Below are 228,568 nucleotides of genomic sequence, written 5' to 3' on the forward strand. Positions count from 1 at the left end.
CGTCCACCACGGGCTAATCGAGCAGGCGCGCAGGCAACGACAACAAACCCTCGATGCCTGCTACGCCCGCAACCCTCACAGATACCGCCGCAGACCCACCGCGCCAGGAATACCACCCACCGCAGGAATCAACCACAAACAACCCACCCAGCTGCCACAAACAGCTTGATATATACCGGTTTCCGGGTGACCTCGCACCGTTCCGGCGACCTCGCTGCAGGAAGCGCTCGACGGCGGAGCTCGCTTGGGTGCCTAGCGCCAGATGAGCGCCAGGTAACCGTTCAGCAGGGGGCTAGGCTCCCGCAGCAGCCGCGATCCGGGCCTTCTTCTTCAGCGACGAGTTCTTCTTCGCCGTGCGCAGCATGTCCACCGTGAGCACCAGCAGGGCGAGCCACACCACGCAGAATCCGATCCAGCGGGCCGTGGTCATGGCCTCGTTGAAAACGGCCAGCGCCACGATGAACTGAAGAATCGGTGCGAAATATTGGAGAAGGCCAATGGTGGTCATGGGCAGGCGACGGGCTGAGGCGCCGAAGAAGAGCAACGGCACTGCGGTGATGACGCCGGATGCCAGAAGCAGCCAGAAATGTCCCGGGCCAAGGGCCGTGAGGGTGGCGACGCCACTCACGCCCAGCACAACCATGGTGACGGCTGCAAAGGGAGCCAGGACCACTGTTTCAACGGAGAGGCTGGTGAGCGCATCGACCCTGGGTCCAACCCGCTTCTTCACGAATCCATACAGGCCGAAGCTGAAGGCCAGGATAAGCGCGATCCAAGGGAGCTGCCCGTAAGAAAAGGTCAGCACGCCCACGGCAACAAAACCAATGCCCACTGCGGCCCACTGGAGTGGACGCAGCTTCTCCTTGAGCACGAATACGCCGAGCAGGACCGACACCAACGGGTTGATGAAGTATCCAAGGGACGTTTCTACGGCGTGCCCTGTGGTGACGCCGAAGGTATAGGTGAGCCAGTTGATGGCTATCAATCCAGCGGCCAAGGCCAACGGCCCAAAGACTGTGCGGTCCTTCACAGCGGCGCCGAAGACCCGCCACGCCCGCGTGACCGTGATCAGCAACGCGCAGAAGATCAGGGACCAAACGACGCGGTTGGCAACGATTTCGATGGCCCCCGCCGGCTGGAGCGCCAGGAAGTACAGCGGAAGCAGTCCCCAAAGGCTGTAAGCGCCAATACCAAAGAGGATTCCCGCCGTCGACTCGCTCCAGACCAGCTTTCGTCCGCGGTTCCTGACGCCGGAAGTATCGCCGTGAAGTTCACTGCTGGACGCACTCGCAGTCGCGGGTTGGCTGGAAGTGGACGAGTTTGCGGTGATCTGCTCGGGTGTCGACACAATGTCGCCAACACCAAACGTGAGCGCAATATTCCGCAATGTTGGCATGAATCGCCTGTTTTCGTGTGACTCCCGCCATATAGGAAGCTGGGTTCAGGGCAGACATCTAGAATTGGAATCTGCGCGCCCCAACAACGGCGTGGCTTACTGCTTCGGAAGGGCTTACGGTGTCCAACTCAGCCGGAACCACCCCCAAACGTCCGCTTCGCGTCGCCATCGTGGGCGCCGGTCCCGCCGGCGTGTACGCCGCCGACATCCTGACCAAGTCCAACGAGGTCAAGGACGGGGACGTGGAGGTCAGCATCGATCTCTTTGAGGCGTACCCTGCCCCCTATGGGCTGATCCGCTACGGTGTGGCACCGGATCACCCCCGCATTAAGGGCATCGTCAACGCCCTGCACAAGGTGCTGGACAGGGGGGACATCCGTTTCCTTGGCAACGTGACCTATGGCCGGGATCTGTCGCTTCACGATTTCCGTGCTTTCTACGACGCCGTGATCTTCTCCACGGGGGCCATCAAGGATGCGGACCTGAACATTCCCGGCATCGGGTTGGACGGGTCCTTCGGCGGAGCCGATTTTGTTTCCTGGTACGACGGGCACCCGGACGTTCCCCGCGATTGGCCGCTGGATGCCAAGGAGATTGCGGTCATCGGCAATGGCAATGTTGCCCTTGACGTGGCACGCATGCTGGTCAAGCACCCCGATGAGCTGCTGGTTACCGAGATCCCGGAAAACGTGTACGAGGGGTTGAAGAAATCGCCTGTTACCGACGTCCACGTGTTTGGTCGCCGCGGTCCTGCACAAGTTAAGTTCACCCCGCTGGAATTGCGGGAGCTGTCCCACTGCAATGACGTAGACATTGTGCTGTACCCGGAGGACTTCGAGTTTGATGAAGCCTCTGACGAGGCAATCCGTACCAACAACCAGATCAAGACCATGGTCAACACCATGACCAACTGGCTGGTGGAGGAACATGCGGAATCCGATCAGCCATCCTCGCGCCGCCTGCACTTGCACTTCCTGCACAGCCCGGTGGAAATCCTGGACTCGCCGGAAACTCCCGGCAAGGTTTCCGGCATCAAGTTCGAGCGCATGCAACTGGACGGAACCGGCAACGTCAAGGGAACCGGGGAATTCGTGGAGTACCCGGTGCAGTCCGTCTACCGCGCGATCGGCTACCACGGCTCGCCGCTTGAGGAACTTCCCTACGATGCCCGCCGCGGTGTCATACCGAACGACGGCGGTCGCGTCCTGGATGCCGACGGCAAGCCCGTACCGGGAATTTACGCCACTGGCTGGATCAAGCGCGGACCAGTGGGCCTGATCGGTCATACCAAAGGCGATGCCCTGGAGACCATCGGCTGCCTCCTCGAAGACCGGCTCACGTTGCCTCCAGCAGAGAACCCGGATCCGCAGGCGATCATCGATCTCCTTGAGGAACGTGGCATCGAATACACCACCTGGGAGGGATGGAACCGCCTGGATGCCCACGAGGCCGCCCTCGGTGCCGCCTGGTCGGAGTCCCAGTCCGAGTCGGAGTCCGGATCCAACGGCAATGGCGTGATCCGGGAACGCATCAAGGTAGTCCCGCGTGAGGAAATGATCCAGATCTCGCGCGGCTAACCCTTGGGATGATGCAGAGCCAACGTCCTGAACCGGCTTCCGAAAGACGCCAGCTGTACACAAACTCCATTCCTGGAACTAGACTTTCGGGTACTGTGCCGCCAGCACATGCGCAGCGCAGTGTCGTTGCGGATTACCGGGGAGTTCGATGAGGAATCCAATCCATCCGCCTGTTCCAGGCAGCGAAGCCGGAAGGCTGCTGCAGAAGCGCGCCCTGGCTGGCCACGAACAACTGGATATGCTGCGGGCCGGGACTCCTGAGGAAATCTCCGGCCTCCGACGCTTGGTGCGCGAATCCTGGCAGCGTTCGGCCAACCTGCTGGCCAATCCCGATGTTCCGGAAGCGCCACTCGCGATGGACCGCGACGAACTGGAGGACTACCGCCGTCAACACCCGCTGGCCGCGATCATGCCGGTCATCAGGAAGTTGCTGGTCCAGCCCAGCCATGACAGTGGGCTGCTCGTCGCGGTGGGAGACGACGTCGGGCGGCTTTTGTGGGTGGATGGCGATCCCGTCATGCAGCGCAGGGCCGAGGGAATGATGTTCGTTGCGGGCGCCGATTGGTCCGAAGCCTCAGTGGGTACAAGTGCCCCCGGGACGGCGCTTGCCTTGGACCGCAGCATCCAGATCTCCGGTGCCGAGCACTTCAAGAGATCAGTTCACCCGTGGAGCTGTACTGCTGTTCCCTTCCATGATCCCGATTCCGGTGCCGTGCTGGGCGTCGTGGACATCACTGGAACGGAGACCGCGGTTGCCCCGCACACGGTATCCCTGGTGGAAGCAACCGTTGCGGCCGCGCAGGCGCAGTTGCGCATCGAGCGTCTCCAGCTCGCTGCTGCCGTGCGGGAAAAACCACAACGCCGCAGCTCAATTTCCGCTGCCAGCCACACTCTTTACCGGAATAGCCTGCAGTTGTTGGGCCGCGACCAGGCCCTTCTCAGCATTGATGGCCGGACGGTTTCCCTGTCGGCCCGGCACAGCGAAATTCTGGCCATCCTCTGTAGCCAACCGGCCGGCCTCAGCGCGGATGACCTCTGCGCGCAGCTGTACCCCGGAGATGGATCGCCGGTGACGTTGCGGGCGGAAATGGTGCGCCTGCGCAAAGTTCTCCAGGAGCTCAGCCCCGAGGCGGTTCCAGAATCGAGGCCCTACCGCTTGCCTGTCGAGTTGCTTCCCGATTCGGGCCAGGTGCTCAGTTGCCTGCAGCGCGGTGCCCACCGGATCGCCTTGGAGATTTACAAAGGAGCAGTCCTGCCGCGCTCGGAGGCGCCCGGCGTCGTGCAGTTGCGTGAGCGGGTTGCGCATCTGTTGCGGGAAGCGCTGCTCAGCGATGGCAGCGTTGACTCGCTCCTGAAGTACGCTGAGCTGCCCGAGGCGAAGTACGACGTCGAACTCCGCCTTGCCGTCCTGAAGCTGCTGCCGCCGCGCTCACCCAAGCGGGCCGCCGTCGTGGCCGACCTTGAACGGATCGACACGGAATTGACAGCGTGAGCTGACTCACACGGTTGCAACGTAGCTGCAACCTGCCCGCTCCTAGGCTCGAATCAATGGCGACAGCCACCGTGATTCGCAGCAAAGGAGCTAGCAATGACCGTTTATGCACAGCCGGGTGCCGAGGGTTCGAAGGTCACCTTCAAGGACCGGTACGAGAACTGGATCGGCGGGGAATGGGTTGCTCCCGTCAAGGGCGCCTACTTCGAAAACATCACGCCCGTCACAGGCAAAGCTTTCTGCGAAGTTGCCCGTGGCACATCCGAGGACATCGAACTGGCACTCGACGCCGCGCACAAGGTCGCGCCCTCATGGGGCAAAACGTCAGCCACGGAACGCGCCGCGATTCTGAACAAGATCGCGGACCGGATCGACGAGAACGTGGAGCTGCTCGCCGTTGCGGAGACGTGGGACAACGGCAAGCCCGTCCGGGAGACCCTCAACGCGGACATTCCCTTGGCTGCCGATCACTTCCGCTACTTCGCTTCGGCTGTCCGTGCCCAGGAGGGCCACCTTTCCCAGCTCGACGAGGACACCACCGCCTACCACTTCAAGGAACCGCTGGGCGTGGTGGGCCAGATCATCCCCTGGAACTTTCCCATCCTCATGGCCGTGTGGAAGCTGGCCCCCGCGCTTGCCGCAGGTAACGCCGTGGTGCTTAAGCCAGCCGAGCAGACGCCAACGTCGATCCTGGTACTGATGGAATTGATCGGTGACCTGCTGCCCGCAGGCGTAGTGAACGTCGTCAATGGTTTCGGCGTCGAAGCCGGAAAGCCGCTGGCTTCCAGCCCCCGTATCCGCAAGATCGCCTTCACTGGCGAGACAACCACGGGCCGGCTTATCAGCCAGTACGCGTCCAACAACCTCATCCCTGTCACGTTGGAACTTGGCGGCAAGAGCCCCAACATCTTCTTCGACGACGTCGCAGCCCAGAATGACGCCTTCTACGACAAAGCACAGGAGGGCTTCACGCTCTTCGCCTTCAACCAGGGCGAGGTCTGCACCTGCCCGTCACGTGCCTTGGTCCAGGAGGGGATTTACGACTCCTTCATGGCTGACGTCGTCGCCCGCACCAACAAGATCATCCAGGGCAACCCGCTGGACACGGAAACCCAGATCGGTGCCCAGGCTTCCAACGACCAGCTGGAGAAGATCCTCTCCTACATCGACATTGGAAAGCAGGAGGGCGCCAAGGTCCTCACGGGCGGCGCACGGGCAGAGCTTTCCGGTGACCTTGCCGGCGGCTACTACGTCCAGCCCACCATCTTCGAGGGACACAACCGGATGCGGATCTTCCAGGAGGAGATCTTCGGACCTGTTGTCTCGGTGACCAAATTCAGCGACTACAACGACGCAATCGGCATCGCCAACGACACCCTCTACGGTTTGGGCGCCGGGGTTTGGTCGCGCAACGGAAATGTCGCCTACCGCGCAGGCCGCGAAATCCAGGCCGGCCGCGTCTGGGTCAACAATTACCACGCCTATCCGGCAGGTGCCGCTTTCGGTGGCTACAAGTCCTCAGGCATTGGCCGTGAAAACCACGCCATGATGCTGGACCACTACCAGCAGACCAAGAACCTCCTGGTCAGCTACAACGAGAACAAACTCGGCTTCTTCTAGGAATTTGTGCACAGCTGATGCCCCTCATCGCGTTCGCAAGGGGCATTGGCTGTGCACCATCCGCTTCATTCATAGAGATCAAAGGAGATCGTCAATGTCCACAACCATGCAAGCTGCAGTAGTTACGGAGTTCGGAACCGACCTTAAGGTCATGGACGTGGAAAGGCCGACGCCGGGTCCCGGCCAAGCGCTGGTGCGCCTGATCACGTCGGGGGTATGCCATACGGACCTGCACGCTGCCGAAGGTGACTGGCCGGTCAAACCCACCCCTCCGTTCGTGCCCGGTCACGAGGGAGTGGGCGAAGTAGTGGCCCTCGGCGAAGGAGTAACGGACGTCGCGGTGGGGGACATGGTTGGAAACGCCTGGCTGTGGTCTGCCTGCGGAGATTGCCAGTACTGCCGAACTGGATGGGAAACGCTGTGCGAATCCCAGCAGAACGGTGGCTACAGCGTGGACGGTTCGTTCGGCGAGTACATGTTGGTGGACACACGTTTTGCAGCCCGCATCCCGAAGGGCTCGGATCCTGTGGAGGTTGCCCCGGTATTGTGCGCCGGAGTCACCGTCTACAAGGGATTGAAGATGACCGAAGCCAGGCCTGGCCAGTGGGTCACCATCTCCGGAATCGGCGGATTGGGACACATCGCGGTCCAGTATGCAGTGGCCATGGGACTTCGTGTGGCCGCCGTTGATATTGCCGACGACAAGCTGGCGTTGGCCAGGGAACACGGCGCTGAGCTAACGGTCAACGCACTGCATGAGGATCCAGCAGAGGTCATCCAGCGCGAAACCGGCGGCTGCCACGGTGTCCTCGTAACGGCGGTGCACCCCTCTGCCTTCGGGCAAGCGATCGGAATGGCACGCCGTGGCGGGACCATCGTCTTCAATGGGCTTCCTCCCGGTGACTTCCCGGCGCCCATTTTCGAGATCGTCCTCAAGGGGCTCACTGTGCGGGGATCGATTGTGGGCACCCGCCAGGATCTTGAGGAAGCGCTGGAGTTCTACGCACAAGGCAAGATCAAACCCACGGTTTCCACGCGTGAGTTGTCCGAGGTCAACGCGGTCTTTGACGAGATGAAGCACGCCAAGATCGATGGCCGAGTGGTTCTGAAGTTCTGATGGACCAACCCGTATTGGAAGCTGCGGTGACGCTCTCCGGGGAGACCTTTTCCCGGGTGGCGCTCACCGCGGCCTCCGTCGAACTACTGCGGAAGCTCTGGGAGCAGCATGGCCCGCTCATGTTCCATCAATCCGGTGGTTGCTGCGACGGTTCCGCTCCCATGTGCTACCCGGCGGGGGAGTTCCTCACTGGTGATTCAGATGTGCTCCTGGGCCGGTTCGATATCAGTGCAGGCTTTGGAACCGGAGCGGGCGAGGATCCAAAGCCTCTCGAGTTCTGGATGTCCAGGGAACAGTTCGCCTACTGGTCCCACACCCATCTCACTGTTGACGTGGTCCCAGGCCGCGGAAGCGGCTTCTCTGTCGAGTCCCCGGAGGGGAAGCGGTTCCTGATCCGCTCCGCCCTCATGGACTGGAACGTCCCGGGAGTTTAGCGGTGTGACGGGGGCTACTCGCCTCCGTCACACCAGTCACACCAGTAACGTGCGCTCGCGGACCGTCTCACTATCTGGGATAAATATGGCCGTCCACTGACCGGACACTATTCTTGATGAGTCCTATACCACCCCCATCCAGAATGTGGCATTTTTATGAACATTTTCAGGACCAAGTCGATCGAGCAGTCGATCGCCGACGCCGACGAGCCCGGGCGCAAGCTGAAGCGAAGCCTCAGTACCTGGGACCTGATGATCATGGGTGTCGCCGTCGCTGTCGGTGCCGGTATCTTCTCCGTTGGCGCCAAGGCTGCCGCAAACTTTGCCGGCCCGGCCGTCACCATCTCCTTTGCCATCGCAGCCGTCACGTGCGCCTTGGCCATCATGTGCTATGCCGAATTTGCCACGGCAATTCCCGTGGCAGGCTCCGCCTACGTGTTCACTTACGCCACCATGGGCGAGGTGCTCGCGTGGATCATTGGATGGAACCTCATCCTCGAACTCTTTACTGCTGCCGCGGTGATCGCGAAGTACTGGGGCATCTACCTCAGCAAAGTCTTCGCCCTGATGGGCCTGGACATTCCGCCGGCGCTCAGCCTGGGCGGCGTTGACCTCTATTGGGGCGCCTTCCTGATTGTCGCGATCTTCACCGTGCTGCTGGTGCTGGGGACGAAGTTGTCCGCGCGCGTTGGCAACATCTTCACTTTGATCAAGATCGCCGTAGTGCTGTTCGTGATCGTTGTGGGCTTTAGCTACGTGAAGTTCTCCAACTACACCCCCTTCATTCCTGCCTCCGAGCCAACTTCCGGAACGGGTGCCGCTGATGTCATGAAGCAGTCCTTCTTCGGCTTCCTGACCGGTGCTGCTCCTGCCCAGTACGGCACCTTGGGCATCTTCGCCGGGGCTGCCCTGGTGTTCTTCGCCTTCATCGGCTTCGACGTCGTGGCAACCTCCGCGGAAGAGGTAAAGAACCCGCAGAAGACGCTGCCCCGCGGTATCTTCGGCGGCCTGGCAGTGGTCACGCTGCTCTACATCCTGGTCTCCCTTGCCTTGACCGGCATGGTCTCCTACACCCAGCTTGCTGAGGAAAAGAACCCCACGCTGACCACGGCTTTCGAGGCCGTGGGCAACAACGACGCCGCCAAGGTCATTGCCTTCGGATCCCTGGTTGGCCTGACGACGGTGATCATGGTGCTGCTCATGGGCCTTTCCCGTGTGGTGTTGGCCATGAGCCGCGACGGACTGCTGCCGCGGTCCCTGTCCAAGACCAGCGACAAGCGCTCCACCCCTGCACGCCTGCAGATCATCTGTGGTGCAGCAGTTGCCCTGGTGGCCGGATTGACCAACGTGGATCTCCTCGAGGAAATGATCAACATTGGAACGCTGTCTGCGTTCGTCATGGTCAGCCTGGGCATCCTGGTACTGCGCAAGAAGCGGCCGGACCTCAAGCCTGCGTTCCGGGTACCCTTCGGCAAGGTGTTGCCCTGGGTGTCCGCCATCCTGTGCATCTACCTCATGACCAACCTGGCAGTGGAAACCTGGATCTTCTTTGCGATCTGGCTGGTCATCGGCATGGTCATCTACTTCGCCTACGGGCAGCGCCACTCGCGGCTCAACGAGAAGTTCGCTTCAGCCAGGGCAGCCGTCAATGGCGATTCTGCAAACCCCGCGGTCAAGGGCGACGAGGACGAAGACTCCTTCACCAAGGTCTAAACCAATTCCAGCTGCTTGTCAGACAGCTGGCTTGAATCACCATCGAAAGCGCTCGGGAGCATCAATTCCCGGGCGCTTTTGGTGTTCCTGGGCGCTCGACTGACGGCACCTCGCGCGCTATTCCGGGTGAGGACCAAAACCTAGGGCGCAGCGTGCTTCCCAACCCATTCCACCAGCGGCCTGAGCACTTCCCAGCGGTCAGCGATCTCTTGTTTTGCTGAAGGCGTGGAGAGCCATTCCGGTTCACCAACCTCAACCCCGGCAGACAAGGACTTGTGCTTCAGGAGCTCGGCCCGTGGATGATCTTTGTCGAAGCCCCGCGGAACTGTCTTGAGCTTCTCGCCTTGGATGGCGAAACCCGCCGCGGCAACCGAATCCACAATCTGCTGTAGTTCCCCTCCACTGTCAGGAGCGTCCACAGCCGCGCGGAAGCGTGCCAATTGCGCGGGAGTATAGGAATGGCAGCCGCCACCGACCAACAGACCATCGGCGCTTACTTGGAGGTAGAACCCGAGGCCTTCATGTGATGCTGCGAAGGCGCCCTGGGCCGTTTTGTAGGGCGACTTGTCCTGGGAGAACCTGACGTCCCTGTTTGGCCGGAAGATCTTCGCCGGCCCGAACTCAGGCTCCAGCTCCGAAAGGAGCGCCGCCAGCGGTTCCTTCACGGCGGCGTCGTAGATGTCTTTGTGCTCCAACCACCACTCGCGGTTGTTGTTCTCTTCCAGTTCTTCGTAGAAGCGGAAGGCTGCGGACGGAATTCCCTCGAATGTGCTCATGGAAGGATCCTATGGACCACGGCACCAGAGCGGCCAGAGCCCAGCCGGTCTATGTGGAAAACAAAGAAGAACACCCCGTTGCGGAGATCCGCAACGGGGTGTTCGACCTAATACTTACCGGCTCAGATGCTTAGAGCTTGTTGGCTGCTTCGGCGTCGGAAGCGGCCTGGCCTGCACCGAGGTTAGCGCGCAGCTTGGCGCCGAGTTCGGCGTCAACGTTGGTCCAGTACTGGATGGCGCGTTCCTTGATGTCGGCGCTCTTCACGCCACCCACGGCACCGGTGATGGTCTCCAGCAGACGGGCCTTGGCGGCGTCGTCGTAAACCTCGCGGTACAGGGTACCGGCCTGGCCGAAATCGCTGTCCTCGGAGTGCAGGGTGTGCGCGGAGAGGGTAAGCTCGCCGTCGTTCTCCCAGCCACCTGCCGGTGAAGCGGGCTCAAGAGCAGCCGGGCCACCAACGGAGTTCGGTGCGTAGACCGGGGTGGTGGGGGCGTTGAACAAGTAACGTCCGGCGCCGTCCTGGCTGTAGTTGTTGACCTGGTTCTTGGGCTGGTTCACCGGGATCTGGGCGTGGTTGGTGCCAACGCGGTAGCGGTGTGCATCGGCGTAGGAGAAGATGCGGGCCTGCAGCATCTTGTCCGGCGAGGCAGCGATACCCGGTACGAAGTTCGACGGCGCGAAGGTGGCCTGCTCGATCTGCGCGAAGTAGTTCTCCGGGTTCTTGTTCAGCTCCATGGTGCCCACGTGGATCAGCGGGTAGTCCGCGTGCGGCCAAACCTTGGTGAGGTCGAACGGGTTGAAGCGGTACGTCTTGGCGTCCTCGTAGGGCATGACCTGGACGTGCAGTTCCCAGGAGGGGAAGTTGCCGGCTTCGATGTTCTCGGAGAGGTCGCGGATGTAGAAGTCTGCATCCGAGCCTGCCAGCTCCTCGGCCTGGTCGCCGGTGATGGTCTTGACGCCTTGGTTGGACTTGAAGTGGTACTTGACCCAGAAGCGCTCACCAGCGGCGTTGATCCACTGGTAGGTGTGCGAGCCGTAGCCCTGCATTTCACGCCAGGAAGCCGGCAGGCCACGGTCGCCCATGAGCCAGGTGACCTGGTGTGCGGATTCGGGGGAGAGGGTCCAGAAGTCCCACTGCATGTCAGCGTCACGCAGGTGGGTACCCGGGAGGCGCTTCTGGGAGTGGATGAAGTCCGGGAACTTGATGCCGTCGCGGATGAAGAACACGGGGGTGTTGTTGCCCACGAGGTCGTAGTTGCCCTCGGAGGTGTAGAACTTCACGGCGAAACCGCGGGGGTCGCGCCAGGTGTCAGGAGAACCATTCTCGCCGGCAACGGAGGAGAAACGGATCAGCATGTCCGTCTCGACGCCCGGCTGCAGGAACGCGGCCTTGGTGTAGGCCGATACGTCCGAGGTGGTCTTGAACGTACCGAATGCGCCGCCACCCTTGGCGTGCACTACACGCTCCGGGACCCGCTCGCGGTTGAACTGTGCAAGCTTCTCCACCAGGTAGTGGTCGGTTAGGATGATGGCACCGTCGGCGCCGACGGACTGGGAGTGCGCGTCGGAAGTAACGGGGGCACCTGACTGGGTTGTTGAAATGGCAGTCATTGTTCTCCTTGTTCTTATTTTTGAGTTGCGGACGTTTGTTTGGGGAGCTGTTGTTTTGCCTGGCAATCCTGGCAGATGCCCTGATACAGGACGTCTGCGATCTGGATGGTCATTGGCTTGGAATTTTCATCCCAGTGCGGTGTGAGGCACGGTGCGTGTCCCACCGCGCAGTCCACGTCTTCCACGCGGCCGCAACTAATGCAGACGGCGTGGTGGTGGTTGTCGCCCACCCGGGTTTCATAGAGCGCCGGGGAGTGCGGGGGTTCAAAGCGGCGCAGCATCTGCAAGTCCGTGAGGTCGCTAAGCACAACGTAAACGGACTGCGCCGTCAGTTCAGGGAGTTCTTTGCGGGCAGCGGCAAGGATGCCTTCTGCCGGGGAGTGCGGATGGTGCTGGACCGCGGCCAGCACTGCCAGCCGCTGTTTGGTCACACGCCTGCCGTGGGCATGCAGGGCACCGGCCCATGCTTCCTGGTCGGCTGTGTGATCGGTCATGCACTCATTGAACCACTTATTTTGAGAAGTTCACAATAAGGCAAAGCTAACTTCCGGCAAATTAAACAAATCCAGCATCGGATTGGCTTGCTCCGCAGCAGATCGACCCACCGCGTGGATGCGAAGGGCTGAACCCGGATTCCCGCCTTCGATAGCCACGCAGCTGAAGCCAGTGAGTCCACTTGTCAGCGGCAGGACACCCAGGGCGCTCCCCATCGCAACTAGTTCCCCCGGAAGGACACTGGAAATCGCGGCCGCCCCGCTGGCGGGCTCAATCACGCTGTGATGGCGGGCTGCGTCAACTGTCGCGACCAAGGGAACCGGCACCTGAACGGGTACGACGCCGGACGCGGCCGCCTGCGCGGACGCCACCTGCCCGGTGGGTGCTTCCGTGACGGTGGCGGCACCAAGACCCAGCGAAACCCGGATCCGCGCATCGACGATGTCCAGGCTGTCCTCAGGCTCGGGCACGCGACGGTGGGCCGGCAGCGCGAGTTGGCGTCCCGGCGTCGTGCTTTCCGCCTCCCACCGAGCGAAGAGGTGAAACGTGGGCGTAGACGACTCAGCCACCGGCTCGCCGATAGCCGAACCCAAGGGGTGCCACCGGTTGGCGAACATCACGGCGAACCTCTTCGCTCCAAGGACGTCCTCCAATGCTGCCCGGGCGAGGTTGTGGCAGAACAACCAGTCGGCCGCCGAGGCTTCAGTAAATTCCGTGGAGGGGTCCGAGAGGCGGATCAGCACGTGCCCGGCCGTCAAAGGGTGGCGCGGCCTGGCAATTTCCCAGATGCCCGAGCGGAACAGCAAGCGTCGCGACAAGACCATGTGGACTCCTTCCCCCGGGTGAGCCTACCAACCAGCGCGTTACGGCGGGAGACGCACTATGGAAGCCAAACGGACAACAACGTCACTGGGGGTCGCTAGGGTGGCTAGGTGGCGAAATTACTGGCAGACATCACCCCGGTTAAGGAGAGCCCGGCTTTCCGGAGACTTTGGCTCGGGGCCTCGGTGGCTGCCATCGGTACCCAGCTCACGTTGGTGGCCGTCAGCTTGGAGGTTTACCGCCTGACCCAGGAGAGTTTCTACGTAGGCCTCCTGGGCATCTTCGCGCTGGTTCCGCTGGTCATCACCGGGCTTTACGGCGGATCCATTTCCGATGCCTACGACCGCCGGAAAGTAGCCCTGATCGCATCCTTGGTGCTTTGGGCCACCACGGCTGGCTTGGCATTGCAGGCGTGGCTGGAGATCGGCAACATCTGGTTGCTTTACGCGTTGGTTGCCATCCAAAGCGGTGCACAAGGCATCAACGGTCCCGCCCGTAGCGCGATCATTCCGCTCCTTGTCCGCAAGGACCTGCTCCCTGCGGCGAACGCCTTGAGTATGCTCACGTTCGGCCTGTCCATGACCGCCGGACCACTCCTGGCGGGTGTTTTGGTGGCCACCATCGGCTTCGGATGGACCTACACGATCGATGTCATCAGCTTCACTTTTGCCCTGTGGGGCCTCGCCAAACTCCCGCCGCTGCCACCATCAAAGGAGGCCGTCCGGCCCGGGCTTCGCTCCGTAGTTGAGGGTTTCCGGTTCCTGGGTACGCGGCCCAATGTCCGGATGACCTTCATCATTGACCTCATCGCCATGATCTGCGCCCAACCGCGCGCCCTGATGCCTGCAATTGGGGCAGTCATGATTGGCGGCGGTGAAACAACGGTGGGTGTGCTGTTGGCATCTACCGCAGTGGGCGCCTTCCTGGCGGGCTTGTTTTCCGGTCCCCTGGGCCGGGTGAGGCGGCAGGGCAGCGCGGTGGTGTGGGCAGTGGTCGGATGGGGCGCCTCGATTGCAGGCTTTGGCCTGGTGGTGTTGCTGGCTGGAGATTCGGGCCGCGAGGGCGTAACACCCTGGCTCCTTCCTGCTGCCCTGTGTTGTGCGATGGCGGGGATTTCCGATTCTGTCAGTGCGGTCTTCCGCACCACCATCCTCCAGTCCGCGACGCCCGACCACCTGCGCGGACGGCTGCAGGGAGTGTTCATTGTGGTGGTCGCAGGAGGCCCTCGAGTGGGGGACATGCTGGCCGGCGGTGTCACGCAATTCCTTAGCGAAGGCGGCGTGCTGCTGATTGGGGGGATCGTCTGCATTCTCTTGGCCTGGCTGGCATCGCGCCTGCAGCCGGGTTTCGTCGCGTACGATGCGAAGCACCCGGTGCCGTAGCCGGCAGGGCTCGAACGGGGCGACGCAGCCCAGGCGTGCTGCGGAACACGGCGACCGCCGTCGGCGTTAATTGATACAGAACTGTTCACGAGCCAACGAGAGTGGAAGAACAACCGTGCACAAACACAACAATGGACTCAAGACCGCGGCGCTTTTCGGTGTGCTGTGGGCGGTGCTGTTGGGTTTGGGCGCCATCATCGGGGCCGGCACGCGCAGCACCACGCCCATCTGGATCTTTGCACTGATCGGGGTAGCCACTACTGCCTACGGATACTGGAACAGCGACAAGATCGCCATCCGCTCCATGGCGGCCTATCCGGTCACGGAAGCACAAGCCCCGCAGCTGTACCAGATTGTCCGGGAGCTTTCCGTGCGGGCAAACAAGCCCATGCCGCGGATTTACCTCTCGCCCACCATGACGCCGAACGCCTTCGCTACCGGGCGCAGCCCCAAGAACGCCGCCGTTTGCTGCACCGAGGGAATCCTGCATGTCCTTGATGCACGCGAACTCCGGGGCGTCCTGGGCCATGAGCTTATGCACGTGTACAACCGTGACATCCTGACGTCTTCCGTGGCGGCTGCCGTTGCGGGCGTGATCACGTCCGTGGGGCAGATGTTGTTGTTCTTCGGCGGCGGGGATCGGCGCAACGCCAACCCGATCGCGATGATCGCCATGGCACTGCTGGCGCCGTTCGCGGCCTCACTGATCCAGATGGCGATCTCCCGCACCCGCGAGTACGACGCCGACGAGGACGGTGCCGCGCTGACCGGCGACCCACTGGCGCTCGCCTCGGCACTGCGAAAGATCGAATCCGGCGTCTCCCAGCTTCCGCTCCCACAGGACCAACGGCTTGTGAATGCCTCCCACCTCATGATCGCCAACCCCTTCCGTGGCGGTGGCATGCGGCGTTTGTTCTCCACGCACCCGCCTATGCAGGAGCGCATCACCAGGCTTGAGCGGATGGCTGGGCGGCCGCTTCCCTAAGGACGCGGCTTACTCAACGCCTAAAACGTCGTGAACCCGCTATTCCGTGGTTGGCCAACAACGGGATAGCGGGTTCGCAACGTAATAGATGAATCAGCCTAGGCGAAAAGTCCTTCGCCGATGAAGCCGCCCTGTTGGGTCCCCGGAGGCACGGCAAAAAGGCCGGAGCCCGTGTGTTTCAGGTATTCCACGGACAAGGTATCGCCCTTGGCCAGCGCCAGCTGCATCGGAACGTAGTGGGTCCGTGGATCCTTCACGAACGCGATGAAGAACAATCCAGCGTCCAAATGCCCGAGTCCGTCTGAGCCGTCGGTGAAGTTGTAGCCACGGCGAAGCATCCGCACACCCTCATTCTGGTCGGGGTGGGCCAGCCGGACGTGCGAGTCCAAGGGAATGAGCGGGTCACCGTTGCGGCCCGCGAGCTTGAAATCGGGCGCCGTGAACTCTTCGCCACCGGACAACGGCGCTCCCACGCCCTTTGTCCTGCCGATCAGACCTTCCTGCTCACGCAGGGACGTCCGGTCCCAGATCTCGATATGCATCTGGATCCTGCGCGCCACAAGATAGCTGCCGCCCCTCATCCACTCTTCATTCGGCAAAGCGGGGGAACCTACCCAGACATGCTCATCGAGGAGGGCGTTGTCCTCAACCTTGAGGTTGTTGGTGCCGTCCTTGAAGCCAAAGAGGTTGCGGGGCGTCACCTGCGCACGGGACGTGGAGGACGTGCGGCCAAAGCCCAATTGGGACCAGCGGACTCGCACCTTTCCGAAACCGATGCGCGCGAGGTTACGGATGGCGTGTACGGCTACTTGGGGGTCGTCGGCGCATGCCTGGACCACGATATCGCCTCCGGTGCGGCCAGGTTGAAGGTCATCACCCGGGAAATGCGGGAGGTCGATCAAGGCCTTTGGTCTGCGTCCGTCCAAGCCAAAGCGAACCTTGCCATTCTTCTCAAACAGGCCTGCGCCGAAACCGAAGGTCAACGTCAATTGTGCGGCGGCCAGGTCCAGCGCCTCACCGGTATCTTCCGGCGGGGCATCGTAAGGGCCATCGACGGCGCCAGTCGCACCCGTAGTGCGGCCCGCCGTCATGGCCGCAGCCGCAGCAGTCCAGTCCTTCAGGAGATTGATCAGCTCTTTCCGGTCCTCCGTGGTGACGTCGAACGCAGCCATGTGCAGCCGGTCCTGGGCCGGGGTGGTGATGCCGGCCTGGTGCTCACCGAAAAAGGGAACAACAGCATCCCCTGCGTCGGATTCCGCGGCCGATGCAGCACCGGCTGTGACCAGGTCGTTGCCCAGGAAACCTGCGGCCAGACCAGCGACTGCGCCAGCGCCGCCCACTCCGGCAAGGGAAAGGAGGCCGCGGCGCGACAAGCGGGAGGTGCCAGCGGTAGCCGACGCACCGCCGTCGGACGTCCCCGTGGAACGTTCGACGCCGGTCGCCTCGCCTGCGCGCGCGGAACTGTTCACATCCACCGGCTGTCCGGCACCGGGAGCCTCCGGGGCTTCTCCGGTGTGCCCGTAGGGGCAGCCGCTCACAGCACGACGGCCGACGTGAGCTTGGACAGTGGTTCGCCCAAGGAGTCGACCAGTGCGGCGAGTTGCTGGATCTGATCCTGGCTCAGCTCGTTGTAGTAGGCGAAGCCATCGCCCTTGGCATGCTTCTTGAGCTCGGCCTGGAGGGCTGTGAACTTCTCGTCCAAGGCCTTGGCAAGCTCTGCATCTTTTTGGGCCAATGCCGGCTTCAGGCTCTCGAACGCGATGCGGGCGCCGTCCACGTTGGCCTGGAAATCCCAGAGGTCGGTGTGGGACCAGATCTCTTCCTCACCCGTCACCTTGCCGGTAGCAACCTCATCGAGGAGCTCCTTGGCGCCGTTGCCCAGCTTGTCGGCTGTCAGCTCCACTGTGCGGGTACGCGTTGCGAGGTCTGCAGTGTCTGAAACCAGCTGGGTGGATATCGCGCTACGTTCGGCCGGGGTCATGGCGGTGTAGTCCGCAGGCGGGAACAAGTCCTTCTCTGCGCGGTGCCAGCCGGTCCATTCCTGGCCGGGCTCGAGATCAGCCTCGCGTGCATCCAACTTGGGATCGAGATCGCCAAACGATTCTGCGACGGGCTCGATCCGCTCCCAGTGCATACGGGTCGCGGCGTAGAGCTCACGGGCCTTGGCGGCGTCACCGGCTGCGAAGGCGTCTGCAAAGGCTTTTGTGCCCGTGACGAGCTGCTCCGTTTGATCCTTGACATAGGCGGCGTACTGCTGGGACCCGGTCTCGAGGAGCTTTTGGAAATCAGCGTCCGCGCTCGGCTTGTTTCCCGATTCTGTGACCTCAAACGAAGCCCGGATGCCGTCGCCCTGCATACCCGGCTTGCAAGCGGTGGTGTACTTGCCGGCAGGAGCTGTAACTACAAGGTTGCGCGTAATTCCCGGGCCGATGTTTTCCACTTCACCGATGATCCGCAGGCCGTCCTCGGCCAGCAGATAGAACTCGGTGACCTCGGTGCCTTCGTTCTTCACGGCAAACGTCAGGTTGCCGCTGGGAGCGGTACCTGTGGAGACCTTGCACTCGTTCGCGGTGCTGCTGACCTGGATCGGCCCATCCTTGGCCGCCGTGGTTGTTTTCGTATTGTCAGTGCAGCCCACCACAAGCATGGGGACGGCCGCAGCCACACCGATGACGGTGAGGGTCCTGCGAAGCTTCGGGGACATGGACGGGGACAGGAACGTGCCAGGCATGGGGGTCCTTTGCGTTGGGGGAAGGCGCTGGGTGCGAGGGATGCGCAAGTTGGGGCGGGCTGCGGGTATTACTGCTGCAGGGCGACAGTCGCGTTCGGGGCCGACGTCTTCACTGCCGCCGCCGGAGGATGGGAACGGTTGGCCCGGACGTACAGGAACAGCACCGGGATGACATACAGCAGCCATGCTCCTGCTTCCAGCCAGGTGGTGGCCGGGGAGAAGTTCAGTGTGCCCTTCAGCAAGGTTCCGTACCAGGACGACGGCGGGACGGCGGCTGAGAGGTCGAAGGCCAGGCTATGCAGGCCCGGAAGGATGCCGGCTTCCTGGAGATCGTGGATGCCATAAGCAAGGACGCCTCCGGCAATGACGATGAGTCCCACTCCCGTCCAAGTGAAGAAGCGGCCCAGGTTGACCTTCAGGACGCCACGGTGGAGCAGGTATCCGAGTCCGGCAGCTGTCAGGAGGCCAAGTAGGGCACCGAGGAGGGGGAACGTCGTTTCGCCGGTGGCTTGCGCTGCCGCCCAAATGAAGAGTGCGGTTTCGAGTCCTTCGCGGCCCACGGCCAGTGCCGCAACCAGCACAAGGCCCCATGCGGCGCCGTCGGCTGCTTTGTCCACGTGGGACCTGAGGTCGCTTCCGAGGCTGCGGGCAGTGCGCGCCATCCAGAAGACCATCCAGGTCACGAGTCCCACGGCAACAATGGACAGCCCTCCGCCGATCGCTTCCTGGGCCTCAAAGGTGAGGCCCCGTGGTCCGAAAGTAAGAAGGGCGCCGAAAGCGAGGGAGATGGCGATGGCCAGCCCGACGCCGGCCCAGAGCCGGGGGAGCAGGGACTGCCGGCCGGTCTTGATGAGGTAGGCCATCAGGAGGACCACGATGAGCGAGGCCTCGAGGCCTTCACGCAGGCCTATCAGGAAGTTGGCGGTCATGTGCGTTTCTTTCACTCAGGGGAGCCATACTTAGGCTTGCCTAATGAAGAAGAATACTGCCATGGGGTGATTACGCAAAAAGTTTGTGCCCTAATATCCCCGGCCATTACGACAATCGATGTAGCCGGGCCACAAAAACCAGGGTACAGCGCCAAAAAACCGGGGCCCAGCGCCCTGAGTGGCGCCGGACCCCGGCTTTTATGACGCTGACGGTCCAGCGTCGGCAGCCTAGCTGCGGAAGTTCACGAACTGCAGGTCTGCCTCTTCGAACTTCTTGAGGATGTTCATGGTTTCCTGCAGGTCATCGCGGGACTTGGAGGTGACGCGAAGCTCGTCGCCCTGGATCTGGGACTTGACGGACTTGGGGGCTTCGTCGCGGATGATCTTGTTGATCTTCTTGGCGATGTCCTGTGCGATGCCCTCCTTGATGGTGCACTCCAGCCGGAATTCCTTGCCGGACGGGTAAGGCTCGCCCTGGTCCAGGGACTTCAGTGAGATGCCACGCTTGATGAGCTTGGACTGGAAGACGTCCAGGACGGCGAGGACACGATCCTCCGAGTTGGCCTTCATCAGGATCTTTTCGCCGCTGAAGTCAATCTCTGCGCCGACTCCCTTGAAGTCGTAGCGCTGGGCGATTTCCTTCTGGGACTGGTTGAGCGCGTTGGCGACCTCTTGCTTGTCTACCTTGCTGACGACGTCGAACGTTGATTCGCCTGCCATGACTCTCCTTAGGTTGGGGGCCCGGTAAGGGCGGTTTGTCTGCCATCCAGCCTAGTACGGAAGGAGCGGGATGGGGCCGTGGATAACTCTCACAGTTCGCTCACAGCACATGCTTGGTTGGAACCGAGGTGGATGTTTGAGAGTTGTACCAGTTGGAAGAGCCCACCCCGGAGGTAAGCATGAGCCACAAAGCCGTCCACTACGTCACGAAGTCCGCATCCGCGGCGGCTGGTTCGATCGGTACGGCGGCCGCAGCCGCGGCGAGTGCGGTGGCAGCGGTGACCGTGGCGGCGTCGATCGTCCTGAGTCCGGTGCCGGATGCGGCTTCGCGTATGGACGGGGTGCATGCGGATTTGCAGCGGGCTGTGGAGCTTAACCAAATCACGGCTGAGCAAGCTGAAAAGTTTGAAGCGAAACTGGCTGGCCGGATCCTCGGAGAAGCCTGAAATACAGGCCATTCGGGTGTGTCTGCCCTCGATTAGATTCTTGGCCGGAAGTTCTGTAAGGTTGTCTCTGCCTTCGGTTACCGGATCGAAAAGAAACGGTCTCCGGAAGTGATCTTCTTTTGAAGTTCGGCAGATTACCCGAGCGGCCAAAGGGGGCTGACTGTAAATCAGCTGGCAACGCCTACGGGGGTTCGAATCCCTCATCTGCCACCCAACGGGAAATCCCCGGAACCAACAGGTTCCGGGGATTTTTCGCGTTCGAGCTACGCGCGTCCGAAGTGCAGGGGCCAGGGAATCCGCCGCTCCCGCTCTTGTTCGCTGAACTCACCGTTGTGCGGAGGGGACTTTGAACGACTCCGGGACTTCTCAGCTGGCCGTTGACTCCGTGCCAGGGTCACGCCCAGCAACCGCGCTCTCCCGAAGCTCGGCGATTTCCCGCCGTAGGGCAGCGATTTCAGCAACAAGGTCTGCCAACTCGGCGCGGACCGGTTCTTCGGCGGCTGCTGCTTTGGTTTCCGCGGCGGCCGCCACGTCTTCTGCGTTTTCCTCGATTCGTTGCACCAGCCACGAGGCAATGGAGGCCGTCACGATACCCAGGACGGCAATCCCGCTCATCATGAGCGCTGCCGCCACGATCCTGCCGATGGGGGTGACGGGGTAGAGGTCTCCGTAGCCAACTGTGGTGATGGTGGTGATGGCCCACCATGCAGCGTCGCCGAAGGTCAGGATCTTGGCGTCCGGGGCATTCTGTTCCACATCAAGCACTGCCAAGGCGCCGATAAGCACCAACATGGCGGCCGAGCCGGCAACATATGTGGCTACGCGTCCGCGCAGGGTTTCTCCCACGGTGCGCTGCAATACGGACAGGAGTGTGACTAGCCGAAGGAGCCGGAGTGGCCGGAAGAAGGGGAGCACCACGATGAGGAGCTCATGCAGGTTCCAGACGAACCATCGCCTTCGATCCTCGGCCAGCCAAAGGTTGGCGAAGTAGTCCAGCGCGAAGATCCCCCAGGTAATCCAGAGGATTATTTCGAAGGGAAGGCCGGCCGCGCCGTCTAGCCGTCCTATGACCTGCCAGGCATATGCCGCGAGGAAAATCAGTGCGGTCGCCATCAGGGGCCATTCGACGAGGTCCCGGTATCGCGCTTGAGTCATACGGGAATCCTAGCCACAGCAGCAACGTACGCCACTGAAAAACGGATCAGACGTTGGGCGTCTCCAGCCAGTATCCGTCCATGTGGTGAACCAGTTGCCGGCCCAAACCGCCCTTGAGCTGAACCCAGAGTGTGCTGCGGTCATCGGTCATGCCATCGATGGTTCCTTCGATGCGGTTGCCCCGGGCGTCCCGGAGCACGACGTCCTGGTGCCGGGCGAGCTCGGGCCAGACGTCGGCGTGCGGCTTCGCGGTTTGCAGTGTGCTCAAAGGGATCTCCCTGGGTGTGAGTCGGTGTTTCCGGGTTTCAGATATTGTGCACGGGATGGATGAACTGGCGGTAAACGTTTGTGCAATCGTTGGACATAAAGCCCCAGATGTACTATCGCGGCGCCTGCAGCATGTCCACTATGCGGTCCGCCTATTCCCTCGGAAGTTACTCGCAAGTAACATTGCTCGCATGCATTTGCTTCTTCGCACCCTCATGCTGCTGTTCACTTCATCCAAGCGTTCACCCTTGGGTGCTTGGGAAGCGTCCTCGCTGCCCCTGCGGGTTCTGCCGACGGACATCGACATCGCGATGCATGTGAACAACGGTATGTATTTCTCCTTGATGGACCTTGGCCGTTTCGACCTCATGGTTCGGAGCGGTATCTGGAAAAAGATGCGCAGACGCGGTTGGAGCCCCGTTGCAGCCGGAGAGACCATCGCTTTCCGCAAATCATTGCAACTCTGGCAGCGCTACACCATCGAAACGCGCATCATCGGACTGGACACCAAAGCCATCTACTTTGAGCAGCGCATGGTGGTGGACGGCGAGATTTACGCACGCGCGCACATCGCAACCCGCTTGGTAAGCAAGGGGAAGCCAGTGACGCAGGAGGAGATCATTGCTGAGTTCGGCGCGCCACCGGCTGATCTGGAATTACCGGAGTGGATCCATGAGTGGCGGGAAAACAATGCGCTCCCAGGAGCACGCCGGCCAGCTCCGCATCTGTGGGCCTAGGGGAGCTCAAACACCTACGTCCCGCCGCTGAAGCGCAACCGCGCCCAGGGCGATAAGCGCCGCGGAGATACCAAGTAAGCCTGCAGCCGCTCCCCAATCAGCGCCGTTCGTTACCGGTGAATTGCCGTACGCCCAGTGGTACGGCGAAAGGTTCAGCAGCCAGTCGACGTCGGGGCTTTGCCTCCCAACAGCGTTGAAGACATAGCCGAGGACGGCGACGGCCGCACCAGCAGCAATTGCATAGACCTTCCGCCCCGTCAGCGCACCCACGCACAGCGCCGCTGTTCCACTTAGCAGTGCCAAAGCGGCAAACAGCACTACCGCACCGAAGAGGTGCCCGACGTCGATGTCCAGTTTCGAGGGCCTGTTCAGCACCAGCACCAGCAGGAAGACCAAGGCCGAGAGGATCCCGACGCGCACCACGAGTGCCAGGGCTCGTTCAAGGACCACCTGGATTCGGGTGACACTATGGGCAAGGGTCAATTCCAGCAGCCCTGACTCTTCGTCCCCGCCCACTGCAGCCGCGCCCCAGCCTACGGATGCCATGGACATCAGCAGGAAACCGATCAGGCCGAACATGGTGGCCTGTGTATAACCAGGTCCGGTGGCTATCTGGTCATAGTTCAGGGCTTTGGTCATCTCTTGTGGGAGTGCGTCGATCATTTGCTGCATTTGCGCGCTGCCCCCGATGGACGGATAAAGGGGCAGGTACAGCATGATCGCGCCCGTCAGTCCCAAGGCCCACGCGAGGGTGGACCGCCACGAGTCTGTCAAGGCTTTGGTGAAGAGGGGGAGGAACCTAGGCATGGTGCGCTCCTTCCGTGTGGCTCACGGATTTGTGTCCATTTCCGTTCCCCACATAGTGCCCCGTGTAGAGAGTCAACACGGCCTCCTCCAAATCCGGTTCCTCCAGGACGAGGTCTTTGAGGTTCAGCCGAGCCAGCTCCTGCACCAGTGGCTGGACCTGACCGGAAAGTGTCGCCGTTGCTTCGACGGCGGCTTCCGCTGCGCCGTCGCCGGGAAGCTCCCGCAGCACAACGTTGGCGACGCCAGGCACTCGCGCCAGCAGCGCGCCGACGTCGTTCGCGTCCGCGCCGGCCGCGTTGAACCGCAACTGCCGTACAGCCGCGTTCCTCAAGGCCTCAACAGTGGAGATTGTCACGATGCCGCCATCGCGGAGGATAGCTACGGCATCGGCGGCCTGCTGGACCTCGCTCAGGACGTGTGAGCTGAGGAAGACCGTTGCGCCGCCGTCCACGACTTCGCGGACCAGTGCATGGAACTCCTGTTGGACCAGGGGATCCAGGCCGCTGGTTGGTTCATCGAGCACCAGGAGCTCGGGGCGGTGCATGAATGCCTGCAGGAGGCCGAGCTTCTGCTTGTTCCCCTTGGAGAGCTTGCGGGTCTGCCGGTCCAAATCCAAATCCAGGCGCTCTGCCAACTCGTTGACATACTTGGGCTCTACCGGGCCACTGATAGCGGCGAAGTGTTCAAGCATGCGCCGGCCCGTGGTTCGGTTCTCCAAGTGAAGTTCGCCCGGGAGATAACCGATCCTTCGGCGCAGCCCGGTTCCGGCGCGGCGTGGATCCTGCCCCAACACTGAAATGGTTCCCGCGCTTGGCCGGATGATATCCAGCAGGCAGCGCATGGTGGTGGTTTTGCCCGCTCCATTCGGTCCAATAACGCCGAAGACCGTTCCCGGTTCAACGGCGAAATCGAGTCCGTGGAGGACCTCGCGCTGGCCGAACTTCTTGCGCAACCCTTCGACGACGATTGCCTGGGTCACGGGGCATGCTCCCTTCCTTGGTTGTTGGTGTCTTGTTGCAGGGCGTCGCGGGCCGCATCCAGGAATCGCGAATCCGCATAGAAGCCGTTGGTGTAGATGTCCAGCGCGGGGACGGTCAGTTGCCGCAGCAGTTCCGGTCCTATGCCGTGCGGTTCTATTACGTCCGCTCCCAGCGCCCGTGAGAGGTGCCTGCCGAGCATGAGCATGGAGAGGCTGTTTGAGGCGACGACGACGGCGGTGGACCGGACGTCGTCGAATTCGCGGATGGTGCCGGCGGCGATCCCGGCCTCGATAACGTCCTGCGTCTGGCGCACAACGGCGTCGAAGAATGCGTCGCCAGCCTCGGATTCGTCCCCCAGGGAGCGCCGAATGTAGGCGATCTCATCGGCGTACTGGTCCGGATGGTTGAGGTAGTCCTGGATCAATTGACGTGTAGTGGCGGGGTCGGTTTTCTCCTTGCCCTGGCTGGCGGTCTGCGCAAGGACATGCTGGTCGCATGCTTCGCGCAGACCTGCCTTGCTGCCGAAATGGTGGATCACCAAGCCGGGGCTGACCCCCGCCGCAGAGGCGACCGCCCGGACGGTGGCAGGGCCGAAACCATCGCGGCCGAACAGCCCGATTGCGGCATCGCGAATGCGCGCCCGGGTGGTTAAATCCTCTGCGGTTAAACGCATGTTTCATACACTAAACACTTGTTCAATCGCGATCAAGAGGCCGCGAACATAACGATGTGACACCGAACGTTGAGTCGTCGCTGCATGAAGTCCCGGCGTCGAAGATACTGGCTTCACTGTCTTCGTGGGGGAGCAGTGACGGGGCCCATGGGTCTGAAGATGCAGGGGTAGATAAGTGGGTTGTGCAGGGTCGGCTTCGTCCTTGAAGAAAAGCAAAATCGCCGGATCAGTGGCGGCGCTGCTGTTGGTCCTTGGCCAGCTCGGAACCTCGGTACCGGTGCAAGCCGTGCCGTCGGCGAGCATCCAGCTTGAGACTTCCACCCCTCCCGTTACGGGTGCCATCGGGCAGCTTTACAGCACGAGCACCTGGGCGCGAAGCGTGCTGATCCGGCCCACGGCAGCTGAGGAATGCTCCAGCACCGGCTGCGTGCAACGGTTCCTCGGTGGCGATATCGCTTGGTCGGCCCGCACGGGAGCGCGGGTGGTGGTCAATGGACCAGTCCGCAACGCATGGTGGGAAGCCGATGGCCCCGCGGGCTATCACGGCTATCCCACAACAGACACAGTCAGCGGCCTGCGTAACGGTGGTTCCAAGCAACTCTTCGAACGAGGAGCGATCAGCTACTCGGCAGCCACTGGAGCCCAACGCACAACAGGGTCCATCCACTTGGCGTGGGGGAGAGCGGGTTTTGAGACTGGTTTCCTCGGGTACCCGGCTGGCAGCGAACGCACAGGACTGCCCGACGGCGGTGCCTCCCAACTGTTCGAGCACGGCTTTATCGTGTGGTCCCCTGCAACTGGGGCCCATCCCTCCATGGGCGCCATACGTGAGCGCTGGCGCCAATCGGGACTGGAAAGCGGCGAATTTGGCTATCCCACGTCGGATGAAGCTACCGGCCTGCGCAACGGTGGCTCCGCACAGCAGTACCAGCACGGCACCATCATCTGGTCCTCTGCCACCGCTGCGCACGCCCTGACGGGAGCTATCCGGAGCTACTGGTCCGCGACTGGAGGCCAGAACGGTGCCTTGGGGTATCCGGTCAGCGAGGAATACCGGCAAAACGACTTCGTCTACCAACTTTTCCAAGGCGGCACGGTCTATTGGTCGGCGGCAACGGGTGCGCATTCAACCACCTATGGCGACGTCCACAACCGCTACGTTTCCCTAGGTGGAGCTGCCGGACAATTGGGCTTGCCCCTCACGGACAAACTGCCTCGTGCCGGGGGACTGGTGCAGCAGTTCGTCAACGGCTGGCTTGTGTGGGGGCCAGCCACGGGAGCACGGATCGTAGGGCACCCGACGTACAAAGTGTGGTCCATCAATCCGGGCGAGTTCGGCTGGCCGGTCCGCGATACCTGGTCCGATGCCAGGGGCTCACACGTCGCCTTCCAAAAGTTGGAAACCATCTGGAACGATTCCACGCAGGAGTTGTATTCAGCCGAAGCAGTGGACGCCTCCACAGTGGTCTTCCTTGGCGACTCGCAGCTGGACCTTGACTCATGGGGCGAACAGGGTGCCCGAGCCGCTGGCTATACCCGCCAGGTGGTCCGGAGCATCGGTGGGATCGGATACGTTTCGGGGAGCCCCGCGGTCGGTGGCAATTCAGCGACGGATGCCGTACTCCTGGATCGGATCCTTTTGCCCCAAGGGAGCCCAGGGCTGGTGGTGGTCACACTTGGCGGAAACGACGCCCGGATTTTTGCCACCGATGCCGCGATCCTGTCCCAAGCCAACCGGCTGTGGGATGAACTGCGCCGCAAATATCCCCGCAGCACGATCCTTGTCACCGGGGTTCTCTCCCGCTATGACGCCAGCCATTTCCAACGTCGATGGGTGGACGGGCTCTTGACCCGCGAAGCCGCTGTCCGTGGCTGGCCCCGTATCTCGATGGCCGGCACAGCAACTATCGCCGGGGCCACCTGGAACTATCTGGATGATGTGCACATGAACCAAACCGGACACAACAAGGTGGCTCCGCTCTACGCGTCCGCGCTCAAGTACGTTCTGGGCAAGTAGCCGTTTATTCCCGGTGACGCGGGAAGCGAACAACGCCCCTCTCCACGGGACTTAGCGAGCGGGGTCGCGTACCGTGGAAACATGGCTACAGTTGACATCACTGGAGAACAGTTCGCATCGACCATCGAAGGCAATGACATTGTCCTGGTGGATTTCTGGGCTGCCTGGTGCGCCCCATGCCGCCAGTTTGCGCCCACTTATGGGGCAGCTTCTGAGAAGCACCCGGACGTGGTCTTCGCGAAAGTGGACACCGAGGCTGAGCAGCAGCTCGCCGCCGAAGCCGGGATTACGTCTATCCCGACGCTCATGGCATTCCGTGAGAAAGTGCTTGTCTTCTCGCAGCCGGGTGCCCTCAACGGCCCGCAGCTGGAGCAGGTCATTGAGGCCGTGAAGGGCTTGGACATGGAAGAAGTCCACGCCCATGTCGCCAAGGCACGTGCCGAGGCCCAGGAAGGCTAGTACCAACCCGGCGAAATCGCCGGAAGCACATCGAGGCCGCCGGAGAGTTCCGGCGGCCTCGATGTTTAAAGGCGTTCCCGCAGTTTTGCAGCGGTTTCGCTGAGCTGGTGCTGGGAGAGATTAGAGCCGTTCGAGCTTGACCGGCTCGGCAAGCAGGGCGCTGAGGGACTCGTTCAGGTCCTGGACGGCAATGCCCTTGGAGTGCTTCTCCAAGGCCTCCTCAGACTCCCAGCGCTCTGTGAGCACCAGCTTCTCCTCAGTGGCTTCGGTCAGTTCATAACGGATGCAGCCGGGCTCGTTGACGACCTCGTCGATCGCGATTTCCAAGGCGAGCTTCACGCGGAAGAATTCGCCGTCGTTGGGGATGAACGTGGCCTGCAGGTCGATGGGTGCACTCATGGATCCAACCCTACCGGGAGGACACGGAGCGGAATGTCCACTTTACGGTTCTGTTGCGCGGACGGTCTTGGTAGCGTTCGGTCATGTTGTCCTACACCGTCGGAGACACTGACGTCCCGCTGCTAGAAGAGACCATCGGTGCCAATTTTGAACGAATCGCAGCGCAGTTTCCGCTCAGGGACGCCCTGATCGAAGCAGCTGCCACACCCGGCGGGGACGCCCGTCGGTGGAGCTACGAAAAGCTTAACGACGACGTCGATCACCTCGCCCGCGCGCTCCTCGCCCAAGGCGTGGAGAAAGGCGAGCGCATCGGCATCTGGAGCCCGAACTGTGCCGAGTGGACCATCCTGCAGTACGCCACGGCAAAGATCGGGGCCGTGCTCGTCAACGTCAACCCGGCTTATCGCAGACACGAACTGGAGTTCGTGGTCAAGCAGAACGGCATGCGGATGCTCGTGGCTGCGCCCTCAGATAAGAACAGCGATTACGTGGGCATGGCCAGGGAGACTGCCGGTACGTGCCCCGAACTCAAGGAGATCGTCTTCCTCCCCGGGGACCCGGTTGCGGGCCTCTCGGCGGGTGTCCCCGAGGCCGGCCACGAGCTGACGTACGCCGAGCTCCTGACCCGGGCGGACGGCGTCGGGCCTTCTGCATTACGGGACCGCATGGCTGAACTGGGTCCGCACGATCCCATCAACCTTCAATACACTTCGGGCACCACGGGCTTCCCGAAAGGTGCAACCCTCACGCACCACAACATCCTCAACAACGGCCATTCGATCGGCCGCCTCCTGGGATATACGGAACATGACCGCGTGGTGATTCCGGTCCCGTTCTACCACTGCTTCGGAATGGTGATCGGGAACCTGAATGCCCTGAGCTTCGGGGCGGCAACCATCATCCCAAGCAGGGGATTCAACCCATCCGCGGCGTTGGAAGCCGTGCAGGACTTTGGCGGCACATCGCTTTATGGCGTGCCCACCATGTTCATTGCCGAGCTCGCGCTGCCCGACTTCGCCACGTTCGATCTCTCTACGCTCAGGACGGGCGTCATGGCGGGGTCGCTGTGCCCCATGGAGGTGATGCGCCGGGTCATCGATGAGATGCACATGGTGGACGTGGCCATTTGCTACGGCATGACCGAGACTTCGCCGGTATCCACGATGACCCGGGCGGGGGACACTTTGGAACATCGGACCAGCACGGTTGGCAGGACCATGCCGCACCTTGAGAGCCGGATCGTGGATCCGGGTACGGGTGAAGTGGTGGAGCGCGGTGTCATCGGCGAGCTGTGCACGCGCGGCTACGCGGTGATGCAGGGTTACTGGGGCCAGCCGGACAAGACGTCCGAGGCCATTGACCCTGAAGGCTGGATGCACACGGGCGACCTCGCCAGAATGGACGAGGACGGGTATCTGGTGATCGAAGGCCGGATTAAGGACATGGTGATCCGTGGCGGCGAGAACATTTATCCCCGGGAGATCGAGGAATTCCTGTATCTGCATCCGTCCATCCAGGACGTGCAGGTAATCGGTGTTCCGGACGCCAAATACGGGGAGGAGCTCATGGCCTGCATCATCCTCAAACCGAGGGCGGAAACCCTGACCGCCGAGGACATCGCCGAGTACTGCAGGGGCAAGCTGGCGCATTACAAGATTCCGCGATACGTGGATGTCCGCGAGAGCTTCCCGATGACCGTCTCGGGCAAGGTCCGGAAGGTAGACATGCGCCAGGAAGCCGTGTCCCGCCTTCACCTCTAAATGCAACGCGGGGTCACTTACGGCCCATGTTGACGACGTTTATGGGCCGTAAGTGACTCCGCGTTGCTGTCATCGGTATCCGGGCTGTGGATAACCCCGTGCTGACAGTTCCAAGCCGACACACTGGAATGCATGGTCCGTATCAACCCTCTGCCCGACGAACTCCAGTACCGTGCCTTCACGACGTACGAGTCCCGGGAGCTCGGTATCCCAGCTAAAAGGCTCAGGGCAAAGGACCTTTCCGACGGCGGTCGGCTGATTCATCTGCCAACGGGACGTGAGATTGAACTGCTGGAACGCGCGCGGGTTCTGGCCGCCGCAACACCCGGCGCCTGGGTTTCGCACGAGACTGCTTCCCTCTTGACCGGACTGGGGCTTCCCCCTTGGATGGGCGGGGGAGACGCCATCCACCTCAGCAAACCGCATACCCTCCCGAGGGTCCGCCGTGCCGGGGTGACGGGGCATAGAGTGCGCGTCCACCCCGGTGAAGTCATGGATTTCGAGGGAATACCGGTTGCAGTTCGTCCTCGCACCTGGCTGGACTTGGCCAAGGACCTGCCGCTGAACTATGTCATTGCGATGGGCGACCAGCTAATCCGTCGCCCTCGACCAACCTTCGAATCACGGTCCGAACCCTATGCTTACCCCTCTGGTCTTCGACTGTTGATTCGGCAGCACCCCAACCTCCAAGGGGTGGAGAAGGCCCGCCTGGCGCTGGACGAAATGAGGGTGGGCGCGGACTCGTATCCAGAAACATTCCTTCGTCTGGCCATGCGGGATGCCGGCCTTCCCGAACCTGAACTACAACTGCAGTTGGACCTGCTGGATCCGATATCACCAAGGGCCGACCTCGGGTACCGGCGGTTTCGAATCGCAGTGCAGTACGACGGCGCCCATCACCTGACACGTGAACAGCAGTCCCGGGACAACCGGCGCGACGAGGCATTCCTCAGAGCGGGGTGGTCTTACTTCAAAGTCAATGCAGACGACCTTGCCGAAGGCTTCGCCGGGGTGATCTCCAGGATCAAGAGGGTATGACACAACGCGGGGTCGCTTACGGCCCAAAGTGAGGGCAAACATGGGCCCTAAGTGACCCCGCGTTGCTTTAAAAGGTCAGTGGGCGCGGTGGTCCTGGATGGTCATCCGTGGGCCGAAGGTTGGCTTCCGGAAGCCGCTCAGGTAAAGCATGCGGACCAGCCGCTGCCTCTGTCCCCGCCAAGGTTCCAGCAGTTCCAGCATGCCGGCGTCGTCAATTTTCCGTCCCAGCAGCGCATAGCCCACGAACGACGCCAGATGGTAGTCGCCCACGGAAATCGAATCCGGGCAGCCGTGCGTACGTTGGACCACTTCCGCGGCAGTCCAGACGCCGATGCCGGGAATGGTCTGCAGTTTGGCTCCGGCCCGGGACGGGTCCAGCCCAGCCAAGCGTTCAAGCGCGACGGCGGATTGCAGCGCCCGCATCACTGTCGCCGAGCGTTGTGGCCCGACTCCCGCCTTGTGCCATTCCCAGGACGGAATGGCCAGCCATTGCCGCGCGGTGGGAGGCACGAGGAGCCCTGGAGGAGCCACACTGCCGGGGGCTTTGGTTCCGAAGCGGTACATCAAGTACCGGTAGCCACGCCGTGCCTCCAAGGTGGTGACCTTTTGCTCCAGAATGGTGGGCACCAGCGAGTCAACCAGCCGCCCGGTGGAGGGTAGACGCAGGGCCAGGTTCCGGCGTCGTGCTTCCGTAACCAGGCGCGGCAGGGTTGCATGGAAGCCGGGTTCGTCGAAAGCGGACCAGTCATCGTCGGCGCCGAGTAGCCGGGGAACGCTGGAAATGGCCTCCTCCGCACCGGGCCCCCACGCCTGGGCGTCCACGAAAGTATCCTCGCCCAGTCCACCCGCAGAGAGCCGCAGGGTGACAGCGCCTGAAGGAGTGGTGAAGGACATCCAGAAACCGGTGGGATGGGCCGCGAAAGAGGGGTCGGCGTTGCCCCGCATCAGGGGAAACATGGTTTGGTCGAGCCTGTAGGAGGCGCCGGGGTGCCATCGGATGGAAGCGTCTGCCGCGGCCGCAACAAGGGGCGGGGCGTCTGCGATGGTCATGTTTTCATGGTCCCACGGCTGGCTGACAATTCACTCCTGTGAGCCTCTTACGGCGGCTGCTTCACGGGTCTAGACTCCCTGATGTGGCGCGGGTGGGCCGCGTCCGAACCCCAAATTCCAGGAGCGCGAACCATGGCCGGAATAGTGCATTTCGAGATTCCCACGGATGACAACGAGAGGGCCAACACTTTTTACCAAAGTGCTTTTGGCTGGAATCTCAGCCCTATGCAGGAAATGGATTACACGATCGCCATCACTACTCCGTCCGATGAAGAGACCGGCAGGCCCAGCGAACCCGGAGCCATCAATGGTGCGCTGTTTCCACGCACGGACAGCCTGAAAAATCCCATCCTCACCATCGATGTGGACGATGTGGATGCTGCCCTCGGCCAAGTGGAATCCGCCGGTGGCTCCATCGTCCAGGGTAGGGACGCCGTCCCCGGGATGGGCTGGTACGCCTACTTCAAGGACACCGAGGGCAACATCCTGGGCCTCTGGCAAACCGACTCCTCCGCCGGGAAGTGATGCTCCGCAAGTGAGGCACGGCGGGGCAGGCTATGGGCAGGCGGTAACTTTGTACCTATGAAGTACGCCCAGTCCGTGTTGGAACTCATTGGCAACACGCCGCTTATCAAGCTCAACCACGTAACGGACGGGATCAAAGCCACCGTCCTGGTCAAGCTCGAGTACGTCAATCCCGGTGGATCCATCAAGGACCGCATCGCTGTGAAGATGATCGAAGAAGCGGAAAAGGACGGGCGGCTGCAGCCGGGCGGGACCATTGTTGAACCGACGTCGGGCAACACCGGAGTCGGCTTGGCGCTTGTAGCCCAGCAGAAGGGCTACAAGTGCGTTTTCGTGGTTCCGGACAAGGTGGGCGAGGACAAGCGGGCGGTCTTGGCCGCGTACGGGGCGGAGGTCGTGGTGACGCCCACGGCTGTTGCCCCCGACAGCCCGCAAAGCTACTACGGCGTCTCAGATCGCCTGGTCAAGGAAATTCCCGGTGCCTTCAAGCCGGACCAGTTCTCCAATCCAGCAGCCCCGGACAGCCACTTCGAGTCAACAGGACCGGAGATCTGGCGCGACACTGACGGCAAGGTGACGCACGTCGTCATCGGCGCCGGAACGGGCGGCACCATCACGGGCACGGGCCGCTTCCTCAAGGAAGTATCGGCAGACAGGCCCGGGTCCGACGGCGGCCGGGTCAAGGTGATCGGCGCGGACCCGGAAGGTTCTGTGTACTCAGGCGGTTCGGGACGCCCCTATTTCGTGGAGGGCGTTGGCGAGGACATGTGGCCCGCCAACTACGACAAGACCGTGCCGGACCAGGTCATTGCAGTATCCGACGCTGATTCATTCGCCATGACCCGCCGCCTTGCACGCGAAGAGGGCCTCCTGGTGGGCGGCTCCTCCGGCATGGCCGTGGTCGCTGCCCTGGAGGCGGCCAAGGACCTGGACGAGTCGGCCGTCGTCGTGGTGATCCTCCCCGATTCGGGCCGCGGCTACCTTGCCAAGATCTTCAACGATCAGTGGATGCGCTCCTACGGCTTCCTCTCCGGCGGCGAAGAGTCATCCGTGGGCGAGGTGCTGAAGTCCAAGACAGGCGAGATGCCGGACCTGGTCCACATCCACCCGAACGAGAGTGTCCGCGACGTCATCAACATCATGAATGAGTTCGGCGTCTCACACATCCCGGTCCTCTCGCAGGAACCGCCGGTGGTCATGGGCGAGGTCCTCGGCGCAGTCGATGAACGCAGCCTCACCACCAAGCTGTTCCGTGGCGAAGCCAAACTCACGGACAAGATTGCCGAACACATGGGGGAGCGCCTGCCCGTTATTGGATCCCTGGAGACCATCTCCGCGGCACGCGAGCTCTTGTCCGACGTCGATACTGTCATGGTCACGTTCGTTGGGGCCCCGGTGGGCATCCTGACGCGCCACGACCTTCTGGCCTACCTGAGCAACTGAGCGCCACGCGCCCACTTCCAACCGTTGAACACTGAAAGAGGAGCTTCCATGTCCGTTAACAACAACGCCGGGTTCAACACGAGGGCCGTCCACGCGGGCCAGGCCTTCGAACCCCGGACCGGCGCTGTGGTGCCCCCTCTGCACTTCAGCTCAACCTACGCCCAGGACGGGATCGGCGGCCTGCGTTCGGGCTACGAGTACGGCCGTGGCGGCAACCCCACGCGTGACGCCCTGCAGGAACAGCTGGCAGCCCTTGAGGGAGGTTACGCCGCATTCTCGTTCGGCTCTGGCCTTGCTGCCGAGGACTCGCTGATCCGCGCTGCGGCCCGCCCCGGGGACCACATCGTCCTGGGCAACGACGCCTACGGTGGAACGTACCGCCTCATCGACCGGGTGCTTGGCGACTGGGGCATTGGCAACACTCCTGTTGACATGTCCGATCTCGACGCTGTGGCACGTGCTGTAGCAGCGAACAAGACGCGCATGGTGTGGGTGGAAACCCCGTCCAACCCCTTGATGAAGATCACCGATATTGCGGCGCTCGCCGCCGTAGCGCACGACGCCGGTGCCCTCCTGGTGGTCGACAACACCTTCGCGTCTCCCTACTTGCAGACCCCGCTGGACCTGGGCGCCGACGTCGTGATCCATTCCACCACCAAGTACATCGGTGGCCACTCGGACGTGGTGGGCGGTGCGATCGTGGTCAACGATCCCGAACTCGCCGAGAAGATCGGCTTCATCCAGTTTGCCGTTGGTGCCGTTTCGGGACCGATGGATGCTTTCCTCACCACGCGGGGCCTGAAGACCCTGGGCGTGCGCATGGACCGGCACAGCGAGAACGGGCAGGCTGTAGCTGAATGGTTGCTGCAGCGTCCCGAAGTTGAAGCTGTGCTGTACCCGGGCCTCCCGGACCACCCCGGCCACGAACTCGCTGCCAAGCAGATGAAGAAGTTCGGCGGCATGGTCTCTGTCCAGTTCAAGGGCGGCGAGGCCGCAGCCCGTACAGTTGCCGAATCCACCTCGATTTTCACCCTGGCCGAATCGCTGGGCGGAATCGAATCGCTCATGAACTACCCCTCGGAGATGACGCACGCATCCGTCAAGGGGACCGAACTGGCCGTCCCCGTGAACCTCTTGCGCCTGTCCTGCGGCATCGAGGAGTCCGAAGATCTGATCGCGGACCTTGAGCAGGCCTTCGCCAAGATCAGCAACGGCTGACACTGTGGCTTCTTCTTCACCCACGGTTGTTTCGGCTGCCCAGCGCGGCTGGATCCTGACCGTCGCAGGCGTTCTGACCCTCGCCGTCGCCGTTTGGTTCCTCTACACGGACTACAAGCCGTTCCTGAACGACTTCGAGGTCTATTTCTACGGCGGCGGCAAGGTTCTCCAAGGCGGGGACCTTTATGCCGTGCGCGACGGCCTTCCGTTTACCTACCCGCCGTTCGCGGCCCTGCTCTTTGCCGGCCTGGCAGCAATGGGTTTCTTCGCCAGCAGCATGGTCTTCATCATCGCCGCCCTGGCAGGTGCCGCAGTGGTGGCTGCTTGGTTGGCACGCCACTACTTCGGCCTGAAGACGTGGCGTTCAGCTTTCGCCGACTATCGCTTCAGGACCACGGCTTTGGTGGGAACGGGAGCGATCCTGCTTCTGGGCCCATGGCGGGATACGTTCGTTTTCGGCCAGATCAACATCATCCTGATGGGCGTGATCCTTGCCGAGTTCGCGCTCTACGGTAAGGTGCGGGCGGGCCTCATCCGCTGGCCCGCGGGGCTGTTGATCGGCCTGGCCGCTGGCGTGAAGCTCACGCCGCTGGCGTTCGGACTGTATTTCCTGGTCCGCCGGGACTTCAAGGCCCTCGGGTGGATGGCCGCTGGGTTCTTCGGATCCATCGCCATCGCGTGGGCCATCTTGCCGCAAGCATCCCTGGCATTCTGGACCCAGATCCTCCCCGATACCGGGCGCATCGGTGGTCCGGCCTACGTGGACAACCTGTCCGTCAAGGGGCTGCTCCTGCACTTCGGCATGCCGGATTCCTCTCTCACCAGCTTGGTGTGGATGGTTCTTTCGCTGGGACTCGCGGTCCTCGCGGCCTTGGTCATCAAATGGGCCGTGGATGTGGAAGAGAACTTCATCGCGGTCTCGGCCACAGCCATCCTGATGCTCCTGATCAGTCCTGTCTCCTGGTCCCACCACTGGGTGTGGGTGGCAGTGGCCCTGCCGAGCATGGCCTTCGCGATGCATCGGGTGCCGTCCCGCAGCGGGCGCATGCGAACAGCAGGGTGGATCATCGTGGCCTGTTCCACGGTTGCCTTCTATATGACGCCAAAGAACCTTGCCGTCTGGGCCGGTGCTGCCGAATGGGGCAAGGACCCCCAGACGCAATGGCAGCTGATGGTGTCAAGCCTGGGTGTGGTGTGCGGAATCGCGCTGCTGGTGTACTGGGCCTTGGCTTACCGGCCTTCGCGCACGGGCCTCGTTCCCGCAGGTATGCGCGCGGGGCACGTGGCTTCCTGACTTCCTTTGCCGCGTTTTTCAGCGCAAATCAACCCAAATAGGGTGCTTCCGAGGATTTTGAACTGCAAAGACGGTCAGGAAGCAGCGGCGCTCACCAGGGCAACTGCAGCGAGCATAGCTTTCTTTAGAAAAGTCATGTACTTTGTCCACATGCCTTTACGATCCGACTGGTCCGCCCGGACGTGCAGCCTGGCCCGCGGACTCGATGTCCTGGGCGATCCATGGGGAAGCCTGGTCCTGCGCGAGATCTTCTTCGGGAACGGGCGCTTCGACGCCATCAAGCAGCGCCTGGAAGTGGCGGACAACGTACTCAGCAAACGGCTCGGATGGCTCCTCGAGGCCGGTCTGCTGGCACAACGTCCCTACCAGGATGGTGCCCGGACCCGCCAGGAATACGTACTCACCCCCAAGGGCGAGGACGCTCTCCCGGTCCTCAACGCCATCATCATTTGGGCCGAGAAGCACCTGAACGCACCTAACGAGGTGTCCCACATGCGCGTCATTCATACTGACTGCGGACAAGTCACGGCCTCAGCAGACACCTGCACCCACTGTGGGGTCCAGCTGACGGCAGCCAATACAAGCTGGCATAGTTTCACCCGCAGCGACCATCCGCTGCCACTGGCCGTCGCTCCCGCTTTAACAACTTCCCCTGAAACGGAGATCTCCGCATGACCGCTCCCGATGTCACAGGAACTCCGACAAGCGATGAAAAAGTCCCAACCAGCAAGCAACCCCGCAAGCAACCCCAACCCCGCAAGCAATCCAGTCGCAGGCTTCACCCGGCCTGGATCGTGGCCGCCGTAGCTTTCCTTGCCCTGGTTGGGGCGGCCGGCTTCAGGGCCGCGCCCGGAGTACTGATGGTCCCGCTGCAACAGGAATTCGGCTGGTCCACCACAGTGTTGTCCCTTGCGGTAAGCATCAACCTTGTCCTGTTCGGGCTGACGGCCCCCTTCGCCGCTGCCCTCATGGAACGCTTCGGCATACGCAAAGTCACCTCGCTCGCGCTTTGCCTGATTGGTCTGGGCTCAGCGCTAACTGTCTTCGTGAACCAGTCTTGGCAGATCCTGCTCACCTGGGGCGTGCTTATTGGCCTGGGAACGGGATCAATGGCCCTCGTCTTCGCAGCCACCATCGCCAACACCTGGTTCGCCAAGAGTCGTGGCTTGGTCATTGGCATCCTGACCGCCGGCAGCGCCGCTGGCCAGCTCGTCTTTCTACCCTTCATCGCTGCCCTGGCCCAAAACCCGGGCTGGCGGGGCGCGTCGCTGCTCATCGCCGCCGGGGCGCTCGCTGTAGTACCCCTGGTCCTGCGCTGGCTGCGGAACTCACCAGCCGACGTCGGGGTGTTGCCATACGGTGCGGAAGCACCTGACGCCAATCCCTCAGGTTCAAAGACCACGACGCCGGGCGTTGCAGTTGCGTCGCCACCGTCGGGTTCCGCGTCAGTCAAGCCGGATTCGGCGAACGCGGCCGTCCGGGCGTTGCAGGTCCTCAAACGTGCCAGCAAAGTCCGTACGTTCTGGGCGTTGGCGGCGGGTTTCGCCATTTGCGGCGCGACGACCAACGGGCTCATTGGAACGCATTTCATTCCCTCAGCGCACGATCACGGCATGCCGGAAACAACAGCGGCGGGCTTGCTGGCCGTCGTCGGGATCTTCGACATCGTGGGGACCATCGCCTCCGGGTGGCTGACAGACCGCTTCAACCCCAAGGTCCTGTTGGCGGTGTACTACCAGTTCCGGGGGATCGGGCTGTTGGTCCTGCCTCTGTTGTTGGGCTCATCCGTGGAACCCAGCATGATCATCTTCGTCGTGGTCTACGGCTTGGACTGGGTAGCTACGGTGCCTCCGACGGCAGCCATCTGCCGCTCGGTGTTCGGCGCCGATGGCTCCGTGGTGTTCGGCTGGGTGTTTGCGGCCCATCAGCTCGGTGCAGCCGCTGCCGCACTGGCCGCCGGTTTTATCCGCGATGCCACCGGCCACTACAACTACGCCTGGCTGGGTGCAGCCGCGATGTGCACGGTAGCTGCGGTGATCAGCGCAACCATCCGCAAGGATGCAGCAAAGAAGCAACCCAAACCGGTTTCCGCCTGACCCGGGCCTGACCCAGCCGGCAGCGCCAGCCCAATCCAAGCCCAACCCAGCCTCAGCCCCGGAACGCGGCAACCCCTGTGATGTGCTGCCCAAGGATCAGGGTGTGAACCTCGTCAGTGCCCTCATACGTGCGCACTGATTCGAGGTTGTTGGCATGCCGCAGCGGCGAATAGTCCAGTGTGACTCCGTTGCCGCCCAGGATGGTGCGGGCCTCCCGCGCGATTTTGATGGCCTCCCGGACGTTGTTGAGCTTGCCTACGGAGATCTGCTGGGGCTGAAGGTGTCCGGCGTCCTTCAGGCGGCCAAGGTGAAGGGCAAGCATGGTGCCCTTTTGGATCTCGAGGAGCATGTTCACCAGCTTCTCCTGCGTCAGTTGGTATCCAGCGAGTGGTCGCCCGAACTGGAGCCGGCTGCCGGCGTATTCCAGAGCGGCCTCATAGGAGTCGCGGGCTGCGCCCATGGCTCCCCACGCAATGCCGTACCGGGCCTCGTTCAGGCAGGAGAACGGTCCACGAAGGCCGATGGCACCCGGGAGGATTGCGTCCGGACCCAGCCTTACGGCGTCGAACTTTATGTCGCATTGGATTGATGCGCGCAGGGAGAGTTTCGGTTCGATCGGCGTGGCCGTTACACCCGGTGTGCCGGCAGGTACCAGGAAGCCGCGGATGCCGTCGTCTGTTTGGGCCCACACCACCATGACGTCGGCAATTGAGGCGAGTCCGATCCAGCGCTTGGCGCCGTTGAGGACCCAGCCGTCGGAGGTCTCTCGGGCGAACGTGGCCATCGATGACGGGTCCGAACCGGCCGTCGGCTCCGTCAACGCAAAGCAACCGATCAGTTCGCCGGCCGCCATCCGTGGCAGCCACTGTTCTTTCTGCTCCTCCGAGCCCCATTTGTGAATGGCTGTCATAGCGAGCGAGCCCTGCACCGAGACGAAGGTGCGGATGCCGGAATCGCCGGCCTCCAGTTCCATGGCTGCCAGGCCATATTCGACGGCGGTGCGTCCGGGACAGCCGTAACCTTCCAGATGCATTCCCAGGACGCCGAGCTCACCCAACTCCGGCACGATCTCCTGCGGGAAGACTGCGTCCTCATACCAGCGTGCGATGTTCGGCCGGATCCGCTGGGTTGTGTAGTCCCGGACCTTTTCGCGGAGAGCCAGTTCCTCGCTGGTCAACAGGGAATCGAGGGCCAGCACATCCGAGGTGTTCGTCGTTGAATCGCTCATTCCAGCATCCTAAGTGGCTGGATGCCCTCATGAAGCGGACGCCCCGCGCCGCTCTGCCGGGTCGGGCCGCCGCCGGGCGTTTAATCCGGGCGTTTAAGTAGTATGTATTCCGGGAGCCACTGGATTCCCACTGCACAAAGAAAATATTGGGGGACAAGACATGGCACTGCCCGGCGTCGATTTACAGGCTAACGCGGATGCCGGAAAGTCTGCATCCACCACCCCACGGGCACTCCATTGGCTCCCGTGGGCGCTCTTGATATGGCCCGTCTGGCTGATGCTTGCTGGCTGGAGTAAGGAGGGCCTGGACTTCAGCGTCTACTGGTTCGGCGGAAGCATCCTCAACGACGCCGGTGCCTCGCCCTCGGACTTGTACGGCCCAAGCGTTGCCGCAGCCGGAGGACCGGAACTTCCCTTTACCTATCCGCCGTTCGCAGCGCTCATCTTCGGCCTGCTGGCACTCTGGCCGCAACCAGCAGCACTGATGCTCTTCAACGTGGCCGGTGTGGCGATTGCCGCCTGGGTTGCCGCCACCATTGTGAAGTATTGGGCCTCCAAGCACGACTGGCGCAGTGCATTTTCATCTAGCCGCGGCCGCTGGGTCGTAGGGGCGCTGTTCCTGGCTGTCCTGTTCCTTGGTCCATGGCGTGAGACGTTGGCGTTCGGCCAGATCAACATCCTCCTCATGGGCTTGATGGCCGTCGACCTGCTGGGCGCCTCCCGTCGTCGGGGGTTCCGTGGCAGCGGCTTCCTGGTGGGCATAGCTGCGGGTATCAAGCTGACGCCTCTTGTCTTTGGCCTGTACTTCCTGATGCGCAAGGATTGGCGTGGACTGGTCAACATGTCCATCGGTTTCGCCGGCACCGTCCTCCTGGCATGGGTAGTCCGGCCAGCTGAGTCGCTGCAGTTCTGGCTGGAAATACTCCCTGATACGTCCCGAATCGGCGGCGCTGGCTACGTGGACAACCTCTCGATAAAGGGCGCGTTGCTGCACTTCGGCGTGCCGCAGGATTCAGTAACCGTTCCGTGGCTCGCGCTCAGCCTCGCCACGGTTGTGCTCGCGGCCTTCCTGATCCGCGCGGCCAGTTTGCAAGGAGCCCGCGTCATTGCAATGTCGACGACGGCACTCACCATGCTGCTCATCAGCCCCGTCTCGTGGTCCCACCATTGGGTCTGGATGGCCGTGGTCCTGCCGTCGTTCGCCTGGACCATCAAGGAAACGCCTGGCCGGTACAGGGCGCAGAGAATCGTGATGACCGCTGTGCTGGCCGTTTCCACGCTGGTCTTCTTTTATTCGCCAAAGACCATCGGCACGGCACTGGGTGCCGCGGACCTCAACGTCCAGACGCCGGGGCTCTGGATCATGGCATCCAGCGCAGGCGTGTTCTGCGCCGTGGCGATTCTGGTCTGCTGGTTGGTCGCGTTGCGGCGGGACGCTGTCCAGCTCGAGGTCCCTGACATTCCCACGCGGCTCCGTCAGTGGACCGCAGCGCAACGCTAGGCTTATTCGCCGCTTGCTCGCCGCTTAGTCGCCGCGCACCACCCCGGCGTCAGCGCGCTCCCCAGTGAAGAAGCCACGCGTGGCAGGTGCAAAACGGCACACGATGGCCAGCACCACGCCCAGGAGCAGAAGCAGGACTCCGCTGACAAACGCTCCGCCGATTCCAAAGATCTGGGTATCTCCATACTCCGGATCCCACATCTGCACCGCCGAAATGAAGAACGCCACCGTCAGCGATACCGCTCCCAGGAAGGGCAGGATGCCACGGAACCACAGGTTGCGGGCAGAATCCCGGAGGGTGGAGCGGAAGAACCACACGCACGAGAAACCGGTCAGGGCGTAGTAGAACGCGATGAACAGGCTGATGGCACTGATGGAGTCCGCCAGCAGGTCCTCGCTGAGGAAGCTCATGGCCACGTAATACACCACGGCAGCCACGCCCATGACCTGGGTTGAGAAACCCGGTGTCTGGAATCGTTCGTGGACCTTGCCAAAACGCGCCGGCAGGGCACCGTGCACCCCCATGGACAGCGTGCCCCGGGCTGTGGGGAGGATGGTGGTCTGCGTTGAGGACAGCACGGATGCCAGAACTGCCACCACGATCAGCCAACCCCACGGGCCCAGCACTACATCCTTCATAGCCAGGAAGACGTCATCCTGGTTCGCTTCATTGCCCAGGCCGATGCCCTCGGTCCCGACACTCGCGTACATCATGACCAGCAGGGCAACGGAGACATAGATTGCCACCAGGACGAACGCAGAAATGACTGCACCCCGGCCGGGAGTCTTCGCAGGGTTTTCGGTTTCTTCGTTCAGGGCCAGGCAGGTGTCCCAGCCCCAGTAGATGAACAGGGCCAGCAGGACCCCGTGAACCACCGCGCTGGGATCGGCGAAGGCACCGGCGGGGTTGAACCACTCAAAGTCGAAAGGCTGGATGGTTGCGCTGCCGTTGGCTCCCCCAGGCGCGCCACCGGCGATCCCAACAATAATGGCCACCGCGAAGATGCCCAGTGAAATGTACTGGATGTAAGTCAAGGTCCGCTGGACGTGCTCGCCCAGCCGGATGCCGCGGTGATTAACGTAGGTCATGAACGCGATGAACAGGACCCCGGTGGCGGTAACCAGCCAGGTGTTGGCAGCCAGGGAAGAGTCGCCGATCAGCAACCACAGATATTTCCCGGCGATCTGGGCCAGGTTGGCGAGGACTACGATGCCGGCCAACGCCACGCCCCAGCCGCCCAGCCAGGCAGCCCACGGACCAAAGGCCTTGCGGGCCCAGAAGAACGTGGTGCCACAGTCAGGGAGCGCACTGTTCAGCTCGCGGAATGCATAGGCGATGAAGAGCACCGGAATGAAGGCAAGAACCAGGATCAGGGGCGTGTAGTTGCCGTTGACGGCGACAATGAGCCCCAGCGTAGCGGCCAGCGAATATACGGGAGCCGTGGACGCCAGCCCCAGCATGACCGAGTCGCCAAGGTCCAGGATGCCTGCATGGAGGCCTTTGGAAGGTACGACGGCGGTACGGCCACCGCCCGCTGAACCGCCGTCCGGCGTCGAGGTTTCAGTGCTCAAAGTGCAGCTCCATAAGAAGTAGTGGTGGGGGCGGCAGGCGCCGGGGCATCGATGGTGTTGGGGACGAAGCGGCAGAAATAATCCGTGATGGGGCCATCCGATTCACGGATGCCGCAGCCCACTGACTCGCCGTCCACCACCCAGAGACCAAGCACCGGATGGTTGCCATCGAAGTCGGGGAGAGAGTGGTACTCCTGGAAGCACCACCCTTCACGGCCATAGCCGCCGGGCTGCTGCAGTTCGATGCCGGGCGCATGGATGCGGATGTTGTCGCCCTCGCGGCCATGAAGAGGCTTGGCCACCCATTCCTTCAGCGGGCCTGGATCGCCAAGGAACGCCGGCAGCAGGTTCTCGTGGCCGGGGTACAGGTGCCACAGCGCAGCGAGCAGGGCCTTGTTGGAGAGCAGCATCTTCCACGCGGGCTCCACCCAGCGGGGGTTGTGTGCCCGCGTCAGCAGCCGGTGTCCGAAAGGTTCCTTCATCATCAGTTCCCACGGATACAGCTTGAACATGGTGTTGATCATGAAATTGTCCAGGTCCACAAAGCGGTTCAGGTTCGGGTCCCAGCCGATGTCGGACATATTGATGCCGATGGTCGTCCACCCGCCTTGGCTCGCCACATCCCGCATGTAGGCGGCAGTCATCCAGTCCTCACCGGATTCTTCGGCCTCCGAATGAGCCACATGCAGTGTGCTCATCCCGGTGCGGAACTGCAGCTTTTTCCATTGCCGGATCAGCGCCTCATGGATTCCGTTCCACTGGTCCTTTTCCGGGAACACATCCTGCAGCCAGAACCACTGCGCTACGGAAGCTTCAATGAGGCCTGTCGGGGTATCGGCGTTGTACTCCAGCATTTTTGCCGGACCACCCTTGCCGTCATAGATGAAGTCGAAGCGACCGTAAATATCCATATCCCCGGCCTGCAACGATTCGCCGGCGAGCTCCAGCGCCTGTTGTCCGATGCCAATATCGCCCATGGCCCCCGTGGCGAGAAATTTTGCTGCTTCCAGGCACATGAGGTGCATGTCCTCGGCAGTCTTCTCGAGCGTCTCCACCTCGTCCATGGTGAATTCGTAGTACGCCGACTCGTTCCAGTATTCGATTTTGCGGCCATCGGGCATGGTGGTGGTCGAAAAGACCAGGCCCTGTTCTTCGATCTTCTTTTTCCAGTCCGGCCTGGGCTCGGAGGGCAAACGCTGCACGCCTAGCCTCCCGAGCTTCCGCCGCTTTTGGAACTGCTGCCAAAGCCGCCACGGCTGACTGTGCCGCCCTTGGTGCTGTACCCCGTTGAAGTCTTGGCGCCCTGTGGAACTGTCTTGGTGTAGCTGGGGTAGGAATTGCGGTTCTGTCCCACCGCGGGCACGCTGGCTCCCCGCGAGTAGAAGTACCAGGCGTAGATGGCCGAACCGCGGCCATCCGAGCTGCTGTTGTTGCACTGGGAATCGTCCACGCGCTCGCCGGTTTCATCGTTGAAGCAGACCTGCGCGTAGTCAGCCTCTTGTTCGCTGCTGGCAACCACGGCGGTGATGGTTCCGGCCAGAAGAGCCGTAACGCCCAAACCCACGACGACGGTGCGGCGCCGGGAACGCTTCTTCCGGGCTTCGGCGTGGGCTGCTTCGCGTTCACGTTCCTTGGCGAACGGGTCAATAATGGGGAGCGGCCCGCCGGGCCCGGGCTGGGATGCGCCGGGCGTGGAAGTACCGGGCTTGGAAGAGCCTGCGTTTAAAGAGCCTGGCTCCTGTCCGCCCGGAGCTTTGTCCCTGTCGTCATTGGCAGGAGGAATCAGCTCGGGATGGAGCTCGGGTTTGGGCACCTGCCACGGTGGCGGCTTGGGCGGATTCTTCGCCGCGTCCGGGCCTTGGCCGCCCCCGGCAGCGCCGCTGCCTGACGCGCCGTTGCCTGAAGCGCCGTTTCCTGAAGCACCGCTGCCTGCGGCGCCTTCGTTCGGGTCCATGTATATCCCCCTGGATAGACCGTTGGATTGTCCGGCGCCATGCCGGACCAGATGCTGAAAGCAAGCCTAGTCCTTGAGCGAAGCGCGGGCACTGCTCTCACCGCAGGATGGGCAGAACTGCCCACCCTGCCAACCGTGGAAGGATGTAGCCATGCCAGGTCCTGAAGCACAAAGCAGCGATTCCGACACCGTTATGCTGCGCCTTCCCGCTGTTCGGGGCATCGGCCGTGGACGCGTCGTGACTGGCCTGGTCCTTGCCCTGCTGTTGCCGCCGGGCGTCGAAGTCATGGTCACTGTGCTGGGCTTCCGTAACTTCGCCATGATCATGCTCCTTCAGCTGGCAGCGGCCGTGGCCGTTGCCGCAATCGGAGGCCTGTGGCCCGCCGTGGTCGCGGCGGTGCTGGGTAGTTTCCTGCTGAACTACCTCTCCGCCGAACCCGTGGGTTCCCTGTCCATCGCCGATCCAACCACCCTGTTTACCCTCGTGGTTTTCCTGGCTGTGGCTTGCGGCGTGGCGCTCGCGGTGGGACTGGCAAGCCGCAGGGCCCAGGAGGCTGCGAGGTCCGAGGCCGAGGCCACGGCCCTGAGCGAGTTGGCCCTGCGCATCCTCAGCTCGGACGGCAGCCTTGAATCCTTTCTTGAGAAAGTCCGCGGAAATCTCGGCATGGAGGCTGTGACACTCTTGGGCTCCCCGGGACCGGACATCGTCACAGTGCCAGGAGCACCGCCGCAGTGGCGGATTCTTGCGAGCGCCGGCCCCAATCCGCCGGTGACCCATGCAGCCGCGGACCACGCCGCCGTCGTCGATCCCCATTACACGCTGTTGTTGCGCGGTGGTGCGCTGTCCTCCCAACACCAGCGGCTGCTGGCGGCCTTCGGAGCGTTTGTGGTGGCTGTGCGTGAGCGGCAGCAGCTGGTCAAGAGCAGGCGGGACAACCTTCGCCTGGCCGAGGGAAACAAGATGCGGACGTCCATCCTTCGCGCCGTTTCCCATGATTTGAGGACTCCGTTGGCCGGAATCAAACTGGCTGTGAGCAGCCTGCGGCAGGAAGAGGTCCAGTTCCCTCCGGACGTGCAGAAGGAGTTGTTGGAGACGATCGAGAATTATGCTGACCGCCTGGATCATTTGGTGGACAACCTGTTGGATATGTCCCGGATTACCGCCGATGCCGTGAACCCTTTGCTCGCGGGCACCACCTGGACCGAGATATTGCCCGAAGCACTTCGCGGGATCCCGAAGGAGCGGATACGCAGCGAGCTGCAACCCAACCTGCCGCCCGTAACAGCGGACGCCGGCATGTTGGAAAGCGTGGTGGCAAACATCGTTGAAAACGCGGTGAAGTATGCGCCTGGTTCGGACGTTATCCTGACTGCGCGTGCCGGTGCCGGGATCACAGTGGGGGACCAGCCTGCCAGTGAACTGAGGATCGTGGACCATGGCAGCGGGGTGGGGCATAACGAAGTGCTCGAGATGTTCCAGCCCTTCCAGCGGCTTGGCGATTCGCCCTCCCCGGCAGGTGGCGCGGGCGGCGGCATCGGGTTGGGACTTGCGGTGGCCAAAGGCTTCACGGAGGCCATGGGCGGCACGCTCTTGGCGGAGCCGACGCCAGGTGGCGGCTTGACCATGGTGGTTACTTTGCCGCTGTGGACCGGTCACGGGGGAGGCAGGGCATGACCCGTGTGCTGATTGTTGAGGACGAAGCCCAGATCGCGCGGGCAATGCAGGTAACCCTGCAGGCCCACGGGTACCAGGCAATGACCGTTGGAAACGGCGCCGATGCCCTAAACGCCGTGGCGAAACAAAACGTGAACATTGTTGTACTGGATCTTGGACTGCCGGACATGGACGGGGTGGAGATCATCCGCCGCATCCGCGGGTGGAGCAGTGTGCCCATCATCGTGTTGTCCGCTCGGCATGCCTCGGAGGACAAAGTGGAAGCGCTCGACGCCGGTGCGGACGACTACGTGACCAAGCCCTTCGGACTGGATGAGCTGCTTGCACGGCTTCGGGTCGCCTCGCGCCGGGTGCTTAGCGATCGGGAGGAACCTACCTTGGCGACGTCGGACTTCATGGTGGACCTGGCGGGCAAGAAGATCGTGAAGGATGGGTCAGAGGTGCGGCTGACCCCCACCGAGTGGAACATCCTGGAGTTGCTGGTCCGGAACAAGGGAAAGCTGGTGAGCCAGCAGCAGATCCTGACCCAGGTCTGGGGGCAGGCCTATGCGAAGGAGACGCAATATCTCCGGGTCTATATTGCCCAGTTGCGGCGAAAGCTGGAGCGGGACCCGGCCGTGCCCCGGCACCTGCACACTGAAGCGGGAATGGGTTACCGTTTCGACCCTTAAATCAGGCTCCCCGTCCGTAAACTGTTGTCCATGAACACCGCATCCCTCCTCGCTGTCTGCCGTGTCCACCAGTTGTTGCCGGACCCGGAAGGAAGCGCTGGCGTCACCGCGATAGATAAGCGTCCTGTGGAAGGCCCCGTCAAGATCCACAAGCTCGGCGTCCACGGCGACGTCCAAGCCAACAGGATCGATCACGGCGGTGCAGACCAGGCTCTGTATGCCTATTCCCAGGCGGACGCCGATTACTGGTCAGCCGCACTGGACCGGGAGCTTCCAGCTGGCGTCTTCGGAGAGAACTTGCGGGTGGACGGAATCGAGACCACGGGAGCCGTGATTGGTGAACGTTGGAAGATCGGGCTGGACGTGGAAGTGGAGGTAACGTCACCGCGCGTCCCGTGCGCCACCTTCCAGCGCTTGCTGGACGAGCCGCAATGGGTGAAGCGCTTCACGCAGGCCGGGCGGGTGGGGACCTACCTGCGGGTGATCAAGACGGGGACGGTCTCAGCGGGAGACCATATTCACCGGCTATTCGTTCCGAAGCACGGCATAACTGTTGGCCAGTGGTTCAGTGAGCCCACGCCGGACATGGTGCAAACCCTGCTCGATGCCGAGGCGGACGGGGAGATCCGGCTTCAGGACGAATACCATGAGAAGTTCGAGAAAGTCCTGCGTCGCAACGGGTTGTGAGCCTTCTTGAACGGGCTGCAGGGCTGCCTTGAGGGCTGCCTGGAGGGCCGAAGGTTCGGGTGTGCTCAAGCTCACCTGGTCTTCATCAGCCCTCAACTCGCGGTGATGGCACTCTGTGCCCTACACTTGAAATATCCCCCACTCCGGAAATCCCTTTATCCTGCCCAATTCTTGAGGCAGGACTGGTAAGTGTTGGGGCCCGCAAATGTGTGCGGGCATTTTCATAGGGAGAGCCGGCTAAAGAAAACGCTGTACAGACTGCTGGGATAGCAGCCAAGAGATGCAGCGGGAAGTCCTGCCATGGGATTGCGATAGCGCCGGACTTCTTGCGAAAGCAGGGCACCTTTGCCTGGCTCTTCGCGACGAGTAATGCGGCCAAGCCCAACCGGGCCGCGCCGACTGCCCTATGGATGAGGAATTTCCCCCTATGACCGAAAATCTCAACGAAAACTTCGACGCCCCCAACGCTGAGTCTGCTAACGCAGCAGAGACCGCCGCTGAAGGCACCGTAGTAGACGCACCGGCCACCGCCGCTGCCCCCGTCGAGAACGCTGCACCAGAGTCTGCAGCCCCCACCTTCACCGAAGCTCCTGCCCCCAAGGCAGACGACGAGGAAGAAGGCGTCCGCTTCGTCGATCTTGGCATCGATGGCCGCGTTCTGGCCGCACTGCAGGATGTCGGGTACGAAAAGCCGTCCCCCATCCAGGCAGCCACCATCCCGCTGCTCCTGGAAGGCCGCGACGTCGTCGGCCTGGCCCAGACGGGTACCGGCAAGACTGCAGCCTTCGCTGTCCCTGCCCTGTCACGCCTCGCTGAGCTGCACGACCTCAACGGACCGTCCCGCAAGACCCAGGCATTGGTCCTGGCGCCGACGCGTGAACTGGCCCTGCAGGTTGCTGAAGCGTTCACTTCCTACGCCAAGCACATTGACGACTTCACCGTGCTCCCGGTTTACGGTGGTTCCGCTTACGGTCCCCAGCTGGCCGGCCTTCGCCGCGGTGCGCAGGTTGTTGTCGGTACCCCCGGCCGTGTGATCGACCACATCGCCAAGGGCTCCCTGGACCTCTCCGAACTCCAGTACCTGGTGCTGGACGAAGCTGACGAGATGCTGCGCATGGGCTTCGCCGATGACGTAGAGCAGATCTTCCAGCAGACTCCGGAAACCCGCCAGGTTGCGCTGTTCTCTGCCACCATGCCGGGCCAGATCCGCCGCATGTCCAAGCAGTACCTGAACAACCCTGCTGAAATCTCGGTGAAGTCCAAGACCACCACCGGTGCCAACACCAAGCAGCGCTACCTTCAGGTCATGGGCCCGCACAAGCTGGACGCCCTGACCCGCATCCTCGAGGTTGAAGACTTCGACGGCGTCATCGCCTTCGTGCGCACCAAGATGGCAACCGAGGACCTCGCTGACAAGCTGAAGGCCCGCGGTTTCCAGGCTGCCGCCATCAATGGCGACATCCCGCAGCAGCAGCGTGAACGCACTGTTGACGCGCTGAAGGAAGGCCGCATCGACATCCTGGTTGCTACCGACGTCGCAGCCCGTGGTCTTGACGTTGAGCGCATCAGCCACGTCATCAACTACGACATCCCCCACGACACCGAGTCCTACGTCCACCGCATCGGCCGTACCGGCCGTGCAGGCCGTTCCGGTGACGCGATCCTGTTCATGACTCCGCGGGAGAAGTACCTGCTGCGTTCCATCGAGAAGGCTACGCGCCAGCCGGTGGAGCAGATGCACCTGCCCACGGCCGAGACCGTGAACACGCTGCGCCTGGGCAAGTTCGCTGAGCGCATCACCGAGACCCTCGAGTCCGAGGATGTTGCAGCATTCCGCGACCTCATCGCCTCCTACGAGGAAGAGCACAACGTACCGGCCTCGGAGATCGCTGCTGCACTCGCGGTCATGGCACAGGGCGGACAGCCGTTGCTGGTCAAGGAACTGCCTGCAGCTCCTGAGTACCAGAAGCGCGAACGCTCCAAGGACGGCTTCGGCTCCCGTGGTCCGACCCGTGCACTGACCGAGGGCAACGCCACCTACCGGATCGCCGTCGGACGCCGTCAGCGCGTCATGCCGGGCTCCATCGTGGGCGCCATTGCCAACGAAGGTGGCATCTCCTCCGCACAAATCGGTGGCATCGACATCCGCTCGGACCACTCCCTGGTGGAGCTCCCGGCAGACCTGAGCCCCGAGCAGCTGCGCGCACTGTCCCGTACCCGCATTGGTGGTGAACTGATCCACCTCGAGCTGGATAACGGACGCAGGCCCAGCGGTGACCGTGGCAGCTACTCCGGTGGTGGCGCCGGTGGCCGTGGTGGCTATGGCGACCGCGAAAACCGTGGTGGCGGCAACTTCAAGGGCAGCGGTGGGTTCAAGAAGGACTTCCGCAAGTCCGAAGGTGGCGAGCGTTCCTCTGCCGACCGCGGCGGCCGCACGTACAGCGACCGTTCCGAGCGCACTGCAGGCAGCTTCGGCGATCGCGATCGCGGCCAGTCCAGCGGCTCCCGCTTCGGCGGACACGGCGACGGCGCCCGCAAGCCCCGCAGCGGCGGCGAAGGCGGACACCGCGACTTCAACCGCAAGGGCAAGTGGTAAAGAGTAAGTAGTTCCCGCAGGGGGTTCGGCTTTCGGGCCGGCCCCCTGCGGCGTTTAATCCCCTCAATTCCTGCCTTTGTTCGAGATACGGCGCCTTGTACGTCGGGTATGTCGAACAAGACCGGGATTTCTGCACCCGTCCATGGGCCTGCCGATGAAATGGCTGCTTGACCGCCCCTGCAGGCCGTGCAGGCCTCGGAAGCCTTGGAACGGCCGGAGTGCCGCCGTACGATCGAGGTGCTACGAGTGGCGTAGCTGCGAAGAGCCTGACGGTCGCACGCTGAATGTAGGAGGGTTCCGATGGGATTGCTCGACAACTTGAAGAAGAATCTGGGCCTTGGTGAGAAAGATCACCCAAGCACGGATGCCAGTGTGGTGGATGCCGGTGAAAAGGATCACAGGGGCCAGGGTGCGGCCACCGCGCCGGATGCTCCAGTGGGCCTGCCCGCGCCGGACACCTTAGTTGATCCAGCTGACCAGCCCGCTGCGGACCGCTCCGCTGCCGACCCCTCCGCTGTGGCCCAGGCGGCAGAGGATGCTGCCGCCGTCGATGCTTCTGCTTCGAGCAAAGCCGATGCAGAAGCCGCTGCAGCCCAGGCCGCGGAACAGCAGGCGGCAGCCAACGCTGCGGGCGCTCAGATCGCCGAGCAGGCGGGCGTGGAGCCGGAAGCCCCGGAGGTCCAGCCAATGGCCCAGCAGGCAGCCTCTGAGGCCGCAGCCGAGGCAGGACAACGTGGTCCGGTCGCCCCGCGCGTCACGGAGGTCGTGGTGGAGCCCGGCGACACCATGAGGGGCATCGCTGCGCAGTTCGGGGTGGACCTCGGAGCCCTGATCGCAACGAATGCCGACACCGTGCCCAACCCGGACCTCATCTACCCCGGACAGGTGCTCCGGCTGCCCTGATTTGGGCGGTATCCGGATCAGGAAACTGGCGTCTGCGCAAATTGTGTCGGCGCCGTTTTTCCCCGGTTTTTCGCCGATTTGTAGCTTCTGAAAACGTCCGGTAGAGTATTTACTCGTTGCCCCCCTAGCTCAGTGGTAGAGCGCGTTCTTGGTAAGAACGAGGTCACCGGATCGATTCCGGTGGGGGGCTCTGAATGAGGGCCTGTGTCAAGGCGGTTTTGACCGGCTTGACACAGGTTTTTCTCATTCGTGGCGGTGTAGCTCAGTTGGTTAGAGCGCACGACTCATAATCGTGAGGTCGGGAGATCGAGCCTCCCCACCGCTACAAAGCAAGACCCCGCAGGTATCATCTGCGGGGTCTTTTCATTTGCCCGTCGGCGCCGCCTTCCATCTGGGACAGAATGGGTGCATGAGCCGAATCGCAATCATTGGCGGCCACGGCAAAGTGGCCCTTCATTTATCCCGGATTCTTAGTGGCGAAGGTCACGATGTCACGTCGTTCATTCGAAATCCCGATCATGTGGCAGATGTCACGGAGACTGGAGCCGCTGCGCAGGTACTGGACGTGGAAAACTCGACGACGGCGGAACTCGCCCAGGCGCTGAAGGGCCACGACGCCGTGGTCTGGTCGGCGGGGGCCGGTGGGGGCAACCCGGCCAGGACGTATGCCGTGGACCGGGACGCCGCGATCCGATCCATGGACGCGGCCAAGGAAGCCGGCCTTAAGCGTTACGTGATGGTGTCCTACATAGGAAGTGCAAAGAATCACGGCATTCCCCAGGACCACCCCTTCTTCCCTTACGCAGAGTCCAAAGCAGCGGCCGATGACTACCTGCGCAGTAGCGGCCTGGCTTGGACGGTGCTGGGACCCGGAACCCTGACAGAGGAGCCGGCGTCCGGGTTGATCGAAGTCAACCCGGCAAACCCTGGCAACGGCACCGGGACGTCCCGCGCCAACGTCGCCCTGGTGGCCGCTGCCGTCCTGGAACTTCCTGGCACTATCCACCGGACCATCACTTTCAAGGATGGAACAGTTGACGTGGTGGATGCCCTGACCGCGGATTAACGTGGCAAGGCATCCGTGGACCCCGGGATAGGTTGGTAGGTAGCTTCCGCAGGCCAGGCCTGGGGAAAGCTCGTACAACTTCTGGGGAAGCGGGAACATGGATCAGCTGGCACTCATCATCGGATTGCTGCTTGCCACGGTGCTGGCCGTCGGCTTGGGGGACAGGCTTCGGCTTCCTTACCCGGTCCTGATGCTGCTCCTGGCTGTTGCGCTGACGTTCATACCAGGCTTCCCTGAGTTTGAGATTTCGCCGGAACTGATCCTGCCGATCTTCCTCCCACCGTTGCTCTTTGCCACTGCGCAGAAGAGTTCCTGGGCCGTTTTCCGCGTGCGGTGGCGGACGCTGCTACTCATGGCTGTCGCCTTGGTGGTGGTTTCCACCGCGGTGGTGGCTGGTGCTGCATGGCTCATGATTCCTGGCATCGGGATTCCGGCAGCGATTGCCTTGGGAGCCATGGTTGCGCCGCCGGACCCCGTTGCAGTGGAGTCCGTGGCTGGCCGGGTTCACATGCCCAGGCGGCTCATTACCGTTCTGCAGAGCGAGGGCCTTTTCAATGACGCCGCCGCCATCGTGATCTTCCAGGCAGCGGTTGCCGCCACGGTCTCCGGTAGCGAGGTGGGGCCCAATGTCATCCTGCAGTTCGTGGTGGGTGCGGCCTTGGCAGTGGTCATCGGCATCGCCATGGGCTGGCTGACGAAGTTCATTACCAAGCTTGTGACGTCCATGGTGGCACGCAGCGCGGTCACGCTTGTGGTTCCGTTCGCTGCGTACATCCTGGCGGAAGAGCTGCACGCTTCAGGTGTGGTGGCCGTCGTCGTGACCGCCTTGGAACTGCAACGGCACGCACGGCCGCAGGACGCTGCTGAGCGCATCACGCGGACAGCGTTCTGGGACGTGGTGGAGCTTCTGGCGACCGGACTGGCCTTCGGCCTGGTGGGCTTGGAGATCCGCCACGTCATCCGTGACGAGGGGACGGCGATTTTCGGGATGATCGGCGTTGCCGTGGTGATTTGTGTCCTGGTGTTCGTTGTTCGTTACCTATGGCTCGGGCTGCTAGCTCTAACCGCCCACCAGCGACGAAATCTCCTGCAGCCAACCTCGCCCAAGGAAGTGCTCATCCTGACGTGGTGTGGAATGCGTGGGCTGGCCACACTGGCTCTCGCTTTGGCGCTCCCGGTGACCTTGCCGGATGGGAGTGACTTTCCCGCACGGCACGAAATCCTGGTCATCGCATGCGCCGTGCTTCTGGCCACGCTGGTACTGCCGGGCCTGACGCTTCCTTGGCTGATGCGGGTCCTGAAAGCCACGGAGGACGGTTCCCATGAAAAGGACGCGGCACGCGTTCTGGCCAAACGTGCCCAAACGGCAGCGGTGTCGGCGCTGAAGGACCACGAGCTCATGAAGGAACTCCCAGCGGACAAAGTGGCACTGGTCAAGGAAAAGATGCGCCGGCTCCATGCAGAGCTGCTGGATGGGACGTTGCGCAACGAGTCGGCGGCGGAGAAACGCAAGCGGGGGCGTGAACTCGCCATTGCTGTGCAGACGATCGCGCTGGATGCCGCACGCCAGGAAGTGGTGGAGGCCCGCAATGAGCCTGGGACTGATCCTGGAGTGGCAGATCGTGTTCTGAGGCAGCTGGATCTGCGCACCATGTCCATGCCGGAATAGCCATCCACGTGGCCCGCAGCCGGGCACGGACAGGATCAGGAAGCGTCCGCGCGCTTCGGCAATGACGACGGGGAGAGGTCCAGCGCGTGCTCCTCGACGTAGTCCAGGGCGTGGCGGATCGCACCGACGGACACAATGCCGTCACTGAGGGTGGAAGTTGCCAGCCGCGGGGGAGTGAACGTGAAGTCCGGCAACTGCTTTTCAATGGCTGGGATCAGGGCGTTTGCAGAGGCTGCAACGGCTCCCGCAATAACAACCAACTCGGGGTTGACCAAAGTACTGATTGAGCCGATGACCCGGGCCATGCGGTGCGCCAAACGGTCCAGGACCTGAGCGGCGGCGTGGTCGCCTTCCGCGGATGCCTTGAAAACCATCTCTGCTGTCAGCGCTGCGGGATCATCCCCGCAAAGTTTCCGAAGCTTCGTGCCCTTGGTATCGTCAAGGACTTCCCGCCCCCAGAGCGCAGCGTAGTGCGCGATGCCGTAGGTGTCGCCTACGCCGTCGACGGTGTCCAGGTATCCCAGTTCCCCGAAGCCACCAAGCTGCCCGTGGAGCAAACGGCCGGATTCGAGGATTCCGGAACCCAGACGGTCGCCGGCGAGCATGACAACGAGGTTGTCGACTCCCTGCGCGGTGCCCTGCCACCGTTCCGCGAGGGCTGCGAGGTTGGCGTCGTTTTCAAGGAGTACATGCCAGCCATGCCGCTCTGAAACAATCCCGCGGACATCGAAGGATTTCCAGAATTCCTGGACGGTGAGAACCTCGCCGTCGCGGCTTACCGGGGCAGCCACTCCAACGGACACAGCAAGGATCGAGTCTGCAGATACGCCGGCCTTTTTCAGGACGTCTGCTGCGATCCGGTCCAGCACATCTGCGCGCTCATTGGCAGAGACGTTGTACGTCCGGAAGGGCATCGTGACCTGGGATAATGGTGTTCCGGCCATGTCGGCCACTATGGCGGTGATCTTATTGGCGCCGATGTCGATTCCGAGCACGCTGGCCGCGCTGTCGTCGAAAACAAAGCGACGTGCCGGCCTGCCCTTGATGTAGTCTCCTGCCCCTCGCTGGTTTTCCAGCTCCTGGAGCCAGCCCAGCCGGACAAGTTCGTCGCAGATGGAAATGACGGTGGCGCGGGAGAGCCCAGTGGAAGCCATGAGTTCGGTGCCTGTTACCACACCGGCGCCACGCATGGCCTTGAGCATCGCGCCGGCATTGACCCTGCGAACCAGCTGTGTTGACGGCGCAGTCCCGATCAGCATTCCGGCGCTCCCACCTTTCCAGCCGCCTACCGGAGTGATAGAACGGTCTCTCTAAATTTAGTACATAAATTTAGATGACGACGCATTTCCCCAAAAGCTTGACGGTGTGGTGCTCCTCACTAAATACTAGCGATAGGTCATAAATTTACCTCCTATCTAAAATCGGGTTGAGGTTGAGGTCGACCACTTCCCCCAAGGCATAGCGGCCACTGGGGGTCCGCAAGACGAAAGGACTATGGAGTCTGTGAAAGCTACGCGCAAGAAACGCATGGCAGCGATGGGCCTGGGTCTGGCTCTGCTGGCCGGCCTTCTCTCGGGCTGTACCGGAGAACCGGGTAAAGAGACCATCCGCTTCACCTTCAGCAAGCGGGAGGCCATCGGCTTTATGACCAAGCTGGTGGCCGACTACAACGCTTCCCAGGACAAAACCCAGGTGGTGCTGGACACTTCGGGCGTCGACGTCGTGTCCGCAAGCTTCGTCCGCGGCAATCCACCGGACATCGCGCTTGCAAACTACAACATGGAAACGTCGCGCTTTGTCCAGCGCGGAGCGCTGAGCGACTTGTCCGGCACGCAAGCCGCCTCCCGCGTCCGCGAGGACCTCCAGCCGCTGATGGACCAGTACGGTTCCTATCCGGGCCGCACCAGTGCCTTGCCCTACTCAGTCATGGCGTCCTCGGTGATCTACAACAAGGAGATCTTCGCCGCGCACAACATCGCCGTGCCGAAGACCTGGAGCGAGATGATCGCGGCGTGTGAAGCGCTGAAAGCCGCTGGGGTGACGCCGTTCTATGCCACATGGAAGGATGACTGGACGATCGCCCAGGGGTGGTTTGACTACTCCGTAGGTGGGCAGGTTGACACCATTGACTTCTTCAAGAAGCTTGCTGCCGAAGGCACGGAGGTTGGGCCGGAATCCTCGGTGTCATTCCAGAAGGACTTCAACCAGCCGGTCGAGAAGATGCTGACGCTCGCAAAGAACTACGTCAACAAGGATGCTGCAAGCCGCGCCTACGGTGACGGTAATCTTGCTTTCTCTCAGGGCAAAGCGGCCATGTATCTGCAGGGCCCGTGGGCATTCAGCGAGATCGCCAAGACCGCCCCGGACCTCAAGCTCGGAACCTTCCCACTCCCGATGACCGAGGACCCCAAGGACCTGCGCGTTCGGGTCAATGTGGACCTCGCGGCCTGGATTCCCGAGGCATCCAAGCACAAGGACGCTGCGCGTAACTTCCTCGAGTACCTGTACCGGCCAGAGGTGATCGATGCCTACAACAAATCACAGCTGGGCTTCACACCAACCAAGGATTCTGCGACCGTCCCGGACCCCCGGATCGAGGGGATGGTGGAGTACTACGAGAAATCGCAGGTTTACCAGGGGCCGTCGGTACTCGTTCCGCGCACCATACCGATCATGAACTACACGCAGGCAATCGTGTTCGGCGCGTCCCCTGCATCCACCCTTCGCACACTCGACGCAGATTGGGCGCGCCTGGCCTTCCGCCAGTAGTGCAGAACATAGGAAGTCAGAAACATGTCCAGCATTAGCACCTCAACCACATCCGGGCAGAGTCGCCAAAGGCCACGCAGCAGGCGCCGTGTGGAACCGATCTTCTACTTTTTCCTTGTACCCAGCCTCATCCTGTTCACCCTTGCCATCACGATCCCGGGCATCATCGGTATCTTCTTCAGCTTCACCAACTCCATCGGAATCGGTGACTGGGAGTTCATCGGCCTGACCAACTACATCGCGATCTTCAGTGACCCCGCTATCCTGCAGAGCTATCTGTTCACCTTTGGGTTCTCGATCGTCACGGTGATCGCGGTCAACGTGATCGCTTTCCTCCTTGCCGTCGGCCTCACCGCACGCATCCGGATGAAGTCGGCACTGCGGACCATCTTCGTCATCCCGATGGTGGTTTCCGGCATCATCATCGCCTACGTGTTCAACTTCCTGTTCTCGAACTCCCTGCCGGAGGTCGGTGCTGCGGCAGGGATCCCGTGGCTGGAAAGCAGCCTGCTGGCCAACCCCGATCTCGCGTGGATTGCGATTGTTCTTGTCACAGCATGGCAGGCAGTACCTGGGGCGTTGCTCATCTACATCGCGGGCCTTGTTGCCGTGCCCGGGGATGTCTATGAGGCCGCAGAAATCGATGGCGCGAGCAAATTCCAGCAGCTCCTGAAGATCACCCTTCCTTTGGTGGCCGGTTACGTGGTCATCAACATCATTCTCGGGTTCAAGGGCTTTCTCAATGCTTACGACATCATCGTCGGGCTGACGAACGGTGGCCCGGGGACCTCCACCAGGAGCATTGCGATGACTGTCATTGCCGGCTTCAATGGCGGCGACTACGCCTACCAGATGGCCAACGCGACGATCTTTTTCGTGGTCGCCATCCTTATCTCACTCCTGCAGCTTTCGCTGACTCGCGGACGGAATGCACTCTGATGACCAAGCAAACCACCCTCGCAATCGAGGACTCCTCCCACGTTGAAACCGCCACCGCTCCAAACATCCGACGGCGGTCGGCTCCGGCGATCGAGCGGGTCAACTGGCCTGCGACCACGGTCCTCGTCCTGTGCGCAGTGACCGTCCTGCTTCCCCTGTATGTCACCGTGTCCATGGCTTTCAAGACCCAGGGGCAGGCTGTGGATGGCAACGCCTTCTCATTTCCCGCCCCCTTCAGCCTCGACGGTTTCATCCAGGCCTGGACCCTGACGAACTTTCCCGTGGGTGCCGCGATGTCATTGCTGGTGACTGCAGGGACCGTCCTTGCCACCATCGTCCTTGCTGCATTCGCCTCCTACGCGATTGTGCGCAACTGGGAACGCCGGTTGTTCAGGTACTCGTTCTTCTACCTTCTTGGAGCGATGTTCATTCCGTTCCCGGTGGTTGCACTGCCGCAGATCCAGCTCACCGGTCGTCTTGGGCTGGACAACCCGTTCGGCGTAATCCTCCTGGCCACCATGTTCCAACTGAGCTTCAGCGTGCTGCTCTTCACGGCATTCCTGCGTTCCATACCCATGGAACTGGAAGAGAGTGCCCGGATCGATGGCGCCACAACGTGGCAGACATTCTGGAAGCTGATCTTCCCGCTATTGGCGCCGATGAGCGCGACCGTGGGTATCTTCGCATTCCTTTATGCATGGAATGACTTCATGATGCCGTCGCTGATCATTTCCGATCCCGCACTGCAGACCCTGCCGGTACGGCAAAACCTGTTTCAAACCCAGTTCAGCAACAACTACCACGTATCTTTCGCCTCCTACCTGATGGCGATGGCGCCCGCGATCGTCGCGTACCTCTTTACACAGAGGTGGGTCATGGCCGGCGTGACACAGGGGGCCGTCAAGGGCTAGTGGATGTTGACCTTCCTTGCCCAGCGTTTCATACTGGTCCGGGATATAAATTTAGATTCTAAATCAAAGGAGTTTCGTGAGCACTTCCGCCACTCAGGCACACCGTACCGATGCAGAGCGAATGGCTGATCCGAACTGGTGGCGCCAGGCAGCTGTGTACCAGATCTACCCCCGCAGCTTCGCCGATTCCAATGGCGACGGCATCGGTGACCTCAAGGGCATCACTGCCAAGGTTCCGTACCTGAAGGAACTGGGGATCGACGCCGTTTGGCTGAGCCCGTTCTACCCGTCGGCGCTTGCGGACGGTGGATACGACGTCGATGATTACCGCAATGTGGACCCAAAACTGGGGACGCTTGAAGATTTCGATGAGATGGCAGCAGCACTGCATGCCGCCGGCATCAAGCTGGTGGCCGACATCGTGCCCAACCACTCTTCGGACCGCCATGAATGGTTCAAGGAGGCCCTGGCATCGCCCAAGGGCTCTGCGGCGCGGGAACGCTACATCTTCCGTGACGGCAAGGGGGAAAACGGCGAGCTGCCGCCCTCGGATTGGGACTCCGTGTTTGGCGGACCGGTCTGGGAACGCATCACCGAGCCCGATGGCACTCCCGGCCAGTGGTACATGCACATCTTTGCCAAGGAGCAACCCGACTTCAATTGGGACAACCCTGAGGTTCGCGAGGACTTCCTCAAGACCCTGCGGTTCTGGTCCGACCGCGGCGTGGACGGCTTCCGCATCGATGTCGCCCACGGCATGGCCAAGGATCTCTCCGAGCCGTTGCCGATGAAGGCAGACCTCGAAGCCCGCGCTCACGGCACGGACGGTTTCGTGGACGGATCGCACCCCTTCTGGGACCGCGACGAAGTCCACGAGGTCTACGCGGAGTGGCGCAAGCTCTTCAACGAGTACAACCCGCCGCGCACCGCCGTAGCCGAGGCCTGGGTCCATGAATCGCGTCGTGCCCGCTACGCCAGCCCCGAGGGACTGGGCCAAGCCTTCAACTTCGACCTCCTGCAGGCCGACTTCGATGCACCATCCTTCCGGAAGATCATCACGGAAAACCTGATCGCGGCAAAGGAAACCGGGGCGTCCTCCACCTGGGTGTTCTCCAACCACGACGTCGTTCGGCATGCCACCCGCTATGGACTGCCCAAGGGGGGTTCGGTTGCGCAGGGAACCAACGCCGCCCAGGACGTCTCGGCCACCAAGCCAAAGGGCCAGGACGGCAAAGGCTGGCTGCTGGCCGGCGCACCTGCGGAAGAGCTCGACGTCGAACTCGGCTTGCGTCGTGCCCGCGCCGCAACGCTGCTGCTCCTCGCGCTACCCGGCTCCGCCTACCTCTACCAAGGCGAAGAGCTTGGCCTGCAGGAAGTAGCTGAGATCCCGGACTCTGAGCGGCAGGACCCGTCCTTCTACCGCAACCCAGGCGTGGAGATCGGCCGCGATGGTTGCCGCGTCCCGCTGCCGTGGACCGCAGAAGGACCCTCCTTTGGCTTCGGAGAAGGCAAGGCCCACTTGCCGCAGCCGGAATGGTTCGCAAACTACGCGGTGTCCGAGCAGGAAGGACGTGAAGGCTCAACCCTGGAGCTCTACCGCAAAGCACTGCGCCTGCGCAGGGAACTTCAGACCGACGAAGAACTCGAATGGGTTGAGACCGGAAACCAGGACGTTCTGCACTTCAGCCGTCCGGGCGGTTGGGAAACCGTAACCAACTTCGGAACTGAGCCTTTCGCGCTTCCGGCGGGCAGCGTCGTCGTGAGCAGTGGACCGGTGGAAGGCGGCCTGCTGCCGGCCGACACCACAGCCTGGGTGGTCCGCGACGCGTAAGCGCCGGGCAAGTCAACTGGATTGAATACAGGTATGAATAACGCGAACGGGCGCGGGCGCCTCATCTACGGCTGCATGGGCCTTGGCGGTCCCTGGGACGGTACGTCCTATGGTGCTGCCGAGATCGAACAGGCCGCCGCAGTCATCGAGGCAGCACAAGGTATCGGCATTGAATTGTTCGATCATGCTGACATCTACCGCAGCGGCAAGTCCGAAGCCGTCTTTGGGGAAGTCCTCGCCCGTTCGCAGGGCCTGCGCGAGAAGATCCTGCTGCAAACCAAGTGCGGGATCAGGCTGGGGGAGCGCGGGCTGGATACGCACTACGACCTCAGCCGGGAAGCGATCCTTGAACGGGTCAATGAAAGCCTGAAGCGGCTTCAAACGGATTACGTAGACGTCCTTCTCCTGCACCGCCCGGATCCTTTGATGGATCCGCGCGAGGTGGCGGACGCCGTCGGGCAGCTTGTTACGGAAGGAAAGGTGCGGCAGCTGGGTGTGTCCAACATGTCCGGCGCGCAGATCGAGTTCCTGCAGGACTGCCTTGAGATGCCCATCGCTGCCAACCAGCTGGAGATGAGCCTGCTGCGGCGGGACTGGCTGGAAAGCACCGTGTTGGTCAACCATGCCGACGGGCTGGGCTTCAACTTTCCCCATGGGACGGTGGAGCTATGCATGGCCAAGGGGATTGAGCTCCAGGCCTACGGCTCCTTGGCTCAGGGACGCTACACAGGGGCGCCGTCCGAGGAGATGTCGCCGGCCGAGTCCGCAACCGCTGGAATGCTTCAGCGGCTCGCGGCGGAGAAAGGCACCACCCCCGAATCGGTACTGCTGGGGTGGCTGATGCGGCATCCGGCGCGGATCTCTCCCGTACTCGGAACCACCAATCCCGGGCGGATCGCTGCCTGCTCTGATGCCGCGTCCGTGGCTGCCGCCATGACCCGCGCCGAGTGGTATGGCCTGTGGGTGGCAGCTCGGGGAAGCAACATCCCTTAAACCCAACTGAGTCGCAGTTAAGCACGTTTTGAGGGTTCAAAACGCGCTCAGCTGCGACTCAGTTGGGTTACAACAGCAACACATACGGGCTTCTACGAAACTGCCGCGGCAGCGACCGGGGCCACCACCGAGTAGGTGCTTGAATCACCCTGGATGGCCTGGCTTGCCTTGCCGTCGATGCTTACAGGAATGTCGCCGGCAATGGTCACACGGTTCAACTTGCGGGGCTGGCCGTCGTAGTTGTCCGGGGCGTAGTGCTGGGTGATCCGGTTATCGAACAAGACAACCTGGTTGGGCTCCCAGTTCACGCGGACCACATTCTCAGGACGCGTCACATAAGCCTGCAGCAGCCTGATGATGTCCCGGGATTCAGTGTTGGACAAGCCCACGATCCGAAGCCGCTGCGCGAAGCCCCCAATGAACAATCCGCGCTCGCCGGTCAACGGGTGGACCCGCACCACGGGATGGGCGGTTTCGAACTTCAGGCGGGTGAACTCCTTGCGGCGCTCCTCGGCATTCTGGTGCTCAAGGTTCTTGGGCACGGAGTAGTCGTAATCGTTGGTGTGGATGGCCCACAGAGTGTCTGCGAAGTTGCGCAGTTCCTCCGGCAGGTCCTGGTACGCCCCAGCGGAGGAAGCAATGAGCGTCTCCCCGCCATAGGCGGGCAAGTCGATGCTGCGCAGCGTGGAGGCCTGCGGCGGATTGACGACGAACGTAACGTCCGTGTGCCAGTTGTTCGCGGAGCCGTTCTCGCTGTCCACCGGCAAGACGTTTTCTTCACCTTCCACGGACGCAACAGTGGGATGTGCCTTGGTGAGCGGGCCGAAGTGGCTGGCGAACTTCACTTGGGCTTCGTCGGTGAGGATGTTGGCCTCCCGGAATACCAGCGCCTTGTGCTCGTTGAGCGCGCCCCGGATCTGAGCGATCGTGTCCTCGCTGAGGTCTCCACTGATATCGAGTCCTCGTATTTCCGCGCCGATGCGGGAGCCTAGCTTGGCGAATTGAAGCTTGGCTTCGGTAATGACGGTCATTATTTCTTTCCTTACTTTGTGATGGGTTGTGGCAAGTGCCACGGGGTGGTTTTAGGAAGCAGCCGCGCCCACTGCGGTCCGCCAGGGGGAGAAATGGCGTTCCAGCGCGACCAGCAGGAAGTTCACGCCAAGGCCCAGGAGCGAGACTGTGAGGATGCCCGCGTACATGTCCGGGATGAGGAAGCTGCTCTGCGCGTTCACGATCAAATACCCAAGGCCGGCCTTGGCGCCCACCATCTCGGCGGCGATCAGCACCAGGATGGACGCGGTACCGGCCATCCGGATACCGGTAAAGATCGTGGGCACGGCCGATGGCAGGATGACCTTCTGGAAGAGCCGGAAACTGTTCAGCCCCAGCGAGCGCGCAGCCCGTATGAGCAGCGGATCCACGGTTTTCACTCCTGCGATCGTGTTCAGCAGCACCGGGAAGAAAGCTGCGTAAGCCACGATGCTGATCTTGGATTCCTCGCCGATGCCCAGCAGCAGCGTGAACACCGGCAGCAGGGCTAGCGCGGCCGTGTTGCGGAAGAGCTCCAGCAAGGGGTTGAGGACTGCGTTGAGCCGTCCGTACCAGGCGATCAGGAGTCCCAGCAACACACCTGCAACGAGCGCCGCGCCGAAACCGGTGACTGACCTGGTGAGGCTGGCCGCAATGTTGCCTTGGATGGTGCCGGCTTCAAAGAGCTTGCCCCATGCCAACAGCACGTCATGCAACGGTGGCAGGAATACCTTGGTGGACGGGCTGGCCAGATACGTCGGGCCGAACTCCCACAGTGCCAGGAAGGCCAGGATGCCGGCGGACTTCCACACGCCTGATCCGGCTGCTGCCGTAACCCTGCGCGCGGTGGCGAGGACCGGTGTCGAACGTTGCGCGTTAGCCTCCGGGGCGGGTGCGGCAGCAGTACCGGAAGGCCCGACGGCGTTACCCGGCTCGGTCTTGACGCTTGCCTTGCGCGTTGCCGCCGCGGTTTCTGTCTGGGTCAATGTGGTGCTCATCAGGCCGCAGTCCTTTCACTGGTGACCGTTCCGTCTTTGGGGGCGGTTGACGGTTCATCCGGTGCGCTGCCGTCCGGGAGGATCTTCCGGTGCCCGGCGTCCTGCGCGCGGCGGACTTCATCGTGCAGGAGCGTCCACACCTCGTGCCGGTGCTCGACGAAGGCCGAGTGGGAGCGAATGTCCTCCTCGCCGTCGCGATCGGGGATGTTGATGTCCACAATTTCCTTCAGACGGCCGGGGCGGGCGCTCAGCACAGCCACGCGCTCGCCGAGGTAAACGGCCTCGTCAATGCCGTGCGTGATGAACACGATCGTCTTGCCGGTTGCCCTCCAGATGCGCAGCAGTTCGTCCTGCAACTGCTCGCGGGTTTGGGCGTCCAATGCCGCGAAAGGCTCGTCCATCAGCAGGACGTCGGGCTCGTAAGCCAAGCTGCGGGCAATGGCAACGCGTTGCTTCATGCCTCCCGAGAGCTCATGGGGATAGCGGTCCTCGAATCCGGCCAGCCCGACGAGCGCCAGATACTCCTTGGCCTTCGCCGCCCGTTCCCGACGGTTCAATTTCCTGCCGTCCGGCCCTGTTCCTTCCAGGCCGATGGACACGTTGGCCGAAGCTGTCCGCCAGGGGAACAGTGCGTACTGCTGGAACACCACAGCGCGGTCCTTGCCGGGACCCGTCACGGGCTTGTTGTCAACGAGAACCTCGCCGGACGTGGGTGTTGAGAGACCCGCGAGCAAGTCCAGCAGCGTGGTCTTGCCGGAACCACTTGGCCCTACCAAGGTAAGGAACTCGCCGTCGCGCACGTCCAGGCTTAGCGAATCGATGGCCGTGAGCGTCGTTGCGGCCGTGGACTTCGTAGCCCGGACCGTGAATTGCTTGGTGACATTGCGGAGGCTGATTTTGGCAGTCATGGCTATCCCTTCTTGGCTGCGTTAGTAGTTGTGCCGTTCGTGGCGCTGGCGAGATCGTTGAATTCATTGGTGTAGTACTTGGCCGGCGTGAGCTTGTCCTTCACGATCCCGGCAGAGTTCAGCCACGCCTCCCACCGGGTAAAGTCCTCGTTCTTGATCACGCCGCTGTCCGGAACACCAGGGCTCTTCCAGAACTTCAGGTTGGCTGTGCTCTCATTGCGTCCGCGGTTTTCGATGATCTTGGTGAAGCGGGCAATGACTTCGTCGCGCGGTGTTTCTGCCGCCCATTTGATGGCTTTGGCAACGCCGGTAGTGAAGGTGCGGGCGGTGTTCGGGTTCTTTTCGATGAAGTCGTTCCGGAGCACGATCTGGCCGCCTGCAAAGTTTCCGAACAACTGCACATCGCTGAACAGCGAACGTAGTCCGCCAGCCTCGATCGCCCTGTCCTGCAGCACGCCGCCCAGGGTTCCCGCGTCCACTTGGCCTCTACGGATGGCTTCCTCTGTATCGTTCGGAGCCAAGGGCACGAGCTGGACCTGCTTGATCTCGTCCTGGCTGAGACCGTTCCGCGTCAGGTACGTGTTGATAACCGCTTCGTGGTGCGCGCCCAGTGTGTTGACCGCGATCTTCTTTCCGATCAGGTCACGGGGTCCCTTGATGGAGCTGTCTGCCTTCACGTAGTAGCCACTGAAGGTCTTCTCATCCGAGCCGTAGTAGTTGACCACGGCCTTCACCGGGGCGCCCGCTTCGATCAGCTTCACCACCGCTCCGGAGAACGCGCCACCGAAGTCGGTCTGGTTGGTGGCTGCGGATTGGATGTCCTGGGGTCCGCTGGTGGTGTTGCCCACCCAGTTCAGTTTCAGGTCGCCCAGGTATCCGAGGTCTGCGGCAAGTTCGGGGAAGGTCACGTTGTTGGCTGAGCCTTGGTAGCGGAGTTCCTTGACTTCGGTGCCGCCTTGGTTGGCTTGTCCGGCTTCGGCTGCACCGCCGCAGCCGGACACCGTCAGCGCTAGTACGACGGCGGCCGCGACGCTCAGCAGGGGCAGGTGCAGTTTCATGGGAGCTACTTTCGAGTGCAAGTTGTTAGTTGGAGAGCCGTACGTTCACCGGCTTGGGAACGATGTAAGCCCATCCGCGTGGCCCGTGGAAAGCGCCGCGGTCACGCTGGGAAACCGCGGGCAACGCGAAGCCATGAACTGCAATCGACGGACACAAAGTCGCAGCGTTGAGCTTGATGAAGACTGTGTTAAGTTCAATGGCTCACCGCGGGTGGTGCGCTGAAAGCGAATGGTGCCTGCCGCCGTCGGCCGGTCATACTGGGCGCGGGCACAGTCATAAGGGATTTAGTTCGTATTGATCCTCACAACCGGGCGGATTTCTTCGCCTTGCGGGCCGCCGGGCGGATACGGTAGATACATGACGTCTAGCATCGCCGCCGAATCCATTCGGCCTACCCGCAACATTCCCGCCGACATCGCCCGTTCCTGGCTCCTTGTGAATGCCATGAAGACGGAGCTTTTTGACGAATCCGCGGGCTCACGGGCAGACGCCATCATCCTTGACATCGAAGACGCCGTTGACCCCTCCCAGAAGGACGCGGCGCGCGAGAATGTCGTGAACTGGCTGAGGTCCGGCGGTCAGGCCTGGGTCCGCATCAACGATGCCACCAGCCCGTTCTGGGCAGACGACCTCGCAGGCCTGCGCGGTACCCCGGGCCTGCTCGGCGTGATGCTCGCCAAGACTGAGTCCGCGGACCAGGTCACGGAGTCCTACCACCGCATGGACGGCAAGACTCCCGTGATTGCACTGGTTGAGTCCGCCCTCGGCATCGAGGAAGCCAACCACATTGCCCGCGCCCAGGGTGCGTTCCGCCTGGCCTTCGGTTCCGGTGACTTCCGCCGCGACACCGGCATGGCCGCCACCCCCGAGGCCATGGCCTACCCGCGTGCCAAGCTCGTCGTAGCCAGCCGCGTGGGCAACCTGCCCGGCCCCATCGATGGCCCCACGGTCGGCACCAACCACCCCATCCTGCGCGAGCAGACCGGTATCACGGTAACCATGGGCATGACCGGCAAGCTGTGCCTGGCCATCGACCAAACCACCGTGATCAACGAGGTCATCAGCCCCACTCCGTCGGACGTTGCCTGGGCTACCGACTTCATGAGCGACTTCGAAGCCAACGGCCGGGTCATCCGCGATGGTTCGGACCTCCCACGCCTTGGCCGCGCTGAGAAGATCATGAAGCTCGCAGTTGCCTTCGGGGTTCAGCCCTCCCTGTAGCCATGCTGGTCCACGGCATAGCTTGGGACTCTTCTTCACCGGCTTTGAAGTTGTTGTCGCCGGATGGGGAGTTCACTGACGTTGCGTTGGCCCCAGGTTCAACCTTGGGCCTGCGCGTCATGCCCGGGGTGTGGTGCCTTGGCCATACCAAGGTCCACGGGCCGGGCAACCGTACCCATGTTCCTTGCCGCAGCGGCTCCCCAGCCGAACGTGGGAAACAGTGCGGGGCCTGCTTTGCCCGGGACGATTCCCGGCTCATGCATGACTTCCACCGGGGCGGCTCTGTGCCTGCCGGTCTTCGCGCTTACCTCATGCAGCCACACTGGCTTTACGTTGCAACGTTCGCCAATGGGGCAACCAAGGTCGGGACTGCCTCGGCGCCGCGCAAATGGAACCGGCTGGCAGAGCAGGGTGCCGTTCAAGCTTCCTATGTTGCCCTTGCCGAGGACGGCCGAGTTGTTCGAGTGCTCGAGGACCTTGTGACCCGCGAGCTTGGACTCGTCCAGCAGGTCCGTTCCGCTGCCAAGGCGGCGTCGCTCGTTGAGCCGCGTCCCGGCGTCGAACTTGTTGCCACCAATCGGCGGCATGCCGCGCAGGTTCGTGGCTTGCTGGGCGGACTTGCCATGACCGGATTCGCCCTTGTGGAGGAAGAGTGGGAGCGGCCGGCCTTGGCTGACCGGCTCTGCACCGTTCGTGCCGCCGGTTCTTCGCGCCACCCGTACCCGGCAGCGTTCGACGGCGGAGGGCATGGCCTGCGGGTCCACTCACTTTCCGGTGCCATCGCCTTGGCTGGCCTCCCGGATGCCGAGGGAAACGAGGTGGAGGGTAGCTTCGTGGCAGACCTGGGCGCGTTGAAGGGACGAAAGATCGAGTTCGGCGCCCACGTCACGGAAATCCCAGCACTGCAGGATTCTTTGTTCTAACTCCTTGTGCGGCCTGCTGTGCGGGCTATTCCTGGGTTTTGGGGCGCAGAGCGGGCTCCGCAACGCGCACCGGTAGACTTGGACGGTGTTGAACGAATTCTGGGCCACCTCCTCCACCGCCTACAAAACGCTGGTTTTCAGCGCCATGGGGCTCATCGCCGTCGGACTCATCCTTTCCATTGCCGGAAACACCACCGGCAACCAGGGATTGGCCATTGCATCACTGCCCGTGATTGGCGTCGGGCTGCTGCTCCACGTCACAGGGCTCGTAGTCCGGGGCCAGAAGATCCGCAAGAGCTACAAGAAGTAGTCGCAACACCACCGTAGGCTCGCTGGCCCGATAGGGTTGGACCATGAGTATCAATCCGGACCTGCAGGGCCGAAGCTACCCTGCCGCAGAGGTTTATGACGTCTCCCGCGAGAAGATCCGCGAATTTGCGAAGGCCGTGAAGGCCAGCAATCCCGCGCACTTCGACGTTGAGACAGCACGGGCCATGGGGCACAGCGATCTTGTAGCCCCGCCGACGTTTGCCATCATTGTTGCCCAGCGCGCCGACGCCCAGCTTGTGGAGGACCCCGAGTCCGGCATCGACTTCTCCCGCGTGGTGCACGCGGACCAGCGCTTCACCCATCACCGCGCCATTGTGGCCGGGGACCGCCTCGTGGCTGAACTGCACGTTGATGGAGTGCGGGCCATGGGCGGCGGCGCGATGATCACAACGCGTTCAGAGATTTTCGCCCTCGACGGCAACGATGACCGTGAAAAAGTAGCCACCACCACCTCGTCCATCCTGGTCCGCGGAGAGGGACAGTAACCATGAGCCCAAAATTTGAAGAACTGACGGTAGGCCAGGAAATTGGCACCCGCAGCATTGAGGTCACCCGCCAGGACCTGGTCAAGTATGCCGGCGCTTCGGGGGACTTCAACCCGATCCACTGGAACGAAGCTTTTGCGACCTCTGTTGAGTTGCCCGGCGTGATCGCACACGGCATGTTCACCATGGGCTCGGCAGTGCAGCTGGTCAGCGACTGGGCAGGGGACCCCGCCGCCGTCGTCGATTACCAGACGCGCTTCACCAAGCCGGTCCTGGTGGCTGACACCACCGGAACGGACGAGGCCGGTGCTGTTATCGATGTCACCGGGGTAGTGGGAGCCCTCGACGCCGAGGCCGGCACCGTGCGCATCGACCTCACCGTTGTAGCCGCCGGGCAGAAGGTCCTCATGAAGTCCCAAGCAGTCGTGAAGGTTTCTTGAATCAAGTGAGCACTTCATTCCCCGTTAGGCTTGATTGGTGACCCAGACGCTGCTTTCCGACCTGACCACAGCTGCCGTCGGCGGCCCGGCAGGAAAATATGTAGAGGCCCGCACTGAGGCCGAAATCATCGACGCCGTGCGGTCGGCTGACGCTGTGGGGGAGAAACTCCTCATCATTGGCGGGGGTTCCAACCTCCTGATCTCGGACGACGGCTTCCCCGGCACAGTCCTGAAGATAGCGTCCGAAGGCTTCACCGTGGACTCGGAAGACAGCTGTGGCGGTGTGTCCGTGGTGGTTCAGGCCGGCCATAATTGGGACGCGCTGGTTGAGTACTCGGTTCTGCATGCGTGGTCCGGGCTTGAAGCTCTGTCCGGGATCCCGGGGGCCACAGGTGCCACGCCCGTACAGAACGTTGGCGCGTACGGCGCGGATGTCTCGCAAACCATCGCCGCCGTGCGGACTTGGGACCGGCAACGCAATGCAGTTCAGACATTCACCAACTCAGAACTCAAGTTTGGCTACCGCGATTCCATCCTGAAGCAGACCACGGTGGAAGGTTCCCCGCGCTACGTCGTGCTGACTGTTGAATTCCAATTGCCGCTGGGGCGAATGAGCGCCCCCATCCGGTACGGTGAACTCGCCCGCGTGCTGGGCGTGGAAGCCGGCAAACGTGCCTACTCCAACGATGTCCGCCGGGAAGTCCTCCGGCTCCGCGCGTCCAAAGGCATGGTCTTGGACGCCGCAGACCGGGACACTTACTCCACAGGCTCGTTCTTCACCAACCCGATCATCCCTGCCGAACGCGCCGCAGGGTTGCCGGAGAACGCGCCGAAGTACCCGGCAGGCGAGGACGGACTGGTAAAGCTATCCGCTGCCTGGCTCATCGATCACGCAGGATTCGGCAAGGGTTTCGGTCTCGATGAAAGCAGTGTTTCCGGTGGCAGGGCATCCTTGTCCACCAAGCACACCTTGGCGATCACCAACCGCGGCTCGGCCTCGGCGTCGGACATGGTGGCTATCGCGCGCGAAGTACGTGCCGGCGTCGTGAATCGCTTCGGCATTGAGCTGCACCCTGAACCCTTGCTGATTGGCGTTTCCCTCTAGCGGGACACAGCGCGCCGCCGTGGGCTTATCTTGTGCGTCGTGCAGCGATGGGCAGGACTTTGTTGAGTAGCAGGAAGGTCAGCCCGCAACTCACTGATCCCAGGAGGAAGATCTGACTGAAGGCAATACTTTGGGGTGAAGGGCCGCTAGGCATGAAGAGCCCTGCCATGGCGAAGCCCACTAGGCCCAGGAGCATCACGATGGCACCAAGCAGGAAGCTGCGTACTTGTGCTGCGGCCGCGGGGTAGAACCAGGGTTCCGGGGCGTCGTCCTCGGGATCGGCAACAGGTTGGATAGCGGCTGCGGAACCTATGAGCAAGGCGGCAGTGGCAGTCGCCACCAGCCCCGCCATCTGGATCACTTGCATGGCCGGCGTGAGGCTGACTCCGGTACCGACGGCCACAACGAGTCCCGTTCCAAGCCCGACGACGGTGCAGCACCAGCCAGCCGCAGCCAACCATCTGCTGAGCGGCCGCACAAGCGGAGCAAGATCACCAAAGAGCATGCGTCCATCCTAGGAAACTGTGCTGGAAGGCTGCTGGGAGGTGTTGCAAGGTTCCCTGTACCGGCTGGGCGCTTTTAGGATGGAGCATGCCTGCACCCCAAGCGCGTCCTGCCGCTATCACTCCGCGAGTTATGGGCCGCCTGCGGCTCGCTAGCCAGGGACTCCTGAATGGTGGTCTTGCCGCCGTGCCTGATGTCGTTCGCTGGATGACAGCCATGCAGGCGCAGGACCTCGGATCCGCGCTGTGGGCCGTGGGGCAGCGTGTCCCGGGATCTGCAGCATCCGACGTCCGCGCAGCCCTTGACTCCGGAACCATAGTCCGGTCATGGCCAATTCGGGGAACACTGCATCTGCTGGCACCCGAGGATCTCCGCTGGATCCTGCGAATCACCAGCCCACGACTCATGAACATGGTGGCAGGGCGGCATCGGGAGCTTGGCATCACCGCCGAGGACATCAGCCATTGCCGGGACATTGCACTGAAGACGTTAGAGTCCCTCAAGACGGCCGACGGCGGACGTGGGGCCACGCGCGAGCAACTCTTTGACGCCTTCGAGGAAGCCGGCCAGATCACCAAGGCCCAGCGTGGCATCCATCTGCTTGGAAGCCTGTGCCAGCGTGCGTGGCTCGTCCAAGGCCCCATGGCTGGTTCACGCGGCAAGGTGGGCGTCCAACAGCTGTTTGTGCCCTTCGACGAGTGGATCAAGGACTCCAGGGACCTTGATCGCGAGGAAGGAATTGCGGAGCTCCTCTTCCGTTACATCCGCAGCCACGGACCTGCGACGGTGAAGGACTTCGCCTGGTGGAGCCAAGTGCCCCTCACCGAAGCGCGCAAGGCCCTCGCCTCGGTTCAGGATCGACTGGTGGAGCTGCCGTTCGGCGATACCAGCTATTGGCTTTCGGCTGAAACAGCAGCACTGCTCGACGACGGCGTCCCCGGCTCGCGGGCGTTGCTGGCTCTTCCTGGCTTCGATGAATTCCTGCTCGGTTACCAGGACCGAAGCCTGGTCCTTGCGCCCGAGCACGCTGAATTGGTAGTGCCGGGCAGGAACGGAGTGTTCAAACGGATCATCGTAGCCGGGGGAGAAGTGGTGGGCACGTGGGCGAGGACCGGCAACGGCAAGGCGCCCGGCGTTGTTCCCGAGCCCTTCGAAGGGCAGCTGGGCCCGGCCGCGGAGCGTTCGTTCCAAGCGCAGGGGCTGGCTTACCTGAAGTTCATGGCGGGCTGAGCGCTGGGGGCTGGGGGCTGGGGAATCCGTCGCTTGCCCGCAATCTCGTCGCTTGCCCGCTCCCAAGTTGTTGCCCAACAACGGGTCGGCGGGCCCACGACGTTGTTAAGGGGGGCAGGCCCTTGTGGCTCAGGGCAAGGCGGGGCAGGGCTCGGCTGCGGCTTGGAACCCCGTTGCTTGCTGCATTCTCGTTGCTTGCCCGCTTCCAAGTTGTTGGCCAACAACGGGTTGGCGGTCCCACGACGTTGTTAGCTGGCAGGGCATCGTGACAGGGCAGGGCTCGGCTGCGGTTGGAAACCCGTCGTTTGCCCGCAATCTCGTTGCTTGCCCGCTTCCAAGTTGTTGGCCAACAACGGGTTAGCGGGCCCACGACGTTGTCAGGTGGCAGGGCATTGTGGCGCAGCGCAGGGCAGCGCAGGGCAGGGCAGGGCAGGGCAGGGCAGTGCTGACGGCTAAGGCTTGGAACCCGTCGCTTGCCCGCAATCTCGTGGTTTGCCCGCTTCCAAATTGTTGGCCAACAACGGGTTAGCGGGCCCACGACGTTGTCAGGTGGCAGGTCATTGTGGCGCAGGGCAAGGGCGGGGCAGGGCAGGGCAGGGCTGCGCTTGGAAACCCGTCGCTTGCCCGCGATCTCGTTGCCTGCCCGCTTCCAAGTTGTTGCCCAACAACGGGTTAGCGGGCCCACGACGTTGTTAGGTGCCAGGCCTTTGTGGCACGGGAGGGCTCGGCTGCGCTTGGAAACCCGTTGCTTGCTGCATTCTCGTTGCTTGCCCGCTCCTGCGTCGTTGGCCAACAACGGGTTAGCGGCCCACGACGTTGTTAGCTGGCAGGGCAGGGCAGGGCTACGGCTTGGAACCCCGTTGCTTGCCGGCATTCTCGTGGCTTGCCCGCTTCCAAGTTGTTGCCCAACAACGGTTTAGCGGGCCCGCGACGTTGTTGGCTGGCAGGGCATCGACAGGGCAGGGCTGTGCTGACGGCTGCGGCTTGGAGTGTCCAGGGCCGACCGGCCGTAGTTGTCCACATACGCCCTTGAAGGGCTGTCCGCGAGGCCCCCGGCAGACGCACGATGGACCCCATGAAACCACAAAAACTTGACGCCCTGATCGCCGGGAACTGGCCGGATAACATCATCGCCGTGACGGCGGATCTCGCCGAGAGTGGTCTCGGCGACCGGGTGCTTACGGCGGGTGTGCGATCGGGAAAGCTGATCAGGCTGAGACGCGGCGTTTACGCCCGTGCCGCTGACTGGCGCCGACGAAGTGCTTGGGAGCAGGACATGCTGAGGATCCAGGCGCATCAGAGCGGGTCACGCGTCGCGAGCATCTACAGCCATTTGAGTGCCGCGCGACTGCATGGGTGCTCACCCTGGGATGGTGGCCCACTGGTGCACGTCACCACGCCGTTTTGGCCAGCTCAGGCGAGTTCCGGGGAAGATGTATCGGCGCACGGTGCTCCACTGGAGTCCGCGGAGATCGTTGAGCTGCAGGCGCCGTGGCGACGACCCGTCAAAGTTACGAGCCTTGAGCGCACTGTTGTGGACTGTGCACGGACCCTGGATTTTGAACGGGCATTGGTGATCGCAGACCAAGCTGTTCGCAGGGGCGCTGATCCGCTTTTGATGCATGACTATGTGGACACTGGCAAAATCACAAGAGGTGCACGACGCTTGCGACGGGTTCTCGACGCAATGGATGCACGTTCGGAATCCGTGGGAGAAACCCGGACGCGCGCACTCCTGAGCAAATTGGGGATCCACGGAGCGGTGCTTCAGCTCGAAGTCGATACACCCCTCGGTCGGTACCGAGGAGACTTCGGCTGGCCGGAAAACAAGGTGATTTTGGAATTTGACGGCCGGGCCAAGTACTTCGATTACGCACCAACCGATGAGGTGCTCTTTCAGGAGCGACGCCGGGAGAAGGCACTCCAGGCTCAGGGTTGGAAAGTGGTCCGCATCGAATGGGATGATCTCAGCCGCCCGTGGGACGTTGACCGGAATCTCAGGCAGGCACTTGCCGAGACACCCCCTAAACGTGGAAAACCCGCTGTTCCGTTGCTGGGCAGCAACAGAACAGCGGGTTGACGACGAAACAGCGCGGACAGGGCCTAGAGCTTGCCCGTCACGATGTTCAGCATGCGACGCAGCGGCTCAGCTGCACCCCAAAGGAGCTGGTCACCCACCGTGAAGGCGCTGATGTACTCCGGACCCATTTCCAGCTTGCGGATACGTCCAACGGGAATGTCCAGGGTGCCGGAGGCAGCCACAGGAGTCAGGTCCGCCATGGAGGCTTCCTTGGTGTTTGGAACAACCTTGGCCCACTCGTTGTCCTTGGCCAGGAGGTTCTCGATCTCCGTGACGGACAGGTCTTCACGCAGTTTGAGCGTGAGGGCCTGGGAGTGGGAGCGCATGGCGCCGATGCGGACGCACAGGCCGTCCATGGCGATGTGGTCCTTGCCCGCGGTGCCCTTGCCCGTTCCGAGGATCTTGTTGGTCTCCACTCCTGCCTTCCACTCTTCCTTGGACTGGCCGTTGCCGAGGTCGGCATCGATCCAGGGAATGAGTGATCCGGCCAGTGGCACGCCAAACTGGGTGGCGTCAACACCAGTGCGCTGGGCGGCGAGGACCTTGTGGTCGATCTCCAGGATGGCTGAGGCCGGATCCTGCAGTTCGCTGCTTACCTCGTTGTTGATGGTGCCGAACTGGTTCAGGAGCTCGCGCATGTGGCGGGCGCCGCCACCGGAGGCAGCCTGGTACGTCATTGAGGTGCCCCATTCGACCAGGTTGTTCTTGAACAGTCCGCCAAGGCCCATGAGCATGCAGGAGACCGTACAGTTGCCGCCGATGTAGTCCTTCACGCCGCCGGACAGGCCGGCGTCGATGACGTCGCGGTTGATCGGATCCAGCACGATGATCGAGTCATCGTTCATGCGCAGTGTGGAGGCAGCATCGATCCAGAGGCCATCCCAGCCGCGGTTGCGGAGTTCGCCGTGAACCTGCTTGGTGTAGTCGCCGCCTTGGGCGGTAACAATAATTGGCAGCTTGGCAAGCGTCTCAATATCGAACGCGTCCTCGAGCTTGCCAGCCCCGTCAGCAAAGGAAGGGGCGGCACCTCCTGCGTTCGAGGTGGAGAAAAATACCGGGTTGATGTTGGCGAAGTCGTTCTCGTCCTGCATACGCTGCATCAGGACAGAGCCGACCATGCCACGCCAACCGACCAGTCCTACGGACGGATTAGCTGCTGTAGTCATTTACCCAGTCTAAACTTTTGCGGCGAAGAGCCGCTGTTGGTTACGTCACGCACGCAACGCACGACGCCGGCACTCGCCCCAGGGCCACGCAAGCCGACCGCCGCGGCTAGCTCCCGGCGTCGGGCCCTTGCAGCAGGACGGCTTTGCGCTTGCGCAAGGCAAAGAACGCACCGAACGTGAAGACCTGTGTGACCACGATCAAGACGATGATGCCGACGATGCGGTTGCCGCCAAGAATCATGGTCAGTCCAACAATGGCTGAGATCAGCGCGAAAAGCGGCAGCAGCATGTATCCCAGCACGAACAATGTTTCGGGTTTCTTCAGCATGTGGAGCATGTCCTGGTTTTCTAGTTTTCCGTCCGGCGCCACGTAGTGAACCGGTATTGTGTGCCGTTCTTGGCGGCCAGCCAGCCTTCGGCCGGCGCGGCAATATCAAAGGTCCAGTCGTCGCCGAGTTCAGGCGCGAAGGTATCGCCGTCGAGGTCGGCATCGATGATGGTGACGACGGCAACGTTGGCAATTCCCATCGACTGTTCAAAGATCTGGCCGCCGCCGATGATCCAAACCTTCTGGCCACCGGGGGCGAACTGGGATTCCAGCAGGGCTGCGTCCAGCGAGGAAACCACGACGGCGCCCTCGGCCTCGGGCGTGGAAGCCCACTCCGGGTTGCGGGTCACCACAATGTTGGTGCGCCCCGGCAGGGGCCGGTACTTGTCCGGGAACGATTCCCAGGTCTTGCGGCCCATGATGACGGGGTGTCCCGTGGTCAGTTGGCTGAAGTGCTTGAGGTCCTCGGGGAGGTGCCACGGCATGGAGCCGTCTTTGCCAATCACGCCGGATTTGGTCTGGGCCCAGATCATGCCGATCCCGGTCATTTTGGCAGCGGTTTCCTGGGTGAAGATGACGCCGGGAAGCTGGGAAGGATTCTCGGATGCGGGAGTGCTCATACGGCGATCGGCGCCTTGATGGTGGGATGGTGCCTGTAGCCCACAACCTCGAAGTCGTCCAAGGCGTAGTCGAAGATAGAGTCCGGTTTGCGCAGGATTTTCAGCTGCGGATACTCGTACGCTTCACGGGTGAGCTGCTCGGCGACTTGCTCCACGTGGTTGTCGTAAATATGGACGTCACCGCCTGTCCAGACAAACTCGCCAGGCTCAAGGCCCAACTGCTGGGCGACCATGCACGTCAGCAAAGCGTAGGAGGCGATGTTGAACGGGACTCCCAGGAAAGTGTCCGCGGAACGCTGGTACAGCTGGCAGGACAACTTGCCGTCGGCTACATAGAACTGGAAGAACGCATGGCAGGGCGGCAGGGCCATGTCCTTGAGCTCGGCGACGTTCCACGCGGAGACGATGTGTCGCCGGGAATCCGGGTTGGCCGCCAGGTTGGTCATGAGCTCGGAGATTTGGTCGATGTGCCCACCGTCGGGCGTGGGCCAGCTGCGCCACTGCACACCGTACACGGGGCCGAGTTCGCCGTCGGCATCCGCCCATTCGTCCCAAATGGAAACACCTTGGTCCTGCATCCACTTCACGTTCGAATCGCCGCGAAGGAACCAGAGGAGCTCCACTGCCACTGATTTGAAGTGGACCCGCTTGGTGGTGATGAGCGGGAAGCTTTCGGCGAGGTCGAAGCGCAATTGACGGCCGAAGACGCTTCGCGTTCCGGTTCCGGTGCGGTCCGACTTATGCGTGCCGTTGGCCATGACGTCGCGCAGGAGGTCTTCATATGGGGTGGGGATGCTCACGAGTCCAGCTTACTGGTTTCGACCATGCGGACCCTCAGTAGATCGATGAGTGTCTCATCACCGACGCCGGCTGCCCAAGCTCCTTGTAGGCGCGCGTGACGCTCCCCGCGGCAGATCCCCGGATCGCCGCCGGGAGCGTCGCCACTAGTCGTCGAAAGGTTTGACCTGTTCCACGGAGACAATCTTCCGTTCAGAGCCACGCGCCACCTGGCAGACGATGACCTCGCCCGGAGAAAGGAACGGATCGGACGTTGGCAGCAAGCCCCGCAAGGCGGCCGACATGTGCTGGCCCAGTTGGTTCAGCACGGTGGGCAACGCCGGGCGATGGGTGCACACAGCGATTGGCACCTGCTTATCGAACAGGGCCTCCACTGTAGCCGCCGTTTTCTTTGGTGACCGGTTGTGGTTGTGCTCGGTGAGGGCTTCAACAAGCTTTACCTTCGCTCCACTTGCCTTCGCATAGGGGGCAATGGTTGCTACGCAACGGGTCCAGGGGCTGGTAACTATCCGTTGCGGCTTCCACACTTCCAACAGGCGCCGGACGGCAGCAGCCTGGCGTTGTCCGCTGGCGGCCAGCGGACGCTCGCCCTCAGCCTTGGTCCATGAGGACCTGGGCTTTGCCTTTGCATGGCGGATCAGTACGAGCGGCCACGTATCGAGTTCGCCCCGGATATGGGCCTTCTCGAGGTACTCGAGGGGCTCCACATCCGTGGGGTTGCTGAGGAAGGATGCAGCCCTGTCGGGGCTGCACCACATGACGCTGTCTACTTCCTTGCCGTCGGGCCTGAGCTGTTCGCCGTTGACCCGCATGGCCCAGTAGTGCACAACTTTCAGGCCGGCACTGACGTGGTAATGAATGGGCGGCAAGGGCAAGCCGAGCCAACTGTTGAGGCCGATCTCTTCATGCACTTCACGGACGGCACACTGCGGAACTGTTTCGCCGTCGTCGAGCTTTCCTTTGGGCCAGGACCAATCGTCGTAGCGGGGCCTGTGGATCAGGAGTACCTCAAGGGCGCCCTTCTGAACACGCCAAGGAATGGCACCGGCCGCAACAACAGCCACCCGTTCGCCGGGGTGGTCCGTCTGATCCGCCACGGGGGTATCGCTCTTCAACTCGTTCCCTTACCGCCGGGCCGCTGCACGCTGGCGTGACCGGGATGCAAGGAGCCAGGACTGCATGTCCAACAGAGGCTTTCCGTCCTCGTCAAGGTGGTGCCTGGTCCAATGACCTTGGTTGTCCAGGTGCCAACTCGCGGTTCCGTCGTCTACGTAACGGTTCATGAGGTCCACGACCGTCGCGGTGTCTTCCTTGCTGGCCAACTGGACGAGCGCCTCAACACGCCGGTCCAGGTTGCGGTGCATCATGTCTGCGGATCCGATGTAGACCACGGGATCTCCACCGTTTGCAAAAGCAAAGACGCGGGAGTGCTCCAGGAACCGGCCGAGGATGGAGCGGACCGTGATGTTTTCGCTCAGGCCCGGTACGCCCGGCCGGAGGGAGCAGATGCCACGGACCACCACGTCCACCTTCACACCGGCCTGTGAGGCGCGGTAGAGGGCGTCGATGATGGCTTCGTCCACCATGGAATTGACCTTGATCTGGACGCGGGCAGGAACGCCGGCGCGGGCGTTGCGGATTTCCGCTTCGATTCTTTCGATCAGGCCGGCACGCACGGAACGCGGCGCTACGAGCAGGCGTTTGAACGTGGACTTCGGCGCGTAACCGGAGAGCTGGTTGAAGAGCTTGGACAGGTCTTCGCCCACTTGCTCGTTCGCCGTAAGCAAGCCGAGGTCCTCGTAGTAGCGGGCGGTCCGAGGGTGGTAGTTGCCGGTACCGATGTGGCAATAACGGCGCAGGCCGTCCACTTCCTGCCGAACCACCAGGGACAACTTGCAGTGGGTCTTCAGGCCCACAATGCCATACACAACATGCACGCCTGCCTGTTCCAGCTTCCGGGCCCAGGAGATGTTTGCCTGCTCGTCAAAGCGGGCCTTGATCTCCACCAAGGCAAGGACCTGCTTGCCGGCCTCGGCCGCATCGATCAATGCGTCAACGATGGGGGAGTCGCCGGACGTCCTGTACAGGGTCTGTTTGATGGCCTGGACTTTGGGGTCCGCGGCAGCCTGCTCCAGGAATGCCTGAACGGAGGTGGAGAACGAGTCGTACGGGTGGTGGAGCAGGATGTCCCGGCGGCGCATGGCGGCAAATACGTTGGCCGCCTTGGACGTTTCGGATTCGTTGAGATACCGGGACGTGTGCGGGACATGCTTGGGGTAGTGGAGATCGGGGCGGTCAATGGCGCTGACCGCAGAGAGACCACGGAGATCCAGGGGTGCCGGAACGGAGTAGACCTCGGACTCTTCAACGCCGAGTTCCCGGATGAGCAGCGCTTTGATGTTCGGGTTGATGTCCGTGGTGACTTCCAGACGCACAGGAGGACCGAAGCGGCGGCGAAGGAGTTCCTTCTCCAAGGCCTGGAGGAGGTTCTCGGCGTCGTCTTCTTCTACCTCAAGGTCCTCGTTGCGGGTGACGCGGAAGGTGTGGTGCTCCAGGACTTCCATGCCGGGGAAGAGCTTGTCCAGGTGGACTGCGATGACTTCTTCCAACGCAATGAAGCGGGCAACACGGCCTGGAATGGCACCTGCACGGGGGCCATCCACGGAGATCAGGCGCGGCAGCTGGTCCGGAACCTTCACACGGGCGAAGAGTTCCTTGTCGCTGATCGGATTGCTGACAATCACCGCAAGGTTCAGTGAGAGGCCGGAAATGTAGGGGAAGGGGTGCGCAGGATCCACGGCCAGCGGCGTCAGGATCGGGAAGACCTTCTCCTGGAACATGATGCTGATCCGGTGACGGGCATCTTCATCCAATTCATTCCAGTGCATGATGTGGATGTGCTCGTAGGCCAGGGCAGGACGGATCTGTTCGGCGAAAACACGTGCATGGCGTTCCTGGAGCTTGTGCGCCTCCTCACCGATCTGCTCCAGCACCTCGATCGGGCTCAAGCCTGCAGGGGAGGGAACAGCCAGTCCGGTTGCAATGCGCCGCTTCAAACCTGCAACGCGGACCATGAAGAACTCATCGAGGTTGGAGGCAAAGATCGACAGGAAATTCACGCGTTCCAGGAGGAAGAGGTCCGGATCCTCTGCGAGTTCCAGAACGCGGGAGTTGAACGCCAGCCAGCTGAGCTCACGGTCCAGGAAACGGTCCGGCGTGATGTCGCCTTCGGGTTCCAGGCTCGGCGCAAATTCCGGGATGTCAATGCGGTCCTGGGTGGCTCGTGAAGCCGGAACTTCCGATGATCCGAAGCGTGGGGGCAGCGTGGCGCCCTTCGAAGTGGATCCGGCGGTGCCGACGGGGTCCGGCTGCATGGGGGTTCTCCTAAGCTCAGGACTGGGTTTCCTCCCACATTACAAGCAATTCCAGTGCCCGAATCCAAGAAGTCCCGGGCTTTCCTTGCGGCGGGATGCTGACGTTAATTCTTGGTTAAAGGTCCATACATCACATCGGTGTCCCAGCGGATAAAGCCAAGCTTCTGGTATAGGGATACGGCGGCCTGGTTGTCGGCGTCGACGTAAAGCATGACGGCGTGCAGGTCCTTGTCCTGCAGATGCCTGATTCCGGCCACGGTGAGTGCCTTGCCCAAGCCCAGGCCCTGCGCCTCGGGCGTCACACCCACTACGTAAACCTCGCCGATCGCGGGATGGGGTCCCTGCCGCGGGTGAACCTTGGTCCAGTGGAACCCCAGTAGTTCGCCGGCATCATTAACGGCCAGGAGGAAGCCGGCCGGATCAAACCAATCTTCGGCCTTGCGGGCCTCAAGGTCGGCGCGCGTCATCGAGCCCTGCTCGGGATGATGCGAGAAGGCCGCGCGGTTAGCTGCCAACCAAGCGTCCTCGTCCTGTCCCGGCACGAAGGCACGTAATGAGACCCCGTCCGGAAGGCCAACGTCGGGCAGTGCGGACGTGGAGGTCATCAGCCGCATCTTCCACAGTTCCCGCACGGGACCGTAGCCAAAACGAGTGGCCAGCTCCGCCGCGGCCTCGTGATTGCCGTGGGACCAGGCACTCAAGCCGTCAAAACCGCGTTTGCCTTCCAGCGCTTCCAGCAGGCGGCCCGCTACGCCTTGGTTGCGGTAGGCGGGGTGGACCGCCAATTCGAGGACACCCGTTGTTCCTGATGGGCCCGGCGCTTCAACGACGACGGCGATTCCCGCCAGATCTTCTCCGGTCGCCGGATCCGAATCCTCATCAGGGGCATAAAGGGCAAGCGACAGGACGGAGTGATCGCCCGCATCGACGCCCCGCAACATGACCAGTGTCTGTTCAGACAAGGGAGGGTTGCCGTCGGATTCCTCGGCGGCCGCTGCGAGGGTCCTGAAGTCCTTGAGGAGTTCGGGATCGAGGGCGCCGGTGACGAGCAGTACTGGCCAGTTCTCGGGGTGCGCGTGACTCATGATGCAAGGCTATACGTCCGGGGCAAGCACTGTAATTTGAAGTCCCCTTGAATCGGCTGTAGGCTCGTTATCTCGTTCGGCTTTGCGGCGGGGTTCTGTAGCTCACCGTGAAGTCAACACAGGGGGGATCCACCAGTGGGGTGGCCTCGATACGTTCGACCCGTATGTCCTCCACGAAAAGAAGAAGAGGCCAGGATTCTTGTGAATCCTGGCCTCTTCGTTTGTCTCTGAAGTGGAAGCCTTACGCTTCCGAGAGTTCGTCATCCGGGAGCCTGACCAACGTCAGGCGATAACCGACGTTGCGGACTGTGCTGATGAGGTTCTCGTGGTCAACACCGAGCTTGGCGCGAAGGCGTCGGATGTGCACGTCTACAGTCCGGGTGCCACCGTAATAGTCGTAGCCCCAGACTTCAGTCAACAGCTGCTGACGGGTAAACACGCGTCCGGGGTGCTGGGCGAGGTACTTGAGGAGCTCGAATTCCTTGAACGTCAGGTTCAGGGGTTGGCCGCTGACCCGGGCGGTGTAGCTCGCTTCGTCGATAACGACGCCGGCGGCGCGGATCTCCGTCTGGGTCTCCTCTTCGCCTGGTACAGCCCGGGCCATGGCCAGGCGGATTCTGGCTTCGACCTCAGCAGGGCCTGCAGAGTCCAGCACGATGTCATCCACTGACCACGCAGAAGAAACGGCTGCCATGCCGCCCTCGGTAAGAATCAGCATGAGCGGGGCGCTGAGTCCGGTGGCCTTCAGCAACTGCGTTAGGGAGCGTGCCCCCACCAAGTCCTTGCGGGCGTCCAGGAAGACGATATCCGTGGGATCGGTTTCGAGCAGCGCGGTCGGTTCTGCCGGGAGAATGTGAACACGGTGGTTGAGCAGCTCAAGGGCAGGCAGAATGTCCACCGAAGAGCCGGTGCTGTTCGTCAGGAGCAGGATGTGCGACATAGTTCCTCCAATGGGCTTTACGCGCATCATCGGGCGTCGAAACCGGAGTTTCACCGGCCGGTCACGGCAGCTGGCAAACCTTTGCCCGTTGTAACGGGATCAAGGCAAACAGTGTGCGCCGTTGAAGTCCGAGTATACCCACCCGAGCCCCGCCAGTCAGGGATTCGTGACGGGCTGCCACCGGAATTACGACATATTTGCCCGCCATAAGGCAGGATTGTCGAGAGGTCGTAAGGCGCATCGAATTGAGGTCGGGCACACAGTGAAGTCTTGGAGCATCGGGGTATTCGGACTCGTGGCGCTCGCAGCCATCGTGGCCAGCACCTTCGTTTCCCGGGAAGCCATGGTGGGCGTTGGCATCGTGGCGTCCGCGGCCGTGGGGCTTGGTTGGCCGCATTTCCTTGCAGTCCCGGCGAAGAAAACCCTGGCCTCCGTCATTGCCTTGGCCGGCGCCGGCTCGGCAGTCACGGCAGCTTACATGCCGGCTCCTGGATTCCTGGATGGTACCCCCGCCTTTATTGCCTTGGGGGTAATGGCGGTGTTCATCATCCAGCTCGTGCGGGGAACGGGGCAGGCACAGCGCCTGGAATCCACGCTCGGCTGTTGCGCTGGCGTCCTCTTGAATTGCCTCGGTGCCGGATGGATTGCCGGCGCCCGGTTCAACGGTGTCAAGGAAATGGTCCTGGTTGCCGGGTTGAGCGCCGCAGTTGCACTCCTGGTAGGCATCATTCGATGGCCGGACCGGATTGTGGCTCCCCTTGGCATCGTCATGGCCGGCCTCATGGGCCCCTTGGCAGGACTTGTTTTTTCCGACATCGCCGTCCTGCCTGCTGCCTTGGTGGGCATGGTGGTCGGATCGGTTCTGGTTTGCTTCCGGCGGATGACTACTCTCAGGCGCGGGCGGCTCAATATTCCCGCAGCACTGGGAATGGGTGTCGCGCCAGTTTGGGCCGTGGGAGCCTTGGCCTACTTCATAGACAAACTACTCATCTACTAACGGTTAGGATTGCATCATGTCTGTACTCGCATTTGAAATCTTCTTCCTCGTTCTCCTTGGCCTGGCAAGCATTGCCATGGCGTGGTTTGCGGGTTTCGTTGTTTACCGCCTTTTCAAGGGCCAGAAGTAGAGCCTTCTGATCCTGCAGTCCAAAAGAGGTAGTCGTTGTGCCTATTGAGATTCCAACAGACCTGACGCCTGAACTCGTCCCGCTTTCCTGGCTCATTGGTGAGTGGGAAGGCCGCGGCCGGCTTGGCAGTGGTGATGAGGATTCGGAACATTTCGTCCAACACGTCTCCTTCACCCATAACGGTTTGCCGTACCTGCAGTACAGGGCCGAGACCTGGCTCAGCGACGACGCTGGCGCAAAGTTGCGCCCGCTGACCGTGGAAACCGGGTTCTGGGCCCTGGAGCGCAAACTCCAGGAAGGCGACGGTGGTCCCGGACTTATCCCGGCGGACATCGTTCCTGTGCTCAAGACCGCCGATGAGGTTGAAGAACGCCGCAACAAAGAAGGCGGCTTCGATATCTCCGTGTCAATTGCCCACCCCGGGGGAATTACCGAGCTCTACTACGGCCAGATCAAGGGGCCGCAGATCCAGCTCACCACGGATATGGTGATGCGCGGCAGCCACTCCAAGGAGTACACCGCCGCAACACGGATCTTTGGCCTGGTGGATGGCAATCTCCTCTGGCGCTGGGATGTTGCCGCCAACGGCAAGGCGCTGGAAGCACACGCATCAGCGTTCCTGCACAGGGTTTCCTGACGCCGGCACGAGGTCTCACTGAACGTTCCACACGCAACCAGCAAAGGAGCAGCTAGTGAATAACCACCTCAAGCCGGGAGGCTACGAGGGCCTCAAGGCCGTGTTCTTCAACGGCACCTTGAAACCTTCGCCTCAGGTCAGCAACACCGATGGGCTGATCCGCATCAGCCGCGACATCATGGAAAAGCAGGGCGTCACCACCAGCCTCATCCGGACCGTGGACCACGATATCGCCAGTGGTGTCTATCCGGACATGCGCGAGCACGGCTGGAAAACCGATGAATGGCCAGAGATCTATCCCATGGTCGCCGAGGCCGACATCGTGGTGGTGGCCGGTCCCATCTGGCTGGGTGATAACTCTTCCCAAACCAAGAAGCTCATCGAGCGGCTTTATGCCCACTCCGGAGAACTGACTGACAAGGGGCAGTGGGCGTTCTACCCGAAGGTGGGCGGATGCCTTATCACCGGCAACGAAGACGGCATCAAACACTGTTCCATGAATGTGCTGTACAGCCTCCAACACATAGGCTTCACTATCCCTCCGCAGGCTGACGCCGGCTGGATTGGCCCAGTAGGCCCAGGGCCCAGCTACCTGGACGAAGGGTCTGGTGGTCCGGAGAGTGATTTTACTAACAGGAACACCACGTTCATGTCCTGGAACCTGATGCACATGGCCCGCCTTCTCAGGGATGCAGGTGGCATCCCTGCCTATGGCAACCTTCCGCAGGAATGGAAGGCCGGCACACGATTCGATTTCGAGAACCCGGAATACCGCTGACCCCGGAATATCTGCGAGTTCCGGAATACCACTGAGTTTCGGAATACCACTGAGCCGCAAGGACTTCTACTACATATGACTTACAAGAGCCCCCTGTTGTCGCGCCCTGGCGCCGTTGAAGACACTGGCCTGGATGCCGGCGTCGCGGCCCACTACGGCGAGCCCCTGCGGGAGCAACGCGCCCTGGCAACCGGAACCGCCGTCGTTGATCTTTCGCACCGGGGCGTGGTGACGGTGTCCGGACCGGACCGCCTCAGCTGGCTCAACACGCTGTCTTCCCAGCAGGTGACCAATCTCCAGCCGCAGGTTGGTAGCGAACTATTGCTGCTCAGCGTCCAGGGCCGCATCGAGTTCGATGCACGGGTCATTGACGACGCTGAAACCACCTGGCTTATCGTCGAAACCGCGGAAGCGGCGCCGTTGGCCGAGTGGTTGAACAAGATGAAGTTCATGCTGCGTGTGGAGATCACGGATGTCTCCGGGGAGTGGGCTGTCCTTGGTTCCACGAAGCCCGTGGAGAAGCTCGGCGGTTACTTGGTTTGGGAAGATCCGTGGCCGCATGTAGGCCCGGGCGGCTATTCCTACAGCACCGTCCCGGAGGAGTCCCACCCTGGGCTGGAACGCCCATGGTTCGAATACCTCGTCCCGGCGGCAGAGTTGGAATCCGTGGTCGAAGGCCTTCCTCTAGCGGGTGCCATGGCGGCCGATGCCCTGCGGATTGCCGCGTGGCGGCCACGCCTGGGGGCGGAGACCGATGATAAGACCATTCCGCATGAGCTGGACCTTATTCGTACTTCCGTTCACCTGAACAAGGGCTGCTACAAGGGCCAGGAAACCATCGCACGCGTTCATAACCTCGGCCATCCGCCGCGGCGCCTCGTCTTCCTGCAACTGGACGGCTCACAGCACACGCTTCCGGCCGTTGGCAGCGTTGTATTTGCGGGGGAGCGCAAGGTGGGTACTCTGACATCTGTGGCGCAGCACTTCGAGATGGGCCCCGTGGCTTTGGCTGTCATCAAGCGCTCCGTTCCGGCGGATGAAACGTTGACAGTCATGGACGGCGAGGAGCCTTATGTCGCAGCCCAGGAAGTGATCGTCGCCCCCGACGCCGGCCAGGTCGTCGGGCGCCAAACCGGATTCCTGAAGGGACCCCACCGATGAGCCAACCAAGTCACAGCACCGGACCCGAAACCGGGTCCGCCAGCACCGATATGGGCGCCGACGACGAAGCAGTTGCCTTGGCCCATGCGCTCTTCGATGCCGCACGCGAAGGCGACACCGAGATGCTTCGCAGCTACCTGAACGCCGGTGCACCCGCCACGCTCACCAACGCTTCCGGAGATTCGCTGCTCATGCTTGCTGCCTACCATGGGCATGAGGAAACCGTGCAGTTGATTCTGCACCACGGCGCTGACGTGAATACTCCCAATGACCGTGGTCAGACCCCCCTTGCCGGGGCCGTATTCAAGGGATACACGGGCGTCGCCCGGGCGCTGCTGGACGCAGGAGCAGACCCCGACGCCGGAACTCCCACGGCGCGCGAAGCGGCCAAGATGTTTGCCAGGGCGGAAATATTGGCCCTTCTCGGTTAAGGCGCGGGGGGTTCCAAGAAAGCCCGGCAGCTACGACAACCGCACTAATGGGTGCGGGATCAGAGAACTTTCATACCAGCCGAAGGAATCCCTTGGAAAACGTAGCTAAGCCGTGGCCGGCGTTGTGGTCACTGGTCATAGGCTTCTTCATGATCCTTATCGACACCACTATCGTGTCGGTCGCGAATCCGCGGATCATGGAGGGCCTCAATACGGACATCAATGCCGTCATCTGGGTTACCAGCGCCTACCTCCTGTCGTACGCAGTACCCCTTCTCATCACCGGCAGGTTGGGTGACCGTTTTGGGCCGAAGAATCTGTACTTGATCGGCCTTGTGGTCTTCACCCTGGCTTCGCTGTGGTGCGGCCTCTCCGGCGATATCACCATGTTGATCGCCGCCCGCGCGGTCCAAGGACTCGGCGCGGCCATGATGACGCCCCAGACCATGGCTGTCATCACCCGTATTTTCCCTCCGGACCGCCGGGGTGCCGCCATGGGACTTTGGGGAGCAACAGCCGGCATGGCTGTACTCGTGGGTCCCATTCTGGGCGGGGTCCTGGTGGACGGACTGGGATGGGAGTGGATCTTCTTCGTCAACGTTCCGATTGGAATTGTTGCCTTCGTCATGGTCACGCGTTTCGTCCCGAAGCTGACTACGCACAGCCATTCATTCGACGTCGCGGGCGTGGTGCTCTCCGCCGTCGGCATGTTTCTTTTGGTCTTCGGCCTCCAAGAAGGCCAAACCTATAAGTGGGGAACCGTAACCGGTGCCGTTACCGTGTGGGGCTTGATCATCGCAGGACTCGTGGTCCTGGTTCTCTTTGTTCTCTGGCAGTGGCTGCTGGGCCGGCGCGGCGGGGAACCGCTGCTGCCGCTCGCTTTGTTCAAGGACCGCAATTTCTCGCTGGGCAATACCACCATCATGGTGGTCGGCTTCACCGTGACGGCGTTCCCGCTGCCCACCATCTTCTACTACCAGGTTGTGCGGGGCTTGACCCCCACCCAGTCAGCCTTGCTGATGATTCCCATGGCAGTGATCTCCGGCGGCCTGGCGCCGGTGGTGGGTAAGCTGATCGACCGTGCCAACCCGCGCTGGTTCGCATCCTTCGGCCTGGTTTGTATGGCAGGAGCGCTCTTCTGGACAGCTTCACTTCTGCGTCCGGATACTCCCATTTGGATGTTCCTGCTTCCCAGTGCCCTGCAGGGTGTTGCCAATGGCTTCATTTGGGGGCCGGTATCCAATGCCACAACGCGCAACCTTGAGCCACGCCAAGCTGGCGCCGGTTCGGGCGTGTTCAACACTACCCGCCAGATCGGGGCAGTCCTTGGATCGGCGGCCATTGCCGCCCTGATCCAGGCCCGGCTTGCGGCCGAGTTGCCTGCAGCGCCAGCGGGAGCTCCGGCGAACCAAGCGTCCATGAACGGTGCCCTGCCCGAGGCCCTGCATGCAGGATTCTCGACGGCGATGGGCCAGTCGATCGTGCTGCCCGCCTGTGCGATTCTCGTCGGGGCAGTGGTGGCCATGTTCTTTGCCAAGCCGAGGTCCGTTGAAGGGTGGGGCGGTGCTGCTGCAAAGGGCGGTGCCGCTGCAAAGGAGGCTCCTCATGGCCGGGACACCGATGCAGCCGGTGCTTCGCGCCAGGACGCCGGCCGGAAGTAAAGGCTTACGCTCAGCCGAGCAGCACGCTCGCATGGAGTCCGCCAGTGGCGAATCCCAAGCTCCGCGCCATCGCGAGCGCGCTGCTGTTGCTGACATCGGCCTTCCACTGGAGCGTCAGCCCGGCGGCCAGGGCTTCGTGGGCAGCAATCGATGCAGCGAGAGTTCCCAGTCCCCGCCGACGCCAGGGGGGAGCTACCAGGACGCCCATGTTGGCCAGGATTCCCTCCCACTCGGAGTAGGCCCCGCACGCCACGGGAGTGGGCTGCTCTTCCTCGGGATGCATGATGGTGAAGCGGTGCTCGAGGGCTTGCAGGCCCACTTCGTTGACGTCATCCGGCGGGCACAGCCCTTCCAGCGCGATCGCCTCTGGATTGCCACGTGAGACCGTGAGGTCTTCGGAAGGTTGATTGAGCGGGAGGTCGTCGGCAAAGAACAAGGCCGAGGACCCCAGGCCGTGTCCACCGTGGGACCGGGTGAGGGTCAACAGCGTGACATGCTGGGCAAGCTCAGTGTCTGGAATCCCAGCGGCCGCGTCGAGGACCCATTGGGGTCCCACCAGTGCTGAGGCACCAAAAAGGCGGAGGAAAACGACCGCCCGCGCCGATTCGTCGGCGAGGGTGATGCGGTTTGAGGGGTCGGTTGGGTCTACGCCCGAAGTGGTGACCCGGGCCGCAGCGGCGGCGAAAGCGTCGTCGTCGAACCCCAAATGGCGAGCCCACGCCAGCTGGATAATGGCAGCGGACGTGGGCTCAAGAGTCATGGATTCAGCCTAGCCGACTAGCCGAACAGCACCGACGCTTCGTCGTAGCGGTGCTGGGGAACGGTCTTGAGCTTTCCCAGTGCTTCTTCGAAACCAACGTGGGAGATGTCCGTCCCCTTCAGGGCCACCATGGTGCCCCAACGGCCTTCCACCACTGAATCGATGGCTGCCATGCCCAGGCGGGTCGCCAGAACGCGGTCATAGGCAGTTGGTACGCCGCCACGCTGGATGTGGCCAAGAATTGTGGCGCGGGTCTCTATGCCGGTGCGTGCTTCGATTTCCGGTGCGAGCTGGTCCGCGATTCCGCCCAGGCGGGGTCGGCCAAACGTGTCCAGTCCGCGTTCGGAGTGAGGGGATTCCATGTGGTCAGGAACGAAGCCTTCAGCTACCACCACCAGGGGCGCGCGACCGCGGTCGTGGGCTTCCTGGACCCACTCGGTGATCTGCTCGATGCTGACCGACTGTTCCGGGATAAGAATGGCGTGCGCACCAGCGGCCATACCGGCGTGCAGGGCGATCCAGCCTACGTGGCGGCCCATGACCTCGGCGATCATGCAGCGGTGGTGGGACTCACCTGTGGTGCGGAGGCGGTCGATTGCTTCGGTGGCGATTTCAACCGCGGTATCGAAGCCGAAGGTGTAGTCGGTTGCATCGAGGTCGTTGTCCACGGTCTTAGGAACACCAACAATCTTCAGTCCGGCATCGGTGAGTCGTTTTGCCGCCGCCAGCGTGCCTTCGCCGCCAATTGCGATGATGGCGTCAATGCCCAGGCGTTCCATGTGGGCCTTGATGACGTCCGGTCCACCACCATTTTCAAACGGGTTGGTACGCGAGGTGCCCAGGATAGTGCCGCCCTGCTTGGCGATGCCGCGGACCAAGGTGCGGGGGATGTCGATGACATCACCTTCCACAACGCCGCGCCAGCCGTCCTTGAAACCCACGAACTCCTGGCCGTGGATTGCGATCCCCTTCAGGACCGCTCCCCGGATTACTGCGTTGAGTCCGGGGCAGTCGCCACCGCTGGTAAGAATGCCAATTTTCATGTTTGCTCACTCATGGCTTGGAGGAATACGTGTAGAGCGCCACGCTGAGCTCCCAACGATTCTAGACGTGGATGTGGGGTGGGACACAAATGGTTACTTTCGACCCCGGCCGTGCGGTATTGGAAATCTCCCTGAAAACAACGAAAGCGCCCCGCAGGTGCGGGGCGCTTTGTGTCGCTGACGTCGAAGTTGTTGGTCGTTGTGACCCTAACGGGAACGCTGGCTGATGAACGATTCCAGCGCGATCCTGTTCTTCTGGTCCGGCAGGATGAGCCAAGCGAGGATATAGAACACGGCAGCCGGCCCGGGCAAGAGGCAGAAGAGCAGGAAAGCGACGCGAACATATGCGACGTCCACCCTGAGCTTCGCAGCGATCCCACCGCAGACGCCACCCAACCAGCGCTGGGGTCCACGCTTCAGGCCGAAGCCCCTGACGATGCTGAAGAACTTGTCCATGGCTACAGACTTCCTTGTTGTGGTTGCTTTGTCACGTTGTTGGTACCTGTCCCGATGGTGTTGGCAGTTACTTCGCAGGGCTCTTCGGTTTGCCAGCACTCTTGCGGGCGGCGAGGAGTCCTCCGATGACCAAGGCTGCGCCTGCACCGATCATGAGGCCAATCAGCACGTAGGTGCCGTCCAGCACCACCCAACCCAGGGTGGAGATCACCAACAAAGCGGCCAGGGCAATCACAATCAATCCCCACACCACGGTGCCGATCCGCGCCTGCTGCGGTTCGTCGTCGTCGATGTTCCGTTCCACCCGATAGCTGGGCTCAAGCGGTGGCGTGAGCGGTATTGGCTGGAGCGGCGGGGTTGGCTGGAGCGGGGGTGTTGGCTGCAGCCGCGGTGTTGGCTGGGGCTGCGGGGAGGGTGCCGGCTCCTCTGCCAGCGGCTCCCTTGCCGGGGTTTCCCTTGTCAGCGGTTCCGTTGGATTGTTGTCCTGTTCCTGGGTGAGCGGAGTGGTGGGCACTGGATTCTTGGCATCACTGCTGGATTCCGCTGCTTCACGTGCGTTGCTTGACTCGTTCGTGCTCATGTCAGTTTCCTTCCTGGATGGTCACGTTGCTGAAGGTGCCATCGATCTGCACCACGAGGTTGGCTCCGGGCTTTTCGGCGTTGTAGACCGTCCGCTCGTCCTGGAGGCGGCCGCCGCGGTCCGAGCCGTGTTCGTTGAGGTTGCCGAAAGTCATATCCGCCCTGACCTCAACCGGTACGTCCTCCGGGATGATGACGGTTACGTTGCTGAAGGTGGCGTCCACGGGGACCACGATTTCGGTGGTCAGCGGAGGCGTCAGGGCCAGATCGTCCAGGTTCACCGTGCCCTTGCCGCCAGTGACGTCCACCCCCTGCCGGGCCTGCTCGATGCTCAGCGGTGCCCAGTTCACGTCATGGAAGGTGAAGCGATCGCCATTCCGTGGGACAACATTGAAGATTCCACCGATGATCAAGGCCACTACCGCCAGGAAACCGAGGAAACCGGAGGTCCGTCCGCGCAACCCCGCGATGAGGATGCCCAGACCCAGAACCGCTGCGCCCGTGGCCCACACCACGGTGTTGGCTGAATGGCCGAGCTCGATGATGTTGCCGGCGTCCAACGCTTTCAGGGTGCCCCCAACCAGCAGTGCCACACCCGCGGTGACTGCAACTATCGCCGGCCCGGGGCCCCTGCGCCTGGCGCGGGGCGGCTTGGGTTCACCGTTGTGCGGCTGGCCGCTAAAAGGCTCGCCGCCCTGGGGAGGAGTAGGGCCGAAGGGCGGTCGCGGGCCTGAAGGCTCGTACGGGCCGGCCCCAGGACCGTGCGGTTTGGTGCCTGCCTGGCCTGGGCCGTACACCGGAACACCGCTGTTCGTGCCGGTAGCAGCGTTTGTCCCGGTTGCTGTTGGCGTTCCGTACGCTGGCGGGGCTCCGTAGGAGGTGGCCGTTCCGTAAGAAGCGCCCGCAAAGTTCTGTTGGTTCATCGGGTGGCTGGCCTTCGGTCCCTTGTTGCGTTGTACCAGGTAGTAGATGAGGTAGATGACGCCGCCCACCCAGAAGAGCGTCCACAACAGGCCAGGAAGGCCGTTCCAGCCCCAGCCCCAGAACCCGCGGCCCAGGCCGGGCAACCCGATGATCGTGGTGATCAATGCACCTGTCATGCCACCGGACCAACGCCCGGCGGCCGCTTCCTGAACGTGGATGCGGCCGTCAGGTTCAGGCAGCAGTGCCCACGCCAGGCCGTAGAGGAGGACGCCGATGCCGGCAAAGAGCGCAAGGACGATGAATATGCCCCGAACAATCAGGGGGTCGATGCCGAACCGGTGCGCCACTCCGCTGCAGACACCACCGATCCAGCGGTCCGGCCCACGGCGGACGCCTTGGCTGCGGATCCAGTCGAAGAAGTTCTGCTGGGGTGCAGCGCCGGGTTGAGGTGCAGTGTGGGGTGCAGCGGGACCGGTCCCGGAGGAAGGATCGGTCTGGGGAGACGGTTCCCCTGGGGCGCCGGCGGAGGTGCTGGCGTTGGCGCCAGGATCAGGTGTGCCGGCATTGCCAGGCGTTCCGGATCCCTCTGGGTTCATGCTGTTCGCGTTCATACTTCGATCCTGCCGTCCCGGGCATCCTGTCCTCTACTGGGGGATACCCTGAATGATCCCTGAGGGACCCCCGAAGAACGCTGGTTTCCGGTCCTGGCAACCCTGATCCGTGTTTGGATTGGTACATGACAACCGCTGTAGAACGCCCGCCGCTGGTCCGCAGCAGCGACCGCATGATCGCCGGCGTCTGCAGCGGACTGGCCGACCATTTGGGCTGGCCCGTGAAGTACGTCCGGCTGGGCATGGTTCTCGCATGCTTCGCCGGGGGAGCGGGGCTAGCCTTCTACGCCTGGCTGTGGACCATGGTTCCCACCGCTGATGAGAGCGCGCGCCGCAATGCCCGCCGGCCGGCGTCGCCTATTGCTCCTGCAGTCAGCTTTCCGCCGGCAACGGAGTCCGTACCAAGAGCGCCCGACGCCGGACCCGCACCGCCGGTGGTCGGCTCTCCAGCGGTGAGTGGCAACCCTTCGGCACCCGATGGCACAGGTGGCTTTGGTCCACCGTTTGGTAGCCCACCGATTAGTAGCCCCCTGCTTGGTAGCTCAGCGTCTGCCAGGACAACTACAGGCAGCCCGGCGGCTCCAGCCGGCGGTTGGGCCGAATCCGGAAGCCCCGCACTAGCCGTCTCGCGCTTCAACCTGCGAAGAATCCCTTATGGCAAGGAGATCCTGCTCGGAGCCGGCCTGCTTCTTGTCGCTGTGATCCTGATTGTCCGCCAGTTCGGCGTCGATGTGCCCTTGGGAACGCTGATTCCGGCAGCTGCCATCCTGGGCGGCGCGGCGATCGCATGGATGCAACTCGACGAGACCCGCAGGGCCGGTTTGGTGGACAAAACCAAGGCCGACCAAGCTGGCGGCTGGGTCCGCCTGGCTGCTGGCCTTGCGTTGGTGGTGGCCGGGGTCCTGGTCATGGTGTCCGGATCGGGATCCTGGGAGCAGACGTGGCTGGCTCTTCTGGCGTCCGTTGCCGTCCTCGGCGGCGTTGCACTGGTCCTACTGCCGTGGGGACTGAAATTCTGGAAGGACCTTGAGACTGAACGGGCGGGGCGTGTACGGGAAACCGAGCGTGCGGAGATCGCAGCCCACCTGCACGATTCGGTGTTGCAGACCCTTGCGCTGATCCAGCGCAGGGCAGGCTCGGAGCAGGATGTTGTCCGGCTGGCGAGGGCCCAGGAACGTGAACTTCGGTCCTGGCTCTTCACCGATGCCGCCAAGGATGCCGGACTCCTGGCCGAGCGGATCAAGGCCGTAGCCGCCGAAGTGGAAGATGCTCACGGCCAGGCCGTGGAGGTGGTTACCGTGGGCGACGCAAATATGACTGACAGGCACGAGGCCCTGGTCCAGGCAGCCAGGGAAGCCATGCTCAACGCGGCCCGGCACGGCGGGGGAACAGTATCCGTCTACATGGAGAGCACCGCAGGAAGTACCGAGGTCTTCATCAAGGACCGCGGTCCGGGATTTGACCTCGAATCTGTCCCCGATGACAGGCTGGGCGTCAAGGAATCAATCATCGGCCGCATGAAGCGTCACGGAGGCACGGCAACCATCAACAGCAGCAAGGACGGAACCGAAGTCCGGCTGGCCCTCCCCTCGATAAACGCCGATGGTAGCGATACGCGCTCTGTAGATATGCCCAGCGGCGAAGTACGGAATGGAGAACCACGGCAATGAACAACTCCTCCCACAGCGGTGAGCCGCGCAGTGTACGAGTGGTGATCGTCGATGACCACACGATCTTCCGTTCCGGGCTGAAGGCGGATCTCGATCACCGCATGGACGTCGTGGGCGAGGCGGGCACGGTTGAGGAGGCCATTGCTGTCATTGCGGAAACCCGGCCTGAGGTTGTCCTGCTGGACGTGCACCTTCCCGGTGGCCTTGGTGGCGGAGGGCGCGAGGTCATTGCGGGGTCCGCCGCGCTGCTGGGCACCACCAGCTTCCTGGCCCTGAGTGTTTCCGACGCAGCCGAGGACGTCGTGGCAGTGATCAGGGCTGGCGCCCGTGGCTACGTCACCAAGACGATTTCCGGTGCCGGTATTTCCGATGCGGTGATCCGCGTGGCGGACGGCGACGCCGTCTTCTCACCCCGGCTGGCTGGCTTCGTCCTGGATGCCTTCGGTACGGCACCGGCGGACATCGCGGACGACGAATTGGACCGCCTCTCGGCGCGTGAGCTGGAAGTCATGCGCCTCATCGCGCGCGGATACAGCTACAAGGAAGTGGCCAAGGAGCTGTTCATTTCCATCAAGACCGTGGAGACGCACGTGTCCGCAGTGCTCCGGAAACTGCAGCTCTCCAGCCGCCACGAACTCACCAAGTGGGCCGCCGAGCGCCGCCTCCTCTGATCCTCTCTCACATCCGCCGGCCTTTGAACGGATGTTCTCTCACATCCGCCGGCTTTTGGACGGATCCTCTCTCACATCCGCCGGCTTTTGGACGGATGCTATCTCATATCCGCCGGGCTTTTGGACGGATCCTCTCTCACATCCGCCAGCCTTTGAACGGATCCTCTCTCACATCCGCCGGCTTTTGGACGGATGCTATCTCATATCCTGCCCGCCGCTTAAACGGAAATGCTCCCGCACCAAACATTGGTGCGGGAGCAGCATTCAACCTTGAAGCGCTGCCGGCAATCCTGAAGCGCTATTGGCCCATGAGCTATTTCGCCCGGCCCAGGAATTCCTGGATCCGGCGGACACCCTCGGCGAGGTCGTCGTCGCCCAGTGCGTAGGAAAGGCGGACGTAACCGGAGGGGCCGAATGCTTCGCCGGGAACTATGGCAACCTCGACCTCGTCCAGGATGAGCGCGGCCAGCTCTGCCGAAGTGCTCGGGCGCACGGGGCCGTGGGAGGTTTCGAATTCCTTACCCAGCAGTCCGCGGACGTCGGCATACACATAGAAGGCGCCTGTCGGCGTCGGGCATTCCACGCCCTCAATCGCGTTCAGGCCGGCGACGATTGCCTTGCGGCGGCGGTCGAAGGCGACCTTCATTTCGTCGACGGCGGTCAGCGGACCCGTGAGGGCAGCGGCGGCGGCGACCTGCATGATGTTCGAAACGTTGGACGTCGCGTGCGACTGGAGGTTGGTTGCGGCCTTGATGACATCGGCCGGGCCGATCATCCAACCCACGCGCCAGCCTGTCATGGCGTAGGTCTTGGCCACGCCGTTCAGGATGACGACCTTGTCGCCAAGCTCCGGGGCAGCGGTGGCGATGGAGGTGAACTCCACGCCGTCATAGGTCAGGTGCTCGTAGATTTCATCCGTGACCACCCACAGGCCCTTGGAAGCGGCCCACTTTCCGATCTCCGCAACCTGCTCCGGGCTGTATACGGCACCAGTCGGGTTGGACGGGGAGACGAACAGCAGGATCTTGGTCTTGTCCGTCAGCGCGGCTTCCAACTGCTCGATGGTGACGAGGTAGCCCTGCTCGGGACCGGCGAATACCTCCACCGGAACGCCTCCTGCGAGACGGATGGCTTCCGGATACGTGGTCCAGAAGGGCGTGGGGATGATGACTTCGTCGCCCGGGTCAACCAGGGTGGCGAAGGTGTTGTAGACAGCCTGCTTGCCACCATTGGTCACCAGGACCTGCGATGGGTCCACTTTGTAGCCGGAGTCCCGGAGGGTTTTATCGGCGATGGCCTTCTTCAGCTCGGGAAGCCCGGCGGCGGGGGAGTAGCGGTGGTACTTCGGCTGGGCAGCAGCCTCAATTGCTGCCTTGACGATGTAATCCGGGGTGGGGAAATCGGGTTCGCCGGCACCGAAACCGATCACGGGGCGCCCCGCGGCCTTCAGTGCCTTGGCCTTGGCGTCAACGGCAAGGGTGGCGGACTCGGCAATAGCGGAGATTCGTTGTGAAATGCGGGCGGCAGGTGTTCCGGCAGACATCTATGTACCGTTCTTCGCAGGCAGCTCGTGGGCTGGATGATGGGATTCGACGTAAACTACCTTATGCTGTTCTGCGGAGCTCCCGGGCGCCTGCTGGACAATGTGACTGATAATGATGCTCACATTGATTTATAAGCGGCCGGAAGGCCCGGAATTAGTCCGGTTCGACTAACGCGAAGTTCTTGCGTAGACTGGTTCACCGGTGTTGAAAAGCACCACAGGCTGAAGTGCGGCCTGAAACATGGATTCGATCCATAGGGTAGTGGCGCAATTGGTAGCGCAGCGGTCTCCAAAACCGCAGGTTGCAGGTTCGAGTCCTGTCTGCCCTGCGCAAGCTGTTCCGGCGGAAACGCCGGGGCAAGCGCAGCAACCATGGCTCTGATCAGAGCCGGGTCAAACGACTTTGCAAGGTGAGTGAGGACCAGGTGACCGAAACGGCTGCTAGCAGCTCAAAGGGCCGTCCTGCCAAGAAAGCCGATGCCGGCTTCTTTGCCCGAATTGCACTCTTCATCCGCCAGGTCATCGGCGAACTGAAGAAGGTCGTCGCACCGACCCGCAAGGAACTGATCAATTACACGGTCGTGGTGCTGGTGTTCGTAGCCATCATGATGCTCATCGTCACCCTGCTGGACCTTGCCTTCGGCACGGGAGTGAGCTGGGTCTTCGGTGGATCAGGTGCTACGGACCGCTAAGCGGATCTGTCCGTAAACCGTACGAAATTCCTTGATACTTTAGGAATTTTGTGGGGTTTGCGGAATTGAGCCATTTAAATAGGCATGTTAGGCAATGAGGAAGCAGGAGACCAAGTGTCTGAGCAGGAGCTTGAGGTAAACGAGGCTGAGCTGGATGGGCCCGCTGAAAGCACGGACGACGCCGCGGCTGAGGCTGCGGAAGAGTCGGAGGCTGACTCTGCTGCGCCCGAATCTGCCGACGTCGATGATTCCGAAGAGGATTTCGAGTCTGACGTAGACGCTGAGTCTGCTGACGAGTCAGACGAGGATGCTGCGGATGTCTCGCTGGAGGCGGCTGCTGCTGCAGCGCCCGCGGATCCGGCTGAGGAATTCAAGGCCAAGCTGCGCCGCCAGGAGGGTGACTGGTACGTCATCCACTCCTACGCCGGTTACGAAAACCGCGTGAAGGCCAATCTTGAGACCCGCATCCAGACTCTGGACATGGAAGACTACATCTTCGAAATCCAGGTCCCGATGGAAGAAGTCGTCGAGATCAAGAACGCGCAGCGCAAGGTGATCAACCGCGTCCGCATCCCCGGTTACGTCCTGGTCCGCATGGACCTGACCGACGCTTCCTGGGGCGCCGTCCGCCACACCCCTGGCGTCACTGGCTTCGTGGGCAACGCCCACAACCCGGTCCCGCTGCGCCTTGACGAGGTCTTCTCCATGCTCGCCCCGGTCTTCGAAGAAGAGCAGGCCGAGAAGGGCAAGCCGGTTAACAAGCAGAACCAGGCTCCCGTGGCCGTCGACTTCGAGGTCGGCGAGTCCGTCATCGTCAAGGAAGGCCCGTTCGAGACCCTTCCGGCAACGATCTCCGAGATCAAGCCCGAGTCCCAGACGCTCGTGGTCCTGGTCTCGATCTTCGAGCGCGAAACCCCGGTTACGCTCGCATTCAACCAGGTCACCAAGATCTAGCTGATTCCAAGATTTCGCTCCCGTTCCGCCTGCTTTGCGGTTCGGAAGCGGCCGGCCGCCTTGCCATGGCGGCCACAAACCTGGGACGCGCTCCTGTGTCCCAGGAAGCTATTGAGAGAAGGACCCTACATTGGCTCCCAAGAAGAAGGTCACCGGCCTCATCAAGCTGCAGATCCAGGCAGGTGCCGCTAACCCGGCTCCGCCGATCGGTCCTGCGCTTGGCCAGCACGGTGTCAACATCATGGAATTCTGCAAGGCGTACAACGCTGCAACGGAATCCCAGCGCGGAAACGTTATCCCGGTGGAAATCACGGTCTACGAAGACCGTTCCTTCACCTTCATCACCAAGACCCCGCCGGCTGCAGAGCTCATCAAGAAGGCTGCAGGCGTTGCCAAGGGTTCGGCTACCCCGCACACCGTCAAGGTTGCCAAGCTGACCCAGGCACAGGTCGAAGAGATTGCTTCCACCAAGATGGAAGACCTCAACGCCAACGACATCGCGGCAGCTGCCAAGATCATCGCAGGCACCGCCCGCTCCATGGGCATCACGGTAGAAGGCTAGTAACCGTCGGAGGCTGTTTACAGCCTTCACCGCCGGGCAACCGGCATCTGAAACATTAAAATGTCGCAGGATCCTTGCCGGATCCACGACTTGTGGCAGGGCCCAGCGCGGTCCGCAGACCACAACTGCACAAGGAGAAATAAGCAGCATGGCAAAGCGCAGCAAAGCATATGAGGCAGCCGTAGCCAAGATCGAGGCAGACAAGGTCTACGCCCCGTTCGAGGCAATCACCCTCGCGAAGGACACCAACCCTTCCAAGTTCGACGCAACCGTTGAGGTCGCTTTCCGCCTGGGCGTTGACCCGCGTAAGGCCGACCAGATGGTTCGTGGCACCGTCAACCTGCCGCACGGCACCGGTAAGACCGCCCGCGTCCTCGTTTTCGCAACCGGCGACAAGGCTGAAGCAGCAATCGCTGCCGGCGCCGACTTCGTTGGTTCCGATGACCTGATCGAAAAGATCGCAGCCGGCTGGACCGACTTCGACGCCGCAGTGGCAACCCCTGACCTCATGGGCAAGGTTGGCCGCCTCGGTAAGGTCCTCGGCCCGCGTAACCTCATGCCGAACCCGAAGACCGGCACGGTTACCCCGGATGTCACCAAGGCTGTCAACGACATCAAGGGCGGCAAGATCGACTTCCGCGTCGACAAGCACTCGAACCTGCACTTCATCATCGGCAAGGTGTCCTTCGACGCCCAGAAGCTGGCTGAGAACTACGCAGCTGCACTGGAAGAGGTGCTTCGCTTGAAGCCGTCCGCTTCCAAGGGCCGCTACATCCAGAAGGCTACTGTTGCCACCACGTTCGGCCCGGGCATCACCGTTGACCCGAACGTCACCAAGGTTCTCACCGAGGCGTAAGCTTCGCGGGTACGAACTCAAAGAGGGACCGTCCGGCATTGCCGGGCGGTCCCTCTTTTGTGCACTCATGCAGGCCCATCGTGACTTGTTTGCCACATGCGGCGGCCGTAGGCTGTGGGGCGTGGCGTCGTCGTCGAACTTTTCCGCCAGCGGTGGGCTCACCATAGAGCCATTGCCTGTTCCGCAAGGGCCGGAGGCCGCAGCCTCACCGGACTTCAAAGCCTTCCATGCGTTACGCATCGCCCATGAGCTTGCTTTGTGGGGGGACCTGAACCATTCGGCCACCCTTGCCGAGTCGTTCATGTTCTGGCAGGGCAACGAATACGAAAAGCGGCAGGTTTACTTGGCCCGCCTGGACGGCGTCGTGGTGGGCTCCGGTTCGCTGACCCTCCCGTTGAGCGAGAACACGACGACGGCGGGTGTGGACGTCGTCGTGGACGCTGCTTTCCGGCGGCGAGGCATCGGGACGAGGATCCTGAAGTTCCTTGAAGAGGCGGCAGTGGAGCGGAACCGCACTTCCCTTGACGGATACTGCGGAGAGCCGATCGCCCCCGTGCTGGCCGGGGAAGCCCTGCTGGAGGCAAAGTCCGGCACAGGCGCTGTACCCCTGGACGCGGCATCGACCCGCTTCGCCTTGCACCACGGCTATTCCCTGGAACAGGTGGAAACCAGTAGCACACTGACCTTGCCGGTTGATGAGGCCCACCTGATCGCGCTTGAGGTGGAGGCGATGCGTCGGGCAACGGAGTACGACATCATCGCTTGGACGGACGAATGCCCTGAAGAACTCGTGGATCGCTTTGCCACGCTGAAGAGCCTCATGAGCACGGAGGTGCCCATCGCCGGTCTGGGGTGGGAAGGCGAAGAGTGGGACGCCGTGCGGGTTCGGCGTGAGGAATCCACGTGGCAGGCAAGCGGCGTGAACTCAGTTGTAGCTGCCGCCCAGCACCACGGGAGCGGGGAGTTGGCGGCCTACACAGTCCTGACCCACCGTGAGGCGTTGCCGGCGGTCGTCAACCAGGAGGACACACTGGTGGCTCCCGGACACCGGGGACACGGCCTTGGCATGCTGGTAAAAATCGCCAATCTTCGGAGTGCAGAAGATCTTTGGCCGGACGCCACGTGCGTCATGACATGGAACGCCAATGAAAACCGGCATATGCTGGCCATAAATATCGCCCTTGGATTCAAGCCTTCCGGTTTTGAAGGCGAATGGCAGAAACGGCTGGGATGACTGTAGACGAGGCGAAGACCGTTGTAGTCGAGCAGCTATGGGTGCCGGACAATCTGGACAGCCCCAAAGCAGGGGATTTCCTGGACGCCGTGGAGGTTGCCCGGCGGGTCCGGATGCAGACCTGGGGGAGTGACGACCTCGCGTACACGCCCTTGGAGAAGCTGCTTGAATTTTCCGACCCCTACGAGCGCCAGATCATTTTGGTCGCCAAGGTGGACGGGGTCATCGTGGGAACAGTGGACATTGCGCTGCCGCTCGCGGACAACATGGACCTGGCGGAGTTCACCCTGGATATTCTCCCGGAGTATCAGAGCCAGGGCGTCGGACGCCAGCTTCTGGAGGCCGCTGAGCAGTTGGCACGGTCCGAGGGCCGCACCATGGTTTTGGTGGACACGAACCACCCGGCAACCTCGCTAACAGAGATACCTGAAGACCAATTGATTCCCGGCAGCGGCCCAGGCTTCGTTCCTGTCAGCAGCAGGGAAGTGGACTTTGCCCAGCGGGCCGGGTACACACTTCAGCACATCGAACAATTCAGTTCCTGCGTGTTGCCGCTGGATTCCAAGCTGGTTGCGGATCTTCAAGCCGAAGCCGAGGATGCGAACGCTGGCCGCTACAGGCTGCACCACTGGACTGATCGGTGCCCTGAGGCTTGGTTGGAGGCCGTGGCGGAGCTGGAAAACGCTGCGGGTGAGGTTGTCCACGGTGAGGACGGCGAGGAAGAAGACTCGGCTGTCGAGGTTACCGGGATGGTCTTCGACGCCGCGGTTTTGCGCGAAACCGAAGACGCCGCATTGGCGCAGGGCAGGCGCACGGTGGTTACCGCCGTCGAGCATATTGAGAGCGGGCGGCTGGCAGGCCTCACCACCATCAGCGTCCTCGCGCATCGCCAGGACGTCGTTTTCCAGGACGATACTTTGGTCCTGCAGGAACACCGCGGCAACAAGTTGGGCCTGCTGATCAAGGTTGCCAACATGGAAAGGCTCAGCGAGCAATTTCCCGATGCCCGGGTCATTTACACCTGGAACGCACCGGAAAACCGATACCTCCTGACCGTGAACAAGCAATTGGGATTTACGACGGCGGGAGTCACCGGGCTCTGGCAAAAGGAGCTTCCGGATCGGGGACCGAAGGTCACCTCGTCGGAGTAGGGCGCACCCGGCAGGCCTAGCCGATTTGGTTTGCTGATCCCTCTCCCGTAACCTTGAAGTACCAAAGACCGTCGGTTGATGGGAATCCACTCTTTCGAGCGCAGCTCAATTCTGCAGCGACGCCCCTGAGAACAAAGTGCATTCCTAGACGAAGGACCCTGAACATAGGGCGGCCAACGCAGGTGAACGAAGCAAGTCTCCGCAGTGCAAACTGCGTTGAGCCAAGCCCCGTGCATCTGCGCGGGGCGTTTTTAGTTTTAGCTCTCGTGAGCGGGGACCCGGAAGACCGGCTTTATTCCCCGGAAGGAGGGTTATGACAACGCCTAGCAAGGTCTCCGCTGTTGCAGAGATCACCAACGATTTCAAGGAATCGAACGCGGCTGTCCTGACCGAATACCGCGGGCTCACTGTTGCACAGCTCAAGGAACTGCGTGTTGCGCTCGGCCAGGACACCAAGTTCTCGGTCGTCAAGAACACCCTGAGCGCCATTGCAGCCAAGGAAGCTGGTGTCGACGCGTTCGGCGATCAGCTTGCCGGCCCCACTGCAATCGCCTTCATCAAGGGCGACGCTGTTGCTGCTGCCAAGAGCCTGACGGACTTTGCCAAGACCAACAAGCAGCTGGTTATCAAGACCGGTTACTTCGAAGGCAAGGCATTGGACGCAGCAGGTGTTGCCGCACTGGCAGCCCTGGAGTCCCGCGAGCTGCAGCTTGCACGTGTTGCTGGTGTCCTCAAGGCCCCCGCATCCGCTGCCGCACGCATCATCGATGCCCTGCGCCTCAAGCTTGAAGAAGAGGGCGGCGCACCTGCACCGGCCGCTGAAGAAGCTCCGGCCGCCGAGGCTGCTGCTGAAGAGGTTGCGGCTCCGGCCGAAGCCGCTGAAGCTGCAACCGAAGAGAACTAAGTTCTCCCCCCAATCAAACTCTGGTGCAGGGAGCGGCATTGTCCGGATCTGCACCGACTAATGGAAGGACGCCACCATGGCGAAGCTCAGCAACGAAGAGCTCATTGAAGCTTTCAAGGAACTGACCATCATCGAGCTCTCCGAGTTCGTCAAGCTCTTCGAAGAGACCTTCGAAGTTACGGCTGCTGCTGTTGCAGTTGCTGGCCCCGCTGCCGGCGGTGCCGCTGAAGCTGCTGAAGAGAAGACCGACTTCGACGTCATCCTCGAATCTGCTGGCGACAAGAAGATCGCAGTGATCAAGGAAGTTCGCGCCATCACCTCCCTCGGCCTCAAGGAAGCCAAGGACCTGGTTGACAGCGCACCGAAGGCTGTTCTCGAAGGCGCCAACAAGGAAGCCGCAGAGAAGGCAAAGGCTCAGCTCGAAGAAGCTGGCGCAACGGTTACCCTCAAGTAACTCGTCTTGCTTTGGAAGCCCCGTCCGGTTCACCGGGCGGGGCTTCCTGCTTTAACAAGCAACGCGGGGTCACTTACGGCCCATCCCAGGGGGAATTACGGGCCGTAAGTGACCCCGCGTTGGTTTAAGCGGGTTCGCTGATGTCCGCGACGGTGGCATTCAGTGCGGAGGTCAGGGCGTCGGCGTCCACGAATGCACTCCTGCCATGCGCGCCGGCACCCATGGAGATGCGGCGTCCGGTGATGGTGGCATCCGCATACACCGGCCAAGGGGTCGTGCTTCCCAAAGGAGTGATGGTCCCGCGTTCATAGCCGGTTGCGGCCAGGGCAACATCGGCGTGCGGCAGCGAGAGCTTGTTGACGCCCACCAACGCCCGCAGCTTGGGCCAGGAGATCTGCCGGTCGCCGGGGATCAGCGCGAAGAGGAAGCTACCATCGCGGTGCTTGACCACGAGGGACTTCACGATGTCCCCGGGGCTGATCCCAAGGATGCCCGCGGCCTCCTCGAGGCTTCTGGCAGCAGGACGCTCGACGACGTCAACGTCCAGTCCGCGCGCGGCGGCGTCGGACAAGAACCGTTCGGCCCCGTTCATTTGTGGTTCCACGCCGGATGCCATCAGTCGCTGTACAGCATCAGTCGCGGTACAGCAGGAGGGCTTCACCCTGGCCGCCGCCGCCACAGAGGGAGACTGCAGCCTTGCCGGTTCCCCTGCGCTTGAGTTCGTGGGCCGCGTGCAGGGCGAGCCGGGCGCCGGAAGCACCGATCGGGTGGCCGAGGGCGATTGCGCCGCCGTGGATGTTGCACTTCTCCAGCGGGTAGCTCAAGTCCTTCAATGATTGGACGGCCACAGAGCCAAAGGCCTCGTTGATCTCAATGAAGTCCAGGTCCTCGGCAGTCCATCCAGCCCGCTTCAAAGCTTGCGAAATGGCGTTGGACGGCTGGGAGTGCAGCGAGTTGTCCGGACCGGCCACTTGGCCGGGCTTGCCCACGACCGCAAGGAATTCCAGCCCGTTGTCCTTGGCAAAGCGGCGACTTGTCAGCACGAGTGCGGAGGCGCCGTCGGACAGGGGAGAGGAGTTGCCGGCGGTAATGGTGCCGTCCGTAGCGAAGGCGGCCTTCAAAGGGGCAAGGGTTTCCAACGTGGTGTTCGGGCGAACGCCCTCGTCCGAGGTGAGGTTTACTGGATCGCCCTTACGCTGCTTCACGCTCACGGGAGCGATTTCGGCGTCGAAAATTCCCGCAGCGATCGCGGCAGCCGCGCGCTGGTGGGATGCAGCAGCAACTTCGTCCTGCGCCCGGCGGTCAATGCCCAGCGTTACGTTCTTGGTTTCTGTGGACAAGCCCATGGACTGGCCATCGAACGCATCCGTGAGGCCATCATGTGCGGCAACGTCCAATGCCTGGATTGCGCCGTAGGTCCAACCCTGCCGGGAGCCGGGGAGCAAGTGCGGCGCGCGGGTCATGGATTCCTGTCCCCCGGCCACAACCACGGTGGCGTCCCCGCTGCGGATCATCCGGGCGGCATCTATGACAGCCGTGAGGCCGGAGAGGCAAACCTTGTTGATGGTGACGGCAGGGATGTTCCAACCAACACCTGCCGCGATGGCGCTCTGCCGTGCAGGATTCTGGCCAGCGCCCGCTTGCAGCACCTGTCCCATGATGACAGCGTCCACTTGTTCGGCTTTTACGCCGCTGGCCGCCAGTGCGGCGCTGATGGCGTGGGCGCCAAGGTCGACGGCGGTGAATCCGGCAAGCTGCCCATTCAGCCGACCCTGTGGGGTACGGGAAGCAGCAAGGATGACAACGTCATTGTCGTCAGCGGAGTTGTTCATGGTCTCTCTTCCGATCCGTGGTGGTGTAGCCAAGGCTATCGCGCGGTGTGCGCCAGCCTATCCTTTTCAACGTTCCTACCCATCGCTGGATTCCACGTCACGAGATTTCACGACTGGTTTGACGCCTCTGTCCGGCAGATGCCCCGGTCAGAGTCCGTGGAACCATGCATAGGTGCCTGCGGCAACAGTGCTTGCATTCGCGGACAATCTGGGGTAGACAGGAAGGCTACTTTGCCGTATCGTAGATATTTGCGTCTTCCCTGTTAACCTTCAGCCTTCATATAGCGGTGGGCTTTACCTCTCAGCTGCAACATTGACGTGCCGTTCACAACGTGCACTGCATGTTCGGACTGGGTCCGGGTCATATAGCGGAACCGGAATAAGTATGATGCGGAGCACTCCGCATCATGCAAACGGGGGAGATCTGAAAACGCCTGAAGGTCTGTGGAAGGATCCCTCTTGGTCGCCTCGAGCACCTCTAATAACGAAACCGCTAACACGGCAAGCACCGATGGTGCCACTCGCCGCCTCTCATTCGCAAAGATTCACGAACCCCTTGATGTTCCGAATCTTCTCGCCCTGCAGACGGACAGCTTTGACTGGCTCGTCGGAAACGAACGCTGGCAGGCGCGGGTAGCGAAGGCTGTCGAGGAGGGCGACCTCAGCGTCGCCACCACCTCCGGACTTGCCGACATCTTCGAAGAGATCTCCCCCATCGAGGACTTCCAGGGCACTATGTCCCTGAGCTTCTCCGAGCCGGAGTTCGCTGATCCGAAGTACACCATGGCCGAATGCAAAGACCGTGACGCCACTTACTCGGCACCGCTGTATGTCAAGGCCGAGTTCATGAACAACAACACGGGCGAAATCAAGCAGCAGACCGTGTTCATGGGCGACTTCCCCCTCATGACTGAAAAGGGAACGTTCGTCGTCAACGGCACCGAGCGTGTCGTTGTCTCCCAGCTGGTCCGTTCGCCGGGCGCCTACTTCGAGCGCACCGCGGACAAGACCAGTGACAAGGACATCTTCACTGCGAAGATTATCCCGTCCCGCGGTGCATGGTTCGAACTCGAAATCGACAAGCGCGATCAGGTCGGCGTTCGCCTCGACCGCAAGCGCAAGCAGTCGGTCACCGTTCTGCTGAAGGCCCTCGGTTGGACCGAAGGCCAGATCCTGGAAGAGTTCGGCCAGTACGACTCCATGCGAGCAACCCTGGAGAAGGACGCCACCGAAACCCGCGAAGACGCACTTCTGGACATCTACCGCAAGCTGCGTCCGGGCGAGCCGCCCACCGTCGAGGCTGCCCAGTCCCTGCTGGACAACCTGTACTTCAACGCCAAGCGTTATGACCTCGCCAAGGTTGGCCGTTACAAGATCAACCGCAAGCTCGGCATCGACCGCTCCCTTGGTGACAAGGAAGCCTCGGTCCTGCACGTCGAAGACATCGTCGCCATGATCAAGTTCCTCGTTGCGCTGCACGCCGGCGAGAAGACCCTCATGGGCAAGCGCGATGGCGAAGACCACGAGCTCCGCGTCGAGATCGATGACATCGACCACTTCGGCAACCGTCGCATCCGCGCCGTTGGCGAACTGATCGAAAACCAGGTCCGCACCGGCCTTTCCCGCATGGAGCGTGTTGTTCGCGAACGCATGACCACGCAGGACGTCGAGGCCATCACGCCGCAGACGCTGATCAACATCCGCCCGGTTGTCGCTGCCATCAAGGAGTTCTTCGGAACCTCCCAGCTGTCGCAGTTCATGGACCAGAACAACCCGCTTTCGGGTCTGACCCACAAGCGCCGTCTGTCGGCTCTTGGCCCGGGTGGTCTTTCCCGTGACCGCGCAGGCATGGAAGTTCGAGACGTTCACCCGTCCCACTACGGACGTATGTGCCCCATCGAAACCCCTGAAGGCCCGAACATTGGTCTGATCGGTTCGCTGGCTTCCTACGGCCGCATCAACCCGTTCGGCTTCATCGAGACGCCTTACCGCCTCGTTTCCGAGGGCGTTGTTTCGGACGAGGTCCAGTACCTCACTGCCGACGACGAAGCTGAAGTCCTGATCGCACAGGCCAACGCTCCGCTGGACGCCGACAAGAAGTTCTCGGAAGAGACCGTCCTTGTCCGTGCCCGTGGTGGTGGAGGCGAGCCGGTTCTGGTTCCCGCTGCCGAAGTTCAGTTCATGGACGTTTCCCCGCGCCAGATGGTGTCCGTGGCAACCGCCCTGATCCCGTTCCTCGAGCATGACGATGCCAACCGTGCACTCATGGGTGCCAACATGCAGCGCCAGGCTGTGCCGCTGGTCCGTTCCGAGGCTCCTTTCGTGGGTACCGGCATGGAGCGCGCAGCAGCAGTCGACGCCGGTGACGTTGTCATCGCGAAGAAGGCCGGTGTGGTCACCGAGGTTTCCGCTGAGCTCGTTGTCATGATCAACGACGACGGCACGGAGACCAACTACCGCATCAACAAGTTCGCCCGTTCCAACCAGGGCAACTGCTACAACCACCGTGTCCTGGTCAACGAAGGCCAGCGCCTGGAAGTCGGCGGCATCATCGCCGACGGTCCTGCAACGGACCAGGGTGAACTCGCCCTCGGTAAGAACCTGCTCGTGGCATTCATGTCATGGGAAGGCCACAACTTCGAGGACGCCATCATCCTGTCCCAGCGCATTGTTGCTGAGGACGTTCTTTCCTCCATCCACATCGAGGAGCACGAGATCGACGCCCGCGACACCAAGCTTGGTGCCGAGGAAATCACCCGTGACATCCCCAACGTGTCCGAGGAAGTCCTTGCAGGCCTGGACGAGCGCGGCATCATCCACATTGGTGCCGAGGTTGAAGCCGGAGACATCCTGGTTGGAAAGGTCACACCCAAGGGTGAAACCGAACTGACTCCGGAAGAGCGCCTTCTCCGCGCTATCTTCGGTGAGAAGTCCCGCGAAGTCCGCGACACCTCCCTGAAGGTTCCCCACGGCGAGTCCGGTACGGTCATCGGCGTCCGCGTCTTCGACCGCGACAACGACGACGAACTGCCCCCGGGCGTGAACCAGTTGGTCCGCGTCTACGTTGCAGCCAAGCGCAAGATCACCGACGGCGACAAGCTCGCCGGCCGTCACGGCAACAAGGGTGTTATCTCCAAGATCCTTCCGATCGAGGACATGCCCTTCCTTGCAGACGGTACCCCGGTGGACATCGTCCTGAACCCGCTTGGTGTTCCGGGTCGTATGAACGTTGGCCAGGTCCTGGAAACCCACCTCGGTTGGGTTGCCAAGACCGGTTGGAAGATCGAGGGCGAGCCGGAGTGGGTCAAGAACCTGCCCAACCTGCCCCGTGAAACCGGCCAGACCACCGTTGCCACCCCGGTGTTCGATGGCGCCCGCGAAGAAGAAATCACGGGACTGCTTGACTCCACCAACGTGACCCGCGACGGCGACCGCCTGATCGATTCCTCCGGCAAGACCCGTCTGTTCGACGGCCGCTCCGGCGAGCCGTTCCCGGACCCGATCTCCGTCGGTTACATGTACATCCTGAAGCTCCACCACCTGGTGGACGACAAGATCCACGCGCGTTCCACCGGTCCGTACTCCATGATCACGCAGCAGCCGCTGGGTGGTAAGGCACAGTTCGGTGGCCAGCGCTTCGGTGAAATGGAAGTGTGGGCGCTCGAAGCTTACGGCGCTGCCTACACGCTTCAGGAACTCCTCACGATCAAGTCCGATGACATTCATGGTCGTGTGAAGGTCTACGAAGCCATCGTCAAGGGCGAGAACATCCCTGAGCCTGGCGTTCCCGAGTCCTTCAAGGTCTTGATCAAGGAAATGCAGTCGTTGTGCCTGAACGTGGAAGTTCTTTCCACCGATGGAACCACGATCGAAATGCGTGACTCTGATGACGCAGTCTTCACGGCTGCGGAAGAACTGGGCATCGATCTGTCTCGTGCAGAGCCCAGTTCCGTAGAAGAGGTCTAGTAGCCGTTCCGGTGGGCAGCAGTACGTCACTGTCCACCGGAACAGCTCCCTCTTCCCGTAACCAAGACTTCAGAATTTAGAGAACAAGAGAGAACAGGGACCATATGTCCAGCGAATCCTCCTTCGGCCTCATGCAGATCGGCCTCGCCACCGCGGAAGACATCCGTGGCTGGTCTTACGGTGAGGTCAAGAAGCCGGAAACCATCAACTACCGCACGCTCAAGCCTGAGAAGGACGGTCTTTTCTGCGAGAAGATCTTCGGTCCTTCCCGCGACTGGGAATGCTACTGCGGCAAGTACAAGCGCGTCCGCTTCAAGGGCATCATCTGTGAGCGTTGTGGCGTTGAAGTCACCCGCGCCAAGGTGCGCCGTGAGCGCATGGGCCACATCGAACTGGCTGCGCCCGTAACCCACATCTGGTACTTCAAGGGCGTTCCCTCGCGCTTGGGCTACCTCTTGGACCTGGCTCCGAAGGACCTTGAGAAGGTCATTTACTTCGCTGCCTACATGATCACCAGCGTTGACACGGAAAACCGCCACGCTGAACTGCCGAACCTCCAGGTCGAGCACGACCTCGAGAAGAAGCAGCTGGTGGACAACCGCGACAGCGACATCGCCACGATCGCCCGCGACCTTGAAGACGAGCTTGCCCGTCTTGAAGGTGAAGGCGCCAAGGCTGCCGACAAGAAGAAGGCCCGCGACTCCGCAGACCGCCAGATGGCGAACGTCCGCAAGCGTGCCGACGCCGATATCGAGCGCCTTGAGCAGGTCTGGGACCGCTTCAAGAACCTCAAGGTCGCTGACCTTGAGGGCGACGAGGGCCTGTACCGCGAACTGCGTGACCGCTACGGCATGTACTTCGAAGGCTCCATGGGTGCCGAAGCGATCAAGAAGCGTCTTGAGACCTTCGACATGCAGGCTGAAGCCGAGTCGCTGCGCGACACCATCCAGAACGGCAAGGGCCAGCGCAAGACGCGTGCCCTGAAGCGCCTGAAGGTTGTCAACGCATTCCTCACCACCAACAACAGCCCGCTTGGCATGGTTCTGGACGCCGTCCCGGTGATCCCGCCGGAACTGCGCCCGATGGTCCAGTTGGACGGTGGCCGCTTCGCGACCTCGGACCTCAACGACCTCTACCGCCGCGTGATCAACCGCAACAACCGACTCAAGCGACTGCTTGACCTTGGTGCTCCGGAGATCATCGTCAACAACGAGAAGCGCATGCTTCAGGAAGCTGTTGACAGCCTCTTCGACAACGGTCGTCGTGGCCGCCCCGTTACGGGTCCGGGCAACCGTCCGCTGAAGTCCCTGAGCGACATGCTCAAGGGCAAGCAGGGTCGTTTCCGCCAGAACCTCCTCGGCAAGCGTGTTGACTACTCCGGCCGTTCGGTCATCGTCGTTGGCCCGCAGCTGAAGCTGCACCAGTGTGGTCTGCCCAAGCAGATGGCGCTGGAGCTCTTCAAGCCGTTCGTGATGAAGCGCCTGGTTGACCTCAACCACGCGCAGAACATCAAGTCGGCAAAGCGCATGGTCGAGCGTTACCGTCCGCAGGTTTGGGACGTGCTGGAAGAGATCATCACCGAACACCCGGTGCTGCTCAACCGTGCACCTACCCTTCACCGCCTCGGCATCCAGGCCTTCGAACCGCAGCTTGTGGAAGGCAAGGCAATCCAGCTTCACCCGCTGGTTTGTGGCGCCTTCAACGCTGACTTCGACGGCGACCAGATGGCAGTGCACCTGCCGCTGAGCCCGGAAGCCCAGGCCGAAGCCCGCATCCTGATGCTGTCCTCGAACAACATCCTGAAGCCGTCCGATGGCCGCCCGGTTACCCTGCCTTCGCAGGATATGATCATCGGCCTGTACCACCTGACCACCAAGCGCGTCGGCTCTGCCGGCGAAGGCCGCATCTTCTCCTCGGTTTCGGAAGCCATCATGGCGTACGACGCCCGTGATCTGCACCTGAACTCCCAGGTCAAGATCCGTCTGGAGAACTTCGTGCCTTACGCCGGTTGGGAAGCTCCGGAAGGTTGGGAGCCGGGTCAGCCTGCTCTCGTGCAGACCTCCCTGGGCCAGGTCATCTTCAACCAGACGCTGCCCGAGGATTACCCGTGGGTTGAGGCTGTTGCCGACAAGGGCGAACTGTCCCGGATCGTCAACGACCTCGCCGAGCGCTACCCGAAGGTTGTCACGGCCGCAACGCTGGACAACCTGAAGGATGCCGGTTTCTACTGGGCAACCCGCTCGGGCGTCACCGTGGCTATCTCCGACATCGAGGTGCCTACCTCCAAGCCCGCCATCCTGGCTGGTTACGAGAACATGGCCGCCAAGATCCAGGGCCAGTACGACAAGGGCCTGATCGACGACGACGAGCGTCGCCAGGAACTGATCGAGATCTGGAACAAGGCCACCAACGAGATCGCCCAGGCGATGCGTGACAGCCTGTCCCCGATGAACACCATCAACCGCATGGTGTCCTCCGGTGCACGTGGTAACTGGATGCAGGTTCGCCAGATCGCGGGTATCCGTGGTCTTGTGGCCAACCCGAAGGGTGAGATCATCCCTCGCCCGATCAAGTCCTCCTACCGCGAGGGCCTGTCGGTGCTGGAATACTTCATCGCCACGCACGGTGCCCGTAAGGGTCTGGCCGATACCGCTCTCCGTACCGCCAACTCGGGTTACCTGACCCGTCGTCTGGTGGACGTTTCGCAGGACGTCATCGTCCGCGAAGAGGACTGCGGTACCGAACGTGGTCTGCTTACGCCGATCGCCGTTCCGGATTCCAACGGTGAGCTCGTCCTGGACGAGAACGTCGAGAACAGCGCCTACGCACGTACGCTGGCTGTCGACGTCGTCGATGCCCAGGGCAACGTCCTGGCTGCCGGTGGAACCGACTGCGGCGACGTCGTTATCGACCAGCTGCTGGCTGCAGGTATCACTGAAGTCAAGGTCCGTTCCGTACTCACCTGTGAGTCCAAGGTCGGCACCTGTGCACTCTGCTACGGCCGTTCGCTGGCAACGGGCAAGACCGTGGACATCGGAGAGGCCGTGGGCATCATCGCCGCACAGTCCATCGGTGAGCCCGGTACCCAGCTGACCATGCGTACGTTCCACACCGGTGGTGCCGTTTCTGCTGGTGGTGGCGACGACATCACCCAGGGTCTGCCCCGTATCCAGGAGCTCTTCGAAGCCCGTACTCCGAAGGGTGTTGCACCGATTGCTGAAGCAGCCGGCCGCATCACCATCGAAGAGTCCGAGCGCCAGATGCGCCTGGTGATCACTCCGGACGATGGTTCCGAAGAGATTGCCTACCCGGTGCTGCGCCGTTCCCGTCTCCTCATCGAGGATGGCGAGCACGTCAGCGTCGGCCAGAAGCTGATCAACGGTCCGGTGGACCCGAAGCAGGTTCTGCGCATCATGGGTCCCCGTGCCGCACAGAAGTTCCTTGTGGACGAGGTCCAGGGCGTTTACCGCAGCCAGGGTATTGGTATCCACGACAAGCACGTCGAGGTTATCGTCCGCCAGATGCTGCGCCGCGTGACCGTCATCGAATCCGGCGACTCCGACCTGCTCCCTGGTGAGCTTGCAGAGCGCTCCCGCTTCGAAGACGAGAACCGCCGCGTCGTGTCCGAGGGCAAGTCCCCGGCTTCGGGTCGTCCGGAACTCATGGGTATCACCAAGGCGTCCCTGGCAACTGAGTCCTGGCTGTCGGCCGCTTCCTTCCAGGAGACCACCCGCGTCCTGACGCAGGCGGCCATGGAAGGCAAGAGCGATCCTCTGCTCGGCCTCAAGGAGAACGTCATCATCGGTAAGCTCATCCCGGCCGGTACGGGCCTGCCCCGTTACACGGAGGTCACGGTTGAGCCGACCGAGGAAGCAAAGGCAAGCCTGTTCACGGGCCCCAGCGCTTTCACCGATTTCTCCTATGACGCCCTGGGCGGCGACGGTGCTCCCGAGTTCCACGCCATCCCGCTGGATGACTACGATCTCGGCAACGACTTCCGCTGAAACCAGCAGTAGTTAATGGCTGAAGGACGGGCCCCGCACTCAAGAGTGCGGGGCCCGTCCCGTTAACGGAACGCCATACACCCGATTAAGGCCTCAGATCAAGCCGTGCTAGAATTTTGGTAATTGTTCTGTGTGGCAGTGGATGAAGGCCGCCGCAGCATCATTTTGGTTTTGTTCTCATGGTGCTGGGTGGAGCCTGTTTCCGGGTTGCGGGCAACATGCGCAACGAATGCCGCACTTTTGCACGCCTACCGGATGTTTCGGCCGGCCGCATGAGCAACGCCAAAGTTCCCACGTTTACACTGGCTGGCGCCTGTGTGTGGGGGCAGAGATCAAACAACGGAGAACACGAAAGTGCCTACGATTAACCAGCTGGTCCGCAAGGGCCGCACGCCGAAGGTCTCCAAGACCAAGGCTCCCGCGCTGAAGGGCAGCCCGATGCGCCGCGGTGTTTGCACCCGCGTTTACACCACCACCCCCAAGAAGCCGAACTCGGCTCTTCGTAAGGTGGCACGTGTGCGCCTCAACGGTGGCGTTGAAGTTACCGCTTACATCCCCGGCGTTGGCCACAACCTCCAGGAGCACTCCATCGTGCTCGTCCGTGGTGGTCGTGTGAAGGACCTTCCGGGTGTCCGCTACAAGATCGTCCGCGGCGCACTCGACACCCAGGGTGTCAAGAACCGCAAGCAGGCCCGCAGCCGTTACGGCGCAAAGATGGAGAAGAAGTAATATGCCTCGCAAGGGTCCGGCCCCGAAGCGGCCGCTAGTTTCCGATCCCGTTTACGGCTCCCCGTTGGTCACTCAGCTGATCAACAAGGTTCTGGTTGACGGCAAGAAGTCCACCGCAGAGCGCATCGTTTACGGTGCCCTCGAAGGTGCACGTGCCAAGTCCGGCGGCGACCCCGTTGCTGCCCTCAAGAAGGCCATGGACAACGTCAAGCCTTCCCTCGAGGTGCGTTCACGCCGTGTTGGTGGCGCCACCTACCAGGTTCCGGTTGAGGTCAAGCCGGGTCGCTCCACCGCCCTCGCCCTGCGTTGGCTCGTGGGCTACTCCAAGGCCCGCCGCGAGAAGACCATGACCGAGCGTCTCCAGAACGAAATCCTGGATGCCTCGAACGGTCTCGGTGCCGCTGTCAAGCGTCGCGAAGACACCCACAAGATGGCCGAGTCCAACAAGGCCTTCGCACACTACCGCTGGTAAATCCTCCCGGGCGCCGTCGGCTCAACCGAGCCGGCGGCGAACGTGTAGTCCATCCGAAAGGGAGACCCCGTGGCACAGGACGTGCTTACCGACCTTAACAAGGTCCGCAATATCGGCATCATGGCCCACATCGATGCCGGCAAGACCACCACTACCGAGCGCATCCTGTTCTACACGGGTGTGAACCACAAGATCGGCGAGACGCACGACGGCGCCTCGACGACCGACTGGATGGAACAGGAAAAGGAACGCGGCATCACCATCACGTCTGCCGCCGTGACTTGCTTCTGGAACCAGAACCAGATCAACATCATCGACACCCCGGGCCACGTGGACTTCACGGTTGAGGTTGAGCGCTCCCTGCGCGTCCTCGACGGTGCTGTCGCAGTGTTCGACGGCAAGGAAGGCGTGGAGCCGCAGTCCGAGACTGTTTGGCGCCAGGCTGACAAGTACAACGTTCCGCGTATCTGCTTCGTCAACAAGATGGACAAGCTGGGTGCGGACTTCTACTTCACCGTAGACACCATCATTTCCCGCCTTGGTGCCAAGCCGCTGGTCATGCAGCTGCCGATCGGCGCTGAGAACGACTTCATCGGCGTGGTTGACCTCCTCGAAATGCGTGCGCTGGTTTGGCCTGGCGACGCAAAGGGTGACGTCACCATGGGCGCTTCCTACGAAGTGCAGGCAATTCCGGCGGACCTCCAGGCCAAGGCTGAAGAGTACCGTGCACAGCTCGTAGAGACTGTGGCCGAAGCCTCCGAAGAGCTCATGGAGAAGTACCTCGAAGGTGAAGAACTCACCCTTGAGGAACTGAAGGCCGGCATCCGCAAGATGACCATCAACTCCGAGCTCTACCCCGTGTTCTGTGGCTCTGCCTTCAAGAACCGTGGCGTACAGCCGATGCTTGACGCTGTTGTTGACTTCCTGCCGAACCCGCTCGACGTCCCGCCGATGATCGGTCACGATCCCCGCGACGAAGAGAAGGAACTCACCCGCAAGCCGTCTGCAGACGAGCCGTTCTCGGCCCTCGCCTTCAAGATTGCTGCGCACCCGTTCTTCGGTCAGCTGACCTTCATCCGCGTGTACTCCGGTCACGTTGAGGCCGGCGCCCAGGTGGTCAACTCCACCAAGGGCAAGAAGGAACGTATCGGCAAGCTGTTCCAGATGCACGCCAACAAGGAAATGCCCGTTGAGGGCGCTACCGCCGGCCACATCTACGCAGCCATCGGTCTGAAGGACACCACCACAGGCGATACCCTGTGTGACTCCAACCAGCAGATCGTCCTCGAGTCCATGAGCTTCCCGGAGCCCGTGATCTCGGTTGCCATCGAGCCCAACACCAAGGGTGACCAGGAGAAGCTCTCCACGGCTATCCAGAAGCTCTCCGCTGAGGACCCGACCTTCCAGGTCTCCCTCAACGAAGACACGGGCCAGACCATCATCGCCGGCATGGGCGAGCTCCACCTGGACATCCTGGTGGACCGCATGCGCCGCGAATTCAAGGTTGAGGCAAACGTCGGCAAGCCGCAGGTTGCTTACCGCGAAACCATCAAGCGCGCTGTAGAGCGTCACGACTACACGCACAAGAAGCAGACCGGTGGTTCGGGTCAGTTCGCAAAGATCCAGATCGCGATCGAGCCGATGGACACCTCTTCCGGCGAGCTGTACGAGTTCGAGAACAAGGTCACCGGTGGCCGCGTTCCGCGCGAATACATCCCGTCCGTTGACGCTGGTATCCAGGATGCATTGAACGACGGCGTCCTGGCCGGCTACCCGGTTGTCGGCATCAAGGCCACGCTGATTGACGGCGCATCCCACGATGTTGACTCTTCGGAAATGGCGTTCAAGATCGCCGGCCGTATGGCTTTCAAGGAAGCTGCACGCAAGGCGAACCCTGTTCTGCTCGAACCGCTCATGGATGTTGAGGTCCGCACACCTGAGGAATACATGGGTGATGTTATTGGTGACCTGAACGCCCGTCGTGGCCAGATGCAGTCCATGGAGGACGCAGCAGGTGTGAAGGTTATCCGTGCACACGTTCCGCTGTCCGGCATGTTCGGTTACATTGGCGACCTCCGTTCCAAGACGCAGGGTCGTGCCGTGTACTCCATGACGTTCAACAGCTACGCGGAGGTCCCGAAGGCTGTAGCCGACGAGATCATCCAGAAAACCCGCGGAGAGTAATCTCCCGGAAAACGGATGCTATTCCGATTCCGGGAGGGCATCTTAGCGTGTGAGGTGGGGCTGCGGCGAAGGCCGCGGCCCGGCCCCTGCGCGAACAGGCTCTAGGAACTAGTATTGGTTCCTGAATCTGCAATTTCACCAAAACCAAGCCCCCAAGTAGACTTGCTAAAGTTTCTGCCGCGAAAAGCGCGGCCGAGGAGCACTTCACTTGAAATCGTTCTAGGAGGAACCTGTGGCAAAGGCAAAGTTCGAGCGGACTAAGCCGCACGTCAACATCGGCACCATTGGTCACGTTGACCACGGTAAGACGACGCTGACTGCCGCCATTTCCAAGGTGCTGTACGACCAGTACCCGGATCTCAACGAGCAGCGCGACTTCGCGTCCATCGACTCTGCTCCGGAAGAGCGCCAGCGCGGTATTACCATCAACATCTCCCACGTGGAGTACCAGACCGAGAAGCGTCACTACGCACACGTTGACGCCCCGGGTCACGCTGACTACATCAAGAACATGATCACCGGTGCTGCCCAGATGGACGGCGCAATCCTCGTGGTTGCCGCAACCGATGGTCCGATGGCCCAGACCCGTGAGCACGTTCTGCTCGCCCGCCAGGTTGGTGTTCCCTACCTGCTGGTCGCACTGAACAAGTCGGACATGGTTGATGACGAAGAACTCCTCGACCTCGTCGAAATGGAAGTTCGTGAGCTCCTGAGCTCGCAGGGCTTCGATGGCGATGAAGCTCCGGTTGTTCGCGTTTCCGGTCTGAAGGCTCTGGAAGGCGACCCGGTTTGGGTCAAGTCCGTCCAGGACCTGATGGCAGCTGTCGACGAGTCCGTTCCGGACCCCGTACGTGACCGCGACAAGCCGTTCCTGATGCCGATCGAAGACGTCTTCACCATCACCGGTCGTGGCACCGTTGTTACGGGCCGCGCCGAGCGTGGAACCCTCGCCATCAACTCCGAGGTCGAGATCGTTGGCATCCGCCCGATCCAGAAGACCACGGTTACCGGTATCGAGATGTTCCACAAGCAGCTCGACGAAGCATGGGCCGGCGAGAACTGTGGCCTCCTGCTCCGCGGTCTCAAGCGCGACGACGTCGAGCGTGGCCAGGTTGTCGTCAAGCCGGGTTCCATCACCCCGCACACCGACTTCGAGGCCAACGTCTACATCCTTTCCAAGGACGAAGGCGGACGTCACAACCCGTTCTACTCGAACTACCGCCCGCAGTTCTACTTCCGTACCACGGACGTAACCGGCGTTATCACCCTGCCGGAAGGCACGGAAATGGTTATGCCTGGCGACAACACTGAGATGACCGTTGAGCTCATCCAGCCGATCGCTATGGAAGAGGGCCTCGGCTTCGCTATCCGCGAAGGCGGCCGCACCGTTGGTTCGGGACGTGTTACCAAGATCATCAAGTAGTTTCTACTTGTAGATCGGCAAACTTCCGGCATCGCCGGTAGCAAGCTAAAGAAGAACCCCATCGCTTATGTGATGGGGTTCTTCTTTGTTATCATTAATCTATCGATTGGATTAATGCCGTGCAGGCCTTGCGCCCGGCATCACCGTAGGAGCTTCCATGCTGGGATTCTTGACAACAGGCCTTGTGGTGCTGCTTTTGGCCGCTATCGGCGTCATTGGCTACGCGCTGGGCGTGGTGCGGGGCCGGCGGGAGGGGGCCCGCTCGACGCCGCCTGTCAGAATCGACGACGCCGCCACTTACCGTGCGGGGTATCTCGCCGGGCATCTGGCAGGTTGGGAGGACGCGCGAGGGCAAAGCCAGCGGCCCGCAGTGCGGCAGCAACCGGCGACAGTGGAGCAATCGGCGACTGTAGTGCAATCGTCTGCTCCACGGCAGCCGGCGACGTTCCAGCCGACGATCTTGCCTCCTGTCTTTCAGCAAGCGGTGGGGATCGCTGCGCCACCCGCGGTGCCGCCGTCGTACAGTCGCGGGCCGGTTCCCCCGCGCAATGTGGCTCCTACGCCACAACAACTGCAATTCCAGCCGACGCTTCCCCCGCGCGAGAGCCCGGAAACGGTAGCGGCGAGAAAGGAGAAGCGCGACCGCCAAAACATCAACATCACGTTGTACGTCGCGAGTCTGTTGCTTGTTGCCGCTGGCGCCCTGTTTGTTGGAACCAGCCTTCCGGAGGTTTTTCGTTTTGTGGCTATTTGGGCCATCACCATCTTGTTCTATTCTTCGGGGCTCATCATCCAGCGAAGGGTGCCTCGGCTTCGCCCGGCAGCCATAGCCTTTACAGGTACAGGGCTGGCATTGGTCCCGGTTACAGGCTTGGCCATGTACAACTTTGCCCTCCATGACGGCCCCATGGCATGGCTGATCACGTCATTGCTGGGAACTGCTGCCTACGTTTACGCTGCGCTGCGCCTCGATAACAAGGTGCTGGCGTTGCTCTCACTCACCTTCGTGGTTTCCGCTGCCTGGTCTGGAGTATCAGTGCTTGGCGGTGCCTTGGTCTGGTACTTTACCGCGCTGATTGGCGTTGCCATTCTCTTCACACTGGGTGCACTGGTTCGCCCCCGTTGGCTTCCTCCGCTCTATATGCGTCCTCTGGTGGTACTGCATCCGTTTGTGGTGCCGTTCGTCGGGCTCGCGGTCAGCATGACGCCCAATTTCCTGGCTAAGGGGGAGTACCCCATGGTCATGGTGATGTGCGGGCTTTATTTTGCCGTGATGGTGTTTGTGAAGTCAGATCAGCACCGATTGCTCAATTTCTATGGCGCCCGCACCGCCTTCACCCTGGCCGTTTTGGGTCTTGTGTGGGATGTATCTGCGGACTCAAGCCGTGTGGTGCTGGCTGCAATCATCTGCCTGGGGGTTCAATCGGTTGGAGTCGCGTTCGGCGGAAAGCGCGTGGTTTCGCGCACGTGGTGGTACGACGCCGTCTCGTGCCTCGGGCTGCAAGTTGTTGCCGCGGTTGTCCTCACGGTCATGCTTGGCGTGGGAACATTCCAGATGCCGGAGTTCGTGCCGTTCTTCATTGCTATGACGACAGCCATGGTGCTGGGCTGGAAGCTGGGCCACGGGGCAGAGTTCGCACCGGCCGCCGTACTTGTTGTAGCAGCACCGTTCGTTGGGTTGCTGGGTGCGTGGCCTGTGACCGTGCTGCTCGCTGTCGCGGGCCTCTATTGGTTCCTTCTGGGAGCCGTCACGCCGGGGCCCCTTCGACATGTCTACTTCTTGGCTGGGCGGGTCGCCCTGACGCTAGCCGTAGCGGCGTCGGCCGCGGGGGGCTTCACCGATCATCCGGGCAGGTCTTCCTACACGTTGTTCGCTTTCGTGGCGGCGTGTGCCGTACAGCAATTGGTGAGTGCCTTGCTTGAGGGCAACGGTGTTCGCACCATGGGAGGGCGGGCGTCCACAGCGGGGTTCGGCGGGGCGGCGATGGCAGGACTCCTTGCTTTGCCTGTTTTCGATGACGCACCCGGGCGGCCCACTGTGGCAGTTGCTGTGGGAGTGGTGGTTGCCGCAGGATTGGTCTCCGGCTGGTTGGCGTTCCCGCAAGGTAGGGACAGTAGTAGTTCCGGTCCCACAGGTGGTGGCGTGCTGATCTGGCGTTCGACAATGGGGGAGTTCCTGGCTCCGGCCGCCGCTACGGTGGCAGGCATCGTGGCTGCGGTTTCTGTGTCGCGCACACTGGCTAACGTGGTTCTCTTGGCCGCTGTCACATACTTTTGCGCCACAGCCCTCCGGTTGCCATCTTCCTTGCATAGGCAAAGCTACTGGTGGTTGGCGCGCGCTGCAGGAACCGTGTTGGTGGCCTCGGCCTACTACGACACAACGAAGGACGCCGGATTCCAGATTGCCGGTGAAGGGATTGGCGTCGGCCTGATTGTCATCGTCGTCCTTGCTCTGCAGCTGATCCTGCCGCTGCGCGCAGGTTATGTTGCGAAGTTCCTGCGGCCTGCCATTATCGATGCTGGTGTAGTGCTTGCCGGGATGGTCCTGTGCAGTATGTTCCTCACCATGGCGCCCGGGGTTCGCGAGGGCTGGCAGCCAGGTGCGGGTGCCACCATTACGGCACTGGCGGCCGTGGCGATCAGTACGACGCTTCGAGCCGACAAACTGGGATGGTTGTTCGCTCCCGCGGCAATGGTTCTGCTGTTCGCCCTCCGGCTAGGAAATATCAGGGATGTGGAACTCCTGCTGGGCATCTTTACGGCATATAGCGGCTTCATGGTTGCTGTGACCGGCAAACGCCTCGCCCGCGGTGGATACCTGTTGGCTGTGCGCCTTCTGTCCGGGGTCTTGGTCACCCTAGTGGTGGCCGACTTCACGGAGTCGGCTGCGGCTACGTCTGTCGCTGTCGCGCTGATCCTCATCCTGCAGTTGCCAGTGCAGTTCGTTGTGCAGTCCTTCCTCCGAGGCCGAGGCAGCGATGACCCCTTCCAGAAGGCAATGGTTTGGGCTGTACCAAGTGCACAGCTTCTTCTCCCACTGGCCTACTTACTCACAGCAGATTACGACGGCGGTGGCCGTTGGGTGCTCCTCGCGGAGTTGGCGTTCGTTCCGCTAGGGGCCGCGATTGCGTGGCGCACCTTTGGTGCCCGGGGAGTGCAGTACTTCGGGATCGCTGCAGTCACAGCAGGAGTGATTGCGGCTGGACCATCCCTGGGCTTCCCATCCGATACGTGGCTGTATCAGCCGTTGCTGGACAAGTATCAAGTGCCATGGGTGCTGCTGGGGCTGGCGGTGGTTGCCGTCGTAGCCAGGGCAATTTTCGCGCCTGTGAACGCAGGGCCCGTCAAGACTGGCAAGGGTTCCGTTGCAGCTGTGGCCGAACGGTGGTTGTGGTTGGTTTCTGCACTGACTTTCACCACTACCGGCGGTTTGTTGGCTGTGACGACGTCGCTGTCGCTTAGTGGTTTTACCGTCCTGGTTCTGGCGTCCGTGCTGTTCGCTGCCTCGCACTTTGAGCGGATGCCCTCCCTCTATGCCCCTGCCGCGCCCGCCGCGCTGGTCGGTGCTGTGACCGCCGTCGACGGTTTGCTGGATGGGCGGGAGTTGACCGCCTGGGACTCCTTCCTTCCCTGGCTGATAGGCGCAATGGGAACCGCGGCAGCCATGTATGTGGTCCGACGGTTGGGCGGCCCCTCTATCACCTCACAACCCTGGCGGCGCAACGCCCTGGTGATAACTTCGATCACCGGGCTTGTCATAGCTGCGGCCGTCGGCCTGGGACGGGACCAGACCTCGCTGGTGGGCGCGGCCCTGATCCTTGTTTCCGGAGTGTTGGTGGTTATCGAGGTCACGAACGGCAAGTGGCTGGCCGGAGAAATCACTGTCCTCGCAACCCTGGCGGGATTCCAGCGGGCGCTGCTGTTTGTGGATGGCGGCTCGCCTGATTGGTTCTGGGCGGCACAATGGTACGTCGTTGCCGGCGCGGTTGTGGCAGGGGTGCGCTACATGGGCCGGCAACGTTCCGAGGGACAATTGCGGCTTACAGTCACAGCAGGGCTACTCTCCTTGACCGCCGTGGGGACAATTTTCGCGGGGACATCATCCCAGCAGATCTATGTCCTCGTGGCCCATGTGGTGCTCCTCGTGGCCGGACTTCTCCTGGCCGAGCGCATGTTCGTGTGGTGGGGCGCTGCGGGCGTGGCTGCCAGTGTGATGTGGGCGCTGCGAAGTTACGCATTCGCCATGCTGGCGCTCGTTGCCTTGGCCCTGATCGTGCTGGCGGTATGGCGGCTGAATCGAAAACCGCCAGCAACCGGCGGCAACATCCCAACAGAAGAAACTACACAAGCATCCAGCCGGGATGGAATCCGCTAACGTTGAACCCTATGAGAGGAGCACCATGGAATTCCTGATTTTCCTTGTCATCATCGCGGTGATCGGCGGCGGACTGCTGTGGGGTCGCAAGTACTTCCGCCATGAAATTGACCGCGCCAAGCGCATCAACCGCGCCAACAAAAACAAGTAGCCCGATCGGTAGTTAACCCACATGGGCTAGGGTTCCCGGTGGCGTGCCCGTTCCAGTGCCCGGAACCAGTAAAACGAGTCTTTGGGTGTGCGCTCCAAGGTATCGAAGTCCACATGCACCAAGCCAAAGCGTTGCGAGTACCCTGCCGCCCACTCGAAATTGTCCAGTAGCGTCCACACGTAGTAACCGCGGAGTTCAACGTCCTCGGCGATGCCGCCGGGTCCTGTAGCAGTCAGAGCGTGGCCAAGATGCTCCGCCAGGTAACTGATCCGGTTATGGTCCCGTATGGGCCCATCCACGTGCGAAGGCTCGGGGAAACTGGCTCCTCCTTCGGTGATATAAACCGGTGGAAGGGCGTCACCGTAGCGGTCCTTCATCTCGCGGAGCAGTACTGCCAAATGCTCCGGCGCAACCGGCCAGCCGAACCCGGTCGTTTCGTACTCCTGATAGGCGGCCAGATGGAATGGCACTTTCGTCATTTCTACGGCAGTGCCTGTGGGGATCTCCGCGGGTCCGCGCCCGGCAGCAACCTTGATGGGGTAGTAGTAGTTGAGCCCATAGAAGTCCAGTGGCTGGCTGATCAGCTCAAGGTCACCATCCCTGACGGTTCCCAATGACCGGAACCACGGTTTCATGGGCAAAGGTGGCCTGGGGTACTGACCCAGCAGGACGGCGTCAGCATATATGCGATTGAGGAGCACATCGAAGGACTGGGCCATCAAGCGGTCCGAGAGGCTGTTGCTCGCCGGGCGGACGGGGGAGTGCATGTTGGAGATGCCGATCTGCCCCTTCACCCCGGCTTCACGCAGGGCGCGCACTGCCAAGCCATGGCCCAGCAGTTGGTGATGCGCGGCTGGCAAGGCATCGAACAACAACTGGCGGCCGGGCGCGTGGACCCCCAAGGCATAGCCCTGGAGCGTGACGGAAACTGGTTCATTCATGGTGACCCAGTGCTCCACGCGGTCCCCAAATCGCTCTGCTGCAGCGCTGCAATAGACAGCAAAGCGTTCCGCTGTATCCCGGTTCATCCAGCCGCCCGCGTGTTCAAGCTCCAAGGGAGTATCCCAATGGAAGAGCGTTGCCATGGGTGAGATGCCGGCAGCAAGGAGTTTGTCGATCAGGCGATCGTAGAAGTCCAGCCCACGTCGATTGATTCCGCCCTTGCCGCCGGGCTGGATCCTTGGCCAGGAAAGGGAGAAACGGTACGAATCGATGCCGAGTTCCTGCATCAGGGTGACATCTTCGTCGGCGCGGTTGTAGTGATCGCAGGCTATGGTGGGGGAGTCGGCGTCGACGATTGCTCCAGGCTTTTGCGCGAACGCATCCCAGCCCGACGGTCCCCGCCCATCAGCGGTCACGGAACCTTCAATCTGGAAGGCGGCGGCCGCGACCCCCAGCGTGAACCCTGGACGTAGGCGCGCGGCCAGATCTTCCACGGAACCCGTATCCTGGGCGGTCATTCCACTATCATCCACAGCGGGTGGCAGATGTGGCAATGCCCGCAAAGGGCCCGATTGGCCTTTGGTCTTTAATTCCGGCATACTGGATGAGTTGTTCAAGCGCTTCTTCGTGTCCCGATCCGGATAATGCCGGGTGTCAGGGTCCAGGCTGAAGCCCAAACATAACCCTGAACCCCATGGAATGCGGTCGAGTTTGCGTGAAAATCGCGACACGCCCGACCGCGGGGGTCGGTGCGCCGGCAGGTTGAGGAACCCGGAATGATCCGGATTCAGCTTGTGCGGCGTGTGGTGGTAAAACCTCAAACGCTTCGGCGGCCACGCCAACAGGTAAGTAAACAGAGCAGCCCTAACTAGAGCAGCACTAGCTGAAAGAGAGTCAGGCGACATGGCGGGACAAAAAATCCGCATCCGGCTGAAGTCATATGACCACGAGGTCATTGATGTTTCAGCGCGGAAGATCGTTGAGACGGTCACGCGCGCAGGCGCAACGGTAGTCGGCCCGGTGCCGCTTCCGACGGAGAAGAACGTGTACTGCGTTATCCGCTCTCCGCACAAGTACAAGGACAGCCGTGAGCACTTCGAAATGCGTACTCACAAGCGTCTGATCGACATCATCGACCCCACGCCGAAGGCTGTTGACTCGCTTATGCGTCTCGACCTGCCGGCCGACGTGAACATCGAAATCAAGCTCTAGGGAGGTGCTGAGAGACTATGACCGCAACCCGTAACGTAAAGGGCCTGCTGGGCACGAAGCTCGGCATGACCCAGGTCTGGGACGAGAACAACAAGCTCATCCCGGTAACTGTCGTCCAGGCTGACTCCAACGTCATCACCCAGCTGCGCAACGCAGAGGTAGATGGCTACGTCGCCGTCCAGATCGGCTACGGCCAGATCGACCCCCGTAAGGTCACCAAGCCGCTGGCTGGTCACTTTGAAAAGGCAGGCGTAACCCCTCGCCGCCACGTTGTCGAACTGCGTACCGCAGACGCCGCATCCTACGAGCTGGGCCAGGAGCTCTCTGTTGAGATCTTCGAAGCCGGCCAGAAGATCGACGTCGTCGGCACCTCCAAGGGTAAGGGCTTTGCCGGTGTTATGAAGCGTCACGGCTTCCACGGCGTTGGCGCCTCCCACGGTGCCCACAAGAACCACCGTAAGCCTGGCTCCATCGGTGGCGCATCCACCCCGAGCCGCGTCTTCAAGGGCCTGAAAATGGCCGGCCGCATGGGCGCCGAGCGTCACACGACGCTGAACCTCACGGTTCACGCTGTTGACGTTGAGAAGTCGCTGCTCCTTATCAAGGGTGCCGTCCCCGGTGCCCGCGGCCAGGTCGTACTCGTACGCACCGCCGTGAAGGGAGCCTAGTTAGATGACTAGCACTGTCAAGGTAGACCTGCCTGCAGAGATCTTCGACGTCCAGACCAACGTGCCGCTGCTGCACCAGGTCGTCGTCGCACAGCTCGCTGCTGCCCGCCAGGGTACCCACAAGACGAAGACCCGCGCCGAGGTTTCCGGTGCAGGTCGCAAGCCGTTCAAGCAGAAGGGCACCGGCCGCGCCCGTCAGGGTTCCATCCGTGCTCCTCACATGACCGGCGGTGGCGTTGTCCACGGTCCGACCCCTCGTGACTACAGCCAGCGCACCCCCAAGAAGATGAAGGCTGCTGCTCTCCGCGGCGCCCTGTCTGACCGCGCCCGCAACGGTCGCATCCACGTCATCGCTGAACTGGTAGCCGGCACCAAGCCGTCCGCCAAGGAAGCACTGGCTTCGCTGCGTGCAGTCTCCGAGCGCAAGAACCTGCTCGTTGTCATCGAGCGCGCGAACGACGTCGCTGCACTCTCCGTGCGCAACCTCGCAGATGTTCACGTTCTGTACGCAGACCAGCTGAACACCTACGACGTTCTCGTTTCCGACGACGTGGTCTTCACCAAGGCTGCTTTCGAGGCGTTCGTCGCTGACAAGGCTAAGAACGAGGAGGCCTCCAAGTGAGCGTAACCACCATCAAGGACCCGCGCGACGTCGTGCTTGCACCCGTCGTATCGGAAAAGAGCTACGGTCTGATCGACGAAGGCAAGTACACCTTCCTGGTGGACCCTCGCTCGAACAAGACCGAGATCAAATTGGCCGTAGAGAAGATCTTCTCGGTCAAAGTTGACTCGATCAACACCATCAACCGTGCCGGTAAGCGTAAGCGCACCAAATTCGGCTGGGGACAGCGCAAGAGCACCAAGCGTGCAATTGTCACCCTCAAAGAAGGCACAATCGACATCTTCGGCGGTCCGCTCGCGTAGCGGAGACCACTTTAACGAGGAAATAAATTATGGGAATCCGTAAATACAAGCCGACTACCCCGGGCCGTCGTGGCTCGAGCGTAGCCGACTTTGCTGAAATCACGCGATCGACTCCGGAAAAGTCGTTGCTGCGTCCGCTGCACAAGACTGGCGGCCGTAACAACTCCGGTAAGATCACCACCCGTCACAAGGGTGGTGGGCACAAGCGCCAGTACCGTCTGATCGACTTCCGTCGTCACGACAAGGACGGCATCAACGCCCGCGTTGCCGAAATCGAGTACGACCCGAACCGCACGGCTCGCATCGCACTCCTGCACTACGTTGATGGCACCAAGCGTTACATCATCGCTCCTAACAAGCTGTCCCAGGGTGACTTCGTCGAGGCTGGTCCCGACGCTGACATCAAGCCGGGCAACAACCTGCCGCTGCGCAACATCCCGGTTGGTACCGTTATCCACGCAGTTGAACTGCGTCCGGGTGGCGGCGCCAAGATGGCACGTTCCGCTGGTGCTTCGGTACAGCTCGTTGCCAAGGAAGGCCGCTTCGCCCAGCTGCGTCTGCCCTCCGGCGAAATCCGCAACGTTGACGTGCGCTGCCGCGCAACCGTCGGCGAGGTCGGCAACGCCGAGCAGTCGAACATCAACTGGGGCAAGGCCGGCCGTATGCGCTGGAAGGGCGTTCGCCCGACCGTCCGTGGTGTAGCCATGAACCCGGTTGACCACCCGCACGGTGGTGGTGAAGGTAAGACTTCCGGTGGACGTCACCCGGTTAACCCGAACGGCAAGCCCGAGGGCCGTACCCGCCGTCCGAACAAAGAGAGCGACAAGCTTATTGTTCGTCGCCGCCGTACTGGCAAGAACAAGCGATAGGAGCCTGGACACATGCCACGCAGCCTGAAAAAAGGTCCTTTCGTTGACCAGCACCTCTTTGTGAAGGTCGCACGGGAAAACGATAAGGGCACCAAGAACGTCATCAAGACCTGGTCCCGCCGTTCGATGATCATCCCCGACATGCTCGGGCACACGATCGCCGTACACGACGGACGCAAGCACATTCCGGTGTTTGTCACTGAGTCGATGGTCGGGCACAAGCTCGGCGAATTCGCTCCCACGCGGACATTCCGCGGCCATGTTAAGGACGACCGTAAGGGCAAGCGCCGCTAGGCGCCTGACTTTACGTCTTAGACGAGAGAAGGAAAGCAATGGAAGCCAAGGCTATTGCGCGTCACATCCGCGTAACGCCTATGAAGGCCCGGCGCGTCGTCAACCTTGTTCGTGGTAAGCAAGCGAATGAGGCTCTGGCAATTCTGAAGTTTGCCCCGCAGGCAGCTTCGGAGCCGGTATTCAAGGTACTTCAGTCGGCAATGGCCAACGCACGCGTCCTCGCGGACCGTGACGGCGTTGCATTCGACGACAGCGACCTGTTCATCAGCGAAGCATTCGTTGATGAAGGCCCGACCATGAAGCGGTTCCAGCCGCGTGCCCAAGGCCGCGCCTACCGCATTAGGAAGCGGACCAGCCACATCACCGTGGTCGTCGCAACCCCGGAGAAAGAGGAGGCTCGCTAAGTGGGACAGAAAGTAAACCCGCACGGGTTCCGACTCGGCATCACCACCGACCACGTTTCGCACTGGTTTGCTGACAGCAACAAGGCCGGACAGCGCTACAAGGACTTCGTCCGCGAGGACATCAAGATCCGTCAGCTCATGTCCACTGGCATGGAGCGCGCTGGCATCGCCAAGGTTGAGATCGAGCGCACCCGTGACCGTGTCCGCGTGGATATCCACACGGCACGCCCGGGTATCGTCATCGGTCGCCGTGGCGCCGAGGCAGACCGCATCCGCGGCGAGCTCGAAAAGCTCACTGGCAAGCAGGTTCAGCTGAACATCCTCGAGGTCAAGAACCCCGAGATGGAAGCACAGCTTGTTGCCCAGGGCATCGCTGAGCAGCTGACTTCCCGCGTGGCTTTCCGCCGTGCGATGAAGAAGGCCATGCAGTCCGCACAGCGTGCGGGTGCCAAGGGTATCCGTGTTGCTTGCTCGGGTCGTCTGGGTGGCGCAGAAATGTCCCGCTCGGAGTTCTACCGCGAAGGCCGTGTGCCCCTGCACACCCTCCGCGCGAACATCGACTACGGCTTCTACGAAGCCAAGACCACCTTCGGCCGCATCGGTGTGAAGGTTTGGATCTACAAGGGTGACGTAACTGCCAAGGAACTGGCTCAGCAGGCAGCTGCTGCTCCGTCCCGTGGCCGCGCAGGAGACCGTCCGGGCCGCCCGGGTGGCGACCGCCGTCGTCGTAACGACCGCCCGGCCGCTGACGCAGCACCGGTTGCTGCAGAGGCTCCGGCCGCTGAAGCTGCTGCTCCGGCAGCAGAAGGAGGAGAGGCTTAAATGCTTATCCCACGTCGAGTCAAGCACCGTAAGCAGCACCACCCGGGTCGTTCCGGCGCTGCAACGGGTGGCACCAAGGTCAGCTTCGGTGAGTACGGTATCCAGGCCCTGAGCCCGGCATACGTGACGAACCGTCAGATCGAGTCCGCCCGTATCGCGATGACCCGCCACATCAAGCGTGGCGGTAAGGTCTGGATCAACATCTACCCGGACCGTCCGCTGACGAAGAAGCCTGCTGAAACCCGTATGGGTTCCGGTAAGGGTTCTCCGGAATGGTGGGTCGCAAACGTCAAGCCGGGCCGGGTTCTCTTCGAACTCTCCGGTGTCAATGAAGAGGTAGCTCGCGAGGCCCTGCGCCTGGCAATCCACAAGCTCCCGTTGAAGGCACGCATTGTGCGTCGCGAAGGTGGTGAATAGAAATGGCAGTAGGGTCGAAGGATCTCGCACCCGCACAGCTGGACGGTTTCGACAACGAGCGTCTCGTTGAAGAACTCCGCAAGTCCAAGGAAGAGCTGTTCAACCTGCGTTTCCAGTCCGCCACCGGTCAGCTGGAGAACCACGGTCGCCTGCGTGCGGTAAAGAAGGACATCGCACGCATCTACACCGTTCTGCGTGAGCGCGAGCTGGGCATTCGTGCCGAGGTTGCCGCACCGGTTGTGGAAGCCAAGGAAGAAAAGAAGTCCAAGAAGGCTGCCAAGGCTGAAACTGCCGAAGCTGGAGAGGACGCCAAGTGAGCGAGAAGGAAACTGTGACGGAAGCAGCAGCCAGCGCTGAACAGCGCGGTTACCGTAAGACGCGTCGCGGCTACGTTGTCTCTGACAAGATGGAAAAGACCATCGTTGTTCAGGTTGAAGACCGCGTGAAGCACGCTCTGTACGGCAAGGTTATTCGCCGCACTTCGAAGGTCAAGGCTCACGACGAAGAGAACACCGCCGGCATCGGCGACCTCGTTCTCATCTCTGAGACCCGCCCGCTGTCCGCTACCAAGCGGTGGCGCCTGGTGGAGATCCTCGAAAAGGCCAAGTAAATCCACCGCCGGGCTTGCCCGGTTGGGATTCACTGGAAGGGCCCGCGTTCCGCATGGAACGCGGGCCCTTCCGCGTTCCCAGCACGTTTCGGAAAGACCAGCGAAACATGCTAGGATATTGAGTTTGTATGGCGCCATTTGTGCGTCATCGACTACCTCGTAAACAATCGTGCCGCTGCATACTGCCCCGCGCAGAGTTTTCTGCAAGGGAAGCTGATGCTCGTGGCACGGGCGTTTAGGCCTGTTCTGGCAAAATCCAGGCAGGTCAAGAGACACCCCGATCAACCGTTCCGCAAGGCTCATTCCGTATGCATGATTTCGGTCTGAGAACCGGCGCGACGCAAGGAGTAAAAATTGATTCAGCAGGAGTCGCGACTCAAGGTCGCCGACAACACGGGTGCTAAGGAAATCCTTACCATTCGCGTTCTCGGTGGATCCGGTCGTCGCTACGCAGGCATTGGCGACGTCATCGTCGCTACCGTCAAGGACGCTATTCCCGGCGGAAACGTAAAGAAGGGCGACGTCGTCAAGGCGGTCATCGTCCGTACCAAGAAGGAACGCCGCCGTGCGGATGGTTCCTACATCAAGTTTGACGAAAACGCAGCTGTGATCCTGAAGAACGACGGTGACCCCCGCGGTACCCGTATCTTCGGCCCGGTTGGTCGTGAACTTCGCGACAAGAAGTTCATGAAGATCGTTTCGCTGGCCCCGGAGGTGCTTTAGTCCATGGCTAAGATCAAAAAGGGTGACCTCGTTCAGGTCATCACCGGCGCCAAGCAGGAACGTGGCGGCGACCGCGGCAAGCAGGGCAAGGTCCTGCGCGTATTCCCGGACACCAACCGCGTGCTGGTAGAGGGAATCAACCGCGTCACCAAGCACACCAAGGTCGGTCAGTCGCAGCGCGGCACCAAGACCGGTGGCATCGAGGTCGTTGAGGCCCCGATCCACGTTTCCAACGTTGCTCTGGTTGACCCGTCGACCAAGAAGCCGACCCGTGTTGGTTTCCGTCTCGACACCGTTGAGAAGGATGGCGCTACCAAGACCGTCCGTATCCGCGTGTCCAAGGCCACCGGGAAGGACATCTAATGACTGAGACTCTCGAGACTCCAGTGAAGATCGTTCCGCGTCTGAAGACGAAGTACGCAGAGACCATCAAGAAGTCGCTGCAGGACGAATTCAACTACGCGAACGTGAACCAGGTTCCCCGCCTGGTGAAGGTTGTTGTGAACATGGGTGTTGGAGATGCCGCCAAGGACTCCAAGCTGATCGACGGCGCTGTCCGCGACCTCACCCTGATCACCGGCCAGAAGCCGCAGGTAACCAAGGCCCGCAAGTCGATCGCACAGTTCAAGCTGCGCGAAGGCATGCCGATCGGTGCGCACGCAACCCTGCGTGGAGACCGCATGTGGGAATTCGTGGACCGTCTGGTTTCGCTGGCTCTGCCGCGTATCCGTGACTTCCGCGGCCTCAACGGCAAGCAGTTCGATGGCAACGGCAACTACACCTTCGGTCTGACCGAGCAGGTTATGTTCCACGAAATCGACCAGGACTCCATCGACCGCGTTCGCGGTATGGACATCACGGTCGTCACCACTGCCAAGACCGACGACGAAGGCCGCGCGCTGCTCAAGGCGCTTGGTTTCCCGTTCAAGACCGAAAACTAACTACGTAACAGGTCCGGCAGCGCAGGCTCGCAAGAGCAGGCGCAGCGGAAACCGTTATGAGGAAGGGCTATAGCCCAAATGACTATGACAGATCCTGTCGCAGACATGCTCACGCGTCTGCGCAATGCAAACTCGGCGTACCACGACACCGTGACCATGCCGTACAGCAAGCTGAAGGCACGCGTTGCTGACATCCTGAAGGCAGAAGGCTACATTGCCGGCTGGAAGGAAGAAGACGCCGAGGTTGGCAAGAAGCTGACCATCGACCTGAAGTTCGGTCCGAACCGCGAGCGTTCCATCGCTGGCGTCCGCCGCATCTCCAAGCCCGGCCTCCGCGTTTACGCGAAGTCCACCAACCTGCCTCACGTGCTGGGTGGCCTGGGTATCGCTATCCTGTCCACCTCTTCCGGCCTCCTGACTGACAAGCAGGCCGGTAAGAAGGGCGTGGGCGGCGAAGTCCTCGCGTACGTCTGGTAACGGGAAAGGAAGAGAATAATGTCACGTATTGGACGTCTCCCCATCACCGTTCCTGCCGGAGTTGAGGTCAAGCTCGATGGCTCCGTCATCAGCGTCAAGGGTTCCAAGGGAGAGCTGAGCCACACTGTGGCCAGCCCGATCGAGGTTTCCCTGGAAGAGAACACTCTCACGGTCACCCGCCCGAACGACGAGCGCAACTCGCGTTCGCTGCACGGCCTGACCCGCACCCTGATCGCCAACATGATCCAGGGCGTTACCGAGGGCTACGAGAAGAAGCTTGAAATCGTTGGTACTGGTTACCGCGTTCAGGCAAAGGGTTCTGACCTGGAGTTCGCTCTTGGCTTCAGCCACCCGGTTAACGTCTCGGCACCCGAAGGCATCACCTTCGTAGTAGAGGGTCCGACCAAGCTCTCTGTTGCGGGTATCAACAAGCAGCAGGTCGGCGAGGTTGCTGCCAACATTCGCAAGCTGCGCAAGCCTGACCCCTACAAGGGCAAGGGTGTCCGTTACGCCGGCGAAGTCATCCGCCGCAAGGTCGGAAAGGCTGGTAAGTAAACCATGGCCATCGCAATTAACAAGAAGCGTACGAACAAGAGCAAGTCTGCTGCACGCAGCCGTCGCCAGCTTCGTATCCGCAAGCGCATCACCGGTACGGCTGCACGTCCTCGTCTGGTCGTCAACCGTTCGGCTCGCCACATCTTCGTCCAGGTTGTCGATGACAGCAAGGGTGTAACCGTGGCTTACGCTTCCACCTTGGAAGCTGACCTTCGCGCTCTCGACGCAGACAAGACTGCCAAGGCCAAGCGCGTCGGCGAGCTCGTTGCCGAGCGTGCCAAGGCTGCAGGCGTCGAAGCTGTTGTCTTCGACCGTGGCGGTAACAAGTACCACGGCCGCATCGCCGCCGTCGCTGACGGTGCTCGCGAAGGTGGGCTGGCACTGTGACCGTTGAAAATAACGAAAAGGACATTCAGGTGACTGAAGCTGTAGCTGCTGAAGCAACTGAGACCGCACCCGCTACCGACGACCGCCGCGGCGGACGTCGTGGCGAGCGCGGCGAGCGTGGCCAGGGCCGCGGCGACCGTGGTGGCCGTGGAGGCCGCGACGGCGGTCGCGAAGCCGAGAAGAGCCAGTTCGTAGAGCGCGTTGTAACCATCAACCGCGTTGCCAAGGTCGTCAAGGGTGGTCGTCGCTTCAGCTTCACCGCTCTCGTCGTCGTCGGTGACGGTAACGGCATGGTCGGCGTCGGCTACGGCAAGGCCAAGGAAGTTCCCGCTGCTATCGCAAAGGGCGTCGAAGAGGCCAAGAAGTCCTTCTTCCGCGTTCCCCGCGTTGGCAACACCATCCCGCACCGCGTGCAGGGTGAGGCTGCTGCAGGCGTTGTCCTGCTGCGTCCGGCTTCCGCCGGTACCGGTGTTATCGCCGGTGGTCCGGTCCGCGCGGTACTGGAGTGCGTGGGTATCCACGACATCCTCTCCAAGTCGCTCGGTTCCTCCAACGCGATCAACATCGTTCACGCGACCGTTGACGCTCTGAAGCAGCTCGAAGAGCCCGCTTCGGTGGCTGCCCGCCGTGGCCTGCCGCTGGACGAGGTTGCTCCTGCTGCTCTGGTGCGCGCGCTCCAGAACCAGAAGGCAGGTGTTTAGTCATGGCTAAGAACCTGACTCCCTCCGACGCCAAGTTGGAGATCACCCAGATCAAGGGCGTCATCGGCGCCAAGCAGAACCAGAAGGCTACCCTCCGGTCCCTCGGCCTGAAGCGCATCGGACACACCGTTGTCCGTGACGCCGACGCCGTGACCGTTGGAATGCTCAACACGGTTCCGCACCTCGTGAATGTAGAGGAGGCGAAGTAATGGCCGAGAACAAGACCGCTGCAGAGGCTGCTGAGAAGCAGAACGCTCTGAAGGTCCACCACCTGCGTCCCGCCCCGGGTGCCAAGACCGCCAAGACCCGTGTTGGTCGTGGTGAAGGCTCCAAGGGTAAGACCGCTGGTCGCGGTACCAAGGGTACGAAGGCCCGCTACCAGGTAAAGGCTGGCTTTGCCGGCGGCCAGCTGCCGCTGCACATGCGCCTGCCGAAGCTGCGCGGCTTCAAGAACCCGTTCCGGGTTGAGTTTCAGGTTGTGAACCTGGACAAGCTCAACGAGCTGTTCCCGGAAGGTGGCGCTGTCACCGTTGAGTCCCTGGTTGAGAAGGGTGCCGTTCGCAAGAACCAGCCCGTCAAGGTCCTGGGCACTGGCGACATCACCGTCAAGGTTGACGTCACCGCCCACGCTTTCTCTTCCAGCGCTGCTGAAAAGATTGCTGCAGCAGGTGGAAGCACCACTGCTCTCTAAGAGCCAGTGGGGCTGATCCCCGTTGTAAAAAAGATCCCGGTATGCGGGGCTTCGGCCCCGTATACCGGGATTTTTTGCGTGAAGGTGGACTCTCGATTATTACGACGGCGTCACAAGCAGCTAGACTCGGTTGTTGGGTTTCATTGAGCCCATCCACATCCTTGTACTTTCTACTCAGGAGGACGCTTGCTAAGCGCATTCGGCCGGGCGTTTCGGACGCCTGATTTGCGACGCAAGTTGTTGTTCACGCTGGGAATCATCACAATCTTCCGCTTGGGAGCTTTCATCCCCTCGCCTGGTGTGAACTACCAGAATGTCCAGCAATGCTTGAACAACGGTGACACCTCGCAGGGCATCTACCAGCTGGTCAACTTGTTCAGCGGCGGCGCGTTGCTGCAGGTCTCGATCTTTGCACTGGGCATCATGCCCTACATCACGTCGAGCATCATCGTTCAGCTGCTCCGGGTGGTCATTCCCCGGTTCCAGCAGCTCTATGAAGAGGGCTCCTCGGGCCAGTCGAAGTTGACCCAGTACACCCGGTACCTCACCATCGCGCTCGGACTCCTGAACGCCACCACGCTGGTGTCCTTGGCGCGGTCCGGCCAGCTTCTTCCGGGTTGTAACCTCCCGATCATTCCTGATGACAGCATCATTACGACGCTGCTCATCATCATCACCCTGACGGCCGGCACGGGCCTCATCATGTGGATGGGCGAGCTCGTTACGGAGAAGGGCGTGGGCAACGGTATGTCGCTGCTCATCTTCACCTCCATTGCTGCAGGCTTCCCGCGTTCACTTGGTTCCATCTGGGAGACGAAGGGCCCGGGAACGTTCTTCATTGTCCTGGCAATCGGCTTGCTCACGGTGGCCCTGGTGGTCTTCGTGGAACAGTCCCAGCGGCGGGTTCCCGTCCAGTACGCCAAGCGCATGATCGGACGCCGCACCGTGGGTGGCACAAGCACCTACATCCCCATCAAAGTGAACATGGCCGGCGTCGTGCCCGTCATCTTCGCTTCCTCCATGCTGTACCTGCCAGGCCTGATTGCGCAGTTCAACCAGCCGAAGGCAGGGGAGCAGCTGGCACCATGGGTTGAGTGGATCAACAATAACCTCACCCGTGGTGACCACCCCATCTACATGGCGCTCTACTTCGCCATGATCGTGTTCTTCACCTACTTCTACGTGGCCATCACCTTCAACCCTGAAGAAGTGTCGGACAACATGAAGAAGTACGGCGGGTTCATTCCGGGCATCCGGGCGGGTAAACCGACCGCGGACTACCTGCAGTACGTGCTTTCCAGGATCACCTTGCCGGGAGCCTTCTACCTGGGCTTTGTGGCATTGATTCCGCTGGTTGCACTCGTCCTGATCAATGCCAACCAGAACTTCCCGTTCGGTGGTACGTCAATCCTGATCATGGTGGGTGTCGGCCTGGAAACCGTCAAGCAGATTGATGCGCAGCTACAACAACGTCACTACGAAGGGCTTTTGCGATGACGAGAATGCTGATCATTGGACCTCCCGGTTCGGGTAAGGGTACGCAGGCTGAGCGGATTTCCGAGCGCCTCGGCGTAGTCGCCATCTCCACCGGCGACATCTTCCGTGCCAACGTTAAGGGCGAAACCCCTTTGGGCATTGAAGCCAAGAAATACATGGACGCTGGTGACTTCGTTCCGGACAGCGTCACGAACAACATGGTTCGTGACCGCCTGAGCCAGAGCGACGTCGAGAATGGCTTCCTCCTGGATGGTTACCCGCGCACCACCGCGCAGGTCGACTACCTGGACCAGATCCTCGCTGAAGGCGAGCAGGAGCTCGACGTCGTGCTCCAGCTGACTGCCGACGACGAAGAACTGGTGTCCCGCCTCCTGGGCCGTGCGAAGGAAACCGGGCGCTCTGACGACAACGAGGCCGTCATCCGTCACCGGCTGGACCTTTACCACGAGCAGACTGAGGCCGTTGTTGCCAAGTATGCCGAGCGCGGCATCCTGACGAAGGTGGACGGAATCGGCGGCATCGACGAAGTGACCGACCGCGTCCTGACCGCCATCGAGTCGGCCAAGGCCGTCTAGCACGGCTTTTCCACATAGCCGGATCATCGGCGCTGGAGCAAAGGGTGTGTCCCGTACCATTGGTGCGGGACACACCCTTTTCGTTTCGCGGCAGTTTTTTGGGGGAACCGCATGCAAACAGCTCTTTCCGGACACAGCAGGATTGCAGGTTTGGAGGTCTACCTTCCACCTGCGCGCCTGGGGACTTCCGCCGTCGAACGCCGTATTGGTGAGTCGAGTCCGGGGTTCCGGGTACCCAAGGGTTTGATTTCCCGTGTTACCGGGATCCGCTCCCGGAGCGTCATGGCTGACTCCGAGCAAGCATCGGACCTTGCGGCCAATGCAGCGGCAAAGCTCCTTGCCGAATGCGGGCTGCAGGCCCCGGACATAGACCTCCTCATCTTCGCGTCCGCCAGCCAGGACATGGTGGAACCGGCCACGGGCCACATGGCCGCCGCCAAACTTGGACTCTGCTGCCCTGTGATGGACGTGAAGAATGCGTGCAACAGTTTTCTGAACGGCCTGGAAGTGGGCGATGCTCTGATTGCCACGGGACGGTATGCCAGGGTCCTGGTGGTCACAGGGGAGTCGCCGTCGCGGGCGATCCGTTGGAGGGTTCCGGACTTTGCCACTTTCGCGTCAAGCTTTCCCGGGTACACCATGAGCGACGGCGGCGCGGCAGTGTTGCTTGAACCTGCGGGTGCAGAGGCAATGGAGTCGGACGGACTTGAGGCCGGGTCGGCCGGCATTCTTGGCATGGGCTTCACTGCCCGAAGCAGCCACTGGTCTGTCGGCACTTTGGCTGCAGGTGGTTCTGCGTATCCGCGCGATCCGGAAGCTACCTATTTCACCATGGACGGGGAGAAGCTCAAGGACGCGTTTCTGGATCTGGGCTGCGGCGTCCTGGACGAAACATTGGACCGGCTGGAACTGCAGTGGACGGACTTCGCCGTGGTTTGCGTGCACCAAGTGAGTGGACCGTACCGGGAGGTCTTTGCGGAACGGGCCGGTGTTCCACCTGAGTTGCTGGTGCCTTCGGTAGAGGACTTCGGAAATTTGGCCTCAGTTAGCCTGCCCCTGCAATTGAAACTCGCCGTGGACAGCGGACGCTGCGGTCCGGGCGATCTCGTGGCCTTGGTGGGACTCGCCGGCGGCGTCAGCCTGGGTATGGCGGTGGTGCGGCTGTGACGCTGGAACGCCATCTCGGAAGCACGGCCCCTACCCGGCCCTTGTCCATCGCGCTGCCCATGCTGAACGAAGAGAAGCTTGTCCAGCAGACGCTGGACTCTCTCGCGGCCCAGGAACATCAGGACTTCACGGTGGTGGTGGTCGACAACGGATCGACGGATGCCAGCTGTTTGATCGTCTCAGAGTTCGCCGCGGCTCATCCCCACATGGATATCAGGCTTGTACATGAAGCCGAGAAGGGGACGGGCACGGCCGCTGACACGGGCATGCGGTTCGGTGTGGAGCACGGCGCAAGGTGGCTCGCCCGGACTGATGCCGATTGCCTCGCTGCGCCGGATTGGACCGCCAAAATTGTTCGGGCGTTCGACGACGGTTTGGAACTCATCGCCGGCCAGCTCGTGCCCCGCGGGGACGAAGGTATCAGTACGCGGGGGCGGACGATGATGTTGCTCGCAGTCGAGATCGCATCTTTCTTCGGTCGGATCCGCCCCGGCAATAAGGGGGAGGGGTACCTGGGCCCTTATCAGATGCTTCCAGGGTGCAATATGGCGATCACGGCAGACATGTATCACCGTTCCGGGGGATTCCCGCGGACCAGTATAGAAGACCTCCATGAAGACCGAGCACTGTCCAACCGCGTGCGAAAGCTGACCCGCAATTACGCGTTGCGCCGGGATGTTGTGGTGTACGGCTCCTCACGGCGGGTCAAAGCGTGGGGTTTGAAGAACACCCTTGCTTGGTATGCGGACCACCGGTACCGCCCAGAGCACGTGGACATCCGGTGACGCCGTGATTTTCGACGGAGGAATGCCCAACAGCAGGGTGCCAAGCGGCAGGGTGGCCAACGGCCGGATGCCCAACAGAAGAATGTCCAGCGGCGTCAGGAGCAAGGCTGAACGCTGGGAGCAGCGTGTCCAGTTGGGGGCGCATCCGTTGCTGTACCCGGCCATCCGGGGTCTCGGCAGCATACGGCCGGTGGTGCGTTTGCCCGGCCTGGGGATCCTTGTCAGCGAAGCCGCCTTGGTGCGCGAAGTTCTCATGGATAGCCAACGATTCATCAAGAACGGACCGTCGGGTTCGGGTGCGCTCTGGACTCCGGTAGTGGGACCAAAGGCGTTAGTGAACATGGACGGCGCGGAGCACAGGGAGCTGCGGCGCAAGCTGGCTGACCTCTTCACTCCAGGCTCGGTGTCGGCGATTGTCGAGCCGGCGGCTGATTCGCTTCATGACCGGTTACACCACGGACTGGACGCAGGTGGCCACGTAGATCTGGTGGACTGCGTCAAGGAGCTTGCTGGGGGAGTCATCTCCAGGCTGCTGGGCGTGCCAGATGATGCCCCCGGCCGGTTGCCCAATAGGGAACTCTTCAATTTAGGGTCTTCCATCTCTTCGCTCGTGCGCCTGGGGCGTCCCACGCTGACGGAGAGGCAGATCGCCAAGGGAAGATCCGCCGTCGGGGTTTTGGCAGGACCGGCGCGGGCAGCGTACAGAAAGAGCGACTCCCAAACGTTCCCCGGTCGGCTGCGCGCACTCGGCATGACCGAGGAAGAAGCCATGGGCATCGTCAGCGCGTTCGTGATGGTGGGAACAGAGACGTTGGTGTCGTTTGTTCCGCGCCTGATTGCCCTGCTCGCTGACAGCGGACGCATAGAAGGCCTCGTTGAGGATCGGTCCGGTGTTCCCTCCGCCGTGAACGAGGCATTACGGTTCACTGTGCCGTCCCCGATGATGCTGAGGGATGTTGTGTCTCCTTGCACCCTTGGCGGAGTCGCTATCCGGGCCGGAGACCGTCTTTTGCTATCCACCGTTCACGCTTCCAAGAGCCTGGGCGGATTCGAGCCTGGGATTCCCATCCCGCCGCATGCGCGGCAGCTGTGGTTCGGTGCGGGTCCGCACTTTTGCATCGGCATGCCGTTGGCCATGGCCGAGATCAATGCGACGCTATCTTTGCTCCTGGACAGGTATGCCCGGCACCCGTGGGTTGTCTCGTCCCGGCAAGTGAGCAGAGGTGTGCTGATTCCCGGATACAGGAGGTTGGAACTGGCCAATGCCTGATGACGCATTGTTCGAAGAAACCTTGTCCGGCACCGATCTCATTGAGGCGGTCTATGCCGCAGCAGGGCGCGTGCCAGACAGCCCAGCGATCACGGCGCCCGGCAGGTTGCGTCCAGGACGGACCATCACATACCGCGACCTGGTGAAAGGTATAGATGCGACTGCCCGGCATCTCCGTGATGATGGCTTCGGTGCCGGTGAACGGATGCTGTTCTCGGTTCGCCCCAGCCCAGCAGCGTTCATCCTGGCACTGGGGGCCGTCCGCGCCGGTGGTTCTGTGGTGTTCATCGATCCAGGGATCGGACCGTCGCTGTTCCATGACCGGGCAAGGCTGGCTGCCCCACGGTGGGCTGCCGCTGAGTCCCTTCTGTACGCGCTGAGTACCAGGAGCCCACTGCGGCCGCTGGCCCGGCGACGGGGATTGCTCCTGCCGGATTACGGTGCCATGGACGTCCGGCACTACTATTCCGGCCCCTGGCTCCCTGGCGTTCCCCGAGGCGCGACGCCGGTGAAGCGACTCGCCAGTCCGGCTCTTCCTACGGATAGCGTTCCGCCTTCCACAGTGGCGTCCTCTGGGCAGGAAGCCGTGATCATTTTTACGTCGGGGACCACGGGTGCGCCCAAGGGTGTAGTGCATACACGGGGTTCGCTTGGGGCAGGATTCGAGCAGCTCAACCAGCGCTGTACCTTTGGCGAGGGCGATCGGATCCACTCCGAGCAACTGATGATGGGCTTGCCGGCACTCATCGCCGGCGCGCACTGGACCATGCCCGGCTATGGCTTCTCCGCGCACATTGATCCTCTTCGTTTGGCACGCGAGCTTGGGCCTGTTGCTGGCAAGAAGCACTCTTACGACGGCGCGACGCACGTTTTCCTTGTCCCCTCCCAGTTGGCGCCCATCCTGGATGCTGTCGAGGATGGGAGCGTCAGGCTCCCAGGAACACTACGGACTGTGATGCTTGGAGCCGCGCCGGTGCTGGCTCCCTTCCTGAAACGGGCAACGGCACTGCTTTCCGGCGTCGAGTTCAAACTCATCTATGGCATGACGGAGTTGCTGCCAATCGCCGTCGCCGATGGTACGGAGAAGCTGGCCTTTGCGTCCGGCGCTGATGCCGAATTCACGTCGCCGGACGGAAGTGGCGAAGGCGATTTCCTCGGCGAGCCGCTGCCCGCCGTCGGGATCCGGGTAGGGGAGGATCACGAACTGTACGCCCAGGGACCGAACATGTGCCACGGATATCTGGGTGAGGACGCCATGATCGAGCACGCAACCGGAGACTTGGTACGGCTGGACCACGGTGCGGGAGGCCCCGGAACGGGTCCCGCGCGCCTGGTTATGATCGGTCGCAAGAAGGACATGATCATCCGGGGCAAAACCAACATCTACCCTGCACTGTATGAACCGCTGATCACTTCCGTTCCCGGAGTTAAGCAGGCCGTCATGGTGGGGGTTCCGGACGGGATCGGTGATGAAGCTGTGTGGCTGGCCGTCGTGGCTGCACAGGGGAAACCAGGGGCGCAAGGAGAGCCAAAGGCAAAGGGGCAATCAGTGGGGCAGCTCAAAGCAAAACTAACCAAAGTCCTCCCGGCCTTGATTGACGAATCCGCTCTCCCGGATCACATCGAAATCCTTGATGACATCCCTCATAGCGGACGCCACGGGAAGCCGGACCGGGAAGCACTTCGGCGCCAATTTGCCCGTAAGTCCGCTGACAAAGCCGGGGCGCAGTGAAAATCGCGGTTACCGGGGCCACAGGCTTCATAGGGGGAGCAATCGCCGCCGCCGCACAGGCTCAAGGGTGGGATGTTGTTCGTTTCGCGCGACGCCACGGCCCTGGACTGACGTATTGGGACCTAATGGGTTTGCCGCCTGGCCAAATGCCAGCCGTGGACGCGGTGATCCATGCTGCCGCCCACGTAGCGGACTGGGGCGCGGCCCGCATGTTCTACCGCACGAATGTGCTGGGTACCCGTGCCGTGGCTGAGGCCTACCCAACAACACGACTGGTGCACATTTCCAGTTCAAGCGTGTACCCGTGGTGGGAGCCCTGTACCAACCGCGGCGAAGAAGACGTGGCTGTGCGCCACCTCAACGCCTACGCAAGTAGCAAGGCGCTCGCCGACGTGGAGGCCCGACGACATCGCAACGCCGTGGTTCTTCGGCCACATGGAGTTTATGGACCAGGGGACCGGACGCTGCTGCCGCGCCTGATCAGCAATGTCCGCCACGGACGGCTTCTCACCGTTGGGCATGCCGGTATTCGTCATCAACTCACCAATGTTGAGAATCTGACAGAGGCGGCGCTGGCAGCTTGCCAGTCCGATGCCCGCGGTGCCATCAACGTGGCCGACGCGGAGCCGGTGGAGCTCGGCACCGTGCTGAGGCAGGCGCTTGCTGTCACTGGCCATGAGGGGGTGGGTATCAGCTACATTCCGGAACCCGCTGCCATGGCTCTTGCCGGCATTTCCGAGGCCGTTGCCCTCGCTTCCGGCCGGGCACCACGCCTCACGCGCTACGCCGTAAGCCAGCTCGGAAAGGACAGAACTTACCGTTTGGACCGCCTCCGCGAAGAGCTGGGAATCGAACCAATTTCGACCACGCTCTCCGATGCGGGAAAATGGTTGGAGCACGGGGCCTGATCGGCTCCTACAGCAAACCATCCAGAGGAGAACATGGCGTTCGGTCAGCCCCGCATCGAATACAAAACCAACGAGCATATGCGCAAAATGCACGAGGCTGGTTTGGTACTCAGCCGTGCCCTTGACGCTGCCGTTGCCGCGGCCAAGGCAGGCGTCACCACCAAGGACCTCGACGACGTTTTCGCGGCAGTCCTGAATGACGCCGGGGCCAAGTCCAACTTCCTTGGCTACCACGGCTTTCCCGCCACCATCTGCACGTCAGTCAACGAGGAAGTCGTCCACGGCATCCCTGGAAACCGCGTCCTCAACGATGGCGACATCATTTCCATCGATGGCGGCTGCATCGTCGACGGATGGCACTCGGACTCCGCCCGCACCGTCATCGTTGGCACGGCAGATCCTGAAGACCAGCGACTCTCGGACGTCACTGAGGCCGCCATGTGGCGAGGGATCGCTGCGCTGGCCAAGGGCAAGTTCGTAGGCGACATTGGCAATGCGATTGATGACTACGTTTCTTCTGTCCCCGGTAAGCCCCTGGGCATCCTGGAGGACTACGTGGGCCACGGAATCGGTTCGGAAATGCATATGGCCCCGGACGTCCTGAATTACCGCACCAATCACCGTGGCCCGAAGATCCGCCCGGGGCTGTGCCTCGCGATCGAACCCATGCTGGTGCGCGGTGGCATCGAGACTGCCACCTTGGATGATGACTGGACCGTTGTCACCACCGATGGCAAGCGCTCGTGCCAGTGGGAACACTCTGTGGCAGTGCACGAAAAGGGTATCTGGGTCCTGTCCGCCCCGGACGGAGGCGCCGAGCAGTTGGCCCCGCTGGGAGTCGTGCCCCTCCCGATCCCGTAACCTAGCGAGGCCTGCTCCCGGCCCGGCGTGCTGCGCAGGCTCAGGGCGTTGCCTTGAGGTGGACAATGGTGCCATGAATGCGATCACCGATGTACCGGGAATCCGTATTGGCCACGTTCAGAGGAACGACGGCGGGTGGCTCAGTGGTGTGACAGTCGTCCTTCCACCTGTGGGAACCGTGGGATCGGTGGACGTGCGCGGGGGAGGCCCTGGTACGCACGAAACGGATGCCCTGGACCCTACGACGTTGGTTTCGACGGTCGACGCCGTCGTGCTGACGGGTGGCAGTGCGTTTGGGCTGGCCTCAGCTACTGGCGCCCAGCTCTGGTGTGAGGAGCAGGGCCGGGGCTTTGCGGTTCCCGGGACAGTGGTGCCGATCGTTCCGGCCGCGGCCATCTTTGACCTGGGGCGCGGTGGTGACGTCAAAGCGCGGCCCGACGCCGGCATGGGTTACCAGGCAGCCGCCGCAGCGTTCGCCTCAGGCGACCACGCCGCCGTCGAACGCGGAAATGTCGGCGCTGGGACGGGCGCCGTAATCGCCCGCGGGCAGTACAAAGGTGGTGTCGGTACATCCTCGATCGCGCTCGAAAGCGGGATCATCGTCGGTGCCATAGCTGTGGTGAATGCGCTGGGTGCGCCCGTGGGTGGGGGCCCGCAACCCTCTGCGCGCTCGGTCGTTCCTCCCCAACGGCTCCCCAACCTCGCAAGCTCGGCCGGGGACCCCGGCCGTCGTGGCCCCACCTTGGACGCCCGCGGCCGGGTTCCGGGCCCCCAAGGCAAGTCCCCCTCTGCTCCCGTCGTTTCTCCCCAAGGGCTTAACACCACGCTCGTCGTCATCGCTACGAATGCTGTGCTCGATGTTGCCGAGTGCAAGCGGACGGCCAGCTCTGGGCATGCCGGGCTGGCGCGGGCCTTGGATCCGTCCCACACTTTGGCGGACGGTGACACCGTTTTCGCCCTGGCGACTGGCGCCATCGGGCTTGATCGCAGTACCGAGCAGGCGCGGCAGGTGTCGCTCATAACGCTCCAAAGTGCCGCAGCTGAGGCCGTACGTTTGGCGATCCTGGACGGTGTTGAAGCGGCCGAAAGTGTCACGACGGCGGCAGGAGACTTCCCTGCCTACCGGACCGTAGGGGAGTGACGGGCGGCGGTACGTGCGCTACCATGGACGGATTTAACTTTCCGGCCCCATTGGCGTAGAGTTATTTGTTGGTTGTCTGTGCAGCCACGCCCTTTTTAGTGTCGTGGTTCCAAGAGGGCCAAGCAAACAAAAAACGTCCGTTGGATTTTCGGTGCCTAACCGGAGGACAGCGGCAAACAACAGTTAGCGGAGGATATGGCCAAGAAGGACGGGGTCATTGAGATCGAGGGCGTTGTGACTGAGGCGCTGCCCAATGCGATGTTTCGTGTTGAGCTCACCAACAAGCACGTCGTTCTCGCACACATCTCTGGGAAGATGCGTCAGCACTACATTCGAATCCTCCCCGAGGACCGGGTAGTGGTGGAGCTGAGCCCATACGACCTCACACGTGGTCGTATCGTCTACCGCTACAAGTAAATTGCTGGGCGGCCCAGGCAATAGTGCCAAGCCGCTCCAGCAGATCAACTGCAAAACACGCAAAGGAACGCCATGAAGGTCAAGCCGAGCGTCAAGCAGATCTGCGACAAGTGCAAAGTGATCCGCCGTAACGGCCGGGTCATGGTGATCTGCGAGAACCCGCGCCACAAGCAGCGCCAGGGCTAATTCCCCTTCAGGGAATCAGCGCCCGCAAGGGCAAACCTGGGTTGCTAGCCCACGCAAGTAAATAAAGGCAGCACAAGTTGTGCCAGGACTGCATTACAGAGCCTGGTCAACGTACCCCCGGTCGGAGGCTGGGGCCACACGAATCGTGTGGGTGTACTGCCTACGACCTCCGGTTTATTCAAGGAGTACCGCCACTATGGCTCGTCTCGCTGGCGTAGACATTCCCCGCGAAAAGCGGTTGGAAATTGCGCTTACTTACATCTACGGCGTGGGCAAGACCCGTGCACACGAAACCCTGGCTGCCACCGGCATCAGCGCTGACGTTCGCGTCAAGGACCTGACTGACGCCGAGCTGGTCCAGCTGCGTGACTACATTGAAGGCAACTACAAGGTTGAGGGTGACCTTCGCCGCGAGGTAGCCGCTGACATCCGCCGCAAGGTTGAGATCGGCAGCTACGAAGGCCTGCGCCACCGCAAGGGCCTGCCCGTACGCGGTCAGCGTACGAAGACCAACGCTCGTACCCGCAAGGGCCCGAAGCGCACCGTCGCCGGCAAGAAGAAGGCCGGACGTTAATCCCTCGGGATTGACCTGGTTTTCCCCCGATAACTTTCTGTAGGAGAAACAATGCCCCCGAAGACTCGTGGAGCGGTTCGTAAGCCGCGTCGCAAGGATAAGAAGAATATTGCGCTTGGCCAGGCGCACATCAAGAGCACCTTTAACAACACCATCGTGTCCATCACGGACCCGAACGGTGCTGTAATCTCCTGGGCTTCCGCCGGTGAGGTTGGCTTCAAGGGCTCCCGTAAGTCCACCCCGTTCGCTGCCCAGATGGCTGCCGAAGCTGCTGCAAAGCGCGCTCAGGAGCACGGTCTGCGCAAGGTTGACGTATTCGTCAAGGGTCCGGGATCCGGACGCGAAACCGCAATCCGTTCGCTTCAGGCTGCTGGCCTTGAGGTTGGCTCCATCCAGGACGTCACCCCCAGCGCCCACAACGGTTGCCGCCCCCCGAAGCGCCGCCGCGTCTAATTAGGTATTCCCTGTCTGACCGGCCGGGCCTGCTGTACATGGTTTAGACCATCTACAAGCATGGCCCGGCTGGTCAGGCTGGAAACCGAAGCCGATTTCCACCACCTGTGTTGCGTCATATAGCGGATGCTCGCCGAAAGGAAACCTAAGTGCTCATTGCACAGCGCCCCACCCTGTCTGAAGAAGTTGTATCCGAGAACCGCTCCCGTTTCATCATTGAACCGCTGGAGCCGGGCTTCGGCTACACCCTCGGAAACTCCCTCCGCCGTACCCTGCTCTCCTCCATCCCCGGTGCCGCTGTAACCAGCATCCGGATCGATGGCGTGCTGCACGAGTTCACCACGGTTCCGGGTGTCAAGGAAGATGTCACCGAGATCATCCTGAACATCAAGAACCTTTCGGTTTCCTCCGAGCACGACGAGCCGGTTGTTGCTTACCTGCGCAAGCAGGGCCCCGGAGTCGTCACCGCCGCGGACATCGCTCCGCCGGCCGGCGTCGAATTCCACAACCCGGATCTGCACATTGCCACTCTGAACTCGAAGGGCAAGTTCGAACTCGAACTGACCATCGAGCGCGGCCGTGGCTACGTTTCGGCAGCTCAGAACAAGTCCGGCGACTCCGAGATCGGCCGTATTCCGGTTGACTCGATCTACTCGCCGGTCATGAAGGTAACCTTCCGCGTGGAAGCTACCCGTGTTGAGCAGCGCACCGACTTCGACAAGCTCATTGTCGACGTCGAGACCAAGCAGGCAATCGCTCCGCGCGACGCCGTTGCTTCTGCAGGCACCACCCTGGTGGAACTGTTCGGTCTGGCTCGTGAGCTGAACACCGCAGCTGAAGGTATCGAGATTGGCCCGTCGCCGACGGACGCTGCCCTGGCAGCGGACATGGCTCTGCCGATCGAGGATCTGGACCTTACCGTCCGTTCCTACAACTGCCTCAAGCGTGAGGGCATCCACACCGTGGGTGAACTCGTTGCCCGCTCCGAGGCTGACCTGATGGACATCCGTAACTTCGGTGCGAAGTCCATTGACGAGGTCAAGGCAAAGCTCGTCGAACTGGGTCTGTCCCTCAAGGACTCCCCTCCCGGTTTCGATCTCGCAGCCCGCGCCGCAGCCATCGAAGAGGACGACGCCGCGTTCAGCGACGACGAGCTCTAAAAAGCAGATCTTGGCCGTCAGGTCCAGCGATGGACCTGACTGGCTTACACAACAGGAGAAACAATTATGCCTACCCCCACTAAGGGTCCGCGCCTCGGAGGCGGCCCGGCTCACGAGCGCCTCATGCTCGCGAACCTGGCAGCTGCTCTGTTTGAGCACAAGCGCATCACCACCACGGTAACCAAGGCCAAGCGCCTGAAGCCGTACGCAGAGCGTCTGGTCACCTTCGCCAAGCGTGGCGACCTCTCTTCCCGCCGCCGCGTTCTCGGCCTGATCAGCGACAAGGGCATCGTCCACGAGCTGTTCACCGACATCGCCGGCGCCGTCGCCAACCGCGATGGTGGCTACACCCGTATCACCAAGATCGGCAACCGCAAGGGCGACAACGCTCCCATGGCTGTCATCGAGCTCGTCCTCGAGCCGGTTTCCCCGAAGCAGGCCGTAGTTGCTGAAGCAACCGCTGCTGCTGCCAAGGCTGCTCCGGCTGCTGAGGAAGAGGTTGTGGAGACCGAGGCTGTGGAGACCGAAGCTGCTGAAACCGAAGAGGCTCCGGCCGCTGAGGCCGAGGCTGCTGACGCTGAAGTTGCTGAGACCGAAGAGGCTCCGGCCGCTGAGGACAAGAAGTAATTCACTGAATTCTTCACAGTAGACTTAAGTCTATGAACGAACGAAAACCCGCTGCCCCCGCTTTGGGGGGCGGCGGGTTTTTGCGTGTCCGCATGGATCTTTCGTATGACGGAGGACCCTTCAACGGATGGGCACTCCAGCCCGGTCTGCTTACGGTGCAGGGGGCATTGGAGGAGTCATTGGCACTCCTCGTGCGCCGTCCGGTCCGGGTCACGGTTGCCGGCCGCACCGACGCCGGTGTCCACGCCCGCGGCCAGGTAGTCCACCTCGATCTGACGGAAGCCGAGTGGCTGGGACTTCCGCGCGGGCACGAACTCGACCCCGCCGTCGCGCTTTTGCGTCGCCTTCGCGGGGCACTTAGCCGTATTCTCGGCGATCTTACCGGCGCCATAGAAGTGCACGACGCCGGTCTGGCACCTGAAGGTTTCGACGCCCGGTTCTCCGCGTTGTGGCGTCGTTACAGTTACCGCATTGCTGACGGCGCGGAGCGCTGGGATCCCGTGCTTCGAGGAATTACGCTGTGGCACAAGGCGCCGCTGAATGTTGAGCTCTTGAACGAAGGCGCCGCCCAGTTGCTGGGCCTCCAGGATTTCCGTTCCTACTGCAAGCCCCGCGAGGGCGCCACAACCATCCGCGAGCTTCAGAAGTTTGAGTTCGGACGGGGGAGCGACGGGGTCATTGTGGCTACCGTCCAGGCCGATGCGTTCTGCCACAACATGGTCCGGTCCTTGGTGGGCTCGGCCCTGCGTGTGGGCGAAGGCCTGGAGCAACCGGGCTGGCTACATGCACGTCTTCTGGAACGTAAGCGTGATGCCAAGTCCGTGTTGGCCGCGCCCCACCCCTTGGTGCTGGAGGAAGTTGCGTACCCATCGGATGGTGAGCTGCTGGCGCGGGCTGAGCTGACGAGGGCCCGGCGGGAGTAATTTCTCTTTGCACCAGAGACCGGGTCTGGACGGCCCGGACGTTGGAGGACCCCCTCCCGGCTCTGGGTACCGGAAGGGGGCCGTTGTGGCCGTCCGCGGTCTGGGATCCGCGAACGGCCGGTCTAATTCCCGCGAGGCAAGATCAGCTGAAGGCCTGGATGATCTTTATGGCCGCAGGACCCAGAAGGACTATGAACAACACCGGGAAAATGCAGAACAGCAAGGGGAAGAGCACCTTAACAGGTAGTTTCATTGCGCGTTCTTCCGCATTTTGCCGGCGCTTGACGCGCGCTTGCTTCGCTTGGGCACGCAGGACATTCGCGATTCCGATGCCGTATTTGTCAGCTTGGATAACTGCAAGGACAAAGCTGCGGACGTCCGGGACTGTGCAGCGTTCCGCCAAAGCTTCGTAGGCTTCCTGACGGGGCCGTCCAACTTGAATATCTTGCAGGGTCCGCATCAGTTCATGTGCCAGCGGCCCTGCACCGTAGGTTGAAACCCGTTCGACGGCTCCCTCAAAGCCCAGCCCCGCCTCGACGGAGATGAGCATCTGATCAAGCGTGTTGGGGAACTCGAGTTGGATGGCTTCCTGCCGCTTGAGGCCTGTGTTGTACACCAGGAGATCCGGAATGAAATACAGGAAGGCCGTCAGGAACAAGCCGAATCCGATGCTGACTGGGCTTGGCCCGCTCGCGATCAAAAGAACGCCAACGAGTGCACCTGACGCTGCCAAAATCGGTTTGATCGCAATGAGCTTGGTCAGGGGCATGGATTGGGGCCGCCCTGCAAGGGCGAGCCATTGGTCCAGTTTCGCCTCGTAACTGCCCGGGGTCAGTTTGCGTGCTACACCGAGCAGCAGCGGAGGACGTTTGATATCAACGCCAGCACCCTGTGCGAAACCGGAGCCAAGGTTGGTCTGCACGGCAACGATCCCTTTACGGTCCATTGTTGCCAGGGACCAGGCAAAGTAGGCCAGGGGCAGAACGATGGTGGCGATGATGAGCCACGCTATGAGAGTCATTGATCTGCCCTCCTAGAACTTGATCTTCACAGTTCGGCTCATCCAGAAGCCGCCGATGACGAACAGCAAGCCCGCAGCCACCAGCAGGGCGATACCCACAGGGTGCTGGGCGAACACTTTCATGTAGCCCGGGTTCATGATGGTCAGGATGAGGCCAACACCCACCGGCAGTGCCATCAGAATGTAGGCGGACATCTTTCCTTCAGCGCTGAGGGACCGGACATGGCCCTTGATCTCGCTCCGTTCGCGGATCGTTCCCGCCACCTGCTCAAGGACTTCCGCCAGGTCGCCACCCACTTCGCGATTGATCTGGATCGCTTGCCCGATCCACCGGAAGTCTTCGCTGTCCATGCGGTCCGCACAGTCTTCAATGGCTTGCCGTGCGTCCTTGCCAATTCGGACTTCGTTAACTATCCGGGAAAGTTCCTCCGAGGTGGGGGCCTGCGCTTCGAGCGCTACGGATTCAAGCGACCGCATGATGCTGTGGCCGACGCGCAGACCACCGATGAGCATCTGGATGGTGTCCGTAAGTTGCGTCTCGAACTTGGCTCGCCGCTTTTCGGTCTTCACGACGAGTATCAATTTGGCGACAAAGGGGGTGGCGATCGCCAAGACGATGCCGATGATCAGGTTGATCAGGAACGAACCCAGCACGCCGATGATGACAGTCGAGATTGCCACGATGACCGTGAAGTCCGCAGGAGCCTGCTTCACGCCGGCCTTGTAAAGAACCTCCCGATTGAAGAGACCACCCGATCGACCAATGGCAGCATCGACGAATTGCACTGCCGACTGGGAGACACGGCCAACAGCGGAGTCGTCGGGAACAGTGCCTATACGCCTGCGGTCGAGGGGAAGGCTTCCGTTGCGGGGTTTCAGGACAACGACGACCAAGACAAGCAGGGCGGCAATGCAGAGCCCCACAGCCGAGATGAACAGGATAGGCGAGTCCATTGCTATCGCCTTCCAACAGGAGCAGGAGCCACTCCGAAGACAGCGGGCGAGACGTGTATCCCCAATTCTGTAAAACGGTCCAAGAACCTTGGCCGGATACCGGTTGGAAGGGCCCGCCCGAGGAAACGCCCTTGAGCATCCAAACCTGCCGAGTAGTCGAAAAGGAAGGCATCCTGGAGGGTAACGACGTCGCCCTCCATGCCTTGGACTTCGGTGACATGGGTGACGCGACGTGTGCCGTCGCGCAAGCGTGTTACTTGGACTATCAGGTCCACTGCCGATGAAACCTGTTCGCGGATGGCGCGGAGCGGAAGGTCCATGCCGGCCATCAGGACTAGCGTCTCCAGCCTTGCAATGGCATCACGTGGCGAGTTCGCGTGCACTGTGGAAAGCGATCCGTCGTGGCCGGTATTCATGGCCTGGAGCATGTCCAGTGACTCTCCACCGCGGACTTCACCGACGATGATCCGGTCGGGACGCATACGAAGGGAGTTCCGGACAAGATCGCGAATAGTGACTGCGCCCTTGCCTTCGATGTTTGGCGGCCGGCTCTCCAACCTCACCACGTGCCGTTGCTGCAGCTGGAGCTCGACAGCATCTTCGATGGTCACGATGCGGTCAGACTCGGGGATGAACGATGAGAGCACGTTGAGCAGCGTTGTCTTTCCTGTACCCGTACCGCCGGAGACGATGACGTTAAGCCGGGCGAGGACACATGCGCTTAGTAGTTCAGCCATCTCATGGCTCATGGAGCCCCACTCGATCAGGTTGCGGACTGTAAATGGCACATGGCTGAACTTCCTGATGGTCAGCGAAGGACCGTTGACGGCCAAGGGAGGAATGATCGCATTGACGCGCGAACCGTCTTCCAACCGGGCATCCACCAGGGGGGATGACTCGTCAATTCGGCGACCCACCTTGGAGACGATTCGCTCGATGACTTTCCGAAGATGGTTGTCCGAGCTGAATTGCAAGTCGGTCAAGGCAAGGTGTCCGTGGCGTTCCACGTAGATCTGGTCGAACCGATTGACCATGACTTCCGTGACGGACGGATCCTCCAGGAGACGCTGCAGCGGTCCGTAGCCCATCACTTCATCCGAAATTTCCCGGATGAGCCGGCGACGTTCCTCGGGGGAAAGGGGCACTTGTTCGTCGTCGATAACGGCAGAGAGTTCGTCAACCGCGAACGACCTCAGGTCTTCTTCCGACGAAGACGTGTCACCGATCCTGCTGCCCATGCGCTCGAAGAGAGCTGAAGCGGCCCGTTGCTTCAACCCCGCCAATGCGTCGACTGCTGGTACCGAGGGCGGTCCACCAAGCAGTGTCGTGGTGGGACCAGGTACTGACGGGGGTGGCGCTAACGTGGAAGTCGCGGGGTTAAGGTGAGTGTTGTCGTCGGTGGGGATCTCCGCTGCGGCAAGCGGGTTGTTCTTCGTTAGCCGTTCCGAGAGCTTCATGACACCACTACCCTTCGGTGCACTTTGGTCTGCGGTACCGTAGCGAGCCGAGGGTCAAACCGCTCGACCAGCTTTTTCAGACCCTTGGCTGCGGAGTCCCGCGTGGTTCCTTGAAGAACCGGCACCCCCCGGTTGGTGGAGAATGGCAGGTTCCGGGAGCGGGGGATTACGGTGTCAATGGGGACACCGATAGTAGCCTCGACGTCCTGTACGGAAATGCCGCTCTTTCTGTCCGCGAAGTTCAGCACCGTGTGTCGGCCCTGTGGGAGGAGCTGCAGTTCCTTGAGCACGCTGAAGCACTTGCGCAGCCCCCGGATGCTTGGGACGTCCATGCCGCACACCCAAACGCCATCGGTGGCCAGCTCCAGCGTCGCAAGGCAGTGCTCACCCAGTCCAGGAGCGGTGTCCACCACCACATACTTGAACTCGCTTGCCAGCTGGTTGAGCAACCTGGAGACGTGGTCCGCCGTGATGTAATCAGACTCCGAGGGCTTTCGTGGTGCGCACAGGGCATAGATTCCGGCCGGGTGGACCGTAAGGAAGGCCTTGAGCACCATGGAGTCTTGCGCTGCTGGTCCGTGAACTGCTTCAGTGATTGAGTGTTCAGGTTCCAGCAGCAGACCGGAGGCGACGTCACCGAATTGCAGATCAAGATCCACAATCACGACTCCCATGGGTGCCATGGCCCCGAGCCCCACGGCAAGGTTGGTTGCGACGGTGGTCTTTCCCACGCCGCCCTTGGGCGACATGACGGCAATGACACGGCCCCGGTCCTGGCCGGACTCGGCGGCCGGCTGCATGCCTCGGCGGCGGCTGGCCGAAGCGAGGCACGCACGCTCCAGAAGTACCCGAAGCTCATTGACCTCGATTTCCGGTGAAACGACGTCCCTGACGCCTGAATGCATGGCGCGAAGCACGATGTCCGGCTCTGGGGTAGAAACCAGCAAGAGGCTGATTTCCGGGTATTGCAGGTCGAAAACCGTGGCCAACTTGAGGGCATCATCCGGGTTGACGCCAGGTCCGAGAATCATTACTTCCGGCGGTGCACCCGTCAGTTGCTTGAAGACCTCGTCCGTTCCGGCCTGGAGCACATCCGGGGAGAGCGTTTGCAGGTCACCATGCAAAGCACCCGTGATGGCCTGCCGAACCCGGCCCTCGAAGTCACGGACCGCAGTTATGGCTACAAATCTGCTCATTTCAACTCGCCTCCCAGAGTGGTTACCGGCGGTTCGCTCTTCGCGGTCTTGTCGGTCTGCTTGGACAGATAGATGGTGCCGAATTCCGCTCCGAAGACCATCTTGGCGGCGTTCGCGTCGCTGAGGGCAACAGTCACATATGCGGAACCATTGGGCAGGGCGACGGCATCGGTGTTGGCGGACTTCTTTTCGGTGTCCGGTGCAGCCTGCTGGACTGCAGTGACCAGGACATCGTGGTAGAGCAGTTTGGTGTACTGCTTCCAGCCCTTCACCTCGGCCGGCAGGTCTACCCCAGCGGGGATGTCCCCGTCCACCTTGAATGATGCGAACACTGTGACCGTGTCCCCGGCTTCGAGGCGGCCACCGAGGATACGCTCGGGTGCCAGGATGAACGTCTGCTCCTGCAAACCATCCGGTACAGGGACCGTGCCAGGGGCCAGGTCCTTGGGGCTTACCAACTTAACGCCGAGCAGTTGTTCTCCTGGCTGCAGGTCCACTGATGTGACCTTGCCGTTCTGATCGTTGAGCGCGGCGATGGTGCCGGGTGCCACCGCAGACTGCGGCAGTGTTTCTGCCTTCACCTTGGAACCGAGGTCCTCGGCCTTGGTGCCGGCTGGAATCCGTTCCTTGACCACAAGAACGTTTACGGGATCTAGCCCTTGCTGCGCCCGCTTGTCGGCTCCCTGAACGTAGGTAACCAGCAATACGGTGCCGATGACTGCCAAAAGCAGTGCAGCAATGCCTCCCAGTAGGCGTGCTTTCACTTTCTAACTCCCTTCGGGTTTCCTGAGATAGGTAGCGCTCTTCGAGCGGCTACTCGGTGAGCGTCACGACGGACGCTCCGTAATTGGGGGTACCGCCGGTGACCGTCATGCCATCTTCCAGAGAGACGAATCGCTCGAAGTAGCCTTGGATGCCCCTGCAATTCCCGTTGCAGTTCGGCGCGGCGGGATCCAGGATTCCTCCTGAGCCGCTGAACTTATAGCCCGTGACCTTGAATGCCGCGAAGCCGATGAGGGTGTACGTCGCATTGTCCCCATTGCCGGTTGCCGTCCTGAAGAGGGGGATAAGAGCTGGTTCGTCCATGATGTGTGCTAGGACGGAATTGCAGGCGGCATCGTTGGGGAAGTGGTTGCCTGGCTGCCCCTGGACCGTCGCATTCACGGAGATATCAGTGGCGCAGCCTGAGTTGGTGAGGAGCCATCCAAAACCTCCGGGCTCATACCCGTTTTGGGACGCACATCCTGGATAGGCAGGGGCATTCTCGTCATACCGCAAGAGAATGTGGGTGGGGATGGGGTCGCCGGTGAAGTTCCCGGTGGAGTTCAGCGAAGCCAGCTGCGTTGGAGACAAGTACTTCTTGAACACGCACTCACTGACCGTCCACGGCAAGGTAGTGGCCGTAGACGGTGCTCCCCAGGAGGCCTCAGCAGCTGCATCCACGGGCGTTGTGTCGAACCCCAGTACCCGTGCAAAGAACAGGGAGAAGCTGTTTTGACCTGACGTATCCCTCGCATTGGTGACCACACGGACTTTAGTGGCCGCTGGAAACGTGACGGTTGCACCACTGGCATTGTCATTTGCATTGTTGTTGGCGAATTGGTTTCCCGTTGCCGTACTGTTGCCGCAGCTGCCGCCGGCGCAATCCGTGGCGATCGCAAGTGCCGCTGCGTCGGCGCCGTTCTGCAACTGGGCCTTTTCGGCGTAAAGGGCACCTACGTCCACCGCAAGGGCGGCGAAGCCCAACAAGGCCACCATCATGGTGGCGACCATTACGGTAGCGGCGCCGCGCTCCTTGGACTCTTTCCCATCGTTGCGCGTGCCACGCGCCACTTCTGCCTTTAGCCACCGCATCGCATTACTCCTACTCCAGTCATGTTGAGCGGGAAGATGCCAGGTGCGCCAAAAAAGCCGGCGTCAAGAAATCCTGACATTGATGTTAGGGAGACGCTGGTGGTTACTGTGACGTTGGAGCCTGGTGCGCAGCTGGACGCATTATCGCTGACAGACACACCTAAGCCGGCCAGCGACGGGGCGGATCCCAGCGCGGTTCCCGCCACATCGAGAGAACCGTCCTTGTAATGCACCGCCGCGTAGCGGGCCCCTTCACGGGCGGCTTGTGTCAAAGACACTTGAACGTTCAGAGCCCGCCCGAACTCAACGATCCCCACCAGGATCAGCAGTAGGAGCGGCAATAGAATCGCCATTTCCACGGCTACTGCGCCGCGCTCTTTCTTACGTGATTTCACGATCGTCTCCCAGACCCAGAATCCCGGCAGCATACGTGCCCTTAAAGACGGCGGTCGGCCGCAGCGACAAAACAAGTTGCCAGCGCGGCCAACCGCCGGTGTGCGAACTAGAGAGCGGCAGTTACCTGGTCGAAGAGGGCGGCGATGGCCGGGCCGAGGAACAACACCGAGCCCATGACGACTACTGCGATCAGGGCGACCATGATGCCGTATTCAACCATCGTCGCGCCCTTCTCCTCGGAGGTGAGGCGGGCCTTGACGCCGGCGATGTACGAGGTGACGGTGAACATAAGAGCAGACATTGGAAAATCCTTCCCAGATGAATTTAGAGTTTTTGAAATAGTTGGATATAGGTCCAGCAAATTATCGGAATTTGCCTTCGATTCCCGAACTACCCCCATGTTGCGTTTAGCGGTTCGGAATTCGATGAGATAAGAATTCACCCTGGAGGAGCTGCTGAACAATGCGTAGTCGTACTCGAATTCCTGCAACGCATATCAGGCGGTCACCCGTAGAAGGGCAGGGGAGTACTCAGTTTGGAACGCAAAAAGGGGGAGTGACTACTTGGAATAGACAGCAGCCTTACATTTTGGAGCTCATGAGGAGCGACGGGAGCGCCAGATGGCGTACCCCTACTGAAGTAGGAGGGTGACACCCAATGCAGCAACAACCATCGCCGGCCCGTGCGCTGTTTCCACCGTCTTTTCCTTGCGATTCAGGCGCAACAGCAGCACCGTCAGCACCCCGCCCACCACGAATCCCAGTAGTCCGCCGTAGAGTACTTGCTTCCAACCCAAGTACCCCAAGTACAGTCCGACGGGTGCTGCGAGCTTCACATCGCCCATTCCGAGGCTTCTCGGCGAAATAAGTCCCAGAATCAGGTAGCCAACGAAGAGTATGAGCCCTCCGGCGAGTGCTCGGAGTAGCTCGGGCCAGGCGGGATCGAGTGCCGCGGACGCGGCAAGGAGAACAAAACCGCCTCCTAGCAGGAACAAAACGAGGGGGTTTGGCAGCAAATGGAGGGTGAAATCTATTCTCGAAAGCTGCACCCCAAGAAGTGCCAATAAAAGGAACGCCGGCAATTCCGGGGTAAAACCGAAGCGCCATCCCAACAGGGCAAATAGCAGTGCGGTGACTGCCGCCGTCGTAATACGGGCTGCAAGTGAGGGGAGTCCGCCGAGGCGCGGAAGGCTACGCGCGATCACGAACTCGACGGCCGGACTCAACAGCAAGCCGGCGATGGCGAGCAGGAGCAGGAAAACGGGACCGTTGGTCATGTACTCTCCCTCAAAGCGCATGCGACCCCGAGGGGCGGATACCCCATTTTGACCCGGACGGCCCGTTGAAGGTATTGTTTATAGTCGTTGTGCGTGTCCTATCTCGATGACACATGCCTTCTCGGGGATCCAGTTGCAGGATCGCTAACTCAAGAGGCATATCGAGATTCTGGGATGACTGGTCTATAGAGCCCTCACCTCTGCTCCGGTAACGCATACATAGTAGGTACACGCCTCACTGCGTGTCGCCTAAAACATGAACGCCAGAACAAGAACGAGGCAAAACCGTGCGTACGTACACCCCGAAGCCCGGCGATATCAACCGCCAGTGGCACGTCATTGACGCCACCGACGTTGTCCTTGGTCGTCTTGCCAGCCAGACCGCAACACTGCTGCGCGGAAAGCACAAGCCGACCTTTGCGTCCCACATGGACATGGGCGACTTCGTCATCATCATCAACGCTGAAAAGGTTGCCCTCACCGGCGCCAAGCTGGAGCAGAAGCGCGCATACCGCCACTCCGGTTACCCGGGCGGTCTGACCTCCGTCAACTACGCCGAACTGCTGGAATCCAACCCGGTTCGCGCTGTTGAGAAGGCCATCAAGGGCATGCTCCCCAAGAACTCCCTCGCCGCTCAGCAGCTGGGCAAGCTCAAGGTCTACGCAGGCCCCGAGCACCCGCACGCTGCACAGCAGCCGAAGACTTTCGAAATCACCCAGGTCGCCCAGTAGTCCTGGCCACCAAACAACTTTTCATTACAAGGAGAACCGTGGCTCAGAACGAAGAACTGACCGCCGAAGCCGTCGAGGCTGAGGAAACCCTCACCAGCTACACCTCTGAAAGCACATCTGTTGAAGATGCGCCCAAGAAGGAGCGCCCGGCGCTGACCGTTGCCGGTGCAGCTGTTGGCCGCCGCAAGGAAGCCGTTGCACGCGTTCGCGTCATCCCGGGTTCCGGCAAGTGGATCATCAACGGCCGCACGCTGGAGAACTACTTCCCGAACAAGCTGCACCAGCAGGATGTCAACGAGCCCTTCAAGATCCTTGATCTTGAAGGTGCCTACGACGTCATCGCCCGCATCCACGGTGGTGGCATCTCCGGCCAGGCCGGTGCACTGCGCCTCGGTGTTGCTCGCTCGCTGAACGAGATCGACGTCGACAACAACCGCGCCACCCTCAAGAAGGCCGGTTACCTGCGCCGTGACGCCCGCGTCATCGAGCGTAAGAAGGCTGGTCTCAAGAAGGCACGTAAGGCTCAGCAGTACTCCAAGCGTTAATCTGCGCTTACTCGAAAGCCCGTTCCGCCGCTTCGGCGGGGCGGGCTTTCGCCGTTTAAGAAGTTGCCTTTAAGCAGTTCGAAGATGCAAGGTGTGAGCCGGATTTGACCTGTGCACATGACGTTCCGACACGCTGCTGGACGGGTGGTGTCCCGTCGTCGTCTAAACTTGAGCCGATGTCTAGATTATTTGGAACAGATGGCGTGCGCGGTCTCGCGAACGGATTGCTCACCGCCGAGCTGGCTATGCAGCTGGCCCAGGCCGCCGCCGTCGTACTCGGCCATGACCGCACAACCGATGGCAAGCGGCCTCGCGCCGTAGTCGCCCGGGACCCCAGAGCGAGTGGCGAGTTCCTTGCCGCCGCCGTCGAAGCGGGGCTCTCCAGCTCGGGCATCGATGTCTATGACGCCGGGGTGCTGCCCACCCCGGCTGCGGCCTACCTGGTGGCAGACCTCGACGCCGATTTCGGCGTCATGCTCTCGGCCTCCCATAACCCGGCCCCTGACAACGGGATCAAGTTCTTCGCTCGCGGCGGCCAGAAGCTGCCCGACGACGTCGAGGACGCCATCGAAGCACAGCTCGGCAAAGAGCCTCAGCGGCCCGTCGGCGGCAACGTCGGACGCATCCAGCGCTTCTCCGACGCTGAGGACCGCTACATTGTCCACTTGCTCGGCACCCTCCCCAAGCGCCTGGAGGGCCTGAAGGTTGTCCTGGACTGCGCTCACGGCGCGGCCAGTGGTTGTTCGCCTCAGGTGTTCAAGGACGCTGGCGCGGACGTCGTCGTCATCGGGGCCGAGCCGGACGGCTTGAACATCAACGACGGCGTCGGCTCCACCCACCTGGGTCCGTTGAAGGAAGCGGTGGTCAAGCACGGTGCGAACCTTGGCATTGCCCACGACGGCGACGCCGACCGCTGCCTCGCTGTAGACCACGAAGGCAACGAAGTAGATGGCGACCAGATCATGGCGATCCTGGCGCTGGCACTCAATGAAGCGGGCAAGCTCAAGGACAGCATCCTGGTTGCCACGGTCATGAGCAACCTCGGACTCAAGATTGCCCTCCGCAATGCCGGTATCACCATCCGCGAAACTGCTGTTGGCGACCGTTACGTGCTGGAGGAAATGCGCGACGGCGGCTACAACCTGGGTGGCGAACAGTCCGGCCACGTGATCTTCTCCGATTACGCAACCACCGGCGATGGCGTGCTCACCGGCCTGCAGCTTGCTGCGCAGGTGGCCCTCACGGGTCGTAGCTTGAAGGAACTCGCAACGGCGATGACCAAGCTCCCGCAGCTCATGATCAACGTCAAGGGTGTGGACAAGGCCCGTGCGGGCACCGACGAAGGAGTTGCCGCAGCAGTAGCCGCTGCTGAACTGGAACTGGGCGAAACCGGCCGTGTGCTGCTGCGCCCGTCCGGAACCGAGGCCCTGGTCCGCGTCATGGTGGAAGCTGCGGATATGGAGACGGCCGAGCGAATTTGCAACAGCCTTGCTGCCGTAGTCAAGGAACGCCTGAGCGCTCCCAGCGAACTGGCTGTATAAGAATCCAAGCAACTTCGGCCCGCCTTCCTGGATTACCGGTTTACTGGTTCCAGGAGAGCGGGCCGAGCTGGTTTAAAAGGACCGGCGTTTAGAAGGACCTGCGCTACAGGTAGTCGGGCGCTGCTTCCAACCCGAAGTACTCCTCGAGCGTTGCGATGCCCCGGGTGTTCATCTCTGTCGCTGCTTCGACGCCGATGTAGCGCAGGTGCCAGGACTCGTAGAAGTATCCGGTGGTTTCATGGAACATCCACGGATAGCGCACGATGAAACCGAATTTGTGCGCGTTGGCTTTGGCCCAAATAGCCGCGGGCTGATCGGCGAAGCAGGGCTGGAAACTGCCGGCACCCCCGCCGTCGGCTATGTCAAAGGACCAGCCCGTTTGGTGTTCAGAATGACCGGGGCGTGCAGAGGCCCGGTCGGCTGCAACCTGGCCGCTGCTCGCGACGTAGCCGTTGTACGTGACCACCTGGGTTGAATAGGAACGATACCCCGACGCCAGTGCCATGATGACGCCTTCGGCCGCCGCTGCGGCGAACATCTTTTCTGCGGCAGCCGCCGTCGTGCTGTTCATCAGTGTGGCTTCGCCAGTGACGGCGAGCCGGATGTTCGGCCGAACCAAATCGGCCGGGACATAATTTTGAGGGTTCAACGGCCGGTGCTTGTTGACCACCACCCATGGGCTCGCTGGATCGGTCAGCGAGAACTGCTTGGCTGCGCCTTGTGATGGTGCTGCAGCTTGTGAGGGCGCTGCGCTTGGAGGAGCGCTTGAAGGCTCGGTAGCGGCAGCAGGCGTAACGGCAGTGACTTGGGTGGGCGTGGCGCTGGAGGCAACGGTGGACGGTGTCGCCGAAGCCCCGGCAGGGGACGAGGCGGGGCCATCCGGAGTGCAGGCCGTCAGTGCGGCCAGGCCTGCGCCAGCTGTGAGGAAGCCCGCGAATGCCCTGCGGCTGGGCATGGGCTGAGGTTGGAAGTCCACGCTAGACCTTCCGCAAAAGCATGCGCCGGATGGAGTGGTCTGCATCCTTGGTAAGTACCAGTTGGGCGCGGCCACGGGTGGGGAGCACGTTCTCTTCGAGGTTGGGCTCGTTGATGCGCTTCCAGATGCCGCGGGCTGTTGACTCGGCATCTTCGTCTGACAGCGTGGCGTAGCGGTGGAAGTAGGACTCTGGCTGCGCGAAGGCTGTGCTGCGGAGCTTTCGGAACCGGTCCACGTACCACTCCTCGATGTAGGAGGTCTTGGCGTCAACGTAGATGGAGAAGTCAAAGAAGTCGCTCAGCGCGAGGCCCTGCTTGCCATCCATGCGGGGCCTGGCGGGGGCCAGAACGTTGAGGCCTTCCACGATCAACACGTCGGGGCGGCGCACTACGACTTCCTTGCCCGGGACGATGTCGTAGGTGACGTGGGAGTACCACGGTGCCCGGACTTCCTCGGCTCCACCCTTGATTTCCGACACAAAACGCAAGAGCGCACGTCGGTCGTAGGACTCGGGGAAACCCTTTCGTTCCAGCAAGTGCCGGCGCTTCAGCTCCGCCAACGGGTAGAGGAAGCCGTCCGTGGTGATGAGTTCTACGTTGGGTGTTCCCGGCCAGCGCCGCAGCATTTCACGGAGAACGCGGGCGATGGTGGATTTTCCTACGGCAACGGAACCGGCCACACCGATGACAAACGGGGTGCGTTGTGTTTGCTCGCCCAAGAACGTGGTTGTTGCCGCGTGAAGTTGATGTGAAGCCTCGACGTAGAGGTGCAGAAGCCGCGAAAGGGGGAGGTATACCTCCCGCACTTCCTTCATATCCAGGGGATCGCCGAGGCCTCGCAGACGGAATATGTCCTCTTCGTTGAGGGGCTGCTCCATTTGTGCTGCAAGCCGCGACCACGTTTGGCGGTCCAGCTCAACAAAGGGGGAAGCGCCGTCGCCGTTTGCTTCGGTGCGTTGCAAAGTCACGTTCTGATTCTGCCCTTAGCCCGGCGGATCAGGAAATGCGGGACGACGTGAAGGTGAATTGTGGGTGATCAACGCCTCAGAAACAAGAGGGGGAGGGGGGACGTCCCACATCAGTTGTTTGACCTAGCCGTTAGGCTTATACCCATGTGTGGAATCGTAGGCTATGTTGGCAATTCGTCTCGTAAGGCAGCTGGTCACAGCGCCCTTGACGTCGTCGTGGAGGGGCTGCGTCGTCTTGAGTACCGCGGCTATGACTCCGCTGGCGTCGCAGTGGTGGCTGATGGAACCATCTCGTCCCGTAAAAAGTCCGGCAAGTTGAGCAACCTGATCAGTGAACTGGAAGCAAACCCGGTCCCTGAATCCCTGACCGGCATTGGCCACACTCGTTGGGCCACGCATGGCGGACCCACCGACCGAAACGCACACCCCCACCTTTCCGACGGCGGGCGTCTGGCGTTGATTCACAACGGCATCATCGAAAACTTCGCCGAGCTTAAGCAGGAACTGCTGGCTAAGGGCGTCACGTTCGAATCCGAAACGGACACTGAGGTTGCTGCCGCCCTGGTTGGCAACATCTTCCGCAACGAACTCAACGGCACCGGCGGCGACCTCACCCAGGCGATGCGCCTGGCTTGCCAGCGTCTGGAAGGTGCTTTCACCCTCCTCGCCGTCCACGCGGACCAGCCCGACGTCGTCGTGGCCGCCCGCCGCAACTCCCCGCTCGTGGTCGGCCTTGGCGACGGCGAGAACTTCCTCGGCTCGGACGTCTCCGGCTTCATCGACTACACGCGCCGCGCCGTGGAACTCGGTCAGGACCAGATCGTCACCATCACCGCGGACTCCGTGGAGATCACCGACTTCTTCGGCGCTCCCGCTGAAGGCAAGGAATACCACGTTGACTGGGACCCGGCTTCTGCCGAAAAGGGTGGCTTCAGCTCCTTCATGGAGAAGGAAATCCATGACCAGCCCGACGCCGTAGCCCAGACCCTCCTGGGACGCTCGGACCTCAACGGAAAGCTGACGCTGGACGAGGTCCGCATCGATCCTGAGCTCCTCAAGCAGGTTGACAAGATCATCGTTCTGGCATGCGGTACCGCGGCCTACGCTGGGCTGGTTGCCAAGTACGCCATCGAAAACTGGTGCCGTATTCCCACGGAAGTAGAGCTCGCACACGAGTTCCGTTACCGCGATCCGATTGTCGACTCCAACACCCTGGTGGTTTCCATCAGCCAGTCCGGCGAGACCATGGATACGCTCATGGCCGTTCGCTATGCCCGCGAACAGGGCGCCAAGACGATCTCCATCTGCAACACCAACGGTTCCACCATCCCGCGCGAATCCGACGCCGTGCTCTACACCCACGCTGGCCCGGAAATCGCGGTTGCATCCACCAAGGCGTTCCTCGCCCAGATCACTGCCGCTTACTTGCTTGGCCTTTACCTGGCCCAGCTGCGTGGCAACATCTTCTCCGGCCAGATCAAGGACGTCCTCGCGGACCTGAACAAGATCCCGGCCAAGATTCAGAAGATCCTGGACAACGCAGGTCCTTTGCGTGAACTCGCCCGCAGCATGAAGGACGAAAAGTCCGTCTTGTTCCTGGGCCGCCACGTTGGCTTCCCGGTGGCCCTTGAAGGTGCCTTGAAGCTCAAGGAAATTGCCTACATCCACGCTGAGGGCTTCGCCGCCGGTGAACTCAAGCACGGACCGATCGCCCTGATCGACGACGGCCAGCCGGTTTTCGTGGTTGTCCCGTCCCCGCGTGGTCGTGACTCCCTGCACTCCAAGGTCGTCAGCAACATCCAGGAAGTCCGCGCACGTGGTGCACGTACGCTGGTCATTGCTGAAGAAGGCGACGAGTCGGTCAAGGACTACGCAGAGCACGTCTTCTACGTTCCGGAGACGCCCACGCTGCTCATGCCGCTGCTCACCACCGTGCCACTGCAGATCTTTGCTGCTGAATTGGCCGGGGCGAAGGGTTACGACGTCGATCAGCCGCGTAACCTCGCCAAGAGCGTGACCGTAGAATAACCGCATGATTGTTGGCATTGGAGTAGACGTCGTAGACATCGAGCGGTTCGCCCGGCAACTGGAGCGGACCCCCGGACTGCGGGACAGGCTGTTCGTTCCTGCGGAGCGCGAGCTCAACACCAGGTCACTCGCTGCGCGCTTCGCTGCCAAGGAAGCAGTGGCCAAGGTCCTGGGTGCTCCCGCTGGCATGAACTGGCAGGACTGCTGGATCGGCCTTGACCAGAATGGTCCTACCGTCCAGGTCAAAGGAACGGTCTTGGCCGTGTCCGATGCCAAGGGCGTTAAACGCTGGCACCTGTCCATGAGCCACGATGGCGGCATCGCTACGGCGTATGTCCTCGCCGAGGGCTAAACGGACCTCTACATAACGATGATCAGCGCCTTCACCGGACAACAGATCAGGGATGCGGAACAACCGCTCCTGGACTCCGGTGAGGGCGCTGTTCTCATGCAAAGGGCCGCTTACGGCCTGGCGCAGGAAGTGGTTCGCTTGGTCAAGGCCAAGCGCAAACTGCGTGGGGCGTGCATTACAGTCCTGGCAGGAAAAGGCAATAACGGCGGTGACGGACTCTTCGCGGCTTCCATCCTTGCCCGCCGGGGCATGCGCACGACGGCGGTACTCGCCTCCGCGGAAGTCCATACCGAGGCTTTGGGGGCTTTTCTGGCGGCAGGCGGCCGTGTGCTGCGATTGGATCCCGGAAACGCGGAGGAACTTGCCGTCCTATGCGCTGGTGACGATGTCATCATCGATGCCCTCCTGGGCACCGGCGCCCGCGGCGGATTACGTGAAGCTTCTGCTGAGTTGGTCGCTTCCCTTCAGGAGTTGAAGCCGCGTTGCGTGGTGGCCTGCGATCTCCCCAGTGGGCTGGATGCCGCCACGGGCGAAGTCCACTGGCCGGTGCTGGAAGCCGATGTCACAGTGACTTTCGGTGGTATCAAGGCCGGTTTGATGACAGACCCGGGCGAGGGCTGTGCCGGCCATGTGGTCCTGGTACAGATCGGAATCGAAGACTCCCTGGACACCCCTGAGTTGCATCGGCTTGATGCCACGGACCTGCACGCCTTGCTCCCCAAGCCTGGGCGCCGCTCCCATAAATACTCCCGTGGCGTGCTGGGCGTGGTCGCCGGCTCGGCTCGGTTTGCGGGGGCAGCCGTGCTGAGCGTCCATGCGGCAGCGATGGCCGGCGCGGGCATGGTCCGCTATGTAGGACCGGAATCTGCGGCACGCCATGTATTGAGCCGGACTCCGGAGGCCCTGTGGGAGACGGATGACCCAGGGCGCGTTCAAGCGTGGTTGCTTGGTCCTGGCGTGGACGGGGAGGACCAGCTCGGACGTGCCGGGGACGCCGCACAGTCAGCGCTGGCCGCTGAGCTGCCGGTCGTCGTCGACGCCGGAGCCTTGAGTATCCTGCCGGAGCGGTGTCCCGCCCATTGGATCCTCACTCCGCACGCCGGGGAACTGGCGACGCTCCTGGCAGCCCTTCCATCCACCGGCGAGGTAGCCGTGACCCGCGAGGACGTCGAGTCCCGGCCGCTGCACTTCGTACGGAAAGCAGCCGAACAAACCGGGGCCACAGTCCTGCTGAAGGGTGCCACCACACTGGTGGCCTCGCCGTCGGGCGTTGTTTTCAGCCAGTCCGAGGGCACTGCCTGGATGGCGACCGCAGGCAGCGGTGATGTCCTGGGTGGCATCTTGGGCGCCTTGCTGGCGCAATCTGAGGACTCGGTGAGGGACGACGACGGCGCGTACGCAGCCATGGGCTTGAAACCGGACGACCGCTGGGCTGCTGTGGCGGCGGTTGCGGCTAGCGTTCACGGCCGTGCCGGCTCGATGGCATCGGAGGATTTTAATGGTGGCCCCCTTACAGCCTCGGCGATCATGACAGCTGTGCCGCACGTCATAGGTTCGCTGACCGCTGAATACGACCCCGCAAGACCGTAAGGTTACTGTCCGTGTCATGGGTCATGAGTAGGCTTGCAGCAAGTTATCCGCATCACCAGAGGAGAACGCATGGAAGTCTGGCCTGGATCGGCCTATCCGCTTGGAGCCACCTTTGACGGGACCGGCACCAACTTCGCGCTGTTCAGCGAGAAGGCCGAGGGAGTGGAACTGTGCCTCTTCGACGACGACGGCGAGGAAGTCCGCGTAGAAGTCACCGAGGTGGACGGCTATGTGTGGCACTGCTACCTGCCGCAAGTCCAACCCGGACAGAAGTATGGCTATCGCGTGCACGGGCCTTACAACCCCGATGCCGGCCAACGGTTCAATCCCAACAAGCTGTTGCTGGACCCCTATGCCAAGGCCATTCACCGGCAGATTGACTGGGACCCGGCACTGTTCTCGTACAACATGGGGGATCCGGACTCCCGGAATGACGCCGACTCCGCACCGCACATGATGCTCGGCGTCGTCATTAACCCGTTCTTCGACTGGGACGGCGACAAACTGCTGAAGATTCCGTATCACAAGTCGGTCATCTATGAAGCCCACGTCAAAGGGCTCACCCAACTCCACCCCGAGGTTCCCGAGGAACAGCGCGGCACTTATGCCGGCGTCGCCCATCCCGCAGTTATCTCGCACCTGCAGAAGCTTGGCATCACCGCCATCGAGCTCATGCCGGTGCACCAGTTCGTCAATGACGGCATCCTCCAGGACAAGGGGCTGAACAACTACTGGGGCTACAACACCATCGGCTTCTTCGCGCCCCACAACAGCTACAGCTCCAAGGGCGATACCGGCCAACAGGTCCAGGACTTCAAAGCCATGGTCCGTTCCCTGCACAACGCCGGGATCGAGGTCATCCTGGACGTCGTGTACAACCACACGGCTGAGGGCAACCACTTGGGGCCCACGTTGTCCTTCAAGGGCATCGACAACTCGGCCTACTACCGCTTGGTGGAGAACGACCAGAAGTACTACATGGACTACACCGGCACGGGCAACTCGCTGAACGTCCGTAGTCCGCATTCGCTGCAGCTGCTCATGGATTCGCTCCGCTATTGGGTGACGGAGATGCACGTCGACGGTTTCCGTTTCGATCTCGCGTCCACGCTGGCCCGTGAGTTCTATGACGTGGACAAGCTGTCAACCTTCTTCGAACTCATTCAGCAGGACCCTGTGGTCTCGCAGGTGAAGCTGATCGCTGAGCCGTGGGATGTTGGACCCGGTGGGTATCAGGTGGGCAACTTCCCACCGCAATGGACAGAATGGAACGGCCAATACCGGGACACTGTCCGGGACTTCTGGCGCGGCGAACCATCCACCCTGGGTGAATTTGCATCGCGCCTGACAGGCTCGGCCGACCTCTACGAGCACTCGGGACGCCGACCCGTGGCTTCCATTAACTTCGTCACCGCGCACGACGGCTTCACCTTGGCGGACCTCGTGTCCTACAACGAGAAACACAACGAGGCCAACGGCGAGGGCAATAACGACGGCGAATCGCACAACCGCTCATGGAACTGTGGCGTTGAAGGTCCCACCGACGACCCCAAGGTTCTTGGCCTTAGGGCCCGCCAGCAACGGAACTTCATCGCCTCGCTCTTCCTGTCACAGGGTGTTCCCATGCTCTTGCATGGTGACGAACTTGGCCGGACGCAACAGGGCAACAACAACGGGTATTGCCAAGACTCGGAGCTGACCTGGATTAATTGGGACAGCGTAGACCAGCCCTTGGTGGAGTTCACGGCCGCCGTCAGCGCCCTGCGGGCGAAGCACCCCAGCCTGCGCCGAAGCCGCTTCTTCGACGGCAGGCCCGTCCTGCGGGGCGAGGGCGAGAGGCTTCCGGACATCGTGTGGTTGGATGCCGACGCCAGCACCATGACGCCGTCGGACTGGGACACCGCGCTGGGCCGTTCTGTTGGAGTGTTCTTGAACGGTGACGGTATTCACGGACGCGACACCCAAGGTCGCCGGATCACAGACGTCAATTTCCTGCTGTACTTCAATGCGGACGAGGACGAGGTTGGGTTCCGCGTGCCGTCAGACGAATATGCCCCTGCGTGGGACGTCATGATCGACACCGGCGGTGAAGGTGCAGATTCGGACGTCGTGAAGGCGGATCAGATCCTGATGATCGCCGCGAAGTCGCTGGTGGTGCTTCGCGCCCACAGCGCGCCAGAGACTGAGCCGGACCATTCAGTGGCCGCCTCCCTTGCTGCGCTCACTCAGACCAGCACCCCCGAAACGGCTTCGCTGACGGCTCCTGCCGTTACTTCGGCGCCTGCTGACTCCGTGCCAAATGATTCAGCGCCGGAGGTTGAACCGGGTGCGTCGCAAGGCGATGGAGCTGCAGAGGGTGCGGCTTCCGACGGTGGAGATCCGCCCGCTGGGAAGTCTAAACCCGCAAGGAAGCGCCGTAGTTCGAAGAAGGCGGACTCGTGAGGACCCCCGTTTCAACGTACAGGCTGCAAATCCGCCAAAGCTTTACGCTTCAGGACGCTGCGGAACTCACCGGGTACCTGCACAACCTTGGGGTCGATTGGATCTACGTTTCGCCGATCCTCACGGCGGAGGAAGGCTCAGACCACGGCTATGACGTCACGGATCCTTCGTCCGTGGATCCTGCCCGGGGTGGAGCCGAGGGCCTCGCAGCGTTGTCCAAAGCCGCCCGCTCGAAGGGACTTGGCATCTTGGCGGACATCGTCCCCAACCATATGGGTGTCGCCTCGCCAGGACAGAATGCCTGGTGGTGGCAGCTCCTGAAGGAGGGGCGCTCGTCCAAGTACGCCGAAGCGTTCGACGTCGACTGGGACTTTGGCGGCGGAAAGATCCGCATCCCCGTGCTCGGCGGCGATGACGACCTTGCGCAGCTCACTGTGGTGGACGGCGAACTGCACTACTACGATCACCGTTTCCCGTTGGCCGAGGGCAGCTTCAGCGATGGAGACAGCCCGCAGGACGTTCATTCGCGGCAGCACTATGAACTGGTGGGCTGGCGCCGCGCGGACGCCGAACTGAACTACCGCCGCTTCTTCGCTGTGAATACCCTGGCCGGCATCCGCGTCGAGGTTCCGTGGGTCTTCGATGAGGCGCACGAGGAAATCGTGCGATGGTTCCGCGAAGAGCTGGTGGACGGGCTCAGGATCGATCACCCCGATGGGCTGGCGGATCCCGCAGGATACCTGGCAAGGCTTCGCAAGGAGACGGGCGGGGCGTACCTCTTGGTGGAGAAGATCCTGGAGCCGGGAGAGAAACTGCCGGAAACCTTCGATTGCGAAGGCACCACAGGGTATGACGCGCTGGCGGATGTTGACCGTCTGTTCGTGGACCCAACAGCCGAGGAATACCTGGACTCCCTCGACGCCCGGCTGCGGGATGCACCCGAGCCAGCTGACTACGAGGCAATGATCCATGGGACCAAACGGCGCATCGCTGACGGCATCCTGAGGTCTGAGATCCTGCGGTTGTCCCGTCTTGTTCCCGAATCACCAGCATTGCCGCGCACCGCGGTAGCCGACGCCCTGGCCGAGATTATTTGCTGGTTCCCCGTCTACAGGACCTACCTTCCGCACGGTCAGGAAATTCTGGAAGCAGCCGTAGAACGCGCAGGGCAGCACCGGCCCGAGCTCGGGAACGTGCTGGAAGGACTGCTCCCACTCCTGGTCGATACCACGGGGGAACTCGCCCGCCGTTTCCAACAGACCTCCGGCATGGTGATGGCCAAGGGTGTGGAGGACACCGCATTCTTCCGCTACACACGCTTGGGGACGCTCACCGAAGTGGGCGCTGATCCCACTGAGTTTGCGCTTTCCCCTGATGGGTTCCACGAGCGCATGACGCGTCGTCAGGCAGAGGTCCCGCTCTCCATGACCACGCTGAGCACCCACGACACCAAGCGCAGCGAGGATGCCCGGGCCAGGATTTCGGTGATTTCCGAATCTGTCCCCGAATGGGAACTCTTCCTCGGCACTGTCCAGGAGCTGGCGCCCATCCCGGACGGTCCTCTGGCAGCCCTTGTTTGGCAGTCAATTGCAGGCGCTTGGCCGGCCGATCGTGGGCGCCTCCAATCGTATGCGCTCAAGGCCGCCCGCGAAGCGGGAAATTCGACCAACTGGACCGACCCCAACCTGGACTTCGAGCGTCACTTGGCTGCCGCCGTCGACGCCGTTTTTGATGTACCCGAAGTTGCTGCCGCCTTGGAGAATTTCGTCGAGGAACTGGAACCTTATGGGACCTCCAACTCGCTCTCAGCCAAGATCATTCAACTAACCATGCCGGGCGTCCCGGATGTCTATCAGGGCACAGAGTTCCGGGACGGTTCATTGACCGACCCCGACAACCGGCGACCAGTGGATTTTCAAGCCCGGATCGCCGCGCTCGCAGAACTCGATACTGGTGCGCGGCCCGCGTTCACAGAGGAGGCCGCCAAACTGCTGGTGGTCTCCAGGGCGCTCAGGTTGCGTCGGGACCGGCCCGAACTGTTTGCCGGCTACCAGCCCGTGCATGCGAGCGGCGCGGCAGCTGAACACGTGATTGCGTTCAGCCGCGGTCTGGATGCGCCCGGTGCGATTACCGTTTGCACGCGGCTGCCCAAGCGCCTCGCGCGGGAAGGCGGTTGGCGGGATACGGCCATCGACTTGCCGGTGAACTGCCACGACGAACTGACCGGGACCACGTATGACGCCGGTTCAGTAGCGGTCGCTACGCTGCTGGAGCATTACCCGGTGGCCTTGCTGGTGCCCACTGACTGATCCGCTGAAAACACGAACACCCACCGACACCGCCACTGCAACGCAAGCTAAAACAAGCACAGGGGACACGATGCTGGAGCACGCTGCTGGAAGAAACCGTTACGACGTCTGGGCGCCCAACGCCGGATCAGTGAAGCTGCTGGCCGGAGGTAGCGAGCACGCGATGGAACGAATTCACGACGGCGGCACTACGGGTTGGTGGCGCGCGTCCGCCGAGGTCACTGGCAAGGAAGGCGACGCCGTGGCGTACGGCTACCTCGTGGATGGGGAGGGGCCGTTTCCCGATCCACGCTCACGGCGACAGCCGGACGGGGTACATGGACTGTCGGCCACCTTCGATCCTTCCGCCTACGAGTGGGGGGACGGCGAGTGGAAGGGGCGCAGCCTCAAGGGTTCCGTGATCTATGAGCTCCACCTGGGCACGTTCACGCCCGAGGGGACGCTTGACGCAGCCGCCGGGAAATTGGACTACTTGGTGGATCTGGGCGTCGACTTCATTGAACTGCTTCCGGTCAATGCATTCAACGGAGTTCACAACTGGGGTTACGACGGCGTGCTTTGGTACGCCGTCCACGAGCCCTATGGTGGCCCGGAGGCCTACCAACGGTTCGTCGACGCTGCCCACGCCGCTGGCTTGGGGGTCATCCAGGACGTGGTCTACAACCATCTTGGACCCAGCGGCAATTACCTTCCCAAATTTGGCCCGTACCTGAAATCGGGGGAGGGGAACACCTGGGGAGATTCGGTAAACCTCGATGGTCCGGGGTCCGATGAGGTACGTCGTTACATTCTGGAGAATGCGGCGATGTGGCTCCGGGACTATCACGTAGACGGGCTCAGGCTGGACGCCGTGCACGCACTGCGCGACGAACGTGCCGTGCACATCCTTGAGGACTTTGGCGGGCTGGGAGACCAGATCGAAGCCGAAACCGGCATTCCGCGGACGCTCATCGCAGAATCGGACCTGAACAATCCGCGCCTGATCTATCCCCGCAAGGACAACGGTTATGGCTTGGAAGGCCAATGGAGCGACGACTTCCACCACGCCCTGCACGTGAACCTTAGCGGTGAAACCACCGGGTACTACGCCGACTTCGAGTCCCTCGCTGTCCTCGCGAAGGTCCTTGAGCACGGCTTCCTCCACGATGGCAGCTACTCAAGCTTCCGGGGACGGCACCACGGCCGGCCGATCCGGCACGACCTTGCGCATCCTTCCGCGTTGGTCGTTTGCCTGCAGAACCACGACCAAATCGGCAACCGCGCAACCGGTGACCGGCTCACGGCAGCACTGTCATTTGGTCGGTTGGCGATCGGCGCAGTGCTGACCATGACATCCCCATTTACACCCATGCTTTTCATGGGCGAGGAATTTGGGGCTTCCACGCCGTGGCAGTTCTTCACCTCCCACCCCGAACCGGAATTGGGGGAGGCCACAGCGAAGGGCCGGATCAAAGAATTTGAACGGATGGGCTGGGACCCTGCCCTTGTGCCGGACCCCCAGGACCCCGAAACTTTCAAGCGCTCAAAGCTGGACTGGAGCGAGCCCAACGCCGGGGACCACGCCCGCCTGCTGCAGCTGTATCGGGATTTAGCACAGCTGCGCCGGAATACGCCTGAGCTGGTGAACGGGGGTTTTGGCGAGACCAGGGTGGAGTTCGACGACGACGAGCACTGGCTGGAGTTGACCCGTGGCGCCATCCGCGTGGTGTGCAACTTTGGGGACGAGCCGTTGGATTCGCCTATGGGTGGATCCCTGCTGTTGGCAACCGACACCGGAGTAGCCCTCGGCGACGGTTCGCTGACCTTGCCCGGTGGGAGTGCCGCCGTCGTGCGTGTCCAGTAAGGCGAGCAGTGACGAGGGTGACGGCGCCCACATTGCGGACAGCCCGAACACCGTGATCTATGCAATGGCAGGATGGTACGTATGACTTATTCGGCTGCGGAAAACCGCTACGAAACCATGCCCTACCGCCGCGTCGGACGCAGTGGTCTCAAGCTCCCCGCTATCTCGCTGGGCCTTTGGCACAACTTCGGCGACGACAAGCGTTTCGAGGAACAGCGCGCCATCCTGCGCCGTGCCTTCGATCTGGGCGTCAACCACTTCGACCTCGCCAACAACTACGGCCCGCCGGATGGGTCGGCAGAAACGAACTTCGGGCGTCACCTGAAGGAAGACTTCAAGCCGTACCGTGACGAGCTCGTCATCTCCACCAAGGCCGGCTACTACATGTGGCCGGGCCCCTATGGTGAATGGGGATCCCGCAAGTACCTGATCTCCAGCCTCGACCAGTCCCTGCAGCGTATGGGCTTGGATTACGTGGATATCTTCTACAGCCACCGTCCGGACCCCGAGACGCCGTTGGAGGAAACCATGGGGGCGCTGGATTACGCGGTTCGGTCCGGCAAAGCCTTGTACGCAGGTATCTCCTCCTACACCCCTGAGCAGACACTCGAGGCGGCGCGGATACTGAAGGAACTCGGCACGCCTCTGCTGATCCACCAGCCCAGCTACTCCATGCTGAACCGGTGGACCGAGAATGGTTCGCCGAACCTCTACGAGGCACTGGACCAGGTGGGCGCCGGCTCCATCGCCTTCTCGCCTCTTGCCCAGGGGATGCTGACCAACCGCTACCTCAATGGTGTGCCGGCTGACTCGCGGGCCGCCAAGGAACGGTTCCTCTCCGAATCCGCATTGACGGAGGACAAGCTGGACCGCGTTCGGGGACTCAACGCCATCGCCGAGGGCCGTGGACAGACCCTCGCGCAGATGGCTATTGCATGGATTCTCCGTGATCAGCCAAAGGGCTCTGCCGTAACATCCGCGCTTGTTGGGGCCTCCAGCGTTGCGCAGCTTGAAGACACGCTGAGTGCCATCAACAACCTCAAGTTCACCACGGATGAGCTGACGGCGATCGACGAGTTCGCAGTTGAATCAGACATCAACTTGTGGGCTCAGGAGTAGTTTGCAGAACTGACACATTAGGGAAGGGGCCTGCCGGGAACAAAGGCGGCCCCTTCTGTGTTGGCTACAATGCAAGTGTGCGCCGAATGGCGCCGTGCCAATCAGTCGTGCTCTGAACTCAGTCAGGGTCGCGCCTGGCACCTGAGGTTTAGTTCTCAAAGGAGTTCCGTGTCTTCACATCCGATTCGTGTTGCCATTGTCGGCGTAGGAAACTGCGCCGCATCGCTGGTCCAAGGTGTTCAGTACTATCGCGACGCTGACCCCAAGGCCACGATTCCGGGTCTGATGCACGTCGAGTTCGGCCAGTACCACGTCAACGACGTCCAGTTCGTTGCTGCTTTCGATGTTGATAGCAAGAAGGTTGGACTGGACCTTGCCGACGCCATCGGCGCCAGCGAAAACAACACCATCAAGATCGCCGACGTCCCTGCTACCGGGGTCACCGTTCAGCGTGGCCACACCCTTGATGGCTTGGGCAAGTACTACCGCGAGACCATCGTCGAAGCTCCCGAGGAGGACGTCGACATCGTGGCTGCCCTCCGCGAGGCCAAGGTAGACGTCATGGTTTGCTACCTGCCCGTTGGTTCCGAGCAGGCTGCCAAGTTCTATGCCCAGTGCGCCATCGACGCCGGCGTGGCCTTCGTCAATGCTCTCCCCGTCTTCATTGCCGGGACCAAGGAGTGGGCTGACAAGTTCACTGCAGCGGGCGTTCCGATCGTGGGCGACGACATCAAGAGCCAGATCGGTGCCACCATCACCCACCGCGTGATGGCCAAGCTGTTCGAAGACCGCGGCGTCACCTTGGATCGCACATACCAGCTGAACGTTGGCGGCAACATGGACTTCAAGAACATGCTTGAGCGCGATCGCCTTGAGTCCAAGAAGATCTCCAAGACCCAGGCCGTCACCTCCAACGTTGAGGCAGAGCTTCACGCTGACGACGTCCACATCGGGCCGTCCGATTACGTTGCGTGGCTTGACGACCGCAAGTGGGCCTTCGTCCGCCTCGAGGGCCGCAACTTCGGTGATGCTCCCGTGTCCCTCGAATACAAGCTCGAAGTATGGGATTCCCCGAACTCTGCTGGTGTGATCATCGATGCCATCCGCGCCGCCAAGATTGGCCTGGACCGCGGCATCGGCGGCCCGTTGCTCTCTGCCTCCAGCTACTTCATGAAGTCCCCGCCGGAGCAGTTCAACGACGATATCGCCCGCGAAAACGTAGAAGCCTTCATCCGCGGCGACATCGAGCGCTAAACCGCAACAGCACAAGCAACGCGGGGTCACTTACGGCCGATGTTTGACCATCGGATGGGCCGTAACTGACCCCGCGTTGCTTTAAGAGGGTTAGAAGAGGCCGGTGGGGTTGCCGTCCGGGCCGACGTCCATGCGCATGGCGGCCGGTTCCTTGGGCAGACCGGGCATGGTCATGACGGCTCCGGTCAGGGCGACAATGAAGCCCGCACCCGTTTTTGGAATGAGTTCGCGTACGTGTACCCGGAATCCCTTTGGCGCACCGAGCTTGGACGCGTCGTCGGTGAATGAGTATTGCGTCTTGGCCATGCAGACGGGGAGCCCGCCCCACCCATTCTTTTGGATGTCCACAAGCCGCTTCTGTGCCGGGACGGAAAATTCAACGCCGTCGGCGCCGTAGATCTCCTGCACAATGGTGCGGATCTTGTCCTCCACAGAAAGTTCCAGAGGGTACAAGTGGTGGAAATTTGACGGCCCTTGCACTGCCGCTGCCACCTTGGATGCGAGCTCATCGCCACCGTCGCCTCCGCCGCCACGGCCCCAGACATCGGCGACGGCGGCTTCCACGCCTTCCGCGGCGCACCACTTCAGCAGCCACTGAAGTTCTTCGTCGGTGTCGGAGGCGAACTTGTTGATGGCGACTACCGGCGAAATGCCGAACTTGGCGACATTCCCAACATGCCGTTTGAGGTTTTCCACCCCTGCCGCTATGGCGTCCACGTTGGGTTCGCTGAGTTTGTCCTTTGGAACTCCGCCTTGCATCTTGAGCGCACGGATCGTTGCCACTACAACGACGGCGGACGGCGCCACGTCAGCGATGCGCGACTTGATGTCCATGTACTTTTCGGCCCCCAGGTCCGCGCCGAATCCGGCCTCGGTGACCACGATGTCGGCAAGTTCCTGGGCCGTCCGCGTTGCGATGATCGAGTTACACCCGTGGGCAATGTTGGCGAAGGGGCCACCGTGGACCAGCGCGGGCGTCCCGGCGATGGTCTGGACAAGGTTTGGTTTGATGGCGTCCTTCAAGAGCAATGTCAGGGCACCTTCCACACCAAGATCCGCGACAGTTACCGGTTGGCGGTCGAAGGTGTAGCCAAAGGTGATCCGGCCCAAGCGCGTACGGAGGTCGTCCAGGTCCGCGGCCAGGCAGAATACGGCCATGATTTCGGAGGCCACTGTGATGTCAAAGCCATCTTGCCGGGGAACGCCCTGGGCAGGACCGCCGAGTCCGATAATGATTTCCCGTAAGGAGCGGTCGTTCATGTCGATGACCCGCTTGAACGTCATGCGGCGGGGGTCGATTCCGAGGTGGTTGCCTTGGAAGATGTGGTTGTCCACGAGTGCCATGAGGGCGTTGTTGGCCGAGGTGACGGCGTGGAAGTCGCCGGTGAAGTGGAGGTTGATATCGTCCATGGGCAGGACCTGGGAGTAGCCGCCTCCGGTTGCTCCTCCCTTCATGCCAAGGATCGGCCCAAGTGACGGTTCGCGGAGCGCGATCATCACTTTGTGGCCGGCGCGTGCGAGGGAATCGGCAAGGCCTACAGTGGTTGTCGATTTGCCTTCGCCCGCAGGGGTAGGGGACATGGCTGAAACGAGGACTACCTTGCCGTGTGCCTTACCCTCAGGGAGCACAAGCTTGGCCGGATTGATCTTGGCTTTGTAAGGCCCATACAGTTCCAGTGCGTCCACGTTGATGCCCGCACGTACCGCAATCTCTTCGATGGGCAGGATGGTGGCGTTATGGGCTATCTCAAGATCGCTCAGGCCCTTGTTTTCAGACATCGTTGTCCTTCGGCTTAGTGCTTACGCTGTGTGGGCTGACGCTCGGCGCCCTGCCTACGCTGTGCGCGACAATCTATCAGTCGCCAGGCAGTAATCGCGTGAGGTTTATGGCCGAGGGACCAACAGGCCGCCAACAGATTCGCGATAGCTTTCCAAGGTGATCGCAGCAGTGCGCTGCCAGCCGAAGGATTCGGCGTGGGTAGCGGCCAAACGGCCCATGTCTTCGCGTGTCTGTACGTCGTCGTACAAATCCTCGAGGGCATCAGCCCAGTCGGAAGGATCGTGACCATCCACGAGGATGCCCGTCCGGCCATCGGAAATGGCGCGTGAGAGCCCACCCACGTTGGTGGCCACCACAGGGGTACCGCACGCTTGTGCTTCCAAGGCCACAAGTCCGAAGGACTCGCTGAACGAGGGCATCACCACGACGTCGGCGGAGCGGAACCAGCTGGCGAGCTCGGGCGCTACAACCGGCGGGCGATGCGTGACGACGTCGGCCAGCCCGGCCTCCTCGATGATGTGCTGCAGGTTGAAGTCCTTGGCGCCGCTCAGCGAGCCCAGAATGGTCATTTCCAGATCGATGTCCGGCCTGCGCTTGCGCAGCAGACCAGCTGCTTTGACGAAGACCTGGGGACCCTTAAGCCGTTGGATCCGGCCTGCGAACAGAATGTGGAAGCTGTCCGGCCTGACGTCCCGCTGGGCGCGCGACTTGCGACGGAAGGATGGTGTGAAGACTTTGAGGTCCACGCCAGGAGGTGCGACGTCGATCTTGTCGATATCGGCGCCGTAGTGGGAGACGAGCTCTTCTGCCTCGGCTGGAGTATTGGCGATGAGGCGGGCAGCCCCATCAACAATCCGCTGCTCGCCTTCCTCCCGACGCCGGGGTTCGGGGCGCTCGCCGGACTCGAGAACAAGATTCTTGACCTTGGCCATGGTGTGCATGGTGTGGACCAGCGGAACACCCCAGAGCTCAGCCAATTCCAGCCCCGCAACGCCGGACACCCAGTAATGCGAATGGATGGCGTCGTAACGGCCGTGGGGTTGCTGCTGCCGGATCCGATCGATCTCCTCCACCATCTGGTGGAGGAGGGCAGGCAATTCTTCCTTGGGGACTTTCCGCCGGGGTCCGGCCATCACGTTGTGGACGCACACGCCGGGTCCTGGGTGCTCGACGGCGGCTTGGCCGGCTTTGGTGGAACGGGTGAAGATCTCTACCTCCACCCCAGACTCGGCCAGCGCCATGGCCAACGCACGGACGTAGACGTTCATCCCACCCGCGTCCCCGGCCCCTGGCTGCTCCATGGGGGAGGTGTGCAGTGAAAGGAATGCCACGCGGCGGATCAACGGCACACTTTCCTCCTTCATATGAAGCTGACTTGCGGGGCCAAACCACTTTCGCCCTGCAGAAAACACTACTCCTGAAGCCCAGCTCTACATGGTGCCGATCCCGGCTATGTGGACAAGGCTGCTAGCGTGTGCGCTGTGAGCCAAGAAACCCTTTTCGACATCCGCCCCGCCACACCCGATGACTGGCCCGGCATCTGGTCCCTCATGGAGCCCGTCCTCCGCGAGGGGGAGACTTTCACCTGGGACCGCGACACCACAGAGGAAGCTGCCCGTGCCAAGTGGATGAAGGAAGCGCCCGGCCAAACCTTCGTTGCAGTGCGTACCGCGGACGGGCCGCATCCGGGCGGAGAAGTCCTGGGCACTGGCGAGTTCCATGCGAACCAGGCTGGTGGTGGCAGCCACGTGGCGAACGCGGCGTATATGGTGAGCTCCAAGCATTCGGGCCAGGGAATTGCACGGGCACTGTGTGCCTACTCCTTAAAGGAAGCCAAAACAGCAGGATTCCGCGCCATGCAGTTTAATGCTGTGGTGGAGAGCAACGTCCGGGCCGTGTGGTTGTGGCAATCCATGGGTTTCCGCATCCTGGCCACGGTTCCCGAGGCGTTCAACCACCCTGAAATTGGATACGTCGGCCTGCACGTGATGTACCGGAAGCTCTAGAAGTGCAGGGAAATCACTTCCAGAGTCCGCGCAGTTCCGGGAAGGCTGCCTCGTAGCCGTCAAGGAGTTCAGCGCCCAGCGACGCCGAGCCTACCAGCGGGTGGGCGGCAAACGCTTGGAGTGCCGCGTCCCGGTCACAGTCCCGCACTGCCTGGACCGTCAGCCGCTCCACCTCCTTGACGTGTTGCATCAAGGTGAGGAACTGGCCTCCGGGCCGTTCCTGCGCAAGCGGCAGGGCGCCGTCGGGAGTCACCTCGCAGGGAACTTCGACGACGGCGTCCCCCGGGAGCCCGGGCACGGCGACTTCCGCCGCATTTGCCGACGAACCGGCGACCGGTGAATTGGGCACATTGAGGATCAACTGCGCCGTCCCACCACCGGATAGAGCCCGCATCACGGACAACGCCACACGCTCATACCCACCCCCGGCGAGGTCTTCCTCGTCGCGGTGCTCCCCGTGCGTCCGGGCCTCGGCCAAGTACCCTTCCTCACGGGAGCGCCGGGCCGCATCCCACATGGCGTAGGCGTTCGAGGATTCCACAAGGGAAGGGTAGAGCGAGCTTTGTTGATGGTGGATGGACGTCCCACGCGTTTCGCGTTGCTTCAGGATGGCTTCGATCGCTTGGTCAGTTTGGTAGTAGTAGTAAAGGTATTCATTGGGCAGGCAACCGAGTTTGTCCAGAGTGTGCTGGCCGAACAAGCGCCCTTCTTCCATGGTTTCGAGCGCCCTACGATCCGATAACAGCTCTGGCAGGAGGTCCCGGCCACCGGGCGCCAGCTTGTAAAGCCAGCCGAGGTGATTCAACCCGAAGTAGCCCACGCCGTCGAGCGTTCCTTCGTGAAGGGGCGAACCGGCGGCCCGGGCAGCGCGTTGGACCAAGCCGCCGGCGGAATCGCAGATGCCAATGACCTTTCGTCCCAGCACCGGCACAAGCGCCTCGGTCACCATCCCGGCGGGGTTGGTGAAGTTGATAAGCCACGCATCCGGGCAATAGTGCCGCATTCCCTCGGCGAGTCCCAGCATGTGCGGAATGGAGCGGAGGGCATAGGAGATGCCGCCCGCGCCCGTGGTTTCCTGGCCCAGCAAGCCGACGTCCAAGGCAACGCGTTCGTCGGCGATCCGGCCTTCGGTGCCGCCGGGGCGGATCGCCGCAAAGACCATATCGGTGCCGGTGAGAGCCTGCCCCAGGTCCGTGGAAATCACGACGGCGGGCCGGGAGCCTTCCGGAGCCGGCATGTCGCGGAGGACTGCCTGGATGGCGGCGAGACGTGCCGGATCGACGTCGTAGAGCACCACCTCGCGCACCAGTCCCGCGAACGGACCCGTGCATAACGCACGGTACACAAGGGGTACCCGGAATCCGCCGCCACCGGCGATCATGAGCCGCATGATCCGAGTCTATGCAGCCCGGAAGGCGCAGCGTAGTGTGCCGTGCATGGACGCAATGCCCCAGCGACGTTTTGATCCCCTTGCCGCCGTGCGTACGGAGGGCGACGGCCAATGCGACCTTCTCCTGGCAGGAACGGTCTTCCAGGACATCATTTTCACCGGACTCCCGCACTCTCCCGAGCCCGGCACTGAAGTGTGGAGCGAAGGCATGGGCAGCTGCCCGGGCGGGGTTGCCAACCAAGCGATCGCCGCGGCACGGCTTGGCCTGAGGACCAACTTGGCAGCGGCCTTTGGCGACGACGGTTACGGGGATTACAACTGGCAGATCCTTGAAAGCCAGGAGCATGTGGACTTGTCCCTGTCGCGTCGCGTCCCTGGCTGGCACTCGCCGGTAACGGTGTCCATGTGCGTGAACCAGGATCGATCCATGGTCACCCACGGGCACCCGGCGCCGATCAAGGCCTCGGACCTGATCGGGCAACCACCCAAGGCGCTCGCGGCCGTCGCGGACCTGGGCGAGGAGTTGGAACCGTGGATGCTGGCGGCGAAGACCGCGGGAACGAAGCTTTTCGGCGTGGTGGGCTGGGACCCCAGCGGAGAGTGGTCACAACGCAGGTTGGACCAGCTGGAACACTTTTATGCTTTCCTGCCCAACGCGCCGGAAGCCATGGCGTTCACGGGCAAGACCGATCCGTGGGCGGCGCTCTATTCCTTGGCAGATCGCGTTCCAGTGGCTGTGGTGACGTTGGGCGCGCAGGGCGCCATGGCCGTGGACTCGGAGACGGGTGAAGAGGAATGGGTGCCATCGCTGCCCGTGTCTGCATACGATCCGACCGGCGCCGGCGATTGTTTCGGGGCGGCCTTCATTGTGGGGTGCCTGGCGGGATGGAGATTGGGGGACCGCCTGCGGTTCGCGAACCTCTGTGCCTCGCTGGCCGTACAACAGGTGGGCGGGTCCCTCGCCGCCCCTGGCTGGGGCGACATCGCGGACTGGTGGCAGCGTGCCAACGCCCGCAAGGAACGCCAATCGAGCCAGTGGCTGCGGCGTTTCGCTTTCCTTGAGCCGATCGTGAAGGACATCCCCGCCGAAGCCCAACGGCGCGCCCGCGCCACGATCGCCCACTTGTCAGATGCCCAGTAGGAGCGGGGGGAATTGAACCCCCGTTCCCCGGCACCACTAGAATCTCTAGGGTGACTTACGAAGCAGCTGCAGATATCGGGATCGGGTCCAAGACCTCCATAGCAAAGTCAGCGGTGCTCGAGCGTTCCGCCGTGATCGATCTTGAGGCCGTGCGGCACAACGTTCGTCAGTTTGTCGCGATCGCCTCCCCGGCCTCCGTGATGGCTGTGGTGAAGGCTGATGCGTATGGCCACGGCGTGGTTCAGGTTGCACGTGCAGCCCTCGACGCCGGAGCGGCCTGGCTCGGCGTCGCCCACATTTCAGAGGCGCTCGCCTTGCGTGCAGCGGGCATAGAGGCACCGTTGTTGGCGTGGCTGCACACCCGGGAGAGCAACTTCCAAGCCGCAGTTGCCGCCGGCATCGACGTCGGGATTTCCGGTTGGGAGCTGGATGCCGTGGTGGCGGCTGCCCGCGAACAGGAGCGCCCCGCTCGTGTCCATCTGAAGGTGGATACCGGGCTGGGCCGCAATGGCTGCACGATCGCCGACTGGGACCAGTTGGTGGGGCAGGCCATGGAATACCAGGACGAAGGCCTGCTTCGCGTCGTTGGCATTTTCTCCCACCTTGCCGTGGCCGACGAGCCGCACCGGCCCGAAACGGACCAACAATTGGCGGTTTTCCGTGAGGCACTCGCCATCGCTGAGGATGCAGGCGTCGATACCGAGGTCAGGCACATCGCCAACACTCCCGCCGCCCTGTCCCGGCCGGATTCGCACTTCGACCTCATCCGCGTCGGGCTCGGCATCTACGGGTTGTCGCCCTTCGAAGGGGTTACCTCGGCCGAACTTGGCCTGCACGCCGCCATGACCGTCCGCACGATCCTCTCCAACTGCAAAAAGGTGCCGGAGGGGCAAGGCGTTTCCTACGGCCTGAAGTACCACACCAGCCAGGAGAGCACGCTTGGCCTGGTTCCCTTGGGCTATGCCGATGGCGTCCCGCGCGTTGCCACGGGCGGTCCAGTTCGCGTCAACGGCGTCACCTACCCTGTGGTGGGCCAGATCGCGATGGACCAGATGGTGATTGATCTTGGACCGCTCACCCCTGAAGAAACGGCCGGACTCAAGGGCAGCGAAGCCGTCATGTTCGGCGACGGCGCCGATGGCGGCCCCACCGCGGATGACTGGGCGGCCACAGCGGGAACCATCAACTATGAGATCGTCACCCGCATTAGCCCGCGGGTGCCCCGCAGCTACATCAACGAGGCTCCGGCGGTCAACGAGGCTGCGGCAAAGCCTGAGGTACACCAAGGGACCCGCGCAGCATCGGAATCGGCGACGCTGTGAACGAACCACTGAACGAACCAAGCCAACCGGTATGGGAACGCAGGCTGAACGTCACGACGGCGGAACAAACCCACGCGCTCGGCGCAGCACTCGGCGGGGTACTTGAGGCGGGGGACCTCCTTGTCCTGACCGGAGAGTTGGGCGCGGGTAAAACGACGTTCACGCAGGGGCTGGGCGAGGGCTTGGGCGTACGTGCCGGGATCATCTCTCCTACGTTCGTGCTGGTTCGGATTCATCCCAATCTTCAGGAGGGCCCGCGTCCCGGTGGCCCGGACCTGGTCCACGTCGACGCCTACAGGCTGGAATCAGCTGCTGAGATCGATGACATTGATCTTGAGAACACCATGGACACGTCCGTAACCGTGGTGGAGTGGGGGAGGGACCGGGTGGAGCACCTCTCGGACAGCCGCCTGGAAGTGGATCTTCACCGGTCTGTGGGTAGCGGAGGCGCTGTGCCGGCCGCCGATGTCGCCGACAGCGGCACTGTCCTGGACTTTGACACTGATGACGACGACGAACCCCGCACCATCGTTTTCCGCGGTTTTGGCCCACGCTGGGCCGAGGCACCGAAGCTTCTTGAAAACACGATCTCCGAGGGAGGCCACTGATGCTCATCCTGGCCATCGACACCTCCGCAGTCGCCAGCGCTGCGCTCATTTCGGATGTTGCCATGGAAGGCGTGGTGGATTCCTTCTCCACTGAGGACACACGAAGCCATGCCGAAGTCCTTGCACCCGGCATCGAGAAGCTCCTGGCTGGAGCAGGCGTTACCGGCGCGGATATCGATGTGATCGTCACGGGCGTGGGCCCCGGACCCTTTACCGGGCTGCGTTCGGGTATTGCAACCGCACGCACCCTGGCTTTCGTCTGGAACAAACCGCTCTATGGCCTGATGAGCCTTGACGCGATTGCCCTCGAAGTCGCGGAGTCCACTGCCGCTGTTTCCGAATTCCTGGTGGCCACTGACGCCCGGCGCAAAGAGGTCTACTGGGCACGGTACGTCCTGGAGGAGGGCCAGCTTCCCCAGCTCATCGACGGACCGCATGTGGGTTTCGCCTCGGACTTGCCGGAACTTCCAGTGTTCGGAGCCGGCGCTGGCCTGTACGCCGACGTCCTCCGTGCTGACGAAGACTTTGCCGAGACCCAACCGGACGCGGCCTCCCTTGGCCAGGTGGCGCTTGCTCGGTTGACCGCAGGGCAGGAGCTCTTGGATTCCACGCCCTTGTACCTGCGCGAATCGGACGCACAGGTACCGGGTCCCAGGAAGCGTGCCCTGTGATGAAAGGGGAACGATGAAACTTTCACCCAAACTTGAGCTCGCAGGAGTTTCGCTGCGGGACATGACCGAGGCTGATGTCCCGGCCGTGGAAGCCTTGGAACGTCGACTGTTCCCCGTGGATGCCTGGCCCCTGCAGATGTTCTTCGACGAGTTGTCCCAGCCCGAAACACGCCGCTATGTGGTGGCCGAGGTTGAGGGCCAGATCGTGGCATACGCCGGCTTGATGTGCATCGAGCCGATCGCGGACGTCCAGACGATCGCCGTCGTTCCCGAATTTGAAGGCAAAGGCATTGGTTCGGCCATCCTGACCGAACTGATTGAAGAGGCCCGGCGGCGTCGCGCGGCGGACGTCCTCCTGGAGGTGCGCGCGGACAACCCCCGTGCACAGCAGTTGTATCTGCGCTTCGGATTCGAACAGATCCACGTCCGTCCCCGGTACTACCGGGATGGGACGGACGCGTTGATCATGCGCCTGCCCCTCACCGAGCCACATTCCACAGAAGGAGCCAACGCGTGAGCGGCCCTTATCCCGAACAGCCGAAGCAGCCTTTGGTGCTGGGCATCGAATCGTCCTGCGACGAAACCGGCGTCGGAATCGTGCGCGGTACAACGCTGCTGACCAACACGGTGTCTTCCTCCATGGACGAGCACGTGCGCTTTGGCGGCGTCATCCCCGAGATCGCTTCGCGCGCCCATCTGGATGCCTTTGTCCCCACGCTCCAGGAAGCGCTGCATGAGGCGGGAGTGACCCTGGAGGACGTCGATGCCATTGCTGTCACCTCCGGCCCCGGCCTGGCGGGCGCCCTAATGGTTGGAGTCTGCGCCGCGAAGGCACTGTCCGTCGCTACGGGCAAGCCGCTCTACGCGATCAATCACCTCGTAGCGCATGTTGGCGTGGGGCTGCTGGATTCAAAGCCCGACGCCGGTGCTGCCGCCGGCCAGTTGCCGCAGAACCTCGGTGCACTTCTGGTTTCCGGTGGCCACACGGAGATCCTGCGTATCCGCAGCATCACAGATGACGTGGAACTCCTGGGGTCCACCATCGATGACGCCGCCGGTGAAGCCTACGACAAAGTTGCCCGGATTCTGGGCCTTGGCTACCCGGGTGGTCCAGCCATCGACAAACTCGCACGCCAGGGCAATCCCAAGTCCATCCGCTTTCCGCGCGGCCTCACGCAGCCCAAATACATGGGCACCGCGGAGGAAAAGGGACCGCACCGCTACGACTGGTCCTTCAGCGGCCTGAAAACCGCGGTGGCCAGATGCGTGGAGCAATTCGAAGCCCGCGGTGAGGAAGTACCTGTAGCCGATATCGCGGCGGCATTCCAGGAAGCCGTAGTGGACGTCATCAGTTCAAAGGCGGTCCTGGCGTGCAAGGAGCACGGGATTACTGACGTGCTCCTTGGTGGAGGCGTTGCTGCCAACTCGCGGCTGCGTGAATTGACCGGTCAACGGTGCGTGTCTGCGGGCATCAAGCTGCACGTGCCGCCGCTGGATCTCTGCACGGACAACGGTGCCATGGTGGCAGCCCTTGGTGCTCAACTGATCATGGCCGGAATCGGGCCCAGCGGAATAGCGTTCGCGCCGGATTCCTCTATGCCCGTTACTACGGTGTCGGTGGCTGCGTAGCTCCACTCAATTATGCGTCGGGGCCTTTGCGCATCTGTTGCACGAGGTCCATGACCACTGCTTGCAGGTCCCCGTTGTGTTCGGCGGCCACGCGACGCTGGCGTTGGTAGCTGGCGCCGCGTTCGATGATCTTCATGACGTCGGCCAGTTCTTGAGAGCATCCGAGCTTGGCTGCCACGGGTTCCAAGCGGGCGACGGTTTCTGCGAGGTGCTCGGTGACCAATTGCTCGTTGCCCTTGGCATCCAGGATGATGATGGCTTCCATGCCATAGCGGGCGGCTCGCCACTTGTTTTCCTGGACGTGCCAAGGCGGCATGGTGGGGATGCTGCCGCCGGCGTCGAGGATGGAGGAGAACTCGTCCACGAGACACTGCGTCAGTGCGGCGATCGCGCCCACTTCCTCAAGGGTGGCGAGGCCATCGCAAATGCGCATCTCGATAGTGCCCAGGTTGGAAACAGGCCGGATGTCCCAGCGGATTTCAGAGATGGCGTCGATGACACCCGTGGTGAACATGTCCTGGACGTAGGACTCGTATGCTTCCCAGGTTTCGAACTGGAACGGCAGGCCAGCGGTGGGGAGCTGTTGGAACATGAGGGCCCGCTGGGATGCGTAGCCGGTTTCTTCGCCGGCCCAGAAGGGGCTGGAAGCGGACAGTGCCTGGAAGTGCGGGAAGTAGTTGACCAGGCCGTCCAGAATGGGGAGTACTTTGTCCCGGCGATCGATGCCCACGTGGACGTGGACACCATAGATGACCATTTGGCGTCCCCACCATTGGGTCCGCTCGATCAGCTTGGCGTAGCGCTCCTTGTCGGTGACCGGCTGAAGCAGGGGAGGGCTGAAGGGATGGCTGCCTGCGCAGAACACCTCCACTCCCATGGGGTCGGTGACTTCGCGGACAGCGGCGAGGGAGCGGCTGAGGTCCTCTTTGGCTTCCTTGACCGTTTCGCAGATTCCGGTAACGAGTTCCACCGTGTTCAGGAGCAGTTCGCGCTTGATGTGGGGGTGTTCGTCGTCTTCGTTGAGGTCCGGATGGTTCGCGGCGACACCCTTGAGGACGTCGTTCGCGACTGAGACCAGTTCTCCGGTGCGTGCATTGACGAGCGCCAACTCCCATTCCACACCCAGTGTCGATTGCCTGGATGGCGCAAACTCAATCTGCACGTAGTCCCCTCGTTGCTTGTTTCTGCTGGACTTTCTGCTGGACGCAACCCGCTGCGGGGCCGTCAGCGGTCGGCTCAAGTCTAGTGCAGGCGGAGCATGGCTGATTGCGGACAGGTTGAAGTTAAGCGTCGTGACACCCTCCACAATTAATTGCTAATGAGAATGATTTGCATCTATAATCTTTCCATGCACCTCACCGTTGTCAGCTCCCTGGACAGTCAGTGCCGCGAAGCGGCCACCGCCCGGCTTCGCCGAACCCACACGAACTCCGTCGTAGTCCTTCACGACCTCTTGGATGGTTCCTTGGTCATGCGGCGCGTATACAGGGGAGGTCAGTTGTTTGAGCGTGAAACCACCGTTCTGGAGCACGGCTGCCTCAGCTGCACGGTCAAGCTGGATGTAGTACCGACGGCGGAACGCCTCGCCGCGTGCGGGTTCGACCACGTGGTTTTGGGCCTACCCCCTGGCGTCGCAGCAGGGATGGCAGTCGCAGAACTCCGGCGCGGCCTCAGCCAGCCAGCCGTCATGGACAACGCCATCCTGGCTCTGGACCCTGTGGATCTTGACGATCACATCTGGGACCGCCACACCCTTTTTGAATCCGGCTTCACATCGATGCCGGAGGATGACCGAACTAGCGGCGAGTTCCTTATCGGCGAGTTCGGGCACGTTGACACTGTCATGTTGCATCCCGGCCTGGGGGCGGAGTTGTCCGGCAATCCCCGCCTGGGATCCGAAGAATGGGTCACTGGCGTGGAGCTGCTGGGCCAGCTCGCACCACACGCCGCAGCAATCGGTGCAGACGATGACTTCAGGTCGGGCTGCTTCGACGGCGCCGAAGCAGCCGCACGTACCAGGCCCGGCGTCGTGCGTCTGCCCTTGGACGATGAGACCGGTTCCTTCCGGACAGTCCTCCATAAAGCGGGGCGGCCGCTGCACCCTGGCCGGTTCCGTGAAGCACTTCCCCAACTCGCGGCCGGAACCCACTGGCTCCGCGGACGTTTGTGGATCGCCTCGGCCGCCAAGACACGGATTGCGGTACAGGGAATTGGTCCCCGCGTGTGGCTTGAGAGCACCGGGACCTGGCTGGCGGACGCACCCACCGTAGCCCGCAACGGCAAGGTGGGAGCCGACGTCGACGCCGTCCTGGACTGGCACCCGAACTATGGCGACCGCGGAACGGTCCTGGCCATTACCGGACGCTCCGAGGACATCGACCCCCAGGAAATCCGCGCCCTCCTGGAGGGCTGCCAATTGACCGAGGCCGAGATGGAACTCGACTTTGGCGTGTGGGAGGACCCCCTGGATCTCAGTGAAGCCCTCTAACCCAGCCACCCGAAAGCCCATCCACCAACAAGAAGGAGAAGAAACATGAAGGTCAGGAACTCACTGCGTGCCCTCAAGAAGATTCCGGGCGCACAGATAGTCCGGCGGCGTGGGCGCACGTTCGTCATCAACAAGAACAACCCGCGCATGAAGGCCCGCCAGGGCTAACCGCGCGGCAGCGAAAAGAGGCCGTTGTTTAATGGGTGAATGCCAATCCTGAACAAAGACATGTCCCTGTGCATTTCGCTCGCGGCCAGGCCCAGCAACATCGGGACCCGGTTCCACAATTATTTGTACGACCTACTCGGACTGAACTTTGTCTACAAGGCATTCGCCCCGGCGGACATCACTCTTGCAGTGGCTGGCATCCGCGGCCTCCCCATCAGGGGAGCCGCGGTGTCCATGCCCTACAAGGAAGCTGTCATCCCGCTTGTGGACGTGATGGATCCCTCGGCAAAGGCCATTGACTCGGTCAACACAATTGTCAACAACGACGGCGTCCTCACCGCCTACAACACCGACTACATCGCGATCGCCCGGCTCCTGAAAGACCACAAGGTTCCCAACAGCCACACAGTGCTGCTGCGCGGAGCCGGAGGAATGGCGAAAGCGGTGGCCGCAGCTCTCCGCGATGCAGGCTTTACGTCCGTGACCATCGTTGCCCGTAACGAAACCACGGGCCGTGCGCTCGCGGGCCTTTACGGTTTCGGCTGGCAGGACGACGTCAATGGATCAACAGCGGACCTCATCATCAATGTCACGCCCCTGGGCATGGCTGGTGCGGACGAAAGGGCACAGTCCTTTGACGACGCCACCATTGCCGCCGCGAAGATAGTGTTCGACGTCGTTGCCCTCCCCTCGGAGACGCCGCTCATCACGGCTGCCCGTCAAGCAGGCAAGCCGGTGATCACCGGAGCCGAAGTTATCGCGATCCAGGCTGAAGAACAATTCGTCCTGTACACGGGCGTCCGCCCGAGTGCTGAGCAGGTCCGCGAAGCCTCGGAGTTCTCCCGCCGCTGACGGAGCCTAGAACGTCACGGGCTCCACAACCACGGCCACTCTTTCCTCGCCAATCCTGGTGAGGACCAGGGTGGCCGTCTTTGCGTGCTTGGTGTCGCGCTTGGATGGAAGCAGTTGTTTCCGCAGTTCCTCCGGAGTGACTGCCGTGCCGCGCTTCTTGATGTCCAGCACCGTGATGCCGTTCGCTTTGACCCAGGCTTTGAGCGCCTTCACGTTGTAAGGCATCACTTCCAGCACCTTGTATGCGCGGGCAAAGGGGGAGTCGTGGAGTTCCGGGGCGCAGATGTAGGCGATATGTTCATCCACCAGGTGCCCGCCAAAACGTTCTGCTACGTCGGCCACCAGGCCTGCGCGGATGACCGCCCCGTCCGGTTCGTAGAGGAACCCTTCAACCGGCCCGACGGCGGCTACCGGGCCGCCGTCGAAATCCTCGCCGCTGGTGAGTTCAGCAGCGCCCTGGGAACTGATGACAAGTGCCGCGCGCCGTACCCCGCGCCGGGCCACCGTGTTGAACCATAGGGTGACCTCAGTGACGTCGCCGCCTACGGAGACCCACTGGGCTTCGCAATTCGCCGGAACCGAGTCGTGTGGCATCCCGGGACCCATCTTGACGCCCACCGCCCGGCCGCCCGCAGCCAGCCCTTCAACGAACGACAACGGGGGAGAGAACGCTTCCGGATCCCAAATCCTCTTGGTCCCGGACGTTGAGGTTGTGCGTCGTGCGGGATCCAGCCACACGCCGTCGATGCCGTCCAGGTCAACTGATGTGGCGTCGGAATGCACCACTGTGGCGTGCGGGAAGGGCATGAGGTTGATGGTGGCGCAGGCGGCAGTGGTTTCATCCATTTCCACGGCGGTCACGGCAATATCCATCGAGGCCAAGGCCATGGAGTCCGCTCCGAGGCCGCAGCCGAGGTCGGCTACGTGGGAGATGCCGGCCTTGGCAAAACGCTCGGCGTGCCGGGCTGCGACGTTGAGGCGGGTTGCCTGCTCAAGTCCGGCCTGGGTGAACAGCATCTGCCGGGCGAACTCGCCGAACTTGGCCTCGGCGCGGGTCCGGAGGCGGGACTGCGTCAATACCGCAGCCACGAGTTCGGGGGAGTGGCCTGCTTTCCGGAGGTCGGCGTTAACGCTGAACGAATCGGCTTCGCGGTACGGCCCCAGCGAGGCAAGAAGTTCCCATCCTTCAGTGGTCAGCAAGGGTGCGATCTGTTCCTGCGGTGCGTGAGACATGGGATCAAGCCTAACGGCGCGCGCCCTGACGCAGTGAGTTGGGAATCGGCCCGATAGGGTTGTTTTCATGGAAGACAACGCAGCTCCGCAGCCCTCCGATACGAACAACCCGGGCGGGAACCACTCCGCTGGCCCAGGAGCTCCAGAGCATTCCTCCGGCCGATCCCTTGTGGCGTTTGCCCGTCCTGCCTTGATCGCAGGGGCCGTGATCGCTGTAATCTGCATCGGCCTGCTGATCGTCATCTTCGCCTTGGACTCTTTCAACGCAGCGGCATACTCCGTCACAGGCAAGAGCGTGAATGACGCTACGGATGAAGCCCGCGATATCCGTGACCTCTACAGCGGGGCCCGCATTGGCGGGATTATCGCCTTGGTAATTTCCGGCGTCGTGGCCCTGGCGGCCGCCGTCGTGCTGTATTTGAACCGCGGATCGGCTCCCACAGATGAGGACGACGACGGCGAAGACTACGATCTGGATGACCTCACCGGCCGGTAGCGGGAGTTCACCTAGGACGAAATTCTGGCACTCGCCTTGACCGAGTGCTAACGCTTACATAGAGTCTTGTTAGCACTCTCCCCCGGAGGGTGCTAATAACGCCAGGCGTCCACCGGCACCGCGACGACGGTTGCACGCCACGGCACCCTAGTTCTTAGTCCATGAATCAGCTCATGAAAAGGAGAGTCCGAGTGTCGGTCTCGATTAAGCCTCTTGAGGATCGTATTGTTGTTCGCCCGCTCGAAGCAGAGCAGACCACGGCTTCCGGCCTGGTAATTCCGGACTCCGCACAGGAGAAGCCGCAGGAAGGCGAAGTTGTTGCAATCGGCCCCGGCCGCTTCGATGACAACGGCAACCGCGTTCCGGTTGACGTAGCTGTTGGCGACGTCGTTATCTACTCCAAGTACGGTGGAACCGAAGTCAAGACCGGCGGCAACGAGTACCTCGTTCTGTCCGCCCGCGACGTCCTTGCGATCGTCGTAAAGTAACTTCCTGGAGCCCCGCACCGCAGCCGCGTTGGAATCATTCCGACCCTCTGCGGTGCGGGTTTTCTGTCTTGAAAGGACACAACCATGGCAAAGCAGCTTGCTTTTAACGATGCTGCCCGCCGGTCTCTTGAGGCCGGTATCGACAAGCTCGCCAACACTGTCAAGGTGACGCTTGGCCCGCGCGGCCGCAACGTCGTGCTGGACAAGAAGTGGGGCGCTCCCACCATCACCAACGATGGCGTGACCATCGCCCGCGAAGTTGAGCTTGACGACCCCTACGAGAACCTTGGTGCCCAGCTGGCCAAGGAAGTAGCCACCAAGACCAACGACGTCGCTGGCGACGGCACCACCACCGCTACGGTGCTGGCGCAGGCACTGGTCAAGGAAGGCCTGCGCAACGTTGCTGCTGGTGCCGCTCCTGGCGAAATCAAGCGTGGCATCGAGGTTTCCATTGAAGCCATCGCAGCCCGCCTCCTGGAGAACGCAAGCGAAGTGCAGGGCACCCAGGTTGCCAACGTTGCTGCTATTTCCGCACAGAGCGACGAAATTGGCGAACTGCTGGCCGAGGCGTTTGGCAAGGTTGGCAAAGATGGCGTCATCACCATCGAAGAATCCTCCACCACCCAGACCGAACTCGTCCTCACCGAAGGCATGCAGTTCGACAAGGGCTACCTTTCCCCGTACTTCGTCACTGACGCAGAACGCCAGGAAGCTGTCCTCGAAGACGCCTTGATCCTGATCAACCAGGGCAAGATCTCCTCCCTGCAGGAATTCCTGCCGTTGCTGGAGAAGGCGCTGCAGGCCTCCAAGCCGCTGTTCATCATCGCCGAGGACATCGAAGGCGAAGCCCTGTCCACGCTGATCGTCAACCGCATCCGCGGCACGCTGAACGTTGTAGCTGTCAAGGCCCCGGGCTTCGGCGACCGCCGCAAGGCCATGCTCCAGGACATCGCGACGCTGACGGGCGCCCAGGTTGTTTCCCCTGACCTTGGCCTATCGCTGGACACTGTTGGCCTCGAGGTACTGGGTACGGCACGCCGCATCACGGTCACCAAGGACAACACCACCATCGTTGATGGCGCCGGAACCGAGCAGGACGTTGCCGACCGCGTGGCCCAGCTGCGCGCCGAGCTCACCCGCACGGACTCCGACTGGGACCGCGAGAAGCTGCAGGAGCGCCTTGCCAAGCTGGCTGGCGGCATCGGCGTTATCAAGGTTGGCGCAGCCACCGAGGTTGAACTGAAGGAAAAGAAGCACCGCATCGAGGACGCCGTTTCCTCCACGCGTGCAGCCCTTGAAGAAGGCATCGTTTCCGGTGGCGGTTCCGCCCTCATCCACGCCCTCAAGGCACTGGACGAGTCCCCGGCCGTCAAGGCCCTGGAAGGCGACGCAGCGGCAGCTGTTGGCATCGTCCGCCGTGCCTTGATCCAGCCGCTGCGCTGGATCGCCCAGAACGCTGGCTTCGACGGCTTCGTCGTCGTTTCCAAGGTCTCCGAACTCGAAGCCAACCACGGCTTCAACGCCAAGTCCGGTGAGTACGAGGACCTGATCGCCGCCGGCGTGATCGACCCCGTCAAGGTCACCCGCTCCGCACTCCGCAACGCCGCTTCCATCGCTGCCCTGGTTCTCACCACCGAGACCCTGGTTGCCGAAAAGCCGGCTGAGGAAGAAGACGCACACGCAGGCCACCAGCACTAACAGCCTGTTCGAAAAAGCCCTGGTCACTCGTGGCCAGGGCTTTTTTCTGCCCTCTTGGGCTGCCCGAGCGCCGGCTTTCAGTGTCCGCTTGTGGCGTCCTGACCTTCTTTGAGCCCCGGGCAGTCGCCATGCAACCGAAAAAGGATGAAATCAGGGCTTCCAGACTTCAAAGATGGTCAGGGACCCACACGGCTCGCCAAGGATGCGTGGACCCATTGTGGGCTTACGACGGCGGCGGTACCCTGACGCTAGTACGGCCGCTTGGGTGCGCCAACCGGGTTGCTCCCGGTCGCAGAATGAGTGTGGACTATGCCCGTTACAGCCTTGGATCTGGGACGCTCGGCGTTCTCCGAGCACCGCTGGGGCGATGCACTTGACTGCCTTGCCCGGGCAGACGCCGAGGGCGGATTGCCACCCCAGGACATTGAAGTCGCGGCCTCCGTGGCAATGCTGTTGGGCAAGGACTCCGAAGGCGTCGCCTACCTGACACGGGCGCACGACGAATACCTCACTGTAGGAGACATGGCTGCCGCCGCCCGTTGCGCAGCGTGGCTGGTGCTGTTCCTCATGGACCTCGGAGAACCGTCCCGCAGCTCGGGCTGGATGTCCCGGGCAAAACATCTAGTGGAAGAACTGGACGAGCCCACCGAAGCTGAAGGCTATCTCCTGATTCCGTCGGCGCTCGGAGCGTTGTACGGGGGAAATCCTGAAGCAAGCAACGAGCTCTTTGGCCGCGCCCTGGCTGTGGGGGAGCGGTTCCACGATAAGGACCTCATGGCCCTTGGACAGCTGGGTCTGGGCACCGCCAGCATCACCCTTGGATTCCCGGACAAAGGCTTGGAGATTCTGGACGAAGTCATGGTCTCCGTGACGGCAGGGGAAGTGTCGCCCATCCCTTCAGGCATCATCTACTGCGCCGTTATCGGCAGCTGCCGCCTTGCCTTCGACGTCCAGCGAGCTCATGAATGGACCGCAGCCTTGCAACGCTGGTGCGGGGATCGTCCCGACATGGTGATGTTCAGTGGGCAGTGCCAGTCCCACAGGGCAGAGCTGTTCATCCTCCATGGCGCCTGGGATGACGCCATGGCTGCCGTCCACATTGCCCAGGACCGTTCGCGCCGCGGCGATCCGGAAGCGGCTTGGGGTGCGTGGTATCTGCAGGGCGAGATCCTGCGTCTGAAGGGCCGGTTCGATGAGGCCAGTGAGGCGTATGCCAAGGCCGCAGAGACCGGCTTCGAAGCCCTCCCCGGGCTCGCGCTGGTACTGGCAGGCCAGCAAAAAGTGTCCCAAGCCCAAGCAATGTTGCGCCGTGCGATGTCAGGCTCGGACCCCGCCAACCGACGGCGGCTGCTTCCCGCCGTCGTCGACGTCGAGCTTGCCGCTGGTGATCTTAAGGCGGCAAGGGCGGCGGTTGACGAGCTGGCGGCCCCGGTCCCGGAAACGGGCAGGCCCCTGGAACGGGCACTTGCGGCGCAGGCGGAAGCCCAGGTCCTGCTCGCAGAGGGCAATGCGGCCGCAGCACTTGTGGCCTCCAGAAAGGCATGGCGGCTCTGGTACAGCCTCGAGGCACCTTATGGTGCCGCCACATGCAGGGTACTGACGGGTCGCGCGTGTTCGGAACTGGGCGATCCCGACTCCGCCGCCATGGAATTCGAAGCGGCTATGGCCGAGTTCGCTGAACTTGAGGCAGCGCCAGCCGTCACTGAAGTGCTGGCGCTAAGTGCGGGAATCGGCATGGCGGGAGACGCCAGGAATGGTTCCACGCGCACTGCCGGTGACCTGACCGCCCGTGACCTGACCGCCCGTGAACTGGAAGTCCTGCGGCTTGTCGCCGATGGAAAAGCCAACAAGTCCATTGCCCGGGAACTGTTCCTGAGCGAAAAGACCGTCGCCCGCCATGTCAGCAACATCCTCAGCAAACTTTCCTTGCCATCCAGGGTTGCTGCGACCAGATACGCCTTTGAACACCATTTAGCCCACTGATGCTCTCTCACATCCCACAGCTTTTCCCCCGATCTTCACTCACATACCGCTGGGTTTTCCCGAACGCTCTCTCACTTCCCGGCATGCGCATAAATACCCATGCCCATTGCAGCAGGATGCGTCATTTGGCCGACGCGGTAGAGGGCGCCGGACTCATAGCTTGGGCTTATGAACATTCCACTGCTCGCCGGCTCCGTATCCACCGTGCTCTTTGCATCCAGCATGCTGCCCATGTTGTTCAAGGCAGTCCGCACCAAGGACCTGGCCTCCTACAGTTTGAGCAATATCACCCTGACCAACATCGCCAATGCCGTGCACTCCTTCTACGTCTTCGACCTTCCGGCGGGGCCAGTGTGGCTGCTGCACAGCTTCTACGTGGTGACGTCGGCACTGATGTTGGTGTGGTGCCTGCGATACCGGAAGGCTCCCGCTGAAACTCCAGCAACGCGGGGTCACTTAAGGCCCATGCCAGCCGCTGCGATGGGCCGTAAGTGACCCCGCGTTGGATTAGAAACGAGAAAGGAAAAGCCATGAAAAATGCTAGTGACCCACAGTTCGATACCGTGATCGTGGGCGGTGGCCAGGCCGGCTTGGCGCTCGGCTACTGGCTGGCCAAAGGGCACCACAACTTCGTCATCCTTGACGAGAACGCCAGGACCGGCGATTCGTGGCGCCAACGGTGGGATTCGCTTCGTCTCTTCACACCGGCCAAGTACGACGGTTTGCCGGGCGCGCCTTTCCCGGGCGACCGCCTGGCGTTCCCCCATAAGGATGAGTTGGCGGAGTACCTCGAAGAATATGCACGGCGGTTCAGTCTTCCCGTGGTTCACGGAGTCCATGTCGATGAAGTGACGCAACAGGGTGATCGCTTTCTTGTGAGCTCCGGTGATCGGTCCTGGACCGCCTACAACGTAGTGGTTGCCACCGGTGGATATCGCCTGCCCAAGCGTCCGGCATTCGCGAATGAGCTGGACCCCGGCATCGTGCAGCTTCACTCGCAGGAATACAAGAACCCCGGGCAACTCCAATCTGGACCAGTGCTCGTGGTCGGGCTCGGCAATTCCGGCGCGGAGATTGCCCTTGAAGCCAGCCGGACCCACACCACGTTGCTGGCCGGCAAAGCCAGTGGCGAAATCCCCGTTCGCCATGGACGCGCTGCAGCCCGGTTTGTCCTGCCTGTGATCCGGTTCGCAGGCCTTCACATCCTGACCCTTAACACGCCGGTTGGCCGGAAAGTGGCGCCGGCATTCAAGATGATGGCGGCACCTTTGATCCGAACGCGGACTAAGGAACTGCGTGACGCGAAGGTGGAACTGCTGCCAAGGATAACCAGCGTAAAGCAAGGTAAACCGTTGCTGGAAGAGGGCCGGACCTTGGACGTGGCGAACGTCATCTGGTGTACCGGATATCGGGTGGACTACTCGTGGCTGAAGCCCCCTTACCAAGACGGAGAGGGGACGCCGGCCCACAAAAGGGGAGTCGTGGAATCTGTTCCTGGACTCTATTTCCTCGGCCAGGAGTTCCTGTTCGCGGCCGTCTCGGCAACCCTTCCAGGAGTTGGTCGCGACGCCCATTACCTGGCTCGCCGCATCACAGCCGACCGGCAGCTGACGGCTGAGCGTCGGCCGGCCCTGACCTAGTTTCCGGGCGTCCAAACACACGTGCCTTGGCACAGGCAACGCACAGTTTCATCTTTGCAAATGCATAGTCCAACCTGAGCTAATAGACACTCGTAAGGCGGTTCCGCAGGCCGGCCCGACTGGGGCCGGCGCCCGGAACAGCGTATGATGGATGCTTTGTGCAATAGCCTTGAGGAACTGCCTAACGTGACTACATCAACGATCCGACCGCCCGCCCGTCCCAACAGGCGGGCTACCGGTCCCGTTGTAAAGTCCACCTTCCGACCCGAAATCCAGGGCCTCCGTTCCCTCGCTGTCCTCATGGTGGTGAGCTACCACATCTGGATTGGGCGGGTGTCAGGTGGGGTAGATGTCTTCCTGCTGATCTCGGCATTCCTCATGACTCTCCAGTTCACCAGCCGCTTCAAACAGCGGCGCCCGATGGACTTGCTGCGGCACTGGCTGCACTTGTTCAGGCGCCTGCTCCCGGCAGTGGTGGTTGTACTCTTCGGAACACTGGCCGCTACTTTTGCTTTCCTGCCTCCCACCCGCTGGGTGGAAGTGGTCAATCAGGCTTGGGCCTCACTTTTCTATTACGAGAATTGGCTCCTGCAGACTCTTGCGGTCAACTACTACGCAACAGATCACAGCCTGGCCAGTCCTGTACAGCACTTCTGGTCGCTTTCCATCCAAGCCCAGGTATTCATTCTCTGGCCTGTGATCTTCGCCGTGATGGCGGTCATCTGCCGCAAATTCGATCTCCGGTACCGGGCTTCGCTCGCGTACGTTTTTGCGCTCATCTTCGTCGTTTCCCTGACGTACTCCATCATCTTTACGGCGAACAACCAGGCGGTGGCTTACTTCGACACCTTCGCCCGGCTATGGGAATTCGCCCTCGGAACACTCGTTGCCTTGATCTTGCCTGCCTTGGACTTTTCCAAACCTGTCCGCGTGGCAATGGGATGGATCGGCGTTGCCGCCATGCTCAGCTGCGGCATCCTGCTGCAGGTCCAGACCGCGTTCCCCGGCTTTGTTGCGCTTTGGCCAACCCTGGCTGCCGTTGCAGTGATCGCAGCGGGACAGACTGGTAGCCGCTTCGGCGTGGATCGGATCCTGAGCTCCAAATTCCTGGTTCGGCTTGGCGATAATTCCTATGCCCTCTATCTCTGGCACTGGCCCATCCTGGTGATCGCCTTGGCTTGGAGCGGTAAGGATCATGCGGGTTGGCTTTCCGGCACAGCGATTGTGGCGTTGGCACTGATCCTGGCGTTCCTGACCACGAAGTATGTGGAGAAGCCATTCCGCGAGTGGAAGTGGCCCGAGGTAAAGCGTCGCCGCGCAGCCATCTCGATCGCAGTGTGCCTGGCCGTGGCATGCACCCCGTTGCTCGGCTTCCAGTACAAGCAGTATCTGGACCAGAAGGCCGCTGAAACGCAGGCATTCAACGACAACCCGGGAGCGCATGCCCTCCTGCCCGGGTACGTGGACCAAGTCAGCGAGGATGCGAAGACGCTCCCTACCGCAGAGCAACTACCTGAGGACTGGGCCCACCTTGGTGGGACGTGCGAGGGAGCGTCCCAGCCCGAAGACAAGACGCTGCAGGAGAACTGCCAGCAGAACGACGTGGGCGACGACGCCACCAAGAGCATTGTGGTCCTGGGTGATTCGCATGCCCAGCAATGGCTTGCGGCGCTCGGTCCCCTCGCTGAGGCTCAGCACTGGAAGGTTACGGCCCTCCTTTTGGGCGGATGCCCCTTCATGCCGGAGAACCCGGACGCTGACAAGCACTGCAATGATTTCAACTCGGCGGCTTTCAAGTACGTGGCAGCCCACACCCCGGATTCCGTGTTCATGGTGGGCACCAAGGCGGCTCCGTCGTCACCGGATGAGGAGTTGGTATACGGCTTTGAACAGTCGGTCACCAACTTCAACGACCTCGGCATCCAAGTGGTGGCCATCCGGGACAACCCACGCTACGACCACAACGTCACCGAATGTGCACTGTCCAAGGGCGTGGACAGCCCTGACTGCAAGTCTGACCTGCATGACGTCCTGGCCGCAGAGAGCCCCTTCGCCTCTGTGCAGGGAAAGTTTGGAAATGCAGCATTCCTGGATATGACAGATCTCCTCTGCAATGGTGTCCAATGCCCCAGCGTCATAGGAAATGTGTTCGTCTACCTGGACGACAACCACTTGTCCAAGACCTACGTCACCAGCATGGGTGAGATGTTCGATGAAAGGTGGTTTGCCGCGACGGGGTGGGAGCGATGAGCGAGAACGTGAAAGCAGCTGCACCTTTGGGTGGCAATTCCACCACAGCGAAGCCCACGACGGCGGAACGCACCTTCCGCCCCGAGGTCCAGGGCCTGCGGGCCCTGGCGGTGTTGATGGTAGCGGCTTACCACATTTGGCTGGGCCGGGTGTCCGGTGGTGTCGACGTCTTTTTGCTCATCTCGGCTTTCCTGATGACCCTGTCCTTTACGCGGAAGCTCGAAAACCATAAGCCCCTGAGGCTCGTGCAACACTGGCTCCACGTGTTCAAGCGGCTGCTGCCCGCCGTCGTCGTTGTCTTGTTGGCGGTTCTGACCGCAACGTGGGCTTTTGTCCCGCAGAGCCGGTGGCCGGATGTGCTCGCCGAGGCCTGGGCCTCCCTGCTGTACCGGCAGAACTGGCAGCTTGCGGACTCTGCCGTTGATTACTATGCCCAGGACCACTCCGGAGCGAGTCCCCTTCAACACTTTTGGTCCCTGTCCGTCCAGGGCCAGGTCTTTATCCTGTGGCCGCTGATTTTCGCGGCGGTGGCCCTGCTGCAGCCGCAACTGGCAAAGCTGTTCCCGGGCCGTAAGGTCATGGAACACCGGCAGCTGCTGTTCATGGCGTTCGGCCTGGTCTTTGTGGCCTCGCTGATCTATTCCATCGACCAGACGGCCAACAACCAGGCCTATGCCTATTTCGATACCCGGACAAGGCTGTGGGAATTTGCGCTGGGTTCCCTGCTGGCGCTGGCTCTCCCGTACCTCAAACCGGGACGGCGGCTTCGGGTCTTCCTGGGTTGGGCAGGGCTGGCCGCCATGCTCTCGTGTGGCTTGATCCTGACGGTGGACCGTTCCTTCCCGGGATTCGTGGCCCTCTGGCCCACGCTCGCGGCATCAGCCGTTATTGTCGCCGGCCAGAGCATCAGCCGGTTTGGTGCGGACCGCGTGCTCAGCTCAAAGCCCCTGGTCCTGGTGGGCAACAATTCCTATGCCTTGTACTTGTGGCACTGGCCTGTGCTGGTGTTCTTCCTGCTCGTCACGGAGTCCACAAGCCCCAACCTCCTGGAGGGCCTGGGCATCATGGCGGTATCCATGGTGTTGGCCGTGGCCACCACACGGTATGTCGAGGTGCCGATGCGCCGCTGGCAGTGGCCGGACGCACGGTCCTGGCGGGCCGCCGTGGTCGTTGGTTCCTGCGGTGCGCTGCTGGCGCTGCCGATGACCGCCTGGCAGGGTGCCATCGCCGCCGAAAGCGTCGCGATTGCGGATCAGCCAAAGGAACTGACGCCGGGTGCTGCAGCGCTGTCGCCTGAGTTCGCGGGCCAAGCGACTCCTAAGGCAATGATCATTCCCGCACCTTCCGCCATGAAGGATGAGTGGGCGGACATCGATGGCCTGTGTACTGGCGCGAACGTCCCGTCAGATCCTTTGCTGGCGGGTTGCCTCCAGAATGCTGAACCGGAAGTAGTGACCAAGAGGATCGTGGTCCTGGGCGATTCCCATGCCCAGCAGTACATGGCCGCCCTGGGCCCCATAGCCAAGGAGCATGGTTGGGAAGTGGTGACCCTGTTGAAGGGGAACTGCCGGTTCGGTGCCGACTCTCCTGAACGCACCAGCGACTGCAACGACTTCAACAAGGCAAGTGCCGCTTACGTCATGGAGCACAAACCCGATGCAGTGTTCACTGTGGCGTCACTGACTCATGTCACGGCCCCTTTCGAGACCGAAGTGCCCGGCTATTTGGAAGGGATCAAGCCCTTCACGGATGCAGGAATCGACGTCGTGGGTGTCCGTGACAACCCGCGGTTCAGCATCAATATGCCCGAGTGCGTGCAAAAGAAGGGGCCCGATTCGCCCGACTGTAACCCTCCTTTGGAAGATTCCCTGGCTGCATCCTCGCCCTTGGACGATTACGCGGGCAAGGTGGATCGGTTGTACTTGATGGACATGAGCGACTTCATCTGCGAGCGGGGAACGTGTCCGGCCGTGGTGGGCAATGTGTATGTCTACAAGGACGACAACCACCTCACCAAGACCTATGTACAGAGCATGATCCCGATGTTCGAGGAGCGGCTCCTCGCCGCGACGGGGTGGTCCTGAGCGCTAGCCTCGCCACCCTCAGGAGCATGGAACGCACGACGTCGGCCTGCCGCCAGTGCTATTGCTCACACTCAGGCGTCGCGGAATATGGCGATCGCCGCGAAGGTTCTACTATTTATTCAATACCCGAAGCACCTTCGCCTTGCAGTACCTCATGCACAGGCCCGTATTTTATGCACAGGCCAGTCCCGTAATGACGGGCTGGTCATCAGTTGCAACCCCTACCAGTTATAGCCCCCAGAACCCAGGTAAGAGGCCGCACTCATGACCCAGCCCGAACACGATCCCTTTGGCTTTGTAGGCCTGACGTACGACGACGTCCTGCTCCTCCCCGGACACACCGATGTGATCCCCTCTGATGCAGACACGTCCTCACGCATTTCCAAGCGAATCACGGTGCAGACGCCGTTGCTGTCCGCTGCCATGGACACCGTCACGGAGTCCCGCATGGCAATCGCCATGGCCCGCCAGGGTGGCCTGGGCGTAGTGCACCGCAACCTGTCCATCGATGACCAGGCTGAGCATGTGGACCGCGTCAAGCGCAGCGAATCCGGCATGATCACCAACCCGCTGACCATTGGCCCGCAGGCCACGCTGCAGGAACTGGACGAGCTCTGCTCCCGTTACCGCGTTTCCGGCCTTCCCGTTGTGGACACTGACGGGCGGCTTCTGGGCATCGTCACCAACCGCGACACCCGGTTCATTCCGGAATCTGAATTCCCGCTGCGAAGCGTCAGCGATGCCATGACCAAGATGCCGCTCATCACCGGCCATGTGGGCATCAGCCGCGAGGAAGCCTCGCACAAGCTGGCCACCAACAAGATCGAGAAGCTCCCCCTCGTTGACGAGCAGGGCCGCCTCAAGGGCCTCATCACCACCAAGGACTTCACCAAGGCAGAGCAGTACCCGCTGGCCACCAAGGACGATGAGGGCCGACTGCGTGTAGGTGCTGCCATCGGCTTCTTCGGCGACGGTTGGGAGCGCGCCATGAAGCTCATCGACGCCGGCGTGGACGCACTCTTCGTGGACACTGCCAACGGCCACTCCCAAGGTGTGCTGGACATGATCCGCCGCCTGAAGTCGGACCCGATTGCTGCCCACGTGGACATCATTGGTGGCCAGGCTGCCACGCGTGAAGGTGCCCAGGCCCTGATTGACGCCGGTGCCGATGGCATCAAGGTCGGTGTGGGCCCAGGCTCCATCTGCACCACACGTGTTGTAGCCGGTGTCGGCGTTCCCCAGATCACGGCCATCTACGAATCCGCGAAGGCTGCCATCCCGGCGGGCGTGCCGCTGATTGCCGACGGCGGCCTCCAGTACTCCGGTGACATCGGTAAGGCACTCGTGGCCGGCGCCGACACCGTCATGCTCGGCTCATTGCTGGCTGGTTGTGAAGAGTCGCCCGGCGAGCTCATCTTCGTCAACGGCAAGCAGTTCAAGAGCTACCGCGGCATGGGCTCCCTTGGCGCCATGCAGTCGCGTGGCAAGAACACGTCCTACTCCAAGGACCGCTATTTCCAGGCCGACGTCTCCGGTGATGACAAGCTCATCCCGGAAGGCATCGAAGGCCGCGTCGCGTTCCGTGGTCCGCTGGCATCCGTGGCGTACCAGTTGGTGGGCGGCCTCCGCCAGACCATGTTCTACACCGGCGCTCCCACGATTCCCGAGCTCAAGGCACGCGGCAAGTTCGTCCGGATCACGCCTGCCGGCCTGAAGGAATCGCACCCGCACGATATCCAGATGACGGTGGAGGCACCCAACTACGGTTCCCGCTGACCACTACCGTTCCCCGTGGACTTGTCCGCGGGGAACAGCTGTTTAAGGGCCGCACCGGAAATGTCTGTGGGTAGGAATAGGCTGGGGACATGTCCGAAAAGCCCGCACAACCGCGGCACCCGGAGTCAGTCCGGCTGAACCCAGTCCAACCCGGCAAAGCGCCCCGCAAGCTGGCCCTCCGGCCGTACGCACGCGCCGTCGGGCAGGTCCTGAAGGTGAGTTTCAAGGCTTCACCGGTTGCAGTCATCATGAAAGTGGCTGGCTCCCTGATTTCGGCCACGCTGCCGCTGGTAACCACCTACTTTGCCGCGTTGACCACCACGGCGCTGGCCGCCGGTTACGCGGGAGATCCCGACGCCGGTCCACGGGCAATTCTGTACGTCATTATTACTGCGGCGCTGGGACTGTTCTGGGGCGCCTTCAGCAGCGTGGACCGGTACATCCAGCAGCTGATGAGCTTCAAAGTGGGCGCGATCGTCGGCGACATGATGTATGAGCGCTTCCTTGCCTTGGAGTTCTGGCGTTATGACGACAAAGAAACGGTGGACCTCTACGATCGCGCCAAGCGGTTCTCCGATTCCTATGCTCGGGTCCTGGACAGGATCGCGGCCATCTTTACGCAGTTGGTTTCAGTCATCCTGGCAGTCGGTGCGCTGTTGTTGGTCAGTTGGTGGATCGCCGTCATTGTCCTCATTGCAATCGTCCCGAGCGTCTACTTGCAGTTCAAACTCTCAAGAGAGCAAATAGCCCATTGGAATACCCAAGTGGATTCCCGGCGGCAACGGCGAATGATTGAGACGAACCTCCTGCGGCCCCAGCACATTGCCGAGATGCGGCTATACGGAATCGTGGGCTATTTGATGGACCTGCGGTCGCGGCTTCGGGACGCTGACGAGCGCAGGCGGCTGGACTTCCAGAAACGTTACATCCCCAAGCAACTCGCGGCGGACGCCCTGCAATATGGGGCCGAAGTTGTGTCCTTGATTTGGGTGGTGGGACAAATCATCGCCAGGGCGCAGCCGGTAGGGCAGTTCCTTTACATCCAACAGATCGTCAGCCGGGCTATGTCCACCGCCAACAACCTGGTCTCGTCACTGAGTTCCATCGACGAAGACCTGGCCAACCTCAAAGACTACGAGCTGTTCATGGCGCTTCCCGTGCCCAGCGGCCACGAGCCTCCGTTGGCAAAGTCGCCTTCCGTAGTGGAAATGCGGGACATCCGGTTCAGCTATACGGGGAGTGACATTGAGGTTATCAAGGGCATATCGCTGACCATCAGGGCAGGCCAGCACATTGCCATAGTTGGCGAGAACGGCGCAGGAAAATCCACGCTGATCCGGATCCTGGCCGGTCTGTACCGGCCGGATTCAGGCCAAGTACTGCTCGACGGCGTCGATCTCACCGGTATCGACGTCACCAGCTGGCACCGGCACCTCGCGGTCCTGAGCCAGGAGTTCCTGAAGTATGAATTCGCCACTGCGGCGGAGAACATCTACCTGGGAGATGTCGATCAACCCCGGGACGAGCAACGCATCCGAAGGTCAGCATCAGACGCCGAGGCCATGGAGTTCATCAACAAGCTGCCCAATGGCCTGGAAAACCATGTGAGCAATTGGATGGAGGATCCCCGCGGGCGCAAGGGGAGTGGCCTCTCCGGCGGGCAATGGCAGCGACTCGCCATGGCCCGGAACTTCTACCGGGATGCCTCCTTCATGGTCATGGACGAACCGACGTCGGCCATTGATGCTTTGGCTGAGCATCGGATCTTCACCCGGCTTTTCGCGGACCGGAACAGCACCATCATTGCCATCAGCCACCGGCTTGCCACCATCGAAAAGGCAGATGTTGTGTACATGCTCGAGGATGGGCGTATTGCCGAACAGGGGACCCACAAGGAGCTTGTGGCCTTGAGGGGCCGCTACTTCCGGATGTTCGAATCCCAGCTCACCGTGGAGGAGACCAGCCAGAACACCCCGTAAGAGTAGGTTGGAACAAAACGGTGGCTTGGTTTTGGTGGGATAAACTCGAGCAGTGACTTATGAGATTGAGATTGGCCGTGGCAAGCGTGGGCGTCGTGCCTACTCCCTGGATGACATCGCGATCGTTCCGAATCGTCGGACGCGTGACCCGAAGGACGTCTCTGTCTCCTGGCAGATCGACGCCTATAAGTTCGATATGCCGGTGATTGCTGCCCCCATGGACTCTGTGATGTCGCCGGACACGGCCATTGCCTTGGGCCGTTTGGGTGGTCTTGGCGTCCTGGACCTTGAAGGCCTCTGGACCCGGTACGAAAACCCACAGAAGGTGCTGGACGAAATCGCCGGACTGGCCAACGAAACCAGCAGCCCGGCCGTCACGCGCCGGATGCAGGATCTGTACCAGGCGCCCATCCAGCCAGAGCTCATCAGCTCCCGCCTGGCCGAGATCCGCGCCGCAGGTGTCACCGTGGCCGGTTCCTTGACCCCGCAGCGCACCCAGGAACACTACAAGACCGTGGTGGCCGCCGGCGTCGATATCTTCGTCATTCGTGGAACCACAGTCTCCGCGGAGCACGTGTCCAGGAATCACGAGCCACTGAACCTTAAGCAGTTCATCTACGAACTCGATGTCCCTGTGATCGTTGGTGGAGCGGCTGGTTACACACCGGCCCTGCACCTCATGCGCACGGGTGCCGCGGGCGTCCTGGTTGGTTTCGGCGGAGGTGCTACCACCACCACGCGCCGTGCGCTGGGCATTCATTCACCCATGGCATCGGCCATCTCAGACGTCACTGCAGCCCGCCGGGACTACATGGATGAGTCCGGTGGGCGTTATGTCCATGTCATTGCGGACGGAGGAATGGGCAGCTCGGGAGACATCGTCAAGGCCATTGCGATGGGCGCGGACGCAGTTATGCTGGGGAGCGCCCTGGCACGCGCCGAAGAAGCTCCGGGCCGCGGCTGGCACTGGGGTCCGGAAGCACACCACCTCGAATCACCCCGTGGCGACCGCGTCAACGTCGGCACAGTTGGTCCCCTGGAGGAAGTCCTCTTCGGACCCGGGCACCACACTGACGGCACCTCCAACCTCATTGGCGCACTGCGCCGGTCCATGGCGACCACAGGGTACTCCGACCTCAAGGAGTTCCAGCGCGTGGACGTCGTAGTATCCCCATACTCGGGCAACTAGGATTTCTGCCAATCGGACCTGGCAACAAGTAGGGTAGGGGACTACCAGCTGTTGCGTTTGAGGAGGGGTCCGATGAGCAATGTCGCAGGCGGTCCGCAGGTGAATTCTCCGGGAGCATTAAGCCCGGAATCCCGTGCCGCATCCATTGAAGTCCTGAAAGCCACAGCCGAAGCCGGCAAACAGCTGGACATCCTGATTGTCGGCGGAGGCGTGGTGGGGGCTGGAGCAGCCCTGGATGCGGTGACCCGCGGCCTTACAGTTGGCATCGTCGAGGCGCGGGACTGGGCCTCGGGTACATCGTCGCGCTCGTCCAAGCTCATCCATGGTGGCCTCCGGTACCTTGAAATGCTTGATTTCGGACTGGTTCAGGAGGCCCTGCAGGAACGCGGGTTGCTGATCCAGCAGATCGCACCCCATCTGGTCCGCCCTGTCCCTTTCCTCTACCCGCTGACCCGTAGGTTCTGGGAGCGCCCGTATGTGGGCGCGGGCATCATGCTTTACGACACCCTGGGCCTCACTTCCGGGCATAGCCGCGGCGTTCCCATGCACAAGCACCTCTTCCGGCGTGGCACCCTCAGGGCCGCTCCCAGCCTGAAAGACGATGCCTTCGTTGGTTCCATCCGCTACTACGATGCCCAAGTGGACGACGCCCGTTTGGTGGTCAACGTTGTGCGGACCGCAGCCCATTATGGTGCCCATGCTGTGAACAGGGTGCGTGTGGTGGACTTCCTCCGGGAAGGCGAACGCGTGGTGGGCGCCAAGCTGGAAAACCAGGAAGACGGCAGCGTTTTTGAAGTGCGTGCCAAGCAGGTAGTCAATGCCACGGGAGTCTGGACGGACGAAACCCAAGCCATGGTTACGGACCGGGGACAGCTCAAAGTCAGGGCATCCAAGGGCATCCACCTCGTGGTACCGCGGGACAGGTTCCAATCCACCGTTGGGCTGATCCTGCGCACGGAGAAGTCGGTGCTCTTCGTGATCCCCTGGGGCCGCCACTGGATCATCGGGACTACGGACACGGACTGGAAACTGGACAAGGCCCACCCCGCCGCGTCCAGCAAGGATATTGACTACGTCCTGGAGCACGTCAACAAGGTCCTGAAGCGGCCCCTGACCCGTGAGGACGTAGAAGGCGTTTACGCAGGACTCCGCCCGCTTCTGGCAGGCGAAAACGACTCCACCGCCAAACTCTCCCGTGAACATGTGGTGGCTCATCCGGTGCCCGGCCTGGTTGTGGTGGCCGGCGGTAAGTTCACCACCTACCGCGTCATGGCCAAGGATGCCGTTGATGAGGCCACCCGGGCGATGGATGAACGCGTTCCCTCCAGCTGCACCGAAACGATCCCATTGCTCGGTGCCGAGGGGTTCAAAGCCGCCTGGAACCGCCGCGCCCGCTCCGCGCAAGAAGCCGGCGTCCACGTTGCGCGCGTGGAACACCTGCTCAACCGCTACGGGTCCATGGCCTCGGAAGTGCTTGATCTCATCGCTGCGCAGCCCGGGCTCGGGGAGCCGCTTCCCGGGGCTGACGATTATCTTGCCGCGGAGGTGGTCTACGCCACCACCCATGAGGGCGCCCGTCATGTTCACGACGTTTTGACGCGCCGCACCCGGATCTCGATCGAAGCGTGGGACCGGGGTGTGTCAGCAGTGCCCGTAGTGGCTAAGCTGATGGGAGAAATCCTTGGCTGGAGCGAAACGCAGCGGGAAAGCGAAATCAAGCACTATCTGGCACGGGTGGAAGCTGAGCGGTTGAGCCAGCAACAACCCGATGACGAATCAGCTGACGCCGCGCGCATGGGAGTCGATGACATCGTTCCCCTTCGCTGAGCAACACAGGACCTGCGGCCGGGAGGCCACACTGGAGGGAACACGACTTGGCTGAACCACTTGACCGGTATGACGCGGAATTGACTACGCCGGACACCGTCATCTTGGAACTCGTTGCCGAGGACAAAATCGACGCTGCGGCACAACTTGCCGAGCGGCTTCATGCGGCTGGCCGGATCTCCAACCTCCAGGGCTTCCTGGAGCAAGTTCATTCCAGGGAACACCAGCTGGCTACGGGGCTTCCCGGCGGCATAGGACTGCCGCATGCGCGGAGTGAGTTCGTGGACCGGATTTCCATCGCCGTGGGCGTCACCAAGTTCGGCCACGCCCTGGATTTTGGTGCCACCGATGGCCCAGCCACGCTGATCCTGCTCATTGCCACGCCGGCCAGTTCCTTCTCGGACCATTTGGAAGTCCTGGCCACTTTGGCGCGTTCGCTCTCCAAAGAGTCATTCCGGGAGTCCCTGCGCCGGGCGCACGATACCGAGGTCATTTCCGAGCTCATCAACTCCAGCCTGGTGTTCTTCGACCACTGAGATTGGCGCTCAAGGACCAGTTCCTGGGCTAAGGTTCCTACTGTTCGTTTCGTTGTTCTACAGCCGGACGAAGTACGGTTAAGGGGTGTTGAAAACCGCGCTGAAACCCCGCTGGATCGCAGGACTCGTCTTTGCGCTTCTCTTGTCCGCGGTGTTTGTGCTGCTCAGCCAGTGGCAGCTCAGCCGGTCCACCCAGCACGAAGCTCCCGTTTCGTCCAGCATTGAAGAGGTCAAGCCGCTGGTGGACGTCCTGCAGCCGGGGCAGTTTTTTCCTGGTTCTGTTTCGGACCAGATGGTTACCGCCACCGGGTCCTACGATCCTGCCAAGCAGGTCCTGGTTGAGGGCCGCCTGTACAACGGCCAGAAGGGATTCTGGATTGTCTCGGCCTTCGCGGTGGACAATGCTCCCAAACTGAGCGGCGTCGCAGCCTCGCCCAACACCTGGATTCCAGTAGCCCGGGCCTGGGTGGCCGATGCCGCCCAAGCCGGTCCGCCGCCGTCGGGCACCATCACGCTGACCGGCCGCCTGCTACCCTCTGAAGCGCCGGTGCCAAACGTCGACGCCGGTCCAGGCCGGGCGTCCGCAGTGGCCGTTGCCGAACTTATCAACATCTGGGACGTCTCCAGCTACCAGGGCTTCATTGCCGCAACATCCGAATTGGCTGGTGGTGTTCCCGTAACCGCCAATGACGCGGCAAAGCCCCTCAATATTCCAGCGCAGCCGCCGGAACAACAAATCAACTGGCTGAACCTCTTCTATTCCGTTGAGTGGGTGGTCTTCGCAGGATTCGCACTGTACATCTGGTGGCGGATGGTGGCAGACGACTACCGTCGCGACCTCGAAGACGACGAGTTCGACTCACCTGACGACGGATTTGACGACGGATTCGACGAGCCATTTGACGATGACAGAGACCACCCGAACGAACCGACCAGCCCTGAACCCCAGCAACCTGGGCCAGAACAAAAGGTGCAGCAATGATTGAGCCCAAGCCGGCCATCCAGCCCGAGCAGTCCGGACCCAAGCCGAAGAAGCGCAGGTTTGGCGGAACGGAAGCCCAAATCCGTTCGGCGCTGAAGTTCTACAAGGTCATGGCCTACCTGACCGGTGCCATGCTCCTATTGCTCTGCGCCGAGCTGATTGCGCGCTACGGTTTCGGCGTTTCGCTCTTCGCTGGCGGCACGGACGCTGTTACGGGTAAGCCCTTCGGCTTCGGATTCGCCGAGTCTGAGCCCAAGGGCGTGATCGGCGGCTTCAATATCTCCACCACTGTTTTGATCGTCCACGGCTGGATGTATGTGGTGTATCTGGTGTCCAACTTCCGGCTGTGGTCCCTCCTGCGCTGGCCTTTCTCCAAGCTGGTCTTACTGGCATTGGGTGGTGTGGTTCCGTTGATGTCCTTCATCGTGGAGAAGAAGTTCCACGCCCAGGTTGAAGCGGAACTGGCAGCCAACCCGCAGGCCTCAAAGCGCTACTAGCAGCGGCGAAAGCCGTCTGTTAGGCATCGGGATGTGAGATGCCTAACGACTGGCCCGTAATTGACCTGTTCGGGCCCCCGCCAAGGTGCACCGGGGCGGCCCGGCAAAGTAGTCTTGGTTGGTGACTACTCCCACCGCGCCCCAGACTTCCCAGAAGCCGGTGCTGGTTGTTGACTACGGTGCCCAGTACGCGCAGCTGATTGCCCGCCGCGTCCGTGAAGCGAATGTGTATTCGGAAATCGTTCCGCATACCTTCACCACCGAGCAGCTTCTGGCCAAGAACCCGGCAGCCATCATCCTTTCCGGCGGACCTTCCAGCGTCTACGCAGAAGGTGCTCCGCGCGTTGGAGCGGACCTTTTTGAAGCCGGGGTGCCCGTTTTTGGTATCTGCTACGGCTTCCAGGCCATGGCCAACGCCCTGGGCGGCAAGGTGGCCCAGACGGGCCTCCGGGAGTACGGCGCCACCGAAGCAACGGTGGTTGGCGATGCCCGCTCGATTCTTGATGGTGTGCCCTCCTCGCAGAACACCTGGATGAGCCATGGTGACTCCGTTCATGAAGCTCCTGAAGGATTTGAAGTCCTGGCCACCACGGAAGGCGCGCCGGTAGCCGCCTTCGCCAACGAGGAAAAGCGCCTCTACGGTGTGCAGTGGCACCCCGAGGTCAAGCACTCCGTGCACGGCCAGCACGTCCTGGAGAACTTCCTGTTCAAGGGCGCAGGCCTCAAGCCCAACTGGACCACGGGCAACATCCTCGAAGAGCAAGTGGAACGTATCCGCCAGCAAATCGGCGATTCCAAGGTCATCTGCGGTCTTTCCGGCGGTGTGGATTCGGCGGTTGCCGCAGCCCTGGTCCAGCGAGCCGTTGGCGACCAGCTGACATGTGTCTTCGTGGATCACGGCCTCCTTCGCGAAGGTGAAGCGGAACAGGTTGAACGCGACTTCGTCGCTGCTACTGGCGTCAATCTGTACGTTGCCAACGAGCAAGAGCGCTTCCAGTCTGCGTTGGCCGGAGTCAGCGATCCCGAGACCAAGCGCAAGATCATTGGCCGGGAATTCATCCGTGCCTTCGAGGAAGCGGAGCGGGCCATCATCGCCCAGGCAGCTGCCGAGGGTGAGAAGATCAAGTTCCTCGTCCAGGGCACGCTGTACCCCGACGTCGTCGAGTCCGGCGGCGGCGAGGGCGCTGCGAACATCAAGAGCCACCACAACGTGGGTGGGCTTCCCGAAGATCTGCAGTTCGAACTCGTCGAGCCGCTGCGCGCCCTGTTCAAGGACGAAGTCCGCGCGGTCGGTGCCCAGCTTGGCTTGCCCCAGGAAATCGTTGGCCGCCAGCCCTTCCCCGGCCCTGGCCTCGGTATCCGCATCGTCGGTGAAGTCACCAAGGAACGCCTTGACCTGCTTCGCAAGGCTGACGCCATTGCCCGTGCCGAGTTGACTGCTGCCGGCTTGGACAACGACGTATGGCAGATGCCGGTGGTTCTGTTGGCTGATGTCCGCAGCGTCGGCGTCCAGGGCGATGGCCGCACCTACGGCCACCCGATCGTTCTCCGTCCGGTATCGTCCGAGGACGCAATGACGGCCGACTGGTCGCGTTTGCCGTACGACCTCCTGGCCCGCATCTCCAACCGCATTACCAACGAAGTGGATGGAGTCAACCGCGTGGTGCTGGACGTCACCAGCAAGCCGCCGGGAACCATCGAGTGGGAATAGCATTCTGAGTGGCCGGCCTCCCTTGGGAGGCCGGCCACTGTTCTTTCAGCTGTGAAATGACGGCGAATTTCGTATTGCCACAGTGTTGCGGAGCGGGCTGAAGGAGTATTCCCGCTACCCTCGAAAGTATGCCGGTATGGTCCAAGGCGTCTAAAGCTAGTACAGAAAAGAAGGCAGCAGTTGTGTCATTAGGTCAAGGCCAGGAAGAGGGCTCCGAAGAGCTCCGGAAATGGCTGTCCGGACTTAAGCCCGTTACAGGGGCGGACACGATGCTGCGTTTCGTGAAGACGCCCGAAGGCGCCATCGATCTCAGCAACGCACATCCCTCGGGTCTCGCGCAGCTGCTGGCGGGGCGTAGAACGCGGTTGTCCACGCTGATCCGCGACCGGCAGCAATATCTGGTGGCGGCACGGGCCGCGCGCAACATCCGGTCCAAAATTTTTGAGCTCAGCAATGATCGCGGTATCGAGGCCGGATACCTCTCCGCGGGCACGGTGGTGTGGACTTCAGCCGTAGGTGGGAAACCCCAGCGGGTTTCGGCTCCTGTCATGCTGACCTCCATTGTCCTGACCGTTCGCCCGGGCGAGGACGATTTCGAGTTGCAGCTCACCGAGCAAGCACGCATGAACCCGGCTTTGGTGCGTCACCTGAAGACAGTCCACGGAATCGTCTTCGACGTCAATGCAGTAGCCCGCATGGCCTACAACACCGCCAGGCTGGACCCCCAGCCGGTCCTGGATCGCCTGGCTACCCTGGTTCAGCCCATTCACGGGGCCGAGGTTGAATTCAACTTGCTCGTGACCACTTTGGCTGATCTTTCAGGAAACCTGGACGATCCGTGGATCAACATGAACAACCCCACCGTGGCAGCCTTGGCAGCTGTTGCCAATGGTGGCGACATCGAGCCTGAACCCATCAAAGCGGGGCGGTTCGCCAGCCTCGATGAACGCGACCCGGCAGACGAACTGCTTTTGCTAGATGCCGACACGGACCAGCAGTATGTTGTGGACGCCGTTCGCGCAGGAGATTCGCTTGTTGTCAGCACCCCACCAGGCAGCGGCCAGACCCAGACGGCAATCAATGCGATTGGCGCCTTGGTCAGCGAAGGCAAATCCGTCCTCGTAGTGGGGGACCGGCAGTCCAGCCTTGCAGGACTATCTGCGCACCTGGAGTCGCTGGGCCTCGATTCGATGTTGTTCCGTCCGGGCAACGGCACCACACCCCAGCAGCTAAAGGGCCAGTTGGTCCGTGCCATCATGCGCAACGAAAAGGCACTGGAACCGCAGCTTGGGAACCTCCATCAGACGCTGATCGGACACCGGCATGCCCTGATGGACCATGTCGCCTCGCTCCACAACGTCCGCGAACGTTGGGGCTGCTCGCCGTACCAGGCGATGCAATCATTGGCCGAATTGACGTCCATCCACCCTGCGCCGTCCACCACAGTGCGCCTCAAGCGCAGTGTGCTGGACAACATCAAGGACCGTGAAGAACTCGCTGGCCGCTTGCGTCGCGCTGCCGAGCTGGGTAGCTTTAGCCGCTCTTCCACGTCCAGCCCCTGGTACGGTGCCCGCCTCGTAACCCGCAAGGAGACAGAAGAGGCCCAACAGCTTGCCCGCATCGCCGAGGAGAAACTTCCCGTCCTGCGTGATCGTATGAAGCAGGTTTCGGATCATGCCGAGATCCGTTTGGCGGACACTTTCACCGAGTGGGGCGCGCAGCTTGAATTGTTGATTGCCGTGCGCGAGAGCCTGGACAAGTTCACTCCGGATATTTTCGATCGCCCGGTGCATGACCTCATCTCTGCAACTGCAAGCTCTGCGTGGCGGCGGGAGCGCAACCTGGAGATGCCCTCCATGCAGCGTTCGAGGCTGCGGCGGGTGGCAAAAGAGTATGTGCGTCCTGGTGTTCACATTGCGGACCTGCACAGCTCCCTGGACCTCGTCCAGGAGCAGCGTGCACTGTGGGCAGGCTATGCCACCACGCAACGCCACCCGGCCGTGCCGTCCGGGCTCGCTGACCTCGGGTCCTTGTACCGCGAACTCGATGGCGAGCTTCGCCGACTGGGTGAGGCACTCAAGCACACCTCTGCCGGTGGTTCGCTGCACCAGACGCCATACCTGGAACTGATGGAGCGGCTCGAACGGCTCGTAGCGGACACAGCCACGCTTGAAACGCTCCCCGAGCGCACGCTCCTGATTGAGGAGATGCGCGAGCACGGACTTGGCGAGCTGCTCGCTGACCTTGCTGCCCGTGAAGTGCCGGCCGCTTCCGTGGCAGCCGAGCTGGACCTCGCCTGGTGGCAGTCTGCTTTGGAGGCAATGATCAGTGGTGACGACTACCTCGCCATGTCCGACGGCGACTCCCTCCGCCGCCTTGAAGCTGAGTACCGCCTTGCGGACCAAGCGCACATTGCCAGTGGTGCTGCACGTTTGCGGTGGCAGTTGGCCCGGAAGTGGGGCGAGGGGATAGTGGAACACCCCCGGCAGGCCGAGTTGCTTCGAGCCCTGCTCAAGGATGGCCGGGTTACGCTCCCGGCTCTGAGTGCCCAGGCTCCTGACCTCGTACCCATGCTTGTCCCGGTGTGGTCCGTGAGCCCCTACCTGTTGACGGGAGTTCTTCCCGCGGAGCAGAAGTTTGACGCCGTGATCATCATCGATGCTGAATCGACGTCGCTTCAGGCGGTCCTTCCGGCGATTGCGCGAGCCCGGCAGGTCATAGCCTTCGGTGACGCGAAGATCGCCAATGCCCGCACCTTCAGCGTGGCCGTGGAACCTCCGGTGGCGGGAGTGGCAAGCCATGAGACCGTGGACAGTGCGTTCAAGGCCCTGGCACGCGTCCTGCCCACCTGGCAGCTGAACTGGGTCTACCGGGCCGTCGATGAGGACCTGATCCTGCAGTTGAGCAAGAACTACTACGACGGCGGCCTCCGGCGTTTGCCCGATGGCAGTTCGGTGACGGGCCTGGATCGTTCGATCCTGGTGGAGTACATCCCCGATGGAACCGGGCTCCCAGGCGCCGACCATGAGGGCGTTGAATCCGTTACGGCGGAGGTCAATCGAGTGGTAGATCTTGTCTTCGAGCATGCCAGGCTTCGGCCCCGGACTTCCTTGGCTGTGGTCACGGCCAGCCTGCGCCATGCTGCGCGGATTGGCGAGGCTATCAGGCTTCAATTGCCCAACCACCAATTGTTGTCCGCCTTCTTCGGAGCTGGCCCCGAGTCCTTCCGCGTGGTGGATCTCGAGCGTGCCCAAGGCCTGGTGCGTGACCATGTCATTTTCTCCCTGGGCTACGGCCGGACACCACATGGCCGCGCCTTGCACTCGTTCGGACCCCTGTCCACCGAGGGCGGACGCAACCGCTTTGCCTTGGCAATGACCCGCGCCCGCCGTTCCATGCACGTCCTAAGCTGCTTCCGCCCGGAAGATCTGGACCTGGATCGCCTGGCGCACGGGGCTGTGGACTTTTACGAACTGCTGGACCGGGAGCTGTCCGGGAACAGCAACCTTGGAACTCCTGCCTCGCGCGCCGTTGCCAGCGAACAGGCATTGGGCGAGGACCCTCTGGTTGCCGATCTCGGCGAGAGGTTGCGGGCCAGGGGTGCGCGCGTGTGGCACCTATATGACGGTGTCCTGGACATTGCCGCCGCTGCCGATCCCGTCCACACGATTGGACGGGAAGGCGCCGAGATTCCCACGCCCGTTGCAATCGAGTCCGATGGCACGGAACGTTACCGGCGCATGAGTGTCCGCGAACGTAGTCGTCTGCGGCCCCAGCTTCTGGAACGCATGGGCTGGCGGTACATGTCCCTCTGGACCATTGAAGTGTTCACGGATCCCTCGTCCTGCGCGGATAGGATCGGCTCCTATTTGGGACTTGAGAACCATGTTCCCCAGGCCGTGACGCCAGCCGAGCATGGCTTCCTGGACATGGATGTTGAACAATTGAATCTGGACAATGCAGGTTCCTCGTATGCCAGCTCCTCCTATGGGAGTTCCTCGTACACCGGGTCCTCGTACGGCAGTTCCTCGCAAAGCAGGTCCTCGTACAGCAGTTCCTCCGCAACCCGGGCTTCGCATCGGCAAGGCCCGGGAGGTGCCCAGGCATCGCTGGAACCACAGCAGCCCGGGCAAACGGATGTGGACAGGCGCGGGGGATCGGATAGCGAACCAAGCGACGCTGAAGCCGGCAATCCAACCCGCAGTGATCCAGAGGATGGGACTGAAGCACCAGTGAATGAACAGGGAACCGGCAACGACAGCGGCTCTGACGAACAGGCCACAGCTGTGGGCGCCGAAAACGCACAAGAGCAGGCAGAGACAAAGACGCCAGCGGCGAAGCAAGCCTCGGGTGGAATCTTGCCTACCAAGGCAGCTGAAGACGATCCCCGGCGTTGGGGCGACGAAGACAACTATGACCATGAGCAGTGGTTGAAGGAGCAAAAGCCCCCGCATTGGGGCTGATTGCGTCATGGAATTCAAACCTGCACCATGGATTGACCAAACCCTGGGATTGAACAAAACCTAGGGATTGACCAAAACAAAGAAAAGCTTGCCTTGCGTTGATGCGCCGGCAAGCTTTTCTGCTTGTGGGCGATCTGCAGCTACCACCATCAAGCCGTCGGTGTCGCTGGTTCCGAGCCATTGGCCGGGTTTACCTCCTTGGGCAGATGTCCATAGAACAGGGACGGACGCGGCCAGGACTTCGGTTTGCCGGGATTCGTCGTATGAACCGGCGGCGGTAAGTACTATATTCACCAGCTGTCCCGGGGACAGAAGCTGGATGGATGAAGGGTCGGCCATGCGAAGGGGGACCGCAGCTGAGCCGACAGGTGCACCGGTGAGAAGTCCCGGCCCTAGAAGGTTGGATTCAGTGGGGATCTGCCCTTTGGTCAAGGGCGAGGCAAGCTGGCGGCCCACCAGTGAAACGTGATCCTCCAGGGCTCCGGAAATCGCGAGGTCGGGCGGCACGCCAACATTGGTGAAGTCTGTCTTGGTGAGGCTTGTGCCTGCTGCGAGGTCGTGGGCAGCCACGAGAATGCTGACGCGCTGCTCAGAGACAGGGGTCAACTGTTGGACAGTAATGCCCGTGGCCAGGCAGAGCAGCAGTGCAACTGTCAGCCGACGATTCCGGGCGGCCCAGAATTTGAGGCTCTGCCTGGAGCCCAGCCTCACTTGGCGATGTGGCCCCTGGTTCCGGGGGAGGAATTGGCCAGCCCTGTTTGATGGCTTGTTCCGGGAGCGACCAAGGCCCCTGACGGGCGGACTGGCATGTTCGCGGCGGGGGAGTAGCGAAGTGGTTGACTTTAGTGGCATGACGCCACGTTAGCCACCGGGCTCGGCCGCCCAACAGCGGCCGGGTGCCCTATGTGGAAAAGTGCTGGCTAGCTGGCTGCAGCAGCGGCTGCGGGTGCAGGCGTGGCCGCTGGGGCCGGAGTGGCCGGGGAGGAGGGCGCAGCGGAGACGGTGCTGCCCTTGGCATCGCGCGAATCCGTGCGGTAGAAGCCCGAGCCCTTAAAGACAACGCCGACGCTGTTGAACTTCTTGCGAAGCGCGCCCTTGCATTCAGGGCACTCCGTCAGGGAGCTGTCAGAGAAGGACTGGACGATGTCAAAGGCATGGTCACAGTCTTTGCAGGCGTATGCATATGTGGGCACTGAGTTCCTCCTTCAGGACAAAGTTCAGGTCCTGTGGAGCCGTGGCGGAGAATCTCCGCATTAGCAGTCGCAGGGCCTGAGTGCCAATTCTATCATCCCCATCCGGCTCATTCGCTATCTGCCAAGTCGATATAAATGCGGGACCTCACGTATGCGTCAATCCAGGTCACTCCCACCGCCAAGCGTGATGATTCCCGAGGGCGTCAACGCGTCCGGCACCGGGCGGTCAAAGGGCTCGGCGGGAATAGCTCCGGAAGGCAACACATCGTCGTCGTACACCACCGCAATGGTGGGCGGCCGCCCACCGGAATTGTCCAGGTGTTGGAGGAGACGGTCGTAGTAGCCGCCGCCTTGTCCGATGCGGTTGCCATCCCGGTCCACGGCGGTGGCCGGCATGAAGATGCCCGCAACAGCGCTCACCACAGCACTGTCCAAACGCTCACCTTCGGGTTCGTCGATGGGTGCGTAGTCGGACCGGACGAATGCTGTCTCCGGCGTCCAGTACACCCAGCTCAACTGGCGGCCGGCCTCGCAAACCGGAAGCAGGACCTGGTGGCCGGCGTCGTGGAGCCCTGCTATCAGGGGCATGGTTGGGGGTTCGTGGGAGACACCCACGTAGACGGCGAAGGTCCTGGGCGATCCGGCCGAAATTTTCCGGGCCCATGCCAAGCCGTGCCGCGCAATCGATTCGCCGGCTTGGGCTAGTTGCTCCTTGGAGAGGCTGCGCCTGTATAGGCGTCGGCTGCTGCGGATGTCTTCCTTCGATGCCATTTTTGTCCGATCATGAGATTCCCGAGGGCTGCCGTGGTCTACGTAAAGCAGCAAATCCGCTCAATTTCAAGGGTTCTTTCTGCGTCTTGCCACGGCGAGGGTTTACCCGTTGATGTATTCCTTCCGTTAGATTAGTCCGGTGACTCTCGATAACAATGCTGTCCGTAAGGCCGTCATCCCCGCAGCGGGTCTTGGTACCAGGTTCCTCCCCGCCACAAAGGCGATGCCGAAGGAAATGCTGCCCGTGGTTGACAAGCCAGCCATCCAGTACGTCGTCGAAGAAGCGGTGAAGGTTGGCCTGCACGACGTCCTGATGATCACCGGGCGCAGCAAGCGCGCCCTGGAAGATCACTTTGACCGTGTGCCGGCGTTGGAAGCAACGCTGGCAGAGAAGGGCGATACGGCCAAGCTTGAAGCCATCCAGTCCGCCACCAACCTGGGCGACATCCACTACGTCCGCCAGGGCGACCCCAACGGCCTCGGCCACGCGGTCCTTCGTGCAAAGCAGCACGTCGGGCACGAGCCCTTCGCCGTCTTGCTGGGCGATGACCTGATTGATCCCCGCGAGGACCTGCTCAGCGAAATGATCGCTGTCCAGCAGAAGACGGGCGGTTCCGTTGTTGCCCTCATTGAAGTTGAGCCGTCCAAGATCAGCGCCTACGGTTGCGCCGACGTCGAGGAAAACGATGAGGACGGCTACGTCCGCATCAAGCAGCTGGTGGAAAAGCCGTCCCCCGAAGAAGCTCCATCAAACCTCGCGGTGATCGGCCGTTACGTTCTCCACCCGGCAGTGTTTGACGTTCTGGAGAACACTGCTCCCGGACGCGGCGGAGAGATCCAGCTGACGGATGCCCTTGAGGTTCTGGCTGCCGGGGAAGGTGAAGGCTACGGCGTTTATGGCGTTGTCTTCCGTGGACGCCGCTATGACACCGGTGACAAGCTGAGCTATTTGAAGGCCTGCATCGAGTTGGCATGCGAACGCGATGACCTGGGGCCCGAGCTCCGCGAGTGGCTGCCCAGCTTCACCGCCGGTCTTCCCAAATAACACCGGTGTACGGCTCTGCGATCTGGCCGGTAACGCTGGAAAGCGGAGCCTTGGTGCTCCGGCCAATCCGTTACCGCGACAAGCGGGAGTGGTCTGAAGTCCGTTCGCGGAACAGTGAATGGCTTGCGCCTTGGGAGGCGTCCAATCCTGCGCCGGGTGGGCGCCTGCCCAGTTACCGCCAAATGGTGGCATCCCTGAATGCTCAAGCCCGGCAGTCCACGGCTTTGCCCTTCCTCATCACGGAGCGGACCGAGGGTTTCCGTGATCCTCAAATTGTGGGGCAGTTGACGGTCTCATCCATCGTGTGGGGTTCGGCAATGATGGCCACCCTCGGCTACTGGGTTGATAAGGAACGCGCCGGGCACGGTATTGCTCCCACTGCAGTTGCGATGGCTACGGACCACTGCTTCCGGACCCTTGGCCTGCACAGGATGGAAATCAATATCCGGCCTGAGAACGCGCCCAGTCTCAGGGTGGTGGAAAAGCTCGGATTCCGGGACGAGGGCTACCGGCAGAGATACCTGCACATCAATGGCGAGTGGGCGGATCATCGCTCTTTCGCGCTTACGTCGGAGGAAGTTCCGCAGGGACTCCTTGGTGAGTGGCTCAGAGGAAGAACAGGCAGGTCATAGGCCCTTTTGAGCCGTATCTCCATTCATTTGCGGACTCGCCGACGACACACCGACCGCAATGCCGCCGCCCCTGATGATTTGCTTCTACGGTTTTGAATGTGGACTTCCCTCTCAGCAGCTCAGTGATACTCGTGGTCACTGTCGCGCTTTGGATGGTATGGGTCGCTCCTTACGTTCTTCGGAACAGACGGCAGCAGGTCCAGGCAGCCGCTGTTTCAGCAGAGGCATTTGACGACGAACCAGACGAAACGCAGGCAGGGGTGGTACTGACTTTGGCACCCCGGCAGGAGAAACCGATGGAGACCATGCACAGCAAAGCACCGGCGTCGCCCCAGGAATCCAGCGTGGCTGAGTCGTCTACCAGGAAGCCGCCCGCCACTCCCTTTACGATCCGTTATGCCCGGCTCACGTTGGCCTTGGCAGGCCTTGCCTTATTGCTGACTGCCATTGTTTCGGGTGCGCTGCGGCTGTTCGGCACCGGTACCATCTGGCTGCCGTTGGTGTCGTTCGTGGGTTCGGTACTTGCCGTGGTGACTTTGCGTCGACTCGCCCTCCGGGATCTCCGGGAACGGCGCGCGCGTCGGGCTGCACCAGTGGTGCCTATCAAAACCCCTGCACGGTACCTGCCAAAGGAACCGCCTGTCGAAGCCAAGGAAACTCCGGTTTTCGATGCTGAGGCTGGAAAGCTCGACGCCGCACGCCTTTCGGCCGTGGAACTACGCCAGGCTGCCTTGGCTGTTGCCCTGGCTGCTGGCGACAAGTCCGTTGGTGACAAGTCTGCTGAAGCGGCGGCAGGTTCCGAAGATGCCAGCTGGGAACCGGTTGAGGTTCCCAAGCCCACCTACGTGGGTGCCGCCAAGGCGCAGCGCCCCGCTCCGGAGCCCTTGGATCTTCCTGAAGCTCCCAAGCCTGTGGGCAAGCCGGTGCTGAAGCAAAGTGCTGAGCAGGCGGAGGCCGCAGCAGCTGCGCAGGTGCGTACCGCATCCAAGGGGCAGAGTGCCCTGAGCAACCTGGATGATGTCCTGCAGCGTCGCCGCGCGTAGCCTCGCATGACCACGCTCTGTGTTGCAGGTGGCACCGGCCAGGTAGGCCGTCAAGTTGTTCGCCAGGCGCTCGACGCCGGCCACACAGTATCCGCCCTGAGCCGCCATATGCCGCCTCCCGGTTCGGAGAAGCATCACGACGGCGCCACCTACTTTGCTGGCGACGTCACCACGGGCGAAGGTTTGGCAGCTGCGCTGGCGGGAGCCGACGTCGTTATTGATTGCCTTGAGGGCAGGTTCGGGAAAGCCCAAAAGGAATTCGCCGACGGCGGCGCGCGTCTTCTGGAAGCCGCTCACCACGCAGGGGTGCGCAAGGCTGTGGCCTTGTCGATTATCAATTGTGACCACAGCACGTATTCCTTCTATGTTTCCAAGGCAGACAAGGAACGGGTTTATGCGAGGGCCGAACTGGAAACCGTGGTTATCAGAGCCACACAATTCCACAGCCTGGTGGAAATGATCTTTGCTGCAGGCGCAAAGGTGCGGTTGATTCCGACATTCAAGGGTGTGCGCTTCCAAACGATTTCACCCAGGGAAGTCGCAGTTGCCTTGCTCGAAGCTGCACTCGAAGCGCCTTCTCCGGAGCGGCATCGTGTCAGGACTATTGGTGGGCCGGAGGTCCTGGCGATGACGGACATGGCGGAGTCATGGAAAGCCATTACTGGTGCGCGAGGAAAGGTTCTGGACGTCCCAGTGCCGGGCGCCATGGGCGCCTACCTGCGTGCAGGGCTCAACCTCATGCCTGAGCAAAGGTATGGCACTGAAACGTTCGTGTCGTGGTTGGAAAAGCGTTCGGAAACTTTGTAGCCTAGGGACACTGGCCCGGCCGTAGACGCCGTGCCCAGGGGCTATAGCTCAGTTGGTAGAGCGCTTCGTTCGCATCGAAGAGGTCAGGGGTTCAACTCCCCTTAGCTCCACAGAAGGGGCCCTCCAGCCTCCAGGCTTCGCCGGCCGCGGTGGCGGTCCGGGGTGTTCAGCCCTTCAATGTCCTGTCGAGCAAAGCCTGCAGCTCCTGGAAGTGCCGCTCGGTGGCTTCGGGGTGGAAGGCGGAGGTATCTGCCATCGTGTAGCCGTGCGGCGCCCCTGCATATATTTCGTTCGACGCCTCGAGCCCCGCGTCCTTAAGGGCGGCGCCCAGCCGGGCTACGGCATCCGGTGCCATGCTCCGGTCATGGTCCGCGTGACCGAATACGAAACGGGATCGTGCCTTGCTCAGCCCGATGTGCGGGCTATCAGGCTGGTCCGTGGCCAGCCCGCCGCCGTGGAAACCGCCACAGGCTGCCATCACGTCCGGGTGGGAGTTGGCGGTGCGCACAGCCAGCCGGGCACCCATGCAGTAACCGGTTGTCCCCACGGGTCCGAGAGCCACGCCGTCGAGCCCGGCCAGTGCGGACAGCCATGCCTCGATGTCCGGCATTGCCTTGTCCGGCGTCAGGCGGGCCACCCGGGGGAAGGCAGCCTTGCCTGCCGCCTCCCGGCCTTCCTGGGTTGACATGTCCCCGACCGGGGCGAGCTCAGCGACTGATCCTTCGCGGTAGAAAACGTTCGGCGCTAGCACCACGTATCCCCAGTTGGCGATGCGCTGCGCCATCTCCTGGATTCGTGGGCGCAGGCCGAAGGCGTCCATGTAGAAGATCACGCCAGGAACAGGGCCGGTTACGGTGGACGGCCGGGCCACCAATGCCTCTGCGGTGCCTTCTGCGGCAGGGATCTCGATAGGCATGGACCCACACTATCGGAGCTTGCTGGAATCACGGCGGGTACTGGGACTAGCCAGGTGGTGGATTGCGTGAGTACAGGCCGGGGTAGTCGATGACGAAACCGTCAGCATCGACGGTGATTTGCCGGCTGAAGTCGCTGTCCAGTGATTCATAGAGGTATAGATTGACGGCGATTCTCGTGTACGCCTGTGGGTCCGGCAGCACTCGGAACGAGGGCACGTCGATATAGGCCGTGGTGATCTCGGCCCGGGACCCAATGGTGAGGTTGAGTCGCCGGATCGGCAGGGTGTTGGTGAAGGGGCTGAAGGCCAGGTCGATGTCGATTGCGCCCGCCAGGTCAGGGCGTGGCTCACTATTGACGCTCCAGGTTCCGTCGGTGCCGCGCTGGACCTCAAGCCGCCGATCGTCGGGGCATTGAAGCGTAAGCTCGCGAAAGACCCACTGGTCATCAAGGGTTACCTCGTAGTCGCAGCGGCCGTTGTGGTCAGTGATGGTGGAGCGGGCCCTGAGTTTTCCGCCCATGGTGAAGTGGAGGCATTCGATGCTGCGCATCTGCACGCCATACCAGGTGTAGCTCACAGGCACACTTCCCACCGCTTCCGTGATGGCATCAGTTTCTTCCGAAGTTGCCCCGCGAGGAAGCGGTCCAACAAAACCGGCCAGGCACGTAACATGCCTGGCCGGTTTCTTGTGGGAGTTTAGAGGGGTTGGATGTTCTCCGCCTGAGGTCCCTTAGGGCCTTGGGTGATGTCGAACTGGACCTTCTGGTTCTCGTCCAAGGAACGGTATCCGCTGGAGGCAATTGCGGAATAGTGGGCGAATACATCCGGGCCACCGTCGTCCGGGGCAATAAATCCGAAGCCCTTTTCAGCGTTGAACCATTTTACTGTGCCTGTAGCCATGCTTGTTTTTCCTTCACGGGTCGCTGGTCGGTACCGCTTGTCGGATCACCGTCCCCGCCACTCACATTATTGAGCCTATGTGTCGATCTGACATGGGGCAACAGATTCTGCAGCGTCTTTCGTAATGTCGTGGTCCCTGGGTGCGCCGTCTGGCTGTGCTTGGAACAGCCGGGCTGCGGTGGATCCCCCTTTAGAATTACCCTGTGAACGACTCTCTGCCTCCGTGCCCCGAATGCTCCAGTGAATACACCTACCAGATGGGCGCGCTGTTGGTTTGCCCTGAATGCGCCCACGAATGGTCACCCGCAGCCGAGACCGACGGGCAGGCCCACGTCATCAAAGACGCGGTGGGCAACATCCTGAGTGACGGAGACACCGTCACGGTGATTAAGGACCTCAAGGTGAAGGGCAGCGCTACGGCCATCAAGGTCGGCACCAAAGTGCGGAACATCCGGCTCGTCGACGGCGTGGGAGACCACGATATTGACTGCAAGGTGGACGGATTCGGCCCCATGCAGCTCAAGTCCAGCGTTGTGAAGAAAGTCTGACGGGAGGCCTGCACTATGACCGGGACCTCCGTACCCAAAGGCCTCGTCGGCCCCGTCCTGGTAGGCGTCATGCCCGGGCAGCGGCCCGTCGTCGTCGAGCGTGCCGCCGAGGTGGCGCTCAGCGCCGGGCTCCCGCTGGTGTGCGCGTTCGTCGATGTGACCGTCTATCCCCTGGACGGCACCACGGGTGGGCCGTCTGCCCCGATCGATCCGGACGGCGTGGACGATGACGCCGAGAACGCTCCGGAATCCGTTCGGGCAGCAATCGCCACCCAGTTGGCTGAGGCTGATCTGACCTGGTCCATCGTTTCCCTGGCAGGGGAGCCGGCACGGGCGTTGGCACGCGAGGCCGAAGATATCGGGGCGTCCATGATTGTGGTGGGCTCAAGGGACCGCAAGCTCGGTTCGGCCATCAAAGAGCTGACGGCGGGCTCCATTGCCCGGCAGCTCTTCCACCGCCAGGACCGCCCTGTGCTGGTTGTGCCCGTGGAGCCACGGGTACCGGTGGACGATGACGACTGAGATCAGGCGTCCCGTCCATCTTCACTGGGGGTTCATCGGAATTGTGGCAGCAGGCGGCGTCTTGGGGGCGCTCGCCCGTTACGGCCTCGGACTGTTGATTCCTGCGCCAGGGTCCTGGCCGTTACCCACCCTTCTGATCAACCTTTCCGGCGCCCTGGCACTCGGCGCTTTGCTGGAGGGGTTGGCCAGGAGGGGACCCGACGTCGGACATCGGCGGGTATTGCGACTCGCCTTGGGTACGGGCTTCCTGGGTGCTTACACCACATACAGCACGCTTGCATTGGATGCTGTGCACCTGTTCACTGCCGGTCACACGACTGCTGCCCTGGGTTATCTGGGCGTGAGCCTGCTGGGTGGGGCGCTTGCAACCACTGCCGGAATCTGGTTCGCCGCATGGCATCACAGGCGTGCGAAATGACTGTCCTCCTGTTGGCCCTCGCGGGGGGACTGGGCGCGGCTGTTAGGTTCATGGCGGACGGGCTCATCCGGGCACGCGTACGTACTGCCATGCCGTGGGCCACCATCCTCATCAATGTTTCCGGTTCCTTGCTCCTGGGGTTCCTGGCCGGCCTGGTGATGGAAGGGCAGGCGCCTGAATCCCTTCAACTCATCCTCGGCACTGGTTTCCTGGGCGGCTACACCACCTTCAGCACGGCAAGCCTGGAGACCATCAGGCTGGTACAGAGTGGGCGGCTGGGGCTGGCGCTCGTCAACGGATTGGGTTCCATGGCCGTTAGCGTCGGGGCTGCCGCCGCGGGTGTTTGGTTCGCTCTGCTGCTGGCTTAACAGATGACCTTCTGGCTGTCTTGGCCCGGCTGTAGGATCGGTCCCATGGCTAAGAAGACATTCAATGAGCTGTTGTCCGTTCAGGTCGCCAATGAATTTGCGGCCTCCCAGCAATACATTGCAGTGGCCGTGTATTTTGACGGCCAGGACTTGCCGCAGCTTGCCCGGCATTTCTACCGCCAGTCCCTCGAGGAGCGCAATCACGCCATGATGATGGTCCAGTACATGCTGGACCGCAACGTGCCCGTTGAGATTCCCGGCATCGCCCCGGTCCGCAATAACTTCACCAGCGCCAAGGAACCGATCGCTTTGGCTCTTGAGCAGGAAAGGGAAGTTACGCGCAACATTGAGGAGATGTTCCGCGCCGCCCGTGCTGAGGGCGACGCCTTGGGCGAGCAGTTCATGCTGTGGTTCCTCAAGGAACAGGTTGAGGAAGTTGCCTCCATGACCACGCTTCTCAACATCACGGAGCGGGCGGAAAACCTCTTCGACATCGAGAATTACGTTGCCCGTGAGAGCGTTGGCGATGCCGGGCATGATTCCAGTGCGCCCTCTGCTGCAGGCGGCGCGATCTAGGAGCAATAAACCAAGGGGTCAACGCCCACAGCATTCCCGAGGCCGCCTGAGGCTCAGCTTCCGGCGGCCTCTTCGATTGCCAAAGCATCGTCATTGTCGGACCTGCCCAGCAGGGACAGGCGGCTGGCAATGCGGGCCAGATCCACGGGCAGGACGCCGCCGGAGGGCTCAGCGTCCCAGTCCAGGGGCCCCGCGCCGATCAGGAACAAGGTGATGTCCTGATCGTGAAGCACATCCACGGCATTGCTGAACCGCTGCCACGCGGGCGCGGAAGCGGGGTCGCCCCCGGCAGGGGAGGGAACGTCGTCGATGACCCAGGTCTTGAAACTGTGCGCCAAGGTCAGGAAGTCCGCGGTGGAGGTCAGCCCCGCACACAATTCCGGGAACCCCACCCAGAGCAGGTCCGGGTCTGCGTTCTTGACCACGATCGGTTGCGTTGTTGGGGTCAGTACACGGCTTTGGGACAGGGACGGCCGGAAGAGTCCCAACCGTCCCAGTTGTTTGGGCGTGCCCGGCGTGATGATCCGGCCAGAGCTAAATGCCGTGGGCGCGTCACCGGGTTTTGAACCTGCTGATGGAAACCGCCGGAAATCGGCGGGGCCGTTGATCTCCACAATCTCCATCATCTCTTTGATGGCTTCGATGGTGGGCACAAAATGGTCGTGCCACAGGGGATTGGGCAGTAAGTCGTCAGGGGCGTAGTTGGACGTCACCACCAAGGGAATCCGGCGCTGCGCTGCGGTTCGCAGTAATCGCGCGATAAACATCCCATCGCCGACGTCGTGGACATGGAATTCGTCGAAGAACAGGACGTCGATATCGGCCAGGAGCACATCCACAGAGTGCTGTATGGCTGTTCCATCCGCGGAACCGGAACGGTGCGTTCCGGTGTGGAGCTTGCGGAAGAAATCATGAAAGTGGATGCGGCGTTTCCGAGCCCGGAGCCTGTCGTGGAAACTGTCCATGAGCCACGTTTTGCCGCGGCCCACAGGTCCGTGAAGATAGATGCTCCGCGGCGTCCTTTGCTGACGCGCTCGACGGCGGGCCGTTACCGCTGCGCCAAATGCCGCCAACCGCTGCGCTGCTTCATGCTGACTGGGCTCAAGCTGGAAACCCAACCGTCCGGCGTCGTGCGTGATGCCCTCCAGCAGCGCCAGGACAGAATCCCGTGCTCCCGGCCCTCGCTGCGGTAGGAGCGGGGGCGTCACAGCCAACCCTTCCGCTTGAAAATGAGATACATGAGCATGGCTGCGCCGAACATGAGCCCGATGGCCATTGGATAGCCGAAGTCCCAGTGCAGTTCGGGCATGTGGTCGAAGTTCATGCCGTAAACGCCTGCCACAAAGGAGGGAGCGAACAGAATGGCGGCCCACGAGGAAATCTTCTTGACCTGTTCGTTCTGCGCGGCGCTCGCCTCGTTCTGGCGGTTCGCTGTCAGGGTGCCATCAAGGGTCAAGGCGTTCTGCAGGAGGTCCCTGAAGGAGTTCGCCCTGGAGATGACGCGCTGGACGTGGTCCTCTACGTCGCGGAGGGAACGCTGGAGTTCGATGTCCACGCCGTACTTCTCGAAGCCCTTCTCCAGCAGCACCATGATGTCCGGAAGAGGCTGGATGGCCCGTTGGAATTGGATGACTTCACGGGCAAGTTCATAGATCCGGCGGGACACCGCTGTATCGCCGCTGAAGAGCTGGTCCTCAATTTCGTCGATGTCGTTCTCAAGCCCGGCCACGACAGGCGCATAATCGTCCACCACCTGGTCCAGGAGGGCATACAGTACCGCTTCCGGTCCATGCCGTAACAGGTCCGGGCGCTGCTCCAAACGGTGCCGGACACGCGCAACTCCGCCGGTCTCGGCATGGCGGATGGTCACCACGAAATTGGGACCCGTGAAGATGTGCAGCTCGCCGAACTCCACCGTCTCGGAATCATCCAGATAGCGGGCGGGTCGCAAGACCGTGAAGAGGTTGTTGTCGTAACGTTCCAGTTTTGGCCGCTGGTGCGCTGAAACGGCGTCCTCCACGGCGAGTTCGTGGAGGCCGAATTCGTGGGCCACGGCGGCCATCTCGTCCCGGGTGGGCCGGTATAGCCCGATCCATGCCATGCCTCCTTGCTCCGAGAGTGTCTCGAAAGTCTGCTCAAGGTTGCGTGGGGTGGCTGTGCGTACGCCCTCGACATAGACGGCGTTATCAATGATGGTCACGAGTGAACGCTACTGCATGGCACCGATGATGGCGCCGGCAATGGTCATGGCGAGGATGTCGTGCCCCGCATCAATAACAGTCACCTCAGAGGGCCGCCCCGCGAAACCATTGTGAATGACATGTCCTCCGGCACGGAAGACCAAAGCCAGGATCAGGGCGAAGAGGCCGCCGGACAGGAAAGTGTTGAGCGCCAGAGCACTGATCAGGATGGCCAGCAGAATGCTGGTGAGCGCCGCAGCAAGCATCATGGGAATCCAGATGCCAGCTCCACCATCGATGTTCTTAAGGTCCTCTTCGGTCTTGCCGATCGCTTGCATCCACCGGCGCCCAAGGACGGCCGGCATGTACCAAACGAACCCGATCACCATGCTTGAAATGAAAGCCAGGAGGACAGCGAGCCAGTTGATCTGCAATATGTGTGAGAGCCAATCCATGGTCAAAAGCCTAATCGGGGACGACCCCTGGGATCGTGTTCAAGCGCTCATGCTGACCGCGTGTTGGTGGAACCGGCCAGCCTTTCCATCAAAGGCTCCGTGCGGTAGGGGATGTGCGTGTGGAGGGCCAGGACAGTTTCTGTGCGGATGACGCCCTTGGTACGCAGGACGGACCTCAGCGCGGATTGCAGGTTATGCGTATCGGTTGCCACCACGCGGCACCAGAGATCTCCACGGCCGGAGATTTCGTGGACCTCCAGCACCTGCGGAATCAGCCGCAGGGCGCCGATGACGCCATCGAGTTCGCGGTGTGTCACTTCAATGGTGATGAAAGCTACGACGTCGTACCCCACCTTTTCGAGGTCCACTTCGCGACCTGCTGCCTGAAGGACCCCGGACCGGAGCAGGCGTTTGAGGCGGCTCTGCGCAGTATTGCGGGCGATGCCGAGTGAGTCGCTGAGCTCGGCGATCTGGATGCGGGGGTCCTTGATGAGTTCCAGCAGGATCTTCAAGTCCATCGGGTCCAAGGTATTCAAATGGTCACTCCGGCTTACTTAGACGACGCTACTTTGAGTATTTTGCTCAATTTTCCCACGTTTGTACTTCGTTGAGCGCAGTACTACGGCAATCTGTTGCTACCGAAACCTGGCTGCGCCTCCATCCCACAAGGAGCCCGCGTGCAGCCCCGAATCAAAGGCACGGAAATGACTGTCTTGAGCGAACTCCGCATGCGCCCGGCCACCGCCGGCGTCCGGAGCTGGGATGCGAGCACCACTGCGAGGTTGGTCCTGGCCGGCATAGTGATCTTCACCCTGCTGGTGGGCGCAAACCTGGCCACACCTCTATATCCTTTGCTGCAGGCCCGGCTGGGCATGTCCCCTTTGGACGTCACGGTGGCCTTTGCCAGCTACGTACTGGCGCTTGTTGTGGTTCTCATGGTGGCGGGGCACTGGTCCGATCACATTGGGAGGCGGGCGGCTCTGGTGCTTGCCGTCGTCATGGGTTTGCTGGGCGGCATCATCTTCGCGAATGCTGACAGTCTTGGCATGCTGTCCCTCGGCAGGGCCTTCCAAGGCGTGGCAGTAGGGCTGGCCACCGGGGCCAGCTCCGCAGCCCTGCGTGAACTGTTGCCTCAGAGGCCTGACTGGGCTTCGCGCTTCACGTTGCTCTCCTCGGCTGGTGGTGTGGCTGCCGGACCCGCGATCGGTGGTCTCCTGTCGCTGCTTCCGGACCCTACGCGAACGCCGTACTACATCCACTCCGGGGTGCTGCTCGCCGCGCTCATTCCGCTGTGGCTACTCAAGGCAAGGCCGGCGATTGCCCCCGCCGCAGGAAAGCCGGCATTCAAGGTTCTCGCTCCACGAAAACCCGCCATTTCCAGTCACGCACGCGGTGCCTTTTGGATGGCATCGGCAGTGGGTTTCCTGAGCTTCGCAGTCTTTGGTTTCTGTCTGTCGCTGGCTCCCGGATATTTCGCAACTGCGGTGCATGCTGATTCCAGACCCCTTATCGGGTTGCTGGCTGGGGTGACTTTGGGTGCATCGGCCCTCAGTCAGTTGGTGGGAGTGCGCGGACGCTACCTGGTCCCCGTTGCCTTGGCAGTGTTGGGCATCTCGATAGTCCTGGTGGGAGCTGCCGCTGCTTGGTCGAGTCCGTTGTTGCTGGTTGCCGCCAGCGTGACCGCCGGCGCAGGGCAGGGCGTCGCGTTCCGCCAGGTGTTCAACGACGTAGCCGGGAAGGTAGAGGCGGCCCGTCATGCGCAGGTCATCAGCACGGTGTATGTCATCACGTATTT

The 228,568-nt window shown here is 61.9% G+C and carries 218 protein-coding genes and 5 tRNA genes (1 of these 223 cut by a window edge); 154 read left to right on the forward strand and 69 right to left on the reverse strand.

Features of this window, described 5'->3' with window-relative positions; all coding sequences use genetic code 11:
- Window positions 1-292: 292 nt before the first annotated feature.
- On the reverse strand, window positions 293-1,387 hold the full coding sequence (rarD, locus tag KSW38_RS11030; RefSeq protein ID WP_254186400.1) for an EamA family transporter RarD: 1,095 nt from the start codon (window positions 1,385-1,387) through the stop codon (window positions 293-295).
- A 128-nt stretch (window positions 1,388-1,515) separates the two neighbouring features.
- Here rarD and KSW38_RS11035 point away from each other — a divergent pair, with 128 nt between their 5' ends.
- The 6 genes from KSW38_RS11035 (at window position 1,516) to KSW38_RS11060 (ending at window position 9,349) form a co-directional block, all read left to right on the forward strand.
- Window positions 1,516-2,973, forward strand: a complete 1,458-nt coding sequence (locus KSW38_RS11035) for an FAD-dependent oxidoreductase (protein ID WP_216924993.1) — start codon at window positions 1,516-1,518, stop codon at window positions 2,971-2,973.
- Window positions 2,974-3,121: 148 nt separating this feature from the next.
- On the forward strand, window positions 3,122-4,465 hold the full coding sequence (locus tag KSW38_RS11040; RefSeq protein ID WP_216924994.1) for a GAF domain-containing protein: 1,344 nt from the start codon (window positions 3,122-3,124) through the stop codon (window positions 4,463-4,465).
- A gap of 96 nt (window positions 4,466-4,561) precedes the next feature.
- On the forward strand, window positions 4,562-6,085 hold the full coding sequence (exaC, locus tag KSW38_RS11045) for an acetaldehyde dehydrogenase ExaC (RefSeq protein WP_216924995.1): 1,524 nt from the start codon (window positions 4,562-4,564) through the stop codon (window positions 6,083-6,085).
- 94 nt (window positions 6,086-6,179) lie between these two features.
- A complete protein-coding gene (gene adhP / locus KSW38_RS11050; protein WP_216924996.1) occupies window positions 6,180-7,202 on the forward strand; it encodes an alcohol dehydrogenase AdhP in 1,023 nt (340 codons plus the stop codon).
- Window positions 7,202-7,636, forward strand: a complete 435-nt coding sequence (locus KSW38_RS11055) for a DUF779 domain-containing protein (protein ID WP_216924997.1) — start codon at window positions 7,202-7,204, stop codon at window positions 7,634-7,636. Before adhP ends, KSW38_RS11055 begins: the two co-directional genes overlap by 1 nt.
- Window positions 7,637-7,792: 156 nt before the next feature.
- Window positions 7,793-9,349 carry an amino acid permease gene (locus KSW38_RS11060; protein ID WP_216924998.1) on the forward strand — a complete coding sequence of 519 codons (1,557 nt, stop codon included), beginning with the start codon at window positions 7,793-7,795 and terminating at the stop codon, window positions 9,347-9,349.
- Window positions 9,350-9,489: 140 nt separating this feature from the next.
- On the opposite strand, the gene KSW38_RS11065 is transcribed toward KSW38_RS11060, so the two are convergent.
- The 4 genes from KSW38_RS11065 to KSW38_RS11080 all read right to left on the reverse strand — a co-directional run bounded on the left by KSW38_RS11065 (window position 9,490) and on the right by KSW38_RS11080 (window position 13,056).
- Entirely contained in the window at window positions 9,490-10,125 is a 636-nt protein-coding gene (locus KSW38_RS11065) for a DUF2461 domain-containing protein (RefSeq protein ID WP_216924999.1), read from the reverse strand.
- A gap of 130 nt (window positions 10,126-10,255) precedes the next feature.
- Window positions 10,256-11,737: a catalase gene (locus KSW38_RS11070; RefSeq protein ID WP_216925000.1), complete on the reverse strand. Its 1,482-nt coding sequence runs from the start codon at window positions 11,735-11,737 to the stop codon at window positions 10,256-10,258.
- A 14-nt stretch (window positions 11,738-11,751) separates the two neighbouring features.
- Entirely contained in the window at window positions 11,752-12,231 is a 480-nt protein-coding gene (locus KSW38_RS11075; RefSeq protein WP_216925001.1) for a Fur family transcriptional regulator, read from the reverse strand.
- 30 nt (window positions 12,232-12,261) lie between these two features.
- Window positions 12,262-13,056 carry a hypothetical protein gene (locus KSW38_RS11080; protein ID WP_216925002.1) on the reverse strand — a complete coding sequence of 265 codons (795 nt, stop codon included), beginning with the start codon at window positions 13,054-13,056 and terminating at the stop codon, window positions 12,262-12,264.
- A gap of 108 nt (window positions 13,057-13,164) precedes the next feature.
- On the opposite strand from KSW38_RS11080, the gene KSW38_RS11085 reads away from it, so the two are divergent.
- Both KSW38_RS11085 and htpX read left to right on the forward strand, forming a co-directional pair.
- Window positions 13,165-14,436, forward strand: a complete 1,272-nt coding sequence (locus KSW38_RS11085; protein WP_216925003.1) for an MFS transporter — start codon at window positions 13,165-13,167, stop codon at window positions 14,434-14,436.
- A gap of 115 nt (window positions 14,437-14,551) precedes the next feature.
- Window positions 14,552-15,421 carry a zinc metalloprotease HtpX gene (gene htpX, locus KSW38_RS11090; protein WP_216925004.1) on the forward strand — a complete coding sequence of 290 codons (870 nt, stop codon included), beginning with the start codon at window positions 14,552-14,554 and terminating at the stop codon, window positions 15,419-15,421.
- A gap of 98 nt (window positions 15,422-15,519) precedes the next feature.
- On the opposite strand, the gene efeB is transcribed toward htpX, so the two are convergent.
- From efeB to KSW38_RS11110, 4 genes are all read right to left on the reverse strand, one after another.
- Window positions 15,520-16,959, reverse strand: coding sequence for an iron uptake transporter deferrochelatase/peroxidase subunit (gene efeB, locus KSW38_RS11095; protein ID WP_216925005.1), 1,440 nt, complete (start codon window positions 16,957-16,959; stop codon window positions 15,520-15,522).
- Entirely contained in the window at window positions 16,956-18,152 is a 1,197-nt protein-coding gene (gene efeO / locus KSW38_RS11100) for an iron uptake system protein EfeO (protein ID WP_254186385.1), read from the reverse strand. Before efeO ends, efeB begins: the two co-directional genes overlap by 4 nt.
- A 68-nt stretch (window positions 18,153-18,220) precedes the next feature.
- The gene (efeU, locus tag KSW38_RS11105; protein ID WP_216925006.1) at window positions 18,221-19,081 is read right to left on the reverse strand and encodes an iron uptake transporter permease EfeU; all 861 of its coding nucleotides are present in this window, start codon (window positions 19,079-19,081) and stop codon (window positions 18,221-18,223) included.
- A gap of 228 nt (window positions 19,082-19,309) precedes the next feature.
- Window positions 19,310-19,801: a YajQ family cyclic di-GMP-binding protein gene (locus KSW38_RS11110; protein ID WP_018776783.1), complete on the reverse strand. Its 492-nt coding sequence runs from the start codon at window positions 19,799-19,801 to the stop codon at window positions 19,310-19,312.
- 179 nt (window positions 19,802-19,980) lie between these two features.
- Here KSW38_RS11110 and KSW38_RS11115 point away from each other — a divergent pair, with 179 nt between their 5' ends.
- Together KSW38_RS11115 and KSW38_RS11120 are read left to right on the forward strand one after the other, a co-directional pair.
- A complete protein-coding gene (locus KSW38_RS11115) occupies window positions 19,981-20,247 on the forward strand; it encodes a hypothetical protein (RefSeq protein WP_216925007.1) in 267 nt (88 codons plus the stop codon).
- A 128-nt stretch (window positions 20,248-20,375) separates the two neighbouring features.
- Window positions 20,376-20,457, forward strand: a tRNA-Tyr gene (locus KSW38_RS11120).
- A gap of 156 nt (window positions 20,458-20,613) precedes the next feature.
- On the opposite strand, the gene KSW38_RS11125 is transcribed toward KSW38_RS11120, so the two are convergent.
- Together KSW38_RS11125 and KSW38_RS11130 are read right to left on the reverse strand one after the other, a co-directional pair.
- On the reverse strand, window positions 20,614-21,402 hold the full coding sequence (locus KSW38_RS11125) for a potassium channel family protein (protein WP_216925008.1): 789 nt from the start codon (window positions 21,400-21,402) through the stop codon (window positions 20,614-20,616).
- Between the two features lie 46 nt (window positions 21,403-21,448).
- Window positions 21,449-21,670: a hypothetical protein gene (locus tag KSW38_RS11130; RefSeq protein WP_216925009.1), complete on the reverse strand. Its 222-nt coding sequence runs from the start codon at window positions 21,668-21,670 to the stop codon at window positions 21,449-21,451.
- Window positions 21,671-21,860: 190 nt separating this feature from the next.
- Between KSW38_RS11130 and KSW38_RS11135 the strand changes: the two genes are divergently transcribed.
- Window positions 21,861-22,406, forward strand: a complete 546-nt coding sequence (locus tag KSW38_RS11135) for an acyl-CoA thioesterase (protein WP_216925010.1) — start codon at window positions 21,861-21,863, stop codon at window positions 22,404-22,406.
- 6 nt (window positions 22,407-22,412) lie between these two features.
- On the opposite strand, the gene KSW38_RS11140 is transcribed toward KSW38_RS11135, so the two are convergent.
- The 3 genes from KSW38_RS11140 to KSW38_RS11150 are packed head-to-tail and all read right to left on the reverse strand — an operon-like array spanning window position 22,413 to window position 24,866.
- On the reverse strand, window positions 22,413-23,213 hold the full coding sequence (locus tag KSW38_RS11140; RefSeq protein WP_216925011.1) for an ABC transporter permease subunit: 801 nt from the start codon (window positions 23,211-23,213) through the stop codon (window positions 22,413-22,415).
- On the reverse strand, window positions 23,206-24,192 hold the full coding sequence (locus KSW38_RS11145; protein ID WP_216925012.1) for an ABC transporter ATP-binding protein: 987 nt from the start codon (window positions 24,190-24,192) through the stop codon (window positions 23,206-23,208). The genes KSW38_RS11140 and KSW38_RS11145 overlap by 8 nt, the downstream gene beginning before the upstream one ends.
- Entirely contained in the window at window positions 24,189-24,866 is a 678-nt protein-coding gene (locus tag KSW38_RS11150; protein WP_216925013.1) for a TetR/AcrR family transcriptional regulator, read from the reverse strand. The genes KSW38_RS11145 and KSW38_RS11150 overlap by 4 nt, the downstream gene beginning before the upstream one ends.
- A 202-nt stretch (window positions 24,867-25,068) precedes the next feature.
- On the opposite strand from KSW38_RS11150, the gene KSW38_RS11155 reads away from it, so the two are divergent.
- Both KSW38_RS11155 and KSW38_RS11160 read left to right on the forward strand, forming a co-directional pair.
- Window positions 25,069-26,883 (forward strand): SGNH/GDSL hydrolase family protein, encoded by a 1,815-nt coding sequence (locus tag KSW38_RS11155; RefSeq protein WP_216925014.1) that lies wholly within the window; start codon window positions 25,069-25,071, stop codon window positions 26,881-26,883.
- An 81-nt stretch (window positions 26,884-26,964) separates the two neighbouring features.
- Window positions 26,965-27,342 carry a thioredoxin family protein gene (locus KSW38_RS11160; protein ID WP_216925015.1) on the forward strand — a complete coding sequence of 126 codons (378 nt, stop codon included), beginning with the start codon at window positions 26,965-26,967 and terminating at the stop codon, window positions 27,340-27,342.
- Window positions 27,343-27,462: 120 nt separating this feature from the next.
- Here KSW38_RS11160 and KSW38_RS11165 read toward each other — a convergent pair whose 3' ends face one another.
- Complete coding sequence (locus tag KSW38_RS11165) at window positions 27,463-27,741, reverse strand: putative quinol monooxygenase (RefSeq protein WP_216925016.1); 279 nt, start codon at window positions 27,739-27,741, stop codon at window positions 27,463-27,465.
- 83 nt (window positions 27,742-27,824) lie between these two features.
- Here KSW38_RS11165 and KSW38_RS11170 point away from each other — a divergent pair, with 83 nt between their 5' ends.
- Both KSW38_RS11170 and KSW38_RS11175 read left to right on the forward strand, forming a co-directional pair.
- Complete coding sequence (locus KSW38_RS11170) at window positions 27,825-29,501, forward strand: AMP-binding protein (RefSeq protein ID WP_216925017.1); 1,677 nt, start codon at window positions 27,825-27,827, stop codon at window positions 29,499-29,501.
- A gap of 132 nt (window positions 29,502-29,633) precedes the next feature.
- Window positions 29,634-30,539 carry an endonuclease domain-containing protein gene (locus tag KSW38_RS11175; protein ID WP_216925018.1) on the forward strand — a complete coding sequence of 302 codons (906 nt, stop codon included), beginning with the start codon at window positions 29,634-29,636 and terminating at the stop codon, window positions 30,537-30,539.
- 75 nt (window positions 30,540-30,614) lie between these two features.
- Here the strand turns inward: KSW38_RS11175 and KSW38_RS11180 are convergent, their stop codons facing one another.
- On the reverse strand, window positions 30,615-31,589 hold the full coding sequence (locus KSW38_RS11180; protein ID WP_216925019.1) for a DNA-3-methyladenine glycosylase family protein: 975 nt from the start codon (window positions 31,587-31,589) through the stop codon (window positions 30,615-30,617).
- Between the two features lie 132 nt (window positions 31,590-31,721).
- Between KSW38_RS11180 and KSW38_RS11185 the strand changes: the two genes are divergently transcribed.
- The 6 genes from KSW38_RS11185 (at window position 31,722) to KSW38_RS11210 (ending at window position 38,165) form a co-directional block, all read left to right on the forward strand.
- Window positions 31,722-32,114 (forward strand): VOC family protein, encoded by a 393-nt coding sequence (locus tag KSW38_RS11185; protein WP_216925020.1) that lies wholly within the window; start codon window positions 31,722-31,724, stop codon window positions 32,112-32,114.
- 57 nt (window positions 32,115-32,171) lie between these two features.
- Entirely contained in the window at window positions 32,172-33,557 is a 1,386-nt protein-coding gene (locus KSW38_RS11190) for a cystathionine beta-synthase (RefSeq protein ID WP_216925021.1), read from the forward strand.
- 48 nt (window positions 33,558-33,605) lie between these two features.
- On the forward strand, window positions 33,606-34,775 hold the full coding sequence (locus KSW38_RS11195; protein WP_216925022.1) for a cystathionine gamma-synthase: 1,170 nt from the start codon (window positions 33,606-33,608) through the stop codon (window positions 34,773-34,775).
- 4 nt (window positions 34,776-34,779) lie between these two features.
- Window positions 34,780-36,069: a glycosyltransferase 87 family protein gene (locus KSW38_RS11200; protein WP_216925023.1), complete on the forward strand. Its 1,290-nt coding sequence runs from the start codon at window positions 34,780-34,782 to the stop codon at window positions 36,067-36,069.
- 150 nt (window positions 36,070-36,219) lie between these two features.
- Window positions 36,220-36,744 carry a winged helix-turn-helix transcriptional regulator gene (locus KSW38_RS11205; RefSeq protein WP_216925024.1) on the forward strand — a complete coding sequence of 175 codons (525 nt, stop codon included), beginning with the start codon at window positions 36,220-36,222 and terminating at the stop codon, window positions 36,742-36,744.
- Complete coding sequence (locus KSW38_RS11210) at window positions 36,741-38,165, forward strand: MFS transporter (protein WP_216925025.1); 1,425 nt, start codon at window positions 36,741-36,743, stop codon at window positions 38,163-38,165. Before KSW38_RS11205 ends, KSW38_RS11210 begins: the two co-directional genes overlap by 4 nt.
- A 52-nt stretch (window positions 38,166-38,217) precedes the next feature.
- On the opposite strand, the gene KSW38_RS11215 is transcribed toward KSW38_RS11210, so the two are convergent.
- Window positions 38,218-39,393 carry an acyl-CoA dehydrogenase family protein gene (locus tag KSW38_RS11215; RefSeq protein ID WP_216925026.1) on the reverse strand — a complete coding sequence of 392 codons (1,176 nt, stop codon included), beginning with the start codon at window positions 39,391-39,393 and terminating at the stop codon, window positions 38,218-38,220.
- 160 nt (window positions 39,394-39,553) lie between these two features.
- On the opposite strand from KSW38_RS11215, the gene KSW38_RS11220 reads away from it, so the two are divergent.
- Complete coding sequence (locus tag KSW38_RS11220; protein WP_254186386.1) at window positions 39,554-40,894, forward strand: glycosyltransferase 87 family protein; 1,341 nt, start codon at window positions 39,554-39,556, stop codon at window positions 40,892-40,894.
- Between the two features lie 24 nt (window positions 40,895-40,918).
- Here KSW38_RS11220 and KSW38_RS11225 read toward each other — a convergent pair whose 3' ends face one another.
- From KSW38_RS11225 to KSW38_RS11235, 3 genes are read right to left on the reverse strand one after another with little or no spacing between them, the layout of a single operon-like run.
- Complete coding sequence (locus tag KSW38_RS11225; protein ID WP_216925027.1) at window positions 40,919-42,466, reverse strand: APC family permease; 1,548 nt, start codon at window positions 42,464-42,466, stop codon at window positions 40,919-40,921.
- Entirely contained in the window at window positions 42,463-43,668 is a 1,206-nt protein-coding gene (locus tag KSW38_RS11230) for a glutathionylspermidine synthase family protein (protein ID WP_216925028.1), read from the reverse strand. Before KSW38_RS11230 ends, KSW38_RS11225 begins: the two co-directional genes overlap by 4 nt.
- 2 nt (window positions 43,669-43,670) lie before the next feature.
- A complete protein-coding gene (locus KSW38_RS11235; protein ID WP_216925029.1) occupies window positions 43,671-44,420 on the reverse strand; it encodes a Tat pathway signal protein in 750 nt (249 codons plus the stop codon).
- 151 nt (window positions 44,421-44,571) lie between these two features.
- Between KSW38_RS11235 and KSW38_RS11240 the strand changes: the two genes are divergently transcribed.
- The 9 genes from KSW38_RS11240 (at window position 44,572) to KSW38_RS11280 (ending at window position 53,687) form a co-directional block, all read left to right on the forward strand.
- A complete protein-coding gene (locus tag KSW38_RS11240; RefSeq protein ID WP_216925030.1) occupies window positions 44,572-46,095 on the forward strand; it encodes a sensor histidine kinase in 1,524 nt (507 codons plus the stop codon).
- The gene (locus tag KSW38_RS11245; protein WP_216925031.1) at window positions 46,092-46,766 is read left to right on the forward strand and encodes a response regulator; all 675 of its coding nucleotides are present in this window, start codon (window positions 46,092-46,094) and stop codon (window positions 46,764-46,766) included. Before KSW38_RS11240 ends, KSW38_RS11245 begins: the two co-directional genes overlap by 4 nt.
- Window positions 46,767-46,796: 30 nt before the next feature.
- A complete protein-coding gene (locus KSW38_RS11250) occupies window positions 46,797-47,453 on the forward strand; it encodes an MOSC domain-containing protein (protein ID WP_216925032.1) in 657 nt (218 codons plus the stop codon).
- Between the two features lie 427 nt (window positions 47,454-47,880).
- Window positions 47,881-50,049 (forward strand): DEAD/DEAH box helicase, encoded by a 2,169-nt coding sequence (locus tag KSW38_RS11255; protein WP_216925033.1) that lies wholly within the window; start codon window positions 47,881-47,883, stop codon window positions 50,047-50,049.
- 300 nt (window positions 50,050-50,349) lie between these two features.
- On the forward strand, window positions 50,350-50,952 hold the full coding sequence (locus tag KSW38_RS11260; RefSeq protein ID WP_216925034.1) for a LysM peptidoglycan-binding domain-containing protein: 603 nt from the start codon (window positions 50,350-50,352) through the stop codon (window positions 50,950-50,952).
- Between the two features lie 118 nt (window positions 50,953-51,070).
- Window positions 51,071-51,142 (forward strand) — tRNA-Thr (locus KSW38_RS11265).
- A gap of 61 nt (window positions 51,143-51,203) precedes the next feature.
- Window positions 51,204-51,277 (forward strand) — tRNA-Met (locus tag KSW38_RS11270).
- 84 nt (window positions 51,278-51,361) lie between these two features.
- Window positions 51,362-52,018: an SDR family oxidoreductase gene (locus tag KSW38_RS11275; protein WP_216925035.1), complete on the forward strand. Its 657-nt coding sequence runs from the start codon at window positions 51,362-51,364 to the stop codon at window positions 52,016-52,018.
- A 97-nt stretch (window positions 52,019-52,115) separates the two neighbouring features.
- The gene (locus KSW38_RS11280; protein ID WP_216925036.1) at window positions 52,116-53,687 is read left to right on the forward strand and encodes a Na+/H+ antiporter; all 1,572 of its coding nucleotides are present in this window, start codon (window positions 52,116-52,118) and stop codon (window positions 53,685-53,687) included.
- Window positions 53,688-53,722: 35 nt separating this feature from the next.
- Here the strand turns inward: KSW38_RS11280 and KSW38_RS11285 are convergent, their stop codons facing one another.
- On the reverse strand, window positions 53,723-54,946 hold the full coding sequence (locus tag KSW38_RS11285; RefSeq protein ID WP_216925037.1) for an ROK family protein: 1,224 nt from the start codon (window positions 54,944-54,946) through the stop codon (window positions 53,723-53,725).
- A gap of 235 nt (window positions 54,947-55,181) precedes the next feature.
- On the opposite strand from KSW38_RS11285, the gene KSW38_RS11290 reads away from it, so the two are divergent.
- From KSW38_RS11290 to KSW38_RS11310, 5 genes are all read left to right on the forward strand, one after another.
- Window positions 55,182-56,456, forward strand: coding sequence for an extracellular solute-binding protein (locus KSW38_RS11290; RefSeq protein ID WP_254186387.1), 1,275 nt, complete (start codon window positions 55,182-55,184; stop codon window positions 56,454-56,456).
- Between the two features lie 24 nt (window positions 56,457-56,480).
- Window positions 56,481-57,395: a carbohydrate ABC transporter permease gene (locus KSW38_RS11295; protein ID WP_216925038.1), complete on the forward strand. Its 915-nt coding sequence runs from the start codon at window positions 56,481-56,483 to the stop codon at window positions 57,393-57,395.
- The gene (locus tag KSW38_RS11300; protein WP_216925039.1) at window positions 57,395-58,306 is read left to right on the forward strand and encodes a carbohydrate ABC transporter permease; all 912 of its coding nucleotides are present in this window, start codon (window positions 57,395-57,397) and stop codon (window positions 58,304-58,306) included. Before KSW38_RS11295 ends, KSW38_RS11300 begins: the two co-directional genes overlap by 1 nt.
- A 76-nt stretch (window positions 58,307-58,382) precedes the next feature.
- The gene (locus KSW38_RS11305; RefSeq protein ID WP_216925040.1) at window positions 58,383-60,137 is read left to right on the forward strand and encodes a glycoside hydrolase family 13 protein; all 1,755 of its coding nucleotides are present in this window, start codon (window positions 58,383-58,385) and stop codon (window positions 60,135-60,137) included.
- A gap of 33 nt (window positions 60,138-60,170) precedes the next feature.
- Window positions 60,171-61,130, forward strand: a complete 960-nt coding sequence (locus KSW38_RS11310) for an aldo/keto reductase (protein WP_254186388.1) — start codon at window positions 60,171-60,173, stop codon at window positions 61,128-61,130.
- Window positions 61,131-61,222: 92 nt separating this feature from the next.
- Here KSW38_RS11310 and KSW38_RS11315 read toward each other — a convergent pair whose 3' ends face one another.
- The 4 genes from KSW38_RS11315 to KSW38_RS11330 are packed head-to-tail and all read right to left on the reverse strand — an operon-like array spanning window position 61,223 to window position 65,123.
- On the reverse strand, window positions 61,223-62,161 hold the full coding sequence (locus KSW38_RS11315; RefSeq protein ID WP_216925041.1) for a TauD/TfdA dioxygenase family protein: 939 nt from the start codon (window positions 62,159-62,161) through the stop codon (window positions 61,223-61,225).
- 51 nt (window positions 62,162-62,212) lie between these two features.
- Window positions 62,213-63,157 carry an ABC transporter permease gene (locus KSW38_RS11320; RefSeq protein WP_216925042.1) on the reverse strand — a complete coding sequence of 315 codons (945 nt, stop codon included), beginning with the start codon at window positions 63,155-63,157 and terminating at the stop codon, window positions 62,213-62,215.
- Window positions 63,157-64,065: an ABC transporter ATP-binding protein gene (locus KSW38_RS11325; RefSeq protein ID WP_216925043.1), complete on the reverse strand. Its 909-nt coding sequence runs from the start codon at window positions 64,063-64,065 to the stop codon at window positions 63,157-63,159. Before KSW38_RS11325 ends, KSW38_RS11320 begins: the two co-directional genes overlap by 1 nt.
- Window positions 64,066-64,067: 2 nt before the next feature.
- Window positions 64,068-65,123, reverse strand: coding sequence for an ABC transporter substrate-binding protein (locus tag KSW38_RS11330; RefSeq protein WP_216925044.1), 1,056 nt, complete (start codon window positions 65,121-65,123; stop codon window positions 64,068-64,070).
- 358 nt (window positions 65,124-65,481) lie between these two features.
- Between KSW38_RS11330 and KSW38_RS11335 the strand changes: the two genes are divergently transcribed.
- From KSW38_RS11335 to KSW38_RS11360, 6 genes are all read left to right on the forward strand, one after another.
- Window positions 65,482-66,345 carry an HpcH/HpaI aldolase/citrate lyase family protein gene (locus KSW38_RS11335; protein WP_216925045.1) on the forward strand — a complete coding sequence of 288 codons (864 nt, stop codon included), beginning with the start codon at window positions 65,482-65,484 and terminating at the stop codon, window positions 66,343-66,345.
- A 2-nt stretch (window positions 66,346-66,347) separates the two neighbouring features.
- Window positions 66,348-67,268 (forward strand): DUF2797 domain-containing protein, encoded by a 921-nt coding sequence (locus KSW38_RS11340; RefSeq protein WP_216925046.1) that lies wholly within the window; start codon window positions 66,348-66,350, stop codon window positions 67,266-67,268.
- An 85-nt stretch (window positions 67,269-67,353) separates the two neighbouring features.
- A complete protein-coding gene (locus tag KSW38_RS11345) occupies window positions 67,354-67,578 on the forward strand; it encodes a DUF3188 domain-containing protein (protein WP_216925047.1) in 225 nt (74 codons plus the stop codon).
- A 43-nt stretch (window positions 67,579-67,621) separates the two neighbouring features.
- Entirely contained in the window at window positions 67,622-68,083 is a 462-nt protein-coding gene (locus KSW38_RS11350; protein WP_216925048.1) for an FAS1-like dehydratase domain-containing protein, read from the forward strand.
- 2 nt (window positions 68,084-68,085) lie between these two features.
- A complete protein-coding gene (locus tag KSW38_RS11355; RefSeq protein ID WP_216925049.1) occupies window positions 68,086-68,523 on the forward strand; it encodes a MaoC family dehydratase in 438 nt (145 codons plus the stop codon).
- 37 nt (window positions 68,524-68,560) lie between these two features.
- The gene (locus tag KSW38_RS11360) at window positions 68,561-69,628 is read left to right on the forward strand and encodes a UDP-N-acetylmuramate dehydrogenase (RefSeq protein WP_216925050.1); all 1,068 of its coding nucleotides are present in this window, start codon (window positions 68,561-68,563) and stop codon (window positions 69,626-69,628) included.
- Between the two features lie 25 nt (window positions 69,629-69,653).
- Here KSW38_RS11360 and KSW38_RS11365 read toward each other — a convergent pair whose 3' ends face one another.
- Window positions 69,654-70,133, reverse strand: a complete 480-nt coding sequence (locus KSW38_RS11365) for a hypothetical protein (RefSeq protein ID WP_216925051.1) — start codon at window positions 70,131-70,133, stop codon at window positions 69,654-69,656.
- 86 nt (window positions 70,134-70,219) lie between these two features.
- Here KSW38_RS11365 and KSW38_RS11370 point away from each other — a divergent pair, with 86 nt between their 5' ends.
- Together KSW38_RS11370 and KSW38_RS11375 are read left to right on the forward strand one after the other, a co-directional pair.
- Window positions 70,220-71,362 (forward strand): winged helix DNA-binding domain-containing protein, encoded by a 1,143-nt coding sequence (locus tag KSW38_RS11370; RefSeq protein WP_216925052.1) that lies wholly within the window; start codon window positions 70,220-70,222, stop codon window positions 71,360-71,362.
- A gap of 1,075 nt (window positions 71,363-72,437) precedes the next feature.
- Window positions 72,438-73,442, forward strand: coding sequence for a type IV toxin-antitoxin system AbiEi family antitoxin domain-containing protein (locus KSW38_RS11375; RefSeq protein ID WP_216925053.1), 1,005 nt, complete (start codon window positions 72,438-72,440; stop codon window positions 73,440-73,442).
- A gap of 23 nt (window positions 73,443-73,465) precedes the next feature.
- On the opposite strand, the gene asd is transcribed toward KSW38_RS11375, so the two are convergent.
- The 8 genes from asd to KSW38_RS11415 form a co-directional block, all read right to left on the reverse strand.
- Complete coding sequence (gene asd, locus KSW38_RS11380; protein WP_216925054.1) at window positions 73,466-74,608, reverse strand: aspartate-semialdehyde dehydrogenase; 1,143 nt, start codon at window positions 74,606-74,608, stop codon at window positions 73,466-73,468.
- Between the two features lie 106 nt (window positions 74,609-74,714).
- On the reverse strand, window positions 74,715-74,936 hold the full coding sequence (locus tag KSW38_RS11385; protein WP_216925055.1) for an NF038396 family protein: 222 nt from the start codon (window positions 74,934-74,936) through the stop codon (window positions 74,715-74,717).
- 20 nt (window positions 74,937-74,956) lie between these two features.
- Window positions 74,957-75,556, reverse strand: a complete 600-nt coding sequence (locus KSW38_RS11390) for a dihydrofolate reductase (protein ID WP_216925056.1) — start codon at window positions 75,554-75,556, stop codon at window positions 74,957-74,959.
- On the reverse strand, window positions 75,553-76,356 hold the full coding sequence (locus KSW38_RS11395; protein ID WP_216925057.1) for a thymidylate synthase: 804 nt from the start codon (window positions 76,354-76,356) through the stop codon (window positions 75,553-75,555). Before KSW38_RS11395 ends, KSW38_RS11390 begins: the two co-directional genes overlap by 4 nt.
- 144 nt (window positions 76,357-76,500) lie before the next feature.
- Window positions 76,501-77,469 carry an NUDIX hydrolase gene (locus tag KSW38_RS11400; RefSeq protein ID WP_216925058.1) on the reverse strand — a complete coding sequence of 323 codons (969 nt, stop codon included), beginning with the start codon at window positions 77,467-77,469 and terminating at the stop codon, window positions 76,501-76,503.
- Between the two features lie 9 nt (window positions 77,470-77,478).
- Window positions 77,479-79,728, reverse strand: coding sequence for an RNA degradosome polyphosphate kinase (locus tag KSW38_RS11405; protein ID WP_216925059.1), 2,250 nt, complete (start codon window positions 79,726-79,728; stop codon window positions 77,479-77,481).
- Between the two features lie 104 nt (window positions 79,729-79,832).
- On the reverse strand, window positions 79,833-80,813 hold the full coding sequence (mshD, locus tag KSW38_RS11410; RefSeq protein WP_216925060.1) for a mycothiol synthase: 981 nt from the start codon (window positions 80,811-80,813) through the stop codon (window positions 79,833-79,835).
- Window positions 80,814-81,054: 241 nt separating this feature from the next.
- Window positions 81,055-81,753, reverse strand: coding sequence for a winged helix-turn-helix transcriptional regulator (locus tag KSW38_RS11415; RefSeq protein WP_216925061.1), 699 nt, complete (start codon window positions 81,751-81,753; stop codon window positions 81,055-81,057).
- A 262-nt stretch (window positions 81,754-82,015) separates the two neighbouring features.
- Here KSW38_RS11415 and KSW38_RS11420 point away from each other — a divergent pair, with 262 nt between their 5' ends.
- From KSW38_RS11420 to KSW38_RS11445, 6 genes are all read left to right on the forward strand, one after another.
- Complete coding sequence (locus KSW38_RS11420; protein ID WP_216925062.1) at window positions 82,016-82,750, forward strand: permease; 735 nt, start codon at window positions 82,016-82,018, stop codon at window positions 82,748-82,750.
- A gap of 167 nt (window positions 82,751-82,917) precedes the next feature.
- The gene (locus KSW38_RS11425; RefSeq protein ID WP_216925063.1) at window positions 82,918-83,517 is read left to right on the forward strand and encodes a nitrobindin family protein; all 600 of its coding nucleotides are present in this window, start codon (window positions 82,918-82,920) and stop codon (window positions 83,515-83,517) included.
- A 55-nt stretch (window positions 83,518-83,572) separates the two neighbouring features.
- Window positions 83,573-84,295 carry a flavodoxin family protein gene (locus KSW38_RS11430; RefSeq protein ID WP_216925064.1) on the forward strand — a complete coding sequence of 241 codons (723 nt, stop codon included), beginning with the start codon at window positions 83,573-83,575 and terminating at the stop codon, window positions 84,293-84,295.
- A gap of 75 nt (window positions 84,296-84,370) precedes the next feature.
- Window positions 84,371-85,456 (forward strand): CAF17-like 4Fe-4S cluster assembly/insertion protein YgfZ, encoded by a 1,086-nt coding sequence (gene ygfZ / locus KSW38_RS11435; protein WP_216925065.1) that lies wholly within the window; start codon window positions 84,371-84,373, stop codon window positions 85,454-85,456.
- Window positions 85,453-85,887 (forward strand): ankyrin repeat domain-containing protein, encoded by a 435-nt coding sequence (locus KSW38_RS11440; RefSeq protein ID WP_377650713.1) that lies wholly within the window; start codon window positions 85,453-85,455, stop codon window positions 85,885-85,887. The genes ygfZ and KSW38_RS11440 overlap by 4 nt, the downstream gene beginning before the upstream one ends.
- A gap of 92 nt (window positions 85,888-85,979) precedes the next feature.
- A complete protein-coding gene (locus KSW38_RS11445; protein WP_216925066.1) occupies window positions 85,980-87,548 on the forward strand; it encodes a DHA2 family efflux MFS transporter permease subunit in 1,569 nt (522 codons plus the stop codon).
- A gap of 10 nt (window positions 87,549-87,558) precedes the next feature.
- Here KSW38_RS11445 and KSW38_RS11450 read toward each other — a convergent pair whose 3' ends face one another.
- The 5 genes from KSW38_RS11450 to KSW38_RS11470 form a co-directional block, all read right to left on the reverse strand.
- Entirely contained in the window at window positions 87,559-88,308 is a 750-nt protein-coding gene (locus KSW38_RS11450; protein WP_216925067.1) for a GNAT family N-acetyltransferase, read from the reverse strand.
- 17 nt (window positions 88,309-88,325) lie between these two features.
- Window positions 88,326-89,351 (reverse strand): ATP-dependent 6-phosphofructokinase, encoded by a 1,026-nt coding sequence (locus KSW38_RS11455; protein WP_216925068.1) that lies wholly within the window; start codon window positions 89,349-89,351, stop codon window positions 88,326-88,328.
- 207 nt (window positions 89,352-89,558) lie between these two features.
- Entirely contained in the window at window positions 89,559-89,807 is a 249-nt protein-coding gene (locus KSW38_RS11460) for a PspC domain-containing protein (RefSeq protein ID WP_216925069.1), read from the reverse strand.
- Between the two features lie 67 nt (window positions 89,808-89,874).
- Window positions 89,875-90,387 carry a hypothetical protein gene (locus tag KSW38_RS23820; RefSeq protein WP_254186392.1) on the reverse strand — a complete coding sequence of 171 codons (513 nt, stop codon included), beginning with the start codon at window positions 90,385-90,387 and terminating at the stop codon, window positions 89,875-89,877.
- A gap of 1 nt (window position 90,388) precedes the next feature.
- On the reverse strand, window positions 90,389-91,921 hold the full coding sequence (locus KSW38_RS11470; RefSeq protein WP_216925070.1) for a PspC domain-containing protein: 1,533 nt from the start codon (window positions 91,919-91,921) through the stop codon (window positions 90,389-90,391).
- 125 nt (window positions 91,922-92,046) lie between these two features.
- Here KSW38_RS11470 and KSW38_RS11475 point away from each other — a divergent pair, with 125 nt between their 5' ends.
- Complete coding sequence (locus tag KSW38_RS11475; protein WP_216925071.1) at window positions 92,047-93,591, forward strand: ATP-binding protein; 1,545 nt, start codon at window positions 92,047-92,049, stop codon at window positions 93,589-93,591.
- Window positions 93,588-94,262: a LuxR C-terminal-related transcriptional regulator gene (locus KSW38_RS11480; RefSeq protein ID WP_216925072.1), complete on the forward strand. Its 675-nt coding sequence runs from the start codon at window positions 93,588-93,590 to the stop codon at window positions 94,260-94,262. Before KSW38_RS11475 ends, KSW38_RS11480 begins: the two co-directional genes overlap by 4 nt.
- A 313-nt stretch (window positions 94,263-94,575) precedes the next feature.
- Here KSW38_RS11480 and KSW38_RS11485 read toward each other — a convergent pair whose 3' ends face one another.
- The gene (locus tag KSW38_RS11485; protein WP_216925073.1) at window positions 94,576-95,805 is read right to left on the reverse strand and encodes a pyridoxal phosphate-dependent aminotransferase; all 1,230 of its coding nucleotides are present in this window, start codon (window positions 95,803-95,805) and stop codon (window positions 94,576-94,578) included.
- Window positions 95,806-96,061: 256 nt separating this feature from the next.
- On the opposite strand from KSW38_RS11485, the gene KSW38_RS11490 reads away from it, so the two are divergent.
- From KSW38_RS11490 to rplL, 9 genes are all read left to right on the forward strand, one after another.
- A tRNA-Trp gene (locus KSW38_RS11490) sits at window positions 96,062-96,134 on the forward strand.
- A gap of 81 nt (window positions 96,135-96,215) precedes the next feature.
- Entirely contained in the window at window positions 96,216-96,497 is a 282-nt protein-coding gene (gene secE / locus KSW38_RS11495) for a preprotein translocase subunit SecE (protein WP_216925074.1), read from the forward strand.
- Window positions 96,498-96,611: 114 nt separating this feature from the next.
- Window positions 96,612-97,451 (forward strand): transcription termination/antitermination protein NusG, encoded by an 840-nt coding sequence (gene nusG / locus KSW38_RS11500; RefSeq protein WP_216925075.1) that lies wholly within the window; start codon window positions 96,612-96,614, stop codon window positions 97,449-97,451.
- 130 nt (window positions 97,452-97,581) lie between these two features.
- Entirely contained in the window at window positions 97,582-98,013 is a 432-nt protein-coding gene (gene rplK / locus KSW38_RS11505) for a 50S ribosomal protein L11 (protein WP_166183617.1), read from the forward strand.
- 148 nt (window positions 98,014-98,161) lie between these two features.
- Window positions 98,162-98,869, forward strand: a complete 708-nt coding sequence (gene rplA / locus KSW38_RS11510) for a 50S ribosomal protein L1 (protein ID WP_216925076.1) — start codon at window positions 98,162-98,164, stop codon at window positions 98,867-98,869.
- Window positions 98,870-98,990: 121 nt separating this feature from the next.
- Window positions 98,991-100,103, forward strand: coding sequence for a GNAT family N-acetyltransferase (locus tag KSW38_RS11515; RefSeq protein ID WP_308169349.1), 1,113 nt, complete (start codon window positions 98,991-98,993; stop codon window positions 100,101-100,103).
- Window positions 100,082-101,254 carry a GNAT family N-acetyltransferase gene (locus tag KSW38_RS11520; protein ID WP_216925078.1) on the forward strand — a complete coding sequence of 391 codons (1,173 nt, stop codon included), beginning with the start codon at window positions 100,082-100,084 and terminating at the stop codon, window positions 101,252-101,254. The genes KSW38_RS11515 and KSW38_RS11520 overlap by 22 nt, the downstream gene beginning before the upstream one ends.
- Before the next feature lie 313 nt (window positions 101,255-101,567).
- A complete protein-coding gene (rplJ, locus tag KSW38_RS11525; RefSeq protein ID WP_216925079.1) occupies window positions 101,568-102,158 on the forward strand; it encodes a 50S ribosomal protein L10 in 591 nt (196 codons plus the stop codon).
- Between the two features lie 76 nt (window positions 102,159-102,234).
- Window positions 102,235-102,612, forward strand: coding sequence for a 50S ribosomal protein L7/L12 (gene rplL / locus KSW38_RS11530; RefSeq protein ID WP_144659408.1), 378 nt, complete (start codon window positions 102,235-102,237; stop codon window positions 102,610-102,612).
- A gap of 124 nt (window positions 102,613-102,736) precedes the next feature.
- Here rplL and KSW38_RS11535 read toward each other — a convergent pair whose 3' ends face one another.
- Complete coding sequence (locus KSW38_RS11535; protein ID WP_223946564.1) at window positions 102,737-103,204, reverse strand: aminoacyl-tRNA deacylase; 468 nt, start codon at window positions 103,202-103,204, stop codon at window positions 102,737-102,739.
- 40 nt (window positions 103,205-103,244) lie between these two features.
- The gene (locus tag KSW38_RS11540) at window positions 103,245-104,444 is read right to left on the reverse strand and encodes an acetyl-CoA C-acetyltransferase (protein WP_216925081.1); all 1,200 of its coding nucleotides are present in this window, start codon (window positions 104,442-104,444) and stop codon (window positions 103,245-103,247) included.
- A gap of 459 nt (window positions 104,445-104,903) precedes the next feature.
- On the opposite strand from KSW38_RS11540, the gene rpoB reads away from it, so the two are divergent.
- The 8 genes from rpoB to KSW38_RS23630 all read left to right on the forward strand — a co-directional run bounded on the left by rpoB (window position 104,904) and on the right by KSW38_RS23630 (window position 121,748).
- Window positions 104,904-108,410: a DNA-directed RNA polymerase subunit beta gene (gene rpoB, locus KSW38_RS11545; protein WP_216925082.1), complete on the forward strand. Its 3,507-nt coding sequence runs from the start codon at window positions 104,904-104,906 to the stop codon at window positions 108,408-108,410.
- Between the two features lie 104 nt (window positions 108,411-108,514).
- Window positions 108,515-112,414, forward strand: a complete 3,900-nt coding sequence (locus tag KSW38_RS11550; RefSeq protein WP_216925083.1) for a DNA-directed RNA polymerase subunit beta' — start codon at window positions 108,515-108,517, stop codon at window positions 112,412-112,414.
- A gap of 354 nt (window positions 112,415-112,768) precedes the next feature.
- A complete protein-coding gene (rpsL, locus tag KSW38_RS11555) occupies window positions 112,769-113,143 on the forward strand; it encodes a 30S ribosomal protein S12 (RefSeq protein ID WP_009358312.1) in 375 nt (124 codons plus the stop codon).
- Between the two features lies 1 nt (window position 113,144).
- The gene (gene rpsG, locus KSW38_RS11560; protein WP_003803829.1) at window positions 113,145-113,615 is read left to right on the forward strand and encodes a 30S ribosomal protein S7; all 471 of its coding nucleotides are present in this window, start codon (window positions 113,145-113,147) and stop codon (window positions 113,613-113,615) included.
- A 69-nt stretch (window positions 113,616-113,684) separates the two neighbouring features.
- A complete protein-coding gene (gene fusA, locus KSW38_RS11565; RefSeq protein WP_216925084.1) occupies window positions 113,685-115,799 on the forward strand; it encodes an elongation factor G in 2,115 nt (704 codons plus the stop codon).
- 232 nt (window positions 115,800-116,031) lie between these two features.
- Window positions 116,032-117,222, forward strand: a complete 1,191-nt coding sequence (tuf, locus tag KSW38_RS11570) for an elongation factor Tu (protein WP_216925085.1) — start codon at window positions 116,032-116,034, stop codon at window positions 117,220-117,222.
- Between the two features lie 157 nt (window positions 117,223-117,379).
- The gene (locus KSW38_RS11575; protein WP_254186394.1) at window positions 117,380-121,597 is read left to right on the forward strand and encodes a hypothetical protein; all 4,218 of its coding nucleotides are present in this window, start codon (window positions 117,380-117,382) and stop codon (window positions 121,595-121,597) included.
- 25 nt (window positions 121,598-121,622) lie between these two features.
- Complete coding sequence (locus tag KSW38_RS23630; protein WP_256449717.1) at window positions 121,623-121,748, forward strand: hypothetical protein; 126 nt, start codon at window positions 121,623-121,625, stop codon at window positions 121,746-121,748.
- 26 nt (window positions 121,749-121,774) lie between these two features.
- Here the strand turns inward: KSW38_RS23630 and KSW38_RS11580 are convergent, their stop codons facing one another.
- Window positions 121,775-123,208, reverse strand: a complete 1,434-nt coding sequence (locus KSW38_RS11580) for a GH1 family beta-glucosidase (RefSeq protein WP_216925086.1) — start codon at window positions 123,206-123,208, stop codon at window positions 121,775-121,777.
- A gap of 385 nt (window positions 123,209-123,593) precedes the next feature.
- On the opposite strand from KSW38_RS11580, the gene rpsJ reads away from it, so the two are divergent.
- From rpsJ to KSW38_RS11760, 36 genes are all read left to right on the forward strand, one after another.
- Window positions 123,594-123,902 (forward strand): 30S ribosomal protein S10, encoded by a 309-nt coding sequence (gene rpsJ, locus KSW38_RS11585; RefSeq protein ID WP_003803825.1) that lies wholly within the window; start codon window positions 123,594-123,596, stop codon window positions 123,900-123,902.
- 17 nt (window positions 123,903-123,919) lie between these two features.
- Window positions 123,920-124,570, forward strand: a complete 651-nt coding sequence (rplC, locus tag KSW38_RS11590) for a 50S ribosomal protein L3 (protein ID WP_026539807.1) — start codon at window positions 123,920-123,922, stop codon at window positions 124,568-124,570.
- A 4-nt stretch (window positions 124,571-124,574) separates the two neighbouring features.
- Window positions 124,575-125,192 (forward strand): 50S ribosomal protein L4, encoded by a 618-nt coding sequence (gene rplD / locus KSW38_RS11595; RefSeq protein WP_216925087.1) that lies wholly within the window; start codon window positions 124,575-124,577, stop codon window positions 125,190-125,192.
- Window positions 125,189-125,494, forward strand: coding sequence for a 50S ribosomal protein L23 (gene rplW, locus KSW38_RS11600; protein WP_011775593.1), 306 nt, complete (start codon window positions 125,189-125,191; stop codon window positions 125,492-125,494). The genes rplD and rplW overlap by 4 nt, the downstream gene beginning before the upstream one ends.
- A gap of 29 nt (window positions 125,495-125,523) precedes the next feature.
- Entirely contained in the window at window positions 125,524-126,363 is an 840-nt protein-coding gene (gene rplB, locus KSW38_RS11605) for a 50S ribosomal protein L2 (protein ID WP_011775592.1), read from the forward strand.
- A 12-nt stretch (window positions 126,364-126,375) separates the two neighbouring features.
- Window positions 126,376-126,657, forward strand: a complete 282-nt coding sequence (gene rpsS / locus KSW38_RS11610; protein WP_011775591.1) for a 30S ribosomal protein S19 — start codon at window positions 126,376-126,378, stop codon at window positions 126,655-126,657.
- A gap of 38 nt (window positions 126,658-126,695) precedes the next feature.
- Window positions 126,696-127,061 (forward strand): 50S ribosomal protein L22, encoded by a 366-nt coding sequence (rplV, locus tag KSW38_RS11615; RefSeq protein WP_090817766.1) that lies wholly within the window; start codon window positions 126,696-126,698, stop codon window positions 127,059-127,061.
- Complete coding sequence (gene rpsC / locus KSW38_RS11620; RefSeq protein ID WP_216925088.1) at window positions 127,062-127,883, forward strand: 30S ribosomal protein S3; 822 nt, start codon at window positions 127,062-127,064, stop codon at window positions 127,881-127,883.
- Complete coding sequence (gene rplP / locus KSW38_RS11625) at window positions 127,884-128,300, forward strand: 50S ribosomal protein L16 (protein ID WP_003803795.1); 417 nt, start codon at window positions 127,884-127,886, stop codon at window positions 128,298-128,300.
- Window positions 128,301-128,302: 2 nt separating this feature from the next.
- Window positions 128,303-128,617 (forward strand): 50S ribosomal protein L29, encoded by a 315-nt coding sequence (gene rpmC / locus KSW38_RS23425; RefSeq protein WP_216925089.1) that lies wholly within the window; start codon window positions 128,303-128,305, stop codon window positions 128,615-128,617.
- Window positions 128,614-128,910: a 30S ribosomal protein S17 gene (gene rpsQ / locus KSW38_RS11635; protein WP_142938371.1), complete on the forward strand. Its 297-nt coding sequence runs from the start codon at window positions 128,614-128,616 to the stop codon at window positions 128,908-128,910. Before rpmC ends, rpsQ begins: the two co-directional genes overlap by 4 nt.
- A gap of 354 nt (window positions 128,911-129,264) precedes the next feature.
- Complete coding sequence (gene rplN / locus KSW38_RS11640) at window positions 129,265-129,633, forward strand: 50S ribosomal protein L14 (protein ID WP_003803789.1); 369 nt, start codon at window positions 129,265-129,267, stop codon at window positions 129,631-129,633.
- Between the two features lie 3 nt (window positions 129,634-129,636).
- Complete coding sequence (gene rplX / locus KSW38_RS11645) at window positions 129,637-129,996, forward strand: 50S ribosomal protein L24 (RefSeq protein ID WP_062073171.1); 360 nt, start codon at window positions 129,637-129,639, stop codon at window positions 129,994-129,996.
- Entirely contained in the window at window positions 129,996-130,574 is a 579-nt protein-coding gene (rplE, locus tag KSW38_RS11650) for a 50S ribosomal protein L5 (protein WP_144659421.1), read from the forward strand. Before rplX ends, rplE begins: the two co-directional genes overlap by 1 nt.
- A 78-nt stretch (window positions 130,575-130,652) precedes the next feature.
- The gene (gene rpsH, locus KSW38_RS11655; RefSeq protein ID WP_216925090.1) at window positions 130,653-131,051 is read left to right on the forward strand and encodes a 30S ribosomal protein S8; all 399 of its coding nucleotides are present in this window, start codon (window positions 130,653-130,655) and stop codon (window positions 131,049-131,051) included.
- Window positions 131,052-131,069: 18 nt separating this feature from the next.
- Window positions 131,070-131,606 (forward strand): 50S ribosomal protein L6, encoded by a 537-nt coding sequence (rplF, locus tag KSW38_RS11660; RefSeq protein WP_144659422.1) that lies wholly within the window; start codon window positions 131,070-131,072, stop codon window positions 131,604-131,606.
- Window positions 131,607-131,609: 3 nt separating this feature from the next.
- On the forward strand, window positions 131,610-131,993 hold the full coding sequence (rplR, locus tag KSW38_RS11665; RefSeq protein WP_216925091.1) for a 50S ribosomal protein L18: 384 nt from the start codon (window positions 131,610-131,612) through the stop codon (window positions 131,991-131,993).
- A gap of 29 nt (window positions 131,994-132,022) precedes the next feature.
- Window positions 132,023-132,694, forward strand: a complete 672-nt coding sequence (gene rpsE / locus KSW38_RS11670) for a 30S ribosomal protein S5 (RefSeq protein WP_216925200.1) — start codon at window positions 132,023-132,025, stop codon at window positions 132,692-132,694.
- 2 nt (window positions 132,695-132,696) lie between these two features.
- Window positions 132,697-132,903 (forward strand): 50S ribosomal protein L30, encoded by a 207-nt coding sequence (rpmD, locus tag KSW38_RS11675; protein WP_216925092.1) that lies wholly within the window; start codon window positions 132,697-132,699, stop codon window positions 132,901-132,903.
- The gene (rplO, locus tag KSW38_RS11680) at window positions 132,903-133,385 is read left to right on the forward strand and encodes a 50S ribosomal protein L15 (RefSeq protein WP_216925093.1); all 483 of its coding nucleotides are present in this window, start codon (window positions 132,903-132,905) and stop codon (window positions 133,383-133,385) included. Before rpmD ends, rplO begins: the two co-directional genes overlap by 1 nt.
- A gap of 186 nt (window positions 133,386-133,571) precedes the next feature.
- A complete protein-coding gene (secY, locus tag KSW38_RS11685) occupies window positions 133,572-134,882 on the forward strand; it encodes a preprotein translocase subunit SecY (protein ID WP_216925094.1) in 1,311 nt (436 codons plus the stop codon).
- A 5-nt stretch (window positions 134,883-134,887) separates the two neighbouring features.
- Entirely contained in the window at window positions 134,888-135,457 is a 570-nt protein-coding gene (locus tag KSW38_RS11690) for an adenylate kinase (protein WP_216925201.1), read from the forward strand.
- Between the two features lie 111 nt (window positions 135,458-135,568).
- A complete protein-coding gene (locus KSW38_RS11695; protein ID WP_216925095.1) occupies window positions 135,569-136,624 on the forward strand; it encodes a 3-oxoacyl-ACP synthase III family protein in 1,056 nt (351 codons plus the stop codon).
- Entirely contained in the window at window positions 136,621-137,409 is a 789-nt protein-coding gene (locus KSW38_RS11700) for a glycosyltransferase family 2 protein (protein ID WP_308169350.1), read from the forward strand. The genes KSW38_RS11695 and KSW38_RS11700 overlap by 4 nt, the downstream gene beginning before the upstream one ends.
- Complete coding sequence (locus KSW38_RS11705; RefSeq protein ID WP_254186395.1) at window positions 137,366-138,679, forward strand: cytochrome P450; 1,314 nt, start codon at window positions 137,366-137,368, stop codon at window positions 138,677-138,679. Before KSW38_RS11700 ends, KSW38_RS11705 begins: the two co-directional genes overlap by 44 nt.
- Window positions 138,672-140,411: a class I adenylate-forming enzyme family protein gene (locus tag KSW38_RS11710; protein WP_216925096.1), complete on the forward strand. Its 1,740-nt coding sequence runs from the start codon at window positions 138,672-138,674 to the stop codon at window positions 140,409-140,411. Before KSW38_RS11705 ends, KSW38_RS11710 begins: the two co-directional genes overlap by 8 nt.
- The gene (locus KSW38_RS11715; protein WP_216925097.1) at window positions 140,408-141,319 is read left to right on the forward strand and encodes an NAD-dependent epimerase/dehydratase family protein; all 912 of its coding nucleotides are present in this window, start codon (window positions 140,408-140,410) and stop codon (window positions 141,317-141,319) included. Before KSW38_RS11710 ends, KSW38_RS11715 begins: the two co-directional genes overlap by 4 nt.
- A gap of 33 nt (window positions 141,320-141,352) precedes the next feature.
- Window positions 141,353-142,180 carry a type I methionyl aminopeptidase gene (gene map / locus KSW38_RS11720; RefSeq protein WP_216925098.1) on the forward strand — a complete coding sequence of 276 codons (828 nt, stop codon included), beginning with the start codon at window positions 141,353-141,355 and terminating at the stop codon, window positions 142,178-142,180.
- Between the two features lie 73 nt (window positions 142,181-142,253).
- Window positions 142,254-143,321, forward strand: coding sequence for a P1 family peptidase (locus tag KSW38_RS11725; protein ID WP_216925099.1), 1,068 nt, complete (start codon window positions 142,254-142,256; stop codon window positions 143,319-143,321).
- 195 nt (window positions 143,322-143,516) lie between these two features.
- Complete coding sequence (gene infA, locus KSW38_RS11730) at window positions 143,517-143,738, forward strand: translation initiation factor IF-1 (RefSeq protein ID WP_011775571.1); 222 nt, start codon at window positions 143,517-143,519, stop codon at window positions 143,736-143,738.
- A gap of 72 nt (window positions 143,739-143,810) precedes the next feature.
- Window positions 143,811-143,924 carry a 50S ribosomal protein L36 gene (rpmJ, locus tag KSW38_RS11735; RefSeq protein WP_011775570.1) on the forward strand — a complete coding sequence of 38 codons (114 nt, stop codon included), beginning with the start codon at window positions 143,811-143,813 and terminating at the stop codon, window positions 143,922-143,924.
- A gap of 196 nt (window positions 143,925-144,120) precedes the next feature.
- On the forward strand, window positions 144,121-144,498 hold the full coding sequence (rpsM, locus tag KSW38_RS11740) for a 30S ribosomal protein S13 (RefSeq protein WP_011775569.1): 378 nt from the start codon (window positions 144,121-144,123) through the stop codon (window positions 144,496-144,498).
- A 51-nt stretch (window positions 144,499-144,549) separates the two neighbouring features.
- The gene (gene rpsK / locus KSW38_RS11745; RefSeq protein WP_014922380.1) at window positions 144,550-144,951 is read left to right on the forward strand and encodes a 30S ribosomal protein S11; all 402 of its coding nucleotides are present in this window, start codon (window positions 144,550-144,552) and stop codon (window positions 144,949-144,951) included.
- Window positions 144,952-145,100: 149 nt separating this feature from the next.
- On the forward strand, window positions 145,101-146,111 hold the full coding sequence (locus tag KSW38_RS11750) for a DNA-directed RNA polymerase subunit alpha (protein WP_011775567.1): 1,011 nt from the start codon (window positions 145,101-145,103) through the stop codon (window positions 146,109-146,111).
- 66 nt (window positions 146,112-146,177) lie between these two features.
- Window positions 146,178-146,738 (forward strand): 50S ribosomal protein L17, encoded by a 561-nt coding sequence (gene rplQ / locus KSW38_RS11755; protein ID WP_216925100.1) that lies wholly within the window; start codon window positions 146,178-146,180, stop codon window positions 146,736-146,738.
- Between the two features lie 32 nt (window positions 146,739-146,770).
- Window positions 146,771-147,661, forward strand: coding sequence for a tRNA pseudouridine synthase A (locus KSW38_RS11760; protein WP_216925101.1), 891 nt, complete (start codon window positions 146,771-146,773; stop codon window positions 147,659-147,661).
- A gap of 142 nt (window positions 147,662-147,803) precedes the next feature.
- On the opposite strand, the gene KSW38_RS11765 is transcribed toward KSW38_RS11760, so the two are convergent.
- The 9 genes from KSW38_RS11765 to KSW38_RS11805 all read right to left on the reverse strand — a co-directional run bounded on the left by KSW38_RS11765 (window position 147,804) and on the right by KSW38_RS11805 (window position 155,815).
- Complete coding sequence (locus tag KSW38_RS11765; RefSeq protein WP_216925102.1) at window positions 147,804-148,682, reverse strand: type II secretion system F family protein; 879 nt, start codon at window positions 148,680-148,682, stop codon at window positions 147,804-147,806.
- A 12-nt stretch (window positions 148,683-148,694) separates the two neighbouring features.
- Window positions 148,695-149,636: a type II secretion system F family protein gene (locus KSW38_RS11770; RefSeq protein WP_216925103.1), complete on the reverse strand. Its 942-nt coding sequence runs from the start codon at window positions 149,634-149,636 to the stop codon at window positions 148,695-148,697.
- 2 nt (window positions 149,637-149,638) lie between these two features.
- Window positions 149,639-151,093, reverse strand: a complete 1,455-nt coding sequence (locus KSW38_RS11775) for a TadA family conjugal transfer-associated ATPase (RefSeq protein WP_216925104.1) — start codon at window positions 151,091-151,093, stop codon at window positions 149,639-149,641.
- Window positions 151,090-152,289: a CpaE/TadZ family protein gene (locus KSW38_RS11780; RefSeq protein ID WP_216925105.1), complete on the reverse strand. Its 1,200-nt coding sequence runs from the start codon at window positions 152,287-152,289 to the stop codon at window positions 151,090-151,092. Before KSW38_RS11780 ends, KSW38_RS11775 begins: the two co-directional genes overlap by 4 nt.
- The gene (cpaB, locus tag KSW38_RS11785) at window positions 152,286-153,053 is read right to left on the reverse strand and encodes a Flp pilus assembly protein CpaB (RefSeq protein WP_216925106.1); all 768 of its coding nucleotides are present in this window, start codon (window positions 153,051-153,053) and stop codon (window positions 152,286-152,288) included. The genes KSW38_RS11780 and cpaB overlap by 4 nt, the downstream gene beginning before the upstream one ends.
- A 49-nt stretch (window positions 153,054-153,102) precedes the next feature.
- Window positions 153,103-154,143, reverse strand: a complete 1,041-nt coding sequence (locus tag KSW38_RS11790; protein WP_216925107.1) for a pilus assembly protein TadG-related protein — start codon at window positions 154,141-154,143, stop codon at window positions 153,103-153,105.
- Window positions 154,131-154,538, reverse strand: coding sequence for a TadE/TadG family type IV pilus assembly protein (locus KSW38_RS11795; protein ID WP_216925108.1), 408 nt, complete (start codon window positions 154,536-154,538; stop codon window positions 154,131-154,133). The genes KSW38_RS11790 and KSW38_RS11795 overlap by 13 nt, the downstream gene beginning before the upstream one ends.
- 107 nt (window positions 154,539-154,645) lie before the next feature.
- Complete coding sequence (locus KSW38_RS11800; protein ID WP_254186396.1) at window positions 154,646-154,840, reverse strand: Flp family type IVb pilin; 195 nt, start codon at window positions 154,838-154,840, stop codon at window positions 154,646-154,648.
- Window positions 154,841-155,170: 330 nt separating this feature from the next.
- Window positions 155,171-155,815 (reverse strand): prepilin peptidase, encoded by a 645-nt coding sequence (locus KSW38_RS11805; RefSeq protein WP_216925109.1) that lies wholly within the window; start codon window positions 155,813-155,815, stop codon window positions 155,171-155,173.
- 287 nt (window positions 155,816-156,102) lie between these two features.
- On the opposite strand from KSW38_RS11805, the gene rplM reads away from it, so the two are divergent.
- From rplM to glmM, 3 genes are all read left to right on the forward strand, one after another.
- Window positions 156,103-156,546 carry a 50S ribosomal protein L13 gene (gene rplM, locus KSW38_RS11810; RefSeq protein WP_011775554.1) on the forward strand — a complete coding sequence of 148 codons (444 nt, stop codon included), beginning with the start codon at window positions 156,103-156,105 and terminating at the stop codon, window positions 156,544-156,546.
- Window positions 156,547-156,584: 38 nt separating this feature from the next.
- Window positions 156,585-157,091, forward strand: a complete 507-nt coding sequence (rpsI, locus tag KSW38_RS11815) for a 30S ribosomal protein S9 (RefSeq protein WP_216925110.1) — start codon at window positions 156,585-156,587, stop codon at window positions 157,089-157,091.
- Between the two features lie 176 nt (window positions 157,092-157,267).
- A complete protein-coding gene (gene glmM, locus KSW38_RS11820; RefSeq protein ID WP_216925111.1) occupies window positions 157,268-158,632 on the forward strand; it encodes a phosphoglucosamine mutase in 1,365 nt (454 codons plus the stop codon).
- Between the two features lie 103 nt (window positions 158,633-158,735).
- Here the strand turns inward: glmM and KSW38_RS11825 are convergent, their stop codons facing one another.
- A complete protein-coding gene (locus KSW38_RS11825) occupies window positions 158,736-159,587 on the reverse strand; it encodes a M15 family metallopeptidase (protein WP_216925112.1) in 852 nt (283 codons plus the stop codon).
- A 22-nt stretch (window positions 159,588-159,609) separates the two neighbouring features.
- Window positions 159,610-160,575, reverse strand: coding sequence for a type I pantothenate kinase (gene coaA, locus KSW38_RS11830; protein WP_216925113.1), 966 nt, complete (start codon window positions 160,573-160,575; stop codon window positions 159,610-159,612).
- 144 nt (window positions 160,576-160,719) lie between these two features.
- On the opposite strand from coaA, the gene glmS reads away from it, so the two are divergent.
- The 8 genes from glmS to KSW38_RS11870 all read left to right on the forward strand — a co-directional run bounded on the left by glmS (window position 160,720) and on the right by KSW38_RS11870 (window position 173,512).
- The gene (gene glmS / locus KSW38_RS11835; RefSeq protein WP_216925114.1) at window positions 160,720-162,603 is read left to right on the forward strand and encodes a glutamine--fructose-6-phosphate transaminase (isomerizing); all 1,884 of its coding nucleotides are present in this window, start codon (window positions 160,720-160,722) and stop codon (window positions 162,601-162,603) included.
- Between the two features lie 4 nt (window positions 162,604-162,607).
- Window positions 162,608-162,955 carry a holo-ACP synthase gene (locus KSW38_RS11840; protein WP_216925115.1) on the forward strand — a complete coding sequence of 116 codons (348 nt, stop codon included), beginning with the start codon at window positions 162,608-162,610 and terminating at the stop codon, window positions 162,953-162,955.
- An 18-nt stretch (window positions 162,956-162,973) separates the two neighbouring features.
- Window positions 162,974-164,545 (forward strand): NAD(P)H-hydrate dehydratase, encoded by a 1,572-nt coding sequence (locus KSW38_RS11845; protein ID WP_216925116.1) that lies wholly within the window; start codon window positions 162,974-162,976, stop codon window positions 164,543-164,545.
- 69 nt (window positions 164,546-164,614) lie between these two features.
- Window positions 164,615-166,987, forward strand: a complete 2,373-nt coding sequence (gene glgX, locus KSW38_RS11850) for a glycogen debranching protein GlgX (RefSeq protein WP_216925117.1) — start codon at window positions 164,615-164,617, stop codon at window positions 166,985-166,987.
- Complete coding sequence (gene treY / locus KSW38_RS11855) at window positions 166,984-169,296, forward strand: malto-oligosyltrehalose synthase (RefSeq protein ID WP_216925118.1); 2,313 nt, start codon at window positions 166,984-166,986, stop codon at window positions 169,294-169,296. The genes glgX and treY overlap by 4 nt, the downstream gene beginning before the upstream one ends.
- 70 nt (window positions 169,297-169,366) lie before the next feature.
- A complete protein-coding gene (treZ, locus tag KSW38_RS11860; RefSeq protein WP_216925119.1) occupies window positions 169,367-171,139 on the forward strand; it encodes a malto-oligosyltrehalose trehalohydrolase in 1,773 nt (590 codons plus the stop codon).
- Window positions 171,140-171,220: 81 nt separating this feature from the next.
- Window positions 171,221-172,258, forward strand: a complete 1,038-nt coding sequence (gene mgrA, locus KSW38_RS11865) for an L-glyceraldehyde 3-phosphate reductase (RefSeq protein WP_216925120.1) — start codon at window positions 171,221-171,223, stop codon at window positions 172,256-172,258.
- Window positions 172,259-172,426: 168 nt separating this feature from the next.
- Window positions 172,427-173,512 (forward strand): inositol-3-phosphate synthase, encoded by a 1,086-nt coding sequence (locus tag KSW38_RS11870; RefSeq protein ID WP_216925121.1) that lies wholly within the window; start codon window positions 172,427-172,429, stop codon window positions 173,510-173,512.
- Between the two features lie 90 nt (window positions 173,513-173,602).
- On the opposite strand, the gene KSW38_RS11875 is transcribed toward KSW38_RS11870, so the two are convergent.
- Both KSW38_RS11875 and mshA read right to left on the reverse strand, forming a co-directional pair.
- Window positions 173,603-175,291 carry a formate--tetrahydrofolate ligase gene (locus KSW38_RS11875; protein ID WP_216925122.1) on the reverse strand — a complete coding sequence of 563 codons (1,689 nt, stop codon included), beginning with the start codon at window positions 175,289-175,291 and terminating at the stop codon, window positions 173,603-173,605.
- Between the two features lie 105 nt (window positions 175,292-175,396).
- The gene (gene mshA / locus KSW38_RS11880) at window positions 175,397-176,641 is read right to left on the reverse strand and encodes a D-inositol-3-phosphate glycosyltransferase (RefSeq protein WP_216925123.1); all 1,245 of its coding nucleotides are present in this window, start codon (window positions 176,639-176,641) and stop codon (window positions 175,397-175,399) included.
- Window positions 176,642-176,764: 123 nt separating this feature from the next.
- On the opposite strand from mshA, the gene KSW38_RS11885 reads away from it, so the two are divergent.
- Window positions 176,765-177,298 carry a GNAT family N-acetyltransferase gene (locus KSW38_RS11885; protein WP_216925124.1) on the forward strand — a complete coding sequence of 178 codons (534 nt, stop codon included), beginning with the start codon at window positions 176,765-176,767 and terminating at the stop codon, window positions 177,296-177,298.
- Between the two features lie 13 nt (window positions 177,299-177,311).
- Here the strand turns inward: KSW38_RS11885 and KSW38_RS11890 are convergent, their stop codons facing one another.
- Window positions 177,312-178,688, reverse strand: coding sequence for a 6-phospho-beta-glucosidase (locus KSW38_RS11890; protein ID WP_216925125.1), 1,377 nt, complete (start codon window positions 178,686-178,688; stop codon window positions 177,312-177,314).
- A gap of 46 nt (window positions 178,689-178,734) precedes the next feature.
- Between KSW38_RS11890 and KSW38_RS11895 the strand changes: the two genes are divergently transcribed.
- Genes KSW38_RS11895 through tsaD form a run of 6 tightly spaced genes read left to right on the forward strand, consistent with a single transcriptional unit; the run spans window position 178,735 to window position 184,059 of the window.
- Window positions 178,735-179,829 carry a carbohydrate kinase family protein gene (locus KSW38_RS11895; RefSeq protein WP_223946531.1) on the forward strand — a complete coding sequence of 365 codons (1,095 nt, stop codon included), beginning with the start codon at window positions 178,735-178,737 and terminating at the stop codon, window positions 179,827-179,829.
- Window positions 179,830-179,879: 50 nt separating this feature from the next.
- Window positions 179,880-181,151 carry an alanine racemase gene (gene alr / locus KSW38_RS11900; protein WP_216925127.1) on the forward strand — a complete coding sequence of 424 codons (1,272 nt, stop codon included), beginning with the start codon at window positions 179,880-179,882 and terminating at the stop codon, window positions 181,149-181,151.
- Complete coding sequence (tsaE, locus tag KSW38_RS11905) at window positions 181,148-181,759, forward strand: tRNA (adenosine(37)-N6)-threonylcarbamoyltransferase complex ATPase subunit type 1 TsaE (RefSeq protein WP_308169353.1); 612 nt, start codon at window positions 181,148-181,150, stop codon at window positions 181,757-181,759. The genes alr and tsaE overlap by 4 nt, the downstream gene beginning before the upstream one ends.
- The gene (gene tsaB / locus KSW38_RS11910) at window positions 181,759-182,430 is read left to right on the forward strand and encodes a tRNA (adenosine(37)-N6)-threonylcarbamoyltransferase complex dimerization subunit type 1 TsaB (RefSeq protein WP_216925128.1); all 672 of its coding nucleotides are present in this window, start codon (window positions 181,759-181,761) and stop codon (window positions 182,428-182,430) included. The genes tsaE and tsaB overlap by 1 nt, the downstream gene beginning before the upstream one ends.
- Before the next feature lie 13 nt (window positions 182,431-182,443).
- On the forward strand, window positions 182,444-182,947 hold the full coding sequence (gene rimI, locus KSW38_RS11915) for a ribosomal protein S18-alanine N-acetyltransferase (RefSeq protein WP_216925129.1): 504 nt from the start codon (window positions 182,444-182,446) through the stop codon (window positions 182,945-182,947).
- Window positions 182,944-184,059: a tRNA (adenosine(37)-N6)-threonylcarbamoyltransferase complex transferase subunit TsaD gene (tsaD, locus tag KSW38_RS11920; protein WP_216925130.1), complete on the forward strand. Its 1,116-nt coding sequence runs from the start codon at window positions 182,944-182,946 to the stop codon at window positions 184,057-184,059. Before rimI ends, tsaD begins: the two co-directional genes overlap by 4 nt.
- Window positions 184,060-184,069: 10 nt before the next feature.
- On the opposite strand, the gene KSW38_RS11925 is transcribed toward tsaD, so the two are convergent.
- A complete protein-coding gene (locus tag KSW38_RS11925) occupies window positions 184,070-185,221 on the reverse strand; it encodes a glutamate--cysteine ligase (RefSeq protein ID WP_216925131.1) in 1,152 nt (383 codons plus the stop codon).
- 186 nt (window positions 185,222-185,407) lie between these two features.
- On the opposite strand from KSW38_RS11925, the gene KSW38_RS11930 reads away from it, so the two are divergent.
- From KSW38_RS11930 to KSW38_RS11940, 3 genes are read left to right on the forward strand one after another with little or no spacing between them, the layout of a single operon-like run.
- Window positions 185,408-186,547: a GTP-binding protein gene (locus KSW38_RS11930; RefSeq protein WP_216925132.1), complete on the forward strand. Its 1,140-nt coding sequence runs from the start codon at window positions 185,408-185,410 to the stop codon at window positions 186,545-186,547.
- A gap of 45 nt (window positions 186,548-186,592) precedes the next feature.
- On the forward strand, window positions 186,593-186,715 hold the full coding sequence (ykgO, locus tag KSW38_RS11935; protein WP_011775528.1) for a type B 50S ribosomal protein L36: 123 nt from the start codon (window positions 186,593-186,595) through the stop codon (window positions 186,713-186,715).
- A 39-nt stretch (window positions 186,716-186,754) separates the two neighbouring features.
- Window positions 186,755-187,567, forward strand: coding sequence for a shikimate 5-dehydrogenase (locus tag KSW38_RS11940; protein ID WP_216925133.1), 813 nt, complete (start codon window positions 186,755-186,757; stop codon window positions 187,565-187,567).
- 6 nt (window positions 187,568-187,573) lie between these two features.
- On the opposite strand, the gene KSW38_RS11945 is transcribed toward KSW38_RS11940, so the two are convergent.
- Window positions 187,574-188,800 carry a THUMP-like domain-containing protein gene (locus tag KSW38_RS11945; protein ID WP_216925134.1) on the reverse strand — a complete coding sequence of 409 codons (1,227 nt, stop codon included), beginning with the start codon at window positions 188,798-188,800 and terminating at the stop codon, window positions 187,574-187,576.
- Window positions 188,801-188,867: 67 nt separating this feature from the next.
- Here KSW38_RS11945 and KSW38_RS11950 point away from each other — a divergent pair, with 67 nt between their 5' ends.
- From KSW38_RS11950 to KSW38_RS12030, 17 genes are all read left to right on the forward strand, one after another.
- A complete protein-coding gene (locus KSW38_RS11950; RefSeq protein WP_223946522.1) occupies window positions 188,868-189,296 on the forward strand; it encodes a hypothetical protein in 429 nt (142 codons plus the stop codon).
- A gap of 191 nt (window positions 189,297-189,487) precedes the next feature.
- On the forward strand, window positions 189,488-189,784 hold the full coding sequence (gene groES, locus KSW38_RS11955; protein WP_011775524.1) for a co-chaperone GroES: 297 nt from the start codon (window positions 189,488-189,490) through the stop codon (window positions 189,782-189,784).
- An 84-nt stretch (window positions 189,785-189,868) separates the two neighbouring features.
- On the forward strand, window positions 189,869-191,482 hold the full coding sequence (gene groL / locus KSW38_RS11960; protein ID WP_216925135.1) for a chaperonin GroEL: 1,614 nt from the start codon (window positions 189,869-189,871) through the stop codon (window positions 191,480-191,482).
- A gap of 309 nt (window positions 191,483-191,791) precedes the next feature.
- The gene (locus KSW38_RS23680; protein ID WP_216925136.1) at window positions 191,792-193,465 is read left to right on the forward strand and encodes a response regulator transcription factor; all 1,674 of its coding nucleotides are present in this window, start codon (window positions 191,792-191,794) and stop codon (window positions 193,463-193,465) included.
- A gap of 168 nt (window positions 193,466-193,633) precedes the next feature.
- A complete protein-coding gene (locus KSW38_RS11970) occupies window positions 193,634-193,960 on the forward strand; it encodes a hypothetical protein (RefSeq protein ID WP_216925137.1) in 327 nt (108 codons plus the stop codon).
- Between the two features lie 35 nt (window positions 193,961-193,995).
- Entirely contained in the window at window positions 193,996-195,105 is a 1,110-nt protein-coding gene (locus KSW38_RS11975; RefSeq protein WP_216925138.1) for a flavin-containing monooxygenase, read from the forward strand.
- Between the two features lie 147 nt (window positions 195,106-195,252).
- A complete protein-coding gene (locus tag KSW38_RS11980; RefSeq protein ID WP_216925207.1) occupies window positions 195,253-197,355 on the forward strand; it encodes an acyltransferase family protein in 2,103 nt (700 codons plus the stop codon).
- The gene (locus tag KSW38_RS11985; RefSeq protein ID WP_216925139.1) at window positions 197,352-199,439 is read left to right on the forward strand and encodes an acyltransferase family protein; all 2,088 of its coding nucleotides are present in this window, start codon (window positions 197,352-197,354) and stop codon (window positions 199,437-199,439) included. The genes KSW38_RS11980 and KSW38_RS11985 overlap by 4 nt, the downstream gene beginning before the upstream one ends.
- A 264-nt stretch (window positions 199,440-199,703) precedes the next feature.
- Entirely contained in the window at window positions 199,704-201,215 is a 1,512-nt protein-coding gene (guaB, locus tag KSW38_RS11990; RefSeq protein WP_216925140.1) for an IMP dehydrogenase, read from the forward strand.
- An 89-nt stretch (window positions 201,216-201,304) separates the two neighbouring features.
- Entirely contained in the window at window positions 201,305-203,194 is a 1,890-nt protein-coding gene (locus KSW38_RS11995) for an ABC transporter ATP-binding protein (RefSeq protein ID WP_216925141.1), read from the forward strand.
- A gap of 52 nt (window positions 203,195-203,246) precedes the next feature.
- Complete coding sequence (locus tag KSW38_RS12000; RefSeq protein ID WP_216925142.1) at window positions 203,247-204,383, forward strand: GuaB3 family IMP dehydrogenase-related protein; 1,137 nt, start codon at window positions 203,247-203,249, stop codon at window positions 204,381-204,383.
- A 72-nt stretch (window positions 204,384-204,455) separates the two neighbouring features.
- A complete protein-coding gene (locus tag KSW38_RS12005) occupies window positions 204,456-206,210 on the forward strand; it encodes a glycerol-3-phosphate dehydrogenase/oxidase (RefSeq protein WP_216925143.1) in 1,755 nt (584 codons plus the stop codon).
- A gap of 47 nt (window positions 206,211-206,257) precedes the next feature.
- Complete coding sequence (locus KSW38_RS12010; RefSeq protein ID WP_216925144.1) at window positions 206,258-206,746, forward strand: PTS sugar transporter subunit IIA; 489 nt, start codon at window positions 206,258-206,260, stop codon at window positions 206,744-206,746.
- An 85-nt stretch (window positions 206,747-206,831) separates the two neighbouring features.
- Entirely contained in the window at window positions 206,832-207,728 is an 897-nt protein-coding gene (locus tag KSW38_RS12015; protein ID WP_216925145.1) for an SURF1 family protein, read from the forward strand.
- Window positions 207,725-208,225 carry a DUF3817 domain-containing protein gene (locus tag KSW38_RS12020; RefSeq protein WP_216925146.1) on the forward strand — a complete coding sequence of 167 codons (501 nt, stop codon included), beginning with the start codon at window positions 207,725-207,727 and terminating at the stop codon, window positions 208,223-208,225. Before KSW38_RS12015 ends, KSW38_RS12020 begins: the two co-directional genes overlap by 4 nt.
- A 121-nt stretch (window positions 208,226-208,346) precedes the next feature.
- Window positions 208,347-209,936 carry a glutamine-hydrolyzing GMP synthase gene (guaA, locus tag KSW38_RS12025; RefSeq protein WP_216925147.1) on the forward strand — a complete coding sequence of 530 codons (1,590 nt, stop codon included), beginning with the start codon at window positions 208,347-208,349 and terminating at the stop codon, window positions 209,934-209,936.
- 128 nt (window positions 209,937-210,064) lie between these two features.
- Window positions 210,065-214,399 (forward strand): DUF4011 domain-containing protein, encoded by a 4,335-nt coding sequence (locus KSW38_RS12030; protein ID WP_216925148.1) that lies wholly within the window; start codon window positions 210,065-210,067, stop codon window positions 214,397-214,399.
- A gap of 60 nt (window positions 214,400-214,459) precedes the next feature.
- On the opposite strand, the gene KSW38_RS12035 is transcribed toward KSW38_RS12030, so the two are convergent.
- The 3 genes from KSW38_RS12035 to KSW38_RS12045 form a co-directional block, all read right to left on the reverse strand.
- Entirely contained in the window at window positions 214,460-215,110 is a 651-nt protein-coding gene (locus KSW38_RS12035) for an RcpC/CpaB family pilus assembly protein (RefSeq protein WP_308169354.1), read from the reverse strand.
- A 209-nt stretch (window positions 215,111-215,319) separates the two neighbouring features.
- Complete coding sequence (locus KSW38_RS12040; RefSeq protein ID WP_216925150.1) at window positions 215,320-215,592, reverse strand: FmdB family zinc ribbon protein; 273 nt, start codon at window positions 215,590-215,592, stop codon at window positions 215,320-215,322.
- A 156-nt stretch (window positions 215,593-215,748) separates the two neighbouring features.
- A complete protein-coding gene (locus KSW38_RS12045) occupies window positions 215,749-216,363 on the reverse strand; it encodes a 5-formyltetrahydrofolate cyclo-ligase (RefSeq protein WP_216925151.1) in 615 nt (204 codons plus the stop codon).
- Window positions 216,364-216,502: 139 nt separating this feature from the next.
- Here KSW38_RS12045 and galU point away from each other — a divergent pair, with 139 nt between their 5' ends.
- The 5 genes from galU (at window position 216,503) to KSW38_RS12070 (ending at window position 220,000) form a co-directional block, all read left to right on the forward strand.
- The gene (galU, locus tag KSW38_RS12050; RefSeq protein WP_216925152.1) at window positions 216,503-217,408 is read left to right on the forward strand and encodes a UTP--glucose-1-phosphate uridylyltransferase GalU; all 906 of its coding nucleotides are present in this window, start codon (window positions 216,503-216,505) and stop codon (window positions 217,406-217,408) included.
- Between the two features lie 5 nt (window positions 217,409-217,413).
- Window positions 217,414-218,040 carry a GNAT family N-acetyltransferase gene (locus KSW38_RS12055; protein WP_216925153.1) on the forward strand — a complete coding sequence of 209 codons (627 nt, stop codon included), beginning with the start codon at window positions 217,414-217,416 and terminating at the stop codon, window positions 218,038-218,040.
- Between the two features lie 131 nt (window positions 218,041-218,171).
- On the forward strand, window positions 218,172-219,083 hold the full coding sequence (locus KSW38_RS12060) for a hypothetical protein (protein WP_216925208.1): 912 nt from the start codon (window positions 218,172-218,174) through the stop codon (window positions 219,081-219,083).
- A gap of 6 nt (window positions 219,084-219,089) precedes the next feature.
- On the forward strand, window positions 219,090-219,890 hold the full coding sequence (locus tag KSW38_RS12065; RefSeq protein WP_216925154.1) for an SDR family oxidoreductase: 801 nt from the start codon (window positions 219,090-219,092) through the stop codon (window positions 219,888-219,890).
- A 37-nt stretch (window positions 219,891-219,927) separates the two neighbouring features.
- Window positions 219,928-220,000 (forward strand) — tRNA-Ala (locus KSW38_RS12070).
- Between the two features lie 56 nt (window positions 220,001-220,056).
- Here the strand turns inward: KSW38_RS12070 and KSW38_RS12075 are convergent.
- From KSW38_RS12075 to KSW38_RS12085, 3 genes are all read right to left on the reverse strand, one after another.
- Window positions 220,057-220,806, reverse strand: coding sequence for a dienelactone hydrolase family protein (locus tag KSW38_RS12075; protein ID WP_216925155.1), 750 nt, complete (start codon window positions 220,804-220,806; stop codon window positions 220,057-220,059).
- A gap of 46 nt (window positions 220,807-220,852) precedes the next feature.
- Window positions 220,853-221,383: a putative glycolipid-binding domain-containing protein gene (locus KSW38_RS12080; protein WP_216925156.1), complete on the reverse strand. Its 531-nt coding sequence runs from the start codon at window positions 221,381-221,383 to the stop codon at window positions 220,853-220,855.
- Between the two features lie 119 nt (window positions 221,384-221,502).
- The gene (locus KSW38_RS12085) at window positions 221,503-221,706 is read right to left on the reverse strand and encodes a cold-shock protein (protein ID WP_216925157.1); all 204 of its coding nucleotides are present in this window, start codon (window positions 221,704-221,706) and stop codon (window positions 221,503-221,505) included.
- Window positions 221,707-221,909: 203 nt separating this feature from the next.
- On the opposite strand from KSW38_RS12085, the gene KSW38_RS12090 reads away from it, so the two are divergent.
- Genes KSW38_RS12090 through KSW38_RS12110 form a run of 5 tightly spaced genes read left to right on the forward strand, consistent with a single transcriptional unit; the run spans window position 221,910 to window position 224,138 of the window.
- A complete protein-coding gene (locus KSW38_RS12090; protein WP_216925158.1) occupies window positions 221,910-222,254 on the forward strand; it encodes a zinc ribbon domain-containing protein YjdM in 345 nt (114 codons plus the stop codon).
- Between the two features lie 15 nt (window positions 222,255-222,269).
- A complete protein-coding gene (locus KSW38_RS12095) occupies window positions 222,270-222,776 on the forward strand; it encodes a universal stress protein (protein ID WP_216925159.1) in 507 nt (168 codons plus the stop codon).
- Complete coding sequence (locus KSW38_RS12100) at window positions 222,766-223,194, forward strand: fluoride efflux transporter FluC (RefSeq protein ID WP_216925160.1); 429 nt, start codon at window positions 222,766-222,768, stop codon at window positions 223,192-223,194. The genes KSW38_RS12095 and KSW38_RS12100 overlap by 11 nt, the downstream gene beginning before the upstream one ends.
- Entirely contained in the window at window positions 223,191-223,562 is a 372-nt protein-coding gene (crcB, locus tag KSW38_RS12105; RefSeq protein WP_216925161.1) for a fluoride efflux transporter CrcB, read from the forward strand. Before KSW38_RS12100 ends, crcB begins: the two co-directional genes overlap by 4 nt.
- 45 nt (window positions 223,563-223,607) lie before the next feature.
- The gene (locus KSW38_RS12110) at window positions 223,608-224,138 is read left to right on the forward strand and encodes a ferritin (protein WP_216925162.1); all 531 of its coding nucleotides are present in this window, start codon (window positions 223,608-223,610) and stop codon (window positions 224,136-224,138) included.
- Between the two features lie 53 nt (window positions 224,139-224,191).
- Here the strand turns inward: KSW38_RS12110 and zapE are convergent, their stop codons facing one another.
- Genes zapE through KSW38_RS12130 form a run of 4 tightly spaced genes read right to left on the reverse strand, consistent with a single transcriptional unit; the run spans window position 224,192 to window position 227,309 of the window.
- Window positions 224,192-225,346 (reverse strand): cell division protein ZapE, encoded by a 1,155-nt coding sequence (zapE, locus tag KSW38_RS12115; RefSeq protein ID WP_223946506.1) that lies wholly within the window; start codon window positions 225,344-225,346, stop codon window positions 224,192-224,194.
- On the reverse strand, window positions 225,343-226,338 hold the full coding sequence (gene corA, locus KSW38_RS12120) for a magnesium/cobalt transporter CorA (RefSeq protein ID WP_216925163.1): 996 nt from the start codon (window positions 226,336-226,338) through the stop codon (window positions 225,343-225,345). Before corA ends, zapE begins: the two co-directional genes overlap by 4 nt.
- Window positions 226,339-226,347: 9 nt before the next feature.
- The gene (locus KSW38_RS12125) at window positions 226,348-226,773 is read right to left on the reverse strand and encodes a DUF1761 domain-containing protein (protein ID WP_216925164.1); all 426 of its coding nucleotides are present in this window, start codon (window positions 226,771-226,773) and stop codon (window positions 226,348-226,350) included.
- A gap of 47 nt (window positions 226,774-226,820) precedes the next feature.
- Entirely contained in the window at window positions 226,821-227,309 is a 489-nt protein-coding gene (locus KSW38_RS12130) for an Lrp/AsnC family transcriptional regulator (RefSeq protein ID WP_216925165.1), read from the reverse strand.
- A gap of 168 nt (window positions 227,310-227,477) precedes the next feature.
- Here KSW38_RS12130 and KSW38_RS12135 point away from each other — a divergent pair, with 168 nt between their 5' ends.
- A protein-coding gene (locus KSW38_RS12135) for an MFS transporter (RefSeq protein WP_216925166.1) crosses the window boundary here: on the forward strand, window positions 227,478-228,568 show its 5' portion. The gene runs 145 nt beyond the window's last position; the window shows 1,091 of its 1,236 coding nt (coding positions 1-1,091); its start codon is at window positions 227,478-227,480; the stop codon falls past the right edge of the window.

This window comes from Paenarthrobacter aromaticivorans, assembly GCF_019038615.1.
Classification (GTDB): Bacteria; Actinomycetota; Actinomycetes; order Actinomycetales; family Micrococcaceae; genus Arthrobacter; species Arthrobacter aromaticivorans.

Excerpts from the sequence above, each read along its gene's own strand:
- KSW38_RS11040 (WP_216924994.1), top strand. The coding sequence starts at position 3,122 with ATGAGGAATCCAATCCATCCGCCTGTTCCAGGCAGCGAAGCCGGAAGG.
- exaC (WP_216924995.1), top strand. The coding sequence starts at position 4,562 with ATGACCGTTTATGCACAGCCGGGTGCCGAGGGTTCGAAGGTCACCTTC.
- adhP (WP_216924996.1), top strand. The coding sequence starts at position 6,180 with ATGTCCACAACCATGCAAGCTGCAGTAGTTACGGAGTTCGGAACCGAC.
- KSW38_RS11055 (WP_216924997.1), top strand. The coding sequence starts at position 7,202 with ATGGACCAACCCGTATTGGAAGCTGCGGTGACGCTCTCCGGGGAGACC.
- KSW38_RS11060 (WP_216924998.1), top strand. The coding sequence starts at position 7,793 with ATGAACATTTTCAGGACCAAGTCGATCGAGCAGTCGATCGCCGACGCC.
- KSW38_RS11065 (WP_216924999.1), bottom strand. The coding sequence starts at position 10,125 with ATGAGCACATTCGAGGGAATTCCGTCCGCAGCCTTCCGCTTCTACGAA.
- KSW38_RS11070 (WP_216925000.1), bottom strand. The coding sequence starts at position 11,737 with ATGACTGCCATTTCAACAACCCAGTCAGGTGCCCCCGTTACTTCCGAC.
- KSW38_RS11075 (WP_216925001.1), bottom strand. The coding sequence starts at position 12,231 with ATGACCGATCACACAGCCGACCAGGAAGCATGGGCCGGTGCCCTGCAT.
- KSW38_RS11080 (WP_216925002.1), bottom strand. The coding sequence starts at position 13,056 with ATGGTCTTGTCGCGACGCTTGCTGTTCCGCTCGGGCATCTGGGAAATT.
- efeO (WP_254186385.1), bottom strand. The coding sequence starts at position 18,152 with ATGCCTGGCACGTTCCTGTCCCCGTCCATGTCCCCGAAGCTTCGCAGG.
- efeU (WP_216925006.1), bottom strand. The coding sequence starts at position 19,081 with ATGACCGCCAACTTCCTGATAGGCCTGCGTGAAGGCCTCGAGGCCTCG.
- KSW38_RS11110 (WP_018776783.1), bottom strand. The coding sequence starts at position 19,801 with ATGGCAGGCGAATCAACGTTCGACGTCGTCAGCAAGGTAGACAAGCAA.
- KSW38_RS11115 (WP_216925007.1), top strand. The coding sequence starts at position 19,981 with ATGAGCCACAAAGCCGTCCACTACGTCACGAAGTCCGCATCCGCGGCG.
- KSW38_RS11125 (WP_216925008.1), bottom strand. The coding sequence starts at position 21,402 with ATGACTCAAGCGCGATACCGGGACCTCGTCGAATGGCCCCTGATGGCG.
- KSW38_RS11135 (WP_216925010.1), top strand. The coding sequence starts at position 21,861 with ATGCATTTGCTTCTTCGCACCCTCATGCTGCTGTTCACTTCATCCAAG.
- KSW38_RS11140 (WP_216925011.1), bottom strand. The coding sequence starts at position 23,213 with ATGCCTAGGTTCCTCCCCCTCTTCACCAAAGCCTTGACAGACTCGTGG.
- KSW38_RS11150 (WP_216925013.1), bottom strand. The coding sequence starts at position 24,866 with ATGCGTTTAACCGCAGAGGATTTAACCACCCGGGCGCGCATTCGCGAT.
- KSW38_RS11160 (WP_216925015.1), top strand. The coding sequence starts at position 26,965 with ATGGCTACAGTTGACATCACTGGAGAACAGTTCGCATCGACCATCGAA.
- KSW38_RS11165 (WP_216925016.1), bottom strand. The coding sequence starts at position 27,741 with ATGAGTGCACCCATCGACCTGCAGGCCACGTTCATCCCCAACGACGGC.
- KSW38_RS11170 (WP_216925017.1), top strand. The coding sequence starts at position 27,825 with ATGTTGTCCTACACCGTCGGAGACACTGACGTCCCGCTGCTAGAAGAG.
- KSW38_RS11175 (WP_216925018.1), top strand. The coding sequence starts at position 29,634 with ATGGTCCGTATCAACCCTCTGCCCGACGAACTCCAGTACCGTGCCTTC.
- KSW38_RS11180 (WP_216925019.1), bottom strand. The coding sequence starts at position 31,589 with ATGACCATCGCAGACGCCCCGCCCCTTGTTGCGGCCGCGGCAGACGCT.
- KSW38_RS11185 (WP_216925020.1), top strand. The coding sequence starts at position 31,722 with ATGGCCGGAATAGTGCATTTCGAGATTCCCACGGATGACAACGAGAGG.
- KSW38_RS11190 (WP_216925021.1), top strand. The coding sequence starts at position 32,172 with ATGAAGTACGCCCAGTCCGTGTTGGAACTCATTGGCAACACGCCGCTT.
- KSW38_RS11195 (WP_216925022.1), top strand. The coding sequence starts at position 33,606 with ATGTCCGTTAACAACAACGCCGGGTTCAACACGAGGGCCGTCCACGCG.
- KSW38_RS11205 (WP_216925024.1), top strand. The coding sequence starts at position 36,220 with ATGCCTTTACGATCCGACTGGTCCGCCCGGACGTGCAGCCTGGCCCGC.
- KSW38_RS11210 (WP_216925025.1), top strand. The coding sequence starts at position 36,741 with ATGACCGCTCCCGATGTCACAGGAACTCCGACAAGCGATGAAAAAGTC.
- KSW38_RS11215 (WP_216925026.1), bottom strand. The coding sequence starts at position 39,393 with ATGAGCGATTCAACGACGAACACCTCGGATGTGCTGGCCCTCGATTCC.
- KSW38_RS11220 (WP_254186386.1), top strand. The coding sequence starts at position 39,554 with ATGGCACTGCCCGGCGTCGATTTACAGGCTAACGCGGATGCCGGAAAG.
- KSW38_RS11235 (WP_216925029.1), bottom strand. The coding sequence starts at position 44,420 with ATGGACCCGAACGAAGGCGCCGCAGGCAGCGGTGCTTCAGGAAACGGC.
- KSW38_RS11240 (WP_216925030.1), top strand. The coding sequence starts at position 44,572 with ATGCCAGGTCCTGAAGCACAAAGCAGCGATTCCGACACCGTTATGCTG.
- KSW38_RS11245 (WP_216925031.1), top strand. The coding sequence starts at position 46,092 with ATGACCCGTGTGCTGATTGTTGAGGACGAAGCCCAGATCGCGCGGGCA.
- KSW38_RS11250 (WP_216925032.1), top strand. The coding sequence starts at position 46,797 with ATGAACACCGCATCCCTCCTCGCTGTCTGCCGTGTCCACCAGTTGTTG.
- KSW38_RS11255 (WP_216925033.1), top strand. The coding sequence starts at position 47,881 with ATGACCGAAAATCTCAACGAAAACTTCGACGCCCCCAACGCTGAGTCT.
- KSW38_RS11260 (WP_216925034.1), top strand. The coding sequence starts at position 50,350 with ATGGGATTGCTCGACAACTTGAAGAAGAATCTGGGCCTTGGTGAGAAA.
- KSW38_RS11275 (WP_216925035.1), top strand. The coding sequence starts at position 51,362 with ATGAGCCGAATCGCAATCATTGGCGGCCACGGCAAAGTGGCCCTTCAT.
- KSW38_RS11280 (WP_216925036.1), top strand. The coding sequence starts at position 52,116 with ATGGATCAGCTGGCACTCATCATCGGATTGCTGCTTGCCACGGTGCTG.
- KSW38_RS11285 (WP_216925037.1), bottom strand. The coding sequence starts at position 54,946 with ATGCTGATCGGGACTGCGCCGTCAACACAGCTGGTTCGCAGGGTCAAT.
- KSW38_RS11290 (WP_254186387.1), top strand. The coding sequence starts at position 55,182 with ATGGAGTCTGTGAAAGCTACGCGCAAGAAACGCATGGCAGCGATGGGC.
- KSW38_RS11295 (WP_216925038.1), top strand. The coding sequence starts at position 56,481 with ATGTCCAGCATTAGCACCTCAACCACATCCGGGCAGAGTCGCCAAAGG.
- KSW38_RS11300 (WP_216925039.1), top strand. The coding sequence starts at position 57,395 with ATGACCAAGCAAACCACCCTCGCAATCGAGGACTCCTCCCACGTTGAA.
- KSW38_RS11310 (WP_254186388.1), top strand. The coding sequence starts at position 60,171 with ATGAATAACGCGAACGGGCGCGGGCGCCTCATCTACGGCTGCATGGGC.
- KSW38_RS11315 (WP_216925041.1), bottom strand. The coding sequence starts at position 62,161 with ATGACCGTCATTACCGAAGCCAAGCTTCAATTCGCCAAGCTAGGCTCC.
- KSW38_RS11320 (WP_216925042.1), bottom strand. The coding sequence starts at position 63,157 with ATGAGCACCACATTGACCCAGACAGAAACCGCGGCGGCAACGCGCAAG.
- KSW38_RS11325 (WP_216925043.1), bottom strand. The coding sequence starts at position 64,065 with ATGACTGCCAAAATCAGCCTCCGCAATGTCACCAAGCAATTCACGGTC.
- KSW38_RS11330 (WP_216925044.1), bottom strand. The coding sequence starts at position 65,123 with ATGAAACTGCACCTGCCCCTGCTGAGCGTCGCGGCCGCCGTCGTACTA.
- KSW38_RS11335 (WP_216925045.1), top strand. The coding sequence starts at position 65,482 with ATGACGTCTAGCATCGCCGCCGAATCCATTCGGCCTACCCGCAACATT.
- KSW38_RS11340 (WP_216925046.1), top strand. The coding sequence starts at position 66,348 with ATGCTGGTCCACGGCATAGCTTGGGACTCTTCTTCACCGGCTTTGAAG.
- KSW38_RS11350 (WP_216925048.1), top strand. The coding sequence starts at position 67,622 with ATGAGTATCAATCCGGACCTGCAGGGCCGAAGCTACCCTGCCGCAGAG.
- KSW38_RS11355 (WP_216925049.1), top strand. The coding sequence starts at position 68,086 with ATGAGCCCAAAATTTGAAGAACTGACGGTAGGCCAGGAAATTGGCACC.
- KSW38_RS11365 (WP_216925051.1), bottom strand. The coding sequence starts at position 70,133 with ATGCTCTTTGGTGATCTTGCTCCGCTTGTGCGGCCGCTCAGCAGATGG.
- KSW38_RS11370 (WP_216925052.1), top strand. The coding sequence starts at position 70,220 with ATGCCTGCACCCCAAGCGCGTCCTGCCGCTATCACTCCGCGAGTTATG.
- KSW38_RS11375 (WP_216925053.1), top strand. The coding sequence starts at position 72,438 with ATGAAACCACAAAAACTTGACGCCCTGATCGCCGGGAACTGGCCGGAT.
- asd (WP_216925054.1), bottom strand. The coding sequence starts at position 74,608 with ATGACTACAGCAGCTAATCCGTCCGTAGGACTGGTCGGTTGGCGTGGC.
- KSW38_RS11385 (WP_216925055.1), bottom strand. The coding sequence starts at position 74,936 with ATGCTGAAGAAACCCGAAACATTGTTCGTGCTGGGATACATGCTGCTG.
- KSW38_RS11390 (WP_216925056.1), bottom strand. The coding sequence starts at position 75,556 with ATGAGCACTCCCGCATCCGAGAATCCTTCCCAGCTTCCCGGCGTCATC.
- KSW38_RS11405 (WP_216925059.1), bottom strand. The coding sequence starts at position 79,728 with ATGCAGCCGGACCCCGTCGGCACCGCCGGATCCACTTCGAAGGGCGCC.
- mshD (WP_216925060.1), bottom strand. The coding sequence starts at position 80,813 with ATGAGTCACGCGCACCCCGAGAACTGGCCAGTACTGCTCGTCACCGGC.
- KSW38_RS11415 (WP_216925061.1), bottom strand. The coding sequence starts at position 81,753 with ATGTCGCACATCCTGCTCCTGACGAACAGCACCGGCTCTTCGGTGGAC.
- ygfZ (WP_216925065.1), top strand. The coding sequence starts at position 84,371 with ATGACTTACAAGAGCCCCCTGTTGTCGCGCCCTGGCGCCGTTGAAGAC.
- KSW38_RS11440 (WP_377650713.1), top strand. The coding sequence starts at position 85,453 with ATGAGCCAACCAAGTCACAGCACCGGACCCGAAACCGGGTCCGCCAGC.
- KSW38_RS11450 (WP_216925067.1), bottom strand. The coding sequence starts at position 88,308 with ATGACTCTTGAGCCCACGTCCGCTGCCATTATCCAGCTGGCGTGGGCT.
- KSW38_RS11455 (WP_216925068.1), bottom strand. The coding sequence starts at position 89,351 with ATGAAAATTGGCATTCTTACCAGCGGTGGCGACTGCCCCGGACTCAAC.
- KSW38_RS11460 (WP_216925069.1), bottom strand. The coding sequence starts at position 89,807 with ATGGACAAGTTCTTCAGCATCGTCAGGGGCTTCGGCCTGAAGCGTGGA.
- KSW38_RS23820 (WP_254186392.1), bottom strand. The coding sequence starts at position 90,387 with ATGAGCACGAACGAGTCAAGCAACGCACGTGAAGCAGCGGAATCCAGC.
- KSW38_RS11470 (WP_216925070.1), bottom strand. The coding sequence starts at position 91,921 with ATGAACGCGAACAGCATGAACCCAGAGGGATCCGGAACGCCTGGCAAT.
- KSW38_RS11475 (WP_216925071.1), top strand. The coding sequence starts at position 92,047 with ATGACAACCGCTGTAGAACGCCCGCCGCTGGTCCGCAGCAGCGACCGC.
- KSW38_RS11480 (WP_216925072.1), top strand. The coding sequence starts at position 93,588 with ATGAACAACTCCTCCCACAGCGGTGAGCCGCGCAGTGTACGAGTGGTG.
- KSW38_RS11485 (WP_216925073.1), bottom strand. The coding sequence starts at position 95,805 with ATGTCTGCCGGAACACCTGCCGCCCGCATTTCACAACGAATCTCCGCT.
- rplA (WP_216925076.1), top strand. The coding sequence starts at position 98,162 with ATGGCAAAGCGCAGCAAAGCATATGAGGCAGCCGTAGCCAAGATCGAG.
- KSW38_RS11520 (WP_216925078.1), top strand. The coding sequence starts at position 100,082 with ATGGCAGAAACGGCTGGGATGACTGTAGACGAGGCGAAGACCGTTGTA.
- rplJ (WP_216925079.1), top strand. The coding sequence starts at position 101,568 with ATGACAACGCCTAGCAAGGTCTCCGCTGTTGCAGAGATCACCAACGAT.
- rplL (WP_144659408.1), top strand. The coding sequence starts at position 102,235 with ATGGCGAAGCTCAGCAACGAAGAGCTCATTGAAGCTTTCAAGGAACTG.
- KSW38_RS11535 (WP_223946564.1), bottom strand. The coding sequence starts at position 103,204 with ATGAACGGGGCCGAACGGTTCTTGTCCGACGCCGCCGCGCGCGGACTG.
- KSW38_RS11540 (WP_216925081.1), bottom strand. The coding sequence starts at position 104,444 with ATGAACAACTCCGCTGACGACAATGACGTTGTCATCCTTGCTGCTTCC.
- KSW38_RS11550 (WP_216925083.1), top strand. The coding sequence starts at position 108,515 with ATGTCCAGCGAATCCTCCTTCGGCCTCATGCAGATCGGCCTCGCCACC.
- rpsG (WP_003803829.1), top strand. The coding sequence starts at position 113,145 with ATGCCTCGCAAGGGTCCGGCCCCGAAGCGGCCGCTAGTTTCCGATCCC.
- KSW38_RS11575 (WP_254186394.1), top strand. The coding sequence starts at position 117,380 with ATGCTGGGATTCTTGACAACAGGCCTTGTGGTGCTGCTTTTGGCCGCT.
- KSW38_RS23630 (WP_256449717.1), top strand. The coding sequence starts at position 121,623 with ATGGAATTCCTGATTTTCCTTGTCATCATCGCGGTGATCGGCGGCGGA.
- KSW38_RS11580 (WP_216925086.1), bottom strand. The coding sequence starts at position 123,208 with ATGACCGCCCAGGATACGGGTTCCGTGGAAGATCTGGCCGCGCGCCTA.
- rpsJ (WP_003803825.1), top strand. The coding sequence starts at position 123,594 with ATGGCGGGACAAAAAATCCGCATCCGGCTGAAGTCATATGACCACGAG.
- rplC (WP_026539807.1), top strand. The coding sequence starts at position 123,920 with ATGACCGCAACCCGTAACGTAAAGGGCCTGCTGGGCACGAAGCTCGGC.
- rplD (WP_216925087.1), top strand. The coding sequence starts at position 124,575 with ATGACTAGCACTGTCAAGGTAGACCTGCCTGCAGAGATCTTCGACGTC.
- rplB (WP_011775592.1), top strand. The coding sequence starts at position 125,524 with ATGGGAATCCGTAAATACAAGCCGACTACCCCGGGCCGTCGTGGCTCG.
- rpsS (WP_011775591.1), top strand. The coding sequence starts at position 126,376 with ATGCCACGCAGCCTGAAAAAAGGTCCTTTCGTTGACCAGCACCTCTTT.
- rplV (WP_090817766.1), top strand. The coding sequence starts at position 126,696 with ATGGAAGCCAAGGCTATTGCGCGTCACATCCGCGTAACGCCTATGAAG.
- rplP (WP_003803795.1), top strand. The coding sequence starts at position 127,884 with ATGCTTATCCCACGTCGAGTCAAGCACCGTAAGCAGCACCACCCGGGT.
- rpmC (WP_216925089.1), top strand. The coding sequence starts at position 128,303 with ATGGCAGTAGGGTCGAAGGATCTCGCACCCGCACAGCTGGACGGTTTC.
- rplX (WP_062073171.1), top strand. The coding sequence starts at position 129,637 with ATGGCTAAGATCAAAAAGGGTGACCTCGTTCAGGTCATCACCGGCGCC.
- rplE (WP_144659421.1), top strand. The coding sequence starts at position 129,996 with ATGACTGAGACTCTCGAGACTCCAGTGAAGATCGTTCCGCGTCTGAAG.
- rpsH (WP_216925090.1), top strand. The coding sequence starts at position 130,653 with ATGACTATGACAGATCCTGTCGCAGACATGCTCACGCGTCTGCGCAAT.
- rplF (WP_144659422.1), top strand. The coding sequence starts at position 131,070 with ATGTCACGTATTGGACGTCTCCCCATCACCGTTCCTGCCGGAGTTGAG.
- rplR (WP_216925091.1), top strand. The coding sequence starts at position 131,610 with ATGGCCATCGCAATTAACAAGAAGCGTACGAACAAGAGCAAGTCTGCT.
- rpmD (WP_216925092.1), top strand. The coding sequence starts at position 132,697 with ATGGCTAAGAACCTGACTCCCTCCGACGCCAAGTTGGAGATCACCCAG.
- rplO (WP_216925093.1), top strand. The coding sequence starts at position 132,903 with ATGGCCGAGAACAAGACCGCTGCAGAGGCTGCTGAGAAGCAGAACGCT.
- KSW38_RS11690 (WP_216925201.1), top strand. The coding sequence starts at position 134,888 with ATGCTGATCATTGGACCTCCCGGTTCGGGTAAGGGTACGCAGGCTGAG.
- KSW38_RS11695 (WP_216925095.1), top strand. The coding sequence starts at position 135,569 with ATGCAAACAGCTCTTTCCGGACACAGCAGGATTGCAGGTTTGGAGGTC.
- KSW38_RS11705 (WP_254186395.1), top strand. The coding sequence starts at position 137,366 with ATGCGGACCACCGGTACCGCCCAGAGCACGTGGACATCCGGTGACGCC.
- KSW38_RS11710 (WP_216925096.1), top strand. The coding sequence starts at position 138,672 with ATGCCTGATGACGCATTGTTCGAAGAAACCTTGTCCGGCACCGATCTC.
- map (WP_216925098.1), top strand. The coding sequence starts at position 141,353 with ATGGCGTTCGGTCAGCCCCGCATCGAATACAAAACCAACGAGCATATG.
- KSW38_RS11725 (WP_216925099.1), top strand. The coding sequence starts at position 142,254 with ATGAATGCGATCACCGATGTACCGGGAATCCGTATTGGCCACGTTCAG.
- infA (WP_011775571.1), top strand. The coding sequence starts at position 143,517 with ATGGCCAAGAAGGACGGGGTCATTGAGATCGAGGGCGTTGTGACTGAG.
- rpmJ (WP_011775570.1), top strand. The coding sequence starts at position 143,811 with ATGAAGGTCAAGCCGAGCGTCAAGCAGATCTGCGACAAGTGCAAAGTG.
- rpsM (WP_011775569.1), top strand. The coding sequence starts at position 144,121 with ATGGCTCGTCTCGCTGGCGTAGACATTCCCCGCGAAAAGCGGTTGGAA.
- rpsK (WP_014922380.1), top strand. The coding sequence starts at position 144,550 with ATGCCCCCGAAGACTCGTGGAGCGGTTCGTAAGCCGCGTCGCAAGGAT.
- rplQ (WP_216925100.1), top strand. The coding sequence starts at position 146,178 with ATGCCTACCCCCACTAAGGGTCCGCGCCTCGGAGGCGGCCCGGCTCAC.
- KSW38_RS11760 (WP_216925101.1), top strand. The coding sequence starts at position 146,771 with ATGAACGAACGAAAACCCGCTGCCCCCGCTTTGGGGGGCGGCGGGTTT.
- KSW38_RS11765 (WP_216925102.1), bottom strand. The coding sequence starts at position 148,682 with ATGACTCTCATAGCGTGGCTCATCATCGCCACCATCGTTCTGCCCCTG.
- KSW38_RS11770 (WP_216925103.1), bottom strand. The coding sequence starts at position 149,636 with ATGGACTCGCCTATCCTGTTCATCTCGGCTGTGGGGCTCTGCATTGCC.
- KSW38_RS11775 (WP_216925104.1), bottom strand. The coding sequence starts at position 151,093 with ATGAAGCTCTCGGAACGGCTAACGAAGAACAACCCGCTTGCCGCAGCG.
- KSW38_RS11780 (WP_216925105.1), bottom strand. The coding sequence starts at position 152,289 with ATGAGCAGATTTGTAGCCATAACTGCGGTCCGTGACTTCGAGGGCCGG.
- KSW38_RS11790 (WP_216925107.1), bottom strand. The coding sequence starts at position 154,143 with ATGCGGTGGCTAAAGGCAGAAGTGGCGCGTGGCACGCGCAACGATGGG.
- KSW38_RS11800 (WP_254186396.1), bottom strand. The coding sequence starts at position 154,840 with ATGTCTGCTCTTATGTTCACCGTCACCTCGTACATCGCCGGCGTCAAG.
- KSW38_RS11805 (WP_216925109.1), bottom strand. The coding sequence starts at position 155,815 with ATGACCAACGGTCCCGTTTTCCTGCTCCTGCTCGCCATCGCCGGCTTG.
- glmM (WP_216925111.1), top strand. The coding sequence starts at position 157,268 with ATGTCTAGATTATTTGGAACAGATGGCGTGCGCGGTCTCGCGAACGGA.
- KSW38_RS11825 (WP_216925112.1), bottom strand. The coding sequence starts at position 159,587 with ATGCCCAGCCGCAGGGCATTCGCGGGCTTCCTCACAGCTGGCGCAGGC.
- glmS (WP_216925114.1), top strand. The coding sequence starts at position 160,720 with ATGTGTGGAATCGTAGGCTATGTTGGCAATTCGTCTCGTAAGGCAGCT.
- KSW38_RS11840 (WP_216925115.1), top strand. The coding sequence starts at position 162,608 with ATGATTGTTGGCATTGGAGTAGACGTCGTAGACATCGAGCGGTTCGCC.
- KSW38_RS11845 (WP_216925116.1), top strand. The coding sequence starts at position 162,974 with ATGATCAGCGCCTTCACCGGACAACAGATCAGGGATGCGGAACAACCG.
- glgX (WP_216925117.1), top strand. The coding sequence starts at position 164,615 with ATGGAAGTCTGGCCTGGATCGGCCTATCCGCTTGGAGCCACCTTTGAC.
- treZ (WP_216925119.1), top strand. The coding sequence starts at position 169,367 with ATGCTGGAGCACGCTGCTGGAAGAAACCGTTACGACGTCTGGGCGCCC.
- mgrA (WP_216925120.1), top strand. The coding sequence starts at position 171,221 with ATGACTTATTCGGCTGCGGAAAACCGCTACGAAACCATGCCCTACCGC.
- KSW38_RS11875 (WP_216925122.1), bottom strand. The coding sequence starts at position 175,291 with ATGTCTGAAAACAAGGGCCTGAGCGATCTTGAGATAGCCCATAACGCC.
- KSW38_RS11890 (WP_216925125.1), bottom strand. The coding sequence starts at position 178,688 with ATGCGGCTCATGATCGCCGGTGGCGGCGGATTCCGGGTACCCCTTGTG.
- KSW38_RS11895 (WP_223946531.1), top strand. The coding sequence starts at position 178,735 with ATGGACGCAATGCCCCAGCGACGTTTTGATCCCCTTGCCGCCGTGCGT.
- tsaB (WP_216925128.1), top strand. The coding sequence starts at position 181,759 with ATGCTCATCCTGGCCATCGACACCTCCGCAGTCGCCAGCGCTGCGCTC.
- rimI (WP_216925129.1), top strand. The coding sequence starts at position 182,444 with ATGAAACTTTCACCCAAACTTGAGCTCGCAGGAGTTTCGCTGCGGGAC.
- KSW38_RS11930 (WP_216925132.1), top strand. The coding sequence starts at position 185,408 with ATGCACCTCACCGTTGTCAGCTCCCTGGACAGTCAGTGCCGCGAAGCG.
- ykgO (WP_011775528.1), top strand. The coding sequence starts at position 186,593 with ATGAAGGTCAGGAACTCACTGCGTGCCCTCAAGAAGATTCCGGGCGCA.
- KSW38_RS11940 (WP_216925133.1), top strand. The coding sequence starts at position 186,755 with ATGCCAATCCTGAACAAAGACATGTCCCTGTGCATTTCGCTCGCGGCC.
- KSW38_RS11945 (WP_216925134.1), bottom strand. The coding sequence starts at position 188,800 with ATGTCTCACGCACCGCAGGAACAGATCGCACCCTTGCTGACCACTGAA.
- KSW38_RS11950 (WP_223946522.1), top strand. The coding sequence starts at position 188,868 with ATGGAAGACAACGCAGCTCCGCAGCCCTCCGATACGAACAACCCGGGC.
- groL (WP_216925135.1), top strand. The coding sequence starts at position 189,869 with ATGGCAAAGCAGCTTGCTTTTAACGATGCTGCCCGCCGGTCTCTTGAG.
- KSW38_RS23680 (WP_216925136.1), top strand. The coding sequence starts at position 191,792 with ATGCCCGTTACAGCCTTGGATCTGGGACGCTCGGCGTTCTCCGAGCAC.
- KSW38_RS11970 (WP_216925137.1), top strand. The coding sequence starts at position 193,634 with ATGAACATTCCACTGCTCGCCGGCTCCGTATCCACCGTGCTCTTTGCA.
- KSW38_RS11975 (WP_216925138.1), top strand. The coding sequence starts at position 193,996 with ATGAAAAATGCTAGTGACCCACAGTTCGATACCGTGATCGTGGGCGGT.
- KSW38_RS11980 (WP_216925207.1), top strand. The coding sequence starts at position 195,253 with ATGGATGCTTTGTGCAATAGCCTTGAGGAACTGCCTAACGTGACTACA.
- KSW38_RS11985 (WP_216925139.1), top strand. The coding sequence starts at position 197,352 with ATGAGCGAGAACGTGAAAGCAGCTGCACCTTTGGGTGGCAATTCCACC.
- guaB (WP_216925140.1), top strand. The coding sequence starts at position 199,704 with ATGACCCAGCCCGAACACGATCCCTTTGGCTTTGTAGGCCTGACGTAC.
- KSW38_RS11995 (WP_216925141.1), top strand. The coding sequence starts at position 201,305 with ATGTCCGAAAAGCCCGCACAACCGCGGCACCCGGAGTCAGTCCGGCTG.
- KSW38_RS12005 (WP_216925143.1), top strand. The coding sequence starts at position 204,456 with ATGAGCAATGTCGCAGGCGGTCCGCAGGTGAATTCTCCGGGAGCATTA.
- KSW38_RS12020 (WP_216925146.1), top strand. The coding sequence starts at position 207,725 with ATGATTGAGCCCAAGCCGGCCATCCAGCCCGAGCAGTCCGGACCCAAG.
- KSW38_RS12030 (WP_216925148.1), top strand. The coding sequence starts at position 210,065 with ATGCCGGTATGGTCCAAGGCGTCTAAAGCTAGTACAGAAAAGAAGGCA.
- KSW38_RS12045 (WP_216925151.1), bottom strand. The coding sequence starts at position 216,363 with ATGGCATCGAAGGAAGACATCCGCAGCAGCCGACGCCTATACAGGCGC.
- KSW38_RS12065 (WP_216925154.1), top strand. The coding sequence starts at position 219,090 with ATGACCACGCTCTGTGTTGCAGGTGGCACCGGCCAGGTAGGCCGTCAA.
- KSW38_RS12075 (WP_216925155.1), bottom strand. The coding sequence starts at position 220,806 with ATGCCTATCGAGATCCCTGCCGCAGAAGGCACCGCAGAGGCATTGGTG.
- KSW38_RS12085 (WP_216925157.1), bottom strand. The coding sequence starts at position 221,706 with ATGGCTACAGGCACAGTAAAATGGTTCAACGCTGAAAAGGGCTTCGGA.
- KSW38_RS12095 (WP_216925159.1), top strand. The coding sequence starts at position 222,270 with ATGACCGGGACCTCCGTACCCAAAGGCCTCGTCGGCCCCGTCCTGGTA.
- KSW38_RS12100 (WP_216925160.1), top strand. The coding sequence starts at position 222,766 with ATGACGACTGAGATCAGGCGTCCCGTCCATCTTCACTGGGGGTTCATC.
- crcB (WP_216925161.1), top strand. The coding sequence starts at position 223,191 with ATGACTGTCCTCCTGTTGGCCCTCGCGGGGGGACTGGGCGCGGCTGTT.
- KSW38_RS12110 (WP_216925162.1), top strand. The coding sequence starts at position 223,608 with ATGGCTAAGAAGACATTCAATGAGCTGTTGTCCGTTCAGGTCGCCAAT.
- KSW38_RS12125 (WP_216925164.1), bottom strand. The coding sequence starts at position 226,773 with ATGGATTGGCTCTCACACATATTGCAGATCAACTGGCTCGCTGTCCTC.